Source organism: Anaeromassilibacillus sp. 1001302B_160321_C8, from assembly GCF_015554745.1.
Taxonomy (GTDB): domain Bacteria; phylum Bacillota; class Clostridia; order Oscillospirales; family Acutalibacteraceae; genus Anaeromassilibacillus; species Anaeromassilibacillus stercoravium.
On sequence record NZ_JADNJD010000002.1, the window covers coordinates 114,579 to 296,002 of the forward strand.

A 181,424-nucleotide genomic window follows, 5' to 3' on the forward strand; every position below is an offset into this window, starting at 1 on the left:
GGCGATGCAGGCGTGCACCCAAACCGTCCGCCAAAGGGACGGGCGGCCATGCCCTGCCACAACGATTGCCGTCGGCCCATCCGCCCCGCCGATGACGGTGACGGCTTGTCCCTGCGCATTGTGGATCTTCGGAGGCCTGCTTAACTTCTGGCAAGCAACTCCCACTGCGCCAAGCACGCTGAAGAGGAGCGCCAAACCAAACCATCCGTTTTTCAAATCCTCTCCCCCTTTCGACCTTTGATTTCCCCACATAATAAAATAGAAGAAGGGCTATTGCCAGATCCATCTCCGCAATAGCCCTTTGATCCCATTGTCCTTATTTGCCCCCTGCGGGAAGGGCTTTTGGATTCACTCGGTTTTCTCTTCTTGGGCCGCAGTCCCCTCCAGCGCCCGCTGCTGTTCCGCTGCTTCCGCCAGATGTTTGCGGTTCGGCATCGCGATGCGCTTCTCCTGGATCTCCTCCAGGAATTGCTCCTTGTTCTCCGGGGAAATCGCCATCCAATACTCTTTCTTTTTCACACGGTAGCGGATGTAAAGGCGGTCCTTGCTCAAAGCAACCTTGGAGGACCCGTGGCGGGCTTCCCCCTGTTCTTCCGCAACCTCCATCATCTGGCGGTACAGGATCGTCACCTTGTCAAATAAGCCGTTTTTGACGAGCAGGCCGTTGTCGCGGATGATGTAATATGTACTCCGATACTCCGGAAGGAAGATCAGCAGCAACGCTACAAACATCCATGTCCCGAGAATTCCAACAATGACGTTGCGGAAAATGAAATAGAATACCAAAAGGCCGATACCCAACAGGAGTGTCACCAGCACTTTGATGTAAAACGCCCGGTCAATCTTGGATTTATATTTGGTCCCCGTTTCCATTGCAGCAGCTTTGCGCATGGCTCTCATCTTCCTCCCCGTGCAGCCAGTCCGCCTCCACAGCGGGCCGGTTTGTTATTGATTAATACGCCTTGCCCCAGTAGACCATGGTCTTTGCGGGCTTCCCACAGCACACGCAGGTATCCGCGAGGTGTTCCTGCTCAAACGGCATGCAGCGGGAGGATACGCCCGCCACTTCCTTGAGTTTCTCCTCGCACGCCTGGTCCCCGCACCACATCGCCTTGATGAAGCCCGGCTTGTTTTCCGCGATCTCCTTGAGTTCGTCCAACGTCGTGGCCGTATAGGTCATGGACTCTCGGCGGGCCAGCGCCGTATCGTACATCGTTTTGCGCACAATTTCCAATTGCTCCGCAATGGCGGTTTCCAGCTGATCCAGCGGCACAAAGACCTTCTCACGGTCTGTGCGGCGCACCAGGACGCACTGGTTCTTCTCAATATCCTTGGGCCCGATCTCCAAACGGAGCGGCACGCCCTTCATCTCATACTGTGCAAACTTCCAGCCGGGGGACTGCTCGGAATCGTCCATGCGCACCCGGAAGGACTTCTTCAAGCGCGCAAGCAGCTCGCCCGCCTTCTCCAACACGCCCTCCTTGTGCTGGGCGATCGGGATAATCATCACCTGGATCGGCGCCACAGCGGGCGGGAGTACCAAGCCGTTGTTGTCGCCGTGGGTCATAATGATGCCGCCGATGATGCGGGTGCTCATGCCCCAGGAGGTCTGATGCGGATATTGGATGGAGTTGTCGCGCCCGGTGAAGGTCACGCCAAACGCGCGGGCAAAGCCGTCGCCAAAATAGTGGCTCGTGCCGCTCTGCAGCGCCTTGCCGTCGTGCATCATTGCCTCGATGGTGTAGGTCGCCTCCGCGCCCGCGAACTTCTCCTTGTCCGTCTTGCGGCCCTTGATGACCGGGATGGCGAGGTCGTTCTCACAGAAGTCTGCATAGACTTTGAGCATCTGCTCCGTCTCCGCCATGGCTTCCTCGGCCGTCTCGTGCATGGTGTGGCCCTCCTGCCAATGGAACTCCACGCTGCGCAGGAACGGGCGGGTGGTCTTCTCCCAACGCACAACGCTGCACCACTGGTTGTACAGCTTCGGCAGGTCGCGCCAGGAGTGGATCACGCGCGCATAGTGGTCGCAGAACAGCGTTTCGGAAGTCGGGCGCACGCAAAGGCGCTCTTCCAGCTGCTCGTTGCCGCCCATCGTCACCCAAGCCACCTCGGGCGCAAAACCCTCGACGTGGTCCTTCTCCTTCTGAAGGAGGCTCTCCGGGATGAACATCGGCATGGAGACGTTCTCATGCCCCAGCTCCTTAAAGCGCGCATCCAGATTGTCACGGATATTCTCCCACAGCGCAAACCCATACGGTTCAATCACCATGCAGCCGCGCACACTGGTGTAGTCCATCAGTTCCGCTTTTTTGACGATATCGGTATACCACTTGGCAAAGTCCTCCTCCATGGGGGTGATTGCCTCTACCATCTTCTTTTGATCCGCCATTGTTCGTTTACTCCCCTTTATCCTTCTTGGTCGATTGTTCTATGGTTTTGTGTCCGACAGTTTCGCCCGTGTCCCCGGCGTTCTGGGAGGCCGGCGCGTCCGTCTTTTCCCCGCGCCTGCGCCCGATCCAATTGACCAGCAGCAACGCCAGCCCGATCAGCGCCATAAAGCCGAGAACTCCCAACAGGCATTGCCCTGCCAACGCCAGCGCATCCAATTGATCCATTGTTATCACCTCAAGCGTGTCCGGCGTTTTCTACTGAAAAACATTCCATATCGTAACTTTCATTATATAAGAAGGGAACCTTCTTTTCAAGTAAAAAATCCGCCGTGCGGTGCACGGCGGATTTTGAGTCAGGAGCGGGTTACGGGTTAACGTGGTCTTCGATGTACTTGACGAGTTCCCCTACCGTCTTAATGTTGTCAATTTCCTCGTCGGGAATCTCGATTTCAAACTCGTCTTCAATAGACATCAGCAAATCGACAACGTCCAAGGAATCAGCGCCCAAATCGTCCGCGATGCTCGTGTCGGCGGTAATCGAATCCTCCTCCACATCGAACTGCTCGCTCAGAATCGCCTTTACCTTTTCCAGAACCATGTCTTTTCCTCCTTCTGAATTTGTGTGAATCAACATACAAAAAGCGCCGCTGTTACGCCGCCGGCGAAAATATGGACAAAGCAGCGCCAGATGTGATACAATTGCCCCGGACGCCTTAAAAGCACTGGCGGCCCGTATTGCTTAACAACATATTATTAGCAATCCTCCGCTTTGTCAATATGATTCTTAAAGTTTTTTAAGGATTTTCCATTTCCCCGAAAAGCCGGGATTTCTAAGGAGTTTGCCATGAATGAGAAAATCAATTGTATCGAAACCAACCTTCCTGCCCGCAGCTTTGCTGTGATTGGGCATCCAATTGGGCACACCATGTCCCCCTTTATTCACAATAAATTGTTCGCTCTAAGCAATGGATGCGGGGCAGTATCCTACCACGCACTCGATATCTCCCCGGAGGAACTCGAATCTTCCATGCCCCGCCTTCGGGAGTTTTCCGGGTTTAACATCACCATTCCCCATAAACAGGCGATCATTCCTCATTTGGACAATTTGGATGCAAAAGCGGCCTTTTTTCACTCCGTCAATACAGTCAAGAATGAAAACGGCCGGCTGACCGGCTATACCACCGACGGCGCGGGCTTCACAAGGGCGTTGGAGAGCGCCGGGGTACCGCTTACCGGCCGCATCGCGATCCTAGGGGCGGGCGGCGCCTCGCGTGTGATGGCCTTTGAAGCCCTGGACGCCGCGCAGGAACCGGATATCACCATTGCCGCACGGGAACACAGCCTGCCCGCAGCGCAGGCGCTCTGCAACGAGTTGGAGCAAGTCCTGCAAAACCAGGGGCGCAAAGGCCGTCTCTCCGTCGCAAGGCTGGACGCGCTTTCCGGCGGTTTTGACCTCCTTGTCAACGGCACGCCGGTCGGCATGTATCCCCACACCGACGCCTCGCCGGTCTCCGCCGGGGTTTTGGCGCACTGTGCCGCGGTATTCGACGCGGTGTACAACCCCGACCAAACCATGCTGCTGCGCCTGGCCAAAGAAAATGGCGCGAAGACGGTCGGCGGCATGCGCATGCTGGTGGGGCAGGCGGCCGCTGCGCACGAAATCTGGTATGGCGCTACCTTCCGGGAATCGGACATCGATGCGCTGTGCCGCGAGGCAGTTGAGGAAATGGAGCGGATCTTCGCATGAAACAGAAACCCAAGAACATCATCCTATGCGGGTTTATGGGCAGCGGAAAAACCACTGTGGGCCGCCGCCTAGCACAAAAAGCGCACATGGAATTCATCGATATGGACGACTACATCGAGCAGCGCGAAGGCCGGACCATCACGGACATTTTCGCGCAGGACGGGGAGGAAACCTTCCGGCGCATGGAAACCGATGCGGCGCGGGAGCTGGCCGGCCGCAGGGGGTTGGTGATCGCCGCGGGCGGCGGCACGCTCCTGCGCGCACAAAACGTCAAAATCTTCCGCAAAAGCGGCGTAACGGTCCTGCTGGACACCCCCATCGGCTTCATTCAGGAGCGTTTGAAAAACGACACGGCACGCCCCCTGCTGCAAAAGCCGAACCGCAAAAAGGTCGTGGCGGATCTATACCGCAAGCGCCTTCCCGCCTATTGCGCGGCGGCGGACGTGATTGTCGACGGCTCCGGCGGCGCGGACCGCGTGGCCGGGCGGGTATTGGAGCAGGTCAAACGGCTCGGATAAGCCCTTTTGCACGCAAAAATCCGCACGGAGAAAGTTTGTTTCCTGCAACAAACAAAAAAATTCCTGCAAATTGGAAAGAATTCTTTCTTGACAAACGCTTTCCGACGTATTATGATACTTACAAGATTTTTCCGACGAAGGAGTTCCATCATGCTTAAGATTGCAAAAACCGCACGATTTACAGGTTTTGGCTATCCCCGCTTCTTTTGGGCGTGGGATTTTTACGCATGCAATCTTTGCGGTGACAACTCCCGGAGTAGGAATAGCCAACACCCCTGTATTGTAAAATAACCTGGCTGTTTTTCTCATAGGCGGAGCTGCATCGCGCAGCTCCGCCTATTTTATTTTCCACAAATCTTACATGAAAAAATTGGAGGGTATCAGCATGATTATTGTTTTGAAGCCAAATTGTCCTGAGGAGCAGGTCAAGAAATTTACGGACAGCCTCACACAGGAATATAACGTCAAGGTCAACACCTGGGTCGGCACGCAGAGCACGGTGCTCGGCTTGCTTGGCGACACCACTTCCATCGATATCGACTATATCGCCGCACAGGACTTTGTAGAGAGCGTCAAGCGCGTGCAGGAACCCTACAAGAAGGCAAACCGGAAGTTCCACCCGGACAACACCGTCATCACCCTGCCCACCGGCCAAAAGATCGGCGACGGCAGCCTCGCCCTGATCGCCGGCCCGTGCTCCGTTGAGACAGAGGCCCAGATCTGCGAAGTGGCCGAGCGCGTAAAGGCCTCCGGCGCAACCTTCCTGCGCGGCGGCGCGTTCAAGCCCAGAACCTCGCCCTATTCCTTCCAGGGCTTGCAGGCCGAGGGCCTGGAGCTCCTGAAAAAAGCCAAGGCAAAGACAGGGCTCCCGATTGTGACGGAGATCATGAGCATCGGGCATATCCCACTCTTCGAGGAAGAGGGCGTGGACATCATCCAGGTCGGCGCGCGCAACATGCAGAACTTTGAGCTGCTCAAGGCGCTGGGCAAGATCAATAAGCCCATCCTGCTCAAACGCGGCCTGTCCAACACGATCGAAGAACTCCTGATGAGCGCGGAGTATATCATGGCTGGCGGCAACGACCAGGTCATTCTCTGCGAGCGCGGCATCCGCACCTATGAAACCTACACCCGCAATACGCTGGACATCTCTGCGGTTCCGATCCTCAAAAAGCTGTCCCATCTGCCCGTCGTGGTAGATCCCAGCCACGCCTCCGGCATCGCATGGCTGGTCGAGCCGTTGGCTATGGCGGCTGTGGCGGCCGGTGCAGACGGCCTCATCATCGAGGTACACAACAACCCCGCAAAAGCCCTGTCCGACGGCGCGCAATCCCTCACCCCGGACCAATTCGACCGTGTGGCTCATCATGTGCTCCGCACAAAGGACGCCCTCTCCAAATTGAACGCATAATTCCAAGCGAAGGCCGGCCTGCCAACGAGGGTTTTCCCGGAAGGCAGGCCGGCGGCCTCGCGGGACAGCGTTCGTATCCCCTCCTTGTCAATCTGGACGGGGCATCAAATTTTTGTTATACTAACGCTGTACAACATCGTACTACAGCGGCAAAAGCGCCGTTTGCAAGCTGCCCTTGGAGTTTCTCCAGGGCGGGCAAACGGCGTTTTTGCGGAAAGAGGCGTATGGATTCATGAAAAAGAACGTGGTGATCATTGGGCTTGGCCTGATCGGTGGCTCCCTGGCCAAAGCCTTTCAAAAGTACAGCGAATGCAGCGTCAGCGGGATGGACCGCGACCCGGCCGTCTTGGATGCAGCCTTGAAAAGCGGGGCCATCGACGGCGTCGCCGGGGAAAAGGAGCTGCGGGAGGCGGACATCCTCTACCTCTGCCTGTATCCGCAGGCGGACATCGACTTTATCCAGGCGCACGGCAGCCAAATCTCGCCCCACTGTATCGTGACGGACACCTGCGGGATTAAGCGGGAAATCTGCGCCCATCTGCCGCAATTGGCGGAACAGTTCGGCTTCACATTTGTCGGCGGCCACCCCATGGCGGGCAAGGAGCAGAACGGCTTTGCCGCCAGCGACGCAGACCTTTTCGATGGCGCAAGCTATATCCTGGTTCCCTGCGGCGCGCCGCAGCGCGCGGTGGACACCCTAAAAGCGCTCGCCATCGAATTGGGCTTCGGCGGGACGGTCGTGACCACACCGGAGCATCACGACACCATGATCGCATACACTTCGCAGCTCCCCCATGTGCTGGCCTGCGCTTATGTGATGAGTCCCTGCTGTCCCCAGCACAATGGGTTTTCCGCCGGGAGCTACCGCGATGTATCGCGCGTGGCACGCATCAACGAAGTACTCTGGACAGAACTGTTCCTCGACAATGCCGACGCGCTGACCGGGGAATTGGACATCCTGATCGACAATATCACCCGCATCAGCGAGGCTGTCAAGCAGCGCGACGCGGACGCTCTGCGCGGCTTACTGCGCCAGGGCAGACTTATCAAAGAAAGGCTTGGCGAATAAATGGAACTGACGGTCAATACCTCCAAGCGCTATACGATTCGGATCGAACGCGGCGCATTGGACCAACTCGGCGCCTATTGCGCCTCCCTGTTTGCCCCTGGCAAAAAAGCGGTCGTTATCACGGACACCCATGTTGCGCCGCTCTATCTGGAGCGTGTCTCCACCTCCCTGCGCAACGCGGGTTTTGACGTGACCAGCTGCGCGTTTCCGGCGGGAGAACCATCGAAGCGCCTTTCCACCATCGAAGGCATCTATGGCCATATGGCCCAGGCCCATATCACCCGCAGCGACTTTGCCGTTGCGCTGGGCGGCGGCGTCACCGGGGATATGGCGGGCTTTGCCGCGGCAAGCTATTTGCGTGGCATCCCCTTTGTGCAGGTGCCAACCACCCTGCTCTCCCAGGTGGATTCCTCCGTGGGCGGCAAAACCGGCGTCGACTTGCCGCAGGGGAAAAACCTGGTGGGCGCCTTCTGGCAGCCCTCCTTTGTGCTGATCGACCCGGACACGCTCAACACCCTATCGCCGCACTTTTTCGCGGACGGCATGGGGGAGGTCATCAAATACGGCTGCATCAAAAGCCGCGCGCTCTTCGACCTACTAATAGAAACAGAGGACATCACCTCCATCATGGAGGACGTCATCTACCGCTGTGTGGACATCAAGCGCGACGTGGTGGAGCGCGATGAATTCGACACCGGCGAGCGCGCGCTGCTAAACTTCGGCCACACCTTCGGCCACGCGCTGGAAAAGCTGCATCAGTACCAAGGGCTCTCCCATGGCGCAGCGGTCGGCATCGGCATGGTCATGATGGCGCGGCTGGGGGAAAAAGCGGGATTCACCGCGCCGGGCACCGCGGATAAAATTGCGGCCGCCCTGGAAAAATACCACCTTCCGGTACACAGCGATCTCCCGCTTTCTCAGATTGTTGAGGCGACCGCTTCGGATAAAAAGAGTACGGGTTCCTCCATCAACCTGGTGCTGCTGAAGGACATCGGCGAAAGTTTTGTCCATAAGGTGGCGCGCAGCGACCTGGCGGCGCTTGCGGAGGGCTGCAATGAGTAAAGTGATTGTCCACCCCTCCACCTTGCAAGGGACGGTTTCCGTGCCCTGCTCCAAAAGCGCGGCGCATCGCGCCATTCTCTGCGCCGCACTCGCGCAGGGGGAGAGCATCCTCTCCCCGATCGCTGTTTCCAACGACATCCACGTGACCGCGCAGGCGGCACAGGCGCTCGGCGCCAACATTTTGGAGGAACAGCGGACCTGGCGGGTCACCGGAGGCAGCACCCCGCAGAGCCCAGCGGAAATCGACTGCGGGGAAAGCGGGTCAACCCTGCGCTTTTTGATCCCCGTCTGTGCCGCCCTCGGCATGGAGGCAACCTTCACTGGGCATGGCCGCCTGCCGGAGCGTCCCATCGGCGTGTACCTCGACGTGCTCCCCGCGCACGGGGTATCCTGCCATACAGAGGGCGGACTTCCACTATCGATCAACGGAACGTTAAAACAGGGAGAATTTATACTTCCTGGAAATATTAGTTCCCAATTCATCACCGGACTTCTGCTGGCGTGCCCGCTCCTGGCGGGGGAAAGCACGATCCGCCTCTCCTCCCCGCTGGAAAGCGCTGCTTATGTGGACATGACCCTGGAGGCGATGCGGGCCTTCGGCGTAACCGTCGATCCATTGGACAACGGTTGGCGTATTCCGGGCGGGCAGCGCTACCGGGCGCGCCCCTTTTCCGTGGAGGGCGATTGGTCCCAGGCGGCGTTCTTTCTCGCGGCGGGCGCCCTGGGCGGGACGCTTTCCATTGGCGGCCTCAAGCGTGAGTCCACGCAGGGTGACCGTGCCGCGGAGTCGCTTTTTGCCACATTTGGCGCGGAATGCGCCTGGAAAGACGAAACGCTTTGTATTAAGTCGAACAATTTATACGGAATGGAAATCGACGCCGCGCAAATTCCCGACCTGGTCCCCATTTTGGCCGCCACAGCTGCGCTTGCCAAGGGGCGCACCCGCATCTACAATGCCGCCCGTCTGCGCATCAAAGAAAGCGACCGGCTTGCAGCCATGGCCGACGGCCTGAACCGGTTGGGCGCACAGGTACAGGAAACGCCGGACGGCCTATTGATCGACGGCGTGGAATCGCTGCACGGCGGCGAGGTGGACGGGTACAACGACCACCGGGTGGTGATGGCGCTCTCAATCGCCGCGCTCCGGGCGGACGGCCTGGTCACCATTTCCGACGCGGAGAGCATCCGCAAGAGCTACCCCGCCTTTTTTGAAGATTACAACCGATTGGGAGGTAAAGCAGATGTCATCAACATGGGGTGAAACGGTCCGTATTTCCATCTTTGGGGAAAGCCATGGTATTGCCATCGGCGTTGTGATCGACGGCCTGCCCGCCGGGGAACCGGTCGATATGGATGCGGTCCTCGCACAAATGAAACGCCGCGCGCCGGGGCAGGACAAGTCCGCGACCCCACGCAAGGAGAGCGATTTTCCAAAGGTGATGAGCGGTCTTCTCAACCACACCACAACCGGCGCTCCGCTCTGCGCCGTAATTGAAAACACCAACACCCGGTCCCAGGACTACGGCAATCTGCTGGATGTGCCGCGCCCGGGGCATTCCGATTATCCAGCCTATCTGCATTATCACGGTTTCAACGACATCCGCGGCGGCGGTCATTTTTCCGGACGCTTAACTGCCCCCCTGGTGTTTGCCGGCGCGATCTGCCGCCAGATTTTGGAGCGGCGCGGCATCCGCATCGGCGGGCATGTGGCGTCCGTGGCGCAGATTCAGGATACTCTCTTTGATCCGGTGGACATCCCCGCGGAGCTCTTGGAGACGCTTTCCACCACCTATTTCCCGGTGATCGACGCGGGCAAAAAGGAAGCGATGGCCGCCCTGATTGAAGATGCGCGCATGTCGCAGGACAGTGTGGGCGGCATTGTGGAATGCGCGGTCACTGGACTACCCGCCGGGATTGGCGGTCCACTGTTCGGTGGAATCGAACCGGTGCTGTCCTCCATCCTATTTGGCATCCCCGCTGTCAAAGGCGTGGAATTCGGGGATGGGTTTGGTTCCTGCGCGCTGCGCGGCAGCCAGAACAACGACCCGTTCTATTTTGACGCCGATGGCAAGGTCAAAACATCCACCAACCACGCCGGCGGCATCCTGGGCGGCATCACCACCGGTATGCCCATGGTGTTCCGCGTGGGGGTCAAGCCGACCGCCTCCATCAGCCAAAATCAGCAGAGCGTAAACCTGCAAACGGGAGAGAACCAAATCCTCTCCGTGCATGGCCGCCACGACCCCTGCATTGTGCCCCGCGCGGTGCCTGTTGTGGAATCCGCGGCGGCCATCGCCCTGATGAATTTCGATGGGATTCTCACGGGCGGGAAATCGGAAGGGGGTTGGCGCGCATGACTCTGGAGGAAGTCCGCAAGGAAATCGACGCCATCGACCAGCAATTGCTACCGCTCTTTTTGAAGCGCATGGATTGCGCAAAGCAGGTGGCGGAGATCAAACGGGAGCAGCATCTGCCCGTCCTCAATTCGAACCGCGAACAGGAAATCTTGGACAATATGGCCCAGCACGCGGGCGAATACGCGGGCGAAGCGCGCATCCTCTATTCCAATCTAATGGATATGAGCCGTGCCCTGCAACACAATCTGCTGGGAAGCGGCGCCGAACTCCGGGAGCTTGTTCAGAACGCCGAACATGCGCCTGCGCGCGCGGAGCGCATCGCCTGTCTGGGGGTCAGCGGTTCTTTTTCCCATGAAGCCGTCAAGCACCTCTATCCCGGTGCCGAGCCGCTCTTTTTTGATAACTTTGCTGCGATTTTTGCCGCTGTCGCCGACGGCCGGGCGGACCTCGGTGTGCTGCCGGTGGAAAATTCCTCCGCCGGTTCCGTCAGCGAGGTGTACGACCTGATCCTGCGTTACCGTTTCTACATTGTGGCAGCGGAAACGCTCCACATCCATAACTGCCTGGCCGCCGCGCAGGAATGCCCGATTTCCGAGATCCATCTGGCGTATTCCCATCCGCAGCCGCTGGCGCAATGTTCCAATTTCATCGCACAATACCGCTTCCAGACCGTCCCCTGTTCCGCCACCGCTGCTGCTGCACAGAAAGTGGCCAAGGAGCGCACCCCCGGTACTGCGGCGATCTGCTCGGAATCCGCCGCACAGGAATACGGCCTGCACATCCTGGCGAAGGATATCCAGAACAGCGCAAACAACTGCACCCGGTTCATCGCCATCAACCGGCATATGTTTATCCCAGAGGGGGCCAATAAGATCAGCCTGTGCTTTTCCCTTCCCCACCGGACCGGTACCCTGCACAGCGTTTTGGCGCGCTTCGCCACCGCCGGCTTGAACCTCACCAAAATCGAGAGCCGCCCAATCCCGGGCAAGACCTTCGAGTACGATTTCTATCTCGACTTTACCGGCAACGCGCAGGAACCGCATACCTTAAATTTGATCGCCGCCCTGAGCGACGAGCTGCCTCGGTTCTCCTTTTTGGGGAACTATCGGGAGCAAGAATAATTATTAGCACACATTTGATTTATGGAAATTCCGCATAATTAACAATACAAAAAGTTGGCGTTTTCCACTACATTTTAAGTGGAGAAAACGCCAACTTTTTGTATTTATGAATCTAACGTTCCGTCTGCCTCTTGGTCTATCTGCTATGAACTCAATTCTCAAAAAGAGCAATAAATTTTTCCCGAATTCGGCCAAGCGTATAACTTATTCCATGTTCTTTATAGCAACGAATTCCTCCTCGAATTTTTCTGGGGATAAATGTGATAAAACGTCCTATACGGTATGACCAAGAAGCCCTAATTAAATCCGCCTCCAAATCTTTCGATTGATTACTCTTATTAAAAACATATTTAACTTTTTCGTTCTGCTTTGAAACAAAATCAATACCTAATAGTTTACATAAGTATTCATAATTATCCTGCTTATAATAGTAATTTCTTGGATAGTCACCAAGTCCCAATTCCTGGGCATAGATTTCACGCAACTTGTCTAAAACCTTCTCATAACTATCAGATGTTTCCATAGTTTTTAAATTATACGCAAATCTATTCACATTTTCATTTATGAAGCTTTGCTTTACTTTATCAAAAATACCATCTGCAATTAATCGCTCTTTCATAAGCATAATTGCCTCCCAAAATAGGAGAGGCATATCATCCTTACGATGTTCTAAACTTGTATGAACTGTCCGTTTGTAATACAGAGGTTCTCTAATAATTGCTATATGGCTTGCTTCGGCAATTCCTAAATGAATAAAATAAAAATCTTCTGATTTATTTAGGGACAAAAACGTTAAATTTTTATTCTCTATAAAGTCTTTTTTAAAACATTTTCCACAAGGTCCTCCTGGAGTAAAATTAAATATAAATGGCAAATTATCATCTGAGGAGAAAACACTTCTGTTTGGTACATAATCGGGATCGAGCCAATTATTAGCAATTCTTGCCTCTGTAAGCTTTTGTTGAAAAATATAAACACTAGAAACAACAACATCCGCATCCGCTGCTATAGCCGAATTATAATAGGCTTCAAAAGCATTCTGTGCAAATACATCATCTGCATCAATAAAAACAATATATGCGCCTCTCGCCATTTTGATTGCATTATTTCGTGCCACACCAGCATAACTATTTTTTTGATGAATAACTTTTAATCTTGCTTCTTCGAGAGCCCACTTGTCTAATATTTTTCCAGAGCCGTCAGTAGAACCATCATCAACACATATAACTTCAACATTCCCAAATGTCTGATTAAAAATACTACTAAGGCAATCTTCTAAATATTCTTCTGCATTGAACACAGGAACAACCACTGAAATGGCCGGGGAGTTTGATATGCGCGGATAAATAGCTAACCTATAATTAGTTCTGCAAACATGTTCTTTTTGAATCCTGATATCTTTAATCTCTTTTGAAGAAATGATCGTATCTAAAGAAGTTCGATTTAAACAAGTCTCGTTAAAGGGAGATAAAAGAAAATAATAAAACCAAACATCTGCATAATGCGTATTATAATACACCCAAGGTTTATCAGAAGATGCAAAATGCACAATATCTGCATTTCTAAGGTAATCATATTTATCATCCACCATAGGTAATGCGTAATATTCTGCCAGATCTTCTATTGTTTTGTTTCTCCAATTTGTCATGGTCATATTATAATTAAAATTTAAATACTTAACAGAATTACCAAAGACAACATTTAATGCATCTTGATCCATATAGTAATTGATACCATTCAAACGATATTCCACTAATTTTTCAGTTATATGATCATTTCGCATCTTTTCTAAATTTAAGAGCATCACCCCAGAATTAAAATATGCCTCGAACCTTACACCCAAACGTTTCCAAACATCGCCTTTAAAAGTCAAGGCATGATAATCCTTTACTACACCTGCATAAACTCCTGATATGTCTGTAAAATACAACTTTAATAAGTTACTTTGTATAATCAAATCTCCGTCTATATATAGGGCTTTCGTTAAATTAGGAAATAATTCTGGTAAAAAGAATTTAAATGTCGCAGATATTGAAACAGGAAAATTTTCTTTCACAAATTTTTGATGAAGCTCTGTTTCAGATACATCCACTAAATCGATATTAAAGTTGGAAGCTTGTAATTTTAATAATTTTTTGCGGTTATATTCCTTTACGCCATTACAAATAACATGTATATTATACACTGAATTTTTATCTCTATTATAGAATAGGGATTGTATAGCTACTCCCGTCGGCATAGAAAAATTATTATCTGTAATAAAAATAATATCCAATATTTTTTTATCCCGTATAACTGTTGCCTCAAGATTTTTCATCTCTGTTCTCCTTGCACGTTCATGATTATATATAACATTCCTATATGGATTTACATAGAGGTTATAAACTCCAAATTTTTGGAAAGTATCAACACAAACTCTTTTTGTCCAACATATCTACCTCTCTTATAGGGAATAGAATATCTCTTTAGGCACCTTTCTATTTCTAATGTTGTCTGATTTTCCGCTGTTCTTTCACAATCATCCATCATGATAACAAAATCTTCTCCAATACATCCTGGCAATATATTTAAGATATCAATCCTAGAATACTGCTGCATATCGCTACCGATTGGACCATCGATCAGTATAAAATCAAATTTTGAATGGACAAATTGTTCTTTAAAATTTTTATAAACACGAATTGCTTTGTCTTCTTTATAGGTGGCCATTTCTAAATCTAACTGAACAATGGAGGACCTCTCTGATAATTGGAAGCTTTTTAACATAAAATCAATCCAACTTTTATCATTCTCTACAACAACATGCTTCACATCGTCAAATGAAGTAGCATATTGAGCAATCATTTTTGTCGATTGACCTAATCCAAGTTCAAGTATACGTTTGGGATGCACTTCATTGAGTATGCGGTACATTACATAAAGATATGGATACCCCACCGCCCAACGTCCTGGAGAAAAAGTTTTATCTTTTAGCCACGTACTCTCTACAATTGTATCGTGGAAAATATGTGCCCAAACCGCCTCAGATGTCTGCTTTTTGATTTGGGATGTTTGCAATGAAATATTTTTTAGCTCATTGCTTATAAGCTGATTTTGATCATCGATTTTCTGGCTTAGAGAAACTATACTCTGACGTTCTTCTTCAATCGCGCGTAATACTCGATCCATTTCCAAATTAAACGAATGTATTGAGGGAGGGAAGATCTTTCTTAGTTTGTCTATTATAAACGACATATTATACCTCTATTATTTAATTCCAAAATCTTTAATAATGTTCCTGACGCACAAAGATTCGTATACATTTTTCAATTCTTTAAAAGTTCATTTTATAGCAATAATTCTAGGCAGTAGATAACAAATAATCACTATACGCTTATGGCTTTCGCCGCCAAAGCAACCCAGCCCTTCTCCTCGCGCCGTGCGATCACTTCGAAGCGGCCTTTCAGCGCCTGCAGGACGTCCTGTTCGCGTGTATCGATGATCCCGCTCATCAGGTACACTGCATCGGGCGCTAAAAATTGCTGCACATCCTTTGTCAAGGTGATGACAATATCCGCCACGATATTGGCTACAACGATGTCATAGGTCCCCTCGACGCGGTCGGTCAAATTCCCGCACAGGGCGGTAAAGCGGTCTTCTACGTGGTTGAGCTCTGCATTTTGCACCGCTGTTTTCACGGCCAGCTCGTCGATATCCACCCCAACGGCCCGTTCCGCGCCCAAGAGCAATGCCGCCACCGACAGAATCCCGCTGCCGCAGCCAACGTCCAGCACCGACGCCCCCGGCTTTACGTATTGTTCCAGCAATTCCATACATAGGCGCGTTGTCTCATGCGTCCCGGTTCCAAAGGCCAGGCCCGGCTCCAAATGAAGCACCGTGCGTCCCTGTGCGTCGTATTCGTTTTCCCAATTGGGGCGGATCAGGAGTTTCTCCCCCACGGGGATGGGCTTAAAATATTTCTTCCAATTGTTGATCCAATCCTCCTCCACGCAGGCTGCTGTGGAGATGGTGTGTGGAATCCCTTCGGCGTTGTACCGCTCGCTCAGAAAAGCGATCGCCTCCGCCGGATTTTCTTCCGGACTGATATATACATGCACCAGCGCTTTTGTCCGGTCCTTCTTTAGCAATTCCTCGTCGATTAAATCAATATGCGCGATCTCCCAGGCTTCCTCTTCCAAATGGGAATAATCCTCCACATAGATGCCATATGGCACAACCATCTGTGCGATATCCCCCGCACGGTCCACATCCTTGGCATCGACCGACACCGTCACTTCCGTCCAGTCCATATAACGTCCTCCAAAAATTTGATGATAAATTTTATTATATACCAATATACATGGTATGTACAAGATCGGAATCTGTGGGCGGGAGGTGTGCGCGTGAAAAAGCAGGCCAAATTTTTGGCCAATACCGCAATTTTAACGGGCGGCTCTCTGCTGCTGCGCTTCTCCAACATCTGGTTCCGCGCTTACATACTCGGAAAAATCGGCACGCAGGGCATGGGCGTCTATCAGCTCACCTTTTCCATCTTTGCCCTGGCGATCGCCACCTGCACCAGCGGCGCCAGCCTTTCCGTCACACGTATGGTGGCAGAAGGGCGCGGTTCCCCGGTCTGTATCCGGCGCTGCCTGCTATTTTCCCTGGGCGTCAGCTTTGCCGCCGCCGGTGTCCTGTGGATTGGGTCGGACTTCCTCGCGCAGCGCTTTTTGGATCTTTCCAGCGGGCTTCCCCTGCGCCTGCTCGCGCCGGGCCTACCATTTATGGCGGTTTGTGCCTGTTTGAAGGGATATTTCTTCGCCATCCGAAACAGCGTCGTTCCTGCTATCGCGGAACTGATGGAACAGTTTACCACCATTGGCACAACGATCGTCTTCTTTTGGATCTTTACCCCTTTCAGCGCGCTCATGCTCGGTTCCACAGCGGGGGAAGTGGCTTCCTGCGCGGTGGTCTTCCTGGCGTATCGCATCATGACGCGCAAACAGCCGCCCAAATGCTTTAACGAATCCGGAAGTTACCGGCAGATCTGCCACATCGCTGTCCCTGTCCTCAGCGGCTCCTTTGTGCGCAGTTTCCTCAGCAGTACGGAAAACCTGCTGGTCCCCCGCGGGTTAAAGCGGCACGGCGCGGGGACGGATGCAGCGCTCTCGCAGTACGGCATTATCCAGGGCATGGTCATGCCCATCCTCCTGTTCCCCTCTTCGTTCTTGACCTCGCTGTCCTCCCTGCTGATCCCCGAGCTGGCAGAGGCCAATGCGCGCGGCAAACGCCAAACCATCGAACGCTCCGCTTCGCGGGCATTCCGCCTCACCCTGCTCTTCTCCTTTCTCATCACCTCGCTTCTGATCGTCTATGCGGAGGACCTCGGGAATCTCTTTTATGGAAACCGGCAGGCGGGCGCTTTCCTTCGCATCATGGCGCCGATCATCCCCCTGATGTATGTGGACAGCATCGTGGATGGGATGCTCAAGGGCCTGGACCAGCAGGCCTATTCGTTCCGCTACAACTTTATGGACTCCATTATGCGGGTCGTTCTGATTGCGGTACTGCTGCCGGTCTTTGGTGTGAAGGCGTATATTTTTATCTTATTTTTGAGCGAGATTTTTAATGCGTCCCTAAGCATCAGCCGGCTGTTGAAGGTCGCGCGCGTGGATGTGGATATCATCGGTTGGATTCTCACCCCTGCCGTGAGCGCGGCCCTGCTGTATTATCTCCTGACCTTCCTAAAAGCCGTATGTTGACAAAATTCGACGGATAAGCGTATGATAGAAAGCATAAAAAATGAAGGGGGAATTTTGTGCCGTATTGGGCGGAATGGATTCTATTGTTTACCATCTATAGTTTGTTGGGTTGGATTTGCGAAAGCACGTATTGCTCGATCTTGGCAAAGAAATTTGTCAACCGCGGTTTCCTGAACGGGCCTTTCTGCCCGATCTATGGGGTGGGCGCCCTGCTAATTGTCAAACTTCTGTCGCCTTTCTCCGACAACCTGGTGATCCTTTTCTTCGCTTCTCTGCTTCTCACCAGCCTTTTGGAATACCTCACCGGCTTTGCAATGGAAAAACTTTTCCATGCCAAATGGTGGGATTATTCCCACCGCCGTTTTAACATACAGGGCCGCGTCTGTCTGGGCAACGCACTGATCTTCGGCGTGATGGGTGTGGTCGTGATGCGGCTGGTGCATCCATTCGTGATGCGCCTGATCCAGATGATCCCCTCCTTTCTGGCGCCGTTCCTCGCAGCGGGCCTGGCGGTCTATTTTGTTGGGGACACCGTTGTGACGGTACGCACCATTTTGGATCTCAACAAAAAAGTGGCAGAACTTCAGAAGGTGCTCGACGAGATCCGGGAAAAGAGCCGCGCCGTTCTCGAAGAAAAGAAACGCAGCGTGGAACAGGCCATTGAGAGCCGCTTGGAGGCGGATGGAAAGCCCTATGCGGAATATCTGGAAAAGCTGCGCCAGAAACAAGCCGCTTTAGAACGGAACAGCAAGCTTCTGCACCGCCGTCTGATGAAGGCGTTCCCCACCATGAAATCCCTCCGCGCCAACGAGTCCTTGGCGCGTTTGCGCGAAGCTTTGGAGAAAAGGCGGAACGAACGCAAGGCCAAGAAATAGTAAAGCAAAGCGAGATTTTTATATAATAACGGATGGGAAGCATACCATTCTGAAACCATTTGCTCCTCGCCAGCGATGTGGCGAGGAGCATTTTTGCTTTTTCCATTATAACTGTATAAAATTTCAAATCACACTTGCTTTACAGGCAATTCCAAGATATAATTTTATTAGTCGAAATTAAAATTTTAGGTGCTTCTTTGAATTTATACGAATGGGATTTTGGAAATGGATAAACAGACCTTTCAAAAAGATATCTACGCCTTCGCCAGCATAGCCGTCCTTTATATCGGGAAAAGGCTTTTGCAGATTGCAGGTGCATCCACTGGGCTTTTGGCCTCCTGGTGGGTCCTTATGTGCTTGGTGGCTTGCCTGCCTTTGGCCCGCGCCTGCTATAGGAAAAGCAAGACAGCATCCACGCCGAAAAAATACGTTTATCGCATCGCACCAATCGTGGTTTTTCTTGCACTCAGTTGCCTGATTGTTCTAAGTTTTTATTGGAATGCTTGACCATTCATTTATCCCATCCAAGTTCGCAATGGAAAGGATCTCCTGCTGAAACCACCAGTCGGAGATCCTTTTTTATAAGGAATCCAGATCGATGTGATACGGGTATTCCAATAAGATGTATGGGCAGCTATATTGTTGACACAACCGGAGATTCTCCTCATTTTCCCGCTGCAACTGCTCTTTGGTACAACCGCTGTCATCCAAGCGTTGTTCGATCACATTGGCGTAGCGCTGAATCACGTCGAAATGTTCCGCAAGATACGCTTGGCTAAAACACAGGCAGACAAATTGAATCTGCTCCAAGTACCGGCTTTCAAAAGAGGAGCGGTAATCGAAGGGGATATAGCAGCCTTCCACAACCAATCTCTGGTGATTTTCAATGGCTGTTTTGATGATCTCCCGGACAATTGGCCACAGATAGGCGGTCAGATCCGCGTCGTTGCTCTCCGGAGTGAGGGGACAGTGGCCGCTTCGGATCAACCCCATTTTCAAATGATCGATGGAGAGATACGGATAACCGTACCGCTCCAATACCTTCTGCGCTAAGGCCGTCTTCCCGGTGTGGGAGCTCCCCGCAATCAATACAATCTGTTTCATATCATTTTCCCTCTTTCTCCTGGGCGCGCCGGCGATAGGTCAGCTCCAACAAGTTGCCGTTCTTTTGGGTAGAGATCAACTGCAAAGAAATCTGGCAATCCAAAGCCCCAAAGAGGGGGATTCCCCGGCCCAAAAGGATCGGGATGATTGTGATGCGAAATTCGTCGATCAAATTCTGTTGCAGAAGCGGATGGATGATCTTGGCTCCCCCACAGATCCAAATCCCTTTCCCATCCTCTTGCTGGAGCGTTTCGATCAGCCGCTCTACCGGCTGGCAGACGAATTGAATCTCCGGAAGGTTGGCGATGTCCCGATGCGTCAATACATAGGTCTTTTTTCCGGCATACACCCATTTCCCCGGAGAGAGTTCCTCCGTCACCTGCCGGTAAGTATTGTACCCCATCACGATGGTGTCGATCTCCCGAAGAAAGGCCTCATATCCATTCCCAGCGTCATCCGGAGCCGCCTCACTGTCCAGCCAATCGATCCCGCCGTTTTCACCGGCAATATAACCGTCCAAACTGGCTGCAATATATAAAATCACACGCCGCATATACTCCCACCTCGCAGAGTGTCTTACATTGCTTTTCGATCCCTGCTCTTCCTCTTAGCTGACTTTACATCGGAAACATGATACAATAAAGTTTACCACTTTTCCATTTCTTTTAACAGGAGAAACTTATGAAACAAAGCAAATACGACGATCCGATCTTTTTCGAAAAATACAGCCAGATGAGCCGTTCCCAGCAGGGGCTGGAAGGCGCGGGCGAATGGGAAATCCTGCAAAGGCTCTTGCCGGATTTCACCGGAAAACGTGTCCTGGACCTCGGCTGCGGCTACGGCTGGCACTGCATCTATGCGATGGAGCACGGCGCCGCATCGGTCACCGGCGTCGACCTCTCTGAAAAAATGCTGGCGGTCGCGCGGGAAAAGACCCACTATCCGGAGGTCACCTATCTGCGCAATTCCATCGAAGACGTCCAATTCCCTGCGGAAAGCTTTGAAATCGTCTTGAGCTCCCTGGCACTTCACTACGTTGCATCCTTTGAAGCTGTCGTACAAAAGATACACGCCTGTCTCACAAAGGGCGGCTCCTTTGTCTTTTCCGTGGAACATCCCATTTTCACCGCATATGGTTCCCAGGATTGGTACTATGATGCCGGCGGCAAGATTCTGCACTTCCCTGTGGACAACTATTTCTACGAGGGGGAACGGCAGGCGGTCTTTCTGGGGGAACCCGTCACCAAATACCATAAGACGCTGACCACCTATCTCAACGGGCTGCTGGAAAAAGGTTTTGAGCTTCTGCACGTCGTAGAACCGCAGCCGCCCGCCCACATGCTTTCGATCGCCGGCATGAAGGACGAGCTTCGCCGGCCGATGATGCTGATCGTATCCGCGAGGAAAAAATAAACGAACGGCCTCCCATTCCCTATATCGGAAATGGGAGGCCGTTGATCGTTGGGACATATCGTGTCACGCATCGACGCCTGTGCGTTTCTCTTCCTCCGTTGGAGTGGAGGGGACCCATAGCGGGCTGTCCACTTTCTGCTCATAAAACCGATGCAGGGCCGCAAAATATTGCTTTGCGCCCTCCGCCCCGAACCGTCCGACTCCCGCAGGGAGGTCGCCAAAGCGGTTGGGTTCAAACACCTGCACACGGCCCGTTTCGGAAACGATGTATTGCAAGGAACCGGCTTTGCCGTCTGCGTCCCGAAAGGACAGAACCACCCATACGGAACTGTATGGGTCTTTCCCATTGTAATCGCCAAAGCCTTCCCCGAGCAGCCAGCTCCAGTCCCATTTGCGGTTGGTTGGATATTGGTCCAGAAGGCCCAGGAGCTTCTGAATCTCTTCGCTGTCCTCCGTGGCGATTCCATGCAACTGGGTGGGCCCTCCGGGCGGCGTCACCATGTCGATCACCTGGACGCCGGAAACGGAGTAACCGCGCAGCTGCTGGGAAGCCGTGACCGGCCGTGAAAACCAAAGCCAGCCCCCGGCTACTGCCAACAGGCAAAGGAGCACCACGCAGCGGGAACGCCATGCGCGCGAAAATTGTTTGCCAAAAATAGTCATCATATTCCTATCCTTAATAAGCAGCATTCCAAACACAAGGAACGGCCAGCTATATGCACATATCCGGATTTCCCTTTCCTTGTGATTGGACATATATGCTTTCTAAAAATCACTTTACCCCATGTAGATCGTCGCAAATCATTCTATATTGTCATTTTATAGAATCTTCTCGAATTTTACAAGCATAAAAAATCCTGCTGGAATGATTCTTATCCCTCAAATCATTCTAGCAGGATAAAATTTATGTCCCGTATTTTATGGCATCAAGCTTTCTGTACGGCAATGACCTCTACTTCGCACAGGACGTTCTTTGGGAGCGTCTTGACCGCCACGCAGGAACGTGCGGGTTTCCCGGTGAAGTATTTCTCATACACCGCATTGAATGCGCCGAAATCTGCCATCTCCGCCAGGAAACAGGTCGTCTTGACGACGTCCTCATAGCCGCAGTTGGCTGCTTTGAGGATCTCGCCGACGTTTTTCATCACCTGTTCCGCCTGTACGGTGATGTCGCCCTCGGCGATCTCGCCGGTTGCAGGCACAATCGGAATCTGGCCGGAGGCAAACACCATTCCGTTGACCACCTTGGCCTGGGAATAGGGACCGATCGCTGCGGGTGCATTGGGGGTTGAAATCGTTGTCATCATAAAAAGACCTTCTTTCTGTTTATCGCATTCCTTATAAGAGTTCTCCATCTACGGAGAAACAAACCATCTTTATAAATTCACTCAGCCGATGTTCTGCCGGTGGACGATATGATAGCCCGCATCGGAGATCGCCTTTTCAATCTGCTCGACATGCGCCCAGTTGCGCGTCTCCATAGCGATGCGCAAGTAACAGCCGTTGATGTCGGTGTCCTCCCCGCCTCGGTCATGATGTACGCTGACAACGTTCGCGCCGAGATCGGCAATCAGCGCGGAAACCTCTTTGAGCTGGCCCGGCTTGTCGATCATCTCAATAATCAGCTCGGTGGAGCGTCCTGCCTTCATCAGGCCGCGGTTGATCACCTTGGAAAGGATGGTCACGTCGATATTGCCGCCGGAGAGGATACAGGCGACCTTTTTGCCCTTCACATCCACCTTGTTGAACATCGCCGCCGCAACCGCTACAGCGCCCGCGCCCTCGGTAATCAGTTTTTGCTGCTCAATCAAAGCCAGAATCGCCGTCGCTGTCTCGTCGTCGCTGACGGTCACGACATCGTCGACGTATTTGCTGCACAGTTCATACGTCAGGTCGCCGGGGCATTTCACGGCGATGCCGTCCGCAAAGGTGGAAACCCCCGTCAGGGAATGCGGGCCGTTCTGTTCCAACGACGCCTTCATGCTGGCAGCTCCCGCCGCCTGAACGCCATAGACCTTGCATTTTGGGTTCAGGGATTTGATGGCGAACGCCACGCCGGAGATCAAACCGCCGCCGCCCACCGGTACAATCACGGCATCCATATCCGGCAGCTGCTTGAGCAGCTCCAATCCGATGGTCCCCTGGCCGGCAATGACATCGGGATCGTTAAAGGGATGGATGAAGGTCAGGTTGCGCTCCTTCTGAAGTTCCACCGCGCGGTTATAGGCGTCGTCATACACGCCCTTGACCAGCTCCACCTGGGCGCCGTAGCTCTTTGTTGCCTCCACCTTGGAGATCGGCGCGCCGTCCGGGATACAAATCAGGGACGGGATGCCGCTGTGCGCCGCTGCCAGCGCAACCCCCTGCGCATGGTTTCCTGCGGAACAGGCGATGACGCCATGGGCCTTTTCCTCGTCGGACAGCTGCGAAATCTTATAATAGGCGCCGCGCACCTTAAAGGAACCGGTCACCTGCAAATTTTCGGTCTTGAGATAGATCTCGCTCTCCGGGTTGATCTGCCGCGCCGGGATCAGGTCGGTTTTGCGGATCACCGGTTTGAGCACATAAGCGGCATGATAGACCTTATCCAGTGTTAACATCTTTTTACCCCCATCAGTCGTCAAAATTGCGGCCCGGTTTTGCCACCGGCCCGATCGTTGGTTGGCTTTCCGGATGCAGGCGTATGCACCCGGTGGGGGAACGCCTACAGGCGGGATTATTCGATCATTTTGGCATCGCCATTGCGCCAGTGCGCAAGATCTTCAGCACATGGTACGGATTATAGAGTTCGATGAACGAATTGATCGTTGTCGCATCGCCGGTCAACTCCAAAATCATGGTGTTGGCCTCGACGCTCAGAATATTTGCATGGAACACGTTGGCCATCTCGACCAGCTTTTCGCTGTTCTGCATGGTGCGTTCCACCTTGATGAGCAAATGCTCGCGGACAACGGCGCTTTTCGGGTCGAGCACATCCACCTGCTCGATGTCCACCAGCTTACTGACCTGCTTATCGACCTGCCGCACAATGCGGTCGTCGCCCTGCACTACGATCAAAATGCGGGAATACTCCGTATTCTCGGTCTGCGCCGCCACAATGCTCAGGATGTTATAGCAGCGGCGGCTGAACAGTCCCGAAATTCGAAGCAGAACGCCGGGATTGTTCTTCGCCAGGATGGAGATGATATATTCTTTCTCTGCTGTCGTTGTCATGGCTGCTCCCCCTCTCTCACATTTCCAGAATCGGGCTTTCCACCGACGCGCCCGCGGGCACCATCGGCAGAACGTTGACGTCCTTGTCGATCCGGCAGTCGATCAAAACCGGTTCGCGCAGCGCAAGCGCCTGCTCCAACACGGGCCGGATGTCCGCCTTCGTCTGGATGACAAACGCCTTCGCGCCAAACGCCTCTGCCAACTTGACAAAGTCCGTATTTTTATCCAGATCCGTCTGCGAAAAACGGTTGTCGTAGAAAAGCTTCTGCCACTGGCGCACCATTCCCAGCACGGAGTTGTTGAATACCAACTCCATCACGGGGATGTTGTAGGCGACTGCTGTGGCAAGCTCATTGCAATTCATGTGGAAACTGCCGTCCCCGGCGATGTTGATCACGCGCGCGTCCGGGTTGGCCACCTGTGCGCCGAGCGCCGCGCCCAGGCCGAAGCCCATTGTGCCCAATCCGCCCGAACTAATGAACTGGCGCGGATGGCGGAAGCGGTAGAACTGCGCCGCCCACATCTGATGCTGGCCCACGTCTGTGCAGATGATGGCATCGTCGTTGGTCAGGTCGCTCAAGGTTTCCAAAACTTCCTGCGGCGTTACGCCGTTGGGGTCGGAAGCCGTTTGGCTGAGCGGGTAATCCGCCTTCCATGCAGCGATATTGGCCATCCAATCCGCATGCGTATGCTGCGGCAGGCGGCGGTTCAGCTCCTCCAAAATCTCGCGGGCGTCGCCCTTGAGTTTGAGGTCCACGTCGATGTTTTTATTAAACTCGGCGGAATCAATGTCGATCTGGATGATCGGGCAGTGCTGTGCAAACGATTTTGCGTTGCACAATACGCGGTCCGAAAAGCGCGTGCCCACTGCCACGAAGAGGTCGCAATTTTTGATAGCAAGCGCTGCGGTGTTGGTCCCGTGCATGCCCAGCATGCCCATATAGCGGCTGTCCGTCTGGTCAAAACCGCCCTGGCACATCAGCGAACAGGCGACCGGCGCATCCAACCGCTCTGCAAAGGTCTTCAACGCCTCGGATGCACCCGAGGCGATCACGCCGCCGCCCGCATAGACAAACGGCCGCTCCGCCTTTTCCAGCATTTGCAACGCCTGCTCAAAGCGCTGCTCGAACGGGAACAGGTGGTGCTTCTCCTGCTCCGGCGGCGCTGGCGGAAGGAACTCCACCTTCTGCGCGGTGAGGTCCTTCGGAATGTCCACCAGGACGGGTCCCTTCCGGCCGCTGTTGGCGATGCGGAACGCCGCCCGGATGGTATCCGCCAGCTTGCGGACGTCCTTTACCAGGAAATTGTGTTTGGTGATCGGCATCGTAATGCCGGTGATGTCGACCTCCTGGAAGCTATCCAAACCCAACAGGTCCAAATTGACGTTGCCTGTGATGGCCACCACTGGGACGGAGTCCATATATGCGGTTGCAATGCCCGTCACGAGATTCGTCGCGCCGGGGCCCGAAGTGGCAATGCAAACGCCCGTTTTGCCGCTGGACCGCGCATAGCCATCCGCGGCATGGGCCGCGCCCTGCTCATGGGCGGTGCGGATGTGGTTGATCCGGTCCCGGTACTCATACAACGCGTCATAAATATTGAGTACAGAGCCGCCGGGATACCCGAATACGGTATCCACTCCCTGCTCCAGCAGGCATTCCATAATAACCTGTGCCCCTGTCAATACCATAATCCATTCCTCCTGACAAATTTCTTCCAGTCGTTTTCAACCAGCGGATGCATCGGGAATTTCCGCTTTTCTCTGCCAACGGACAAAATAAAAAGCCCTCGTCTCTTTTTAGAGACGAAGGCTAAATCAGCTCCGCGGTACCACTCTAAGTGCTGCATCATGCAGCCGCTCATGTGTATCTAACAATACACTCTCTTCTAACGGGGAGAAACCGGACGCACCTACTTGCCCAAAAGGGGTTCAGCCGCCTGCTCCGGGGCGATGTCCTGCAAATTCCGCACCGCCTCACACCACCCGGCGGCTCTCTGTAGCGAAAGGAATGCATTCCGTCCCCATCAACGCAAAACCGTGCATTCTGCAACGGTCTTCCTATCCAGTTGTATTAGTAATACTATATCCTACAACCCGTCGATTTGTCAACCTTTTTTTGCAGCCTGCTAATTTATTTCTCTTTCGACCGGCCATTTTGCCGGCCTGTGCTTATCCCCTGCCGTCTATTGTAATCCGCAAGGAATTCTGGTAAAATATACCTAATATTTTATTCAGAAAGAAGGTCGGATGGATCATGAATCAAGAAGCTTTGCAAACCATCGTCGAAAAGACGCACGAATTGATGAACGCCCACTCCTGCTGTAAGGAGGCAAAAGCGGCAGCCCAAGCCTGGCTGGATGCAATCGGCATGGAAAATGAAGTGGCAGCAGCCAAAAGATATGTGGAGGAGCTGGAAGCGGACATCATGCCGGTCGATCAGCTGATCGCCTTTGCAAACTCCGATGCCGGCGCCCAAGTGTTTGGCGCGAACACAGCGAAGCAGATTGCAGCGCACGCCGCTGAAATCAAAGCTGCCGGAGCGAAATATTGCGATTGCCCGGCTTGCGCCGCGGCAGAAGCCATCCTGGAAAAGAAGGCACTCCTCTTAAAATAAAAAATGGATTTCCAAGGCGCCAAACGGAACGGAATGGCGCCTATAGGGACCAAGTACGGCCACCCTTTCCAACCGCCCGGGAATTGAACCTGGCATCGTGCAAGTTCGTTCGTGTTGGCCTACAGATGTTGTTACTCCCCGTCAGGGGGCGGCGATTTTGCCATGTTTCTCATGGTTATAGAACTATCACAGGATGGTCATGCCCCGCCTCGGGACGGAAACAGGCCCAGTGAAGTTTCATGGACTATAGGATTTCTATTCCCCGTAAGGGGGCGGTCATTCCCAAGGGTATGGTTTTCTATTGAACAGGTCCTTTCAAATCATTACATCCCGCCAGGGGACAAAAAAGAGCGCATCGACCCGCCATTGGGTGATGCGCTCTTTTTCATCGATTTTTTCAGAAAGGCCCTTCTGTTTTTCTCCCCCTTCAACCGAACAAAATAACAAAATGCGCAGCAGTCCGCCCCATTTGGGCGCCCGCCGCGCGTATCCTATTTTTTCCGCCTCCACCAGAGGGTGGGGCCTTCGTGCTCCAGCACAAACCGGCAACGCCGCAGGACATTTTGTGAAGGGCGGTTCTTGCGTTCCGTTTCTGCCAAAACGCTCTCCACATCCTCCCGCTGAAGCGCCCAATCGCACAGGGCGTCCACTGCCTCCGTCATATAGCCGCGGCGCTCGTGCGCCCCGCCCAGCCCATAGCCAATCTCCACCTCGCCGCGTGCGTTGGGCGGCGCTTTAAAATCAGCTGCGCCGACCACCGTCCGGTCCGCCTTCCGCAACAGCAGCCAGAAGCTATGAAACAGATAATTCCGCTCATCCATGGAGGTGATCTTCCACTGCTGCTGGACAATCTCGCGGAATGTCCCTTCGACCGGCTCGCCTTCATAATGGCAGTCCCATTCGCGTTCCAAAGCGGGCAGGTCGGAAAGCCATAAGCGCATCTGCCGGGCGCTCAGCGGGCAAAGGAGCAAACGTTTCGTCTCTATGGTCACAATGTTCCTTTCCTTGTATCTATCGGGACCGTTCCCTCTATGGGCACCGGTCCCCAGTTACAATCTTCAAAAGTTTCCACATCAGCGGAAGATAGGTGGCAATAAATACGGCCATTGCGCCAAACGCCGCCAGCTTCTTCACGCGTTTTGCGAGCGACATTCCGATCAGGACCCCCGCTGAACACAAGCAGAGCTTGATCAGAGCAAGATCCTTCCAATCGGACTGCCGTACATATTCATTTGCATAGGATAACCATTTATGCATCGAAACGGCCTCCTTTCGGTCTTCTCAGTCCAATTCCTTTTGATAGCCGTTCAGCCACGCCCGCTCCGAAAAGGGCTTTTTGACCGCCTCTGCCATGGATTTCGCTGGAACACCCACCGGAAGATATACCGCCACTGTGTATTCCTCTGGAACGCCAAGAAGTGCCCCCATCTCTTTGGCGCGTTCCCCGCGAATCTGTCCCTCGATCCACACCGAAGCGTACCCTTTGGCCGCAATCGCCAACAACATGTTCTCCACCGCTGCGGAATAATCGTGCACATGATAGGAAACGCCGCTGGAGGACATCGTCTCCTTTGTGAGCACTAGGATGGCAGCCGGTGCGGTCGCGGACCACTCCCTCCCATAGATTTCCGCCAGACGCTTGACCAGTACGGGATCGTCCACCCCAATCAGCTGGGTGGTCTGCAAATTGCAGCCGGACGGAGCGGCCAGCCCAGCCTCTAAAATCTCCCGAAGGTCGCTGCGGGGCACGGGCATGTTGTAAAATTCATTCCGATAGCTTTTTCGCGCACGGATGGCTTCCATGAGTTCCATAAAACCCCTCCCTTTTAAGCAGCGGATACTTGCATATCCGGTTTCTTTCATCATATCCTTGTAACAAAAAATTTGCAAGGCTCCGCGCGCATTATAACGGAGAAAAGGATCACTCTGGTTTTCCTTCTTGGAATAACTTGACATCCATAGGGGAATACGGTAGAGTGTGTTTGAAGAAAGGCCGCGGCAGAAACGCCGCAGAATTCCATTACAGAAGGGCATGCTTATGAAATTAAAGGAATGGATCGACGATCCCAAATTTACAAAAAAAGCCATCAAAGCAGCAATGCTGCTGATTACCTTTGCGGTACTCCTGATCTATGTTGTCTTCCATCTGGAACAAGCGGGTTCCATTTTAAACGCACTCTTCTCTCTGTTTAGCCCCTTTTTGATGGGCATTGCCGTCGCTTTTGTGCTCAATGTGTTGCTAAAGCTCTTCGAAGAGCGCATTTTTGGCTTTTTAAAGCGGAAAAACTCCAAAATTTGGCAGCGTTGTGGGCGCGGGGTCTGCGTCCTGCTTTCCTTTATTGTCGTATTTTTGATTGTGGGCGGGATCATTTTCTTTGTTGTCCCGGAGCTTGCCAACTCCATACAGATTTTAACCGCCGCGATACCGGGATACGTCAATAGCTTTACCAAGTGGCTAAATGGGGTCCTCACCAAATTCGACCTCACCCAGCTCAAAGAAGCCGTGATGCAGATTGATTGGTCTTCCCTGCTCACGCAGGCTTCCCAGGTGACCACGGATGTGGTGGGGTCGGTTGCCAACGCCACCGTCGGCGTTGCGTCCGGCATCTTTACGTTTGTCATGAGCCTAATCTTTTCGGTGTACATGCTGTACAGCAAGGAGAAGCTCATCCGCAACTTGAAGCGCGTCCTGTATGCCTTCCTCCCGGCCAAACGGGCACAGCAGGTGATCTCCATCGGCAGCCTTTCCAGCAATATCTTTTCCGGGTTTGTCACAGGGCAGGTGACAGAAGCGCTGATTCTCGGCTGCCTGTGCTATTTGGGCATGAGCATCATCCGCCTTCCCTATGCGTTATTAATCAGTGTGATCGTCTCCCTCACCAGCTTAATCCCCATTTTGGGTGCCTACATCGGTGGAGCGGTCGGCGCGTTTATTCTGCTGATTATCAACCCGTGGGACTGCCTGTGGTTCTTAATCTTCCTCGTCATCCTCCAACAGGTGGAAGGGAACCTGATCTATCCCCGCGTGGTGGGGACTTCCATCGGGCTTCCGGGCATCTGGGTACTGCTGGCTATTCTGGTCTGTGGCAATCTATGGGGGATTACAGGCATTTTGGTGGGCGTCCCGCTCTTCTCCGTCCTCTACACGCTTTTGCGCACAGCCACGCGTGATTTTCTCCAAAAGAAGGGGATAACGGATCATCAAGTGGAAAAAAATTGTCTATCGCCTGCTTCTGACGCCTCTTCGGGGGAAATGGACGCTTAAAACCGTCTTATCTGGGCAATTTTTGCATCATTTCCTCTTTTATGAATAAATATTTTTCAACTAGAAGCATTTTGTTTTTAAAAAGTGTATAGTAGTGTATAGTAATTAAAAGATAAACTTGGGAGTATAGGAGTTCTTGGATATGAATGAAATCATTACGCATAAAAGCATCAACCAGGAAAGGAGCCAGCTCATCAACCGCGCATTGGTGGCAGACCTGTTGCGGCAAGAAGGGGTCTGTTCCCGCGCTACGTTGGCACAGTTGTCCGGCCTAAAACAGGCGACCATCACCAATATCATCGGGGAATTCATCGAGTGCGGCCTCGTTGTGGAAACCGGGTTGATGAGCGGCTGCAAGGGGCGCCGGTCGATTGGCGTGACATTGAACGACGACCTGTATAAGGTTATCGGTATCCGCATGACGCGGCGCGCCTTTTATATCAGCATTGCCGGCCTGTCGGGAAAGGTCTATGCGGTGGAGGAATATCCCATTGGACCGCGCGACGACGTGCAAAACACCATTTCCCGTATCCGGAACGCCATTCAGGACATCCGCCGGGAAAATTCCTCGACCCATATTCCCGCCGTCTGCATGGCTATGCCCGGCCCCTACCGGGAGGACCGCGACCAGCTGCTCTTTGTCACAGAGCTCTCCGGCTGGCAGAACTTCCCGATCAAAAAGGCGTTGACCGAAGGGTTTGATATCCCCATCTACATAGCCAACGACGCAAATGCCAGCGCGTTTGCACAGCTCTGGTACCGCAGCAAAGAATACGGCATCCGCAATATGATCTATGTGCTGGCGGGTCAGGGCATCGGATGCGGCATCATCACCGACGGCAAGCTGGTCCTGGGGCAGCGCGGGATCGCCGGCGAATTCGGCCACAACACCATCAATTACCGCGGGGCTCTCTGTGAATGTGGCAACCGCGGCTGCCTGGAAAAATATTGTTCGTTCCTGGTCTTTTGCGAGAATATCACCCGCCGCCTACAGGCCGGCGAGCCTTCGATTTTAAGTGAAAATAACCTGACTGCCGCGAGTATCTCCGATGCGGTGAAAACCGGGGACAAAGTGGCGCGCGAAGAATACGAAAAGGCCTGTGAATTTTTATCGATCGGAATTGTGAACCTCATCAACCAATTCAATCCGGGGATGATCGTCATCGGGGACGAGTTGGCCGAGGTCGCACCGGATCTTCTGCTGAAAATCGTATGCGACAAGGTGCATGCCTGCATCAATCCTCTGGTGTACAACGATATTACCATCGAGGTAAACCGCCTGCCGGAGAGCCCCGCCCTATTGGGCGCGGCTGCTATTGCAGCGCAAAACGTGCTTTCCGATCCGACCAAGCTGATGAAGCACGAGAAAGAAGCATAAGGAGGAGTTCGATGGATAAACTCAAAGTTTCCATTCTTGGCGCGGGAAGGATCGCTGCAACCATGGCGGAAACCCTTGCAAAAATGGATGACGTTATTTCCTACTCCGTGGCCGCGCGCGACCTGGATCGGGCACAGGCTTTTGCGGAGAAATATGGATTTGAAAAGGCGTATGGCTCCTATGAGGAGATGCTCCAGGACGACGGCACGGACCTCGTCTATATTGCTACGCCCCACTCTCACCATTATGAACACGCCCTGCTGTGCCTCAACCATGGCAGGCATGTCCTCTGTGAGAAGGCGTTTACCGTCAACCGCAAACAGGCGGAAGAGGTGCTCGCATTGGCCGAGCAAAAGGGGCTGCTGATTACAGAGGCGGTCTGGACACGCTATATGCCATTCGTCAAAACACTTCATGATCTATTGGCATCGGGAGTGATCGGCAAAGTCTGCTCTATGGAAGCCTGTTTTGGATTTGAATTGTCCTGGCACGACCGGCTGGTCAACCCGGCCCTTGCAGGCGGGGCCCTCCTCGATATGGGAATCTACCCGCTGACCCTGGCTTCCATCGCGTTTGGCGACGACATCGCCCATATCGCCTCCCGCTGCATCAAAACAGACCGCGGAGTGGATGCACAGGACAGCATCCTTTTGGAGTATACGGACGGCAAGCTTGCCACCCTCACAACTTCCATGCTCGGCAATTTGCGCAATGAAGCGGCCATCTACGGGACAAAAGGGCACCTGATCCTCCCCAGCTTCTGGCACGCAGAAGAGATCCAGCTCTTTGTCGATGGGGAAGACACGCCCCACATCTATCCGTGCCCGGTGGAGATCAGCGGCTATGAATACGAAGTGCGCTCCTGCGCGCGAGCGATTGCCGCCGGGAAAACGGAATGTACAGAAATGCCCCATTCCGAAACGCTCTATATGATGGGATTGATGGACCGCCTGCGCGAAGCATGGGATCTCCGGTATCCGATGGAAGATATCTGATCTGCGAGTAAAACGAACCATATCGGACGGACATCCCATCTATATGCATGGGTTTTTCGGAGATAGAGCGATGCCATTAACCGGTTGAAAATTCTGCCTCTTACAAAAAGCCAGCTATATGGAAAAAGCGGAAATGGGCAACACCGCGAATGCTGTTGAGATAGAAAGGAGTTATGAAAATGGGTATCATGGGAAAATTGGCTTCTGGTTTTGCGGGGAATCTCAGCGAGGTTTCTCCTGAATCCTTAATGCAGGAGTTTGGCATGTATCTGATGGACGGGGAAACCATCACCACAGGTTTTAAGCTTATCCGTGATGTTGTGATTGTTACAAATAGGCGCATTATTGACTTTGACAAACAGGGAGCGACCGGCGCCAAAATGCGGGTGGATTCTATCAATTTAAGTTGCATTTTCCATGTATCTGCGGAAACGGCCGGTTTTGGCGTGGACGACAGCGAGATCAATATTTACTATATCACCTCGCCCTACTTTAAAGCCAACGGCGGTGTATCCACCGCAGAAAAGAAACTGGAATTTCCCAAAAAGTATAATATCCAGCCCCTTTATAAATATCTTCAGGAGATCGCCTATAACAACCACGAAGCTCTAAACCGCTAAACGAAAAGCCGCTTTCTCGCGTAGAAAGCGGCTTTTGAAAATGTTTATCTAACCGGTTCCAACGGATCGAATGGGCAACCTATGGAACTGGCGAAAAGGTAGTCAGAAGGTAGCCAAAACTCAATAGGATAAAAAAATAAACCGCACGGGGAAGCCAAAAATGGCCTAACCATGCGGTTTATTTGGAACATCGCAACACTATAGATGCCACGGCCTTCGCCCACTCGCAAGCGTCCTGCCGATTATATTTTTACTCCATAGTAGGTAGGTCTTCGCTATGAGCCTCCAGAGCTTCGATTCGGTGATCTTGAGTCAGGATCTCCATCTGGCTTATAGCGATGGCATTGAGTTTTGTCAGCCGTTCGGCCTGAGACATCCCCTCATTGATGAACACCGCATTCAGGTTCTCCAGATTGGACAGGCAGACCAGCTGAGAGACATTGGCGTAGTCACGGATATTCCCTTTCAGATCGGGATGGCTGTCCCGCCACTGCTTTGCAGTCATACCGAACAGGGCCATGTTCAACACATCGGCTTCACTGGCATACACCATGGAAATCTGCTTTGCGGAAAGCTCCGGCGGAATCAGGTTCTCCTTGATAGCATCTGTATGGATGCGGTAATTGATCTTGGCCAGATTTCGCTTGATGTCCCAGCCAAGCTGTTTCATTTCCTCGGCCTTGAGTCGTTCAAATTCTTTGATCAGATAGATTTTGAACTCAGGGCTGATCCACATGCCGAACTCAAAGGCAATGTCTTTGTAGGCATATGTACCGCCATATCTTCCGGCCTTTGCCCGCAGTCCAATTGCATGCGTCTTTTCAACCCACTCTTTGACGCTGAGTTTGTAGCTGTTCAAACCAGCCTGACTTCTAATTGCGGCGAATTCGCCATAATTAAAATCCGGGTTGTGGATCTGTTCCCATATCCCGAGGAATTCGACTGTGTTTCGGTTTCGCAGCCAGTCGGAGATGAAAAAGTCTCCGTCTTTCGCCCTGAGCATATCAGTCAGGGAGATATAATCCTTGTCGTCAATGGTGGTGACCGAAATTTCTGTCCCATGGACAATCAATTTATTATTCATTCAGAAATCACCTCCATGAATTGCTGATTGCAACTGGATATGGTGCAACAGCCCCCGGCAGCCTTCCTCCACATCCCGCCAGGTCGTGTCGAAATCGTCGGTGTACCACGGATCGGCCACCTCTCCGGGACGGTTGGTAAAGTCCATCAGCAGGTGCATCTTGTCGGCAAAATCGCCGCCGCAGATCCGGTACATACTCCGCAGATTGGCTCGATCCATGCCAATCAGAAGGTCGTACTTCTCGTAATCGCTGTTCAGAAGCTGCCGGGCTCGTTTGCCGGAACAGTCGATGCCATGCTCGGACAGCTTGCGGCGGGCTGGCGGATACACCGGATTGCCAATCTCCTCGGTGCTGGTAGCTGCCGACTCGATTTGAATGCTCTGCTCCAGACTGGCTTTCTTCACCAGATCCTTCATGATAAACTCGGCCATCGGGCTTCTGCAAATATTGCCGTGACAGATGAAAAGTACTTTTATCATATATCTAAAACTCCTTGAAAATGCTGATTTTTCTTGATTTCACACCACTTTTCGGCATTTCTACGACAGAGGCTCCACAACCATAACTTGGTATAACTACGCTTGTTTTGGCTTGTTTTTGCCATCATTTGTCGTAAATTCTGTCGTAAATTCAAAAGATTTACGACACGCACCTTTTACAGTGCGTTGTCGATTTCTTTGAAGATGTTTCTACTATTTTCTGCATTTCTTTCTCTGCATCATCATAGTTCAGATGCGTGTAGGTGTTCAGCGTTACGCTGATGTCACTATGACCCATAATATATTGTAGTGTTTTTGGATTCATTCCGGACTTCGCCATATTGGAACAGAAAGTGTGCCTACAGACATGAGGAGTAACTTTCGGCATCTGTACTCTATAAATCTTGTTGTATTTCTCACGGATATGCTGAAAATATTTCTCCCAGTGAAGTGCAACCATCGGACTGCCATTCTTGTCAAGAAACAGGAATCCTCTGTAGCCATCTACCATAGGCTCAACCTTTGGATTCTTTCTGCTGGCAAGAATACGCTGAAACGCTTCCTTTACTTCCGGTGTCATCGGCACCATACGTTCGCCGCTTTCTGTCTTGGTATCTTCAATGATATATTTCATATCTCTGGTTCTCTGTAGCTGATGATCCACGATGATTCTGTTATTCTCAAAATCAAGGTTTTTCTTCGTCAGACCAACAAACTCGGAGATACGGAGTCCTGTCTTAAACAGGATATAGATACCGTCATAGTACTTGCAGAAATGCTTGTCGTTCTTCACAAACTCCAGGAAATCTCTTTCCTGCTGTCGTGTAATAGCTTCTCTTGTGACGCTATCGTTCACAACAACGGTGTTCAGCTGAAACTCAAACGGATTCTTTACCAGCAAATCATCATCCACCGCCATCTGAAATGCAGGTCTTACAACACCACGGATTGTGTGGATGGAGCTGTAACCTCGTCCATCCATCTGCTGCATCTTAATCAGCCATTCCTTGGCATCGGATACCTTAATCTTGTCAATACGCTTCTGCCCAAAGGTTTCTTTCTTAATTACATTGACCACAAAGTTGTAATTCGACCTTGTGTTATGACGGACGCCTGTTTTCTGTGAAATATACTTTTCCACCAGTTCCAGAACTGTGAAATTACCGCCATACGGTGTGATATAGTTGTTCAAGTCCTTTTGAATCTGCTTAATCTTTTCTCGCAGGGAAATATCATCACGTTTTCCTACCGGAACTCGGTCAGTCGGAGTCAGCTTCCAACTGTACACTGTCTTTCTCTTGCCCCATGCATCCTGATACTTGTATTCATATTTCCCGTCTTTGCGCTGGCTCTCTCTACTGAATAACTTGCGGCCTTTATTGTCTCGTCTTACTTCTGACATTCAGTTTCTCCTTTCTATCAACCTAACTGTCATAGAAAAGAGCCAAGCTATGATATTCATATAATACCATAAACTTGGCTCCGAATCTATCGTGTATCTGCCGTTTTTATATAGCAGATAATTTTTCATCTACATATTGTTCAAACACCCTGCGTTTTATCTGAGGTCTTGAACCATTCCACAGAATGAACTCTGCATCCGGATCCTCGTCGATCAGCTTTCGCAGCTTCTTATCCCCAATATGAAAATATTTTGCAGCTTCCTGCACACTCAGAGTGTATTTTCTCCAGACAGGAATATCATACTTATCTACATTCTGATTTTGTTCTTTCATCATAGGCACTTACCCCCTCTTTTTCCAAACAATCTCGTAGCCCAATACATCTGCCAGCTCCACGGCTTCCTTATATCGCAACGTTTCTCGATAGAGCTTCCCTGACAGGTTAGAAATGCTCCTGCTCCATCCATACTGCTGTTCCAATTTTCCCAACACATCCTGCATGGTCATTCCCTCGCACACAAGATGAGATTTCACTTCATTTCGCACGTTCATTTTCGCTTACCTCCATAAAAAGAGCCTTGCAATGCGTAATGACAACGGAGTTCGGCAACCGACCTTAACAAACTGTCAAATCTCAATACAAAGCTCTGCTACTATAATTCTATTCTTTTTATAATTATGGGTTGTTTTGGTTGTCAGAATAGAAAATCTCATGAAAAATAAGGATTTTTCCAGACAACCAAATCGACAACCCGATAGCATTTTAGCTGGCAATTTACCCCTAATTTCCAAAGGGTAACTCCATCTGCTTGACTTCTTCCTCCGTCAGTTCCATAAATCCATCTAAAGGATTTGTTCCGGTTGCCACAGACTGGTTGTCACGCTCCCAGCCTTTCTGTCTGCCATATCCGGCAAAATGCCTCGGGTTCGTGAACTGCTTCCATCCCACAATGGAGTTGTTCATAATATCGTTGATTTCACGGATTTCCCATTGCTTTGGCTCATCAAATGGATGATTCAAAGCTTCCTTATACAGCATCTTGGAGCAAACCATATTTCCGCTGTATACATCCAAAAATCCTTGAATCATTCCTGCTTTGGTATCTTCCGGCATGAACTGCTTCTGAAATTCTTTCAGATACTGTTCCATTTCCTTTGAAAGGGAAAGTTGATACTTTTTGCTTCGATAAATCACCATAGCTTCTGCCCACATCTGTTCAATATAGGCTCTGGAAGCTTTTTCATCTGCCATAATGTGTACCTCAGCTTGTTCCGGATAAACCATAATCGGAAGAAACCTTCGGTTTCCGGTACGGTCAAGTGGCAGAAAATCCAATGTATTGGAAGTGCCACCGAACACGCACTGACGGAGCCTGTCATCCGGTTGCTTATCATAGGGAACTTTATAGGTTTCCTTCTGACGGCTGAGGAACGATTTAATATCTTCAATGCTTTTTGCGTTGGCTGTAGCAATCATTTCCGACATCTCCACGATCCAATGCCCCTGCATTTTACGAAACACATTATCATCATCCAACTTCTTCATATCATCCGTGAACCATTCGTCTTTTATTGCAAGAAAACGAAAGAACGTGGACTTACCGGTACCTTGTCCTCCCACAAGGCAGAGCATCATTTCAAATTTGCACCCAGGCTGAAATGCTCGATGGATGGCTCCCAGCATAAACAACTGCATGGCTGCACAGGTATATTCGTTCTTCTCCACTCCAAGAAAGTGGGGAAGAGCATTTTCAATGCGCTTCTCGCCATCCCACACCAGACTTTTCAGTTTTTCCTGAATCGGATGGTACTTATTTTTGTCTGCAATAATTGATATTGCCCTTGCTATTTTCATTTCCACACTCAGCCCATAAGTTTCTTCCAGATAAAGCATCAGATAATTCACATCCGTTTCATTCAGTACGGGACTTCTTTTATGCCACCATAACAGCCTCACAATCTCTATTTTTTCCGTAAACAGATTGTAGCAAATGCTTTTGTGAAGCACCTCATCCAGACGGAATACCGTAAGGCAGTTTTTGATGCTGTTCTTCACACCGCCGTTTTCCGTTCTGTCTAAGAGTTCTCTTACTTTTATCGGAGAACACGGCTTTTCCATATCACTGGCTGCTTCCAATGCCTGTTTCTGCTTCTCGGCAGATAAATTTTGAAACTCTTTGTTCAAGCGATGCCACCTCCTTCCCGTATTCCATCACAAGCAATGCTTTTTCCTCTATTTCTCCAAATACAAAAATACCCAAGAGATATTCCAGATGCGATTTTTCCTGTAAAGCTTCCACAAACAGCGGATGCCATATTTCATCTTCCTTGTTGGGAGCATAATCAATTTCCCACTTTTTCAGAAGATGATAATAGTCTGACAAAACCCGAAAGCAACGCTGCTCAGCTTCTGCATATATCTGTGCATTTGATTTTTTGCGTACCACTTTCTTCGGCTTTGCTTTTACAGGCTTGTTATCATAAAAAATTCCAAAGTCTGACGCTATCTTTTGTGCCGCTTCCAGTCTGCTGATACCATAAAGCCTTGATACAAAATCAATTACATCTCCATCAGCTCCGCACCCGAAGCAATGAAAACGATTGTCCACTTTCATGCTCGGAGTTCTATCATTGTGAAAAGGGCAGGATACCATGTTATTTCTACATATCTTTAATCCGTACATCTCTGCGGACTGTCTTGTTGTGACAGACTGCTTGACTGCATCAAACACGTTCATGGCTCATTCCTCCCATAGAAAAAGCACCTGACATTTTCGATAAAATGACAAGTGCCTGTTAGCGTTCCATATTCTTTTGTTTGATTTTCTTATCTGAATCACCATCCTTCTTCACAAGTTCTTTATTGCGCCGCAATTTTGCAAGCAGCGATTCTTTTGCTTTTTCCTTTACCACAGTCATATTCTTTTCTTTGATTGTTGATAGCTTCAATACGGTCAAAACCTTATTCAGAAGCTTGTCCGCCGTTTTCTTCATTCTGTTTTGCAGGGCATCCAGAGATTTACTGATAGCAAATTTTTTATCATCCGGAACATTGCTTTCTTCTGTGATCCACTTCTGATAATTTGCTACAACCTCTAAATTCTGTTTCTGTGTTTCTGCAAAAACTGTTTCCGCAATTACTTCACAGGATTTCTCATAGGCAGTATCCGCAATTTCTTCAATCAGAGATTTTGCATCTTCCAACTTCATTGTAATTTCCGAAAGAGCCTGTTCCTTTTCTGCCATGACCTGTTTCTGTTTCTCAATAATAAAATCATTTTTCTCCAGATAGGCTTTTCCACCATAGATTGGCTCACGATCCAGTTGCAGGCCATAGCGTTCACAAATCTCAAACAATATTTCTCTGCACATGGCATCAAAAGTCTGCTTGCGATTGTTGTGTCGACCTTTTGGTTTAGTTGAATCTGGAAGCGGTATTCCCAGTTCCTCCAATGCCTTTTCCTGTTGTGGGCAAAGCTCACCGTATTGATTTTTACAATCAAATACATGACGTTCCTGAATGTGAGGTGTTCCCTCATCCAAGTGCAATGCCCAGTTCAGAATGTGAACATGAGTGCCGAACCTGCTTTCCATTTCTCCAAAAAAATCATTTGCCACCTGCAACAAAATTTCTGGCGGTACAGATTCTTCTACTGTGCCAATCTGATAAATAGTTTCTTCCGGACAGGTCTTTTTATTTTTCAGCAAGTCCTCCACGGTTCTGTTCCTCTCCGGATGTCTGTTTTTTATATTTCTCTCATTCTGAAAGAAAATGAAATCGCCATATTGGGCGGTGTAATACATCTGCTCAACTTTTTCAAAAGAAAAATCCTGTTCGGCATCTGCATTACGATTATCGGAAGTTGTGATACCACGATAACAGTCCCAATAAATATTTCTTTTAGCTCGTTCCGCATCAATGTGTTCACTGTTTTCCAAATCGAACCTACGGTCATTATGCTTGGGATTGTAAGCACCATTTTTACCGGAACGACCATTGTGTCGTGTCAGCCTCAAAGGTTTTTCCTCCATTTCTTTTTGAGTTTTATCAAGGAAATTGAAGCAGCTTTGCTGCTGTCCTGCTTCATTTATGCGCAGGTAATACCCAGTATTAAGTGGCGAAACGCCACTGACTGGGCAAGGCGTTTCACCCTTGACCCGATGGGGCTGGCTGCCCTCAACCCGCCAATGGGCATTGCCCCTTGACCCCAACAGGGCGCTTCACCCCTGTACCCGGCACAAAGGGATTGCATCCCTCTGTACTCCTACCCGAAAAAGCTGACGGCAAAAAACATAGCCAGTCAGCTTTTCCGATTTTTGAAGAAGACCCCTCAATCGCTTTCTTCAAAAAGAAAAACCGATGCATTTCTCTTTTACGAAAAACACATCGGTTCTTTGCACAAATTTTTATAGCGTGGTTTCATTGTTGCATCGTTCCGGCAGACTCAGGAAACCTTGCAGCAATGCACCGGGAACTGAAACTTTTTCTCCGTTTCTCCAAACAATACAATAATCAAATTACCTTGGATTTCTTTTACCGTCTCCATGCCGAAGTTGACTGCCACCTTTATCAGAGAAAGATTGACTTTCTTTTCGGGCTTTGGCGGAACCGGCTTCGGAATAGCCGACACATATACCGAGCTTTTTGAGATTTTATAGGGCGCTGGTTTCTCGGCAATTAAGTTCACTTTTTATATGAATACATGGAAACAATCTCATTCTACACCCATTGAATCTACTTTTTTGTCGCCTGTTCTACTTGATCCATATACATTTTCAGTAATTCCCCATACTCACAATAGAATTCAACTGGTCTTTCCGGATCATTGTTTTCATCTACAAAAGCAGCTGTGCATTGACCACAATATCGAAATTTATCACAATTTCTACAAGGAAATTTGAGACTTGCTTTTTTCATCACAGCTTCTTTACCTAAATACTCCCAACCTGTCTGGAAGTCACCTTCTAAAAGATTATATCTTGGATTTATTGCCTTGACACATCCTTGCATGTACCCATCATGAGTAATAAACACAAACTGTTCAGCAATGGCGCAAGGATACAAATAACCTTCTTTTTGTCGTAAAGTGGGCTGTTTTCGATCAGGATTTAATGCTACTCGATCCCAAAATTTTTTTCTTTCTGGATCGGTAATTTCAATCATAAATGCCTGCAGAGGCGATACTCTACAAGAAATAGGCTCTTTAGAGCCATCATTCATTGGGCGAATGTCCCATGCCAAAATAGAATTGTTTATCCCCATACTTTTAGCAAATTCTCGGATCTGGTGAATATCGTTATAATTCTGCCGCATTCCGATACATTTAATCTCAAATGGAATACCATTGTCCTTGAGTAGTTTTACCCCGTTTACAAACATAGAATACCCGTAGGGATTTTGTGTTACAGCATTATAGGTGGCTTCATCTGCCCCATACATTGTAACAGAAACCAATTCCGGTGGGTATTCTAACCATAAATTAATATGTTTTTCTGAAATCAGTGAAGCATTTGTCAATACCGATACCATAATTCCTTTCTTTTTAGCGTAACGGTAAATATCACAAAAATCCTTATGAAGCAAAGCTTCTCCGCCGGTAAAAAATAAATCAATGCAGTTATGCTTCTCCAGAATATCAATAACTTGAAGAATCTCTGATGTAGTCATAACTCTTTTGGATTTTTTACGATCAGATTCTGCATAACAATGAATACATTTAAAATTACAATCTGGCAAAAGCTCTATCCCAGCGCTAAAGGGTTCACGATCACCAGAAAAATTCTGTTCAATAAACTCTGGCCATTTAGTATTGGATGTTAAACAGTTCATTTCTAAAATCATTCCTTTCCATTTTCATCCATTATCAGAAAACCTTCTTGGAGAAGACTTTCGATATATGGAAGTAACTGCATTTTCGCCTCAACAGGCGAAATATCCGTAAAACGATTAGCAAGAATATCAGCTAACTGCTCAGCGCTGTGTGCCGATTCGCAATTTTGAAAAATCATGGCAGCTGTTTCATTAAGCAAAACAGCCTCTTTCGTGATAGAATTTCGACTAACTGGAACTAATAAGTAAAGGTGGTGTATAAATCGTAAAACGAAACATGAGTTTAATTTCATATATGACCATTCCTTTCTTTTTATATTCTTAACAAAGAAGTGAATTACTGTATATTTTTTCCATAACCAGGACACCCACAAGGCAAATCATCTTGAAAGACTTCACAATGCAGGCATGGGGTAATGTTTCGCCCTTTACACATTGACTGAATTTTTGATTTTGAATATTCTGTTATTTCCGAAATAGTATCAAACTCACAAAGCTTTCTTTTTTCTCCATATCCAATGGTGGAATAACAATGAGTTATTCCAAGATCATATTGGACAAAAGCTTTTGGCTTGCAGGTTATTCCCACTGCATCGTAGCTTTGTAAGATGTGAAATGTCTCCGTATCCATATAACATGGTGGAACCGGGCAATCAAAATAGGTTTTAATTCCTTCCGCTTTCCACTGGGAAATGTGTTTTGCAACAAAAGCATATAACTGCTGTATACCATCCCTATCTAATCCATGCTGTTTATTATTTTCCATGGCCTGTGAAATTCTGAGATGAGTAATTTGATTTTTTCTTATCTGCCCAAGTGCCTCCATAAACCTGTCAGCAAATGGTAAGCGATATATTGTTAAACCTAGTGCTATTTTGAACCCCATAGCCATTGCATCCTGTATATTCTTCTGAAATATATCCCATTGCTGATTCGTGTAAAACTCTCTTTCATTATAGTTTGCCAAAATAAAAATATCTTTCGGATTGCTAATGGAGATGTGGTTAAATTTTTCCGGTAAAGTTAAATTAGAGTAAATCACCAAAGGCGCTATATCAGCGAGACGCTCTATCATTATTGAAAATTTGGGATGTAGTAAAGGCTCACCTCCAGTAACATGAATACAATCCGGATGGGTTCGTTTGCAGAAATTCAGAAAATGCTCAAAATCGTGTAGCGATATGATTCCACCCTCTCCCTTTGGTGCAAAGCAGTATGGACAGTGTAGATTACAGTTCTCAGTAAACTGAATAGTTATTTCCTGATACATTTATCTTACTCCTTAATTAAGGGAATATTACATTATTTAATTAGATAAGCCACTCTTGACAAGAAAAAGTTAGATTTCTCTATCAAGAGTGGCTTTCTGTAGGCTACTTTTACTCTTTATAACAGCAACCAGACCATTTTGTGGAGCAACACTCCGGGCTAACTGCATTCTGTCTTACCTCAGAAACGATAGCGGTCATTGTGGGCATTTCGAATTTCATAGGGATCCTCCTTTCCGTATAAATTTGTTAATCTCGCTAAAAAATAATTCTCAGCAAGTTTTAACCATAGCTCCTGTAAATTGCCATACAATTTCTGCAAATGTTATATATTTTTGACAGCTAATTTGTGAGACAAATTCTTCTGCTTCAAGATAGTGTACATTTCTGTAAAATATCTACTTGCATTTATTAGAAAAATTATACCTCTATTCATTAAAAAAATCCAGTTATTTTTGCGAATTTCGTCATAATGACAAGTGCAAATTTAATATTTTGTACCGCTTGCAAAAAAGTACACAAATATTGAACAACAGGAGGAAAATCAAATGCAGCAAAAGCGTAATCAACAAGCAGAAATTCGTCTCGGCAGTCACGGCGAAGACTACGGGAGCTGGATGTCCAATCCCGTGTTCTATATTATCGGTGGCATTACGGCTCTGGCCGTGGTTTTGGCCATACTCTCCTTTTCGGTGTTCCACATCACAGCTCTCGGCGTTCTGTTCTCAGTTGTTACGGCGGTGCTGGCAGCCCTGCTGGTCTGGATCACATGGATCAGGCGCCAGTATGCCTTTGGCGGCGGCGGGATCATGGAACAGGTTCACCGGGTCGTTCTCTCTCATCTGGACTATGACGGCCAGGGCAGTCTCTTGGAAGTCGGCTGCGGCTCCGGAGCCCTGTCGATTCGTGCGGCCCTGACCTGGCCGGAGTCAAAGGTCACTGGCATGGACTACTGGGGAGCTGTTTACAATTACAGCAAGGCCCTCTGTGAGAAAAACGCCGCAAGTGAAGGCGTGGCCTCCCGGTGTGTGTTCCGGCATGGCGACGCCAATCATCTGGATTTCCCCGATGAGAGTTTTGACGCGGTCATCAGCAACTATGTCTACCACAATGTCATGGGAGCCGATATGCACAAACTGTTGCTGGAGAGCCTGCGGGTGCTGAAAAAAGGCGGCGTCTTCGCTCTGAATGATGACATGAAGCCCAAGCTGTACGGCGATATGGATGTCTTTGCCCAAAAACTGCGGGAGATGGGCTATCAGAACGTCCGGCTCATTGATACCGCAGAAGAAGCTTTCGGCTCCCACCGCCGGGCTGCCATGATGATGCTGGGCTCTTCCCGGCTGCTTGTGGGCAGAAAGTAATTCGTCCAAATAGGAGGGTTGACCATGTCCAAGTTGGGTGTTGTAGAGGACACGCTTTTTGTCCCCATGCTGGGCAGGATCTATGCCAGCGAGTACTGCCCGCAGATCCTGTACGATCCAAAGGCGCTGGAACTGAAAAAGAAACTGCCTTCCAGCCTGCCGGAGCAGGACGGACAGAGCCAGTATACTCTGCTGGCCTCCGCCGCCCGGTCCGCCAATATGGATCGGTACATCCGGGCGTTTCTGGAGCGCAGGCCGGACGGTGTGATCGTTCAGCTGGGCTGCGGTCTGGAGACGGCCTATTACCGCTGCGATAATGGAAGAACCCGCTGGTATGCCGTTGATCTGCCCCATGTGGTGGAGTACCGGCGAGAGCTGCTGCCGGAGCCGGAGCGGGAGACCTATCTCGCCGGAGACGCCTTTGCCGAGGACTGGATCAGGCAAATCCGCGCCGATGTGCCGGATGCTCCTATTCTGGTCACCGCCGGCGGCCTGTTCCACTATTTTGAGGAAAGCAAGGTTGTGGGCCTCCTGCGGATGCTCACGGGGTTTGGAGAGATTGAAATCGTCTTTGATACCGTGAGCAAAAGCGGCATGGCCATGATGCGAAAGAAATACATGAAGCAGGTGGGCCACGGGGATGCTCAGATGTTTTTCTATGTGGATTCCGCATCGGTGCTGGCCGGGAAAACCGGCAGCGGGGTCAGGGTGCTGGCTGAGGAGCCTTATTACCGCCATATCCCCCGAACCGGATTGAAACTGTCCACCAAGATCAGTATGTCAGTTTCGGACCGGTTCGGTATGGTGAAGATGGTACAGTTGAAGTTATAGAAAATTTTATGTGAAAAGAGGTGAAATCTCCCCATGATCTATGATAATTGTTACCTCAATCAACTCTATAATGATTTGCTTTCCAATTCTCCACAAACTATTGCTTTGGATATCCCCAATGAATTAGGGAGCGGACGTATTACTCAAACAAAAATTAAGCATGGGGTGATTCTTTCTGATTGGGAATTAAACTACCGCTCTGATATGAATGTGCAGGGATGTGTCAGCAAGGAGTATATGCAAATTATTTTCTGCCTGAATGACGGAATTTCCTGGGGCATCATGGATGAACGGCGTTCTGTCTCTATTCAAAAGAATGAGTCCTGTATTTATGCTGGGCACGGGGGTACAGAATACATTTGCTACAAAAAAGACAGCAATTTCTTATTCAAGAGCATAAAAATCCCTGTTTCCTATTTTTCTCGCCTTCTTGCAGATTACTTTGACGGGCAGGAAGTAACTGCTTATGAAAAGAAACTTCTTAACGGGATTTCTAAAGTCCCGGTAACACCCGTTATGGAGCAAATTTTAGCGGAGACAAGCCGGTTCACACAGTATCGCGGCGGTCTTGGCTATTTATATTTAGATGGCAAGCTGCTGGAACTGCTTTCTATTTATTTAAGCGAAGTGCTTGAATTGGACATCCTGATGGGCAACGATATTTCGATGTCTCGGACTGAGAGGACCGCCATTATGGAAGCCAAGAGAATTATAGACGGTCAGCTTGCATTTGCTCCTTCGTGTGAGGAATTATCTCGTATGGTACACTTGAGCATGACGAAGTTGACACGCGGGTTCTCATCATTCTACGGTATGCCGATCCATCAATATATTATAGAGCAGCGTTTGGCACAGGCGGCACAGTTGCTTTTGGAAGGCAACTGGAATGTAAGTGAGGTTGCTACGATAGTCGGATATGGGAAAGCCAGTAATTTTGCAGCCGCCTTCAAAAAGAGATATGGAGTGGCGCCAAAAAATTACCGAGAAAGCCGGTTCGATAGCACAAAAAAAGAAGCCTGACTGTTTTTGGGTCAAAACGGGTAGGTTTTGGGTTGGATTAGTCTACGATAACTGATATTCTATGTGGTGCGGTTAGGTAATGCTAACTGCACCATATTTTCATTTTCTCAGAGATAAGGAGGAGACTGGTATGAGTTCCCAGAAAAAAACTTCCCGGCTTGAGGGAAAAGACTTAATCACCATCGGCATCTACACCGTTATCTATGTCGTCATTGTTATGTTGGTGGCGATGATTGGCTTTATTCCCATTTTTATTCCGCTGATGGCGGTGCTGTGCCCTTTGATTGGCGGCATCCCTTATATGCTGTATGTTACAAAGGCTAAAAAATTCGGGATGACCGCAATCATGGGTTTCCTGATTGGCCTGATTATGGTGTTCTTCGGTAACGGCTATCTTACTATGGTAACTGGTCTCGTTGGTGGCCTGCTGGCTGATGTGATTCTGAAAAAGGCTGACTACAAGAGCGCGAAAAGTACAGTCCTTTCCTGCGGAGTGTTCAGCATCTGGGTGTTTGGCAACTTTGCTCCCATTTTCCTGAACCGTGAAAGCTATTTGGTAATGCTGACCGAGGGATATGGCGCAGAATATGCCGCTACACTGAATACATATATGCCCATGTGGATTGCTCCTATTCTGCTGGTTGCCTGCTTTGTGTTTGGTATTGTTGGCGGCCTGATTGGAAAGGCCATTTGTAAAAAGCACTTCCAGCGTGCTGGTATTGCATAATGGCGCGGGAAATTCTACTCAGCAAAAAAGCAGAAACGGGCCTGCCGCTTGATCCGCGTACAAAGCTGTTGCTCATCTTCATCATCAGTATTTTTGTCATGGGAGGGACAGGCGGAGAAGCTATGGGGCTGATCCGCCTTGTTCTTTGTGCGGTTCCGGCTATATTGCTGTTTACATCAAAACAATGTGCAAAAGCGGTGAGCTATATTGCTGTATTTTCTGCTTTTTATGCTGTTCAAGTTTATGTTTTGCCGCACCTTACGGGGATATTAAATTTCCTCATTCTGTTTACAACAGGATTCTTCTGCCGAATCCTTCCCAGTGTTGCGATTGCTGCCTATGCAGTGAAAACAACAACTGTCAGTGAATTGATTTCCGGCATGGAAAGAATCCATATGCCCAAAGAGGTGACGATTCCTTTAACGGTCATGTTCCGCTTCTTTCCAACTGTCTTTCAGGAGTCAGAAGCAATCAGTGACGCTATGAAAATGCGAGGGATTAAACTTGGAGGAAAAAAATCTTCAAAAATATTGGAGTATAAGCTGATCCCGATGATTACCTGCTCCGTGAAAACCGGTGAGGAACTTTCAGCGGCGGCAATTACCCGTGGCCTCGGCGCTCCTGTCAAACGCACAAACATTTGCCAGCTTAAATTCAATTTTGCCGATGTGGTGCTGATCTTGTTTTGTAGCTTTGTAGTGCTTTGGGCGATTGCTTCACCGATAATCACCGCAGGAGGGATTTTGCCATGATAGATTTTCAAAATGTTTCTTTTTCTTATGGTGAAGGCTCCAGCGGCGGAGGGATTAGAAATATCAATCTCACCATAAAAACAGGGGAATTTGTTTTACTCACAGGGGAATCCGGCTGTGGGAAAACAACGATTACTCGTTTGGTAAACGGGCTGGTGCCTCATTATTACGAGGGCAATTTAGAGGGCAATGTCTTTCTGGACGGAAAAAGCGTATCCGATACGCCGCTTTATGACTTGGCTGCTATGGTGGGATCTGTATTTCAAAATCCTAAAAGCCAGTTTTTCAATGTGGATACGGATAGTGAATTAGCCTTTGCCTGCGAAAATTTGGGCTATCCCCAAGAGGATATCCTAAAAAGGATGGAACGGACGGTTTCCGATTATCATATTGAAGATTTGATGGGACGGAGCGTGTTTGCTCTGTCCGGTGGTGAAAAGCAAAAAATAGCCTGCGCTTCTTCAAGCGTATTGTTGCCGGGAATTATGGCCCTTGACGAACCATCTTCAAATTTGGATATGTCTGCCATTGACGATCTGCGGCAGGTCCTGAGCCTCTGGAAAAAGCAGGGTAAAACAATTCTGATTGCAGAACACCGCCTTTACTACCTTCACGACCTTGTGGATCGTGTGCTGTATGTAAAAAATGGGGAGATTAAACAGGAATACACACCTGCTGATTTTGACAGCTTATCGGATAGCACTCAAAAAGAAATGGGGCTGCGGCCGTTTTCTCTCTCGAAACTGAAACCGGCTAATCAGTATCAGACGCACATAGCTAAGCAGATGGAGCTTCAAAATTTTTGCTTTTCATATAAAAAGCGGGAACCGGAAAGTCTCCATATTCCGAATGCAAAATTGCCCATTGGAGAAACGATTGCTATTATCGGTCTGAACGGTGCGGGAAAATCTACTCTGGCCCGCTGCATTTGCGGACTGGAAAAGAAATGTGGCATTTTGCAGGTTGACGGAAAAGCCCTTGATTGGAAAGCCCGGCTCAAACACTGCTATATGGTAATGCAGGATACCAGCCATCAGCTATTTACTGAAAGTGTAACAGATGAAGTCCTTCTGAGCATGGACAACGAGGATGAAACCGTTGTGGATAAAATCCTTGAACAGTTTGATCTGCTGGCATACAAAGACAGGCATCCGCTTTCGCTATCCGGCGGGCAGAAACAGCGGGTAGCGATTGCGTCTGCCATTGTGAGTAACCGGGAGATCATTGTGTTTGACGAACCTACCAGCGGGCTTGATCTCAAACATATGCGAGAAGTGGCGCTGAGTTTGAAATCACTCGCAGATCAGGGCAAAACGCTTTTTGTTATTACACATGATCCAGAATTAGTGATGGCGGGATGTTCTTATGTAGTCCATATGGAAAAAGGGCAAATAAAAGAAAGCTATCCATTGGACGAATCCGGCAGTAAAAAGGTTTTGGATTTTTTCCGAATCCGCCAGTAAACTTTAGAAATTATGAATGTCAGGGCCGCCTTGACTGGATAGAAAGATTATGATAGGAGGCCGCTCACCTTGGCGGCCTCCTGCTTTTGAAATACAGACAGTACGGCACAATATAAGGAGGGCTTATGTTCAAAAAAATCTTTGAGTATGCAGGGCCATATAAGAAAAATATGTATGTGGCTACAGTGGTCGTACTGGTCAGCGTTCTTATGGGGGTGATTCCCTTCATTCTGGCTTACCAGGTGATTGCGCCGTTGGTCATGGGGAAAACAATCGACGCTGCGTTCATTATCCTGCGAGTGGTTTTAGTATTGCTGTGCCTGGTTTTGCAAGCCATTTTTTACGGCTGGGGACTGAATATCTCACACAAGGCAGCCTATGACACTTTGCTTCGTCTGCGAACTGCCCTTCAAAAGCGGTTTGAGAAACTGCCGCTGGGAGTGATCCAGGATAAAGGCACCGGAACGGTCAAAAAGCTGTTTGTTGATGATGTGGACAGTCTGGAGGTCCTGTTGGCGCACTCCATGCCGGAGGGAATTGCAAACCTGATGATCCCGATTGCGGTCTATGTGGCGATGTTTTTCGTGGACTGGAAGTTGGCACTGCTGTCCTTGGCTTCCATCCCCATCAGCCTGATCGCCATGATGACCATGTACTCGGTGGGCATGAAAAAAATGGGTCCCTATTATATGGCTGGCCAGAAGATGAACAACACCATCATCGAGTACATCAACGGCATGGAAGTTGTCAAGGTATTCAACAAGGATGCGGACTCCTATGAACGGTTTCGTAAAGATGTTTCGGATTATCGGGATTATACCTTGGCGTGGTATAAGGCGGCATGGCCCTGGATGGCGATTTACAGCAGTCTATTACCCTGCACGATCATCCTCACTCTGCCCTTGGGATCATGGTTTGTTCTTTCGGGCTGGTCAGCCCTGCCGGACCTGATTTTAGTGCTGTGCCTCTCCCTGAGCATCGGGATGCCACTCCTAAAATCTCTGGGCTTCCTGCCCACCATGCCCCAGCTTAACTACAAGATTTCTGCATTGGAGCAGGTTTTAGATGCGCCGGAGCTTCAGCAGACGCCTGACAGCTTCCACGGGAAAGACGATTCCATCGTTTATGACCATGTTTCTTTTGGTTACACCAAGGCACAACCCGGCCCGGACGGAAAGCCAATGGTGGTGGAGGAAGAAGTGCTCCACGACATCAGTTTTACGGCCAAGGCTGGTCAGAAAACAGCCCTGGTGGGAGAGTCCGGCTCGGGCAAGAGCACTCTGGCAAAACTTCTGATCCACTACTATGACCCGCAAAAAGGCAGCATCTCCCTTGGCGGGCAGAAACTTTGTGATATGAGTTTGGAGGCTCTGAACAGCCGCATTTCCTATGTGGCGCAGGATCAATACCTGTTCAACACTTCTTTGCTGGAGAATATCCGCATTGGGCGGTTGGACGCCACCGATGAAGAAGTATTGGAGGCGGCGCGAAAGGCTCAGTGTATGGAATTTCTGGAGAAATTGCCTCAAGGCATCCATTCCATGGTGGGTGACGCGGGCAAGATGCTATCCGGCGGTCAGCGTCAGCGTATTTCTCTGGCCCGAGCCATTTTGAAAGATGCCCCCATTGTAGTGCTCGACGAGGCCACCGCCTACGCTGATCCCGAAAACGAGGAGAAGATGGAGGCAGCGATTGCGGAACTGGTGAAGGATAAGACCCTGGTGGTTATCGCTCATAAGCTGCCCGCTGTTATGAACGCCGATCAGATCTGTGTCATAGACCAAGGCAAGCTGGTTGCAGCAGGAAAGCATCAGGACTTGATACAGTCTTGCCCGGAATATCAAAAACTGTGGAAGGCGGCCCAGGATAGCGCCGAATGGAAAGTACATACTGCAAAGGAGGGAAACTAAATGTTTGCACTGTTTTCAAGAATTTTGAAACTCTCCGGTCACTATAAGAGCCGAATCCAGGGGGCATTTGTCTGTGCATTTTTGGAGTCCATCCTGTCTAAAATGCCAATTTTTGTGGCCTTTGTAGTTTTGGGCGGATTTGCGGCTGGGACACTGACTGAACAGACCTGTCTCTATGTGGGGCTTGGCCTTGTTGCAGCTGTGCTGGCGCAGATGATTGTCCACTATCTCAGCGACAGTCTCCAGAGTGCTGCGGGCTATCTGATGTTTGCCGAGAAGCGCATGGAGCTGGGCGGACATCTGCGTAAACTGCCCATGGGTTACTTCACTTCCGGTAACATCGGCAAAATCAGTTCAGTCCTCAGCACCGATATGGTGTTTATTGAGGAAGTTGCCATGAGTACGCTGGGCAACATGATGAGCTATCTGCTGTCCTCTCTGGTTCTGCTGGCTTTCATGTTTTATCTGAACTGGCAGCTTGGTCTGGTTGCTGCCATCGTAACGGTTTTTGCATGGCTGGTATCCAGAGGAATGAACAAAGTATCCCTTCGGGAAGCGGCGGGCCGTCAGGAACAAAGTGAACGGTTGACTGATGCCGTGTTGTCCTTTGTGGAAGGCATTGGCGTTATTAAGAGTTATAACCTGCTGGGTGAGAAGTCGGAAGAACTGACCGGGAATTTTAAGCGTTCCAGAAATACTTCCCTCGCTTTTGAACGGAAGATGACTCCGTGGACCATGGGGCTAAATATCCTTTATGGAATCGGGATTGCTGCGATTTTTGGCTTGGCGGTATTTCTGGAGCGGAGCGATGCGCTCTCTCTGGCTTATGTATTTGGTGTCCTTCTGTTCGTTTTTGACCTGTTCGGGCCGCTCAAGGCGCTCTATGGCGAGGCGTCCCGCTTGACCGTGATGAACGCCGCACTGGATCGCATTGAGGCTGTATTGGAGGAACCGGAACTTCCCGACACAGGAAAACAACATCTTCCGGTCCAGGCACATCCTGGACAGCCGGAGGTCCAGTTCCATGATGTTGCTTTCGCTTATCAGGATAAAGAAGTGCTGCATCACATTAACTTTGACATGAAGAAAAATTCCATGACGGCTTTGGTAGGTCCTTCTGGGGGCGGCAAATCTACCATCGCAAACTTACTGGCTCGGCTTTGGGATGTGAAATCTGGCAGTGTGACAATTAGAGGTGTGGATATTCGGAATATACCTCTGTCGGAGCTGATGGATCAGATTAGTATGGTATTCCAGCGAGTGTATCTGTTTCAGGATACTATCTATAACAACATCTGCATGGGGAAGCCGGATGCTACGGAGGAAGAAGTCTATAAGGCTGCGAAGAAAGCTCGCTGCTATGATTTCATTATGGCTTTGCCGGACGGGTTCCAGACTGTGGTTGGAGAAGGCGGTGCTACGCTTTCCGGCGGCGAGAAACAGCGTATTTCGATTGCTCGCTGTATCTTGAAGGATGCACCTATCGTCATCTTGGACGAAGCTACCGCAAGTGTTGACACCGACAATGAAAGCTATATTCAGGAAGCTATTTCGGAACTGGTAAAGGGTAAGACCTTGCTTGTGATTGCTCACCGTCTGAACACCATCCAGAATGCCGACCGAATACTGGTAATTGACAACGGCCAAATCGCACAGCATGGCACCCACGAGGAACTTCTGGAGCAGCCTGGTATCTATCAGGATTTTGTCAATATCCGAAAGAATGCAGCCGGATGGAGCCTGGCATAGTAGTGAAGGGAGGTCCCGATGAGACTTCATGCGTCGGGTGAAGATTACCTGGAGGCCATCCTGGTTCTCCATAAGAAGATGGGCATGGTACGCTCCGTGGATGTTGCCCGGCACATGGAGGTATCGAAGCCCAGCGTGTGTCATGCGGTGGCTACGCTGAGAAAGGGCGGCTTTCTGCTCATGGACGAGGATCACTTCCTGCACCTGACTGACCTTGGCCGTGAGGTTGCCGAGGCCACCTACGAAAAGCATCGCTTCTTTACCGACCGGCTGATTGAAGCCGGCGTAGACCCCGAAACGGCGGAACGGGATGCTTGCCGGATTGAGCATGTGATCAGCGAGGAAACCTTTGAGCGACTGAAAGTTGCTTATAAACTGACCGAGAAAGCGGTGATATCATCGGACGAGTCATGATTCTGGAGCTGCATGAAAGAGATACGGAAGTTTTGGAGCAGATCCTGTCTATCCTCAAAAACCACCCTGAGATAGAAAAAATCGAGGTTGATGAGGAACCGATGGTGTCGCTCCCTGGTCTTGAGATCTTTCCAAGCAGACGAAAGGTCTTTCGGGATCGCCAGGAGATTCAGCTTACCGCAAAAGAATATCGGATTCTCCTGCTGCTGGCCACCAACAAAGGCCGTGTGCTGACCTACGCACAGATTTACGAACAGGTCTGGGGCGATTTCACTACAGGAAACGAAAACAATACGATAGGTTTTCATATCTGCAACCTGCGCGAGAAGCTGTATCGGGCTAATCCAGATGCCCCGTTCTACATTCGCTCCGTGCGGGAAGTCGGATACTGTCTGGATGTCGATGAACCGTAATTCCACCACTATTTTCTTTCGCATGGATGTCTTTTCTCTGACCTAAATCTCTGATAGAGTGAGTCCTTCTGGGTGGTTCACAATGAACCGCCCCTGGGTTCAGCGAATGGGCGCAGTTCTCCCTTGGCGGAAGATTTTGAAATTGCCATTGATTCAGAGAGTGGTTTGTACTACATTTTGGTACAAACCACTCTCTCTTTTATTTCACGGTATAGAGATTGGAGGTGCTGCTCCCATTCGGCCTGTGCCGGGAAGCCTTTTTCAGATAGCCGCGCTGCTCCAGATCGTGCAGCGCCCGCTTGACCGTGGAGCGGGACAGCTTCATGTCCGAGGCAATGGTCTTAATGCCCGGCCAGCACTTTCCCTCGGCATCGGAGCGATCCCGCAGGTACATATAGACCGCCTTCGCTCTGGAGGGAAGCTCAGTGTCGGCGTAAATCGTTCCGAAGTAGCTCATCGTTCCTCCTCTCCGAATGTCTTCATCTGCTTCCCTCGCTTTACAGCTCTCTCCTGGGCCGGGGTATGGGCGATTCCACCCCGGCTGGATACCGCATAGCCGCGGCTTTCGTCCATCTCCTCCGGCTCGCTGAGCTGCGGGAGATTCCGCTCCAGATCCACCCGGTTGGCATAGGCCACCGCTCGGTTGGCTCTCTCCGGCACCACATACGGCTCCCCGAAGGTAATGCCCCAGTTTAAGAAGAGTTGGAGCCGGGTCCGCATGGGATGAGTGCCGGTTTTCATGACGATAAAGCTGCCCTTGGGAATGGATTTCAGCTCGTCGGGCGTCAGCAGGGCGCGCTCCATCATCTGCAGGCTCTGGCTGGGATCGTTCTTGCCCCGGCTCACCGAGCCGGAGAGGACGGTGCGGCTGCCCAGGGCTTTGGACAGCACCTCCGCAGTCTGGCTGTTGGGTGCAAAGCCGCCGAAGATGGTGTCCTGGCAGTTGTCCTGAATGATCTCGCAGCCCTCTTTCCCGTAGTTTTTTTCGAGCTGCGCTAAGGACTGGATGATCGGCACGAGCGTTAACCGGCGAGAGCGTCCAGCGGAGAAAAGGGGCAGTATATCAAACGGGGGCATGGTGCCGAATTCGTCACAGAAAAGCACCACCCGGTTTTTCAGCTTGCCGCCGTTCTCATCGGCCACAGCGAACAGCTCCCGGCTCAGGTTCTGGATCATGAGACCGGCCATGAAGTTCTTGGTTGTGTCTTCTTCCGGCAGGATCAGGAAGATGGCAGACTTCTCCGAAGCAAACTTCTCAGCGTCAATGGCGCTGTCGAAGCACAGGATCTGCTCCAGCTCGCTGTCCAGAAAGGCATTCAAGCGGGACAGCACGGTGGACATGACGGAGGCCATTGCCTGCTCGGCGCTGTTGAGGGCGGCACCGGCAAACCACCTCGCCTTGTGATCCGGCGGCAGTTTTGCCATCAGGAGCTGGAAGTGGCTCTTGCCCTTGACACGGCTGGGCTCCAGCAGATCCTGCACCAGCTTGAACACGGAGACGATATGCCGGCGCTCCTGGGGGTGGTCTTTATCGGGCGGCAGGAACTCGGCAAGCATCAGGATGACCGAGGTGAGCAGACCTTCCGCCGCATCGTAGAAGAAAGCGTTCTGACCGCGGTTGCTGTCATCGCCGTCCGGATTGACGATGGTCTTGGACAGGATTTTGGCGTATTTCTCGGCCTTGGCCCGGGCCGCGAGATTGTTCGGGTCACTCCGGGCAATGTCCATATACCGGTTGACCAGCGTCAGCAGATTGTTGCCATCCGAGCGGGTGGGATTTCGTAGGTCGATCACGGCCACATTCTGATACCCATAGCAGTTCTTGGCAATGGCGCCGTAATTGCGGGCGAGGTCACCCTTGCTGTCCAGCGCCAGCCAGCTCATGCCGCTGGCGCAGGCGTACTCCAGATTGGGATAGAGAAAATAGGCGGTCTTGCCGATGCCGGAAGCACCGATCATCAGGCAGTGGATGTCATCGCTGTCCACGAGGGCGGTGAGTTCGCCTTTCTTTCCCTTGCACCCCAGCACCAGCCCCTGCTCCGTGGGCAGGTTCTGGCCGCTGCGCCATTTCTTCACCTCGAAGGGAACATGGGCATAGGTCTGCCGGATCTCTTTGGCTGTGGCCCATCTTGCGGTGCCGTGCTGGCCGTCGCCGACCGTTTTGGATTTGATCCCGCTCAGGGTATTCTGCGCCGATTTTTGCGAAGTCCAGGTAGGGCCAGGCTGCTTCGGGGAATCTGGGATCGCCCTGAATCTGACCGGCAACAGCGACATAACGGCCAAGCGTCACATCTGAATTGACATTGGGAATGAGGATATAGTCCGACACCTGTTCCGCCACACGAATCATATCGTTCAGATCATTGATGCTGTTGCCATCCAAGGCGCCGGCATAGATGTTCCGTTCGCGGGAGTCCATTTTGGCAATGATGCTCGAAAGCTGATTCAGCTGTGCAAGCTGCGTTCTGGAACCAGGGTCGAGTCCGCTGAGGTACGACGGCAGATTGGCGATCACGCTTTTGATCTCGACGATCTCTGTTTTTCCTGCTCTGCTGGCCTCATCAAGCTGGCTGGCCGCTTCTGTCATAGCGTCATGAGATGCGGGCAAATTGAGCGGGACAATGACAGGACTCCCACTTCGTTTCATGAAAAGTTGGATCATGTCATTCCTCCCATCTGAACCCCCTGTTCCCGCTGGCACTGATCCATCGGATCTTCTGCCATCAGTTCCTCCAGATCTACTGTGCCAACATAGGCGATGTAGCCTCGGTCGGTAAACACGCCCGACTGATAGTCCATGTGCTGCAGGCCATACCGCTCGTAGTCATAAAACTCGTCCAGATTGGGGTCATACTCAAAATGGCCGGATCTCTGAATCATGTATTTCCCATATTCCTCGGGGGTATGAGCGCCGGGGGCGAATTCAAACAGATCCATGTTTTCCGCCAGACGGCGGATCTGGCTGGCGTTTTCCGGCTTGGCCATGCTTACTGCCGCTCCCAACTTCTTGCGGTCATGAATCGAAAACTTCTCCACAGCCAGCGCCAGCTCATTGAGTTCGTGGATGTTATCGCACTGGAAGTCCAGTGCTACATCCACTTCCTCTGGGAATGAACTGTCAGCTATAAAGAGGCACATATCCTTTGGGTCAGCAATGCCGGAACGCTGCATGGCGCGCTCAATTTGTCCTTTTGATGCAGGGAGATAGATCCAGGTCACATTCCTGCTGTTCTCCGGCTCCCACCGGGTGGATATCCCGACAGCAGTCATATCGGCCTCATAGTGGTAGCAGGGCAGGTGTTTTCCATCATAGAGCTGTGAAAGCTGCATGCCGTTGTCATAGACCACGCCATAGCGGGTGACGGTTCCCTCATTGTCCTCAATCAGCAGAATGGCGGTTTCCGCTCCGTCCAACTGCTCCAATTCTTCCATGCTTGCGCAGCCGCCGTGGATGTTCATGTAGTGGTCACGGCCAATCTCCTTTAAATTTGTGAAGTCCGTAATCACTGTTGCCTGCTGACAACAAAAGGTCAGATTGATGAGATCCTTCATGCTGGCGAGATTCAGCTTTTCAGCCATTGCCTGAAATTGCGAAAACTCGCCCACAGTAAAGCTGTCCAGCCGCTTTGCCAGATAGTCCAACTCATCAAGGTTGACTTTGGTGCATACCAGCCGATTCAGCACGGGCCAAGCACTGTCGAGCGAGTCCAAGCGGCAGTCGGCTTCAGAGGCATCGCCGATCTCCAGTGCCTCCAACAGCGCAACGCAGTGGTCGTACTGATTTCTGGGAATGGGAAGAGGGATCGTCGCAACACCGTATTCCGGGTGGTCGGCGTTGCTCAGAACTGCTTCCATCATCACATTGCATCACCTTACTTTCCTTCAAAATTCAAAATCGCATCTCCGTACTTAGCCAGAAGCAGAGCGCAGACAATCAGGTGGAACGCCTCATCTGTGACCAATTCGGGGGATGCGAGATCGGCAAGAGTGATATTGCGGCTGCCGGTGGAGATGGCTTTGGCCGCTTGATAAACACTGTACAGCTCCGGCTGGATGCCGGAAAGCTGGACAGATTTGAAGTCAAATCCGCAGGCATCAAACTTCCAGATCATCCTGCGCCAGATATCCTCATACGCCGTGAGGAGAAACAGCGCGGCCAGATTACGGTCTGACATTCGATAGCAACGCGCACGCCAGTGCTGCCAACGCTCCCGATGACTATCGCTCAGGAAAAATCCAATGGAGCAGCCATTGAAACTCCTCTCTAAGCGGGCCTGAAGCTGCACTCCCGCTTCAGGGAAGAAGCAATCCCTGACAAACTCGTTGAGGTCAATCGCACCGGCCACGATCCGTTCATCCAGACAGACGCACTGCTCCAAAGGGCAGGGATGCTTTCGTCTGAAGTTCATGCAGTATGGGCACTCCATGTCATCTCTGCTATATTGGAAACTTGGATAGTATCGGCCATGGCCCCTGGGCTTGAAATAGGGCGGGGTCATCATCTGCTGTTCCAGCTGGCACAGCGGTGTATCCCGCATGAAGTAGCGTGTCATAAGGTCATGCCCATCCCTTTCTGCTTGATTTCGCAATCGTCTTCCCTGATTCCCTCATTCTCCTCCGTATCGCTTTTCTGGCTGGGCATAAGGCATTCGCCGGGATAAAGCTCCATTTCGTACAGCACGCTGTTATCACCGCTTCTGCGGTCAAGAACCTTGATGGTCGTGCCCTCAAATAAATAGTTGGATGCCTTTTCGAAATCAGAGCGAAATCCCTTCCCGTAATTACAGGTCGAATACTGGTGAGTCGGCTGGCCCTTGACCACGGAATAGTAAGCATTGGTCTGAACCTCAGTCACCACCCGTACAAGCCCGACCAGGGCAGGGTGCTTGCTATGGCTGGTTGCCACCAACTCTGTCCCGGGGCGGATACAGCGTTTCAACTCAGCCAGGTTTTTGATGCGCAGCGGCGCTTTTTGTTCGTTCTTTTGATCCAATCTTCAATCCTCCTGTCTGGTTTGAGGCAATAAAAAAGCGCCGGAGTCTTATTTCTAAAACTCCGGCGCCTGAATATTACATGATCGGTTCTCGGTTGTAGGGTTCCATGGGGTGCTGCTCCTGCTCCCTTATGCGCTCCAGAGCATCGGGAGCTGCAATGGCAATCTGCTCCTGAACGCCCCGTATGCACTTTTCCTGCTCGACAGTCAAGTCATAACCAGCGTCTAAGGTGTCAGAGCAGCACCGGTAGATTTCGATAAGCTGCTCCTGATTGAAGATTTGCTGTTTGGAAATGAGGCCGGCGCGGATGGCGAAGTCCTGCTTGGCACCTGCATAGTTTTCCTGAAAGTAATTGCCCTGATTGAGACCTGTGCGGTCGAAGCTCCAGTCCCATGTGACGAATTGAACGCCAAGCCGGGTGGGATGGGCAGCCAGCACGGCTCCGTTGAAGTCAGCCAGCAGGCGGTAGTCACCGGTCAGGCTCTGGGCTTGCAGGGGCGGAGCCTGTTCCAGCAGCGTCATGTACTCCCGCACGGTGCAGGCCAGATCGGTGGCTCGCTCACAGGCTCGTTCCCGTTCCGGCGTCGCTACATCCTCCTGCCAGTAGCGAACGCCTCCGTCCGCTGTGATCCGGCAGAGGGGGAGACCATCCCACTCCACAGGAAGCAATTCATCCTGTTCCGGCTGCGGAGTGAATCCCTCACGGTGGAGAGCTGTGCGAAGCTCCTGAAAAAACTGTTCTCGGTTCATTTACTACCTCCTGATATTTAGTGCCCTTTTTAAATTTGTCTGAAAGCAAAAAGGGCGCCAATCTGATGGCCCGTCGTGACCAACAAATTGACGCCTCAAATTTTGTGTATTCTATTGATAGAAAAATAGCGCCCTTTTTGAAAATTGATGCTTCAAAAAGGGCGCTACATGGTTTCTGGTTTTGCCAACCTCCGAGAAGAGGGGGTTCGAATCCCACCAGTTAGGGGAAAACAGTGGTTGGCATCTATGGAATCATCCGTGAATTTTCGAGCTGAAAAAGCCCGGAAACGGTTGATGCCACTGGCTTTTCGCCAGTGGCATCTATACCGTTTTGATTTTATGGTGAACCATCGGGGATTCGAACCCCGGACACCCTGATTAAAAGTCAGGTGCTCTGCCAGCTGAGCTAATGATTCACATGCAGCTTATTTATTATAACAGCACACCGAGCAAATGTCAACAAAAATTCTTCTTTCTATTCTACATCTGTCAAAAACATTGGCTGTGATTCTACAAAAAGAGTTCCTATTTCCACCATATAGCTCCAAGGGGCACCGTTCCCTATGCGATAGAGACTCCCTTATAGCACAGTTCTTAAAAGACCTCCCAATGAATTTGATCCACCGGCAATTCTTCGATGCGGTGTGGGGCCGGATGCGTCTCCGGCATCCCGAGCGAAAGGATTGCTTCCAAACGGTAATGGGCAGGGACATGCAACGCGCTTTGCACATATTCCTCCGTGCTTCTCCCATCGGGGGCCTCACGCAGCCTTCCCTGAATCCAGCAGCTGCCAAGCCCCAAAGCGTCCGCCATCAAATGCATATTGGCCATAGCAATCGAGCAATCCTCCACCCATACATCGGATTTCTCTGCATCGGCAAATACAACAATTGCACAATCCGCGTGTTGCAGCATCTTTGCCGACCCTATCCGGCATTCGGATAGCACTTGCAGCATTTTCCGGTCGCGGACAACCACAAATTCCCAAGGACGGATTGAGCGGCTGGAAGCCGAAAGCAATCCCGCTTGCAGCACTTTCTTGAGCGCTTCTTCCGCAATTAGCTGCCCCGTATAGGACCGCACGCTGCGGCGATGTTTCATCTGATCGAGCAAATCCATCAAAAAGCCCCTTTCCAATCAACCGTTGCTCCCCTGCTTCTTATAGAAATTGGGTGCATCCCGAAAATCCTGGCCGCATATCCTACGAAAATTTTTTGCCAATAATGGGTTTGGATATGGCCATCTTTTTCCATCTATGGCCGCGCACAACGCCATAAACAGGCATCGAGACCCGAACGCGGCTTGGCTTGCGCGTCGAAGCGCCCGACGGAGTTCGCGCTGCAAAACATGCCCAACATACGTGTGGGCGCAAAACAAAGCGCACCCCACCAAGTGAGGTGCGCGTCTTGGAAGCGGCAACTTACCGCTGGCTGGGCTGGCGCGATTCGAACGCGCGGAATGACGGAGTCAAAGTCCGTTGCCTTACCCCTTGGCTACAGCCCAATATATAGCAACACGGGACCGAACAACTTGTCCGTCCCGTGCTCAGCAAACACCCGTAGGCGTCTTTTTTAAGTGGGGTGGAAGATGGGACTCGAACCCACGGTCTCCAGAGCCACAATCTGGCGCTTTAACCAACTAAGCTACATCCACCATAATTGGCGCGCCAAAAGGGACTCGAACCCCTGGCCTACTGCTTAGAAGGCAGTTGCTCTATCCAGCTGAGCTATTGGCGCACGCATTTGGAGCGAGTGATGGGAATCGAACCCACACGACCAGCTTGGAAGGCTGGGGTTCTACCATTGAACTACACTCGCATTTTGCGACGAAAATAAGTATACCACAGCACAAACGGATTTGTCAAGAATTTCAAGCAATTTTGCAGGGATAAGCTTCAAGAAAATCCCATCCACCTTTTGCCCCATAGAAAACATGGGCCGCATGTGTTTTCCCCCAAGCGGCCCATCCTCTTTATTCAACTACAACAGACGCCGTTCCCTTACAGGGAAAGGGAAACCGGCCGGTCCTTATTCCAACGTCTCCATACGGAGCTGATCGTCCGCGGTCAGGGCAATCCCGGACAACGGCTGATCGAAATGATCCACTACCAGCGAGGCAATGCGGTCTTCCACCTCGCGGCGGATCAGGTTGCGCAGGTCGCGCGCGCCGCTTTTCCCGCCGATGGCATGTTCCGCCAGCCAGTGGGTGGCCTTCGTATCGTAGACAAAATGGATATGGCGTTCCTTCAGGGAACCGACATATTCGTCCAGCATCAGGGCGGCAATCTTTTCAAAGTCCTCCAGCGTAAGCTGACGGAACACGATCACCTCGTCCACGCGGCTGAGGAATTCGGGCCGCAGGAACTCAGAAAGCGCTTTCATCGCCTTTTCCTTCGTCACATCCGCATCGCTGCGCGCAAAGCCCAGCGCGCCCTCTTTTTTCTCGCTGCCCGCGTTGGAGGTCATCACAATGACCGTGTTTTCAAAATTCACCGTGCGGCCATGGGCGTCCGTGATCCGGCCCTCATCCAGGATTTGCAGCAGGATATTCATCACGTCCGGATGCGCCTTTTCGATCTCATCGAAGAGCAGCACCGAATACGGGCGGCGGCGGACCTTTTCCGTCACCTGACCCGCCTCGTCATAGCCCACATAGCCCGGCGGGGAACCGATGATACGGGACACCGAATGCTTCTCCATGAACTCCGACATGTCGAGGCGGATCAACGTCTCCGGAGTGTCAAAGAGCTCCTGCGAGAGCACCTTCACCAGCTCGGTCTTTCCCACGCCTGTCGGCCCGACAAAGATAAACGAAGCCGGCCTGCGCCGGGGGCTGATCTGCACCCGGCTGCGGCGGATCGCGGCCGAAATCGCAGAGACCGCCTCTTCCTGGCCGATGATCTTTGCATTCAGCACGCTTTCCAAATCCGAAAGCTTTTTCAGTTCGTTTTCCTGGATACGGCTGGCGGGGATTCCAGTCCAAAGCTCAATGACCTTGGCGAGGTCCGCCTCCTCTACCTCCGCGCCCAAAGCGGCAGGGGCGAGCTCCTTGACCTTTTGGTCCGTCTGCGAGATCTCATAGCGCAGTTTTGCCAGCGCTTCATAGTCGATCTCTCCCCCGTCGTTCGTCATATCGTCCTCTTCCTGGTGCATCTTCTCCAAATCTGCATTTAAGCGGTCGTATTCGGCCATGGGAAGATTGCGGAGCGCTGCGCAGGCGCAGGCCTCATCCAGCAGGTCAATCGCCTTATCTGGCAGGAAGCGGTCGTTGATATAGCGTTCCGAGAGCACCACAGCGCGGCGCACCAATGCATCCGGCACGCGCACGCGGTGGTACGATTCATAATACGATTTGATGCCCATCAGCACATCCACTGTCTCGTCAATGGAGGGCTCTGCGATGGTTACCGGCTGGAAGCGGCGCTCCAAGGCGGCGTCCTTTTCAATGTATTTGCGGTATTCCACAAAGGTCGTGGCGCCGATGACCTGGATTTCGCCGCGGGACAATGCAGGCTTGAGGATGTTTGCCGCATTCATGGAACCTTCGGCGTCGCCGGTCCCGACCAGGTTGTGCACCTCGTCGATGAACAGGATGATATTCCCTTCCGCCTTGACCTCATCGACCAAGCTCTTGATGCGGCTCTCAAACTGGCCGCGGAACTGGGTCCCAGCCACCAGGGCGGTGAGGTCCAACAGATGGATCTCCTTCGACTTCAAGCGGGCGGGAACGTCGCCGGCTGCAATGCGCAGCGCCAGCCCCTCCGCAACCGCGGTCTTACCGACGCCGGGCTCACCGATCAGGCAGGGGTTATTTTTGGTACGCCGGCTCAGGATCTGTACCACGCGCGAAATCTCTTTATCGCGCCCGATGATTTTATCAATTTCCCCCCGGCGCGCTTTCGCGGTCAGGTCGGTGCAGTACGTATCCAGCGCTTTGCGCTTTGTCTTGTGCTTTTCCCGCTTATCGCGTTTAGGCGCGGATGAAGGGGGCGGCGTCTCCCCGCCCTTCTGCGGGTTCGTCATATCCGAAAAAATATTCTGCAAAAATGGGAAGGTCGCTGCACCGCCGGGCGTGAAGCCTTCCTCGTTGTTTTCGCCGTTGTTTTCTGGATTCATCAGGCTTCCGAACTCGGACTCCATGGCTTCCATCTGCTCTTCGGTAATGCCCATCTTTTCCATCAGATCGTTCACCGGTTTGATACCCAATTCTTTGGCGCAGACCAGGCAGAGGCCCTTTGTCTCCTGTGCGTTTACCGTTGGCGAGATAAACACGACGGCCGGGCGTTTATGGCATCTCGAACACATCATCATATTGCAATCACTTCTTTTTCTAAAAAATAGGTCTCTGAGGCATTGCTATTGCAAACGTACACGGCCGGTGTACATGGCTCTTCCCCAAGCCCTGGAGAGAACCCAGACGCGGCAACCCGCCTCATTTGTATATTCGGAAACGCCGCCCGCGGCCACCGGACGGCGTTGCTTATCGAATTATTGTTTTTTCGCAGGTTTCTTTGCACGGATATCCGCCTTCAGATCGATTTCATCCTTGGGGTCCGTGGAATGCAAGAGCTGCAAAAAAATCTTGACGTATTGAATAAAGGCATAGATCATAAATGCCGCTGTCACCGATAAAAGGGTAATGGTGACGGCAAGGTTTTCCACTTGGAAGAAACCTTTCATGGCGACAATCACAACAAATGAGAAATAGAAAAGAATGGTCGCTACCTTCCCATACCATTTGGAAGCGGTGGGCCGCTTCTTCTTTTTCAAGACCAGGAACGTCCCCGCGACCAGCATTAGAAGCTCTTTCAGGATAAAAATCGCCAAAAGTGGAATCAAAACCGGCTGTTCGATCGCCAAGCATACGGCTACGGTCCCCTGGGTCAGTTTATCGGCCACCGGGTCCAGCATTTTTCCCAATTCGGTAATCTGATTGAACTTCCGTGCGATCATGCCGTCAAACATATCGGAAAGCCCCGAAAGCACCAGGCAGATTGCCGCCGGTAAGATTTGATCGTGCAAAAAGTAATAAACAAACGGCCCGATCAGCACAATCCGAAACAGGGAAAGCGCGTTTGGTACATTGATATTCTTATTCCAGTTCTTCAATTCCTCACAAGCCTTTCCGGGCCGCCGCCGACGGATGCGGCAAAGTCCGCTGTGAAAATATGCGAGCGCTGTTCACGCGCTTAAAAGGCGCCTCCGACCCCTTCCAAAAAGTCTTCCACATGGAACAGGGAATAAACCGGATTGTGCGCAGAAATAAAACGAAAAATATAGGAAGTGGTGAAGAGCTCCTGCTCATGGAGGGGGCCGCTGTCCAATTCAAAGACCGGACCCGCCAACTGCACAAACGAGCACAAAAGCAAGACCACAACAACGCCTTTAAATGCCCCAAACAGGCAGCCCAACAGGCTGTCTGCCGTATGCAACAACGGTAGCCGGCACACGGCGCTCACCGCGGAGGCGATCATCCGCACCAGCATCTGCAACAGCACAAACACAATGGCGGTTGCAATCACCCGCAAGAAATAATATTCCGTGGGGGAAGGGGCGCGCGCCTGTAAAAACAGATCCGCCAAAACGTCTGCCACCAGGCCCGCCAACACCACTGAGGCAACTACGGCGAACAGGTAACCGACAAATTCCACCAACGTACGCATCAGCCCAGCACGATAGCCGGCGACGACGAAGCAAAGTACAATCGCCGCAAAGACGGCGTCTAAGACCAGTCCCACTCGTTTCCTCCCAAATCATCCAATTTTCCAGGAATTTCTTCCCGACCAAAGGGAGGGCGGAAAGTACCTGATTAATATAGCACAAAAAGGCGATAAACACAAGTTTTCGTTCAAATGTTCATATTCCGTTCACTAACGGTTTGTAACGTACGCCGGCCTTAAAATGCCGCCAGTTCGACATAGCGCAACTCTGAGATTCCCAACACATACGCTTCGCTCTCGCTGGCCAAGGCCACCGCCTTGGCATCGCCTCCGGCATCCACCGTTGCAATAGGATTTCCCCCAACGGCAGAATAGGCGTAAATCGTGCCGCCGGCCAACGCTGCCACGGTGTCCCCATACAGCGAAACCGAACGGATCTCTCCGGGCACGGAAATATTGGCCAGCTCCTTTCCATCGCCGCCCAACACCACCAGGCGGCTGCTCGTGGCGCTATCAAACGCCGTCAGGCTGAGCACCGTGCGGCCGCTGTCCACAGTATATGCCGACAGCTGCATCCCTTGATAATCGTAGTTGACCTTTGTCTGCGTTGCCGTATTGATGACCGCCGTCATCTTATCCCCAATGGCAGATACCGTCCCGTCCGCACTCCAATAGGAATCAAGCATCATGTTCTCCGTATAGGCGGCAAACGGCTCGACCGCCCCTTCCGTGCTGAGATCCAACAGATACACCGCAGAGGTCAATCCCCCGTCCAGGGCGGAAATGGCCGTCACCGCGGCATGGGACCCGGAGGGGTCCAGGGCGACCGAGGTGGGGTAATAGTCCGCAAACCAATATTGAAATTTCGCCGTCCCATCTGGTTTATAGGCGGTCAGTTCCCCGCAGTACCCTTCCGCTTGGGTTGCAAAGGCATAATGCCCATCCTCCGACAGTGCCCCTGCGAAAATGTTTCCTTCCGTATTCTTTTTTTCAACAGTCTTTGTGCGGCTCTCGACCTGATAACCGGTCCCTCCCAGATTATAAATCAAGGTGCGGGAACCGTTTGTCTTCATAACAGGTTCGCTGAAGCTGTGCTGGCGGCTTGCCAGCACCTTGGCGGTGGAATTATAGATGGAGAGGTCCGTGTCGCTCACCACCACAAGCTCTTTATTGACCGAAAGGAAGTTTTTCGGCTCCACGACGGTGCCGGCGATCGGCTGCGGGAAGCCATCGCCCACGCCAATGCCAACCACACGGTCCTGCACCCACTCCATCACGCGGTCGGGGGCAAGATTCTGCCGGTTAAACCACAGCAGCATCCCCACCACGCTCAAAATCAAAATCAGGATGATCTTATAGACCCACCCTGGGATTTTATGCGTGCGCTTTTGCTTTTCCCGGCGCTTGGCGCGTCGTTTCGCAATCTGTTCCGCATGGCGGTCGTGTTTTGCCACGTCGATCTCGCCCGTGGCGAAGCGTTTTCCCTGGCTCATACCGGTCCCTCTCCATAAAACACACGGTTCAGATACAACCCGCAGGGCGGTGCGGTCGGCCCTGCGGCGGTGCGGTCGCGCGCGGCCAGAATCTCCGGAATCTGCTCCGGCTGCAGCTTCCCTTGGGCCACATACAGCAGCGTCCCGACCATGATGCGCACCATATTATAGAGGAACCCATCCGCCGCCACCGTAAAGGTGACCAAGCCGCCGTCCCTCTGTATGCCTGCACGGGTGACCGTGCGGCACATATCGCCGCGGTCCCGCGCATCCGACGTACAAAAGGACGTAAAATCGTGTTTCCCTATGTAATGCGCCGCCGCCTCGTTCATACGGGACAAATCCAAAGGATACCAATAATGAAGCGCCCGGTTCCGCAAAAAAGGATTGCGGACCGGTTCGTTCCAAATCTTATAAATATATTCCTTGCCGAGGCAGGAGTACCGCGCATGGAAGTCCATCGGGACCTCCCTACAGTCCTGCACAGCGATGTCCTCCGGCAAAAAGTGGTTCAATGCGTTGAGCAGCCGTTCGCAGGGGATGGTGTGCCCGGTTTTCAAGCTGATGCAGTATTGATTGGCATGCACCCCGGAATCCGTGCGGCTGCACCCCTTGATCTCGGGCTTCTCGGAGGTAACCTTGAAAAGCGCCTCCTGAAACACCTGCTGCACAGAGACCGCATTGTTCTGAATCTGCCAACCGTGGTACTGCGCGCCGTCGTAACAGAGCGTCAATAACAAATTGCGCATACGCTTTTCCTCCTCTCCGTCCCGGGGATTTTTATAGGATCGCCGGCATCAAAACATTCAGCACAATCACCAGCGCACAGACCGCCACGGAAATCGCGACCGCCCAGCCGTCGCGCGCAGCCATATGCAGCTGTTTCATCTTGGTGCGCCCTTCCCCGCCGTGGTAGCAGCGGCACTCCATGGCCATGGCCAGGTCGTACGCCCGGCGGAAGGACGACACAAAGAGCGGGATCAGGATCGGGATCAGCGCTTTGATCCGCTGCATCAATCCGCCGCTTTCCAGGTCTGCGCCGCGCGCCTTCTGCGCGCTCATGATCTTATCCGTCTCTTCCAAAAGCGTGGGGACGAAGCGCAGGGCGATCGTCATCATCATGGCGATTTCATGGACCCGCACATGGAGCACTTTCAGCGGTTTCATGATGCGCTCCAGAGCGTCCGTCAATTCGGTCGGCGTGGTTGTAAAAGTCAGCACCGCGCTGAATAAAATCAGGCTCATGATGCGGATCGCGATAAAGATGGCGTTTTGGATGCCATTCCAGGTGATCTGCATAAATCCAAAGAGCGTCACCAGCGGCTCCCCTGACCCATAGAACAGGTTCAGAATGCCGGTGAAAATTACAATGAACAAAACCGCTTTCAGGCTCTTGAAATACTGTTTGACCGGCACGCCGGAGCTCGCCATTACGCACACTTCCAGCGCGATCATCAGGAGCAGCGCAGCGAAATTCTGCGCCACAAAGACAAATACAATAAATAGGAAGGTCAAAATCACCTTGACGCGCGGGTCCAGGCGATGGATCACCGATTTTGCGGGGAAATATTGCCCCAGGGTGACATCTCTAACCATGCGTACGCCCTCCTTCCTCCAGCAACGGCATCAGCTGCCGGATCGCCTGCTCCAACGTGAGGGCGGTCTCGACCGGATAGCCGTCTTTTTGCAGCATGGCGAGGATCTTGGTGATCTGCGGGACCCGCAGGCCCATCCGCTCCAATTCCTCCCCGCGTGCAAACACCTTCTTCGTCTCGTCGAACATGGCGGCCTTCCCGCCGTTCATCACCAAAATTCGATCCGCGGTGCGTGCGATGTCCTCCATGCTGTGGGAAACCAACAATATCGTATTGTGCCGTACCTCGTGGTAATTCACAATCTGCGAGAGCAGAACGTCGCGCCCGCGCGGGTCCAGGCCTGCGGTGGGTTCATCCAAAATCAGGACGTCCGGGTCCATCGCGATGACGCCCGCGATGGCGACCCGGCGCTTCTCGCCGCCGGAGAGCTCAAACGGGCTCTTTTCCAGGAGCTCCTCCCGCAGTCCGACAAATTTCGCCGCATCGCGCGCACGCTTTTCAATCTCCGCCGGTTCCAGCCCCATGTTGGAGGGACCGAAGGAGATGTCCTTGAGGACTGTCTCTTCGAAGAGCTGGTGCTCCGGGTACTGGAACACCATGCCCACGCGGAAGCGTACCGCCCGGATTTTCTTTGGCTCCGCCCAGATGTCCTTCCCGTCCAGCAGCACCGTCCCGGAGGTGGGCCGCAAAAGCCCATTGAACTGCTGGATCAGCGTGGACTTGCCGGAACCGGTATGCCCGATCACGCCGATGAACTCCCCCTGCTCGATGGAGAGGTTCACATGGTCCACCGCCGTCTTCTCAAACGGCGTGCCCGTGCCATATGTGTATGTCAGGTCTTTCGTCTCAATAATCGCCATAGTGCTTTCTCCAAACCTCCGTCAGATTCCGCTGTGCGGATACCTGCGGATCTTTTATTCGTCCTTGCCGGGAGAATTATCTGCCTACCGGCGCCTTCAAAATCCGCTCCAGCGCGGCCACACAATCCTCTTCATTCAATACGCACTCCGGCAATGGATAGCCGCTCGCGCGCAGGCGGTAAATCAGTTCCGTGGCCTGCGGGACGTCCAGTTTGTGCTGCTTGAGCAGCTCCACATGGGAAAACACCTCTTTGGGCGTCCCCTGCAACAAGATCTGCCCGTCGTCCATCACCACCACGCGGCCCGCCTGCACCGCCTCATCCATATAGTGGGTAATCAGGACAATGGTGATCCCCTTTTCCCGGTTCAGCTTGTGGATCGTCCGCAGCACCTCTTCCCTGCCGCGCGGGTCGAGCATCGCGGTCGGCTCGTCCAGCACGATGCACTCCGGCTGCATCGCGATGATCCCCGCGATGGCAATGCGCTGCTTTTGGCCGCCGGAGAGCTTGTAGGGGGCGTTTAGGCGGTAATCGTACATCTCCACCGCCTTCAGCGCGTCGTCCACCCGCCTGCGGATCTCCTCCGGCGCGATGCCGAGGTTTTCCGGGCCGAACGCCACATCCTCTTCCACGATGCTGGCCACCAGTTGGTTGTCCGGATTTTGCAGGACCAGCCCCACGCGGCGGCGAATCTCGTAGACGAGACTCTCATCGAGGGTATCCATCCCCTCCACGTAGACCTTGCCCCCAGCGGGCAACAGCATGGCGTTGAACATCTTGGCGATGGTGGATTTTCCCGACCCATTGTGGCCGAGCAGTGCGACAAACTCGCCCTTTTGAATGTCGAGGTTGACGCCCTTGAGCACCTCGTGCACCTTCCCGGCTTCGCCGTCTTCCACATCGTCATAGGTGAATTTCAAATCCTTTGTCTGTATAAAAGCCATTTGTTTTTACTCCCTGTAATTTCAGCAATGGCGCTAACCGCCGGTGGATGGTCTTCTGTTTGGGCGCAGCCCACAGCGCCGTACTTCGATCGAATCCCGCGCTAGCCGGTTGGCAATGTCCCTCGCAAAAGGTATTCGCTCGAACCTATTTCAAATCATGCGCTTTTCTCAAACATCTCAAGCACACTTTTCAAATCCAAATTGTATAAAACATATTGTAATATCCGATATGTTGTCGAATTAGGACTCCCAAATCGCGGTACTCCCGCAGGGAAGGACCAGCCCAGTTTCCGTCACCGGAAGCCCGATCTCCCCGGAGGAAACCTTCCCGCCAAAGCGCTTTTGCAGCAATACGCCCAGCAGGTATTCCATCACCGCGGGCGAAAGGCCGGTGGTGTAGGAATTCAGGATGAAGAACAGCGGGTTCTCGGACAAAATCGGCACGCACATCTCCACCAGGGAATAGAGCTGTTCCTCCAGCTTCCAGACCTCCCCGCCGGGGCCGCGCCCATAGGACGGAGGGTCCATGATGATGCCCTCATAATGGTTCCCGCGGCGCTGCTCCCGCTGGACGAATTTCATGCAGTCGTCCACCAGCCAGCGCACCGGCCGGTCCGCCAGGCCGGAGGCCGCTGCGTTCTCCTTCGCCCAGGCGACCATCCCCTTGGAGGCATCGACATGGCAGACCTGCGCACCCGCCTTTGCACAGGCGAGCGTAGCCGCCCCGGTATAACCGAACAAGTTTAAAACCTTTACAGGGCGGCCCGCCGCGCCGATTTTCTGCATGGCAAACTCCCAGTTTACCGCCTGCTCCGGAAAGATTCCGGTATGTTTGAAGCCCATGGTCTTGAGCTGGAAGGTCAACTCCCCATAGCGGATCTTCCACATGGAAGGCACCTTTCGATACTCCTGCCAACTCCCCCCGCCCGTATGGGAGCGCTGGTAGCGCGCATGCGCTTCACGCCAAAGGGGATTTTTGCGCGGCGTATTCCAGATGATCTGTGGGTCGGGGCGGATGAGGACGATATTCCCCCACCGCTCCAATCGTTCGCCGCCGGACGTGTCGATCAGTTCGTAATCCTTCCATGCTGCCGCTCTCAAAGCAAACCCTCTCTTATCCGTCAATTTTCAATACAAATCGTACGATTATAAATCAATTCTACAAAATGTTTACACTTTTTTACGCCAAACGCTCCCGCAGGACATCCGCCACGGAGTTCGCAAGCACATTGATATACTCCAAGTCCTCGCCCTCGATCATCACGCGCAGGAGCGGCTCCGTACCGGACGGGCGGACCACGATGCGGCCGCTAGTCCCCAGCTTCGCCTTCGCGTTTTCGATGGCCTCCTTGACCTCGCTGTCCGTGTAGAAATGCAGCTTCCCCTCCGGGCCCACCTGCACATTGACGATCACCTGCGGATAGCGGGTCATCAGGGTTGCTAGGCTGGAGAGCTTCGCCTCGCGGCGGTGGACAATGCTCAACAGCTGCGCCGCCGTCATCTGGCCGTCGCCGGTTGTGGCAAAATCCAGGAAGATCACATGGCCGCTCTGCTCGCCGCCAAAATTATAGCCTTCCAGCTGCATCTCCTCCAGCACATAGCGGTCGCCGACCTTGGTCGCCTCGAAGTGCAGGCCGTTTTCGCTGCAAAAACGGGTGAAGCCCATGTTGGTCATGATGGTGCCCACCACAGTGTTCTTCGCCAGCTTGCCGCGCGATTTCATATCCGCGGCGCAGATGGCCATCACAAAGTCGCCGTCCACCAGCTGGCCCTTGTCGTCCACAGCGAGGCAGCGGTCCGCATCGCCGTCAAACGCGATGCCCGCGTCCAGGTGGTTCTCCTTGACAAAGCTCATCAGGTTTTCCATATGGGTGGACCCGCAGTTGTCGTTGACGTTCACCCCGTTGGGCTTGTCGGCCAGCATATGGCACTCCGCGCCCAATTCCGTGAACAGCAGCTCCGCCGTGCGGGAGGCCGCGCCGTTTGCACAGTCGATGCCAATCCGCATCCGGGTCAGAGCAAACGGGACCGTGCTCTTGATGTGGTCCACATAATCACGCACCACGTTCGGCGCAGTGGTTACGCTGCCGATGTCGCCCCCTGTGGGGACCGGCGGAACGTCGGCGTGGTCGAGGACGATGGCCTCGATCTGCTCTTCGAGCGCATCTGGCAGCTTATAGCCGTCGCCGCTGAAAATTTTGATCCCATTGAACTCGCAGGGGTTGTGCGACGCTGTGAGCATCACGCCCGCGTCCGCTTTGTATTTGCCGACCAAGAACGCCACCGCCGGGGTCGGCACAACACCGAGCTGCACAACATTAGCCCCCACGCTGCACAGGCCAGCTGTAATTGCACTCTCCAACATATCGGAAGAAATGCGCGTGTCTTTTCCGATCAAAATTTTAGGATGGCGGTGGTTGTTGTCCGTCAACACCATCGCCGCCGCCCGGCCGATGTTCATGGCCATCTCACAGGTAAGCTCCGAATTTGCGACGCCTCTGACGCCGTCCGTTCCAAAAAGTCTGCCCATAGCTTAACACACTCCTTAAAATCGTTCCCCTTTTTCCGGGGGTAGTTTCCTTGCCAAAACGCTCCGAAACCAATCTTTTTTCCTATTGTAACGGCTTTTTCCTGAAAACCGCGTCGCAATCTCATACGACCGGCCAGAAACCAGTGATTTGCAAGACCGCCGGACACTTTTCCAAACCGGCGAGATCCTTCGCCCGCTTGGAAAACCGCCCTGCGGCTAGAGGTCTAAAAGCGGCAGCACATGGATCACCGGCTCCTCATAGGGATGCAACTGCCGGACCGCTTCCACCGCCTGCGCTGCCAGCTCCCGCGGGCAGACCGCTTCCATTTTGCACTCCGCGCCCTGGCAAAGCTCCCCCACCGTCCCGTCGTACGGCTCCGCGCCGGGAAGCGGCCGCCAAGTTCCGGTGACGGCGGCCACGGAGGAACAGCAGTCATACTTCCCGATGTGGCAGGCGCCCAACTCGTTCAACGCTTCCCGGAGGCGGCCAAGGTATGCTTCCGGCACATAAATTTCCAGTTTGACACGTGAAAATTCCAAACGCAAATTCCTTTCTAACCGTTTCTCCCTCTCCGAAACGGCAAGGGAGAATATCTTGGAAAACACGGACTTTGTCTAAATGCTGTCTCAACCCTCGTCTCCCGGGGAGACGGCAATTTTTATTGATACGCTACATCCGAACACCCCTGCCGCTTTTTCCTCCGAGCAAAGCGCGGTATGGCGGACGAAGCCGGACAGAACAAGTGATTTCTACCCGCACCGCCCTTCGGCGGCGATCAAGAAGCCGGGAGGATCGGTCTTCCCGCAATCGTTTTTTCAACCCACGGCCCTCAAAGGGCCGGCAACGCAAAAAGGGATTTATTTCCCGTCCAGTGAATCTTTTGAGGCGCTGTCCTTCGGTTCCTGCGCCCTGGCCAAATCGAAGAAGCTCTGCTGCGGGATCTGCTCCCCCGGCGGCGTCAGCCCCAGGTGCAGGTACGCCGCGCGCGTGACGCAGCGTCCGCGGGGCGTGCGGTTCAAAAAGCCGATCTGCATCAAATACGGTTCATAGACGTCCTCGATGGTGACCGCTTCTTCCCCGATGGCCGCCGCAAGCGTCTCCAATCCCACCGGGCCGCCGTTATAATAGCGGATCATGGCGCTGAGCATCCGCCGGTCGTTGGCGTCCAGCCCGATCTCGTCCACCTCGAGGCGGTCCAGGCCGATCTTGGCGGATTGGTACGTGATCACCCCGTCCGTCATCACCTGCGCAAAATCCCGCACGCGCCGGAGCATCCGGTTCGCAATACGCGGCGTCCCCCGCGAGCGCGAGGCGATTTCCAGCGCGCCGTCCGCCTCAATGGGGATGCCCAGGATGCGCGCGCTCCGGGTGACAATCTTGGCCAGCTCCTCCGGGGAATACATTTCCAGCCGCAGCACCACGCCAAAGCGGTCGCGCAGCGGCGCGGAAAGCTGGCCCGCGCGCGTTGTGGCCCCCACCAGCGTAAACTTGGGCAGCGGCAAATGGTAGGAAGCTGCCATCTGCCCCTTGCCGGTGATGATGTCCAGCGCATAGTCCTCCATCGCCGGATAGAGGATCTCCTCCACGCTGCGCGACAGGCGGTGCACTTCGTCGATGAAGAGCACGTCGCCGGGGTTCAGGTTGGTCAGCAGTGCAGCGAGATCCCCCGGCTTTTCAATCGCTGGGCCGGAGGTGATGCGCAAATTGACGTTCAATTCGTTGGCGATGATCCCCGCCAGCGTCGTCTTGCCGAGCCCCGGCGGGCCGTACAGCAGCACATGGTCCAGCGATTCCTTGCGCTGCTTGGCCGCCTCGATAAAGACCGCCAGGTTCTCCTTTACCTTTTCCTGCCCGATGTATTCCTCCAAGGTCCGGGGGCGCAGAGGGTTTTCCACCTCCGCATCCTCGGGGGCGTACTCCGGCGCAACCATCCGGTTTTCAAAGTCCATCTCATTCTCGTAATCCATCGGCACGCCTCACCACCCTTTCACCGGTTTTTCCCGAATTCCTTCAGCGCCAAGCGGATGAGCTCTTCCGTTGGCAAGCTGCTGTCAAATTTCGCTACCACAGAGGCCGCGTCCGTCGGCGTATAGCCCAACACGGACAGCGCACTGACGGCGTTGGCAGCGTTCCCCGCTGCCGACGGCACCCCGCCCGCAGGTGCAAAGCCCTCCAGGACTCCGCCGCCCATCTTTTTCACCTTGTCTTTCAATTCCAACACGATGCGCTGCGCCAGCTTTGCGCCCACGCCGCTGGCGCGGGTCAGCGATTTGCTGTCCCCCGATGCCGCGGCCATGGCCACCTGCTCCGGCGAAAGCTCGCTCAAAATGGCAAGCCCCACCTTCGGCCCCACGCCGGAAACCGCCGTCAGCATTTTAAAGCAGTTTAGCTCCATCATCGTGGCAAAGCCGAACAGATCCATTGCATCCTCCCGGACATTCAAATGGGTAAACAGCTTGACCTGTTCGCCGATCTGCGGCATGGTGCGCTGGGTGCTCAGCGTGGTGAGGCACTTAAAGCCCACCCCTGCGCACTCCACCACAACAAACCCGGGCTCCATATGCGTCAATGTTCCCTTGATACTATAAAACATACGCCACTCCGTCTATCTCATGATCTGCGCCCCAGCAGCGCCTGCCGCAGGGACGACCCCGCTGCCTGCCCGTGGCAGATGGCCATAGCCAAGGCGTCCGCCACATCGTCCGGCTTGGGGATTTGTTGCAGGCACAGAAGCCGCCGGGTCATCTCCATCACCTGGGGTTTGAGCGCCTGCCCGTAACCCGTCACTGCCTGTTTCACTTGCAGCGGCGTGTACTCATAGACCGGCACGCCGGCCTTTTGGGTCGCCAGCAAAATCACGCCGCGCGCCTCGGCCACGCCGATCGCCGTTGTTTTGTTGTTTTTAAAATAAAGCTTTTCGATGCTGACCGCGTCCGGCTTCCACTTTTGCAGCACTTCCGTCATCGCATCGTATATGATTTCCAACCGGCGGTTGAAATTCTCCCCCGCCTTGGTGACGATCGCCCCATGTTCCAAAGGGACAAACCGACCATTTTGTGCGCGAATGACCCCGTAGCCAACAATGGCATAGCCCGGGTCAATTCCAAGAATGACCATTTCCTGTCTCCATTTGCCAAACGAGTTTCCATAATATTCGCTTTATTATAGCACATCCGTTCCAATTAGAAAAGGGGAAAAGCGTGCGGCAAAGCCGCATGAAACCTGCGCTTTTTCGCAAACATCTGGGCAAGATACGAGAAAGATATATCCATAGAAATAAGATTTGTCCGTTCGTACAAAAAAGATTGCAATTTTAGTAAATTAGTGTATAATTGGCATATAGTCTCCCATTAAGGAGTAGAATGGAAAGGGGTTGCCCGGCATGTTGGAAAAAGTCAATCTAAAGGCTTCCATCACAAAAGAGGAATATAAAAAAGAAGCTTCCGCGCTCAAGGAAGAGCTCTCTTCCCTGCAACAGCTGGTGAAGCAGAACAAGCTTCCCGTCATCATTGTGTTCGAAGGGTGGGGTTCGGCTGGAAAGGGCAGCCAGATCGCCAACCTGATCCTGAACTTTGACCCGCGCGGCTCCAAAGTGTACTCCAACATTGCCCCCACGGAGCTGGAAAAGCGCGAACCGAACCTCTGGCGCTATTGGAAGATCATCCCCGGAGGCGGGGAAATCGCGGTGATGGACCGCAGCTGGTACCAGGAAATCTCCGTACTCCGCCTGGAGGACGAGGTGGACGATGTGACCAACCTGCGCCGCATGAACGATATCAACACCTTCGAGCGGCAGCTCGCGGACAACGGGTATCTGATTATCAAATTCTTCCTGCACATCAGCCAGAAGGAACAGCGGGAGCGCCTGGAAAACCTGGCGAATTCCAAAAATACAGAGTGGCGCGTCACCCAGCAGGATTGGAAGCGGAACAAACAGTACGACCGCTACTACCGCGCATTTGACGAGATGTTGGAATACACCAACACCACTTACGCCCCCTGGCATGTCATCGCCAGCACGGACCGCCTGCACGCGGAGCTGGAAATCTACCACACCGTCATCGACGGGATCAAAACCGCATTGGCGCTCAAGCAGCACCGCAAGGAACACCCCATTACCCCAACCAATATTATCCTTCCCGGCAACTTTACCTTTGTTCCCATGCCGAAGCTGAAGGACGTCTCCCTGGACAAGACCATCACCGATGAAAAATATAAAAAGCAGCTCAAAAAGCTCCAAGAGGAACTGAGCGAGCTGCACAACAAGATCTATCGGAAGCGCGTGCCCGTCGTCGTCTGCTACGAGGGCTGGGACGCCGCCGGCAAAGGCGGCAATATCCGCCGTGTGGCCGCCGCGCTCGACCCCCGCGGATACGAGGTCGTCCCGATTGCAGGCCCGACCGCGCCGGAGCTCGCCCACCATTATCTGTGGCGGTTCTGGACGCGCCTGCCAAAGGATGGGCATATCGCAATCTTCGACCGCACCTGGTATGGCCGCGTGATGGTGGAGCGCATCGAGGGCTTCTGCACCACGGAAGACTGGCAGCGCGCCTATCGGGAGATCAATGAATTCGAACGGCAGCTCTACGATTGGGGTGCTGTGGTTGTAAAGTTCTGGCTGCACATCGACCAGGACGAACAGTTGCGCCGCTTCAACGACCGCCAGAACACGCCCTCCAAGCAGTGGAAGATCACCGACGAGGACTGGCGCAACCGCGAAAAATGGGATCAATACGAAGAGGCGATCGACGATATGCTCCGCTATACGTCCACGGATTTTGCCCCGTGGCACATCATTGAGTCCCAGAACAAAAAATATGGCCGCATCAAGGCTTTGAAAATTCTGATCGACGCGATCAAAGACCGTTTATAAAGTAGGAGCATTCCCGGAAAGAATAGGCTTTCTTTGAGGAATGCTTCGTTTGGATAAGGATGGCAATAGGAAAGGGCCGGAATCCAGATTGGATTCCGGCCCCTTCCCTGTTTAAGAAATTCTGCCATAATCGCAGGTGTACGCAAAAGAATATCCATCACACCCTCTCGGGTATGGTTCTATCATAGCATTCTTTCGGTCCTCCATGGTGATTATGTCAAATCTTTTCACCGATTATTCTTGTTCCGCCGTGGCATTCCAAAAAGCCGGTTGAGCGAAGAGACCAGCAAAATGCCGAGCGCCAGCGCCCCCGCAATACCCAGGGTGTGCAGGCCGGTCTCCAGGAACATCTGCGTATTCCCGGCGATGCAGTATTCCATCGTGTAGTAGATACCGCCCCCTGGCACCATGGGCAACAGCGCGATGAGCAGATAGCCGGTGACCGGCACTTTGTGGATGCGCGCCATCACCTCAGAATAGATGGTGATCACTACCGTGGCGATAAAGAACTGCACAATGTCGTTCTGCAAGGGGCGGCAGAGCAGGTAGACAAACCAGCCGATCGCGCCGCCGAGGGAGGTAAAAAAGATCAGCTTCCCGCGCACATTGAACACCAGGCAAACCGCCATACAAGCGATAAAACTATAGAAGCAGGGCAAATACACGTCCATCCTCACACCCCCCAGATCAGGCGCGGCACCATCAGCGCAATACCGGCGCCGATGGCAATCGCCGTGGCCACAAGCAGCGACTCCACAAAGCGGATCAATCCCGCGATCAAATCGCCGCCCATAATGTCGCGCATAAAGCTGGTGATGACGATGCCGGGGACCAGGTTCATCAGGGCGCCGATGATGATTTTATCCAGATTCGCGCCGAACCCCATTTGGACTGCCAACATGGCGATCGTCGCCGCCACGCAGCTGGCGACGATATTGGTAAAGAAGGCGTTTGCCTGGAACCGCCCCATGAAGTGGTTGACCAGCTTGACCCCGGCGCCGCAAAACAGGGAACAAAACGCGTCCGACAAGGTTCCTCCATAGAACAGGGTAAAGGAAAAGGCGACCATGGCAAACGCGGCAACCTGCGTCCAGAAATCGTAGACCGGCCGCCGGTTGATCTTCTCCACCTCCGCATGGATGCTCGAAACGTCCGGGCATGTGCGGCAGATCCGGCGGCAAAGGTCGTTCGCCTGGTCGACCTTATCCAAATCTGTCCCGCGCGTATAGAGGCGCTTGATCTTGGTGATGGATTTCCCCTCCGGCGTGGTGATGGTCACAAAGATGCAGGTGGGAATGGCGAAGACTTCCCCCGTCTCCACTCCATAGGCGCGAAAAATGCGCTGCATGGAATCCTCCACGCGGTAGATTTCCGCGCCGTTGCGCAGAAGCAGATAGCCCACGTCTGTTGCAGCGCTGATAAGGTCATCGTAGTTCATGCTCTCGCCCCCTGATCATGCGTTTGTTGCAGTATAGCACAAAACCGGTGCGGAAGAAAGGGGAAGGTGTTGTGCTACGTTATGTTATGTTTTCTTTCGAATTTTCACTCTTTCTGTTCATCGTGGCTTTGGATTTTATTAATATGTATCCTTTTGTATTTCTGTTTTCCCCTCAGATACCATCCTTTGCACAACCATCCGGAGGAACCTCAGTTCTTCTCCGGTACAGAGCGGGAGTAATTCCGCAATATTTTGTATAAATTCCTTTCGTTCATTCTCTGCGTCTTGCGCTGTATCCATTGCAACAACAGCGTCCAAGGATATATGAAAATAGGCGCAAAAAGCTACCAACTTCTTTAAACTGAGTCTTTTGGCGCCTCGTTCTGCTTGTCCATAGTATTGTTCGTCTATGTCCAAAATTTCTGCCACTTGCTTTTGGGTTAAGTTGTTTTGGAGACGGTGCCTTTTCAGCTGTTTCCCAATCCTTTTTGTAAATTCCGACTCTAACAAAGATTCCTTTTTACCAGTCATGATTGATGCACTCCATAAGGCTTCCTCCATTCTGATTCAAAAAAACAGCCACAACACTATACCGGTCTTTTACTTCGTAAACGCCTCTAAGTACGCGCGGAACGCCGACGGCAGGGCGTATTCCTGCTGCAACATCTCCCGCCCGGCCCAGGTGAACCCCTCCGGGCGCTCCGTCAAATCGACCCAGTAGCCGGTCATATGCCATTCCACATGGGAGAAGATATGTTTCGCCGCCGGCATCTCCCGGATCGACACCGGCTGTGCACCCCATTCCTGTAGGGTTTCCGCAGCGCCCTCCGGGTTCAGTTTTCCTTCCACGGAGGGAAGCTCCCAGAGGCCCGCCAAAAGGCCGCTGTCCGCCCGCTTGCGGATTGCCAGCTCGCCGTCGCAGACCAGCAGGAACACCGTCCTCTCCTCGATGCGGCGCGCCTTCTTCTTGGCTTTGACGGGGAGTTCCCGCGCAATCCCTTGGCGGTACCCTTCACACAGGGCGTTCAGCGGGCAAACCAGGCATTTCGGCTCGCCGCCCGGCGCGCAGACGGTCGCGCCGAGCTCCATCATCGCCTGGTTGAAATCCCCCGGCCGGTCCTTCGGCAGGATCGCCGCCATACGCCGCTCCACGGCGCGCTTGACGGCCGGGTCCGCGATGTCCTCCCAACCAGCGGTCAAGCGCATCACCACGCGCAGCACATTGCCGTCCACCGCCGGGACGGGAATCCCATAGGCGATGGAGGCAACCGCCCCCGCTGTATAAGGGCCGATGCCGGGCAGCTTCAACAGCGCATCGTAGTCGGCCGGAAGCGTCCCGCCGTACTGCTCCACCATCACGCGCGCGGCCTTTTGCAGATTGCGTGCCCGGCTGTAATACCCCAGCCCCTCCCAGAGCTTCATCAGCTGCTGTTCCGGTGCGCTGGCGAGGGCGGGCACGTCCGGGAGTTCCGCCAGGAAGCGGGCAAAATACGGCTTCACTGCCTCCACGCGGGTCTGTTGCAGCATAATCTCAGAGACCCAGACGCGGTAAGGCGCCGGTTCCTCCCTCCACGGCAGGGAACGGGCGTTGCGTCCATACCATTCCAAAAGCGGTCCGACAATCGCCGCCAATGAATCCATACTCTTCACTTCCCTTCATATACCACGGTTCCACCCCGGATCGTCGCCAATACGCGCAGGTCTCTGAGCTCCATCGGGTCCACCTGCAAAGGGTCCCGATCCAATAGCACGAAATCCGCCCGCTTGCCCGGCCGGATGGAGCCCTTTTCGTTCTCCTCAAAGTATTGGTACGCCGCATAAAGCGTTACTCCCTTCAACGCCTCCAGCGGCGAAACGCGCTGGGCCTCCCCCATGACATAGCCGCCCTTGCTGATGCGGTTGACCGCACACCAGAGCGTTTCCAACATATTGGGTAGAATCACCGGCGTGTCCTGATGGAACGTATACACCACCCCGTTGCCGATGGCGGCGCGCACGGGGCTGATCGCCGTTGCACGCGCTTCCCCGAAGTTTTTCAGATGCACGTCCCCCCAGTAATACGTATGCGCGACAAAGAACGAAGCGATCATCCCGAGCTCTCCCATGCGCGCCAGTTGATCCGGGCGGACCAGCTGGGCATGGATCATCACCGGGCGGATGTCCTCCCCGGTCTTTTCCGCGGCATAGGCGTCGATCATTTGCTGCGCCGCGGCATCCCCATTGCAGTGCGCCAAAATTTGCATGTGGTCTTGCAGCGCTTGCCGCATATACGAACGCACTTCCTCGTCCGTGTGCACGGCGTAGCCGCGATACCCGTCGGACGCATCCGCATACGGCTGGCTCATCCAGGCGGTACGCCCCTGCGGGGAACCGTCCAGAAAGACTTTATAGCCGCCGATTTTCAAGCGGTTATGATACTGCTTGCAATACTGCGGGTGTTCCAAAGCGATCTTCCGGTTGTCCGGCAAATTCGGATAGGCAACTACATCCAATTTCAAGCGCTTCTGCCCGGCAAGGCCGTGCAGGAGCGTCCACTCCGCTTCCTTTGTAAATCCGTCCTGCGCGGTGGTAATCCCGTTTTGCAGGTAGATGTCCTGCGCCTGCTCCATCTGGCGCATCTGCTGCTCCAAAGGCGGCTGCGGGATGCGCGCGGTGAAGCCGGTGAATGCTGTTTCCTCCAAATAGCCGTTGGGTTCCTGGGTCCCTGTGCACCGGCCGATCACCCCGCCCTCTGGGTTGGGCGTCGATGCGGTGATCCCCAACGCTTGCAGGCCCATGCGGTTCACGACCCCCATATGGCCGGACGCATGCGTCACCACGACCGGGAAGGGGTACCGATCCAAAAGCGCGCGGTCCGGATGGCACTTTTCTTCTAAGTCGTTGTGGTCGTAGCCAAAGGCGGACACCCATTGCCCTTTGTCGGGTTTGGTTCTTGCGATAAATGCGTCCAGCCGCTCGGTGATCTCCCCGAAATTCTTGCAGCCGCTCAAGTTTACCAGGCCGAGCGTCTGGGCCAGCGCCGTGATATGGCTGTGCGGGTCGATGAACGCGGGCAGCAAAACCGCGCCCTGTAAATCCACCAGCCGCGTATCCGCGCGTTTCTGCGCAAAGAGCGCCTCCCGGCTGCCCACCTGACGGATAACCCCGTCCTCCACAAGCACAGCCTCTGCATAGAGCGGTTCTTCCATGGTCAGGATGGTACCGTTATAGTAAATCGCTGTATCCATTCTTTCCCCCACTTTCACTTGTTCTTTCAAGAGTAGCATGTTCCAATCAGCGGCGCAATATGAAGCCGTTCGATCTCTCTTTAAAATTTTCAATAAAATTAGCCGCGGCAACCAGCCGCGGCAACACATTCTCATCTGGATGGTTTTACTTTTTATCGTGCTCTTTCATTAACTCAATATACCGAAGAAGATGGGCACATTCCTTTTCACTCAGCGCATACGTTTCGTTGATTAGGCGGATATGATATGCCCCATTTGCAGGAGTATGGAACCGGTTGTATTTTAAGTTGCTGCCCAATAGGTCATCTACACTTGCATCCAAAAGATTTGCAATATTGAGAATCACATGGATGGAACAAATATCTTTTCCTGTTTCAATATTCGATAAATACTTTTCACTAATATCTATCTCTTCTGCCAGCTGTTGTTGGGTCATCTTGTGTTCTTTTCGCAATGCTTGAATGCGTTTGCCAACCACTTCCATGTCCATCAAACCACCCCTAAACACAGTATATAAGTGGAGTTTGATGAAAATAACCTCTTATATTCTGGATATTAGGCATACTATTTTCTGGAATTATGCTATAATAGGCTCTAATCATTGAGGGATAGGGGGTGACAAAATGAAAGATTGTGGAACGATACGTAAAATCGACGAATTGGGACGAATTGTCATCCCCGCTGATATGCGCAGAACATTCCATTGGCAAACGAGCGATTCCATCAAAATTTCGGTGAATCAGAGAAAGCAAACGATTACTTTAAAAAAAGTGACCTGTATTCTGCCAAAAGTGAAGATCAAAACATAAACAATGGGGCTGAGCCGGTTTCATCATCGGTTCAACCCCACTGTTGTACACATTTCCTGTTTTATAAATGTAACCTGCGTTTCAGCTCCTTGCGCATGTTGTCCCCCTCGAAGAGAATCAATGCGGCCAACGAAATGATGCTGCCCGCCACACAGATCAGGGAGGGATAGACCACTTGGAGCATTCCCCGCACATAGAAGATCACCGGCACAATGGCAAACAGTGCGGAGATGGTAAAATACATGATAAAACTGCCCAAATTGAGCTTAAACACCCGCGCGGTAATCGCCAGCACCAGCATCGCCACCACGCAGGTGATCGGGATCACATAATCGATCGACCAGCCGTGCCACCCCGTCCAATAATCCCACAGGGTAGTTAAAACGCAGACGACCACCACCTGGTATAGGATGGATTTCGGGACGTTCCGCCGGTAGTGGAACGCCACCGCGAGGCTGATCCAGCCGCAGACCACCCCCGCCAGCACAAACAACGACCACCAGCCGTGCTCCGGGAGGATCAAGTTGATGACCCCGCAGATCACCACGGCGGCGACGGAAACCAAAATCAAGATGCGGAAAAACAGGCTGTGTTTATGCAGCGTGTCGGGGATGTTTGGGAAGATTGCGCCGCGCACATCCGGCTCACCGTTTTCCTGAAGGCCCCCTTGACACAGCGGGCAGCGTGTACCCGCACCGGTCACCGTAACTTTACATTTGGCACAGTACTTCATTTCCGGTCCCCCTCTCCCGCCCCGAACGGCACATTGGACGTAATTTCCACCGGGATGCCCATCCCGGTGAGAAAACGGAAAAAGTTCTTCTGAATGTCCGTGCTGACAAACGGCGCCGTGAAGCTGGCGGTCAGTTGGTCCCCAAAGGAGCACATACAAACCTGCAGGCGGCTCGTGCTGACGAACACGTCGAACAGGCGGATGTATTCCCGCAATTCCGGCGGCATGTCGATCCTCCCCACATTGGAAATGGCCGCCGTCTCCTTGCTCGCGGAGAGATCATAACCGATCCGCATCACGAAATCTTTGACGACCAGGGGCGCGATGCGGGCCACCGGATTGAAGTCGTACTGGACAAACTGGTTCAGCCGCCCCTCCATCTTCTCCTGGGTCAATTCGCTTTCAAAGGTATCGTGCAGGCTGGCGATCACATCTTCCAGCCGGTTCGAATTTTTTCGGAAATGGTAGCGCGCCTGGATGACGCTGAAAAAATTGCGGGCGCTCCCAGAGGGGAAATAGCTGCGCAGGTTGACCGGCACCGCCAAAACGACCGGGCGCTTCTTGTGGCGCATCGCCATCTCCTTTTCGATGGAGCACATCAGCAGCGCCGCGCAAAACACGGTCATCGTTGCACCGTATTCGTGCGCCTTTTGCAGCACCGCCTTGACCGGCATCACCCCTTCGATCACCGCGATGCGGTGATCCGGCAGGCTGGGCCCGCGCAATTTATACGCCTTCGGGGAGGCCTCATGCTGCTTGCGTTTGCGCGTGTAATATTTGCGGAAGCTGTCGTCCATCTTCTCTGTGGCGGACGCATCGTAGTCCAGCGCGGGCAGCGCGTCCGCAAAGCGGTCCGCGTGCCGGATTGTCAGATAGTGATAGACCAATACGCGCAAAAACTGCACCGCCCCGGTGCCATCCGTCAGCGCGTGGTAGACTTCAAAATTGATCCTGCGGCGGAAATACGTCACTTCAAAGAGCAGGCCACGGCTGCCCTTTTCATAGAGCGCGCTGCATGGGGGTCGGTACTCCTCCCGGACGATGGGCTGCTCGGTGCTGTCCTCCAGATAATACCAGAACATCCCCCGGCGCAGGCTGCACCGGTAGCCCGGGAACACCTCCAGCGCGCGTTCCAACGCCAATTGCAGCGTGGGCTGGTCCACGGGCTCGGTCAGCTCGCAGGAAAACCGGAACACCTTGGTGTCCGCCTTGGTGCTGGTACACGGGAAGATTTTCGCCGCGTTGTCCAGCCGCCTCCAATCCGCAGATTTTTTTGCTTTCACTCTTGCGGCACCTCGCTCAAAAAACGGTTGATGATTTCATAGCATTCTTTCACCTGCGGGAAGCTCGGCGGAAGGGAGAAGAACCCGTGCAGGCCGTCCGCAACGCGGTGCAGCTGCACCTGGTTGCCGAATTTCCGCAGTTTTCGTGCATACTCCTCCCCCTCGTCGCGCAATGGGTCGTACTCCGCCGTGATGACCAGCGTATCCGGCTGATCTGCCAGACTCTTGGCCAACAGCGGGGCAAAATATGGATTGTGCAGATCCTCGTCGCTGCTCTTATATAAGTCCATATAATCGCAGACGCGCTTGGAGGTCAATAAGTAATCCGTCCCGTTTTCCCGCACCGAATCAAAAAAGGAATGTTCCGTATGATCGTTGTAGGTTGCCGGATAGATTAAGATCTGCCGGCGCGGAAGGAATTCCCCCCGGTCGCGCGCCATCAGGGAGACAACCGCCGCAAGGTTGGCTCCTGCGCTATCCCCAATCAGGGTGATATTCTCCGCCGGGGTGTTTAAAAGGTTTGTGTGAAGAAAGATTTCCCGCGCAACCGCATAGCAGTCCTCGGGCGCCGCGGGAAATTTATATTCCGGCGCCAGCCGGTAGTCCACCGAGACGACCAGATGGTTGGTCAGGCGGGCCATGTTTGCGCACACCTTATCATAGGAATCGATGTTCCCCAAGACCCAGCCGCCGCCGTGGAAAAAGAGCAGGATCGCATGGCGCATCCTCCCCGGCGGGGAAAAGATGCGCACCGGGACCTCGTGATCCCCGCAGGAAACCTTGTGATCCCACGCTTTGTAAAAAGGCTTGAGGTAGTGGTAGTGCGCCACATTTTCCACTTGCCGCTCCCATTTGTAGTTGCGCTTGATATCAATATCCGGATAGGACAGCGCCTTCAGCGCCGCCATCACCAGCTTGTTGATCGCCATACATCAACCCCGCCGGCTTCCAAAGCGCGTCTGCCCCAAGGGTTGATCCACCGGGCGTTTGCGCGCAGGTTCGGCGCGCTGGATCACCGGATGCGGCGCTTTGGCGCGCCTTTGCTGGGCAGGTTTTGCCTGCATCCCGCGTCCTCCGGGGACCGGGTCGCGATATTGGCGGGGCTTTTTGCCCCCTTCCGTCTTGCTCAGCAGGGTGGGACGCTGTTTGGGCAAAACATCCTGCAACGATGGGAATTCCGTGAGGGGCTCCATGCGCTTCCCGCCCGTCGGCTGTGGAAAGATGGAATTGCTCTTCTTCGGCGCAGCTGGCTGTACCTTGGGTGCGGAGGGCGCAGCAGCCGCTTTCTGCGCCGGCCTCTTGGAAGATTTCTTCGGCTTTGCCTCCTGGGGAGGCGCCGCCTTTTGTTTGCGCGGCTGTGCCTGCTGCGGGGCCGCCGGGCGCTGCCCGCGGTTCCGTCGCAGCTCCGATTTTGGCACCGGCGTAGTATTCTGCATCGGATACGGATGATCCGCCACTTCGGGGACCTGCTTGCCGATCAGCTTTTCAATGCGCTCGAAGTCCGCCTTCTCGTTGATATCGCAAAACGAAAACGCAATCCCGGACATCCCCGCGCGGCCCGTGCGCCCGATGCGGTGTACATAGGTCTCCGGCACCTCCGGGATGTCGTAGTTGATGACGTGCGAAAGCTCCTCGATGTCGATGCCGCGCGCAGCGATGTCCGTGGCGACGAGCACGCGGGTCCTATGCTGCTTGAAATCGCCGAGGGCCTTCTGGCGCGCATTCTGGGACTTGTCGCCATGGATGGCGGCCGCCTGGATATTCGCTTTTTTCAGCTCGCGCACAACGCGGTCTGCGCCGTGCTTTGTGCGGGTAAACACCAGGGCGGATTCGATTTCGGGATTTTGCAAAAGGTGGATCAGCAGGCGGCGCTTGTTCTCTTTATCGACAAAGTACACGCTCTGTTCAATGGCCTCCACCGTGGTCGCCGGCGGCGTCACGCTGACTTTTGCCGGGTTGTGCAGGATGGTATCCGCCAGCTCTTCGATCTCCTGCGGCATGGTGGCCGAAAACAGGAGGGTCTGCCGCTTCTTCGGCAATTGTTCAATCACCTTTTTGACGTCGTGAATGAAGCCCATATCCAGCATGCGGTCCGCTTCATCCAGCACAAAGATCTGAACATCCTTCAATTTGATAAATCCCTGCCCAATCAGGTCGTTCAACCGGCCCGGCGTTGCCACCAGGACGTCGACGCCCTTTTTGAGCTGCTGCACCTGCGGGTTCTGCGGCACGCCGCCGAAGATCACGCAGGTCTTTAACGGAAGGAAGCGGCCATATGCCGCAAAGCTCTCCTGAATCTGGAGAGCCAGCTCCCGCGTGGGAGTGAGAACCAGGGCGCGGATCTTCTTGGGATGTACGCTGCCCTGTTCGGCAAGAAGCTGAAGGATTGGCACAGCAAAAGCCGCCGTCTTTCCCGTGCCCGTCTGGGCGCAGCCCAAAAGATCCTTCTTTTTCAAGACCGGAGGGATCGCCTGCTCCTGAATCGGAGTCGGGGCGGTATATGCCTCCTTTTTCAATGCGTTCAAGATGGATGGGATAATCCCCAATTGTTGAAATGTCATATCGGTTCCTTTACAATATATATTTTTCAGGGGAAAATGTGCGGTACACCATCCATTTGCATCTCTGTTTTTGGCGGACGTGCCTCTGGATTCCGTACGCAATTCAAAAATAGCCGCTTTTTCGCTCTCCCATGCCGCTTGCCATGGCCCGGCAAGACACGAAACGATCTGCAAATGGACCGGTTTCGATGGATGCAATCCCTTCGCAATTCCCCTAGAACACGGGCGGCTGGCAGATTCTCTTCCATTTGTCCTTCCATTGAGAGCTCCCGCGCGGGGGAGCCTTCTGTTCCCCCTACAGCACACCCGCAGACCTGTCCTTTGTGATAACAGGCCTATACGCTTCTGTTATTATAACGCAGAACTGGAAATTATTCCACCCCCGCTTTCTCACCTGTATCCTTTTGTGGGAAAAATCGGCCCGGCTGTCTCCTCCTCGCAGGGGATTTGTGCTATAATAAAGCGCAAGCCAGCGTTACCGGGGCGCCCCGCTGCCCTCAAAAGCGGCGGGCATGTTTCACGCCCGGCAAACAGTAGAAACCAAACAGGGCAATGCCCAGTTAATTTTATTAGAAATGGAGCGCATTATGAAACAGGAGCGTACCTATCCGCGGGTGGAAGTCACCCGCAAGGCAGAAAACAGCATCAAATCCGGCCATCCGTGGATTTACCACACCGAACTGGTGGAGGGCGAAGCCGGATGCAACGATGGCGCATTGGTGGACATCATCAGCCCACGCGGGCGGTACTTGGGCACCGGCTTTTTCAACAGCCACTCCAAGATCCGGGTCCGGCTTCTCTCGACCAATGCAAACGACCGCTTTGACGAAGCCTTTTGGGAGCGCCGCCTGCGCTATGCCTGGGAATACCGCAAGACGGTCATGGGGGACGACCTCGCCTGCTGCCGGGTTATCTTTGGGGAGGCGGATTCCTTCCCCGGCCTGACGGTGGACCGATTCAACGACATCCTGGTCACACAGACGCTCAGCCTGGGCGTGGAGCAGCGGAAATCCATGCTGTTCCCCCTGCTGGTCCGCATCCTCCGGGAGGACGGCCAAGACATCCGCGGCGTCTACGAGCGCAACGACGTCGCCATTCGTGAGCGGGAAGGCATGGAGCAAAACAAGGGCTTCTTCCCCTTGGACGGCAGCCCGGTCCCGGAAAGCACGCAGACCGAAATTGTGGAGAATGGCATCCGCTATCTGGTGGACTTCGAGAACGGGCAAAAGACCGGCTTCTTCCTGGATCAAAAATACAACCGGCAGGCGGTCGCCCGCCTGAGCAGGGGAAAGCGCGTGCTGGACTGCTTTACGCACACGGGCTCCTTTGGATTAAACGCGGCCAAGGGCGGCGCGGCGCATGTCCGCTGCGTGGATATTTCGGAATCCGCTGTGGACATGGCGCGGGAAAACGCCTGCCGGAACGGGCTCCTCGACCGGATGGACTTTGAGGCGGCAAATGTGTTTGACCTTCTCCCCTCTTTGCCCTGCGGCTCCAAAAGTGACTACGATTTTGTGATCCTGGACCCGCCTGCGTTTACCAAATCGCGCCAAACGGTGGACCACGCGATCCGCGGCTACAAGGAGATCAACCTCCGCGCGATGAAGCTCCTGCCGCGCGGGGGCTATCTGGCCACCTGCTCCTGCTCGCATTTCATGACGGACGCACTGTTCCGGGACATGCTGCGTAGCGCGGCCTTTGACGCGGGCGTTTCCCTGCGGCAAATCGAGGCCCGCCAGCAATCCCCCGACCATCCCATCCTCTGGAATGTACCCGAGACGGATTATTTGAAATTCTATCTGTTCCAGATTGTTTAACATACGGTTTGCCGCATCCACTTCCATTTTTACGAAAAAGTGAAGAGCACGGTAGCTTCTATGGCTACCGTGCTCTTTTCTATATAAATCAGGAGGGCATGTTGGAAGCCATCCTTTCGGGACGCGTGTTGGAATCTTCTTTATAACAAAAGCGGCGCCGCCAATGGAATTAGGAGGTTTGAGGGAAGATTCCAACGCCGCACAATTGCACATGCCCTAGCCCGGCAAACGCTATTCGCTGCGCAAGGCGTCGATCGGGTTCAGGTTTGCCGCCCGGCGCGCCGGCATATAACCAAAGATGATGCCGATCCCAGCCGAAACGCCAAAGGAAACCAAAATCGCACTGATCGAGGGGGTTGACTCGAACCCGATCAAATTGCCTGTGAGTGGCGTCAATATACAGCCAATCACAATGCCGGCAATCCCGCCCAGGGAGCTGGTCACGCCCGCTTCAATGACGAACTGCTGCAAAATGGTACGGCGCTTCGCGCCAAGGGACTTGCGGATGCCAATTTCCCGCGTGCGTTCTGTGACGGATACCAGCATGATGTTCATGATCCCAATGCCGGCCACCAATAGGGAGATTGCGGCAATCCCCACCAACAGCATCGTCATCATATCGGTCATGGAGGTGACCATCTCCAACATTTCGGAGAGGCTGGTCACATTGTACAGGTCTTCGTTCATGAAAATCCCATAGAGATAGTCCTCCAAAACGCTTTTAGCCTGCTCCATGTAATCCGTGTTTTTCACGGTAAAGACATAGCTGGAAATATCCGCACTGAATGAAAGCTTCGTTGCGACCGAATACGGAAGATAGACGCAGTCATCCGACGATCCTTCTTCGGAATCGGCCTTCTCCTGTAAAACGCCGACCACAGTATAGGCTTCGCCATTGATTTTCAGCGTCTGATTCAACGCTGATTCCCCCGCAAAAAGTTCCTGTGCCACATAGGAACCGATCACGCAGACCTTTTGCCGCGACAAAATGTCCGAGTACTGGATAAAACGTCCCATGGAGAGCTCCAGCGCCTGGATATTCAGATAATCCTCCCCAACACCGGAAATCGAAGCGGTGGTGGAGCTCTCCGTACCATTTTTCAGCGTTCCCCCCACGGAAACGGTCGGGCTCATCGCAGCAAACAAGTCCTGTTGTTCCTCCAGGAATTCATACATGGTATCGACGTCCACGTTTCGGGTATCCGTATTGGTGACGGAAACGCTGACTTGGTCCGTCCCCAAATCGGAAAAGCTGTCCGAGATATAGTTCGTCATTCCCTGCATCAAGCTGACCAGGAGGATGACGGACGCCACACCGATGATGATGCCCAGCATGGTCAGGAAGGAGCGCATTTTGCTGCTTGCGATGCTCTTGAGCGCAAGCCTAAAGGATTGACTCATAGGCCTTCACGTCTCCGTCAAATATAATTTTTCCATCGCTGATCTTGACCACGCGCTCGGCCTCCACTGCAATGGAATTGTCGTGGGTGATAATAACTACGGTGTTCCCCTCCTCATGCAGCTGCTTGAGGAAGTCCAGGACCTCCCGGCCCGTTTTGGAATCCAATGCGCCGGTGGGTTCGTCCGCCAGAATCAGGGAAGGGTTTCCCACCAACGCCCGCGCGATGGACACACGCTGCTGCTGGCCGCCGGAAAGCTGCTGCGGCATATACCGCCACTTGTCGCGCAGCCCCACCCGTTCCAGCGATTCCAGCGAGCGCTCTGTGCGCTCCTTTTTTCCCACTCCCGCATAGATCAGGGGCAGCTCCACATTTTCCAGGAGGTTCTGCTTGGGAAGCAGGTTGTACTGCTGGAAGACAAACCCAATGGTCTTATTGCGGATCTCCGCAAGGCTATCGTCCTCCATTTCGCTCACGTCCTGGCCATTGAGGATATATTTTCCCTCGGTGGGCACATCGAGCGCGCCGATGATATTCATAATGGTGGATTTGCCGCTTCCGGACTTTCCCACGATGGAGACAAACTCGCCCCGGTAAATGTCGAGGGAAATCCCGTCGTTTGCGCGCACCTCCATATCGCCCATCTGATAGATCTTATAGATATTCTGGAGGGAAATGAGCGGCTGCGTACCGGTATGTGTTTGTGCCATCTTAGAATCCACCTCCCGGTCCGCCGCGGCCACCGCCGCCACCGCCAGGCATGCCGCCACCGCCGCCAGGCATTCCACCGCCACCGCCAGGCATTCCACCGCCGGGCATGCCGCCCATGCCCATCATGGTGGTGCTGTCGGTCGATGTGGTCGGGTCAATGTAGACGACGTCCCCTTCGGAGAGGCCGCTCTTAATCTCTACATAATCCTCGCTGATCAAGCCGGTCTCTACCTCTACGGAGCGGAACCCAGCCGGGACATTGCCCTGCGCCTCTGTAACGCTGTCGTCCTGCACATAGACGACATTGCCGCGCTGCAGCGCCTGCGCCGGGATCGCCAGCGCGTTCTCCGCCTCGTCGATGATGATCTCGCCGTTGACGTTCATACCGGGGAGCAGATCCCCCACTTCGTCCATCTGGACCGTCACGGGGTATTGGGTGACGCCGTTGCTCGAAGTGCTCTCCAGGCTGACGTTCGTCACCTGCCCGGTGAAGGTCTCCCCTTCAAACGCATCCACTGTGACTTCCACCTTCTGCCCGACCTCTACATCGAGGACGTCAAGCTCATCCACATACATGTCAAAGGTGAGCGCCGACATATCGTATATGATCGCCATCGCCGTGTTGCTGTCTCCTCCGCTGTTGAGCGTATCGCCGGCTTTTGTATTTTTGACAATCACTTGGCCGGAAATCGGCGCGGTGATCTCATAGTCCTCCAAACTATCCTGTGTATTCTCCAATTCGCTCTCGGCATCTTCTACGCTCTGTTCCGCCGTTTCCAAGGAATCCTGGACCGTTTGAAGCGCATCGTCCGCCGACTCCTGCGTATAGGTAAACAACGTTGCGCCCTCATGGACATAGCTTCCCTCTTCCACGGCCATCGACGCAATTTCCCCGCCGTGATCGGCGGTGACCGTCTCTTCCAGCTTTGCGGTGAACGTCCCGTCGCCGCTGCATGCCAAGCCGTTGACTGTGGCTGCCGCCGTGCTGGACGTGGAGATCCCGCCCGGGTTCCCCACTTCAATGGTCACCATCCGGACAACGCTGCCGCCGCTGAGCGTCTGCTCCATGGAGCTCACCGCTGTCACCGTACCGCTCACGGTTTCATAGGTTTCCAAAATCTGCACCTGGGCCGTATCGCCGGCGGAAATCTGGTTGGCATCCGTATTCAAAAACGGCACCTTGAGGACCATTGTCCGGTCATTATAGAGGTCAACCAGCTTGTCGCCACTGTTGACGGTGTCCCCTACTTCCACATAGACCGCCTGTACATAGCCTTCCTCCGGGGAGACATAATCAAGGGACTGGTAGTCCTCGGCCGCCTCATCGTAGTTTTCCTGCGCCTCCTGGTAACGCTCCTGCGCGCGTTCCAAGGAGGTCTGCGCGGACTCAATACGTTCGTCCACGTCCCCGGTGTCAATGCGGTACAAGACATCGCCCTTTTCCACCTGGTCGCCCTTTTCAAAATCCGCGCTGATGACCTCTCCGGAAACCAGGGAGGTGATGGTGTATGTATCCAAAGCGGCCAATGTGCCGGAGGAGGAAATCGACGACTGGATCGTCTGCCGCTCGACCGTGGCCGTCCGTGTTTCGGATTCCATCCCATTGGAGCCTTCGTTTCGATTGAGGATGTGGAACCCGGCAAAGGCCAGGGTTGCCACCAGCACCAAGGCAATGATAATTTTGACAAACTTTTTCCATTTGGGACGCTTTCTGCCGGTTTTATTTTTTCTGCGGAAGAAGGAACGCTTTGGCTGTAAATTCTCAAGTTCTGCTGTGTTGAACTTCACATCATCTGTATCAGTCATCGAGCAGGTACCCCTTCAATACAAAATTATAGCTGTCCGCATCGTCTGTGCTGGACTCATCGTCGTATACCACTGTGATCTCGTCGCCCACATGCACCTCGCCCAATGTGGAGAATGCATACTGCATCTCTTCGCTTTCGATGGTGTACTTCGTTCCATCCACATAGACGGCCACTGGGATCATCGAGCTGGAATTGTCATAGACAATGCCCGTCACTTCGCCGCTGTCGCGATGGTCCTGGTAAACCCAAACCGTGCGCGTTTTGCTGCTGTAGTAGACGACATCCCCCACATCTACGCTGTTGTAGTCGAGGTTATATCCCACTTCGCCGTCGATGATATACGTGGCGTTTTCTTCACTGAACGGCAGGATATCGCCGATGTCCTTGCTATCCGTTACTTCGATCGGACCATTTACATTGTTGTCGGATAATTTCAGATAGTTGATTTCGCCATCCGCATCCAGTTCGCAGTCAAAGATCTGTCCATACATGCTCCCGGATTTGTTGGTCGCCTTGAGCGTGTTATAGAGCAAGGATTTACAGTTGGACATGGTCAAATTGGATTCCATCGAAACCAACGCCAAGCCGTCGTCCAGTTCTTTCGAATAGTACATGGACATGCGCCCCTGCGTCTGATCCCCAGTAAAGTCCTCGTTGGTATATCCGAGCAACGCCAACACCCCATACACGGCCTCGCGCAGCTTGACCGGCTGGTCGGGTTTGAATGTGCCGTCCAGATAGCCGGTCATCCATCCCTGCTGGGTTGCAACATTGATTGCCGTAGCATACGTATGATCCGCCGCAACATCGCCGAAGCGGCGATAGTTGACAGTTGTTCCCGCCTTCCCCTTAAAGGACGACGTATTCAATAAAAGCTGTGCGAATTGGCCGCGGGTCACTTCGACGTTGGAGCCCACCAACACGGAATCGGTGATCCCCAGATTGGACAGCACCTTTTCCGACGTATCCACGGACGCGGCGAAGCCCTGCGCCGGGATGGAGAGAGCAACCGTGCCCATCGCCAAAAGCACGGACATGGTCCGTTTCCATTTATGATTCATTACTATCACCTCATCAAAGAATTTACAGGTTAACTTCTGGCAAGCAAAAGGGTCCCTGCGATCCCCGCCGCCCAGACTGCCGCGCCCAAGAGGCCTGCTAAAATTGCCCACCGGTGCGTCCCCCAAAACGAGGGGAAGCGCGCTGTCCATTCTCTGCGCTGCAGAAATCCATTCATGGAAGATACACCCCTTTCTCTGTCATTGCACGGGACCGGTTTGATCCCCTGCCGTTTGTACGGTCTTTATTATAGGGACGAAACCTGAAATCAAGCTGAAAAAATTCCCACTTCACACAAGTTTAAGGGTGTCTTCACAATTTCGTCACAGGCGGCCAAGCCTGAATGTTTGGGCGCGCTGGGATGGATGCTAAGCCGATTATCTCTGCTAGGAGCCCAACGGTTGCAGCACGCTGCCTTGCCCTTGCAAAATCATAGAACCTTCACATTTCCGGCAAACTATGTTCACAGGCCTCCGGTATTCTAATGATGGATTATTGGAGTTTTGCGGACATTGGAAACTCCAAAAGAGGGGGATTATCATGAAAATCTTATTAATCGAGGACGAAAAGCCTTTGAGCGACGCGCTTTGTCAAATCTTCAGTAAAAAACGATGGGAAACCTTCGCCGCCTACAACGGCGAAACGGGCCTGGACGAAGCCTTGACAGGAATTTACGACATTATCCTGCTGGACATCATGCTCCCAAAGCTGGATGGTTTAACGGTTTTGCAGCGGCTGCGCGAAGCTTCCATCTCCACGCCGGTGCTTTTGCTCTCCGCAAAAGGGGAAATCAGCGACAAAGTGGCAGGGCTGGACTGTGGCGCGGACGACTACCTGGCCAAGCCGTTTGCAACAGAAGAGCTGCTGGCGCGCATCCGCGCCATGACCCGCCGCCGGGGGGAATTGATCTTTGACGACACGTTACAGGTGGGTGATCTCACCCTGAATTTGGCGAATTACACGCTCTCGCGCAGGGACCAGCGGGTCCAGCTCGCCAATAAAGAATTCGAAATCATGAAACAGTTTTTTCTGCATCCGGATACCATCCTCAACAAGGAGGAATTGCTGACCAGGCTCTGGGGGTTTGAAAACGGCGCGGCCGGGAACAATGTGGAGGTCTATATCTCCTTCCTTCGCAAGAAGCTGACCTATTTGTGCTCCCAGATGCGCATCGCCTGTATCCGGAATGTGGGATACCGTTTGGAGGAACCGCTATGTTTCGGAAGCTAAAATGGAAGCTGGTCCGCTTCAACATGGCGCTCTTGAGCCTTGTGTTCATTGCTATTTTTGCAGTGACCGCTGTATTGATGATCGCTGCAAATGAGCAGCAGACGCAGATGACGTTAAACGCCGCTTTGCAAATGCGCGACGACGGAGGCCGTCAGCCCCCGCCGGTCATGGGGGCCATCCGTGTCATTCTGGATGAGCAGCAAGAGGTTGCCACATTCAGCGCGCCCCCGGGCGTATCGGCCGAGCTGGTCCAACAGGCCACGGAAATGGCGCAGGAACAGGAGCAGGAACGCGGAAATTTCTCACTCGATACCTACCATTTTTCCTACGCATTCGATCGGGAACACGCCCATTTGGTACTTCTGGACCAGACGGGGTCCATTGCCACGCAGCGGAACATCCTTTTGATCCTGTTTGGCGTTACTATTTTAAGCCTGCTCTTGCTGTTTGGGTTGAGCACGCTCTTTGCCACCCGCACGGTGCGCCCGGTCAAAGAGGCGTTTGACCGTCAAAAAAACTTTGTGGCGGACGCCTCTCATGAATTGAAAACGCCGCTCGCTATCCTGAACGCCAACCTTTCCGTCCTAGCAGAAAACGGGACGGAATCGGTCGCCAGCCAGGATCAGTGGATCTCCGCCATGCAGGTTCAGATCACCCGGATGAACGGGCTCATCAACGATATGCTGACGCTCGCAAAGCTGGACCACGACCAGGACGCCATCCCTACACGCGCCGTGGATTTCAGCCGTCTGACAACGGGTTGCTTGCTCTCCTTTGAAGCCGTTGCCTATGAAAAGGGCGTGGAAATCCGTTCCCGCATTTCGGAGCATCTCATGGTAAACGGCAGCCCGGAGAGATTCTCCCGTCTGGTGGACATCCTGCTCGACAATGCCGTTAAACATACCCCTTCCGGCGGGATCGTGGAGGTTGTGCTCTCACGTGAAAAGAATCACGCTGTCCTGTCCGTGCGGAATTCCGGGGAAGAGATTTCCCCCGATGCGCTCCCCCACGTATTCGACCGGTTTTACCGGGCGGACAGCGCACGTTCCCGCGAAACCGGCGGTTATGGTCTTGGCCTTGCCATCGCCAAATCCATTGTGGAAAATGCACACGGAAAGATTTCTGCGGAGAGTGCAGACAATCATACGACCTTTTCCGTAGAACTCCCCATCTATGCAGAGGCTCACCCCGGCAGTGGCGCCGATGCATAAAAGCGCTGTCTCTTAAGGTTGCCGCCAAGAGCGGGGTGCCTTGCAGCAACCTGTGTGGGATATTCTCCCGCTTCATAGCCGCCATAAACGCAAAAACGTCCGACACAGGCTTCAATAAGCCCATTTCGGACGTTTTTTCCATATAGTCTATTTCTATAAAATACCCAGGATTCCGTTCTATTCAACCGACCACGCAACGCCAATGACGTCGAGGCCGATATGGATGGCCAGGACAGGCCCCAAGGTTGCCCGCGAAATGGCCGCATGCGGCAAACGCGCGCGGATGCGCTCCGCCAGAGCGGGCGCAATATAGGCGCTCCCCAGGGACTCAATGATGACCTCCACAGCATCCTCCGGCACCCGGTCCGCCAGCGCCTGCATCTGTGCATTCCGGCCGCGCGCCGTGCCGGCGCAAACCAATGCGCCGCCGTCTTTTTCCAAACAGAGGATCGGCCGGATGTTCAAAATCGCCCCCACGGACTGGCGCACAATGCTCAATCTGCCGCTCTTCCGCAAGGATTCCATGTCCTCTACGGAGAAGGCGATGCCGGTCTTTTCCCGCTGCTTTTTCACCTGCGCTACAATATCTTCCAAAGGATAGCCCTGCCGGATCAGCTTCGCCGCCTTTTTGAGCAGCAATGCCAGTCCTCCCGCCGTTGTGCGGGAATCCACAACGCGCACCTTTTCCGCATCCACAGCCTTTGCCGCAATACAGGCGCTGCTATATGCACCGCTCAACCGCGAGGAAATCACCACACAGAGCACCTCGCCGCCCTGATGGACAATCGCCTGAAACATTCCGACAAAATCCGCAACCGAGGCCTGTGCGGTTGCGCAGAGATCCGGATTCGCCGCAATTTTATCCACAAAATTCTGATTCTCGTCCGCGAACCCCTCGGTATAGGAATTCCCGGCAATGGTATAATGCATGGGCACCACACGGAGCTTTAAACGATCCGCTTCCTCCTTTGTCAGGTAGGCAGTGCTGTCCGTCACAAGTGTAATCATCCATTCCCAGCCCCCATTCTGCGGAATCGGTTGTACCGGTTCTCAAGCAGCTGCTGGATGGGGAGCTTTGCATTCTGGGAAAGCTTCTCATACAGATCCGTCTTTAAGCCCTGATAAACCTCTTCGAATTGATTGTGCCCCTCTGGGATGACCCGCTCAATCACCCCGAGCTGCAACAGATCCTCCGCCGTCATACGCAGGCAGCTGGCAGCTTCTTTCACCTTCGAGCTGTCCTTCCAGAGGATGCTCGCACATCCCTCGGGCGAAATGACCGAATAAAGGGCGTTTTCCAGCATCCACACCTCGTCGGCAACTGCAAGCCCGATGGCTCCGCCGCTGCCTCCTTCCCCAATAAACACCGAGATAATCGGCGTTTTAAGGGTCATCATTTCACTCAGGTTTTCTGCAATCGCTTCGCCTTGGCCGCGCTCTTCCGCTGCAATCCCGCAGAACGCGCCCGCCGTATCGACAAAACAGACCACAGGGCGGTGGAACTTCTCCGCCAATTTCATCTGACGAAGGGCCTTCCGGTATCCCTCGGGATGGGCGGAGCCAAAATTCCGGTATAATTTTTCCTTGGTATCGTGGCCGCGCTCCAACGCAATCACGGTGACAGGCATCCCGTTTAAACGCGCGATTCCTGCCACAATCGCCTTGTCGTCTCCAAAGCGGCGGTCCCCGTGCATCTCGATGAAATCATCAAAGATGTGATTGATAAAATCCGTTCCGGTCGGCCGGCCTTTCGAACGGGCCGCCTGTACGCGCTCAAATGCTTCCATTGGACGCCCCTCCTTCCGGGATTGCGCCGTGCAAAGACAGGAGCTTTGCCAGCATTTCCTTCTGTTCGCTGCGTTGAACCACCTGGTCCACAAACCCCTTTTCAAACAGGAACTCTGCGCGCTGGAATCCCGCAGGGAGCTTTTGGCGCATGGTCTGCTTGATGACACGCGGCCCCGCGAACCCAATCAGCGCGTGCGGCTCAGCCAATATGATGTCCCCTTCCATTGCAAAGCTGGCCGTAACACCTCCGGTCGTCGGGTCGGTCAGCACGACAATGTACAGGTTTCCCGCGTCGCTGTGGCGCTTGACCGCGCCGCTGGTCTTCGCCATCTGCATCAGGGAAAGCGTCCCCTCCTGCATGCGCGCACCTCCGGAAACCGTGTAGCCGATCACCGGCAGAGAGTGCTCCGTGGCGTATTCAATCAGGCGGGTGATTTTCTCTCCCACCACCGTGCCCATGCTTCCCATCATAAAATAGGGTTCCATGACAAACAGGCAGCATTTCATGCCGTTGATGCGCGCCGTACCGCAGACAACGCCCTCTTTCTCCGCGCTCTCCAGATACGCGTGTTTGAGCTTGCGGTCGTAATTGGGGAACCCGATCAGGTTGCGCGAACGCATGTTGGCGTCGTGTTCCTCAAACGAATCCTCGTCTGCAATCATGCTGATCCGCTGCCGCGCGTTCACGCGGAAGTGGTGGCCGCACTTTGGGCAAACGTCGAGATTTTCGTTCAGTTCACTTGTGAACAGCATCGCCTTGCACTCCGGGCAGGAGATGCACAGCTCGCTTGGTATATCCGGCGCCGGGGACTTGGTATATTTGTCATACGATTCCAGGTCGTTTTTCGGCTTTTTAAATAGGTTTTTTGGAAGCATCCGTTATCCCCTCTTTTCCCGCAGTTCCATGAAGTTTGTATAGTAATCTCCGGATTTAAACGCCGGTGTGCTCAAAATATCCATATGGAGTTCCGCGTTGTGATCCACGCCTTCCACCACCAATTCGCACAGGGCGGCCTGCATCTTGCGGATGGCCTCCTCGCGCGTCGGGGCATGGACAATCAGCTTGCCGATCAGGGAATCATAGAACGGCGGAACCATATAGTCCTGATACAGCGCCGTATCAAAGCGCACCCAGGGCCCGCCCGGGATATGCAGCAGGGAGATCCTGCCGCAGCTCGGCCGGAAGTTCAACTCCGGATTTTCCGCATTGATGCGGCACTCAATTGCGTGGCCGGAAATATGTATATCGTCCTGCGTAAAGGCCAGAGGCATTCCCGCAGCCACGCGGATCTGCCATTTGACCAGGTCGATGCCGCTGACCATCTCCGTCACCGGATGCTCCACCTGCAAGCGGGTATTCATCTCCATAAAATAGAAATTCTTATCCGGGTCCAGCAGGAATTCGATGGTCCCAACGCCGGTATAGCCAACCGCCTTGGCGGCCTTCACCGCCGCCTCCGCCATCTTCTGGCGGAGCTCCGGCGTGACCGCCGGGGAGGGGCTTTCCTCGATCATCTTTTGGTTCTTCCGCTGGATGGAACATTCGCGCTCCCCCAACGTGATGACATTCCCCTGCCGGTCGCAGAGGAGCTGCATCTCAATATGTTTCGCGGGGGCGACAAACTTCTCCAGATAAACGCCGCCGTCCCCAAAAGCAAGCTGGGCTTCCTGAGAAGCGGAGCGGAATGCGTCCTCAAAATCCTCAGAACGGTCTACGCGGCGAATCCCTCTGCCGCCGCCGCCCGCGCGCGCCTTCACCAGAAGCGGATACCCGATCCGGTCCGCCTCTTCGTGGGCTTTGGCCAGATCCTCTACCATCTCGCATCCCGGGACAACCGGCACGCCCGCTGCAATCATGGTCTTGCGTGCAGCGTCCTTGTCGCCCATTTCGGAGATCACCTTGGAGGACGGCCCAATAAAGACGATGTGGCACTCCTCACATAGGGCGGCAAACTTGGCATTCTCAGAGAGCAGACCGTACCCCGGGTGGATCGCGCCAGCCCCGGTCGCCTCTGCCGCGGAAAGGATCGCCGTCATATTCAGGTAGCTGTCCTGTACCTGCGCAGGGCCAATACAGATGCTTTCATCCGCCAGGCTCACATGCAACGCGTCGCGGTCCGCCTCTGAAAAAACGGCCACCGTGGAAATCCCCATCTCTTTACAGGCGCGGATAATGCGCACAGCGATTTCCCCACGGTTGGCGATCAATATCTTTGAAAACAAGGTCTACACCTCTTTATCATCAAATTCACAATGCTCAAACGATGGCAAAGGAGAGATCCCCTTTTACCACCAATTTGCCATTGACACGCCCTTCGCCTTTTGCAAAGCAGAACGGCCCGCGCTGTCCAGTTGCGCTGCAATGGAATACGATCGTATCGCCCGGCTTTACCTGCCCTTTAAAGCGCACCTTATCCAAACCGGTGTAGAGCGGGGTATGTCCCTTTACCGCCTCCACCAGCAGCACACAGCAGGTCTGCGCCATCATTTCGCACTGGATGACGCCCGGGACCACCGGGTTGCCCGGAAAATGGCCCTGCAAGAACCATTCGTCGCCGCGCACCGTATATTTGCCCTCCGCCAGATTGTCCTCAATCTTGGTCGCTTCATCCAATAGAAGCATGGGCTCGCGGTGCGGCAGGATCTCTTTCAACTCTTCTCTCGTCATAGGTCTTTTTCCTCCTGCCCTCAAAAGATCTTAAAGAGCACCTGGCCGTATTCCACCAGCTGTCCATTCTCTACACAAACATCGACGATTTCCCCGTCCGTGTCCGCGGTGATCTCATTGAGCAGCTTCATCGCTTCGATCACGCACAGCACATCGCCCTTCTTGACCTTGCTGCCGACGCGGACATAGGGGTCCGCCTCCGGGGAAGGCGCCTGATAAAACACGCCGACCATCGGGGACTTGACCTCTTTCAAATTGTTGAAGTCCACCGGTGTGCCATCCTGCGTGGCCACCGGCGCTGCCGAAGCCGCCGAAGCAGGGGCTGCCGGAGCTGCCTGCACGGGTGCAGCGGCGGGCACCGCTTGTACCACAGGCACGACCGCCGGGGCTGCCGGAGCTGCGGCACTGGCGGCTTCCATGCGCAGGTTGGTTCCATCCTCCTGCAATTCCAACATTCCAAGGCCGTTTTCCTTCATGATCTGTGCGAGTTCCCGGATTTCTTCGATTTTCATGAAACTCCCTCCTTACCCGTTGTACTTCTTCAACGCCAAACATGCGTTGTGGCCGCCAAAGCCGAGGTTGGTAGAGAGCGCATAGTCCAACTCGACCTTCCGGGCTGTATTCGGGGTGTAGTCGAGGTCGCACTCCGGGTCGGGCTCTTGATAGTGGATCGTCGGCGGGACCACGCTGTTTTGCAGGGCCAGCGCACATACAATGGCCTCCAGCGCGCCCGTAGCGCCCAGCATATGGCCGGTCATAGACTTCGTGGAGCTGATAACCGCCCCGTATGCTTTCTGCCCCAACGCCTTTTTGAACGCCAATGTCTCTGTCTTGTCGTTCAGAGGTGTACTCGTACCATGCGCATTGATGTACAGGGATGCGTCCGCAGGCATCTGTGCTTCCGCAATCGCCTGGCGGATGGCATTTGCCGGTCCGTCCGCCTCCGGGTCCGGCGCGGTCACGTGATGGGCGTCGTTCGTATTCCCATAACCGACCATCTCCGCATAGATCTTCGCGCCGCGCGCAACCGCGTGCTCGTACTCCTCCAGGATCAAGACCGCGCTGCCTTCGCCCATGACAAACCCGCTGCGGCGCTTGTCGAACGGTGTGCAGGCGTCCTCCGGGTCATCGCTGTTGGACAGCGCCATGCAATTGGCAAAACCGGCAGTGGCCAGCTCATTGATGGTCGCCTCCGTGCCGCCTGCGATGATCGCGTCCGCATAGCCGTGCTTGACCGCCCGGAACGCCTCGCCCACTGCGTGGGCGGAAGTTGCGCAGGCCGTCACAACGCAGAGGGACGGGCCTTTTGCCTGGTATTTAATCGCAACATTGCCGGCGGCAATATTGGTAATCAATTTGGTGATGAAGAAGGGCGAAATCCCCTTCGGCCCTTTGTTGAGCAGTTTCGTGGTCTCTTCCACAAAGGTATTCATTCCGCCGACGCCCGTGCCGATATAGACGCCCAAGCGCTCCGGCTCCACTTTGCCCTCGATGCCGCTGTCCTGCATCGCCTGCGCCGCGGCAGCCATCGCATACTGGGTGAACAGGTCCATCTTGCGCACCTGGGATTTTTCAATGTACAGCAACGGATCGAATCCCTTGACCTCTGCCGCAATGTTCACTTTGCTGTTGGACGTATCGAACTTCGTAATTTTTCCAATGCCGTTCTTGCCCGCAAGCAAGCTCTCCCAAGTGGTCGGGATGTCGTTGCCAACCGGCGTAACTGCGCCGATTCCGGTAATTACGACTCGTTTTTCCATTTTTTACAATCCCCCAAACTTTTACATACCGAGGCCGCCATCCACGCGGATGACTTCGCCCGTGATATACGACGCGCCGTCTCCCGCCAGGAAGACCGCCAGATTTGCAATATCCTCCGGCTTGCCCATATGCTTGAGCGGGATCGCCGCACTCGCGCCTTCTTTTACTTTATCGCTGAGCTTTGCCGTCATATCCGTTTCAATGAAACCGGGCGCAATGGCGTTGCAGGTCACATTACGGGAAGCGAGCTCCTTCGCCACGGACTTGGTCAGACCGACCAGCCCGGCTTTGGCGGAAGAGTAGTTCCCCTGCCCTGCGTTGCCCATCAACCCTGAGACGGAGGAGATGTTGATGATCCTTCCGCTGCGGCGCTTCATGAAATGCGAATAGCAATGCTTAATCATATGGAAAGCGCCCTTCAAATTCGTATCGATCACCGCGTCAAAGTCGGCCTCCTTCATGGAGAGCAGCAGGCCGTCGCGCGTGATGCCGGCGTTGTTCACCAAAATGTTGATCTGCCCAAAGTCCGCCAGAATCTGTGCCACCGTCTCCTTTGTCGCATCAAAGTCGGACACGTCGCAGCGGTACGCTTTGGCGGTCACGCCGTGCTCTGCGGCAAGCGCGCATGTCTCGTTGGCGGCCTCTTCGTTGCCCGCATACACGATCGCAACATTGGCGCCGCTCTCTGCCATCTTCAATGCAATCGCACGGCCGATACCGCGGGAACCTCCGGTGATAACCGCAGTCTGATTGGTCAGCAAAAAAATTCCTCCTTTAGTCTCTCATCATTTTGATCTGGAAATGGCTTTATTTCAGCGCATCCACCGTGGCCTGTAAGGTTTCCGCATCCTCCACGCGATGGATGGATACGCCGGGGAGCGTCTTTTTAACCAAACCGGCGAGCGTTTTGCCGGGCCCGACCTCTACAAAATCGGTGACGCCCTCGTCCGCCATCTTTTTCAAAATCGCCTGCCACGGGACCGGGTGGTTGACCTGCATGGCGATGTTCTGCTTAATCGCCGCCGCATCCTGCGCATAGTGCTCTGCCGTATAGTTTGCATAGAGCGGCGTCGCCGGCGCGGAGACCTCCACTTGCTTAAGCTCCTCCTGCATCTGCGCCGCCGCAGAATCCATCATCGGGGAGTGGAATCCGCCGCTCACCGCCAGCGGAACGGCACGGCCGCCCGCCTCCTGTACCGCCTTGCAGAGCCCTTCCAAAGCCGTCTTTTCGCCCGCCACGGACACCTGTCCCGGGCAGTTGTAGTTTACCGGATAGGTCCCCGGATGTGCCGCGCAGAGTTCCTCCACACGCTCGTCGGAGAGCTTCAGCACAGCGGCCATGCCGCCGTTTGTCCGCTCCGCCGCCTCGTCCATAAAGGAAGCGCGCTTACACACCAGACGGAAGCCATCCTCCGGGGTGAGCACCCCGCAGAACGTCAGGGCAGCCACCTCGCCAAGGGAAAAGCCGGCCGCCACGTCCGGCACAATCCCGCTGGCTTTCAGGGCTTCCGCCGCCGCGAGATCCACACAATAGACGCACGGCTGCGTATTTTCCGTGCGGCTCAATTCCTCTTTCGTCCCGGAAAAGCACTGGGCAGAGGTATTCGAACGGATGGAATCCGCCAGATCGAACACCGCCTTGGCCGCTTCGCTGGCCTCGCAGAGCGACTTTCCCATACCAGGATACTGCGCGCCCTGCCCGCTGAACAAAAAGGCTATTTTACCCATTTCATCGCACCTCCGAGAACCTGTTCGCCCTGTGTGAAGAGATCCTCGATGATCTCTTTGCAGGTCTGCTCTTTATTGACCATTGCGGCCACCTGGCCAGCCAGGAACGAGCCATGCTGTGCGTCGCCCTCTCGCGCCGCTTTGCGCACCGCACCCACGCCGTACTTTTCAAATTCCTCGTCGGTTACATTGGGGTCATATTCCATATGGGCCAACTCGCGGGAGAAGGGCGTCTTCAACGCGCGCACCGGATGCCCCAGTCGGCGGCCCGTGCTGATGGTGTCGATGTCCTTTGCCTTGAGAATTTTTTCCTTGTAGACCGGGCTGATGGTGCACTCCTTCGCCACCAGGAAGCGGGTACCCACCTGCACGCCCACCGCGCCCAGCATGAACGCTGCCGCCAGCTGACGTCCATCCGCGATGCCGCCCGCCGCGATCACCGGGATCTTCACCGCGTCGCACACCTGCGGGACAAGCGCCATGGTGGTGAGCTCACCGATGTGTCCGCCGCTTTCGCCACCTTCTGCGACCACCGCAGCTGCGCCGCGCTTCTCAACCAGCTTTGCAACGCCCACAGAAGCCACCACTGGGACGACTTTGATCCCGGCTTCCAACCATGCGGGCATATATTTGCCGGGGTTCCCTGCGCCCGTGGTGAGGACCGGTACCTTTTCCTCTACCACAACGCGTGCAACCTCTTCGACAAAGGGACTCATCAGCATCACGTTGACGCCAAAGGGCTTGTCTGTCATCTCACGGCACTTGCGGATCTCCGCGCGGAGCTGTTCGCCGTTGGAATTCATCCCGGCGATAATCCCCAGGCCGCCTGCGTTCGAAACCGCAGAGGCGAGGGACGCATCCGCAACCCAGGCCATGCCGCCCTGGAAGATCGGATATTCAATGCCAAACAACTCGCAAATCGGTGTCTTTATCATAAAAATTGCTCCTTTCCAGATATCCACTCAATCTTTCTTTATACGGTCCAAACCAGTGTACAAGCGCCCGTCGTCAGGCCCCCGCCAAAGGTGGAAATCACAAGCACATCGCCCGGATGGAACGCTCCCGCGCGGTGCATCTCATCCATCAGAATTGCAACACCCGCAGAAGAGGTATTTCCATAGCGGCTGATGTTCACATGGAATTTCTCCGGTGGGATACCCAGCCGTTTCTTTGCGGTTTCAATGATCCGCAGGTTGGCCTGGTGGGGAAGCACAAAATCCACGTCGTCCTCTGTCAGGCCCGCCTCTTTAATCACGGTGCGTATATCGTTACACATGGCGTTGACTGCAAATTTATAGACCTCCTGCCCATCCATAAAGAGGTAGGATTCACAATCCTTGGTTTCGCCAAAAGGCGAATTTCCCTGCACGTTCGGAATCCTAAGCACGTCCATATTGCCGGACGTCGTAATGCGGATGGAGCGCAAGCCGTCCCCCTCGCCCAACACAGCCGCGCCAGCCCCATCGCCAAACAGCACGCAGATCCGGCGGTCCTTCCAATCGAGCAGCTTGGACATCTCCTCCGCGGCAATCAGCAGGACCTTCTTGACGCGCTTGCGGGCAAAATAGCCGGCTGCAACGTCCAACATATAAACAAAGCCGGAACACGCGGCATTGATGTCGAACGCCGGGCAAGTCGCCCCCAGCCTGTTCTGGACAACGCAGGCCAGAGCAGGCGTTATGTAGTCGCCCCGAATCGTTGAGCAGATAATCAGATCCAGCTCTTCGGGTTCGACGCCTGCATCTCGCAGCGCCGCACGCCCTGCCTCGACCGCCAGATCGGATATGGTTTCGGTTGTGCAGACATACCGGCTTTTGATTCCTGTCCGGGTGGAAATCCATTCATCCGAGGTATCCAGGAAAGCCGAAAGGTCATCGTTTGTCTGCGAGCAGGCAGGATGGGCACTTCCCGTCCCCAGGATCTGAAAACTCATATTCACACCATTCTTTCTCACTTTGATTGTCGTCCGCCGAGCGGAATAAGCCCTCAATCCATAGGATTCATTTCCCTCATGGGGCTACCTGGGCCAGCCATTTTGAATGGCATAAGATACAAAACGGCTCATTTTAAAATACTTCAATTTTTTTAATTATATTGCAAATCCATTTTTTGTCAAGCGAAAAATATTTTTCGTATTTTACATTATAAGGGCTCAAAACAATCAAATACCGCTATTTTCCTCTATATAGAATGAAAAAAGCGATGAAAGATCTCTTTTTTTCAACAGGTTCGCTAGAATGCATGTGAAAGGATTTCCTATAAACACATTATAAATGTACATTCCACAACAGCCAATGGCTGTCAGAAGCACAACTTTTCTTTTACGTATTTTCTCACATTTTCCCTTTCTAATCAAGTCGTAACTTGTAAAATAGTCCGGCCACAGAGGCACAACCTCCTGCCCAGGAAACGCCTCCTTTGTCCGAGGCACAAAAGTGTTTCTAAGTAAAGAAGCACCCTGCCGCAAACACTTCTTATGAATGCGGCAGGGCGCCCTGCGTCTTATCTAGTTCAAGATGTGCGAACCATCCTTTATGCGATGGTTACGGAGCAATGCTGCTGCGCGTTCTGGCCCGGCAAGGTCGTGTAAACGCCCGTGCTCTGGCCCGGTGTGCCGACGGCATAGACTCTGTAGTAGTAGTCGTTTCCGATCTGCGCCACAAACTGCGTCTTCAGCACGCTGCCATTGCCCACCGTGAAGCTCGGGGCAACACCGTTTCCATTGACAACCGTCATCTTGAAGCAATATGCGCTGCCTCTCTTCAAGGAGAAGCTGACCGTTGTATCGCTGTATACGCTCGCCTGTGCAAGCACATTCTGCGCTGCGGTGACCGCCTGGTTGACGACCGCTGTGCCAGCAGAGCCGTACACATTGCTGTTGTTCTTCGAGCCGGAAGATCCGGAAGTCTTGTGGCTGTTGCCAGCATCCGGCTTCGTGGGCTCCTCAACCTCTGTCGTCGCGTTGATACGCGCCTGCAGGGTATTGTATGCACTGACAATCTCTTCCGAGGACGCGTCCGCTTTTGCAACAACTGCCTTCGCGGTCTGGATAGCAGCCTTCAACGCTGCATAGTCCACCGCTGTGTAGTCGTTTGCATCCGCCTGTTCACCTTGGGCAATCAAAGCCTCCAATGCGTCCTTATCCGGCGTCTTGCGCAGGTTTGCCATTGCAACCGTCAGGTCGTCTGCACATGCATTGACTTCCTTCTGCGTAGCATTGGCGTTTTCCATCATTGCCTTGGCTGCATCCAGGGCGTCTATGAAGGCGTTCTTGACCTCTTCGCTGCTCTCATAGCTGTCCAGGTCGGCCAGGATCTCTTCCGCCTTCGCAATCAGCGTCTCCAGAGAGCTGGTATCCGCGCGGAAGGTCAAGCCTGCGATTGCATCCTGCAGGGCCTGCTTTGCCGGCTCCACTTCGGTCTCCAGAGCGTCTTCGTCGTCTACGAGCGCTTCTGCGTCCGTAACAGCCTTCTCATAGGCCTCCCAGCTATTCGGCGTGAAGTCCTCTTCGTTGAGATCCGGCAGGAGATCCAACAAGGCCGCCAAGCCTTCTCTGTCTCCAGCGGTGAAGGACAGGTAGAACATTGCGTCCAACATGTTCTTCCAAGCTTCGTCGATTTCGTCCTGCAAGGCCGTCTTGTCCGCCTCAACAGCAACCGCCGCTGCATATGCTGCGTCAAAGTTCCTCTTTGCGCTCGGGATCATCGTCGCATACTCTTCGCCGGCCATAGCCGTTTCCGCATTTGCGATTGCCTCGCGCAATGCAAGCTTGCTGATCACTGTGCTCACGAGCTGCACCGTGGTTTCGGTGTTCGGCATCGTCAACACATAATCAAATTCCTTGGTGGAATCCAGTGCTTCGATATCAACTGGCGTCTCTTCGCCATTGACCAGCACGGAGGCCGCTGCAAACTCTCTGCCATCCAGTCTCGTCGCAAAGGTCAGCGTCACTTCGTCGCCCGCCATGACCTCTGCGGTGTAGCTGCCCAGCAAGTCTGCAAACGGCGGCTTTTCACCGTTGACCAAAAGCGTCACGTTCGAATCATATTCAACGCGCAGGGTGTGCTCAGAAGGTTCTTCTACCGTCAGGCCGTCGATTGCCGCCTGCAAGGTATCCAACGCGTTCAGCAGCTCTGCGTCCGTTGCGGATTCGTTATCCAGCGCTGCGCCTGCGGCCGCATACGCAGATTCGAACGCTTCCCAAGCCGTGTCAAGATACTCGCCTTGGCCTGCATCGTGAATCTTTGTGGCCTCCAGATACAGTTCTTGCAATTTTTCATACGGGGTCTTCTCCGGAACCGGAACGACCGTCGCATACGTCTTTGCAGAGAGGTTCTCGTTGCCATTGATATTGGTGGCCATCACGCGGATTCTCGTCCCAACCGGAACGTTTTCGCCCACGGAAACCGTCGCCTTGCCAGCATCCTCCGGATTCGGCGTAATGCTCGCGCCTTCGATCTCGCGTCCGAAGGAATCGACGATGGACCAATCTGCGGATGTTACTTCATACGTATCATCCCACACCAATCCTTCGATGGCTGCCTTCAACATATTATAGGCGCTGTCGATAATCGCTTCTGCCGCGCCCGGTGTTGCCACTACAACGTTCGCCACGTTGATGGCTGCATTCAGAATTGCTACGCTGCTCTCTGTGTAGATGCTGGTATCAATCCCATTTGCCTGCTCGAGCAGAGCCTGCAGGTCTTCCATGGTTGCGGCTGCACGTGCAGAACCCGCTTTTGCGGTCGCCGTCGGGGCGGCCTTCACAATGGTGTATTCCTGGTCGGTGCCCAGGACGATTTCTGCATTCTTCGGAGAAAGCGTCACTCCGTCCTCGTCCACAACCGGTACGTCGTTGTAGCCGAGCGTTGCAAAGTCGAGCCACAGGACAACGTTTTCATTGTCCGGAGTGATAGCCGGTGCTTCTGCTTCTGCCTTGTCATAAGCGTCCTGGCCGTTCAGCTCGTCGGCACTGAGCGCCTTATTGTAGACGCGCACCTTGGCGAACTGATTGCTGTTGCTTCTGCCCGTCTCAGAGTCATAACCGATATAGAAGTCCGTGTCATTGGAAGCCACGCCGCCCGTAGAGCTATCCGCCGCCTGCGCGACGATCTCGCCGTTCAGGTAGAGGTACAGGTTGCTGCCGTCATAAATGCCAGCGATGTGGTTCCACTTGTTGATCACTTCGTCGCGGTTATATTCGTACTCATAGGTGTACCATTTGCCATCGTTCGCCTTGATGAAGAAATCAATGGTCGACGTACGGATACGGAAGCCCATGCAGCTATCGCCCTTGCCGAGGAACATGTCGTAATCCCTCTGGTTGCTGGACGGCTTCACCCAAACTTCCACAGTGAACGGGTTCTTTCCTGCGAATACCTCTTTAAAGAGATCCCCGCCGTCGGTCCCCTTGTCGTTCGGAACCGGCATATAACCCGTCATCGCGGCGCCAAAGGTGTCGTCCTGAATCAAGGTTGCCGTTCCCGGGATCACCGGGTCCATCGCGTTGTTGCTCTGGTCCTTCACATACGGGGCCTTGCCGCGAAGCGCAAGAACTTCTTCCAATGCGCTCTCAAGGTCGCTGTAATTGGAAACAAGCGCCTTCTGGGCATCGGTCAGTCCCTCGTAGAGATCCATAACCGCTTCGACCTCGTCGAGCTGGTCATAGGAATACACGAAGATCGAATCGATCGCCTCTTCCACCGCCTGCGCCTGCTGCTGGTCAAATGCATCCTGGTCAAAGCTCTCGAGGGTTCTCCAGGGCTTGCTCAGCTCCATCGGGTCGCCGGAAGCGGTCTCATACGGGATAATGGTGTACTCATAGGTGTATGCCTGATTGTTCGGTACCTTGTACTGATCCAGGTTGTCCGGTCCGCAGCTTGCATTACCGATGCCGCGGGAGATCAGGTCCACATGGAAATACGTCTCCTCGTTCGGGGCCGTCAGCTCGTACGGATGGTCAGCTGCATCCAGCTCGTCCATCGTAAAGTGCAATGCGCTGGCCTCCAGATCCTGCTTGCCGGCCACGAGGACGCCGTAAGGCTTGTCGTCGCCCGTGAGGGCCATCCACTTCACGCCGTTGTGGTTGCCAGAGGTCTGGTTTTCGATAAATGGGAAGAAAGAATCCGTTACGGTTGTGTCATAAACGCCAACCGTCGCATAGGAGCAGCGGTCACTATAGCCTTCGGATGGGCCATTGCCGTACCAGGTGATGTTCTCATAGCCTGCCGGCAAGGTCATCGTGGAGCCGACCTTCATGATCTGTCCCATGCTCGTGTCGGTGGCATCCAATGTAAAGTTGACCGTAACTGCGCCGGAACCATCGATGGTGTACACGACCGTCTCTTTGGCGCCCTTGGCGTTGTTCAGAGTCAGTTCGGTGGTGATAACCGTTCTGCCGTCCTCCGCCGTGGAGACCGTCAAGCCGTCTTCATTGAGCGTAATGTTTCTGCTGGCACCCTTCCAGTTGGAGTCCATATTTTTATCATTGGCATTCGCCGTTCTCCAGAAATCCGGGGCCGGGCCTTCTTCGATAATCTCTTCGCCCTGGAAGACATAATTGGACATCGCGCCCGTGGTCTTATTCAGCTTAAAGCTGAAGCCGTCGCCTTCGACGAGGACATAGTCCGCATCGCTTTCCGTATCCACGGTCACAGCTTTGTCGGAGATCACCGGTGCAACCGCCGGGACAGAAGCCGGGATTGCGAGCTGCTCGTGCGCGACTTCATGGCCTGCATCTGCCCAGAGCGTGTCCTCCTTGAGCAGGAAGTCGATGTTGAGGTAATACTCCGCACCTGCCGGGCGCTCGCTCTCTGCGGGCATGGTGTACGGGATGGTGACCGTCTTGGTCTCCTTCGGCGCTACATTCGCCTCTTCATCCGTGAGGGTTCCTTCGTCAATGACTTCGCCGTCCTGCAGAAGTTTCCACTGGACTTCATAGGCGTTGACATTGGTAAAGTTGTTCTCATTATAGATGTTGACCTTGCGGTTCATGAGCTCGTTTTCCGTAGCATTGACCCAAATGGACTGGTACTGATACTTCACTTCATAGATTTCCGGCTGCGGGGTGCGGTCCGGAGATACCAGGCCATTTCCGCAGAAGTTGCCGCTGTTGTTGCTATCGCCCCAATCGCCGCCGTAACCAAAGAACTTGCCGTCCATCTCTTCATCGTAGAGATTCTGCTGCGCATAGTCCTCTGCATAGTAATCCCAATACTGGCTCTCCAGCTCGGTAATCGGCTCAGAGTAATCCAACCACAGCACGACGCTATCGTCGCTTGCGGGGATCGCGGGTGTCTGGCTGTTCTGTGCCTGGAGTTCCTCCGCCGTCAGCGCCTTGTTATAAATGCGCGCAATGGAGATTTCTCCGTCCACCGTACGGTTGTGCTCCAGATCGATACCGACGCCGAGGTCATACGAATTGGTGCGAATGTCAAAACGGCCGTTAGTGGTCGCCATCAGATTTCCATCATAGTAGACCCTCAAAGCGCTTCCATCGTAGGTGCCTGCGATCTGATGCCAGTTGCCCACCCAATCGCTCGGGAGATCAAAGGAAGCAGAGCTCCAGCCGCCATTATAGACGAAGAATTCCACACCCGGAGCGCCGCTGCTGCGGGTCTTCAAAGCAACCTGCGTATCGCCCTTTGCAAGGAATACACTGTTCATCGCAGTAGAGTCCGGCTTCACCATGACTTCAAAGGTGAAGTTTGCATCCTCTCCGGAGAGGACCTCGTTATAAACGTCATTTGCTTCGCCGGAAATGACTGCATAACCGCTGTAGGACTTGCCGGTGAGGGAAGCATCGTCCGCGTCGTTTGCGCTGGCCGGTCCAGTCAACGTTGCAGCCGCCGCGTTGTTGCTCAATTCCGTGATGCTGCTCTGGCTCGGCAGGGAATCAAGATTGATGTAACGGGACTGATCGACCCAGTCCCAAATGAATCCGCCAAGCATGTTATCAGAGCTGCGGACTGCATCCCAATATTCTTTGATATTGCCGACTGCGTTGCCCATTGCGTGGTCATATTCGCACATGACATAGGGCATCTTGCCTTCGCCAGCATATCCCTGTACGGTGCCGACCGAGGGATACATGTTGCTGCCCATATCGGTGCCGCAGTCCTGGTTCAAACCTTCCGCATGAACCGGGCGGGTCAAATCGCGGTCCTTGAAGAACCACACTGCGCGCGGGAAGATATCGTCGCCGCCGTGGCGGTCATAGCTCATCTCGTTGCCGATGGACCATGCCACAATCGCTGTCTGATTCTTCAGCGTCTGATAGGACGTGTTTTGGCGGTCAAACAAGATCGTATCCAAATAGTTATTAATGTTGTCGTTCTGGCCCATGATCGCGTGACATTCCGCATTTGTCTCGCCCATCATATACAGGCCATACTTGTCGCAGAGGTAATAGAGGTATTCGTCGTTCGAATAGTGAGAAGTACGGATCGCGTTGAGGTTCCATTCCTTCATCAGCTTGACGTCTTCCTCGTAGACTTCCTTCGGCACATATTTGCCGCCGAACGGATCGGTGTCGTGGCGGTTCGTGCCGCGGAACAACAACGGCTGGCCGTTGATGGTGATCGGCTCATACTCCGTTGTAATCCGGTTGTAGTTTTCGTCTACTTCCGTGCGGGTGAACTCGATCTCACGGAAGCCGAGCTGCTGCGAAATGCTCTCAAACAGCTTGCCGGAAGTCTTGTCATAAAGGTTCAGAACCAATGTGTAGAGGTTCGGGTACTCTGCGCTCCAAAGCTCCGGGTTCCTAACCAGCTTGCTGGCGTCCGCCGTTGCGGATTCGCCCGCGGCGATCGCGCCGAGGTCAATGCGCATGGGGTCGTTTGCAAAGACGTCGTTGCCCTCTGCATCAAACAATTGAACGTCGATGGCAAAGTTCGAGACATCCTGCGTCGCATAGTTGGTGACCACCGGGCTCAGCTGGAGGTCTGCGTTCGTATAGGTCTCGTCCAGGTCGGTAATCACGCGATAGTCCGAGATATGCACCAGCGGGGTGGAGTAGAGGTAGACGTCGCGGAAGATACCGCCGTCATAGATCATGTCCTGGTCTTCCATCCACGTGCCGTCGCAGAATTTATGTACTTCAACAGCGAGGGTGTTGACTTCGCCCTGCGGGTTCAGGTAATCGGTGATATCAAACTCGTGCGGACGGTAGCTGTCCTCACTATAGCCCACCTCATGTCCGTTGACATAGACATAATAAGCGGATTCCACGCCCTGGAAGGAAATCAGCACACGGCCGTTTTCCTGAAGCATGGAAGGATTTACGGTGAATTCCTTGCGGTAGAAACCCACCGGGTTATAATTGGTCGGCGCCTGCGGCACACTGGCATTATCCCCTTCTTGCCAGGGCATCTGGGTATTCGTATAAATGGAATAGTCCCAATCGCCGCAGTCTTCATAACGGGTCCAGCTGCGCGGAACTTCTACATCGTACCAACCGTCCTCCGCTTTGACCTCATAATCGGGGTTCATAAAGCCGTCGTCCAGATATTTCTGGCCCTTTTCCGGATTGGATACGACCACGAGCTGCCAATCTTTTTCCCCGGAGCCGGAAAGCATTTGGACGTATGCGGACTGGTCCTTTGCATAATCCACTGCGCCGGTCACGGCCTTGTCCACGGATTCATAAGGAACCGTGGATGTCGCTGCGGGTTCGCGGTTGATCCCCACAACGTCCCAGGCGTTTTCCTGCTGGCCGTCTAGGCCAGTATAGGTGGTGCCTGTCCACTCTTTGTGGGTAAACTTCGGGTCTTCGGGTTTCATTTCGGAAGCGGCCCGCGTAAGCTGCGGCCACTGTGCGTCGCTGTCCCACGGATCTCCCGCGTCATCTCCCGCAGCAAAAGCAGGCTGAATGCCTACGCTGACGGTCATGAGCGCTGCGAGAAGCAGGGAAACCAGCTTCTTCGATTTCATGCACATCTCTCCCCTATCTAAAAATATTCAACAAGGAACTACCAAACATGTTTTTTCGCTATAAGCAATTCCCTCTACAGCATTGCCATAGTTCTACCCCACGCTTGGTACCCCTCATTTCCTAAACCCATATATTCCCTCCTAAAAAGGGATAAACAATAATATTATTCAAAATCGATCTATTTTTTTATACATTATATCACAAATGTTTTGGAAAGAATAGTATTTTTTTCTGGCATTCTAGTAATTTGTTTGCATTTTTCCTAAAATTATTTCTTTGATTAAAGTAAAACCATTCATTGGAACGTTGCCTATGAAGCCATAGGCAATTAAAAATTTGATAAAAGCAGCTATTTGTACAATCCAATTCAGAAAATAAGACCAAATTTTTCAAAATATGTATTTTATTTTAAATTCTGCTTCTTCCAGTTTCTGTGGATTTTTACAGACCAGCTTTGGCAGTAAAAAAGCCGCGTACAATACGCGGCCAAAGCAAACCTATTTTCTCAATTTTTGCAAGGTGGGATCCCCTTTTACGTAAGAGGCACCACTTCACAGACCGATAAAACGCCGTCACGCACACGGAACCGCACATCAAAGCCCGCAAATGAAAGGCCATATTGCCGCTCCGGGTCGTGTTGGTACGATGGGCGCGGGTCCTGTGCTAAGACACCCATCAGGGCCTCCCGGCGGTTTTCCGGAATGCATCGTAACAGCTCCTCTGGGAAATCCACCTCCAACGCATATCCCTGGAACTGGTCCGCAAATCCCCCCACCGCCTCCGGGTGGCTATCCACCCCCGGCAAATAAGGCTTGATATCCAGAATCGGGGTCCCATCCATTAAGTCCGCGCCGGAGACATGCAGCACCGGCCCCAACGTAGGACTGAACTCCACTCGATCCAATTTCACGCTGGAAAGACCGATCGCGTTAGGCCGGAACGGGGAACGTGTGGCGAACACGCCCATGCGGGTATTCCCGCCCATGCGCGGCGGCCGCACCATGGGCGACCAGCCCTCCCGCACGGCCTCGGAAAATTGCCAGATCAGCCATATGTGGGAAAAGCCTTCCAATCCGCGCACAGCGTCCGGATTGCGGTACTCGGGCGCAAACACAACGGTCCCCTTTAAGGCTTTTACCAGGCCGCTCTGCCTGGGGATCCCAAATTTGGTAGAAAAATCGCAGTGCATCTGTGCAATAACTTTTATCGCAATCAATTCATTCATGACGGTTTCCTTTCCAATGCTACGATGTATTCCGCATCTGGATAATTCATAACTCCCATAAGCTTTATTAAATGTTTCCAGTTTAATCATACAACGGATATTGACCGTCAGCAAGCCCCTCTGAAATAGCAATACTTGATCGATTGCTCTTACCTATTTCCGCATAAAATCCGTTTTGGCTTTATTATAAAAGGTAATTGACACTATTTGAAGAAAATGTTACTATTTGCAGTAGCAAGATATGATAAATTACATAGTATTTTTAAAATATTATCATTGTTTTTATGAATAAACTATTTAACTTCTGTTCGAAGAATTGATATATATAAAATAAGGAAAGGAGGCTCTATAACCCTACACAAAAAGGACTTTATGAAAAAGAGGAGGAAAGGTATTCAGATGAAAGGAAAAAAAATTGTATCTACGCTCCTGGCGATCGCTATGTTGGCGTCCTATGCCCCATCCATCCAAGCCTTTGGCGCTGCAAGTAATGAACCGGAACAGATCCAGCCCATTAACGCGTTTGCAAACAGCGAGCAGGATGACAATGGCGTCCATCGGCTGGCCATCTATGCGATTGATGGCGATGAAGAAACACGTTGGGCAAATGAATGGCGCGGCATGACCTCGGAGCAGATGAACCACGCGTGGTTGACCGTCGACTTGGGGGCTGTCTATGACCTGAGCAAGATTGAAATCCTCTGGGAAGGGGAATCGGAATTCAGCAGCACCGGCGCCTGGGCCAAGAAATATGAGATCCAGGTATCGGACGACAATGAGCACTTTAAAACCATCTGCCGCAACAACAACGGCCGCTATGACCCGGTTCCCGAAAACGGTACTAGGGATGCGGAATCGTTCCGCGTCAGCGGGCAGGGCCGGTATATCCGCATGCAGTCGCTGGAAGAAGGGAAAGTCTCCTCCGGCAGCTCCATCCGGGAGTTCCGCGTCTGGGGCACTCCAACCGGGACCGATGCAGCGGGGGACTATGCGAATATCCTCAATACCGTGGACAATAAGTTCTCCGATATGGGCGCATGGTTTGGGTTCTACCTGCCCTCCGGGGACGACACAGGAAAACTCGGCGGTTTTGCTTGGCCGACCGTCATTTTGTACAGCAGGTTCTATACCTTAGCGGACAGCATCGGCAAATGGCAGGTCACCAACCAGGACGGCACTACATACGATCTCTCTAAGAGCGTGCTGACTGCGACCGCCTATCCGGGCAAGCTGGTGCAGTCCTATGAACTGGACGACTTCATTTTGCATCTAAACCTGATTTTTGCCAGCGACCGCACCGCTTTGATCGAGACAACCGTGGAAAACAAAACCGATCAAGCGCTTGAATTGCAGCTCAAACAGGTGGGAAGCCTGCGAATAGGGACCCTACAAGCCATAGAAGACGGCGTTTCCATTGCTGTCCAGGAGCCAACCCATTATGACATCCGGTTTGGCCGGCCGGTGGAGATCACGGCAGACGGTACCTCCTATGAGGCAGCGTTGGACCTGACGGTTCCCGCACAGGGCAGCGAGTCCATCTACCAAACGCAGAGCTACACCTTTGATGCGGAGGAAGCGGAGGCCGAAGAAAGCAAAGTTGCCGATATGCTGCAAAACAGTGCATCCTATTTTGAAGAAAACCAGGCAAGATGGGATGGGTACCTCGAGAAAATCAAGACAGCCGATGTGGAGCAAAGGTACAAGAATGCGGCGACAAAAGCGGTCATTACCCTGATAGGCAACTGGCGCAGCGCGGCCGGGCAGATGCCCTACGGTGCGATCCAGCCGTTTGGCAACGGAACCGTCGGCTTCTGGGCGTGGGACTCCTGGAAACATGCTGTCGCAACCTCCCGGTTCAATCCGGACCTCGCTAAAGAGGAATTGCGTGCGCAGTTCGCCTTCCAGATTCAAGAGGACGACGCCAACCGTCCGTGGGATGCCGGCGTGATCTGCGATTTGTTCCGCAACACCGGGATTGGGAACGACCGCAATACAAAGCCACCTTTGGCTGCTTGGGCTGTTTATAACTATTATCAGCAGACCGGAGACGAGGCCTTCATCGCAGAAATGTATCCAAAGCTGGTGGCCTATCACGAATGGTGGTACAGAAACCGCGACATCGATCACAACGGCATTGCGGAATATGGCGCTATGGTACACCGCGACCACTACCAGTATGACAGCTCCGGGAACATCCAGTACGATGAGAACGGAGAAGCATTGTTTAACACCGGTATGGTTTTACAGGCAGCAGCCTGGGAAAGCGGCATGGACAATGCCACTCGGTTTGACATAGAGGGATATGGCCCAGACGATATTGGCGTTCAAATCTATCGCGTCAAAAACGATGACGGGCAGACCATCGGCTATACCCTCAACCAGGAATCCGTCGACCTGAACGCTTATTTGTATGCCGAGAAGTGTTATCTCAATGCGATGGCGGAGATGCTCGGCAAAACGGAAGAAGCTGCACAATACGAAGCGGAAGCCGAGCAGGTACGTAACTACGTCAACGAGAATATGTTCGATGTGGATACCGGCTTCTATTACGATCTGCAAACCAACGAAGACGGATCGGTGAAAAAATTGCTGGTCAACCGCGGCAAAGGAACCGAGGGCTGGATCCCGCTCTGGGCAAATATGGCTATGCCGGCGCAGGCGGAGGCTGTCATCGACAACATGCTCGACGAAAACCAGTTCTATACCCCAATGCCCTTCCCCACCGCAGCAAGGGATAATCCAAAATACAGCCCGACCGCCTATTGGAGAGGCCCGGTCTGGATGGATCAGGCGATGTTTGCGGTGGAAGCCATGCATAACTATGGTCGGGATGAAGAGGCCGTAGAGTCCGCCTACCGCCTGTTTGACAATGCAAAGGGATTGCTGGGCGACGAACCGATCAATGAAAACTACAACCCGGAAACAGGCGACCGGCTCAATGCTACGAACTTCGGTTGGTCATCGGCCGCATTCTATAATCTGTTCCGGAACACCCTCTCCGGCGCGAATGAGACAACCTCACAGACCATTTTGAGCCAACCGGAAAACTCGGACGAAATTGTGCAGGAACTGGATAAAGCGGCGGCTGAAAGGCTTTCCAAATCCATCGACGAGATTATCGTCACCCGTCCGGATCAGACAGAACAGTTGCTCGCCCTTCAGGAAAAATATGAAAGCCTACCCGAAGAGGCACAGGACCTGATTGATCCGGAAAAGATTCAAACCCTTACGGAAATGATTGGCCTTGCGCAGCGCATCCAAGAAGAAAAGGCCCAAGTATGGATTAAAGATAAGAGTCAAAACGGCTATGACATCGATATCACGGAACTGACCAATAAAAAGGATATTAAGATTATTAAGGATGAAGAAAAGGAATACGCCTTGAAGGGATGGTTCCCTGTCGATGTAAAGGACGCTGATGCAAAGTTCAATGAGCTTCTCAGCGGAACGGAGAACAGCTTTACCATCGAGACAACCCTCAAGATCGGAGAGAGCAGCAGCTTTGGTTATCTTGCAGGAAATGGCGACCGCTCGGTCGGCTTCCGGACAGAGGCCGTTGGCGGAGGATACCGGTTGTATTTCTACATCTGTCACAACGGTGGCTGGCAAGGAGTGAGCAGTGATGTGATCTCCACCGAAGCGATCAAAAACTGGCTGCGTGTTGCCGCCGTATTTGATGCGGACACAGATCAACTGCGCCTGTATGTGGAGGATCAGTCCTATACAACGGACGGCGTGACTGGAATCGACCGGAGCGAACATGGTTTCTCCGTTGGACTCGGTGAATTCGATAATGCCGAGGTGGACGACCATCGCAACACGCACACCTTCTATAATTTCCGCATATACGACAAGGCATTGACCTTTGAGGAATTCCAATCCCAGAGCATCACCCCCGAAGATGAGCACGTACAGTTGTGGTACGATTTCAGCGAACTCGATTACGACGATCCTGAAGGGCAAGAACCCACCGAAGACACGATCGTGATCCGCTACAACGGGCGCAATGCGTCGCTGGTGGTCAATGGCGAGGAGCAGACGATTGCCGACTTGCTGGGCGTGTATACGGCTCCGGCAACGGAAGAAGCGCTCACCCTCGAATTTACGCCGATGCAGGGCCGCGAATTCGCCGGCGTGCAGGTCAACGGAGTGGATGTGGAAGAATCCGCGTTTGAAGCGGATTCCTTTGTGGTAGAAATCCCGGCAGAGGACGCAGTCAAGGGCTTAGAGAACACCTATACCTTTACAGTGGTAGACAAGCAGAACCTGCGCGCTGCCATTGAGATTGCAGAGGGCCGTGCAGATGAAGCAGCGGAAGCCGTTCCGTCCGTACAGGAGAAGTACGAAGCGGCTTTGCAGGCGGCGAAGGACGTCGAAGCAAAGAAGACCGCAACGCAGGACGAGATCAACACCGCATGGAGCGACTTGATCGACGCGCTGCACTACCTGAGCTTTGTTGCAGGCGACAAGAGCCAGCTGGACATCCCGATGGAAATCGCATATTCCATCAACCGCGACCTGTTCACGCCGGACAGCCTGAAAGCGCTGGACGAAGCGTATGCAGCGGCGGAAGACCTGCTGGACGATGAAGAAGTCCTGGAAGCGGACATCACCGCAGCAGTCGATGCGCTGTATGACGCCATTTATGGCCTGGTCTACCGCGCAGACATCAGCGATCTGGAAGCGCTGGTCAACAAGGGCGACGGCATTGTCGAAAACGCAGACCAGTACATCCAGAACGAGGCATGGACGAGCTTTGAGACTGTCCTGGCCGAAGCAAAGTCCGTGCTGGAAGATGCAAATGCAACGCAGGATGCGGTGGACACGGCTGTGAAAGACCTTACGGCGGCGATCTCCGCCTTGCGCATGATCCCGAATAAGGATGCGCTGGAAGCATTGATCGGAGAAGCTGAAGCGATCAACACCAATAAGTACACGGCGAAGAGCGTGGCAACGATGAAGGCCGCATTGAGCACTGCGAAGGCAGTCCTGAACGACGCAGAAGCGACCGAGGAAGAGGTTGCAGACGCAGTCGAGACGCTGGAGAATAGCATCAACGGTCTGGTCGAGAAGAGCACCTCCACGGGCTCGAAGAACAGCGGCAGCACGTCTGCGAATGTCGGCAACGCATACGGCGCAGCGGGCGTTGTATCTGCAAGCCAGAGCGTGGCAGCAAATGCGTATGTGGTTTCCGACACGACGGTCAACTTCACGTTGAAGAGAGGCAGCGCATACTGCTTCAAGATGACGGTCGTCAACGGCAACGCCATGACGCCGGGCTTCACGGCCGGCAACGGCGATGTGCTGAAGACGCAGTTTGTGGCGAAGATCGGCAACGACTACTACTACAGAGTCTATGCAACCGGCACGCCGGGCCAGAGCACGGGCGTTTACACCACCCTGCCGGGCCAGAATGCAGCGAAGCATTGTGCAGTGACGATTGCGTAAGAACAAAAACGAAATAACAGGAAAGAGTTCTTTCCTGTAAACCATAAGTCCCCCGTCCTGGGAAAATTCCCAGGACGGGGGATTCATTCATCGCACACAAGAGTTAAGTTTTAACAGGGGAATGAACTGAGCGACCATACTATGCGGCAATCATCTGGTAGCTCATCGAAATATTCTTAACTTATTTTTAATAAATCCACTATTAAATACTGTATAAATGCTCAGAAATAAAATATTGGGTTTATTTAAAGTTTGGACAAAAGGCAGACTGTCTCCACATGATTTGTGTGTGGGAACATGTCCACTGGCTGAATCTCCTGCACATGGTATCCCGCACGCACTAGGAATTGCAGATCGCGCTGAAGCGTCTCTGGGTTGCAGGAGATGTAAACAATCTTCTTGGGCGCTAACCCCGCCAAAGAAGTTAAGAACTGCTCGTCGCTGCCTGCGCGGGGCGGGTCCATGAGCACCACGTCGACGGTTTCCCCCTCGTCGGCCATTGCGGAAAGAAATTCCCCGGCGTCCGCATTGTAAAAATACACGTTCTTGATTCCATTTCGCTTGGCATTGGAAATGGCATCACGGACAGCATCCCGGTTGAGCTCCACGCCGGTTACGTGTCCCGCACCGTGTTTCGCGGCAATCAGCCCAATGGTCCCCGTGCCGCAATAGGCGTCCACCACCGTTTCTTTTCCGGTAAACCCGGCGAGTTCAATCGCTTTATTATAGAGGACCTCGGTCTGTACCGGATTGATTTGATAAAACGACTTGGCGGATATGCGAAACACACAGCCGCATAGGGACTCTTCGATATAACCGGGACCATAGAGCACCTTCTCCGATTCTCCCAGCACCATGCTGGTGGCGCGGTTGTTGACGTTCTGCAAGATTGTCGTGATCTCTGGATGCGCTTTGCGCAGGGCTTTCACAAAATTGTTTTTTGCGGGGAGAATCGGGGAGACAGTCACCATCACAACCATCACCTGGCCGCTGACAAACCCACGCTTGACCAGCACATGGCGCACCAATCCACGCCCGGTGTCCTCGTTGTAGGGCTCCATTTTGAAATCTTTCATCAGCTTTCGGATGGTCCCGACAATGCGGTCCGCCGTCTCATCCTCAATCATACAGCTTTCCACAGGGACCACCCGGTGCGTGCTCGCCTGATAGACCCCGGAGACAATCTGCTTTCTTCGATCCAGGGCAAAGGCAGCCTGTACCTTGTTGCGATAGTGGTAGGGATGCTCCATGCCGATAATCGGGTTCACCCGATGGAACCGTCCCAGTAACCGTTCCACCAGCTCCTGCTTCCAGTGAAGCTGGCGCGGGTAAGACATATTTTGCAACTGGCAGCCGCCGCATTTCCGATACAGTGGGCACGGGTTGGGATTGCGCTCCGGTGCATGAGTCTCCCGCCGTCTTTGCTGTTCCTGATTCTCCATAGTGTATTCTCTCCGTTCCATAACGTCTTTTTCTACTTGTCTTCATTATAAGGGGCGGCTTGTGGAAAAGCCAGTCCCATTTTCGCATTTCCTTGCAGATGGCAAAAGGGCGTACGGTAAATTGGAACCATACGCCCTTTCTTGAATACAAATCTTATTTGTCCAACCGAAACATGATGTTGTTCACCGCTTCTATGCGGCTGTCTTTTTGCCAAAACATCCGGTATGCGGTTTCGCCGGTTGCATCGTCTATATGCTGCTCGACCAGATGGAACCCGTGCTTCTGGTAAAAACGCACCGCACGCCCGTTCTTTTCATAGACCTCAAGGGTTAAAGCGCGATGTTTCTTTTGGCTGAAGACGAGCAACCCGCCTCCTACACCTTTCCCCCGGAAGGCGGGGGCCACAAAGAGCCCCGCTATGTAATCCTCCTGTAGGCCGATAAATCCGCGCACGGTATCCCCTTCCAAATCGACCCAGATCTCCGAGCAGGGCAGCGCCTCGCGCACAGAGTCAGCCGCCCCTCTCCAATAGGACGCCGGGATAAAGGCGTGCGCCTGTAAATTGCCATGGAGCCAAATGTCCATGCAGGCGTCCAACTGTTCCGGCTGCATGCGCTGGATGCGGTGATTTTTCACACAGTAGAGGATATGGGGCATGTCCACCCCATGGTAGTGTTTGACCATCGTCCCGGCGGGCTGCATCCCGTTGCGCCTTGCCACGCGTTGGGAAGCATAATTGTTGTCCCGGATGATGGAATACACCTCCGGCACGCCAAGCGTCTCAAACGCATACCGTTTACAGCCCTGTGCGGCCTCCGTCGCATATCCATTGTGCCAATAGTCCTGGCGGAAGAGATAGCCGATTTCCACCACGCGCCTGCCGTCGCCCGCATCCTGCATGGTCAGGCCCGCTTGCCCTATAAAGGTATTGGTCCCTTTCAGCAGCACGGCCCACAGGCCAAAGCCGTCCGTTTGATAGCGCGTGATCTGCCGGTCCAGCCATTCCTGCACCTCTTCGCCGCTGAACGCGTGCTCATACGCATACATCGCGGTTTCATCCTGTAAAATGGTGCACAAGTTGGCAAAATCCCCCTGGTTCAGTTTCCGCAGATAAAGCCGTTCCGTCTCAAAAATCATGGTTCTTCCCTTCTTTCGATTTCCCTGCATATTCGTTGCGCCGCCTCCTCCGGGCGGATGGTGCTCACATCGATTTTGATCGAATCCATTGTATCATAGAGGGGCAAACGCGCGACACTGCGTTCGATCACATCTGCAGAACGCACCCCATTTGCAATGTCGTGTTCCAGCCGGGCACGCAATGCTCCTTCCGAAAGGGTCAATGTAAACAGATAGAAACGAAAATCCAGATCCTGTAATTGCTCGAGCAACCCGTCTATGATTTCCCGCTGGTGCATGACCCAACCAAAGATGACCGTCTCATAGGCGGAACACCGCAGGAAATTCCGGAGCAGATAGACAATGTTGCCGGTCACCATGGCCTTTGTCTCCTCGTTGACGAGAAACGGCTGCATATTCCAGCACCAGTCGCCGTCCAGAAAAACGGCCGGCTGCATCTGCTTTAAAAGCGCTGCACAGGTAGCACTTTTCCCGGCGCCCATGGTGCCGTTGACAAAGAGCAGCCGTTTTTGTGCCGCCCCCATCTCAGAGGCGGGAGGGAAGATGCTTTGCCAACATCTCCCGGCAATCGTCGTTTTGTTCCAACACATCCGTGGTGCATTTCAGCGGTTCCACATAGATGGTGGGATAGTCGATTTCTCCCTGCTCGGGGTGTACAGGAACGGCGACCTGTTCCCGGCAAGGGTCGTCGGGGAAAAACTGTGCGTTTTTTCGTCCGGTGTTGCCGCGCGCATCGACGCGGGTCCAATGATCCCGTTCCGCGATGTAGACCGCATTCAACGCATGGATGCAGTAGCCGCCTTCCGGACGATGCCGCGCCAGCCGCTGATAGCAAAACCCCACCGGGATTCCCGCGCTACGCAGCAGGGCCGCCAGCAACATGGACTTTGCATAGCAGATTCCTTCCCGGAAGCGCAGGGCTTCGGAGGCCGTGCGGGTGACGCGGCTGCTGTGGATATCCCCGGAATGGGGGAGTTCATCGCGCACAAAGGTGAACGCCGCGAGAATCTTTTCCAGGTCGTTGGTGCATCCGGCAAACAGGAGGCCGGCCTCCTGCTGAATCGCCGGGTGGTGGTAATCGACATACCGGCTCTCCTGCAAGTAATCATTGAGACGCCCGCTTTCCAAACGATATTCCATCTGTATCCTCTCCTGTCCTACTTCACAAACAGCGCGCCCGTCCGCTCAGTCCCGTGGGAAGGGACGCTTTTGGCCGCTGACGCCGCAGATGTAATTTAAATCCACATTATAAAATTTTGCCAACACGATCATGCTGTCCAATGGGATGCGGATTTTGCCTGTCTCATAATCCGAATAGGTCTTTTGCCCCACATGAAGAATCCCTGCAATCCGCTCCTGTGTCAAATCCTGATCCTCGCGCAGGGCCCGAATCCGTTCTGTATAATGCATCAGAATCCCACCTATACGATTTTTGGTATGATAGCAGTGGAATGCCCCTGCTGGCCTTCCGGTGTATAAAACCTAAAATGATTCGGAGGTGGCTTCCATTGTTGGCGGGGGAGGTCAAGAATTTTTATCGGATGGGGTGGTCTTGTCCTGCTCTGTGCGAAGTTTCTCTGCACGCTGGCGGTATTCCTGCGCCGCCTTTGCATCGTGGCGTACATCTTCTAAGTATTCTGCATAATTTTCTAGATTAGTGATACAGTCGGGAGCAACTGCAAGAGCCTTTTGGAGATATTCTTCGGTTTTGTCATAGTCATGTCGCTGTTCATATAAAAATACGGTATAGTTTCCCAAAGCCCTTACGTCCTTCGGATCGGCTTCAATCGCGCGTTGGTAATATTCCTCCGCCTTGTCGTAATCCTGCCGTTGGTCACATAGGAAATTCGCATAATTTCCAAGATTATTTGCATCCTTCGGGTCGGCTTCAATCGCACGCTGGTAATATTCCTCTGCCTTGTCGTAATCTTGCCGTTGGTCACATAGGAAATTCGCATAATTTCCTAGCGTATTTGCATTCTTTGGGTCGGCTTCAATCGCGCGTTGGTAATATTCCTCTGCCTTGTCGTAATCCTGTCGTTGGTTCTTCAAGAAAATCGCATAATTTCCTAGTGTATTTGCACGCTTCGGGTCGGCTTCAATCGCGCGTTGGTAATATTCCTCTGCCTTGTCGTAATCCTGCCGTTGGTCACATAGGAAATTCGCATAATTTCCTAGCGTATTGGCATGCTTCGGATCGGCTTCAATCGCACGTTGATAATATTCCTCCGCCTTGTCGTAATCCTGTCGTTGGTCACATAGGAAACTCGCATAATTTCCAAGATGATTGGCATGCTTCGGGTCGGCTTCAATCGCACGTTGATAATATTCCTCCGCCTTGTCGTAATCCTGTCGTTGGTCACATAGGAAATTCGCATAATTTCCAAGTGTATTTGCATGCTTCGGATCGGCTTCAATCGTACGTTGATAATATTCCTCCGCCTTGTCGTAATCCTGTCGTTGGTTCTTCAAGAAAATCGCATAATTTCCTAGCGTATTGGCACGCTTCGGGTCGGCTTCAATCGCACGTTGATAATATTCCTCCGCCTTGTCGTAATCCTGCCGTTGGAGATTTAGGAAATTCGCATAATTTCCCAAGTTTTTTGCATCCTTCGAGTCGGCTTCAATTGCGCGTTGATAATATTTCTCCGCTTCATCCATCTCGTGCTGATCTTCCCAATAAAGTGCATAGCTTCCCAGTACGTATGCGCTCTTTGGAAATTTTACCAAAGCTGCGTCCAAAAGCCTTTTCTGCTCTTCTGGCCGATAGTTCCACAAGTTGTACAGCCAGATTTCCGGCATTTCTTGTCCGATAATCTGCGCAACGCTCTCGCGCATAGAATTGTCATCCGAGAGATTTTGATCTTTTCTACTCTCAGTTTCGTCCGCTAAGAGTTTCGTTAACGCATCTTTTGCTTCCTGCCACTTTGCCTGAAAGACCTGTTCCCGTTCCTTTGCCTGTTCCATATAGGCCTTTTGAAAATGGAACCGGTCAAACAGATGCATTAGGACCCCGTCGAACCCTATACGGCCATCCACAAAACAGCCCTGGCTGTTTGCCACAAACCGCCAAATACGCTCGGTGAGCTCATCCTCCCGATAATACAACCAATAGGGCCGTTTGATCTGACCCGCAACGCTCTCCAAGTACCCCATCAGGCCGGGGTCGTTCCCCGCGTAGCCGATGAATACCGGATGATATGTTTTCAACACATCCTTCAGCATCTCTTTCCAACTCAAATCCAGCCGTTGGGTTTCCTCCGTCGTATTCCGCATATTGTTGAACATATCGCCGTGTAATTTTAAAATTTTGGGGTAGTCCGCATACAGATCCAAATATTTGAGTTCTTCTTCCGTGCTGATAACCCACGGAATTTGGGCTGTATCACGAAAAATGGAGGTCTCCACCAGCTTATCAAAATTGGTCGTAAGGACAATATTATTCGCCGTCCCCGTCATGACATTGGCCAGCGCCAAATATCCCGCGCTTGGTTCCGCTTGCGCCGTCACATTCCGAATAAACGTGTGGCCCTCCGCTTCATCTTCCTCAAAGCGCTTCTGGTAGTAGTCGCTGTAGTGCGCATACTGATCCTGCTTTGAGCGGATTTCCATTTCCCTTTGCCAGATTTCATATTCCTTTTGGGAATCCCGCCTGCGTATGTATTCGTCCCATTGGTCGACCAAATTCTGGCCGGAAGGGATGCCGGATGTTCTGGAAGCGCCGGCGCCCAGTACAAAACAAAACCGCTTGGCTGTATATTGTACCAGATCCAGGTCCATCTCTTGCAGCAAATGCTGTAAAGTTCGGAAGGGAACTGTCATTCCATACCGTGTTTTCTCGCCTTTTCCCATACTTCTCCCCACCTTCGACCATTTTTTCGGAAACAAATTTATTTTACCATAGTTTTCCATAAAGTAAAAGATTTTTAGGCGATGATTCCCAAATCCACGATTTTCGCCCCACTCTTGGAAACCGCTTCCGCTGGAACCACCCAAACCTTGCAAAACCGGCTGAAATTGAGTAAAATAAAGAAACATTCCAAATAGAAAAAGGGTGGTTGCTTGTATCGGGCATGTATTTTTGACCTGGACGGAACCCTGGCGAATACACTGTATTCCATTGCCAACTTTTCAAACCGCGCGCTCCAGGCATGCGGTTATCCAACCATCGCCCCGGAGGACTTCCGCAAGATCGTGGGGGATGGGGCGGATACGCAGATGCGCCGGATGCTCACGCGCGTCAAAGGGGCCTTCACCGAGGAGGAGCTTTCCCATCTGCGCACCATATACGACGGCTACTATGCCGCGGACCCCACGGACCGGATTCAGCCGTACGACGGCATGATGGACACGCTCCAACAGCTCCATGCGAAGGGAATCCGCCTGGCGGTCCTTTCCAATAAGCCCCATGCATGGACGGTCTCCATCATTCAAACAATGTTTGGGGACAAGCTGTTCGACTGCTACTATGGACAGCGCGCAGGGATTCCAAAAAAGCCCGCGCCGGACGGCGCACTGCACATCGCGGAAGAGCTCGGCGTCCCTGCCAAGGAGTGCCTTTACATCGGCGATACCAACACCGATATGAAGACCGGTGCGGCGGCCGGGATGGACACCGCCGGGGCGCTTTGGGGCTTCCGCGACCGCCGGGAGCTGGAGGAAAACCACGCGGTCTACATTCTGGAAAAGCCCACAGAACTTTTGGGCATTGTCCTGGGTGACAAATGAGGGACGCCATGGAACGGATCAAAAAACTGTTAAAATCCAGCGGGGGAATGGGGCTGCGCATCGTCAAGACGGGCATTGCCGCCACCCTCTGCGTGGTGGTTTCCTATTGGCTGATGCTGGACACCCCGTTCTTTGCCGTGTCCACCACGGTCATTTCCATGGGGAAATCCATCGACATCTCCATCCGCGGCGGCAAGAACCGGATCGTTGGCGCAGCGATTGGCGCGGCGATCGGCGCAGCCTTTGCCATGGCGCTGCCGGGGAACGCGGGGCTGTGCGGCATCGGCGTCATCCTAACGCTGTATCTCTGCCACGTTTTGAAGCTCAACGGCGGCGCGCCGCTGGCCTGTATCATCTTCACCATCGTCGTGCTGTATCGCGGCTCGGACCCATGGTTCTACGCCGGGCAGCGCTGCCTGGAGGTCTTGATCGGCGTGGCCATTGCGCTGCTGGTCAATATCATCATCATGCCGCCCAACTATGTGGCGCAGATCAAGCGCGCCTATGCCGACCTGCGCGGCCTTGTGGAGGAGTCCATCGACTTCGCCTCCACCGGCGACCCCATCGACATCCTTGCGATCAATCAGACGATCCGCGCGCTCTCCACGGCGGTGGAACATTATATCGGGGAGATCAAATTTTTCCGTGGAAACGATGAGGAGGTCTTTCAGATCTCCTGCAAGATCGCAACCTACCGTCAGATTCTGCACGAGCTCACCAGCATCGACGAGCTGGGACAGCGGCCCATCCCAAAGGATAGCCCGCTGTATCCGGTCTTTTCGTACCATCTGGAGCGGCTGATTGCATTATACGATGCATGTAAAGAGGAAGCATAACTTCATACGGAACCGGCCCCATACCCCGGAGCAATTCTTCGAGGCATGGGGCCGGTTTTTTAAATATGTTCTTCCGCAGCGCCTTCGCGCCTGCATCCCGAACGTTCGCTTCGCCACAGCCGGACGATGGCCACCGTATCCACCACTAAAACGATGGAATCGCTGATAGCGGTCGAAAAGTCGCAGATCAGGAACGAATAGACGATCCAGAGCAGGACGTTCACAAAGATGCTGCATTTGGTCGCCATTTCTCCCTCAATATAATGGCAACAAATGGTGTATTCTACGGTTGCCAAAACCGGCAGAAGCCCGACCAGCCCCCGCGTATTGGCCAGAAGGCCCGCCACAATGGTGAGGATGACAAAGGCCACCATCACCGGCTTTGTATACCGGCCTTTTGCGACCACCAGGTTCCGCACCGCGCTGAGCACCAATGTGGTCATCCCCGCCAACGATCCAAAAAAGACGGACGCCACCGCCAAAAGCGCGCATTCCAAGAACTGGCAGAAAAAGACCGCCTGCTTGCGCTTCACCACACAGCTCGCCACCATAAACAAGGCGGCGAAAAACGAAAGGATGTTTCCTATAATCATCAACCCTTCGGCCTCACATTCGTTTGGCGCCGGCTATAGGCCGGGCCAGTCAGATTCTTCAGATGGATACCCCGCAGCAGCGCCCGGTCCCCAGCGCCTTAGCAATTCTTTTCTGACTTAGATGCATCCTCTTTCCCAGCAAGCTCCTTCTGTGGGATTTGCGCCAGGTGCCGGATATCCTCCCCGATCTCATCCCACTCGTGGACAAGCTGCGGGTTCGACTCCATATCCTCCCGGATGAACATCAGGACAAACCCGATCAGCAACAACAGCGCCGCCACCCAAATGGCGGGCTCCTGGAACCGCAGGCTCATCAGTGCGCCAACCGCCGCGCCGACCGCAAACACGAAGATGACAAAATAATACTGCCGGCTCTTTTTCCAAAGCGAGGGCTCCTTTGTCACACGGAATTTACAGAGCATCGCCGTAGCACTGCGCATATTCCCGATGCACATGGTTGTTGCAAAGGGAAGCCCCTTGAATTTCCGGAAGCTATTGACCTGCATAGCGCAGGCAAACGACATGCAGGCATTGGCCAGCATATTGACCGACTGCGGCATCAGCCCGACGGCCGTCAGCAGGAGCACCTCCACAAGCAGGACGATCTGCCTCCAATGGATTTTCCGGTAATCCCGGCAGCGCTGATGGACCCATTCGGTCACATAAACGCCGGAAATGAAAGCAGCCAACGGAATCACATAATGCAGCGCCGCCGGCCAATTTCCCATCGCCAGATTTTGCCCCAGCAGGACCAGATTGCCTGTCTGTGCATTGGCAAACACCTTGCCCCTGCAATTGTAGGAGTAGGCGTCCTGAAAGCCCCCGGCCAATGTCAGGAAGACCGCCAGCGCCATGGATTCCGACATTTGCGTCTTTGTTTTCCAGCTTTTCATCATTTTCCCACCTCATTTTATTTCCAGCCACAAGAAAGCCCTGGCCTATCCAAGAAAGGCCAGGGCCCTTTTATTCGCTGCCCGCGGACGGGATTTTTGCGGCCTCCGCCATCATCGCAGAGGCGACGCCGCCCGCCGCCCGAATGCCGGAAGCGCCGTTTTCCACCACCACCGCAAAGGCGTACGGCGTCTGTTCATTGCTCGAGAACCCGACCATCCAGGCGTTCGGCTCCTTGCCACCGCCCACCTCGGCGGTGCCGGTTTTTGCACAAACAGCCATGTTCGGGAATAGATTGTCCCCGTATTCGCTTGTGACGTTGTACCGCATGGCCTCCTTCAGCTTTGCCGCTGTGTCCGCCTGCACAAGCTGGCGGTCGTTTTGCGTGTGCCCCGCCTTGGTCACTAAGCCAAAATGCGTGGTGATGCTTTCGATCATATACGGCTTGACCGGCGTCCCGCCGTTGGCGATCGCCCCCATCAGGAGCATCATATGGTAGGGGTTGGTCAGATCCGTATACTGTCCCACACCGCTCCATGCGAGTTCGTTTTCCTCGGCATCGGACACATCGTACTGGCTTTTGCTGGTCGGAATCCCATCCAGGTCGAAACTGCGGTTAAAGCCCATTGCTTCCGCCGCGGCCGTCATCTTTTCCTTGCCCAGCTCCATCGCCAGCTCCGCAAAGACAATGTTGCAGGATTTCGCCAAGCCGTCTTTGAAACCAATATTCCCATGCCGGCTCAGGCAAGTGATCTTGTTGCCGTTCACCGTGATCTCCCCCTGGCAGTTGAAGGTGCGGGTATCCAGATCCGGGATATTTTCGATGGCGGCCGCACTGGTGACGATCTTGAAAATAGAGCCGGGCGTATAAGATGCAGAGAGCGCCCGGTTGAGGTAAACACCTTCGTACTTCCCGGAGGTGTCGGTATTGAGATCTGCCGGTACGTTGCCCGGGTCAAAGGTCGGCGAGCTCACCATGCAGAGCAGTTCGCCCGTCTTGTAGTTGTATAGAACTGCCGCACCCTTTTGATTTCCAAACGCCTGCAACGTAACCTTGCTCAGGTTGCTGTCCAGGGTCAATTGGATGTCGCTGCCCGTCGTTTCCCCTGTGGGCGTTGCCAGGCCGGTAACGATGTTATAGCCCGCCAACTCCGCACGGTAACTATACTGCACGCCGGTGGAAATATACCCCATTGTATCGCCTACCGCGTGGAGTGTCGCCCGGCGCACCAGTTCGTCGTCGTTATACAGGCGTTCGCCGTCCTTGCTCTGCGCCAAAACTGTCCCGTTCCGGTCGAGCACTTCCCCCGCATAGGAGAGCTGCCCGCCGCTGGACAGATGCTTGTTATACGGCTGGAAGGCCCAGTTCCCACCCTCCAGCACAAGGGACGCCAGAAAGATGACCAGCCCCACGAGAAATCCACCGGTCAGAAGGAATAAGATCAGGGAGCGGGTTCCCGTTGTCTTCATCATACCACCGCCTTTCTCTCCATCATGGGCCCACTATTTCCGCTTTCGTACCGCATAGGTGCGTTCGTCGCTGGCCTTGATAAAGGCCAACAGGCCCCAAACCGCTACCATGCTGGACCCGCCCTGGCTGACAAAGGGAAGCGTCACGCCCGTCAGCGGCAGCACGTCCGTTGCGCCGAACACGTTCAGGCAGGTCTGGAACAGCATCATCCCCGCTGCTGCACAGGCGGAGATCGAATAGAAGGTCGAGCGGCTGCGCGTCACGTCGGAACGGGCGTAAAACACCAGCAGTGCAATTGCCAGCACGATGGTGAGGCCCAAAATCAGGCCCAGTTCCTCGCACACCATGCCGAACACCAAGTCACTGGTGGAGGCAAACACGCTCTTTAGATAGCCGTTGCCCAATCCGACGCCGAAAAAGCCGCCGCTGGCCGTGTAGGTGAGGACGCGCGTCTGTTGATAGCCCGCCTCGTTTGCGAATTCCCACACATGCCGCCACGCGGCAAACCGCTGCGCCACATAAGGCCGGAACCGCAAAATCAGGAACACGCCGAACACCGCGGCGGAGCAAATCAATGCGATGGTGCGCACACTGCCGGAGCGCATGAATGCGATAATCAGGAACGTCACAAAAAAGATGCAGGCCGTGCCGAAGTCGCGCATCAAAAACAGGGCGCCGAGGCATACGCCTCCAAAGAGGATGAACCCGGAAAGGTTCCGCGCCGTTTGCAGCCGGTCCAGTGTAGACGCCCCGACAAACACAAAGGCGATCTTAATAAACTCCGATGGCTGCACGCTGACCGGCCCAAGCGAGATCCAATTTCGCGCGCCGTTATTCTCAGAAGCAAACACTAAATTGATCGCGAACAACACAATTGCGCCGATGGCAATGGCAAGCCGCCAGCGCATCACGCGCTCCAAGTCGTTCATGAACCAGATCATGATGCAGAACAGCACAATGCCCAACAAAAGGGCGCCAAGCTGGATATAGGTTGCCTCCACGCCGCTTCCGCAAAGCAACATGATGCCGATGCCGGAGAGCAAAAATCCCACGGTTTCCAACTCAAAGCTGACCCGGTTGAGGCCCTTCATGGAATAGAGATAAAATCCCCACTCCATCACAACCAAAACGCCCAATGGAATCAGCGGCATATAGCTGAATTGCCCGCCTGCAAAGCACGCTTCGATACAGAGCATGATCTGGATCAGCATCACCACAAACAGCAAGCCAAACGGGGAGGCCGCATGTACCCGGCGGCGTTTCGGAGGCTTGAGGTTTTTCGCTTCACTGGTCCGCTTGAGCATCAGGGATGTGGAACCCAACGTAATGACATCGCCGGGCAAAATCTGCGCGCGGTCTTCCACCTTCTTGCCGTTGACGCGCGTCCCCGCCTTGGAATTGGTGTCAACCACAATCCAACCGCTTTCCCGGCGCATTAAAACGGCATGGTCACGGCTGACGGTGCTGTCGTGCAGCACAATGTCGCAGCTTCGGCTGCGCCCAAGGGAATTCTCCCAATACAAAACGGGGATGATTTCCTTGGTCACCATATCCTGCAAAATCACCACCGGGTCTTCCCGCCGCCGCCCCGCTTTCAGGGAATGAAAGCACCGGCAGACCACCACAATGGAGAGCAGCGGCACCGCAATCCGCAGCAAATACAGCGCCACAGAGAAGATATTCTGTATGACAGGATTGTCCAGCATGGGCCGGCCTCCTTTTCTTTAAATTTTCGTACAGTTTATTATACTAGCAAAAAATTGCAAAGTAAACCGCGACGGCCGAATCGTAAGGGTTTTGTAATCTACCGCTTCAAACAAAAGAGGGACTGCGAACATCTTCGCAATCCCCCGTATCCATTTATCTCGCCACGCGGTAACTCACCGGGAACAATCCCAGCTCTTCCATAAAGCGCGGCAATCCCGCCTCGAAGTTCACACCAAAGCGGCGGTCCGTGCCCGCCTCGCGCGTCCGGCGGATACTCCCGCAGGTAAAGTCCACCGCGAGCTGCATCGCATCCCGCAGGCTCATTTCGTTGAGCAGGCCAGACAGCAGAGCGCTCCCAAAAATGTCGCCCGTGCCGTGGTAAGCTCCCTCAATGCGCGGTGAAAACGCATAGGTGATCCGGCCCGTATCCCGGTCGAGTCCGGCGGCCCCCAGAAGGCCCGGGCTGAACCAGACCCCGGTCAAAACGACCAACCGCGGTCCCATATCGCTCAGGCGGTGTAATACCCCCTCTATGTAAGCGCGGTCATAGGGACCGTCATAAAATTCCTCCCCAAGGAGGAATGCCGCCTCAGTCAAATTTGGGACGATAAGGTCCGCCTTTTTGCAAAGCGTTTTCATCCCGTGCGCCATCTCCGGCGTGCAGGTGGCGTACAGCTTGCCGTTGTCCGCCAACACAGGGTCGACCATCACCAGCGTATCGCTCGTTCGAAAGTCATCCACAATGTCTGAAACAATGCCGATCTGCTCCGCAGAGCCGAGAAAGCCCGTGTAGAGCGCATCAAACGAAAGGTTCAGGCTTTTCCAATGCGCTGCATAGTCCCGCATATCTTCGGTCAGATCGCGATAGGTACATTTTCCCAATCCTCCTGTATGTGTGGAGAGCACCGCTGTCGGCATCACGCTCGTCTCAATGCCCGCTGCGGAGAGGATTGGAAGCACGACCGTTAAAGAGCACTTCCCAAATCCGGAAATATCGTGAATGGCTGCAATTCTTTTCTGTCTCATTACAAAACACCGGGGCACCGCCCCCCTCGCGCCCATTGCGCAAGGTCCTATCTTTCTATATTTTACGGCGGGATTCCCTGAAAATTCCCCATTCTTTTCAGGCGCATTCCTCCGGCCGTAGGCTTCTAAGCATAGCTGAAAAGGGAAGGAGCGTCAAGGCGAAAAATGTAAAGAGATCGAAACTTTTTTGGGAAATATTTGAAAGGGTTTTCGCTGGCGCAGGGCTTATTCCACTTTTTCTGCGATCTCGCCCGCGCGCTTGTAGATGCTGTTAGCAGGCACAAATCCCCGTACCATGGAAAGCGGATACACATTGGTGTGGCGTCCAATCACTGTGCCAGGATTCAACACGGAATTGCACCCCACTTCCACGCAGTCACCGAGCATCGCGCCGAACTTTTTGCGTCCGGTCTCTAGGCGCTCATCGCCCACGCGCACCGTCACGAGCGTCTTATCCGACTTGACATTCGAGGTGATAGAGCCCGCGCCCATGTGGGATTTATAGCCCAGGATGGAGTCCCCCACATAATTGTAGTGCGGAACCTGCACATTGTCGAACAGGATCACATTTTTGAGCTCGGTCGAGTTGCCCACCACACAGTGGGCGCCCACCAAGGCGTTGCCTCGGATAAATGCCCCCTGGCGGACCTCGGTTTCAGGGCCGATGATGGCTGGTCCGTGGATATAAGCGGACGGGAATACCGTGGCGCTTTTCGCAATCCAGACATCCTCCCCGCGCTTTTCATATTCTTCTGGAGAAAGCGTTTCCCCCAGCTTGCAGATAAACGCCCCGATACCGGCAAGTGCCTCCCAAGGATATGTGTATTGCTCCAAATATTCCGCTGCCGCCGTGTGGGAGAGGTCATACAGGTTGCGAATAAACAAATTTTCCAACATGGTAAGATGCTCCTTCATTGGGAAAGCATTTGAAGAAGCTTCCCTCTCCAAATGCTTTCTATTTTTTCCTTATTATAGGATGTTCCCCCGCACAGGTCAACGGAAAATTTGGATTCTTTTCCAAATTTATCATTCAAATAATAGATATCAATCCGTTAGCCTTTTTTCCAGACCATTTCTTTCAAAAGGAGCAGGTCTCCTGTACTGAGGACGCCGTCGTTGTTTAGATCCCCGGCCTTTTCCTGTGCATCGCTGAGGTAACATCCCACTGTAAGATATTCATAGAGGAACTGCGTGTCCGCTGCACTGGGGTTCCCGCGCCCCGTCACATCACCCGGGATACAGGCGACCGCGCGGTCGCTCACCTGCCCGTCGATCAGCACCTCCATGAGATCCCCGGTTGCCACACGGCCGGAAGTTTTGATGCGCCCGTCCGTCCCGGTGACGCGCACGACGCCGACGTGTTCTGTGTAGGATTCTTCGAGCTCTGAAACGGTGATTGGCCCGTCAAACAGATAGAGAAGCGTCCCATCGGCTTCCGGTTCAGAGGGTTCGCTCTCAGCGGGTGGTTCCGAGCTCTCCCCGCCCTCCGGGAACTGCGGCAGTTCCTCTTGCGGCGACAAAACGTAATCTGCGCTATCGAACTGATAGACACGGACCGGCGTGGCGTCGCTGATCTCTTCTAGCAAAGGCGCATGGACCAGCAGAATCCGTCCGCCGGATTCCACCTGGCAGGTTCGGTCATAGTCGCAGACCGCATTGCGGATGATCCGCGCCTGTGTCTGTTCATCTTCCATGTGGTAACGGATGATCTGGATGGCTGGCGCATCGACGCCGCTTCCTTCCTCCAGCACATCGGTAATATCCATGAAAAAGTAGAGATTTTGGTCCACACAAAACGCCTTGCGGAACCCCGGGCGCAGGGAAGCGCTCAAACGGACCTCCCACCCCGAAGAGGTTCTCCACAATTTGACCACGTACATCCGTTTCGTCCCTTCCGTGCTGATGGCCACATAGCTTCCGTCGTCGCACGGGAAAAGCGCCCGATTATCTTCCAACAGATAGGGGCTTTCGATTTGGGAGAGATCCGGCGGGTCGGTTTCCTCCCCTCCGGAAACCGCCGCACAATACCATGTAGCGATTACAAAGAGCACCGCCACCCAAAGAAAAATCCCGATCCCAAACCGGCGTGAGCGTTGGATCGACATGTGCAGCACCTCCTTTTCCTTCTATCTTATATAGTAAGGGATGGCAAAAAAAATATGGGAATTTTGTGAAGGATTTCGACGCGCCTTTCGAAAAAAGGCATAGAAAAAGCGAAAACCGGGTTAAACCCGGTTCTCGCTTTTTGGGGAGGAGTTGTATTGAAAAGGCGTGACAAACTTTGTCACGGGACTTATAAGCAATATAGAATATCGTTTGTTTCCTTTTTCTGGTTCCCATTATAATATGTGGGAAATGCCCCTGTCAACGAAAGATCGCCTCCTTGATTTAGAATCTCTGTTTTGGACAAAACGAAGATTTTCATCATACAATTTTAGTGAATATATCCACAGATGTTTCGAAGCATTTCGTAAATATTCTGAGTTTATATGAGCATATTCTGAATTTTCTTTGATTCGACGATTTTTCGAGCTTATCGCAATTATGTCCGCAAATCGAATAAGATGCTTGAATCTCTCTGTTGGGTCATGCAAAGATGGAAAAAAACTGGATTTTCCGGAGGGCTTGGATAGCGGTATCGCCTATGGGCAGTATCGATTTTGGCTATTTTTCCGGTGCTCCTCCCACAAAACTTATTTCCTTCTTCCGTGTAAGCGCCTGCATATTTCTGCGCATATTCGAAGCATGCCGTCCACCTTTAGATTCCTCCGCAAATCCCTCTGCCATTCAATCGTGGATAGGAAAATTCCAGGTTCTATGGTACAATAGAAATAATGGATATTCCCGAACTAGTCACACAGGCCGCGGTGCTAGAAACTCCGCGCCGTTTTACGATAAAGGAGTTTTTCAAACAGGAATGGATACGATGAAAAAGAACGAGCTTGTCGAAATCACGATCACCGGTTATACCGCCGAGGGAAGTGGCGTTGGGCGCTGGAACGGCATGGCGGTGTTTGTCCCCATGGCTGCCGTTGGCGATGTTTTAGAGGTACGCATTCTCAAGGTGGCCAAAACCCATGCCTTTGGAAAGATTGAACGGATTCTTTCCCCATCGCCCGCAAGGATCGAACCCGACTGTCCCCAATTTGCCCAATGCGGCGGATGTGTTTTTCGCCACATCCACTACGAAGAGGAATTGCGCGCCAAGGAACAGCGTGTACGGGACGCCGTGGAACGCATCGGGGGCTTTACAAACCTTCCCTTCCGCCCCATCTTGGGGGCCCTACAGCCGGATGGCTATCGCAACAAAGCGCAACTTCCCATCGGTCGGGCGAAAGACGGCAGCTTGACGATGGGATTCTATGCGCATCATAGCCACAGGATTGTCAATTGTCCGAGCTGCAAGCTACAGCCGCCTTCTTTCCAAGCTGCAATGGAAGCCTTCCGCGCCTGGGTTCCGCTGAGCGGTGACGAACCTTACGAGGAAGCGACCGGCAAGGGGCGTTTGCGTCACCTTTATCTCCGGCAGGCGGAAGCCACCGGAGAGGCAATGGCTTGCGTGGTGGTCAACGGGAATGGCGTACACAAAGAAGACGAGCTGGTCCGGCTTCTGCGGGAAAACGTACCAGGGCTTAAAAGCGTGATGGTCAACAGCAACCGCGAGCGGACAAACGTCGTTCTGGGGAAAAAGAACCGCGTTGTTTGGGGACAGGATCACATTACAGACCGGCTGTGCGGGCTGGATTTCCATATTTCCCCCCTATCCTTCTATCAGGTCAACCGCACACAGGCGGAGCGTCTGTATCAACAGGCGGCGGACTACGCAGGTTTGACTGGGAAGGAAACGGTATTGGACCTATACTGCGGCACAGGGACCATCGGCCTATCCATGGCAAAGAAGGCCAAGCGTGTGATCGGCGTGGAGGTGGTTGCACCCGCCATTGAGGATGCACATAAAAACGCAGAGCGCAATGGGATCGTCAACGCAGAGTTTCTATGTGCGGATGCGGCTGAGGCTGCTGCCAAACTCGAAGCGCGCGGCGAACGCCCGGACGTGATCATTATAGATCCGCCTCGCAAGGGCTGCGCCCCAGAACTGCTGCACACGGTGGTGCAAATGAACCCGGAACGCATGGTATATGTTTCCTGTGATCCGGCAACCCTTGCACGCGACATGCGCATTTTGGCCGACTTGGGCTATGTCCCGCAGGAGCTCACGCCTGTGGATATGTTCCCACGTACCGCCCATGTAGAATGTGTTACCTTATTCAAAAGAAAGTCAGGCAACATCTTATGAATGATTCTCACCCTGCAAATATATTTCTATCCGCAATGCAATGGATAGGAAAAACGGTTTCCATAAACAATCTACATAATCATTTAGATCTCATTGACAATGCAAGAAACGAGGCCAAAAAGCACGATTGGCTACACCACTGTACAAACCGCCAAGCTTTCTTGAGCATGCTCAGGAGCAATAAATATCGGAAATAATTCTTGTTAGCAGCGTACGATTGAATCCTATTACCGGACAGCCAAATACAACTTCTCGAATAGGAAGCGCCGTTTTACCGCTTTCTAAAAGGATGTGAAGCGATGATTCTCAGCGCCAGCCGCCGGACGGACATTCCCAATTACTATATGGATTGGTTCCTGCACCGCATCCGGGAGGGGTATGTGGATGTCCGCAACCCGATAAACCCGCATCAAATCAGCCGTATCGCTTTATCGCCTTCGGTGGTGGATTGCATCGTCTTTTGGACCAAAAATCCGGAGAACATGCTCCCCCATCTGGGAGAGCTTGCGGCATATCCCTATTATGTTCAATTTACATTGACCAGCTATGGCCGGGACATCGAACCCAATCTGCCCGACAAAAAGGACCGCCTAATCCCCACCTTTCAGGCCCTCTCTTCCAAAATCGGCAAAGAGCGGGTCGTCTGGCGGTACGATCCGATCTTTCTCAACCAGCGGTACACCGTTTCCTACCATTTGGCCGCCTTTTCGGAAATTGCCAGGCGTCTGCGTGGGTATACGGAAAGGGTGGTCATCAGCTTGATCGATCTCTATGCAAAAACAAAACGCAATACGGCAGGGCTTTTCCTGTCTCCGCCGGAGGGGGATACACTGTTCTATATGACCGGACAGATGGCCCAAATCGCCCAAGAGAACGGCATGATGATCGAGAGCTGTGCGGAGTCCTGCGACCTACAGGCGGTGGGTGTCCAACACGGAAGCTGCATCGACCCTCACCTGATCGAGCGGATCATCGGCTGTCCCCTCCGCGCCGCCAAAGACCGCAACCAACGCGCAGCGTGCGGGTGTGTCGAGAGCATCGACATCGGCGCCTATCACACCTGCCGGAACGGATGCAACTATTGCTACGCCAATTTCAGCCCGGAAAAAGTCGCCGACACCGTCCGGCTCTATGCGGAACATGCGCCCCTTTTGTGCGGAACGGTTGGGCCACAGGATCAAATTACGGAACGGCCTGTCCGTTCCCTTAAGGATATACAGCTCCGTTTGGAGTAGGCGGCCATCTTCTGAGAAACCGGGATTTTCTCCTGGCCGGCGCACGGCACGGGCGGCAGCCAATGCCCCTGTTCAAAGCCCCTGCCCACACTTCCATGCAAGAAACCCACTATCCAAAACTTGACAAATTCCAGTGGATCGTGTATAGTAGACCCGTAAATGGAACAGGGGAGCTTATACATAGGCTGAGAGGAAGTTGCGAACTTCGACCCATAACCTGACTTGGATAATGCCAACGTAGGGAAAGAAACGAACCCTACGGGAAATGCTTGGCATTTCCCGTTTTTGTATGCATCCCGTCTGCGCACATTTTACAGGTTCTCCAACAGGAGAAGACAATTGAATCGGAACGGTTGAGAGTGAACGAGAGTTCACGAAGGGGTACACCACCGCGGGTGTATTTTTTCGTGAACTCTTTTTTCTTTGCTTACAGCTGGATTCCAGAAAGGAGCTGCATGATGATTCAGATCAATGGCACCGCCGTCGAACTTGCGGAGGGGACGACCCTACAGGGCTACCTCGACCAAAATCAGTACAACCCTGCCCGCGTCGCCGTTGAGCGGAACGGCGCGATTGTCCCGAAGGCCGCGTACCCTTCGACCGTCCTCGCGGACGGCGACCAAGTGGAAATCGTCCATTTTGTAGGAGGTGGCTGATTTGGAACCGCGCAACCCCATCACCAAAGAACAGATTCAACGCGCGCTTCGGGAACGCCATTCCGCAGGCGTGCAGGACAAGCTGGACCACGCGCGGGTGGCTGTCGCAGGGCTCGGCGGTTTGGGTTCCAACGTTGCGTTTGCCCTGGCCCGCATCGGCGTCGGGCACCTGCACCTGATCGACTTTGACCGCGTGGACCTCGCCAATTTAAACCGACAGCAGTATTTTCTCCGGCATTTGGGCATGTACAAAACCGACGCCCTCAAGGAGGAACTGCTGCAGATCAACCCCTATCTGGACATCCGGACCGATTGTGTCCGTGTGACGGAAGGCAATCTTCCGGAGCTCTTTGCAGAGGACCCGATCGTCTGCGAAGCCTTTGATTCCCCGGAGGCAAAGGCGATGCTGGTAAACGGCATCTTGGAGCATTTCCCGCGGACCTTCCTGGTCTCCGCCTCCGGAATGGCTGGATACGGCGATAGCAACCGCATCCAGACGCGCAAAATCACCGATCATTTTTACCTCTGTGGCGATGGGATAGCTCAGCCGGGGCCCGGCTACGGCCTGATGGCTCCCCGCGTAGCGCTCTGCGCGGCGCATGAGGCCAATTGCATCGTGCAATACATCTGTACAACAAAAGGAGAAGAACGATGAATACACAACAGGATCTTTTGAGCATTGGAGGGCACACCTTTACCTCCCGTTTCATTCTTGGTTCCGGCAAATATTCGCTGGAACTCATCCAAGCCGCCATTGAAAAGGCGGGCGCGCAGATTGTCACGCTGGCGCTGCGCCGCGCGAACGAGGGCGGGCTGGCCAACATCCTCGACTATATCCCCAAAACCGTCACCCTGCTTCCCAACACCTCCGGCGCGCGCAATGCCGACGAAGCGGTCCGCATTGCCCATCTCGCGCGGGAGCTGGGCTGCGGCGACTTTATCAAAATCGAAGTGATCCACGACTCCAAATACCTGCTGCCGGACAACTACGAGACCATCAAGGCGACGGAGGTCCTGGCAAAAGAGGGATATGTCGTCATGCCCTACATGTATCCCGACCTGAACGCCGCCAGGGATCTGGCCAACGCGGGCGCGGCCTGCATCATGCCGCTTGGCGCGCCGATCGGCACGAACAAGGGCCTTTGCACCAAGGAGTTCATCCAGATCCTGATCGACGAAATCGACCTCCCGATCATCGTGGACGCCGGCATCGGCCGTCCTTCGCAGGCGTGTGAGGCGATGGAGATGGGCGCTGCCGCTGTGATGGCCAACACCGCCATCGCGACCGCTGGCGACATCCCCGTCATGGCGGAAGCGTTCCGGCAGGCGATTGAGGCGGGCCGCAAAGCTTACCTCTCCGGCCTAGGCCGCACTCTGGAAAAGGGTGCAAGCGCTTCCTCCCCTTTGACCGGCTTTTTGAGAGAATAAGGAGGGAATCGCGCCATGGCACAGAATGAACATATCAACGAAAGCATCCTGAGCGACGAAGTGCGGCAGGATATGAAAAAGGAACGCATCGATCACATGACATACCTGCCGGGCATGGAGGTTTTGGATTCCGACATTGGCCAGCAAGTTCTGGATCGCACCGCCGCCTACGATTACAACCGCTATACCGCGGAAGACGTCCGCCGCGCTCTCCGGCATGAAAACCGCACTCTGGAGGATTTCGGCGCGCTGCTCTCCCCCGCTGCCCTTCCGCTTTTGGAGGAAATTGCACAGGTAGCCCAGCAGGAAACCCGCAAGCATTTCGGCAATTCGGTCTGCATGTTTACGCCGCTATACATCGCCAATTACTGTGAAAACTACTGCATCTACTGCGGCTTCAACTGCCACAATAAGATTCACCGCGCGCAGCTGAACGCCGAGCAGATCGAAAAGGAGATGGAGGCGATCGCCGCTACCGGCCTACAGGAGATCCTCATCCTAACCGGAGAAAGCCGCTCCAAATCCACCGTTGCATACATCGGCGAGGCCTGCAAAATTGCGCGCAAGTATTTCAAGGTGATCGGCCTGGAAGTGTATCCGATGAACTCCGACGAATACGCCTATCTTCACCAGTGCGGCGCCGACTACGTCACGGTCTTCCAGGAAACGTACAACAGCGACAAATATGAGACGCTCCACCTACAGGGCCATAAGCGGATTTTCCCGTACCGGCTGAACGCGCAGGAGCGCGCTCTAAAGGGCGGTATGCGCGGCGTTGGGTTCGGCGCGCTGCTGGGGCTGGACGATTTCCGCAAGGACGCCTTCGCCACCGGCTGCCACGCCTGGCTGCTTCAGCGCAAATATCCGCACGCGGAAATCGCCTTCTCCTGCCCCCGCCTCCGCCCGATCATCAACAACGACAAGATCAATCCCATGGATGTCCACGAACCGCAGCTTTTGCAGGTGGTGATGGCTTACCGCCTTCTGATGCCGTTTGCCAGCATCACCATCTCCACGCGGGAATGTGCGCGCGTGCGGGACAATCTGGTCTCGATCGCCGCAACGAAAATCTCCGCAGGTGTCAGCACGGGGATTGGCGAACACTCGGACGAGATCGAAGCAAAGGGCGACGACCAATTCGAGATTTCCGACGGGCGGAGCGTGGACGAAGTATTCCACGACCTCCAAAAGCTCGGCCTCCAGCCGGTGATGAACGACTATGTCTACGTATAATCGCTCCGTCGTCGCGGTTACCAATCGATCGCTTTGCACCAGGCCCTTTCTCGAGCAGGTGGAGCGGGTCTGCGCCTTCCAGCCCGCCGCCCTGATCCTGCGCGAAAAGGACCTGGACGAAAGCGCCTATGAAGCGCTGGCGGCGGACGTCCTGGCGATCTGCAAACGCCACCGGGTTCCCTGTGTCCTTCACAGCTTCCTCGATGTGGCAAAGCGTCTCGGTGTAAAACAAATCCAGCTCCCCCTGTGGAAGCTGGAAGAGGCCGCTGCGGACGCCAACCGGCCGTTGGACAGCTTTTCCCGTATCGGCGCATCGGTGCATTCCGTTGAGGACGCACGCCGCGCCGGACAACTCGGGGCTTCGTATCTCATCGCGGGCCATATCTTTGCAACGGGCTGCAAGCCGGGGATTCCCCCCAGGGGGTTGGCGTTCCTGCGGGAGGTCTGCCACGCAGCGTCCGTGCCCGTCTATGCGATCGGCGGCATCTCCCTTGATTCCGAGCAAATTCAAAGCGTTCTTTCCTGCGGCGCGGCAGGCGTATGCATTATGTCCGGGATGATGCGCCTGTAAATCCTGCCGGAATGCTTTCTCCGGCCTGGATTTCGCGGGAGACTGGCCTGCATCCTTTTTGGTCAAGTGCCCTTTCGATCAAACGCCCTCGCAAAGTCTTGCCGTCCAACACAGTTGCGGTTTACGCCCCAGGTTGGTATAATACATACGGAAAAGCCGACCCACCGGCATAAAAACAGCGCACGATCGTGCGGGACCTTTAGGGCAGCCATGAGATATTGCACCGGCAAAGCATCTGAAGTTGTGCATTGCCCCAAAGCGGAAGGAGAATCACCATGGAACGGATTACAGCGGTTATTTTTGATATGGACGGTCTGATGTTTGACACCGAACAACTCTATGAACGCACATGGGGCCAGGCGGTATCGGAACAGGGAAAGGTTTTTACACGCGAAATTCACAGCCTGATTATGGGCCGCAGCAAGGCCGATTCCGCCCAAGTCCTGCTGGACGTCTATGGGCCGGATTTCCCTGTCCAGAAGGTCATCGACCGCCAGACGCCGCTCTTCTTTGAGGCGTTGCAGAAGGAAGAGGTTCCCGCGAAAAAAGGGCTGTTTTCGCTGTTGGATGCGCTGGAACAGCGCGGCTTAAAAAAAGCCGTCGCCTCCTCGTCCCAGCCAAAAAAAATCGATTTCCTGCTGAAACAGCACGGCTTGGAGCACCGTTTCGATTGTGTGGTCAGCGGGCACCAGGTCCACGCCAGCAAACCGAATCCCGAAATTTTCCTGCTGACGGCAGAACAGTTGGGGGAACCGCCCGCAAATGTCCTGGTCTTGGAGGACTCCAACGCCGGAATCCGCGCTGCGCACAACGGAGGGTTCCGTTCCATCCTGATTCCCGACCTCTGCAAATTGGAACCGGACGTTTTGCAGCTTTGTCTGCGCAAGGTGGACAGCTTGGATGATGTCATCTCGATCATCGATGCGATCAACGGCCGTTGATCGGCGAAACATTCTATAGAAACGGAAAGCCATGGTGTCTAAAGCGATAAAACACTTTAGACACCATGGCTTTTCTGTTTGATGTCCGTAGTATCCAGTGAAAAAAGCGTTAGAAGGGTCTTAAAACATTGCCGGACAAAAGATCAAGTCATAGCCGGTTCCGATGCGGTGCCCACTTGTATCCAATTCGAAAGATTTTGTTTAAACGCATCATAGACTTCGAATGTCCATTGGTAATCGTAGTCTCCTGGATTCTCCTGCTCCCATTTCTCCATAGTCGCTGGAAACCCTTCCGGCAGTACATAGCTGGTCAGGTCACACACCATCCACCCATCAACTTCGCAGACCTCTTTTTCGCGGAGTTCCTCTACTGGGACTTGTTCCCCTTGAATCTGTATGGTGTTTCCATCTGCCAAATCTTCGCCGCGGTAGCATTGTAAAAGGAACATCACGTGGGAGGTATAATCGATTCCACTTTCTGTGGTTTCAACCGTCACAAAGGTGAGATTTCCTCCATAATCTGCGCGTTTTACAGAAAACCATTCCTGTGTCGCATCCTCCATGTGCCATGTGTCCCATATAATGCGCTTTTGATCTGTATTGGGGTCGGAAAAAACCTGATCCGCTGTGATCGTCAATCCGGCATCTTTCAGGGAGTATCCTTGGATTTCCTGAATGGCGTCCGGCTCTGCCGGCGTTGATGTTCCCACAGGGATTTCCGACGGCCCAGCAGAAGAAAGGGGACTCCCCTTATCAAAACGATCATCCGAGGGCCCTGGGGCCGTTGTGCAAGCAAGCAACGCAAAGCATAAGAAAACCACCGCTCCAAAGAAGAAAGTCCACTTCATAACAAGCTCCTTTTTGCATGATTAATAGCTATACCTTAAAATTCGATTCACCCAATATCCATTATTCGTATAGTCCTGTAAAGTTGCTTTATTGTCGGATGCTGGATCCTTAATATAAACTAATTCGCCGCTATAAGCATATGCGACTACAAAATGCGTTGTATAGCTGTTTTCCATTCCAATAATCACTGGCAAGCCTTGACTGATTCCATCCGCGACATAAGCCGCTGTATCGGCTACAGATACGTTTTTAAATTCATTCACATCTACTGATAAGCTACAACGTTGACCTGCGACGACAGATTGAAAAGGACAAGCGGCCGTTGTAATAATCTTATTGACCCGTCCAGGATCATAATCTAAATTTCTCAGATAATCTGCAACCATTGTAAAACTTGTAAGCATACAACCATATGTTCCTATATCAACATTTTGTACCTGCATTAAGTCATTGCTGTAAGATTGTCCGCTTTGTTGCCAACGTTTTATGGATATTTCCCCTCTGCCTTTTGAACGAAGCAACATCTTCCCCTTTGCAAGTGATGCGGCATTCGCACTGACATATTCACTTGGACAGATTCCCTGCAACGACTCTATAGAGAATTTTCTAATAAAAGGTTGCGGAATTGCAAATACTGTCTGCGTATTTATTACAAAACAGCAAAGCGATCGTCAATAAAGTAAATATACTCTTTTTCATAATATTACCTCCTTGTATTGTCTATGTACAATTTATAAATCAATCTTTCTCATTGAAATCACCCTTTCTGATATAAATTTACTATATTTTTTACTATTAGTCAATATTTTTTAATTAATATCATTTAATAATAAAATGGCATCTAAAGAAGTCATCGCTTACTTTAGATGCCATATGTGTACATAAAAATAATCCTCTACAATCGCTATTCTACAGCTTAGGATAGTGATTGTAGAGTCTTTTTTACATATCGTGATACCGCGCCAAAAACGCGCGGGTGCGTTCATTGGTGGAGCTGTCAAAGAGCTGTTCCGGTTTTCCCTGTTCGACAATCGTGCCGTCATCCATAAACACCACATAGTCGGCCACGTCGTGGGCAAACTTCATCTCGTGTGTAACAACCACCATGGTCATATGCTCTGCGGCAAGTTCCCGGATTACCTTGAGGATCTCCCCAGTCAACTCAGGGTCCAGCGCGGAAGTTGGCTCGTCAAAAAACAGGATTTCCGGTTCCATGGCCAACGCGCGCGCAATGGAAACCCGCTGCTGCTGTCCTCCGGAAAGCTGATAGGGATAGGCGTCCGCCTTGTCCGCCAGGTTCATTTTTTTCAATAGCTCCCGTGCGGTTGCCTCCGCCTCCTCGCGCTTCTTTCCCAACACGCGGATGGGGGCTTCCGTAATGTTGCGCATCACAGAAAAATGCGGGAACAGGTTAAAATTCTGAAACACCAGGCCAATGCGCAGACCAATGCGGCTGCATGTCGCTTTATCCGCATAGACCGCCTTCCCATCCGGCCCATTTTTGACCAGCGTCTCCCCACATAGGGTGATGGCGCCGGAATCGACCGTCTCCAACTGGGTGACACAGCGCAGGAAGGTACTCTTTCCGGAACCGGAGGGTCCGATGATCGCCAACACTTCGCCCTTATTCACGGAAATAGAAATCCCTTTCAATACTTCATTTCCATCAAAGCTCTTTCGAATTTGTTCCGCCTGTAATATCTCCACGGTCCTTCCCCTCCTAACGGTAATAGCTGAGGCGCTTTTCTGCCACTGTAAAGCAGCGCGTCACGATGCCATTCATCACCAGATAGAAAATACCCGCGATCAGGAATGGGGTCATGTCGACCGCCGAGGACACCCAATTTTCCGTAATGCGCAGCAATTCGACCACGCCGATCGCCTGGGCCAGCGATGTATCTTTGACCAATGTGATGAACTCGTTGCCCATCGGCGGGATGATCCGCTTGACCACCTGCGGCAAAACAATTCGGAAGAAGGTTTGTTTCTTGGTAAAGCCCAACACCTTTGCCGCCTCATGCTGTCCCTGCGGGATTCCTTCGATTCCTCCACGGAAAATCTCTGCAAAATAGGCGGCATAATTTAAGGCAAATGCCACCTGCGCGGAAATCACGCGGTCGAGCTGAATACCAAAAATGGGCTTTAAGCCATAAAAGATAAACAGCAATTGCAGCATCAGCGGCGTACCGCGCATCACCAGTATGTAGAACCGCACAGGCAAATTAATGATCGGATTTTTGGACATACGTCCCAGCGCCACCAACAATCCCAGTGGCAAGGAAAAAAGCAGCGTGGAAAAAAAGATGCGCAGCGACATCAGCGTCCCTTCCAACATCTGGGACAGCAATACCTGGTAATTCACGCTGCAACCACCTCCTTTTCAGCCCTTTTCATGGAAATTGCTTCTTATTCCTCCGCCGGAATCGTTGTGACGTCTTCCCCGAACCACTTGTTGGAGATTTCCGCCAACGTGCCGTCTGCCGACATCTCTTTCAAAGCGCCCTCTACTTTTTCCTTCAAAGCGTCGTCGCCCTTGCGGAAACCGATGACATAGTTTTCCTCTGCCAGGGAAGCGTCGTCGCCGTTTTCATCCTGCAAGATGGTATAGGCGCCGGGGTTGTTCTGCAAATAGTAGCGCGCCACCACTTCGTCGATGGCAATCGCATCAATGGTTCCATTCTGGATTTCCATAACAGCCTTGGAATAGTCGTCGATCTGTACGACTTCTTGAAGCGTATCCTTGAAGTCAGGGTTCTCATTCAGCGCAACCTCAGCAGAAGAATCCGCTTGCACCCCGACAATCTTTCCCGCCAGATCGTTCAAACCCTGATAGGTGGAATCGGATTTCACTAAGATGATCTGGTCGTTCTTCATATAAGGGATACTGAGATTAAATTCCTCTGCGCGCTCCGGCGTTTCACTGAAGCCGTTCCAGAGGCAGTCGACATTCCCATTGCTGAGCTCTGCGGATTTGCTATCCCAATCGATGGGCTGTGTGACCAGCTCAATCCCCAGCCGGCTGCACACCTCGGTTGCTACATCGATGTCAAACCCAACCAATTCGCCGGTCTGCGTATCGACAAAGCCCATCGGCGGGAATGCATCGTCCAAGCCCAGTATGAGCTGGCCCGCGCTTTCGACCTTTGTCCAAGATTCGTCAGCCGCCTCTCCTCCGGTTTCCGACGCCATATCGCCATTCGTGGCCAATCCCGCAGCGTCGTCTCCATTCCCTGTTGCTCCGTTGCCACATCCCACGCAGCCGATGACCATCAGCGCCGCCAGAAAAATTCCCCACAGTTTTTTCATGCGTACTCTCTCCTTCTTAAATCTCTCAAAAGTCAGATAAAGCCCCTCCGCTGCCGCGCCGGACCGCTGCCGGGAGTGTGGAGGGGTGATATACCAATATAATACTAGATTAGCGAGATAAAGTAAAGAGGCTAATGCGCCTCTTAATGCCACTTTTCCAAAAATTCGCCTATTTTTTTTGGCTTAAGAATTCTTCATAGCGGTCGCAGAGCTCGTTGGCGTCACCAAAGGCAATCTGCTTCCCACGCTCCAGCCAAAGGGCTTTGTTGCACATACTTCGCACCTGCTCCAACAGATGGGAAACTAAGATTGTGGTTGCGCCGCCATTGATGATCTCCATCATTTTTTCTTCGCTCTTTTTCCGGAACGCGCCGTCGCCTACGGAGAGGACCTCATCCAGAATCAAGACATCCGGCCGTACCAAGCAGGCAATGGAAAATGCCAGCCGGGATTTCATACCGGAGGAGAGCTGCTTGAAGGGACGGTCCTGAAACTCTTGCAAGCCCGAAAAGTCGATGATCTCCTCATACTTTTCGTTCATAAATTTGCGGGTATAGCCGAGCATCGCCCCGCGCAGATACGTATTTTCGCGCACGGTCAAATCCCCGTCAAAGCCACTGGCCAATTCCAGCAACGCGGCAATGGACCCGTTGACCTTGACCCAGCCCTTTGTCGGCACCATAATGCCGGTGACAGCCTTTAGGAGCGTGGATTTGCCCGCGCCGTTGCTGCCGATAATTCCAAGCATGTCCCCGCGTTCCAATGTGAATGATACGCCGTCCACGGCCCAGAATTCCCGTACGTGGTAATTCCGTTTGATTTTGCGGAGCACATACTCCTTGATCCCGATGTCTTTAAAGTCCCCTAGGATATAGCGGATGGAGACATCCTTCGCTTCTATGATCATCGTAATGCCTCCTTACACATAATACAGGAACTTATAATTGTATTTCTTATAGATGAATGCACCGATCAATAAGACAACCAACGCGTAAAAGGCGCACAATAGATGGAAACTCGGCTCCGGGATATCGTTTTCAATTACAATCTTGCGGAAATAGCGGATGTATACAAAAATAGGATTTAGGTAGAACAAATAGCGGATGTGCAGAGAAAACGCTTCTATGTTATAGAAGATTGCAGAAAAATACATAATGACCTGTGTAACCACCGTATAGAGATATTTGACATCTTTGAAAACCATATACAGCGCAGATAGGATAAGTCCCATGCCGATATTGAACACAACCAGGCATCCGATTGGGTAGAGCAGCAAAAGGAAGGTCCAACGGAATGGAATCCCATCGATCGCCACAAAGAGAAGGAACACGACTAATGTCAAACAAAAATTGATGAAGGACGAGACGTTTTTCGACAATAAAAACATGTATTTGGGTACATTAATTTTTGAAAATATTGTGGAATTGTCCATCAACGAGGACATACCACTATTTGTCGCATCGGTAAAATAGGAAAATACCAGCTGTCCACTAAAAAGATAAATCGTATAATGGGGCGTAGACCGCCCAAAGAACTGCGTAAAAACCAAACTCATGACCAACAACATCAGCAAAGGGGATAGGACGCTCCAAAACATCCCCAATACGGTGCGTTTGTACTTTTTCTTAAAATCTCTTTTTACCAGCTCCTCAAAGAGGAACTGGTATTTCCGCATTTTTTGTAACATGTTCGTTCACCCTAATCTATTTTTTAACGTTTTTAATACTTCATTTAAAGTATAGAACAATCCGTGATGATAGAAACACAAAAGAATTCCTCGCCACTTCCGTAATCCGGGTAACGGCTTCTTATCAAGGTTGTTAGACCCTGTTAAATTAAAAATAGAATCCTTATTGCTAGGAATGGATGCGTTACATAAATGGATCAAAATTCTATAATCTTCATCGTTGTAAAAATAATCACGATCCTCTATATGAGAATGGATGCCTAATTCCATAGCAATCTCTCTCCGAAAACATTCGCATATATCCCGAAAGCTCTCTTCGTTCTTTACCTTTCGTAGAGCATTCATTGTACAGCTTAAAGCAAAATTTACAAAGCTTTGCTCTACATTCTGAAAGGCCTTTCTCTGCTCTAAAGACTTCTTTAAAGCTCTACATGCTGTATAAAAGTCAAGGGGGGATTGTTCTTGTGTGTTTTGCAAATTATTTTTTGTATCTACGCGGTAATACAATAAAGAGCGGTCAATCGTGACAATCCGCTCTGCAAGTGCCAACGCCAAATTTACAAAATATACGTCGTTTGTACTACGTGTCCCCTGAAAAAGGATTTGTTCCCTTTGTATGAATTCCCTATTAAACAATTTGTTCCACGGCGCCGCTGTTGTGATTTGAAAAATTTGAGAATATATATCATGCATTGAAAAAGGCTGCTTTTGCGGTATTAAATCTTTATTATATAACCACTTTCCTTTAAAAGTAATCTTTGTTTGGTCGGAAAAACATTTTACATTAAATATCGTAATATCTGCCCTGTATTGTTCACTGCATGCGTAAGCCCTCCTCAACATATCTGGGTGAAAGAAATCGTCCGCATCCAAAAAGATCAAATATTTTCCCTTTGCAAGCTCCATCCCTCGGTTCCGAGCTACTCCTGCATACATATTTTTCTGCTCAACAACAATTACACGTGCATCTTGGGAAGCATATCTCCGAAGTATTTGTTTTGAAGCATCCTGAGAACCATCATCTACACAGATCACTTCTATCTCCCTAAAGGTTTGCTGCAAAATACTATCCAAACACTTTTCTAAATATTTCTCCGCATTATAGACAGGAATGATAACCGATATCTTTGGTGTATCCATCGTCTAACCCCCATTACGGTGAACCATAAAAAATACAATGGAGCGTATACATAAGTCCATGTTCCCGATAACACCGGATTGTCCCTCGAATCTTCCTGGGGATAAAAGTAATAAAACGTCCAATTCTAAAAGAAAACGATTTTTTTACATTTTCCAGCTCTTTTTTATAGAATTGAAGTTCTTGATAAATAGCTTCTGTATTTCCACTATTCCTTTCAACATAAGCTGTTGGGTTAATAGCGTCTTGGATCAGTTTTTGAAAATACAACTTTTCTACTTCAGATAAATCATGTATTTCTGCCCGTTCTTTCCTAGTTAATTGCATATAAATATTACGTGCAGTTTTTATATAAGAACTTATCTGTTGAGATGCTGCTAAAACGACAGCGCTTTTAAACGATCGATTGCTTAAAAATTGCATCATCAAGATAGCACATATAAAATATCCTTTAAAATTTTTAAATCCCACTTCCGTAGTCATGGTAGAGCTTTCGTGTACTCTCCTAATAAATAAAACATCCGGTATATGCGCTGCTCGGTTTGCTTGTAAGATACTTATAAACGCAAATAAATTATCCTCATGAATAATTCCATTTTTATAGCATATATTGTTTCTCAACAAAAAATCCCTATTGAAGAACTGAAGGCATGGAGAGACTTTAAAATCACCATTTCTAACCATCTCAACGTATAGATCGCAACCTAATCGTACCTTTTTATACTTATAAGTCCTCTTATAATACGTTTTATATTGTGGAAATTGTTTTTCAAGTTCCGATGTTTCATAAAACGATGTCCCATCGAAAAGCAATAAGTCCAACTCCTCCTTTTCCGCTTCTCGATATAAAATCTCTATAGCGTTCTCCTCTAGCTTATCGTCACTATCCATAAAATAAATGTACTTTCCATGTGCTGTTTTAACACCCACATTTCTTGCCGCAGATTGGCCTTGATTACTCTGATTAATAACGATAACTCGTAGATCTTTTTTGGCTATAGATTTCAGTATCGCTTCTGAACGATCTGTGGACCCGTCGTTTACACAAATAATTTCGATATCTTGGAAAGTTTGGCTTAATATGCTTTGTAAACTCTCTTCCAAATAACTTTCCACATTATATACAGGCATCACAATTGACACTTTTGGTGTATGCCCTTTTAATCGAGAAGTTCCATATTCCCCAGCTACTTCATTTTGTAGATTTTCATCTTCTAAGCATTTTCTTTCTAGAACTTTATCTCCAACCGGTGACCCTTGAAAATAATGGTACCATTCGTCCGCCCATGGAACATCCTGATATTTCCATGGCTTGTCTTTCGAAGAAAAATGAACAATAGATGCAAATTCTATGATTTCTCCTAAACTAGAGTAATTACTTCCGTACGTAACATTGATATCCTCTAATTTATACTTCTTTTTCGCTCGTATAAGATTTACTAATAAGACATTATATTGTATGGATAACAAGTGCACTTGCCCATCAAAAACCAAATTAAACACATTCTGATCCATTAATGATGAATCATTTAATTCCTGCTTTTTTTGAACCAATACTTCCGAGATACTTTCGTTTCTCATTCTCGCCAAGTTCAGCAACATTACTCCTGAATTAAAATAGTGTTGAACTTGCTGCACATATTTATGCTTATAATATATACTGCCACTATCTATAACAGCGCATGCTAATTCATGATTCAAAGAAAAATCATATGAATATAAGTCGAATAAATCTTTTAATACAAGGATATCTCCATCCAAATACAAAACCTTTTCACATTCTGGCAATAAGGTAGGGAGATAGAATTTTAGTAACGCTGCTACCGTAGCTACACAATGCGAATGGCTATCAAATGTATGCAACTTTTTTAATGAATCCACAGAAGCATGAACGATATGAATACGCACATCATCACATTCCAGTTCTTTAAACAATGTAATGGCTGATTGATCTAGATCCGTTTCAATTAGATGTATGTGATAATTCGTATTGATATTTTTATTAAGGATCAGCGAATGCATTGCCACAACTGTAGGAATTACATAACCACTATCACAGATAAACGCTACATTAACCCAACTCTGTTTCATGAAAAAATCTCCTTAATGATCATTGTACGATTTACATCGAACACAAAAATTTCCAATTTTCTGAGGTCAATATCCGCGTCTCTTTCTGTCCGACGAACCTACCCACATGATAGGCAATCCCATGATCCTTTAAATTCAGCTCCATTTTCGCCATAGTCCGCCGTTCTCCCAGACGATCGAAATCATCCAACAACACAGCAAAAGAGTCCATCAGGCAGTTCGGGAATAATCGCAAGACATCCACACGCGAGTATATTTTTGCATTCCCTCCAAAAGGGCCATCAATCGAAATTAGATCAAATGATTTTCCCTCTAAGGCATCTGTAAACCCCTTATAAGATAGGACCTTGTTATCTTCCAAATACGCGCTTTCCTCCAGAGGCAATTGTAAGAGAGTTGTACGTTCTCCAAACGAAAAGCTTCTCTTGAAAAATGCAATCCATTCCGGATCGTGTTCAATAACGATATGCTGTACATCTTCAAATGCCGACGCATATTGGCCGATCATCCGAGTCGTCTGGCCCAATCCAAGTTCCAAAATCCGCTTTGGTCGCGCCTCGTCCAAAACACGATAAAGCGCATATAAAAATGGATAACCTGCCGCCCAACGGCCTGGCGAAAAGCTCTTATCTTTCAGCCAAATGCTATTTACAATGGTATCCCGAAAAATTTCGCCCCACAATACTTCCGATTGCCTGCCTTTTAGGTCCTTCAGCAACGTGTCCTCTGCCGTTTTGCGCTCTGCAAGCATTCGGTTCGTTTGATTTGTCTGCAACCGTATTTCTTCCGTAAGCCGTGCTTTCGATCCTTTCAAGTCCGATACTTCTTGCTTTAACGCAGCAATTTCCCTCTGAAGTCTAACATTTTCTTCATGTATTTTGGATAAGTCCTGATGATTCGACTGCATTGCCGTAAGGATATGCTCTACTTCCCGATTGAAGGAAGCAGTCGGTGGAGGAAGAATCTTTTTTAAAAACTGCTTCATGATCGTCACCAAATCTCTGATACATTATTTTATAGGAACATATTGCCTGTAGATCGCTTCATACTTGCTTGCTTCCTCTATCGTAGACGGTTGCCTCGACGGGAAACCATCGCCGGAGAAACGAGCGGCGCATTCCAAGGCATTCAGCAGTGCGTCTTCATCCCCCGCTTTAAAAAGGAAGCCATTTTTTCCCTCCTGTATCGCTTCGGGCATTGCCCCCATCTGGGAAGCCACCACCAAGCATCCTGTAGCGATTGCCTCACGGACCACGAAATTATACGTCTCATACCACAGGGAGGGGACAACAATACAATCGTGTGTTCGGTAAATCTCCGGCATGCGCTTAAACGCAACCGGCCCACGAAAGTGAACCCTTTGATCGTTTCCTGCTAGCTGCTTTAATTGCCGTTCATAGGCATCCGTTCCTGTCCCATACAGCTCCAATGTATAAGCTCCAGACAGGCGTCGGAAAGCAGCAATGAGCATATGGATTCCTTTCAATTCCGAAAAGGTGCCTACATACGCAAAAGCCTTGACTCGATTGACCGGCCCACGGGAAAAAGAAAATTCGGGTGCAATCCCATGCGGGATCACATATGGCACAACCTCCGGAAATTCCTGATGAACCACGGACGCCACAAATTCGGAGGGTACGGAAACAGCAGCAGCCTTTTGCAAAAGTTCAGCTGCATATCTATAACGCTGGGAAAAGTCCGGAACCGTATTCGTTTTGCATACCGCTGCGCATCGCCGTCCCTGTTTACAGCCGGGGCAAAAATGTCCCTGCCGGTCTACCATTGTAGCATAGTGGCAGAAAATATTGAAGTCCGTCAATGTCACAACATAGGGAATCTCACGCTCTGTACACGCCTGCAAAAACGCCGCCATCGGCTGCGGATAGGCACAATGCACCATGTCCGGACAATCCTGCTTCAGAAAATACATGGCAAAACGATGCATGGATCGATCATTCGGATCGATGCGTTTATAAAACAACCCATAAGGTGTCTTGCGATAGCGAAACTCTACCACTTCAAGCCCTTCAAAGAGGAAGGTCCGATACAGGATATCTCCTACTGAAAATGGGTACTCGTTACAATCTGCCGTACCCAGAGTAAAAACTTTTACCCGGTGCCCTTTTTCCTGTTGGGCCCGCGCCATATTGAATACAAAGCGCTCCGTCCCGCCCTGCCGGTTCGGATAAAAATAATGGACCAAATAATAGATACAGAACGGTTGAACCCTCTCTTTTATAACCGGAAGTTCCCTCTCTGGACAAGGTGGAAAAGTGGGTACTTCCGTCTTCGCGTCTGTGTGAAAGCGCTTTCGGTCAACAACATATTTTTCCCAAACTTTTGCGGCTGTTCCCTTTAAACCATAATATCTGCAAATAGATAATAACGTTTTCACTGCGAATAGCCACTTCCTTTCAGACCCACAATTTACCAATCCCTATCAATTTTGCCATTCCGAAATGAAGCATACGCTTGAGGTAAATCGGTCTTTGCCGTCAACCGAGTCCTTTTGATCACTATGCGAAAAGTGTTGTTTCATCCTCCAAGTGACTTTTTACATACAACCGGCTTATCATCCAAATAACCGCTGAAGAAGCACGGACCATCCGGTGCTTCAGCAAAAAACAAAGCCACTTTTCGATCTGGTAAAACGCTGGCGTGATCAAACATTTCTTTCTCAGTTTATACAACTCCCCACTCTGCATGGCTTTTTCGCAAATCGCACATAATTGTGTGTCCCAAGTCAATTTATAAATATGATGTTTTAGAGAGCCAAATGGCCTCGAAGCTGTCTTCGCAGAGCACAAATAACCCGTTAACACCGAGAAGAAAGAAATATAAAGTAGAGGGCTCTGCTCCTCTTCCATAGATGCTTTCCCACAGAACTTCACAAGATAGTTTTCGAAAAGATCTCCTTGCCGCAGGATTTTCCAATTACCTCTGTGAATAATAGAGTTTTTTCTCTGTACATAGTGATATAAAACCTTTTGTACAATCGCTGCGGTCTTTAAATGGGGGAGCAGTTCCAGGTTAAACAAAAGATCCTCTCCAACATCACCGGAAAAAAATACCCGCCTTTGCTCGATCATCTGCCTGCAATAAATTTTATCCCACAGATTTGGAGACTTCCAAAAATATTGCATATAAAAATCCGATGGAGATGTGATTCGGATCAGGGGCGCCCCTTGACATGGCCGAGTTTCCCGATGTCCAACAAATTGCAGGTCGTAACCACATATCGCGACTTCTGCCCGATGATCGACAGTGGCCAAGAGCTCTTGGTACATATCAGGTTCTACATAGTCGTCCCCATCCACAAAACCGATATAGGTTCCTTGCGCGTATTGAAGCCCCTTATTCCGTGCTGCGGACACCCCGCCGTTTTTCTGATGAAATACGCGAAGGCGTTGGTCTTTTTCAGCATATCGATCCAATATCGCACCCGATTTGTCCGTTGACCCATCGTCGATCGCGATAATTTCTATTTCGCGTAATGTCTGCGCCAATAGGGACTGTATGCACCTTGCAATATAGTCCTCACAGTTGTAAACCGGTACAATCACACTGACCTTTGGGGCATCCATTCTTTGTCCCTCCAACAGTAAAGCTCATTCTTTAGAATTATATCATAGGCCGCACCCCAGAACAACCGCCAGAGGACGGCCCCTTCATATTCTCGGGTCCCCCCACATATATTTGGTAGCATAGGGCGCGTTCAAGCGAAAACCGCACCGTTTTCCATGTCTTGAGCTTGCAATCTGAACATGCCCTAACTAGAACAGGGGGGCGTACCATGAAAGGCATCGTTGAAGAGCGCGCTGTCGAGCTCGGCGAATATATCATCGAAAACAAGGCCACAGTCCGAAAAGCAGCCAAAAAGTTTGGCGTCAGCAAAAGCACGGTACATAAAGATGTCGCCCAGCGTTTAAAATATGTCGATCCACAGCTCTATCGGGAAGTAAAAAATGTGCTAGAGGTAAACAAAGCGCAGCGGCATATCCGCGGCGGCATGGCCACCAGGATGAAATACAAAAAGGGTTCCTTGGCCGCTGTGCCCAATTCCAACCGGTAAAAGTAGAAACCTCCCTCCGATGGAACCAGATGGGAGGGCCTGCGAAAAATTCCATTGCATTTCAAACGTTCCTCCTCTATAATCATAATAACGATTCTCGTGATTATAATCCATATATCGGGAGTCGGAAAAGGAGGACGTCCATGCAAGGATTGCATCCCGCATGGCTGGCCTTGATCGGGACGGGATTCACCTTCCTCTGTACCGCTATGGGCGCAGCTATGGTTTTTTTATTCCGCAAAGGGGTAAAGGCAAATCTACAGCGCATTTTCTTAGGATTTGCCGCCGGCGTCATGATTGCCGCTTCCGTATGGTCCCTGCTGATCCCTTCGATTGAAATGGCAGAGGAGCAGGGGCAAATCGGATGGATTCCCGCAGCGGGTGGTTTTGTCTTGGGGGGCCTGTTTTTAATGCTGCTCGACCGGCTCCTTCCCCATCTGCACCCGGGCAGCGACCAACCGGAGGGGATTTCTTCCTCACTAAAGCGTACGACCATGTTGGTGTTTGCCGTGACGCTGCACAATATCCCCGAAGGCATGGCAGTCGGCCTGTCCTTTGCGCTTGTCGCACAGGAAGGCGCGCCGGTGACGTTGGCGGCTGCAATGGCATTGGCCCTCGGAATGGGCCTTCAAAATTTTCCAGAGGGCGCAGCAATTTCCCTTCCCTTGCGGCAAGAAGGCTTGTCGGCCACCCGGTCGTTCGCATACGGGGCGCTCTCCGGGATTGTCGAACCGATTGGCGGCCTATTGGCGGTTTTAATCGCTGGTTCGGTGACGCCATTGATGCCCTGGTTCCTTTCCTTTGCCGCAGGCGCGATGATCTATGTTGTGGTGGAGGAACTTATTCCGGAAGCACACCTCGGCGAACATTCCCACCCAGGGACGGCGGGCGTCATGCTTGGTTTCCTGGTGATGATGATTTTAGACGTAGCGCTCGGTTGAGAAGTCCATAGAAGAAACGGGAGACGTTCTGTAAAAAGAGCGTCTCCTTCTTATTATCCAAAGGTTTGCACCAAAGTATTCAGGATGGTCGTCGTAATCGCCTGTACGCGCAGAGCGCTCACCTGGATCTCCTGGAAGACGGTATAGAACGGCAAGAGGTTGATGCGGTTTTGCTGGATGAACCAGAAGTAATAGATCAACCCAAAGGCCATGACAGCCGCCAAACCATAGTAATAACCATAATTGCGCCAGCTACCTTTGCCCGCCAGAAAGCGTTTTTCTTTCTCTTCTTCGGTGGCGGTGGATTGCAAGGCAGCCAACAGCTCCGGGATATACAAAATCGCAGCGGTAAAGAAGATATTGCCAATCCGCTGGAACAGGAAATGCTTCCAGGTCAAGATGAAAAAGATCCCTGCATACATGGCAAGATTGACCAAAACCACATTCCTTGGATTTTGTTTGAGCAACAGTTTTTTGAAGCCGATGATCATCACCATGGCCAAAACTGGCACAAATCCCGTCATGAAGTCGCGGCCATTCATAAAGTAGAGGTTCTGCTCAGTCGCATAATATTGATAGACAAACTGCGTGACCAGGTCAAAGAGCTGCCAGGAAAAGATCAGTACCAGAACCGTAACGCCCGCATAGACGCCCATAGAAACCCGGTTGACCGGAATCTGCGCCAGGAAATAGATGGGGATCACCAGCAGCAGGGAATTGTGAAAGCTCGCCGCCAACAAAACCAGCAACATGTATGGGACGATCCGCTTTTCCTTGATATAGCGAATGGCAAATAGGAAAATAGCGATTGCCAAAGACTGGCGGAGATAGCTCAGCGTGTTCCCAAAGAAGTTGAAGGCGACAAAAATGAACATCCCAACCCACGGTTTCGGGCAGTCCCGATAGAGCACTAGCGCGGTCAGGCCGACCATAAAAACAGCGATCACCGCCGCATAAACAAAGGGGTTTCCCGTAACAAAGGAAATCAGATATGTCAACAGGCTGAACCCAAATTCAGACCGGTAGGTGTTCGCATCGCTGATTAAATACCCCCAACCGCCGCTGTGGACATTCTCAAAAAACGGCACATAAAACTGGAAATAATCAATCCCCACGTTGGTCGCCCGGATAGAAGAAAAAACAATTAGGATCACCGAGGAAATACAAAGGTATAAAATCTCCTTTTTCCGGCTCGGTTTCCATTCCCCCAAAAGCAGGCCAAGAATTAAGATGCTAAATACAATGATGGCATATGCCCACATATAGTCGCCCTCTTTCTTATCGTTTTATATTGCGCCTCTAAGCACAAATATCCTCTTTAAAAAAAGGTCACATAGGGAATCAGATTGATGCGGTTCTGCAGCAGGAACCAGATATAATATAGGGTGCCAAAAAAGAGCGTAACGCCGAGGCTGTAATAATAATATTGCCGGTGCCAGTTCTCCACACTCTTCCTCTTCCGGCGCTCCCGCATCTGCTGCTTCCGTTCGGACCGCATCTGGAACCTCCGCTGCTCCAAGTCCTCGTCCGCAGCGGGTTCGATCCGGATCCCTTTAAGGAGCTCGGGGAGCAAAAAAATCGCGCCGGCAAAGAAAATATTTCCAATCCGCTGAAAAATATAATGTTGGCAAGTTAAAATAAAGAGCAAACCCGTGCATACCGCCAGATGGACCAGCGCCCCATTCTGTGGGTTCTGCCGCAGTAGGTGGCCTTTCAACAAAAGGGCCACAACCGCCAAGGATACGGGGATAAACGCGGTCTGCCAATCGCGCCCACGCAGGAAATAAAGCCCTTCCTCCGTTGCATAGAACTGGTAAACAAATTGGGTGATAAATTCGAAAATCGGCCAGAAGAAGGCCATAATTAGAATCGTCCCTGTCCCATACACCGCAAGGGTTTTCCAACAAATGGGAACCTGCGCCAAAAAATAGAAGGGAATCAGCAGCAGGACGGACTTGTGGAACGTCGCCGCCAGCAATACGATCAACAGATATGGCACAAAACGCTTTTCCTTGAGATAGCGAATGGCGAATAAGAAAATCCCAATGGCGAAGGACTGCCGGATAAAACTCATGGAATTGCCGAAAAAATGGAAACTTACAAAGATAAACATCCCCACCCAGGGAATGGAACAATCCCGATAGATGGCAATGGCCGCCAATAGCACCAGGATCGTTGCCGCAACCGCCATAAAGACGTGGACATCCCCGGTAAACCGGGAAATCGCAAAGTTGAGAAAGCTAAAGCCGAACTCCATGCGGTATTCATTCTGTGGCCCGGTCAAAAATTGCCATCCCTCCCGATGCATCTGTTCAAAGTATGTCTGATACATCGGATAGTCAATGCCAACCGTCTCCCCGCGGAATGCAGCAAAGAGAATCAACCCCAAGGAAGCGATCCCCAAGTAAATCGCGTCTTTCCTCCTGCTTGGATTCCGTTCGCATAAGAGGAATCCAGACACAACAAGAAACAGCAACAGCAAAACATACGGCAGCAAAGCTGTCTCCTCCCTATTTCCACACCCTTCCGCCAAACGGCAATACGGCAGTCCCCGCTGCTTTGGGGTAGCCGCAACGCTCTATCCACGCGGAAATCTTCGTTTTCACAGGCATTTATGGAATCATTATAGCACAGAATCCCTTCCTTTTCAGAGATCTTCGCTTTTGTTCACAATTCCTTTAAATATGGTTAGGAACAAGATCTTGATGTCCAAAAGGAAGGTCCAGTTTTCAATGTAATAAATGTCACATTTGATCCGTTCTTCAATGGAGGTATCCCCACGCCAGCCATTGACCTGGGCCCATCCCGTAATCCCGGGGCGGACAAGGTGCTTCATCATATACAGGGGGATCTCCTCCCGGAACTTTTCTACAAAATACGGGCGTTCGGGCCTCGGCCCTACTAGGCTCATATCCCCTTTTAGCACATTCCAGAGCTGCGGCAGCTCGTCCAGGCTGTACTTGCGCAAAAAGGCCCCAAACCCGGTCCGGCGTCCGTCGTTGCGGGTTCCCCATGTGGTCATATCCGCATTGTTCTCCGTACTCATGGAACGGAACTTATACATAGTAAATTCCCTCTTGCGGCGGCCGATGCGTGTCTGGCGGTAGATCACCGGACCGGGGGACGAACATTTCACGCCGATCGCCACCCCCAAAAAGACGGGGGACAGAAGGACCAGGCCCAAAAGTGAAGCCACAATATCAAAGCTCCGCTTTAAAAAGCCGTTTACCAAATTGTCCAATGGCACGCGGCGCAAGTTGATGAGCGGCATGCCTTCCACCACGTCGATATACGGCCTGGTGGGCAAGAATTTCGTATAGAAGGGGAGCAGGCTGGATTTGACCCCTTCCCTTTCGCAGGTATCGATGATCTCCTCCAACTCCGGGAATTCATCGTAATCGAGCGAGATAACCACCTCGTCGATCTCCTTATTTTCCAAAAGGTTGGAAAGGTCCTGGAACGTCCCCCGATAGGGAAGGTTGCGTTTCCCCACATTTTCCGGTTGCCCGCTCAGATAGCCGCAGACGTCGTATCCCAGACTGCGGTTCAGCATGATCTTATCGTAAAATTCTCCGGACGCCTGGTTCCAGCCGACGATCAGGAGCTGCTTCAGGTTATATCCCTTTTCGCGCAAGCGCCGCAGGATTTTCCGGATCGCCACCCGTTCGATGGAGCCGAACAGGGTATTCATCCCCGCGAACAGCACAACGACCATTCGGGAAACGTTGACCTCCTTCAAAAAGAAGACCAACACAAAGATAAAGATCGAACCAACCATATTCGCCTGAACAATTTTTCCGATCTCCGACACAAGCGCTTTGCTTCGGAAGGAATCGTGCAGGCCAAAATATTGATACAATAAAAAATAAAACGGGATTACCAGGACCATCAGCCTCAAATAGTAGACGATTCCAATGCGGTCATGGCCACCATCCAACACGTTAAAACGGATCACAAAGGCCAGGACCATAGAAATCAGGCAGATGCATGCATCCAGCACCACCATGGTCACATTAAAAATCCGTTGGTTTTCTTTGAGCATCTGTGTATCCCCCTCCTTTCTTCGGATTTCACAGGGATGTGTCTATTGTACGGCATTGGCCATGAAATGGCAAGCAGACAAGCAAAATTCCATCTTGCTAATTTAAGAGATGTAAATTGCCATCTAGAGGGAGCAAAAAGGGGTCCTGGCACAAGGCCAGGACCCCTGGAACAGCCGCCAGCTTATGCATTCATCATTCTGGCGGGCACTGCCTTTCTGTTTGTCGGGCAGATATTATATATGATGCCGTCTTTTGCCACCATGGAAATGGGGATTTGGGGCAAAAGCTTATGAAGGACTTCCACAAATCCATTAACGGGGGCTTCCGCCATTCCCGTCACAATATGAGTCGCTCCTATTTGTTTTACAAACCCGACTGCCAACAACGCTGCGTCATCATGAAAATAGACGGACATTTCTGCCTGCACGTCGCGCGATGTCTGCCGCAGATACTCCAACTCCTCACAGTCGGCATCGAACCCCGCCGAAGTCGGCTGTACACACAATACATGCAGTGGAACCGACCGCTCTTCTGCAATCCGCTTCCCTGCTTTAATCAATCTGTCACAATCGCGCTGGCCTGTAACACAAACCAGAACCGCTCCTCTGCTGTTCACGAATGTACCTCCTTTCTACCAGTCTCATTCCGTATGCCCGTGGGGAACCGGGCTATACAAACCTGTCTGTTCTCTTTCCCCGTCTATTTAAGTATAGTAAAATTTCCGCTGGGTATGGTAACGTTCGGTGTCTATTTCATGAATAAACTGTTAAGGATTCACCCGAACGGACAACTCGCATCCAATTTAATCTCCACCCCGTTACATCAATTGAAACGCACTTCACCGAAAAGAAGGGGCCTTTTCATTTCGTATATAGTGTACCACGAAATTAATAATATTTCCAGCAACATTCTTGTAATTTTTATGAATATATTCTAAACTTTACAGGCAGAGATCAAAAAAGCAGAGTCAAAAGATTCCTCTCTTGACTCTGCTTTTTATGCCCCTAAACGTTGCCGAGGGCGCCTATTCAAAGATTGTGAGGGGGTCAATCCACTTGCCGGACTTCTTAACCGCAAAATGTAGATGTGGGTCGTCAGCGCTCTCACAAGGGGTTGTCCCAACCGTCCCGATTTTTTGACCGGCCTTGACCGTATCGCCGGCTTTCACGTCCATCGTTTCCAGGCCACAGTAGCATCCGCCGGTCTCGCCGTGCTCGATATATACGACATTCCCAAATAGGTCGTCGTGGTAGGCGTTTTTCACGGTCCCATCGGCGATCGCTTTCACTTCCGTGCCCAATTCCGCAGCGAAATCCACCCCCGCATGCGCGCGCCAGTCTTTCATCGTTTTAGAATAGATTAGATTGTCGATGCTAAATTTTTGCACAACCGTTCCATCGACCGGATACGAAAAAGACAATGGAACCGTCGTGGTCTTTACGGCGGGCTCTTCCGAGGAAACCGGCGCTTTGGATTGCGGCGCCTGGCTGCTGGGGGATGTGCTCGGCGGTGCGGATGGTGTGGAAGATGTTGTGCCCGGCGAGCTGCTTCCAGGGACCTCCAACACGCCGCTCACCGCTTCATTCGCTGGATAGGCCGTTGTTTGGCTGCTGGATGGTTCCTCCTCCGGCGTCGCATAGTTGATAACGCTATCATACGTCGTCCAGGCGGCCACACCGATTGCAATTAAACAGACGCCCAGAGCAATGTAAAAGCCTTTGGAAGCCCCTCCGGATGAATGGTTCTTCTGATAGTGGTTGTTAGTCATTCGTTGCACCTCCGAGTCTATTTTTGCCACCTATTTCGGGGAATATGCGGCAGCTGCAAAAATAGGAACCGTACACAACAAATGAAAAAAGACCGAACCCTTACGGATTCGGTCTTTCTTCTTAGCTTGAGGGGTATATTGAGGAGGGTAGAACATGTATCAAGTTCTGGTGCGGCTCCATTGCTTGATTACGGTTCTTATTATACTCACTTTACCGATTTGAGTTGTTACGATGCTATGAATATTCTTTAAACTATTTCAGTAGATTTTTTGAACGAATTTCCGTAGAAATTGCCAAAAAGGGACGCTTTGGGAAGAAACCCCTCGAAAGTTTCACAAACAAACGTTTACATTTTTTGACCGCCTGTGTTATAATGGAATTATTAAAATAACCATTTTCATAGATGTGTACCGCCTTTCTCTATAATAAAGGGGCAATGGATAGAAGCCTTCGCAGGCGCCCATCTATTTTTCTAACATGCTCTTCCGAATGGCTCCGGAAATGGATCAAAAACCACCACCAGGAAAGTGAGGATGCGATATGTTGACAGAAAGCCAAAAGAAAGTATACGACTATTTAAAAAGCCGGGCACAGGGCGGCCTTCCTCCGACCGTTCGGGAAATCTGCAAAGCGACCGGCCTGAAATCCACGTCCAGCGTCCACGCGCACCTGAAGACACTGGAACGCGAGGGATATATCAGCCGCGACGCCGGCCTCAACCGCGCCATCCATCTTGTGGGGGAGCAGCCCACTGTACAGGTGCCGGTCGTTGGCCGTGTGGCTGCGGGGCAACCCATCCTCGCAGTGGAAGAGGTGGAGGGCTATGTCCCCTTCTGCCCGCCCAACCAAAATGCCGACGACTACTTTGCACTGCGCGTGCGCGGGGAAAGCATGAAATGCGCCGGCATCCTGGACGGCGACCTTGTGATTGCCCGCAAAGTATCCACAGCGGAGGACGGGGAGATGGTCGTCGCCCTGATCGAGGATGAGGCGACGGTCAAATATCTGTATCGGGAGCCCGACCGCATCCGCTTGCAGCCCGATAACCCGGAGTATGAACCCATCTATGCGACCGACGTCACCGTGATCGGAAAAGTCGTCGCAAGCATCCGCTATTATAAATGAGCAAACATCCCCTATAAACAGACTGGCGCGGCCCTGCTTTTAGCAGAGCCGCGCCGTTTGATTTTCAAAATTTAATCCGCTTCGCCGTCTTCCGCCAACAACACTGCCCGGAGAGGGGAGGCTTCCGCCCCCTTCAAGTAGAGTGGGAACGCCACCAACGTATAGGTACCCTCCTTCACATGGGACAGGCACAACCCCTCCAAAATGGGAATATCTGCACCCAGGAGTTCAACATGCGGCCCCGCCTCCTCATGCGGCGCGCCGATGCTCCAGGCATCCGTCCCAACCAACGTCACGCCGGCGGCAGCTAAGGCAAATGCAGCGCTTGTGGAGAGGTAAGCCTCCCCTCCGCCCTTGAACAATAGGATCTTTTCGCAATAGGGCATGATACGGTCGATGTCGGCCCCCGTGACAATCCCGTGTGCTGACACAACTGTGCAGCGCCCCATAAACCGGGACAGGTCCAGCTCGTCCACCGTCTTTCCGTCGTTGATAAAATGGCGGGGGGCATCCACGTGGGTGGCAGAATGGCACCCGGTATAGAACCCGGAGAGATTGTATGAATCCCCCAGCTCCATGCGCCGCACCAGTTCACGGCGAGGCTCTGGGTCCCCCGGATAAACCGGTGTAGAAAATAGCTCCCGCGAAATGTCGATGACCTTCATATCCTGCCGCCTCCTTTTCCCTGTCACTTTTTGTAATCTTTTGAAATCTTTTGAAAGATCTGGTCCGTTTCTTTTGTTTTATGGGTAGGGGATTTCTGCTTGCTCGATTCCTATATATTTTCCAACATTGGCAGCGCCGTGCAAAGCAATTCGGTTGTCTGATGCGCGGCAAAGGTGGAAAATTGCTCATAGTCCACGCCCGCGTTGCTATCCGCATTGTCGGAAATACAGCGCACCGCTGTGTATTCGGTTCCATTGATATAGCACACCTGCGCAATACTTCCGCTCTCCATCTCACAGGCAACCGCCCCAAAGGTGGAGGCGATCCAATGAAGTTTTTCTGCACTGCTGATAAATTGGTCCCCGGAGGCGATCCGCCCAATGTGGACGTTTCCCTGGTACGCGCAGCGTCTCGCAGCCTCGGCAAGCACCCGATTCATTTCAGAGGAGGTGGGGATGACAACCAAGTTGATTCCGGATACCATGCCAATCTGGTCGCCGATCTGGGTGGTATCCACATCGTGCTGAATGGCACCGTCCGCTAGGACCAGGTCCCCGATCTTGACATCCGCGCCGATTCCGCCGGCAACGCCGCTGTTGATAATCCGGCTGGGCGCATAGCGCAGGATCATCGTCTGCGCACAGATCGCCGCATTGACCTTCCCAACATTACAGCGCGCTACAACGCACTCTACCCCTTGGATGGCGCCGCGCACAAAGTCCATTCCACTGATGGTTTCCGTCTGTGGATGTTCCAGTTTTGCAAGAATTTCTTCTACTTCAATCGCCATTGCACCAATAATACCGATCATCATTCATCCCACCATTCTCAAAAATACAGACCGGTTTTCTTCGGAAAAAACCGTCTGAAAATCCATTTTTTTACAGTATACCTGATTGGCGTTGGAAATGCAATTGCTTTACATAATCACAAAATTTCTGTTGTATTGAAAGAATTTTTGTAATATAATTGGAACTGTTCAACAACCCGATGTGTTAAAGAGAGGATGGAGCGAAAGAAAGATGAACCGAATACTGAAAAAACTTGTTTCCGCAGTTGCCCTGGGCCTGACCGTCTGCCTGTTTTCCGCATCTTTGTGCAGCGCTGCGGCCGCGGCAGCAGAGCCTACACAGGAGCGTACCATCGCAACCCAGCAATACGATGGTCCCAACGGCCGCTTTAAGGTCTACCTAAGCCCGTCTGCCCAGCCTTGGAATCCCTATTGCGACGGCAGCGGCAGCGAGGAATACTATATGCGGCAGGTTGCCACCGCTATGATCCCCTACTTGCAGAGTTACGGCATTGACTACGTCCTGCCAGGTGCGCAAACGGGGTCCTCTTCCACCCAAAAAGCTTTCCTGACCAACCGTGCGAACGAAGCCAAAAATACCGGATGCGACCTCTATTTGGCGATCCACTCCAACGCTGCCAACGGCAATACCCGCGGCACGCGTATTTACTATTATACAAAGAGCTCGGAAAGCCTACGTTTTGCAAAAGTTTTGCAATCGAATTTTAATTATCCAGACAAATCCAACATCAAGCTCGCCTACAACGACGCGCTGATGGAGATGTACCTGCCTACGATGCCCCATGCATTGATTGAAACTGCTTTCCACGATAACGCGCAGGACGTCACATGGATTAAGAGCAATATCAACACCATGGCTAAAAGTTTAGCGGACGCGGTGAACGCATATGCGCAGGGGAGCTCCGGTACTTCGGTCGCTGCGGGCCTTTCTATGAACCGTATTTTTGCAAACCTTTCCACAGGTACTGCCATTATTTTAAATGTCTCTTCTACAACCGGCCAGGCAGTTCCAACCTTGACTTGGCGCTCCAGCAACCCGGCGGTTGCATCCGTTGACCAAGGTGGCTTCGTATTGGGTATGAGTGCTGGCGATACAGTAATTTCGGCTACTACTCCAACGGGCCAATCTGTGAGCTGCACCGTCACCGTGACAGGGCCCACCATGCAGATTGGCGGCGGCCCGGTGGCTTCCGCTGAGGGAGAGTACATAGGGGATTCCACTGAGGAAACAGGACCGATCACTCCAACCGCTTGAAATCCATATTTATGATAGACCATCAAAACCACCTGTCGAATGTGTGGTTTACACAGGGCTAAAAGCCCATAGCTACCGGCCAGCGCCTTACGGCGCTGGCCGGTAGCTATGTCCAGGCGGGGAGACTTATTTGCCGTTATTTTTTGCAGCCTTTGAAGAGGGATTCCCATTACCGGCTGCCCTTCCAAAGGTGTTCATATTCCTTTCCCTTTCATTGGCCTTATGCCATGCCGTACTTCCCCTGTTCTGCAAAGGGTTTTCGAACGGTTGCCTCCTTTTAATCCCAAGGGAGTCCATCTGACTTCTCGCTTTTTTCTTTGTAGAATACGTTCCTCCTATCCTTCAACGCGGATGCCATGGCGATCAGATCACACACTTCACCATGAGGCAAGCTCATATGAAACATGATTTTCCCGTTTTGATAAATCCATGGGCCTGATTTGTTTAAATTACGATAGACAATCCGATGTGATGGTTGCAATTCCATGTTGTATGTGCGAAACTCGGCTTGTCATTTATTTTTGAATGTCCTCCTTCTGTTGTTTCTTACAGTTTCCAGACCGTAAACTTATTCAGAAGGAGTTTTTCTTTCTATATCATCGGCACAAGCCTTCTTTTGAACCACGCGACTATCGCGTGGTTTTCTTTAAATATAAGGAAGGAGCCCGGCACAAGCCGGGCTCCTTTTTATATTTTGGAAGGAAGAAGAAAAAACGCTTATGGATTCCCGTCCGCCGTCCGGGGTGAGGTTGCCCGGACGGCGACGATTTAGAAAAGGAACACAAATAGTTGCCTAGTAGCGGCCAGGCTGTTGCCTGATTCCGCATCTAAGGAAAATTGCTTACGCTCCGATGGTCACCACACAGTGCTTCTGCGGTGCGCCATTCGGCAGGGTGGTATAGATGCCAGAGGACTGGCCACTCTCGCCCACCGCCCAAATGCGATAGTAGAAATCGTTTCCAATCCGTGCAACGAACTGCGTCTTAAACACGCTGCCGTCTCCCACGGTAAAGCTCGGGACCATGGTGTTATCACCGTTGCAAACTGTCATCTTAAAGCAGTATGCCTGCCCACGCTTCATCGTAAAGTTTACGGTCGTATCGCTGCGCACATATGCGCCGGCTGCTGCAACGCTCTGGCCTGCAGAGACTACGCCTGCCGCGCCGTATGCGTTGGAGGAATTCTGGGAAGTGCTACCCTTCGATCCGTTTCCAGGATTCGGAGCGGGTGTCTCCGCCTTTTCCAGGCCCTGTTCAGCATCTTGCAGCTGATAGAACGCTGTCGCCAGCATCTGTCCATCCGCTTCTTCGTCCGCTGCTACCGCCTTTGCCGCAGCCAGCGCACTCCGGAACGTTGCGGCACTGCTCGCTGTATAAGCGTCCAGGTCTACGCGTTCCATTTCTGCAATATATGCTTTCAATTCTTCTCTCGACGGGATCTTCCGCAGGTTCAGCATGGCTTTCACCAATGCCTGGGCTGCTTCGTCAATCGCAGACTGCGTGGCATTCTGATCCAAAGCTTTTGCCGCTGCATAAGCGGTTTGGAATTCTTCCTGGCCATCCGGCAAGTACTTTCCAGCCTCGATATCTTTTGCCACGGTCTCTGCTTTTGCAAGAGCAGCATCCAAGGAAGTGCGGTCCGCAACTTTTACCAGGGCCTGAGCCGCATTCAGCAGGGCATCATATGCCGCGGTGATGTCGTTTTCCAGCGCTTCGTTGTCCGCCAGGACATCCGCTGCTTGTTGCAGGGCTTCCGCGAACGGCGCCCAGCTTGTGCTGGTATAATCGCTCTCGGACAAGTTCTTCAAAATATCGTACAGGTCTTGCAAGGCGCTCTTATCGCCCGGCTGGAAGTCCAAATAATGGATGACATCCAGCAAGTCGCTCCACGCCTGGTCGATCTCTGCCTGCGTTGCCGCCGGGTCTTCGATAATCTTTCCAGCAGCATCGTAAGCCTTCATGAACGCTTCTTTTACGCTCGGGATCAGCTTATCCACTGTGCCATCATCGACATAAGTCTTGGCGTATGCATAAAGCTGCTCCAGAATCGTCTTGTTTGTGACATCAAACAGGAAATCGCTTTCGGTTCCCACGTCTTTTGCCGTCACAGTGTACGTGTAGGAGCTTCCGGTGATATTTTCGGTCTTGCCGTTGACCGTCACAGCACGGAACTGCTCGCCCTCTCTGCGCGGTTCAAACGTCAACTCTACCTGCATATCATCCGTCATGTCTTCTATGACGTATTTTCCGAGCAGGTCGGCAATCTTCTGCGGCTCGCCGTTCACTTTCAGTGTGACGTCTTTGCTGTTATAGGTGATTACCACGGAACTAGATGCCACGGTTCCCACCACTGCAAAGGCGCTGTCTGCATTGAAGTGGTCGCTCTGCCATACAACAACGCCGTTCTTCACGGTGCAATCCACATTCCGGATCACGCCGTCATTGGATACTTCGACAACACGCAGGGTATCCGGATTCAGCTGGGCCGGAACCGGTGCGGAAATCGTTGCGACGCCATTGGGTGTTACTGTTGCGCCGCCGGACTGTACATCCACGGCATACGCCTTGAAGCGCTCCTGCGTTCCTGCGAGGGAATTCTTCAGTGCGTCCACGGCTGCCCCGGAGGACAAGTCTTCGACAAACAGTTCGCTGTCTGCCGGCAAAACGCCGCTATCGCCATGGACGGTGACGCCTGTCGCTGCATCCAGCAGGTCAACCGGCAGTGCATTCAGCTGATCAGCAGCTGATGCATAGGTGTAGAATGCCACATCGTCAATCTGGCCCTTAAAGGCTGCCGTCGTGCTGCCAATCCGGTTCAGCGGGGTGATCAAAGACGCCCACTGGTTTCCGCCGGTCGCCGTATTCTCCAAGGTATGAACCTTTTCTCCATTGACATACAGGGTGGTTTTTGTGAATTCCATGACCATCGTAATATGTACCCACTCGCCCTTGGGCAATGTGTAGTCAAACGAATAGTCACGGAAGTCGCGCGAGAAACCAAACTTTCCTGTCTCTTTCTGTACGGCCTTGATCGCACCGATCGAGGACTCGAACAAGATCTGCTCGCTGTCGTCGCTATCGGCATCGCGCTTGACCCAGAAGTCCAGCGTAGTATTGATACGCGCATCCGAAACCGGCGTCTCTACATAGCTCTCGCCGCCTGCCAATGTCAGTGCCTTGCCGTTGTGCCCGTCCGTATAGGATACGTTCACGCCTTCGCCCAGCAGGTTGTATGCGTTTGCAGAGGAATCGCGCGTTTCTACGCTATCTTCGAAGTCATAGCGCAGGACCGTCTGCGTATTGCTCTCGACTTCATAAGTCGGGTTGGTGTTCGGCGCATACAGCACTTCTTCCGTCAAAGCATCGATCGCCGCCACATCATAGTCTTCGCAGCTGCTCCACAGCTTCTCGCCAAAGGTGGGGAGGATGTCAAACATACGGTCAAACAGTTCGACGTCCGTGGTACCATTGTCTCTCGGCACGCCTTCGCTGATCTCACCTTTGCCGGTCCTGTCGTTCCAGAGTGCATAGGAACCGCCGAGCATCTGCGGATCGCCCGCCGGAACGACCAGTTTGCCGCCATAGATCTTGGTCGGGTCGTACGTATTGAGGATATGGCTCTTAGACAGATAGTCCCAATAATAGCCCGCGCCAGGTACGATATAGACATCGCCATCGTTGATGTTGATCATCTGATAGCCCTTGTCGTACATCTCCTGGGCATCCGCGTAGCCGACGTACCACATGTACATCTGTACGTTCTCCGCCGTGATCGGCGTCACGCCGTCGTTCTCCGTCTGAGAGCCCCAGAGCCGCGGCGTATGGTTCATTTCGTCGCGAATGAAGCGCAACAGGTCGTCCTGATATTTCCGGAACGCTTCCTTGCCTTCCTGATTAGAACCCTTGTACTCGTCGGTACCAATATTGACTACGGTATCCTCCAGGAAGACCGGATCCTCCTCTTGCATGTATTCTGCCCATACGGACTTGATAAATTCAATTGTTTCTGGGTTACTGACATCCAGGTAACTACTGTTCGGCCCGTCGCGTCCCAGGTCTGGGCGCGCCCAAACAAACGCCAGGGAATGTCCGGGGGTGTCAAATTCCGGCACAATATTCACGCCCTGCGCCTTGGAATCCAACAGGAAGTTCCGGAATTCATCCTTCTTGTAATGGAGATCTGTGCTGGACAAGCCCGGTACGTCCGATTCCAAACGGAAACCAGCATATGTATTGTCGAATGAATTATCCGACAGGTGCAGGTTTAGGTCGTTCATTTTATACCAGGACATCTGCTTGACCCACATCTCCAGGTATTCCATCGGGATCGCCTTCCGGCCAACGTCAAACATGAACCCGCGGACCTTGTATTTCGGATAGTCGCGCACCAGGCCCTTCGGGATGGTTGTGCCAGTCTGCTTGAGGATCTGGAGAATGGTACGTGTCGACCAGAAGGCCGCTGTCTCCGTGCTCATGCGGATGGTGACGGCGTCGCCGATCTCCATGTCATAGGTCTCTTTTTCCAGCTCGATATCGCTCGGCTTGAAGTAGAAATCTCCTGCGGACGGATTCTGGCCGATTTCCACCTGGATCGGGTTGCCCGTGATATCCAGATAGTCCTCTGCGAAGCGGTCCGCCATATCCTTGTAAGATTCATCCAATGCGGGATCGAGCAGGATGCGGCTGTTTTCGGTGATTTCAAAGTTCCCCGTATGGCCAAACCACTGCTGCAGCTCCGGCAGCACCTTCGGCTTTGCATTCTGCGAAAGGGCCGCGTCGTACTGGCCGGGGACCGTCATAGGTACTTCATACAGAATGGTTTCATCCGGGTTGGTTGCGCTGACGAGTTTGTACTCAACCATCACGTCGGTATCCACCAACGGCTTGAGGATATTGCGGTTCGCATCGATGACTTGCTCATAATCGGTACCGCCATAGGTCACTTCAACGCCTTCCGGCATCTCCGGGATCTCCAGCTTGGTATCCTCGTCCGTCAATTTGATGGAGCTCAGAAGGTTCTTCGCCTGGTCAATCTTGCCGACGAAATCCAGATCCTGATACAGCCCAAACTCGCAGAGTTCTACGCCATTTCCGCCTTCTACAGCGTCAATCACCAATTTGACATACTTGGACGTATACTGTTCGTCCAGGATGAACTCCTCTTCCGCTTGCATCTCACGTTCGCCTACAGAATAGATCGACTTCCAATCCGTGCCATTGTCGGAAAGCTCGATATGGAAATCCACACGTGCGTCCGTGTTGTTCCACTGAAGCTTCAGACGGTTGAACGGAACTGCTGCGGGAAGCGTAACCTCCAGGGAAGCGGTATTCTCAATGTTTCCGCTCGCCCAATAGGTGGAGAGGTCGCCGTCCAACGCATAGTCGGCACTGCTTTCCGGCGTGGTCTGGGATGCCTCGGCAAAACGGTTCTCCGCCTTATTGACGTTGGAGACATCCTTCGCCCAAATGCGGACTTCGTAGATGGATGCGTTGCCACTGCTGACGCCCGTCAGGCCGGAGAAGTCATACCGGAGATACCGGGCTGTTGTCCCTTCCGGAACCACATCTTTTACCCACTGGCTTTCGGTGTTGTTGCTGCGGTCGATGCACGGGGTAAAGGTGACGCCGTCCGTGCTGGTAGAAATCGTATACAGATAGGCTCTCGGCTCTACGCCGTAGAACAGCGTATCAATCTGGGAGATTTCCTCTTCTTTTCCGAGGTCAATCATCGCCCACTGCGGGTAGCTGCCGTCTGCCGCTGCCCAACGGGTTTCCAGGTCGCCGTCCGTCATATTGGCCGCTACGTTGCCTTTGCTGATTTCTTCACCGGACACTGTCATCGTCTTTCCAAATGCAAAGTTGGCAGGATCCAGGTGGTAATCACCGGGCAAAGGCTCCGGCTTCGGCCCATAAACCTCAAGCTCATAAATCGAAACAGAGGGATAACCGCTGTGTTCGGTGCACAGGATACGCACATAGCGCGCTTCCTGCTGCTCTTCAAACGTAATCGTCTTGGTCGCTTCATGTTCGCTGATCGGGACAGTCGCCGCATCGGTCCACTGCTTGCCGTCGTTGGAGAGCTGTACCTTGTAGCCCACATCAATGGAACCGAAGCCTTCCCAGAAGATCTTCACAGAATTGATCTTGCAGACCTGCCGGAGATCCACCTGGAGCCAATCGCCGACGCCGCCGCCTTCATAGGCCCAACGGTTATTCTTGCCAACCTGCCCATCGACTGCCTTATCCGGCGTATTGCCGTAGTTGTCGGCAGATGCTGTTGCAAAGCGGCCAAGCGCCAGGTTGACGTCCTCCTCTACCGGCTCCTCATCCGGGTCCGGCCCATAAACTTCCAGCTCGTAGATCGAGATGGAGGGATAACCGGTATGCTCGGTGCACAGCACACGCACAAAGCGCGCTTCCTGCTGTTCGTCAAATACCAGTTCCTTCGTTTCCTCGTGCTCAGCAATCGGGACGGTCGCCACATCGGTCCACTGGCTTCCGTCGTTGGACAGCTGCACCTTATAGCCCACCTTAACAAGGCTGATCCCTTCCCAGAAAATCTTGACAGAATCGATCTTGCAGACCTTTCCGAGATCGGCCTGGAGCCAATCGCCGACGCCGCCGCCTTCATAGGCCCAGCGGGAATCCTTGGCGACTCTTCCATCGAACGCCTTCTCCGGCGTGTTGCCATAGTTGTCGGCCGAAGCAGACGCGTTGCAGTTCAGAGCCAAGTTGACCGTCTTATCCTCCGGCGCATACACCTCAAACTCATAGAGGGAAGCATTGTACTGCGGCGGGTTCGACTGGCTGACTTCGATCTTGACATAGCGCGCCTGCGTCCCTTCGGGCGCTTCATCGTCCACCTTTCCGCGCGTAGTGTTATTGCTCCGATCCACACAAAGCTCATAGGATTGGCCATCGATGCTTGTGTAGATCTTATACAGATACGCGCGGGTGGTTTCGCCATAGAAATAGGACGTAAATCTTGCGATATCGTGTACTTCACCCAAGTCGACGATGGCATATTCCACATGGTTGTAGTCGCCTGTGGAGGCGCCCCAACGGGTGCTCATGTCGCCGTCGGTCATTGCTGCGGCCGGAGTCGTATCCGGTTTCTCGGTTGAAACGGTCACCGGCTTGTGCAACGCAAGGTTTTTGCTGGTGTCAGGCTGTTCGCTCAGCTGATTGATCGCAAATTCCTTGATATTGATCCAGCGGTTGGGTGAACCGGTAAATTCATCCACAAACTCGTCCGTAGCAGTGTACCGCAGGTACTGCGCCTGGATCTCCAACCCTTCCACCGAGACAATGTTTGTGTCGTATTCGCCGATTTCATTCCAAGTTTTGCCGTCGGCAGACCATTCCAACAGGCCCTTCTTGAAATAATGCGTGCCATCCATCGTGATGACGACGTCCGTAATGTCCGTCATCTGCCCCAAGTTGACGCCAAAATACGAGCCCTTTGCCGCTGGGCTGAATTTATCCGTGCCCGTTGCCGTAGAAAGGCTGCCGTCGAGCATGGGCGCATAATTGATGGAGAAACTGCCGAATCCGCGCGGCACAGGTTCCTCACCCTGGGCCAACTGAATTCTGCATTCCAGCAGATACTGGATGTTCTCGATAAACGGTTGTACTTCTTTTGATGCAACAACCTTATCGTTTGTTCCGGTTGCGCTTTGGTATTGTGCGCGCAGATCCGTCAATGCCTGCTGCGCCATCGCAAGGGATTCCGGGTCGTCCAGAGAAACCAGGTCTAGATCCATCAGGCCCTGTACGGTATCCCGTGCAGCTACTGCGATATTGCCCATCTTGTCCAGCCAGGGGCTGAGTTCTTCCGAAATCCCGTTTGTCCCCTCGTAAGCCTTGAGTGTCTCAACAGCATCGGCAAGCTCCTGGAAGCGATCCACAAGGATTCCACCGGATTCCGTGCAATCCTCGCCGTTCGCATACGCCTGCTCAAATGCTTCCATATCCTCCAGGATATAGGCCGATTCCGGTGCATTAAACGGATTCCAGCCGTAAGTGGAATTCTGGGAGAAGATCCGCAGCGCCTCTGCCGCTTCCGGATCATCCGGGATCACCCAATCAAAGGATGCCTGCCAGCTGGCGTCGGAATCGTAATCATGGGTATTCCAGGTATAGTCCGCTACGCTAAACAGGGAAACCTTGGAAATTTGCGCCTGGTTCATCGGGTTAGAAACCAAACCGGAGATGTTTTCCACATCCGGATACAGGCCATTGGACGGCCCCATGTGCGCATAGCCAGCGCGGCCCAAATCGTTGACGGGATAGTTCCACCAGACATACACCGGGCGGTTGGCATATTCACAGAACCAGTCGATCATACCCTGGTCAACCTGCGAAACGACCCAGTCGCCCGTCCACATAATCTGTACATCCTCAGGAAGCGCTTCGTCCAACATCTTCAGATGATTCTGCGTGCCGGTCGTCCCGTCGTCTTTCCGGTAGACCTGCGGGCAGAAGATCAACGGCTTCACGTCGCCCTTCTCTTCAATATACGCTTGAACACCGGCTGCAAATGTGGCCAGGTTTGTGAAATCCGTCGAAGAATCGTCGAAGAACAAGCCGAACTGACGCACGCCGATGCTATACAGCTGGTCAAATTTGTCAAGCAGCGCCTGGAGGTCTTCTTCCGATCCCAGGTCAATGCTCCCGCCCGGATGGGCTGCCCAGACGAACTGCACCTTGGTCTCACGGCCCAGTTCAACCAGCTCCTGGAGCTCCGCCAGCTTGTCATCCGGATAGGGATCTTTCCACTGCCCTCTGTGATACGGATCATTCTTGGGGCCGTAGAGATAGGAGTTCATCTTGAACTGTCCGCAGTACTCCATGATGCTCTTACGGTTTTCATGGCTCCACGTGCCATAAAAGCCTTCGATGAAGCCGCGGAACGCAATGCTCGCATAGTCTTCAATCAACAGATCGCGGACCTCGCCGTCCGCCTGGTTCAAAATCTGGTCCAGCGTTACCAGGCCATAGAATGCGGCGTCGCTTGTCGCACCCGTGATAGCGATGGTCTGGTCTGCACTATTGACGGACAATACATAGCCATCAATCTGGTCAACCGAATTGCTGGCATCGTATTTTCCATCCAGATAGGCATCGTCTTCACCTTCGTCGTTATGTACGCCCACGAAGAGATTTACCTGATCCTCGGAAGCCACTTCGGAGAAGGTGGCATCTATGCCGTGCTCCTCCAATACGGTTTCCGCCTTGGACACCGTATAAGGATCCAAATCATCTTCCAAGACCACATTGACGCCATCCAAGAGCGACAGAGAATCCGTACCGTAATCCGCGTAATGCACCTGCGGATAGATTTGGTATCCGTCTTCTTCACTCTTTTCAGCCGCGAATGCTGTCCCCATGGTACTTGTTACCATGGAAAGCGTCATGGTCAGGCTCAATACGCCGCCCATGATGCGCTTGAATAACATTCCTTCTCTTTTCAAAAAATTTACCTCCTTATGTCACTTTGGAACAAACGCATACTCTCTGAATCCATTTCCTCCTTTCCCATCTCACCCGATGTGTGAAATTAGATCAAAACAAAACATCACTAGACAAAAGCTTTTGACACCTAAACAGCATCATAAAGCCTGCCTAATGACTGATTCTTGTTTTGATCTCAACAAACCGCAGTTAAAATTTCACACAACTGAGCGGCCTCGGTGTTTGTCGTTACAAAGTTTCTTTCATTATAGAAGTATTCCAAAAATTTGTAAAACAATTGTTATTTGTTGCTTCTGGACACAAAATTGTGGAATATAAAACAAGCAGTTTCTTTTTATCTATATTATATAAAACATGTGATTTCTATAGTACAATTTCATCTGTTTTATAGCAATCATATCCTTATAATTTGTTTCAATTAGGAATTTTCTTTTAAAAGCTCTTGAACTGGCTTCTAAATTTATTACAAATAGGAATTTTAATTACAACTTCCACTTGGTAACAAAAATGACAAGATTATTCAAACAATGATATTGTATAAATTGTATAAATCTTATCTTTATATTCTCTAACAACTTGGAAGTCAAAAAAATCCCCCTTGTTCCATCGAAGTTCTTTCTTCATTATGAATCTTTCAAACGATTCCTTGCCTTTTCATGCTTCTATTCCGCTATCGTAAAGATTTGTACAATTTCTTCTATAATGTTATGTTTTTCAATTGGACTAATAAAAATATGGAATGTATTGGGAATAGGACATTTTCGCTAAGTCTTTCTATGTATTTTTTCTTCCTTTCTAAGAGCCACATGCTTCTCTCACTGTCTCGCGAATATTTTTTCTTAAAAATAATTTATCCCCAATATTTGAAAAGTAATTTCACACTGATAATATTGTCGCGCTTTTAAATAATACATATACTCTTTCATACACCTAAAATTCCATTTCCGGTTTCCAAATTTCCTGAAAAATCCCCCGGCTGGCCTTCAATGGGATGCATGTTGATAAATCTTTACATATCCTTCATTCTATACCTTGATCCATGCAAAGTCTTGTTTTATACAGAAAAATAGCAGTGTCATTTTGTCTATTATTGCCAATGGTCATAGCGGCTTGCATTTGACACAGGCAATTATTTTGTGATACGATACAAATACTGTAAACTTATATATATCTTTATGGGGGAGGATCTAATTTTGACACTTAAATGGCTTTATTATTTTCTTGAAATCTGTAAAGATATGAATATGTCAAAAACGGCCTCTAGGCTATTTATCTCTCAGCAGGGACTTAGCAAAGCCATAAATAGCCTGGAAAATGAATTGCAGTGTACATTATTTATACGCTCACACTCAGGCGTTACATTGACGGATGCGGGGACATATCTTCTGCAACAGGGACATCAGATTCTTGATTTGATCGATACAACTCAAAATCATTTGAAACAGTATTCCGAATCTCAAGATATTCAAATCTCTGTTCCAAATGGCGCAAGTGCGATCTTCACAAACCGGTTGCCGAATCAATTTGCCGGACGGCCGATTTCCTACACAGAAGTTGATGAAGACGAATGGATTTCTGGTTTGGAAAAAAGGAGTTACGACGCTGCGATCGTGAGCGATTTGGTCAATTCTGGGAAATGGTATGTTCGTCCTTTTTATAAGGAATATCTTGCATTGATCGTCAGCGCACAACAGCCGATTACCAAAAGTAACCCTCCTGACCTGACACTCCTAAAAGGGCAAACTATTATAATAAACGAACGCCTATTCAATACATATGATAAATTTTTGAAACGTATGGCAAAAAGGGGATTGACCTTCTCAAAAGTAATCCGAACCTTTTCTCCCTTCACGGCAATGCATCAGTGCGCGCAGGATATCGGTGTCTGCTTTTTGGGGGAACATGCACTTTCGTTGCTGCATTTTCCGAATACAAAGGTACTGTATCCCCACGATCCAGAGATGTCTTTAGAATTCTTTTTTGTCGCTAGGTCAAACAACATCAAGGGCCTGGTGTCTGATCAGCTCTATCAACATCTATATGATTGTGTTAACAAAGAGGAATAAGGCCGGATAATTGGAGCGAATGGCCGCTTCATCTTCCTCAATCGTATAAAAAAAGCGTCCGAGAGTTTTCTCATCGAACGCTTCTTTTTTATCGCATCTAAGTTTTCGTATTACTAAATAAACGAAAAAGGAACTACAAAAAGTAGTTCCTTCATCAAATGGCTCCCCCTGTTGGACTCGAACCAACGACCCTGCGGTTAACAGCCGCATGCTCTACCGGCTGAGCTAAGGAGGAATGTTTGTGTTGGCGTCTTCCTATTGTCCCGGGCCGTCACCAGCCAAGTATCTTCGGCACTAATGAGCTTAACTTCCGTGTTCGGGATGGGAACGGGTGGACCCTCATCGTCATCAACACCAACTCTATTTATCACATTCCTGTGTAAATAGCTCTATATTCATTTTTCCTTGTTTGCTTTTGGTGACCCGTGCGGGAATCGAACCCACGTTAACGGCGTGAGAGGCCGCTGTCTTAACCGCTTGACCAACGGGCCATATCGTCAGCTCAGGAGCCGGAGGGTTCCGGCCCCTCTCTGACCTTCTTTGGTGCACCATCAGGGACTCGAACCCGGGACACCCTGATTAAGAGTCAGGTGCTCTACCAACTGAGCTAATGGTGCAGACCTGTGGCCTCGCCGCTTCCGCGACTTACCATTCGCCAGTATACCTTTTGCCAGTACACTGAAAACTGAATAAAGATTTAAGATAGAAGTTCTTGGAAAAAGCTTCGAACCAAGGAACTATGGTCAAGCCCTCGGCCTATTAGTACTGCCAAGCTGAACATGTTACCATGCTTACACACGCAG

Annotated in this window: 158 protein-coding genes, 8 tRNA genes, 1 rRNA gene, 1 pseudogene and 1 other annotated feature (1 of these 169 only partly in view); of the genes and pseudogenes, 48 read left to right on the plus strand and 120 right to left on the minus strand. The window is 52.3% G+C overall.

The genetic code is table 11. The features are described from left to right. From I2E77_RS01955 to acpP, 5 genes are all read right to left on the minus strand, one after another. Positions 1 to 216 carry the 5' portion of a hypothetical protein gene (locus I2E77_RS01955; RefSeq protein ID WP_195450507.1) on the minus strand. The gene continues 54 nt to the left of window position 1, outside the view, so 216 of the gene's 270 nt are visible here — the first part of the coding sequence; its start codon is at positions 214 to 216; its stop codon lies off the left edge, out of view. 132 nt (positions 217 to 348) lie between these two features. Next, positions 349 to 891 (minus strand): PH domain-containing protein, encoded by a 543-nt coding sequence (locus I2E77_RS01960; RefSeq protein ID WP_172749533.1) that lies wholly within the window; start codon positions 889 to 891, stop codon positions 349 to 351. Positions 892 to 952: 61 nt separating this feature from the next. Continuing rightward, positions 953 to 2,389 carry a proline--tRNA ligase gene (gene proS / locus I2E77_RS01965; RefSeq protein ID WP_087230493.1) on the minus strand — a complete coding sequence of 479 codons (1,437 nt, stop codon included), beginning with the start codon at positions 2,387 to 2,389 and terminating at the stop codon, positions 953 to 955. A 7-nt stretch (positions 2,390 to 2,396) separates the two neighbouring features. Beyond that, on the minus strand, positions 2,397 to 2,615 hold the full coding sequence (locus I2E77_RS01970; protein ID WP_195450508.1) for a hypothetical protein: 219 nt from the start codon (positions 2,613 to 2,615) through the stop codon (positions 2,397 to 2,399). Positions 2,616 to 2,754: 139 nt separating this feature from the next. After that, positions 2,755 to 2,988 (minus strand): acyl carrier protein, encoded by a 234-nt coding sequence (gene acpP / locus I2E77_RS01975; RefSeq protein WP_087230487.1) that lies wholly within the window; start codon positions 2,986 to 2,988, stop codon positions 2,755 to 2,757. A gap of 246 nt (positions 2,989 to 3,234) precedes the next feature. Between acpP and aroE the strand changes: the two genes are divergently transcribed. From aroE to I2E77_RS02015, 8 genes are all read left to right on the plus strand, one after another. Next, entirely contained in the window at positions 3,235 to 4,137 is a 903-nt protein-coding gene (gene aroE / locus I2E77_RS01980; RefSeq protein ID WP_195450509.1) for a shikimate dehydrogenase, read from the plus strand. Next, positions 4,134 to 4,655, plus strand: a complete 522-nt coding sequence (locus I2E77_RS01985) for a shikimate kinase (RefSeq protein ID WP_087230482.1) — start codon at positions 4,134 to 4,136, stop codon at positions 4,653 to 4,655. Before aroE ends, I2E77_RS01985 begins: the two co-directional genes overlap by 4 nt. 385 nt (positions 4,656 to 5,040) lie before the next feature. Beyond that, the gene (gene aroF, locus I2E77_RS01990) at positions 5,041 to 6,066 is read left to right on the plus strand and encodes a 3-deoxy-7-phosphoheptulonate synthase (protein ID WP_191363103.1); all 1,026 of its coding nucleotides are present in this window, start codon (positions 5,041 to 5,043) and stop codon (positions 6,064 to 6,066) included. Positions 6,067 to 6,298: 232 nt separating this feature from the next. Further along, entirely contained in the window at positions 6,299 to 7,135 is an 837-nt protein-coding gene (locus I2E77_RS01995; RefSeq protein WP_087230476.1) for a prephenate dehydrogenase, read from the plus strand. Next, positions 7,136 to 8,197, plus strand: coding sequence for a 3-dehydroquinate synthase (gene aroB, locus I2E77_RS02000; protein WP_087230473.1), 1,062 nt, complete (start codon positions 7,136 to 7,138; stop codon positions 8,195 to 8,197). Continuing rightward, positions 8,190 to 9,458, plus strand: coding sequence for a 3-phosphoshikimate 1-carboxyvinyltransferase (gene aroA, locus I2E77_RS02005; RefSeq protein ID WP_195450510.1), 1,269 nt, complete (start codon positions 8,190 to 8,192; stop codon positions 9,456 to 9,458). The genes aroB and aroA overlap by 8 nt, the downstream gene beginning before the upstream one ends. Then, entirely contained in the window at positions 9,439 to 10,554 is a 1,116-nt protein-coding gene (aroC, locus tag I2E77_RS02010) for a chorismate synthase (RefSeq protein WP_191448310.1), read from the plus strand. The genes aroA and aroC overlap by 20 nt, the downstream gene beginning before the upstream one ends. After that, complete coding sequence (locus I2E77_RS02015) at positions 10,551 to 11,675, plus strand: bifunctional chorismate mutase/prephenate dehydratase (protein WP_087230464.1); 1,125 nt, start codon at positions 10,551 to 10,553, stop codon at positions 11,673 to 11,675. The genes aroC and I2E77_RS02015 overlap by 4 nt, the downstream gene beginning before the upstream one ends. 151 nt (positions 11,676 to 11,826) lie before the next feature. Here I2E77_RS02015 and I2E77_RS02020 read toward each other — a convergent pair whose 3' ends face one another. The 3 genes from I2E77_RS02020 to prmA all read right to left on the minus strand — a co-directional run bounded on the left by I2E77_RS02020 (position 11,827) and on the right by prmA (position 15,964). Next, a complete protein-coding gene (locus I2E77_RS02020; protein WP_195450511.1) occupies positions 11,827 to 13,992 on the minus strand; it encodes a glycosyltransferase in 2,166 nt (721 codons plus the stop codon). Positions 13,993 to 14,042: 50 nt separating this feature from the next. After that, the gene (locus I2E77_RS02025; RefSeq protein ID WP_087230458.1) at positions 14,043 to 14,909 is read right to left on the minus strand and encodes a hypothetical protein; all 867 of its coding nucleotides are present in this window, start codon (positions 14,907 to 14,909) and stop codon (positions 14,043 to 14,045) included. A gap of 131 nt (positions 14,910 to 15,040) precedes the next feature. Next, positions 15,041 to 15,964 (minus strand): 50S ribosomal protein L11 methyltransferase, encoded by a 924-nt coding sequence (gene prmA / locus I2E77_RS02030; protein WP_191441283.1) that lies wholly within the window; start codon positions 15,962 to 15,964, stop codon positions 15,041 to 15,043. 93 nt (positions 15,965 to 16,057) lie between these two features. Between prmA and I2E77_RS02035 the strand changes: the two genes are divergently transcribed. The 3 genes from I2E77_RS02035 (at position 16,058) to I2E77_RS02045 (ending at position 18,798) form a co-directional block, all read left to right on the plus strand. Beyond that, entirely contained in the window at positions 16,058 to 17,416 is a 1,359-nt protein-coding gene (locus I2E77_RS02035; protein ID WP_172749531.1) for an MATE family efflux transporter, read from the plus strand. Positions 17,417 to 17,472: 56 nt separating this feature from the next. Next, entirely contained in the window at positions 17,473 to 18,291 is an 819-nt protein-coding gene (locus I2E77_RS02040) for a putative ABC transporter permease (protein WP_195450512.1), read from the plus strand. A 225-nt stretch (positions 18,292 to 18,516) separates the two neighbouring features. Beyond that, a complete protein-coding gene (locus I2E77_RS02045; protein ID WP_195450513.1) occupies positions 18,517 to 18,798 on the plus strand; it encodes a hypothetical protein in 282 nt (93 codons plus the stop codon). Positions 18,799 to 18,870: 72 nt separating this feature from the next. Here I2E77_RS02045 and I2E77_RS02050 read toward each other — a convergent pair whose 3' ends face one another. Beyond that, complete coding sequence (locus tag I2E77_RS02050) at positions 18,871 to 19,395, minus strand: adenylate kinase (RefSeq protein ID WP_195450514.1); 525 nt, start codon at positions 19,393 to 19,395, stop codon at positions 18,871 to 18,873. Position 19,396: 1 nt separating this feature from the next. Further along, positions 19,397 to 19,948, minus strand: a complete 552-nt coding sequence (locus tag I2E77_RS02055) for a dihydrofolate reductase family protein (RefSeq protein WP_195450515.1) — start codon at positions 19,946 to 19,948, stop codon at positions 19,397 to 19,399. Positions 19,949 to 20,076: 128 nt separating this feature from the next. On the opposite strand from I2E77_RS02055, the gene I2E77_RS02060 reads away from it, so the two are divergent. Beyond that, entirely contained in the window at positions 20,077 to 20,808 is a 732-nt protein-coding gene (locus tag I2E77_RS02060) for a class I SAM-dependent methyltransferase (protein ID WP_195450516.1), read from the plus strand. A 63-nt stretch (positions 20,809 to 20,871) separates the two neighbouring features. On the opposite strand, the gene I2E77_RS02065 is transcribed toward I2E77_RS02060, so the two are convergent. The 5 genes from I2E77_RS02065 to ilvB form a co-directional block, all read right to left on the minus strand. Continuing rightward, a complete protein-coding gene (locus tag I2E77_RS02065; protein ID WP_195450517.1) occupies positions 20,872 to 21,471 on the minus strand; it encodes a hypothetical protein in 600 nt (199 codons plus the stop codon). A 263-nt stretch (positions 21,472 to 21,734) separates the two neighbouring features. After that, positions 21,735 to 22,112 (minus strand): RidA family protein, encoded by a 378-nt coding sequence (locus I2E77_RS02070; RefSeq protein ID WP_419761392.1) that lies wholly within the window; start codon positions 22,110 to 22,112, stop codon positions 21,735 to 21,737. Positions 22,113 to 22,196: 84 nt separating this feature from the next. Further along, entirely contained in the window at positions 22,197 to 23,408 is a 1,212-nt protein-coding gene (ilvA, locus tag I2E77_RS02075) for a threonine ammonia-lyase (RefSeq protein ID WP_087230426.1), read from the minus strand. A gap of 124 nt (positions 23,409 to 23,532) precedes the next feature. Then, complete coding sequence (ilvN, locus tag I2E77_RS02080; protein WP_087230424.1) at positions 23,533 to 24,021, minus strand: acetolactate synthase small subunit; 489 nt, start codon at positions 24,019 to 24,021, stop codon at positions 23,533 to 23,535. 16 nt (positions 24,022 to 24,037) lie between these two features. Beyond that, the gene (gene ilvB, locus I2E77_RS02085) at positions 24,038 to 25,711 is read right to left on the minus strand and encodes a biosynthetic-type acetolactate synthase large subunit (protein ID WP_191405691.1); all 1,674 of its coding nucleotides are present in this window, start codon (positions 25,709 to 25,711) and stop codon (positions 24,038 to 24,040) included. A 107-nt stretch (positions 25,712 to 25,818) separates the two neighbouring features. Further along, positions 25,819 to 26,059, minus strand: a binding site (T-box leader). Positions 26,060 to 26,276: 217 nt separating this feature from the next. On the opposite strand from ilvB, the gene I2E77_RS02090 reads away from it, so the two are divergent. Next, positions 26,277 to 26,636, plus strand: coding sequence for a molecular chaperone Hsp90 (locus tag I2E77_RS02090; RefSeq protein WP_191448301.1), 360 nt, complete (start codon positions 26,277 to 26,279; stop codon positions 26,634 to 26,636). A 315-nt stretch (positions 26,637 to 26,951) separates the two neighbouring features. On the opposite strand, the gene I2E77_RS02095 is transcribed toward I2E77_RS02090, so the two are convergent. The 4 genes from I2E77_RS02095 to I2E77_RS02110 are packed head-to-tail and all read right to left on the minus strand — an operon-like array spanning position 26,952 to position 28,448. Then, positions 26,952 to 27,146 (minus strand): hypothetical protein, encoded by a 195-nt coding sequence (locus I2E77_RS02095; RefSeq protein WP_195450518.1) that lies wholly within the window; start codon positions 27,144 to 27,146, stop codon positions 26,952 to 26,954. Beyond that, on the minus strand, positions 27,128 to 27,628 hold the full coding sequence (locus I2E77_RS02100; protein ID WP_191395584.1) for a GNAT family N-acetyltransferase: 501 nt from the start codon (positions 27,626 to 27,628) through the stop codon (positions 27,128 to 27,130). The genes I2E77_RS02095 and I2E77_RS02100 overlap by 19 nt, the downstream gene beginning before the upstream one ends. A 37-nt stretch (positions 27,629 to 27,665) precedes the next feature. Continuing rightward, entirely contained in the window at positions 27,666 to 27,893 is a 228-nt protein-coding gene (locus I2E77_RS02105; protein ID WP_087230411.1) for a hypothetical protein, read from the minus strand. Between the two features lie 24 nt (positions 27,894 to 27,917). Further along, complete coding sequence (locus tag I2E77_RS02110) at positions 27,918 to 28,448, minus strand: nitroreductase family protein (protein WP_195450519.1); 531 nt, start codon at positions 28,446 to 28,448, stop codon at positions 27,918 to 27,920. A gap of 226 nt (positions 28,449 to 28,674) precedes the next feature. On the opposite strand from I2E77_RS02110, the gene I2E77_RS02115 reads away from it, so the two are divergent. The 4 genes from I2E77_RS02115 to I2E77_RS02130 all read left to right on the plus strand — a co-directional run bounded on the left by I2E77_RS02115 (position 28,675) and on the right by I2E77_RS02130 (position 32,894). Continuing rightward, positions 28,675 to 29,901 (plus strand): AI-2E family transporter, encoded by a 1,227-nt coding sequence (locus I2E77_RS02115; RefSeq protein ID WP_191363088.1) that lies wholly within the window; start codon positions 28,675 to 28,677, stop codon positions 29,899 to 29,901. A 142-nt stretch (positions 29,902 to 30,043) separates the two neighbouring features. After that, positions 30,044 to 31,279: an ROK family protein gene (locus tag I2E77_RS02120; protein WP_087230403.1), complete on the plus strand. Its 1,236-nt coding sequence runs from the start codon at positions 30,044 to 30,046 to the stop codon at positions 31,277 to 31,279. 11 nt (positions 31,280 to 31,290) lie between these two features. Continuing rightward, complete coding sequence (locus tag I2E77_RS02125; protein ID WP_087230400.1) at positions 31,291 to 32,274, plus strand: Gfo/Idh/MocA family protein; 984 nt, start codon at positions 31,291 to 31,293, stop codon at positions 32,272 to 32,274. A 179-nt stretch (positions 32,275 to 32,453) separates the two neighbouring features. Then, positions 32,454 to 32,894: a PH domain-containing protein gene (locus tag I2E77_RS02130; protein ID WP_195450520.1), complete on the plus strand. Its 441-nt coding sequence runs from the start codon at positions 32,454 to 32,456 to the stop codon at positions 32,892 to 32,894. 250 nt (positions 32,895 to 33,144) lie between these two features. Here the strand turns inward: I2E77_RS02130 and I2E77_RS02135 are convergent, their stop codons facing one another. The 11 genes from I2E77_RS02135 to I2E77_RS02185 form a co-directional block, all read right to left on the minus strand. Beyond that, positions 33,145 to 33,978, minus strand: coding sequence for a KilA-N domain-containing protein (locus I2E77_RS02135; protein ID WP_195450521.1), 834 nt, complete (start codon positions 33,976 to 33,978; stop codon positions 33,145 to 33,147). Continuing rightward, the gene (locus I2E77_RS02140) at positions 33,979 to 34,458 is read right to left on the minus strand and encodes a low molecular weight protein-tyrosine-phosphatase (protein ID WP_195450522.1); all 480 of its coding nucleotides are present in this window, start codon (positions 34,456 to 34,458) and stop codon (positions 33,979 to 33,981) included. Positions 34,459 to 34,618: 160 nt separating this feature from the next. After that, positions 34,619 to 35,860, minus strand: a complete 1,242-nt coding sequence (locus I2E77_RS02145; protein ID WP_195450523.1) for a site-specific integrase — start codon at positions 35,858 to 35,860, stop codon at positions 34,619 to 34,621. Between the two features lie 106 nt (positions 35,861 to 35,966). Continuing rightward, positions 35,967 to 36,197: an excisionase gene (locus tag I2E77_RS02150; protein WP_195450524.1), complete on the minus strand. Its 231-nt coding sequence runs from the start codon at positions 36,195 to 36,197 to the stop codon at positions 35,967 to 35,969. A 6-nt stretch (positions 36,198 to 36,203) separates the two neighbouring features. Beyond that, positions 36,204 to 36,413 carry an LLM class flavin-dependent oxidoreductase gene (locus tag I2E77_RS02155; protein WP_195450525.1) on the minus strand — a complete coding sequence of 70 codons (210 nt, stop codon included), beginning with the start codon at positions 36,411 to 36,413 and terminating at the stop codon, positions 36,204 to 36,206. A gap of 229 nt (positions 36,414 to 36,642) precedes the next feature. Next, the gene (locus I2E77_RS02160; protein WP_195450579.1) at positions 36,643 to 37,980 is read right to left on the minus strand and encodes a virulence-associated E family protein; all 1,338 of its coding nucleotides are present in this window, start codon (positions 37,978 to 37,980) and stop codon (positions 36,643 to 36,645) included. Between the two features lies 1 nt (position 37,981). Next, entirely contained in the window at positions 37,982 to 38,599 is a 618-nt protein-coding gene (locus I2E77_RS02165; protein ID WP_195450526.1) for a CHC2 zinc finger domain-containing protein, read from the minus strand. Positions 38,600 to 38,657: 58 nt separating this feature from the next. Further along, positions 38,658 to 40,073, minus strand: a complete 1,416-nt coding sequence (locus I2E77_RS02170) for a plasmid recombination protein (protein WP_243252492.1) — start codon at positions 40,071 to 40,073, stop codon at positions 38,658 to 38,660. A gap of 523 nt (positions 40,074 to 40,596) precedes the next feature. Further along, on the minus strand, positions 40,597 to 41,691 hold the full coding sequence (locus tag I2E77_RS02175) for a radical SAM protein (RefSeq protein WP_195450527.1): 1,095 nt from the start codon (positions 41,689 to 41,691) through the stop codon (positions 40,597 to 40,599). A gap of 8 nt (positions 41,692 to 41,699) precedes the next feature. Next, the gene (locus tag I2E77_RS02180) at positions 41,700 to 41,984 is read right to left on the minus strand and encodes a PqqD family protein (RefSeq protein ID WP_195450528.1); all 285 of its coding nucleotides are present in this window, start codon (positions 41,982 to 41,984) and stop codon (positions 41,700 to 41,702) included. Between the two features lie 44 nt (positions 41,985 to 42,028). Continuing rightward, positions 42,029 to 42,961, minus strand: a complete 933-nt coding sequence (locus tag I2E77_RS02185) for a radical SAM protein (protein ID WP_195450529.1) — start codon at positions 42,959 to 42,961, stop codon at positions 42,029 to 42,031. Between the two features lie 546 nt (positions 42,962 to 43,507). Here I2E77_RS02185 and I2E77_RS02190 point away from each other — a divergent pair. The 10 genes from I2E77_RS02190 (at position 43,508) to I2E77_RS02235 (ending at position 53,602) form a co-directional block, all read left to right on the plus strand. Then, positions 43,508 to 44,323 (plus strand): class I SAM-dependent methyltransferase, encoded by an 816-nt coding sequence (locus I2E77_RS02190; RefSeq protein ID WP_195450530.1) that lies wholly within the window; start codon positions 43,508 to 43,510, stop codon positions 44,321 to 44,323. Positions 44,324 to 44,347: 24 nt separating this feature from the next. After that, a complete protein-coding gene (locus I2E77_RS02195; protein WP_195450531.1) occupies positions 44,348 to 45,154 on the plus strand; it encodes a class I SAM-dependent methyltransferase in 807 nt (268 codons plus the stop codon). A 33-nt stretch (positions 45,155 to 45,187) separates the two neighbouring features. After that, complete coding sequence (locus I2E77_RS02200; RefSeq protein WP_087334709.1) at positions 45,188 to 46,174, plus strand: helix-turn-helix domain-containing protein; 987 nt, start codon at positions 45,188 to 45,190, stop codon at positions 46,172 to 46,174. A gap of 130 nt (positions 46,175 to 46,304) precedes the next feature. Then, entirely contained in the window at positions 46,305 to 46,901 is a 597-nt protein-coding gene (locus I2E77_RS02205) for an MptD family putative ECF transporter S component (protein ID WP_195450532.1), read from the plus strand. Then, entirely contained in the window at positions 46,901 to 47,653 is a 753-nt protein-coding gene (locus I2E77_RS02210; protein ID WP_195450533.1) for an energy-coupling factor transporter transmembrane component T, read from the plus strand. The genes I2E77_RS02205 and I2E77_RS02210 overlap by 1 nt, the downstream gene beginning before the upstream one ends. Further along, positions 47,650 to 49,116 carry an ABC transporter ATP-binding protein gene (locus I2E77_RS02215; RefSeq protein ID WP_195450534.1) on the plus strand — a complete coding sequence of 489 codons (1,467 nt, stop codon included), beginning with the start codon at positions 47,650 to 47,652 and terminating at the stop codon, positions 49,114 to 49,116. Before I2E77_RS02210 ends, I2E77_RS02215 begins: the two co-directional genes overlap by 4 nt. A 125-nt stretch (positions 49,117 to 49,241) precedes the next feature. After that, the gene (locus tag I2E77_RS02220) at positions 49,242 to 51,026 is read left to right on the plus strand and encodes an ABC transporter ATP-binding protein (protein ID WP_195450535.1); all 1,785 of its coding nucleotides are present in this window, start codon (positions 49,242 to 49,244) and stop codon (positions 51,024 to 51,026) included. Beyond that, on the plus strand, positions 51,027 to 52,775 hold the full coding sequence (locus I2E77_RS02225) for an ABC transporter ATP-binding protein (RefSeq protein ID WP_195450536.1): 1,749 nt from the start codon (positions 51,027 to 51,029) through the stop codon (positions 52,773 to 52,775). It abuts the gene before it with no gap. 18 nt (positions 52,776 to 52,793) lie between these two features. Beyond that, positions 52,794 to 53,189, plus strand: a complete 396-nt coding sequence (locus I2E77_RS02230) for a metal-dependent transcriptional regulator (protein ID WP_195450537.1) — start codon at positions 52,794 to 52,796, stop codon at positions 53,187 to 53,189. Then, the gene (locus tag I2E77_RS02235; protein ID WP_195450538.1) at positions 53,186 to 53,602 is read left to right on the plus strand and encodes a winged helix-turn-helix domain-containing protein; all 417 of its coding nucleotides are present in this window, start codon (positions 53,186 to 53,188) and stop codon (positions 53,600 to 53,602) included. Before I2E77_RS02230 ends, I2E77_RS02235 begins: the two co-directional genes overlap by 4 nt. A 199-nt stretch (positions 53,603 to 53,801) precedes the next feature. On the opposite strand, the gene I2E77_RS02240 is transcribed toward I2E77_RS02235, so the two are convergent. From I2E77_RS02240 to ruvC, 26 genes and pseudogenes are all read right to left on the minus strand, one after another. Further along, positions 53,802 to 54,059 (minus strand): helix-turn-helix domain-containing protein, encoded by a 258-nt coding sequence (locus I2E77_RS02240; RefSeq protein WP_195450539.1) that lies wholly within the window; start codon positions 54,057 to 54,059, stop codon positions 53,802 to 53,804. After that, positions 54,056 to 55,786: pseudogene (locus I2E77_RS02245) on the minus strand (type IV secretory system conjugative DNA transfer family protein); the annotation flags it as partial. The gene I2E77_RS02240 and the pseudogene I2E77_RS02245, both read right to left, overlap by 4 nt. A gap of 474 nt (positions 55,787 to 56,260) precedes the next feature. Then, positions 56,261 to 57,460, minus strand: coding sequence for an antirestriction protein ArdA (locus I2E77_RS02255; protein WP_195450540.1), 1,200 nt, complete (start codon positions 57,458 to 57,460; stop codon positions 56,261 to 56,263). Positions 57,461 to 57,474: 14 nt separating this feature from the next. Then, positions 57,475 to 58,155 carry a hypothetical protein gene (locus tag I2E77_RS02260; RefSeq protein ID WP_195450541.1) on the minus strand — a complete coding sequence of 227 codons (681 nt, stop codon included), beginning with the start codon at positions 58,153 to 58,155 and terminating at the stop codon, positions 57,475 to 57,477. Next, the gene (locus I2E77_RS02265) at positions 58,152 to 58,595 is read right to left on the minus strand and encodes a hypothetical protein (protein WP_195450542.1); all 444 of its coding nucleotides are present in this window, start codon (positions 58,593 to 58,595) and stop codon (positions 58,152 to 58,154) included. The genes I2E77_RS02260 and I2E77_RS02265 overlap by 4 nt, the downstream gene beginning before the upstream one ends. 76 nt (positions 58,596 to 58,671) lie before the next feature. Then, on the minus strand, positions 58,672 to 59,346 hold the full coding sequence (locus I2E77_RS02270) for a hypothetical protein (protein ID WP_195450543.1): 675 nt from the start codon (positions 59,344 to 59,346) through the stop codon (positions 58,672 to 58,674). A 340-nt stretch (positions 59,347 to 59,686) separates the two neighbouring features. Continuing rightward, positions 59,687 to 59,762: transfer RNA gene (locus tag I2E77_RS02275), tRNA-Lys, on the minus strand. A gap of 178 nt (positions 59,763 to 59,940) precedes the next feature. After that, a complete protein-coding gene (locus I2E77_RS02280) occupies positions 59,941 to 60,465 on the minus strand; it encodes a nitroreductase family protein (protein WP_191448296.1) in 525 nt (174 codons plus the stop codon). 308 nt (positions 60,466 to 60,773) lie between these two features. After that, positions 60,774 to 60,849 (minus strand) — tRNA-Gln (locus I2E77_RS02285). Positions 60,850 to 60,922: 73 nt separating this feature from the next. Continuing rightward, positions 60,923 to 60,999: transfer RNA gene (locus tag I2E77_RS02290), tRNA-His, on the minus strand. 6 nt (positions 61,000 to 61,005) lie between these two features. Further along, a tRNA-Arg gene (locus I2E77_RS02295) sits at positions 61,006 to 61,082 on the minus strand. 7 nt (positions 61,083 to 61,089) lie between these two features. Further along, positions 61,090 to 61,163 (minus strand) — tRNA-Gly (locus I2E77_RS02300). 210 nt (positions 61,164 to 61,373) lie between these two features. Next, the gene (locus I2E77_RS02305) at positions 61,374 to 63,653 is read right to left on the minus strand and encodes an ATP-dependent Clp protease ATP-binding subunit (RefSeq protein WP_087230997.1); all 2,280 of its coding nucleotides are present in this window, start codon (positions 63,651 to 63,653) and stop codon (positions 61,374 to 61,376) included. A gap of 180 nt (positions 63,654 to 63,833) precedes the next feature. Next, entirely contained in the window at positions 63,834 to 64,454 is a 621-nt protein-coding gene (locus I2E77_RS02310) for a CDP-alcohol phosphatidyltransferase family protein (RefSeq protein WP_087230391.1), read from the minus strand. 80 nt (positions 64,455 to 64,534) lie between these two features. After that, positions 64,535 to 65,083: a CvpA family protein gene (locus I2E77_RS02315; RefSeq protein ID WP_087230388.1), complete on the minus strand. Its 549-nt coding sequence runs from the start codon at positions 65,081 to 65,083 to the stop codon at positions 64,535 to 64,537. Between the two features lie 158 nt (positions 65,084 to 65,241). Then, positions 65,242 to 66,498 carry a DUF5711 family protein gene (locus I2E77_RS02320; protein ID WP_087230385.1) on the minus strand — a complete coding sequence of 419 codons (1,257 nt, stop codon included), beginning with the start codon at positions 66,496 to 66,498 and terminating at the stop codon, positions 65,242 to 65,244. Further along, the gene (gene truA / locus I2E77_RS02325) at positions 66,495 to 67,247 is read right to left on the minus strand and encodes a tRNA pseudouridine(38-40) synthase TruA (RefSeq protein ID WP_087230383.1); all 753 of its coding nucleotides are present in this window, start codon (positions 67,245 to 67,247) and stop codon (positions 66,495 to 66,497) included. The genes I2E77_RS02320 and truA overlap by 4 nt, the downstream gene beginning before the upstream one ends. Positions 67,248 to 67,278: 31 nt before the next feature. After that, a complete protein-coding gene (locus I2E77_RS02330; RefSeq protein ID WP_087230380.1) occupies positions 67,279 to 68,094 on the minus strand; it encodes an energy-coupling factor transporter transmembrane component T family protein in 816 nt (271 codons plus the stop codon). Further along, positions 68,087 to 68,953, minus strand: coding sequence for an energy-coupling factor transporter ATPase (locus I2E77_RS02335; protein WP_087230378.1), 867 nt, complete (start codon positions 68,951 to 68,953; stop codon positions 68,087 to 68,089). Before I2E77_RS02335 ends, I2E77_RS02330 begins: the two co-directional genes overlap by 8 nt. A 76-nt stretch (positions 68,954 to 69,029) precedes the next feature. Continuing rightward, positions 69,030 to 69,896, minus strand: a complete 867-nt coding sequence (locus tag I2E77_RS02340) for an energy-coupling factor transporter ATPase (protein WP_087230375.1) — start codon at positions 69,894 to 69,896, stop codon at positions 69,030 to 69,032. A 240-nt stretch (positions 69,897 to 70,136) separates the two neighbouring features. Beyond that, positions 70,137 to 70,997: a class I SAM-dependent methyltransferase gene (locus I2E77_RS02345; protein WP_087230373.1), complete on the minus strand. Its 861-nt coding sequence runs from the start codon at positions 70,995 to 70,997 to the stop codon at positions 70,137 to 70,139. A gap of 79 nt (positions 70,998 to 71,076) precedes the next feature. After that, on the minus strand, positions 71,077 to 72,426 hold the full coding sequence (glmM, locus tag I2E77_RS02350) for a phosphoglucosamine mutase (RefSeq protein ID WP_195450544.1): 1,350 nt from the start codon (positions 72,424 to 72,426) through the stop codon (positions 71,077 to 71,079). Positions 72,427 to 72,642: 216 nt separating this feature from the next. Next, complete coding sequence (locus I2E77_RS02355; protein WP_191395581.1) at positions 72,643 to 72,966, minus strand: cytochrome C biogenesis protein; 324 nt, start codon at positions 72,964 to 72,966, stop codon at positions 72,643 to 72,645. A 318-nt stretch (positions 72,967 to 73,284) separates the two neighbouring features. Further along, positions 73,285 to 74,358, minus strand: coding sequence for a Holliday junction branch migration DNA helicase RuvB (ruvB, locus tag I2E77_RS02360; protein WP_442858914.1), 1,074 nt, complete (start codon positions 74,356 to 74,358; stop codon positions 73,285 to 73,287). A gap of 56 nt (positions 74,359 to 74,414) precedes the next feature. Further along, positions 74,415 to 75,020 (minus strand): Holliday junction branch migration protein RuvA, encoded by a 606-nt coding sequence (ruvA, locus tag I2E77_RS02365; RefSeq protein ID WP_087230360.1) that lies wholly within the window; start codon positions 75,018 to 75,020, stop codon positions 74,415 to 74,417. A gap of 17 nt (positions 75,021 to 75,037) precedes the next feature. Then, positions 75,038 to 75,544, minus strand: a complete 507-nt coding sequence (gene ruvC / locus I2E77_RS02370) for a crossover junction endodeoxyribonuclease RuvC (protein ID WP_087230357.1) — start codon at positions 75,542 to 75,544, stop codon at positions 75,038 to 75,040. 265 nt (positions 75,545 to 75,809) lie between these two features. Here ruvC and pap point away from each other — a divergent pair, with 265 nt between their 5' ends. Then, the gene (gene pap / locus I2E77_RS02375) at positions 75,810 to 77,300 is read left to right on the plus strand and encodes a polyphosphate:AMP phosphotransferase (protein ID WP_195450546.1); all 1,491 of its coding nucleotides are present in this window, start codon (positions 75,810 to 75,812) and stop codon (positions 77,298 to 77,300) included. A gap of 227 nt (positions 77,301 to 77,527) precedes the next feature. Here pap and I2E77_RS02380 read toward each other — a convergent pair whose 3' ends face one another. The 6 genes from I2E77_RS02380 to I2E77_RS02405 form a co-directional block, all read right to left on the minus strand. After that, positions 77,528 to 77,971 carry a threonine/serine exporter family protein gene (locus I2E77_RS02380; RefSeq protein ID WP_087234997.1) on the minus strand — a complete coding sequence of 148 codons (444 nt, stop codon included), beginning with the start codon at positions 77,969 to 77,971 and terminating at the stop codon, positions 77,528 to 77,530. A 2-nt stretch (positions 77,972 to 77,973) separates the two neighbouring features. Then, complete coding sequence (locus tag I2E77_RS02385; RefSeq protein ID WP_191362842.1) at positions 77,974 to 78,738, minus strand: threonine/serine exporter family protein; 765 nt, start codon at positions 78,736 to 78,738, stop codon at positions 77,974 to 77,976. A gap of 138 nt (positions 78,739 to 78,876) precedes the next feature. Then, on the minus strand, positions 78,877 to 79,269 hold the full coding sequence (locus tag I2E77_RS02390) for a helix-turn-helix domain-containing protein (RefSeq protein ID WP_172749762.1): 393 nt from the start codon (positions 79,267 to 79,269) through the stop codon (positions 78,877 to 78,879). A 69-nt stretch (positions 79,270 to 79,338) separates the two neighbouring features. Continuing rightward, the gene (gene mutY / locus I2E77_RS02395) at positions 79,339 to 80,379 is read right to left on the minus strand and encodes an A/G-specific adenine glycosylase (protein ID WP_195450547.1); all 1,041 of its coding nucleotides are present in this window, start codon (positions 80,377 to 80,379) and stop codon (positions 79,339 to 79,341) included. Between the two features lie 5 nt (positions 80,380 to 80,384). Then, on the minus strand, positions 80,385 to 81,965 hold the full coding sequence (locus I2E77_RS02400; RefSeq protein WP_195450548.1) for an amidohydrolase: 1,581 nt from the start codon (positions 81,963 to 81,965) through the stop codon (positions 80,385 to 80,387). A 145-nt stretch (positions 81,966 to 82,110) separates the two neighbouring features. Then, entirely contained in the window at positions 82,111 to 82,455 is a 345-nt protein-coding gene (locus I2E77_RS02405; RefSeq protein WP_191395574.1) for a helix-turn-helix domain-containing protein, read from the minus strand. 133 nt (positions 82,456 to 82,588) lie between these two features. Here I2E77_RS02405 and I2E77_RS02410 point away from each other — a divergent pair, with 133 nt between their 5' ends. Continuing rightward, positions 82,589 to 82,774: an AbrB/MazE/SpoVT family DNA-binding domain-containing protein gene (locus I2E77_RS02410; protein ID WP_087234991.1), complete on the plus strand. Its 186-nt coding sequence runs from the start codon at positions 82,589 to 82,591 to the stop codon at positions 82,772 to 82,774. 61 nt (positions 82,775 to 82,835) lie between these two features. On the opposite strand, the gene I2E77_RS02415 is transcribed toward I2E77_RS02410, so the two are convergent. From I2E77_RS02415 to I2E77_RS02430, 4 genes are read right to left on the minus strand one after another with little or no spacing between them, the layout of a single operon-like run. Further along, positions 82,836 to 83,507: a DUF6320 domain-containing protein gene (locus I2E77_RS02415; protein WP_087234990.1), complete on the minus strand. Its 672-nt coding sequence runs from the start codon at positions 83,505 to 83,507 to the stop codon at positions 82,836 to 82,838. After that, complete coding sequence (locus I2E77_RS02420; protein WP_195450549.1) at positions 83,504 to 84,790, minus strand: hypothetical protein; 1,287 nt, start codon at positions 84,788 to 84,790, stop codon at positions 83,504 to 83,506. Before I2E77_RS02420 ends, I2E77_RS02415 begins: the two co-directional genes overlap by 4 nt. Further along, positions 84,787 to 85,719, minus strand: a complete 933-nt coding sequence (locus tag I2E77_RS02425) for an alpha/beta hydrolase (RefSeq protein ID WP_087234988.1) — start codon at positions 85,717 to 85,719, stop codon at positions 84,787 to 84,789. Before I2E77_RS02425 ends, I2E77_RS02420 begins: the two co-directional genes overlap by 4 nt. A gap of 3 nt (positions 85,720 to 85,722) precedes the next feature. After that, on the minus strand, positions 85,723 to 87,351 hold the full coding sequence (locus tag I2E77_RS02430) for a DEAD/DEAH box helicase (protein ID WP_195450550.1): 1,629 nt from the start codon (positions 87,349 to 87,351) through the stop codon (positions 85,723 to 85,725). Positions 87,352 to 87,938: 587 nt separating this feature from the next. On the opposite strand from I2E77_RS02430, the gene I2E77_RS02435 reads away from it, so the two are divergent. After that, positions 87,939 to 89,168, plus strand: coding sequence for a class I SAM-dependent rRNA methyltransferase (locus I2E77_RS02435; protein WP_191405213.1), 1,230 nt, complete (start codon positions 87,939 to 87,941; stop codon positions 89,166 to 89,168). A 231-nt stretch (positions 89,169 to 89,399) separates the two neighbouring features. Here the strand turns inward: I2E77_RS02435 and I2E77_RS02440 are convergent, their stop codons facing one another. From I2E77_RS02440 to I2E77_RS02455, 4 genes are read right to left on the minus strand one after another with little or no spacing between them, the layout of a single operon-like run. Then, on the minus strand, positions 89,400 to 90,569 hold the full coding sequence (locus I2E77_RS02440; RefSeq protein ID WP_087234987.1) for an ABC transporter permease: 1,170 nt from the start codon (positions 90,567 to 90,569) through the stop codon (positions 89,400 to 89,402). Further along, complete coding sequence (locus tag I2E77_RS02445; protein WP_087235000.1) at positions 90,553 to 91,278, minus strand: ABC transporter ATP-binding protein; 726 nt, start codon at positions 91,276 to 91,278, stop codon at positions 90,553 to 90,555. The genes I2E77_RS02440 and I2E77_RS02445 overlap by 17 nt, the downstream gene beginning before the upstream one ends. Before the next feature lies 1 nt (position 91,279). Beyond that, complete coding sequence (locus tag I2E77_RS02450; protein WP_087234986.1) at positions 91,280 to 93,085, minus strand: efflux RND transporter periplasmic adaptor subunit; 1,806 nt, start codon at positions 93,083 to 93,085, stop codon at positions 91,280 to 91,282. Then, complete coding sequence (locus I2E77_RS02455) at positions 93,078 to 94,148, minus strand: S-layer homology domain-containing protein (protein ID WP_195450551.1); 1,071 nt, start codon at positions 94,146 to 94,148, stop codon at positions 93,078 to 93,080. Before I2E77_RS02455 ends, I2E77_RS02450 begins: the two co-directional genes overlap by 8 nt. A 538-nt stretch (positions 94,149 to 94,686) precedes the next feature. On the opposite strand from I2E77_RS02455, the gene I2E77_RS02460 reads away from it, so the two are divergent. Together I2E77_RS02460 and I2E77_RS02465 are read left to right on the plus strand one after the other, a co-directional pair. Further along, positions 94,687 to 95,376, plus strand: coding sequence for a response regulator transcription factor (locus tag I2E77_RS02460; protein WP_195450552.1), 690 nt, complete (start codon positions 94,687 to 94,689; stop codon positions 95,374 to 95,376). Continuing rightward, positions 95,361 to 96,587, plus strand: a complete 1,227-nt coding sequence (locus I2E77_RS02465; RefSeq protein WP_195450553.1) for a sensor histidine kinase — start codon at positions 95,361 to 95,363, stop codon at positions 96,585 to 96,587. Before I2E77_RS02460 ends, I2E77_RS02465 begins: the two co-directional genes overlap by 16 nt. Before the next feature lie 177 nt (positions 96,588 to 96,764). Here the strand turns inward: I2E77_RS02465 and I2E77_RS02470 are convergent, their stop codons facing one another. The 13 genes from I2E77_RS02470 to tsaA all read right to left on the minus strand — a co-directional run bounded on the left by I2E77_RS02470 (position 96,765) and on the right by tsaA (position 115,688). Beyond that, the gene (locus tag I2E77_RS02470; RefSeq protein ID WP_087234982.1) at positions 96,765 to 97,595 is read right to left on the minus strand and encodes a DegV family protein; all 831 of its coding nucleotides are present in this window, start codon (positions 97,593 to 97,595) and stop codon (positions 96,765 to 96,767) included. Next, positions 97,592 to 98,374, minus strand: a complete 783-nt coding sequence (locus I2E77_RS02475) for an acetyl-CoA carboxylase carboxyltransferase subunit alpha (protein ID WP_087234981.1) — start codon at positions 98,372 to 98,374, stop codon at positions 97,592 to 97,594. Before I2E77_RS02475 ends, I2E77_RS02470 begins: the two co-directional genes overlap by 4 nt. After that, positions 98,361 to 99,251, minus strand: a complete 891-nt coding sequence (gene accD / locus I2E77_RS02480; RefSeq protein WP_087234980.1) for an acetyl-CoA carboxylase, carboxyltransferase subunit beta — start codon at positions 99,249 to 99,251, stop codon at positions 98,361 to 98,363. Before accD ends, I2E77_RS02475 begins: the two co-directional genes overlap by 14 nt. A gap of 3 nt (positions 99,252 to 99,254) precedes the next feature. Continuing rightward, a complete protein-coding gene (gene accC / locus I2E77_RS02485) occupies positions 99,255 to 100,598 on the minus strand; it encodes an acetyl-CoA carboxylase biotin carboxylase subunit (RefSeq protein WP_087234979.1) in 1,344 nt (447 codons plus the stop codon). Positions 100,599 to 100,632: 34 nt separating this feature from the next. After that, entirely contained in the window at positions 100,633 to 101,043 is a 411-nt protein-coding gene (gene fabZ, locus I2E77_RS02490) for a 3-hydroxyacyl-ACP dehydratase FabZ (protein WP_087234978.1), read from the minus strand. A 20-nt stretch (positions 101,044 to 101,063) separates the two neighbouring features. Then, positions 101,064 to 101,555 (minus strand): acetyl-CoA carboxylase biotin carboxyl carrier protein, encoded by a 492-nt coding sequence (gene accB / locus I2E77_RS02495; RefSeq protein WP_191405569.1) that lies wholly within the window; start codon positions 101,553 to 101,555, stop codon positions 101,064 to 101,066. Between the two features lie 12 nt (positions 101,556 to 101,567). Further along, a complete protein-coding gene (gene fabF, locus I2E77_RS02500) occupies positions 101,568 to 102,803 on the minus strand; it encodes a beta-ketoacyl-ACP synthase II (protein ID WP_191395567.1) in 1,236 nt (411 codons plus the stop codon). Positions 102,804 to 102,824: 21 nt separating this feature from the next. Then, positions 102,825 to 103,565, minus strand: a complete 741-nt coding sequence (fabG, locus tag I2E77_RS02505; RefSeq protein ID WP_243252493.1) for a 3-oxoacyl-[acyl-carrier-protein] reductase — start codon at positions 103,563 to 103,565, stop codon at positions 102,825 to 102,827. A gap of 46 nt (positions 103,566 to 103,611) precedes the next feature. Then, entirely contained in the window at positions 103,612 to 104,532 is a 921-nt protein-coding gene (locus tag I2E77_RS02510) for an ACP S-malonyltransferase (protein WP_191448293.1), read from the minus strand. After that, positions 104,520 to 105,467 carry an enoyl-[acyl-carrier-protein] reductase FabK gene (fabK, locus tag I2E77_RS02515; RefSeq protein ID WP_087234973.1) on the minus strand — a complete coding sequence of 316 codons (948 nt, stop codon included), beginning with the start codon at positions 105,465 to 105,467 and terminating at the stop codon, positions 104,520 to 104,522. Before fabK ends, I2E77_RS02510 begins: the two co-directional genes overlap by 13 nt. A 38-nt stretch (positions 105,468 to 105,505) precedes the next feature. Continuing rightward, on the minus strand, positions 105,506 to 106,465 hold the full coding sequence (locus I2E77_RS02520; RefSeq protein WP_195450554.1) for a beta-ketoacyl-ACP synthase III: 960 nt from the start codon (positions 106,463 to 106,465) through the stop codon (positions 105,506 to 105,508). 599 nt (positions 106,466 to 107,064) lie between these two features. Beyond that, positions 107,065 to 114,462, minus strand: a complete 7,398-nt coding sequence (locus I2E77_RS02525) for a glycoside hydrolase family 2 TIM barrel-domain containing protein (protein ID WP_195450555.1) — start codon at positions 114,460 to 114,462, stop codon at positions 107,065 to 107,067. 533 nt (positions 114,463 to 114,995) lie between these two features. After that, on the minus strand, positions 114,996 to 115,688 hold the full coding sequence (tsaA, locus tag I2E77_RS02530) for a tRNA (N6-threonylcarbamoyladenosine(37)-N6)-methyltransferase TrmO (RefSeq protein ID WP_087234970.1): 693 nt from the start codon (positions 115,686 to 115,688) through the stop codon (positions 114,996 to 114,998). A 399-nt stretch (positions 115,689 to 116,087) separates the two neighbouring features. On the opposite strand from tsaA, the gene I2E77_RS02535 reads away from it, so the two are divergent. After that, positions 116,088 to 121,136, plus strand: a complete 5,049-nt coding sequence (locus I2E77_RS02535) for an MGH1-like glycoside hydrolase domain-containing protein (protein WP_195450556.1) — start codon at positions 116,088 to 116,090, stop codon at positions 121,134 to 121,136. 245 nt (positions 121,137 to 121,381) lie between these two features. On the opposite strand, the gene rlmD (I2E77_RS02540) is transcribed toward I2E77_RS02535, so the two are convergent. The 6 genes from rlmD (I2E77_RS02540) to I2E77_RS02565 all read right to left on the minus strand — a co-directional run bounded on the left by rlmD (I2E77_RS02540) (position 121,382) and on the right by I2E77_RS02565 (position 127,568). After that, positions 121,382 to 122,578 carry a 23S rRNA (uracil(1939)-C(5))-methyltransferase RlmD gene (gene rlmD, locus I2E77_RS02540; RefSeq protein ID WP_243252494.1) on the minus strand — a complete coding sequence of 399 codons (1,197 nt, stop codon included), beginning with the start codon at positions 122,576 to 122,578 and terminating at the stop codon, positions 121,382 to 121,384. Positions 122,579 to 122,732: 154 nt separating this feature from the next. Beyond that, positions 122,733 to 123,716, minus strand: a complete 984-nt coding sequence (locus I2E77_RS14210) for an N-acetyltransferase (RefSeq protein ID WP_195450558.1) — start codon at positions 123,714 to 123,716, stop codon at positions 122,733 to 122,735. Then, on the minus strand, positions 123,713 to 124,306 hold the full coding sequence (locus I2E77_RS02550) for an AAA family ATPase (protein ID WP_330608880.1): 594 nt from the start codon (positions 124,304 to 124,306) through the stop codon (positions 123,713 to 123,715). The genes I2E77_RS14210 and I2E77_RS02550 overlap by 4 nt, the downstream gene beginning before the upstream one ends. Beyond that, positions 124,242 to 124,856: a transglutaminase-like domain-containing protein gene (locus I2E77_RS02555; RefSeq protein ID WP_191405646.1), complete on the minus strand. Its 615-nt coding sequence runs from the start codon at positions 124,854 to 124,856 to the stop codon at positions 124,242 to 124,244. The genes I2E77_RS02550 and I2E77_RS02555 overlap by 65 nt, the downstream gene beginning before the upstream one ends. A gap of 45 nt (positions 124,857 to 124,901) precedes the next feature. Continuing rightward, positions 124,902 to 125,126 (minus strand): helix-turn-helix domain-containing protein, encoded by a 225-nt coding sequence (locus I2E77_RS02560; protein WP_191396030.1) that lies wholly within the window; start codon positions 125,124 to 125,126, stop codon positions 124,902 to 124,904. Positions 125,127 to 125,240: 114 nt separating this feature from the next. Further along, positions 125,241 to 127,568: a tetratricopeptide repeat protein gene (locus I2E77_RS02565; protein ID WP_195450559.1), complete on the minus strand. Its 2,328-nt coding sequence runs from the start codon at positions 127,566 to 127,568 to the stop codon at positions 125,241 to 125,243. A gap of 210 nt (positions 127,569 to 127,778) precedes the next feature. Between I2E77_RS02565 and I2E77_RS02570 the strand changes: the two genes are divergently transcribed. Together I2E77_RS02570 and I2E77_RS02575 are read left to right on the plus strand one after the other, a co-directional pair. Further along, entirely contained in the window at positions 127,779 to 128,444 is a 666-nt protein-coding gene (locus I2E77_RS02570; protein WP_195450560.1) for an HAD family hydrolase, read from the plus strand. Between the two features lie 8 nt (positions 128,445 to 128,452). Further along, on the plus strand, positions 128,453 to 129,280 hold the full coding sequence (locus I2E77_RS02575) for an FUSC family protein (protein WP_195450561.1): 828 nt from the start codon (positions 128,453 to 128,455) through the stop codon (positions 129,278 to 129,280). A gap of 59 nt (positions 129,281 to 129,339) precedes the next feature. Here I2E77_RS02575 and I2E77_RS02580 read toward each other — a convergent pair whose 3' ends face one another. The 7 genes from I2E77_RS02580 to I2E77_RS02610 all read right to left on the minus strand — a co-directional run bounded on the left by I2E77_RS02580 (position 129,340) and on the right by I2E77_RS02610 (position 137,073). Continuing rightward, entirely contained in the window at positions 129,340 to 129,873 is a 534-nt protein-coding gene (locus tag I2E77_RS02580; RefSeq protein ID WP_087234186.1) for a YgjV family protein, read from the minus strand. Between the two features lie 98 nt (positions 129,874 to 129,971). Further along, entirely contained in the window at positions 129,972 to 130,766 is a 795-nt protein-coding gene (locus I2E77_RS02585) for a YoaK family protein (RefSeq protein ID WP_243252495.1), read from the minus strand. A gap of 70 nt (positions 130,767 to 130,836) precedes the next feature. Continuing rightward, complete coding sequence (locus I2E77_RS02590) at positions 130,837 to 132,234, minus strand: penicillin-binding transpeptidase domain-containing protein (protein WP_191363036.1); 1,398 nt, start codon at positions 132,232 to 132,234, stop codon at positions 130,837 to 130,839. Positions 132,235 to 132,267: 33 nt separating this feature from the next. After that, on the minus strand, positions 132,268 to 133,941 hold the full coding sequence (locus I2E77_RS02595) for an FtsW/RodA/SpoVE family cell cycle protein (protein WP_195450563.1): 1,674 nt from the start codon (positions 133,939 to 133,941) through the stop codon (positions 132,268 to 132,270). A gap of 154 nt (positions 133,942 to 134,095) precedes the next feature. Beyond that, positions 134,096 to 134,968: a pyridoxamine kinase gene (locus I2E77_RS02600; RefSeq protein WP_195450564.1), complete on the minus strand. Its 873-nt coding sequence runs from the start codon at positions 134,966 to 134,968 to the stop codon at positions 134,096 to 134,098. 225 nt (positions 134,969 to 135,193) lie between these two features. Beyond that, positions 135,194 to 135,865 carry an acyltransferase gene (locus I2E77_RS02605; RefSeq protein ID WP_419761387.1) on the minus strand — a complete coding sequence of 224 codons (672 nt, stop codon included), beginning with the start codon at positions 135,863 to 135,865 and terminating at the stop codon, positions 135,194 to 135,196. 155 nt (positions 135,866 to 136,020) lie between these two features. Continuing rightward, a complete protein-coding gene (locus I2E77_RS02610; RefSeq protein ID WP_195450565.1) occupies positions 136,021 to 137,073 on the minus strand; it encodes a dockerin type I repeat-containing protein in 1,053 nt (350 codons plus the stop codon). 821 nt (positions 137,074 to 137,894) lie between these two features. Here I2E77_RS02610 and rlmD (I2E77_RS02615) point away from each other — a divergent pair. The 8 genes from rlmD (I2E77_RS02615) (at position 137,895) to I2E77_RS02650 (ending at position 145,329) form a co-directional block, all read left to right on the plus strand. Next, positions 137,895 to 139,265 (plus strand): 23S rRNA (uracil(1939)-C(5))-methyltransferase RlmD, encoded by a 1,371-nt coding sequence (gene rlmD, locus I2E77_RS02615; protein ID WP_330608882.1) that lies wholly within the window; start codon positions 137,895 to 137,897, stop codon positions 139,263 to 139,265. Positions 139,266 to 139,564: 299 nt separating this feature from the next. Further along, on the plus strand, positions 139,565 to 140,500 hold the full coding sequence (locus I2E77_RS02620; RefSeq protein WP_195450567.1) for a DUF1848 domain-containing protein: 936 nt from the start codon (positions 139,565 to 139,567) through the stop codon (positions 140,498 to 140,500). A 458-nt stretch (positions 140,501 to 140,958) separates the two neighbouring features. Then, positions 140,959 to 141,156: a sulfur carrier protein ThiS gene (gene thiS, locus I2E77_RS02625; RefSeq protein WP_191363050.1), complete on the plus strand. Its 198-nt coding sequence runs from the start codon at positions 140,959 to 140,961 to the stop codon at positions 141,154 to 141,156. Position 141,157: 1 nt separating this feature from the next. Further along, entirely contained in the window at positions 141,158 to 141,811 is a 654-nt protein-coding gene (gene thiF / locus I2E77_RS02630) for a sulfur carrier protein ThiS adenylyltransferase ThiF (protein WP_195450568.1), read from the plus strand. Next, entirely contained in the window at positions 141,808 to 142,584 is a 777-nt protein-coding gene (locus I2E77_RS02635; protein ID WP_191448556.1) for a thiazole synthase, read from the plus strand. Before thiF ends, I2E77_RS02635 begins: the two co-directional genes overlap by 4 nt. A gap of 72 nt (positions 142,585 to 142,656) precedes the next feature. Then, positions 142,657 to 143,817 carry a 2-iminoacetate synthase ThiH gene (gene thiH, locus I2E77_RS02640; RefSeq protein ID WP_442856121.1) on the plus strand — a complete coding sequence of 387 codons (1,161 nt, stop codon included), beginning with the start codon at positions 142,657 to 142,659 and terminating at the stop codon, positions 143,815 to 143,817. Then, positions 143,804 to 144,388, plus strand: a complete 585-nt coding sequence (locus I2E77_RS02645; protein ID WP_195450569.1) for a thiamine phosphate synthase — start codon at positions 143,804 to 143,806, stop codon at positions 144,386 to 144,388. The genes thiH and I2E77_RS02645 overlap by 14 nt, the downstream gene beginning before the upstream one ends. A gap of 275 nt (positions 144,389 to 144,663) precedes the next feature. After that, positions 144,664 to 145,329 carry an HAD family hydrolase gene (locus tag I2E77_RS02650; RefSeq protein WP_195450570.1) on the plus strand — a complete coding sequence of 222 codons (666 nt, stop codon included), beginning with the start codon at positions 144,664 to 144,666 and terminating at the stop codon, positions 145,327 to 145,329. Positions 145,330 to 145,472: 143 nt separating this feature from the next. On the opposite strand, the gene I2E77_RS02655 is transcribed toward I2E77_RS02650, so the two are convergent. From I2E77_RS02655 to I2E77_RS02710, 12 genes are all read right to left on the minus strand, one after another. After that, the gene (locus I2E77_RS02655; protein WP_140400364.1) at positions 145,473 to 146,039 is read right to left on the minus strand and encodes a hypothetical protein; all 567 of its coding nucleotides are present in this window, start codon (positions 146,037 to 146,039) and stop codon (positions 145,473 to 145,475) included. Between the two features lie 159 nt (positions 146,040 to 146,198). Continuing rightward, positions 146,199 to 146,699 carry a C39 family peptidase gene (locus I2E77_RS02660; RefSeq protein WP_195450571.1) on the minus strand — a complete coding sequence of 167 codons (501 nt, stop codon included), beginning with the start codon at positions 146,697 to 146,699 and terminating at the stop codon, positions 146,199 to 146,201. A 421-nt stretch (positions 146,700 to 147,120) separates the two neighbouring features. After that, the gene (locus I2E77_RS02665; RefSeq protein ID WP_330608884.1) at positions 147,121 to 147,885 is read right to left on the minus strand and encodes an amino acid ABC transporter ATP-binding protein; all 765 of its coding nucleotides are present in this window, start codon (positions 147,883 to 147,885) and stop codon (positions 147,121 to 147,123) included. 13 nt (positions 147,886 to 147,898) lie between these two features. Then, a complete protein-coding gene (locus I2E77_RS02670; RefSeq protein ID WP_087234050.1) occupies positions 147,899 to 148,540 on the minus strand; it encodes an amino acid ABC transporter permease in 642 nt (213 codons plus the stop codon). Between the two features lie 44 nt (positions 148,541 to 148,584). Further along, positions 148,585 to 149,484 (minus strand): amino acid ABC transporter substrate-binding protein, encoded by a 900-nt coding sequence (locus I2E77_RS02675; protein ID WP_237966203.1) that lies wholly within the window; start codon positions 149,482 to 149,484, stop codon positions 148,585 to 148,587. Between the two features lie 169 nt (positions 149,485 to 149,653). Next, positions 149,654 to 150,391 carry an ABC transporter ATP-binding protein gene (locus tag I2E77_RS02680; protein ID WP_087234048.1) on the minus strand — a complete coding sequence of 246 codons (738 nt, stop codon included), beginning with the start codon at positions 150,389 to 150,391 and terminating at the stop codon, positions 149,654 to 149,656. A gap of 12 nt (positions 150,392 to 150,403) precedes the next feature. Beyond that, positions 150,404 to 151,171: an ABC transporter permease gene (locus I2E77_RS02685; RefSeq protein WP_087234047.1), complete on the minus strand. Its 768-nt coding sequence runs from the start codon at positions 151,169 to 151,171 to the stop codon at positions 150,404 to 150,406. 6 nt (positions 151,172 to 151,177) lie between these two features. After that, positions 151,178 to 152,311 carry a glycosyltransferase family 2 protein gene (locus I2E77_RS02690; protein ID WP_087234045.1) on the minus strand — a complete coding sequence of 378 codons (1,134 nt, stop codon included), beginning with the start codon at positions 152,309 to 152,311 and terminating at the stop codon, positions 151,178 to 151,180. Between the two features lie 13 nt (positions 152,312 to 152,324). Further along, positions 152,325 to 154,400 (minus strand): glycosyltransferase, encoded by a 2,076-nt coding sequence (locus tag I2E77_RS02695; RefSeq protein WP_191448560.1) that lies wholly within the window; start codon positions 154,398 to 154,400, stop codon positions 152,325 to 152,327. 31 nt (positions 154,401 to 154,431) lie between these two features. After that, positions 154,432 to 155,385, minus strand: coding sequence for a hypothetical protein (locus tag I2E77_RS02700; RefSeq protein WP_195450572.1), 954 nt, complete (start codon positions 155,383 to 155,385; stop codon positions 154,432 to 154,434). Between the two features lie 24 nt (positions 155,386 to 155,409). Then, positions 155,410 to 156,795 (minus strand): glycosyltransferase, encoded by a 1,386-nt coding sequence (locus tag I2E77_RS02705; protein ID WP_330608886.1) that lies wholly within the window; start codon positions 156,793 to 156,795, stop codon positions 155,410 to 155,412. 121 nt (positions 156,796 to 156,916) lie between these two features. Further along, positions 156,917 to 157,984, minus strand: a complete 1,068-nt coding sequence (locus tag I2E77_RS02710) for a glycosyltransferase family 2 protein (protein WP_195450574.1) — start codon at positions 157,982 to 157,984, stop codon at positions 156,917 to 156,919. A 209-nt stretch (positions 157,985 to 158,193) separates the two neighbouring features. Between I2E77_RS02710 and spoIIID the strand changes: the two genes are divergently transcribed. Beyond that, a complete protein-coding gene (spoIIID, locus tag I2E77_RS02715; RefSeq protein WP_087234039.1) occupies positions 158,194 to 158,472 on the plus strand; it encodes a sporulation transcriptional regulator SpoIIID in 279 nt (92 codons plus the stop codon). A 143-nt stretch (positions 158,473 to 158,615) separates the two neighbouring features. Further along, on the plus strand, positions 158,616 to 159,413 hold the full coding sequence (locus tag I2E77_RS02720; protein ID WP_087234037.1) for a ZIP family metal transporter: 798 nt from the start codon (positions 158,616 to 158,618) through the stop codon (positions 159,411 to 159,413). Positions 159,414 to 159,466: 53 nt separating this feature from the next. Here I2E77_RS02720 and I2E77_RS02725 read toward each other — a convergent pair whose 3' ends face one another. The 5 genes from I2E77_RS02725 to I2E77_RS02745 all read right to left on the minus strand — a co-directional run bounded on the left by I2E77_RS02725 (position 159,467) and on the right by I2E77_RS02745 (position 165,224). Continuing rightward, positions 159,467 to 160,675, minus strand: a complete 1,209-nt coding sequence (locus tag I2E77_RS02725; RefSeq protein WP_191441311.1) for an EpsG family protein — start codon at positions 160,673 to 160,675, stop codon at positions 159,467 to 159,469. A 56-nt stretch (positions 160,676 to 160,731) separates the two neighbouring features. Next, positions 160,732 to 161,910 (minus strand): EpsG family protein, encoded by a 1,179-nt coding sequence (locus I2E77_RS02730; protein ID WP_195450575.1) that lies wholly within the window; start codon positions 161,908 to 161,910, stop codon positions 160,732 to 160,734. Positions 161,911 to 162,060: 150 nt separating this feature from the next. Continuing rightward, complete coding sequence (locus tag I2E77_RS02735) at positions 162,061 to 163,455, minus strand: undecaprenyl-phosphate glucose phosphotransferase (RefSeq protein ID WP_191363145.1); 1,395 nt, start codon at positions 163,453 to 163,455, stop codon at positions 162,061 to 162,063. A 182-nt stretch (positions 163,456 to 163,637) separates the two neighbouring features. Beyond that, positions 163,638 to 164,072, minus strand: a complete 435-nt coding sequence (locus I2E77_RS02740) for a hypothetical protein (RefSeq protein ID WP_087234029.1) — start codon at positions 164,070 to 164,072, stop codon at positions 163,638 to 163,640. Positions 164,073 to 164,480: 408 nt separating this feature from the next. Further along, a complete protein-coding gene (locus tag I2E77_RS02745; RefSeq protein ID WP_087234027.1) occupies positions 164,481 to 165,224 on the minus strand; it encodes a M23 family metallopeptidase in 744 nt (247 codons plus the stop codon). A 541-nt stretch (positions 165,225 to 165,765) separates the two neighbouring features. Between I2E77_RS02745 and lexA the strand changes: the two genes are divergently transcribed. Further along, positions 165,766 to 166,350: a transcriptional repressor LexA gene (gene lexA / locus I2E77_RS02750; RefSeq protein WP_087234025.1), complete on the plus strand. Its 585-nt coding sequence runs from the start codon at positions 165,766 to 165,768 to the stop codon at positions 166,348 to 166,350. Positions 166,351 to 166,421: 71 nt separating this feature from the next. Here lexA and I2E77_RS02755 read toward each other — a convergent pair whose 3' ends face one another. Together I2E77_RS02755 and I2E77_RS02760 are read right to left on the minus strand one after the other, a co-directional pair. Beyond that, positions 166,422 to 167,015 carry a cyclase family protein gene (locus I2E77_RS02755; RefSeq protein ID WP_087234023.1) on the minus strand — a complete coding sequence of 198 codons (594 nt, stop codon included), beginning with the start codon at positions 167,013 to 167,015 and terminating at the stop codon, positions 166,422 to 166,424. A gap of 110 nt (positions 167,016 to 167,125) precedes the next feature. Continuing rightward, entirely contained in the window at positions 167,126 to 167,827 is a 702-nt protein-coding gene (locus I2E77_RS02760) for a 5'-methylthioadenosine/adenosylhomocysteine nucleosidase (protein WP_191363150.1), read from the minus strand. A gap of 211 nt (positions 167,828 to 168,038) precedes the next feature. On the opposite strand from I2E77_RS02760, the gene I2E77_RS02765 reads away from it, so the two are divergent. Beyond that, positions 168,039 to 169,082 (plus strand): N-acetylmuramoyl-L-alanine amidase, encoded by a 1,044-nt coding sequence (locus I2E77_RS02765; RefSeq protein WP_087234019.1) that lies wholly within the window; start codon positions 168,039 to 168,041, stop codon positions 169,080 to 169,082. Positions 169,083 to 169,923: 841 nt separating this feature from the next. On the opposite strand, the gene I2E77_RS02770 is transcribed toward I2E77_RS02765, so the two are convergent. After that, positions 169,924 to 178,554 (minus strand): beta-N-acetylglucosaminidase domain-containing protein, encoded by an 8,631-nt coding sequence (locus tag I2E77_RS02770; protein ID WP_195450576.1) that lies wholly within the window; start codon positions 178,552 to 178,554, stop codon positions 169,924 to 169,926. Positions 178,555 to 179,748: 1,194 nt separating this feature from the next. Between I2E77_RS02770 and I2E77_RS02775 the strand changes: the two genes are divergently transcribed. Then, positions 179,749 to 180,621, plus strand: a complete 873-nt coding sequence (locus I2E77_RS02775; protein WP_195450577.1) for a LysR family transcriptional regulator — start codon at positions 179,749 to 179,751, stop codon at positions 180,619 to 180,621. Positions 180,622 to 180,780: 159 nt separating this feature from the next. Here I2E77_RS02775 and I2E77_RS02780 read toward each other — a convergent pair. The 4 genes from I2E77_RS02780 to I2E77_RS02795 all read right to left on the minus strand — a co-directional run bounded on the left by I2E77_RS02780 (position 180,781) and on the right by I2E77_RS02795 (position 181,238). Then, a tRNA-Asn gene (locus I2E77_RS02780) sits at positions 180,781 to 180,856 on the minus strand. A 7-nt stretch (positions 180,857 to 180,863) separates the two neighbouring features. Further along, positions 180,864 to 180,980, minus strand: a 5S ribosomal RNA gene (gene rrf, locus I2E77_RS02785). A gap of 57 nt (positions 180,981 to 181,037) precedes the next feature. After that, positions 181,038 to 181,112, minus strand: a tRNA-Glu gene (locus tag I2E77_RS02790). Positions 181,113 to 181,162: 50 nt separating this feature from the next. Then, positions 181,163 to 181,238: transfer RNA gene (locus tag I2E77_RS02795), tRNA-Lys, on the minus strand. Between the last annotated feature and the right edge of the window lie 186 nt (positions 181,239 to 181,424).

Coding starts and splice junctions, on each gene's coding strand:
- I2E77_RS01960 (WP_172749533.1), bottom strand. CDS start 891: ATGCGCAAAGCTGCTGCAATGGAAACGGGGACCAAATATAAATCCAAG.
- proS (WP_087230493.1), bottom strand. CDS start 2,389: ATGGCGGATCAAAAGAAGATGGTAGAGGCAATCACCCCCATGGAGGAG.
- I2E77_RS01970 (WP_195450508.1), bottom strand. CDS start 2,615: ATGGATCAATTGGATGCGCTGGCGTTGGCAGGGCAATGCCTGTTGGGA.
- acpP (WP_087230487.1), bottom strand. CDS start 2,988: ATGGTTCTGGAAAAGGTAAAGGCGATTCTGAGCGAGCAGTTCGATGTG.
- aroE (WP_195450509.1), top strand. CDS start 3,235: ATGAATGAGAAAATCAATTGTATCGAAACCAACCTTCCTGCCCGCAGC.
- I2E77_RS01985 (WP_087230482.1), top strand. CDS start 4,134: ATGAAACAGAAACCCAAGAACATCATCCTATGCGGGTTTATGGGCAGC.
- aroF (WP_191363103.1), top strand. CDS start 5,041: ATGATTATTGTTTTGAAGCCAAATTGTCCTGAGGAGCAGGTCAAGAAA.
- I2E77_RS01995 (WP_087230476.1), top strand. CDS start 6,299: ATGAAAAAGAACGTGGTGATCATTGGGCTTGGCCTGATCGGTGGCTCC.
- aroB (WP_087230473.1), top strand. CDS start 7,136: ATGGAACTGACGGTCAATACCTCCAAGCGCTATACGATTCGGATCGAA.
- aroA (WP_195450510.1), top strand. CDS start 8,190: ATGAGTAAAGTGATTGTCCACCCCTCCACCTTGCAAGGGACGGTTTCC.
- aroC (WP_191448310.1), top strand. CDS start 9,439: ATGTCATCAACATGGGGTGAAACGGTCCGTATTTCCATCTTTGGGGAA.
- I2E77_RS02015 (WP_087230464.1), top strand. CDS start 10,551: ATGACTCTGGAGGAAGTCCGCAAGGAAATCGACGCCATCGACCAGCAA.
- I2E77_RS02020 (WP_195450511.1), bottom strand. CDS start 13,992: ATGAAAAATCTTGAGGCAACAGTTATACGGGATAAAAAAATATTGGAT.
- I2E77_RS02025 (WP_087230458.1), bottom strand. CDS start 14,909: ATGTCGTTTATAATAGACAAACTAAGAAAGATCTTCCCTCCCTCAATA.
- prmA (WP_191441283.1), bottom strand. CDS start 15,964: ATGGACTGGACGGAAGTGACGGTGTCGGTCGATGCCAAGGATGTGGAC.
- I2E77_RS02045 (WP_195450513.1), top strand. CDS start 18,517: ATGGATAAACAGACCTTTCAAAAAGATATCTACGCCTTCGCCAGCATA.
- I2E77_RS02050 (WP_195450514.1), bottom strand. CDS start 19,395: ATGAAACAGATTGTATTGATTGCGGGGAGCTCCCACACCGGGAAGACG.
- I2E77_RS02055 (WP_195450515.1), bottom strand. CDS start 19,948: ATGCGGCGTGTGATTTTATATATTGCAGCCAGTTTGGACGGTTATATT.
- I2E77_RS02060 (WP_195450516.1), top strand. CDS start 20,077: ATGAAACAAAGCAAATACGACGATCCGATCTTTTTCGAAAAATACAGC.
- I2E77_RS02065 (WP_195450517.1), bottom strand. CDS start 21,471: ATGACTATTTTTGGCAAACAATTTTCGCGCGCATGGCGTTCCCGCTGC.
- I2E77_RS02070 (WP_419761392.1), bottom strand. CDS start 22,112: ATGACAACGATTTCAACCCCCAATGCACCCGCAGCGATCGGTCCCTAT.
- ilvA (WP_087230426.1), bottom strand. CDS start 23,408: ATGTTAACACTGGATAAGGTCTATCATGCCGCTTATGTGCTCAAACCG.
- ilvN (WP_087230424.1), bottom strand. CDS start 24,021: ATGACAACGACAGCAGAGAAAGAATATATCATCTCCATCCTGGCGAAG.
- ilvB (WP_191405691.1), bottom strand. CDS start 25,711: ATGGTATTGACAGGGGCACAGGTTATTATGGAATGCCTGCTGGAGCAG.
- I2E77_RS02090 (WP_191448301.1), top strand. CDS start 26,277: ATGAATCAAGAAGCTTTGCAAACCATCGTCGAAAAGACGCACGAATTG.
- I2E77_RS02105 (WP_087230411.1), bottom strand. CDS start 27,893: ATGCATAAATGGTTATCCTATGCAAATGAATATGTACGGCAGTCCGAT.
- I2E77_RS02110 (WP_195450519.1), bottom strand. CDS start 28,448: ATGGAACTCATGGAAGCCATCCGTGCGCGAAAAAGCTATCGGAATGAA.
- I2E77_RS02115 (WP_191363088.1), top strand. CDS start 28,675: ATGAAATTAAAGGAATGGATCGACGATCCCAAATTTACAAAAAAAGCC.
- I2E77_RS02120 (WP_087230403.1), top strand. CDS start 30,044: ATGAATGAAATCATTACGCATAAAAGCATCAACCAGGAAAGGAGCCAG.
- I2E77_RS02125 (WP_087230400.1), top strand. CDS start 31,291: ATGGATAAACTCAAAGTTTCCATTCTTGGCGCGGGAAGGATCGCTGCA.
- I2E77_RS02130 (WP_195450520.1), top strand. CDS start 32,454: ATGGGTATCATGGGAAAATTGGCTTCTGGTTTTGCGGGGAATCTCAGC.
- I2E77_RS02135 (WP_195450521.1), bottom strand. CDS start 33,978: ATGAATAATAAATTGATTGTCCATGGGACAGAAATTTCGGTCACCACC.
- I2E77_RS02140 (WP_195450522.1), bottom strand. CDS start 34,458: ATGATAAAAGTACTTTTCATCTGTCACGGCAATATTTGCAGAAGCCCG.
- I2E77_RS02145 (WP_195450523.1), bottom strand. CDS start 35,860: ATGTCAGAAGTAAGACGAGACAATAAAGGCCGCAAGTTATTCAGTAGA.
- I2E77_RS02150 (WP_195450524.1), bottom strand. CDS start 36,197: ATGATGAAAGAACAAAATCAGAATGTAGATAAGTATGATATTCCTGTC.
- I2E77_RS02155 (WP_195450525.1), bottom strand. CDS start 36,413: ATGAACGTGCGAAATGAAGTGAAATCTCATCTTGTGTGCGAGGGAATG.
- I2E77_RS02160 (WP_195450579.1), bottom strand. CDS start 37,980: ATGGAAAAGCCGTGTTCTCCGATAAAAGTAAGAGAACTCTTAGACAGA.
- I2E77_RS02165 (WP_195450526.1), bottom strand. CDS start 38,599: ATGAACGTGTTTGATGCAGTCAAGCAGTCTGTCACAACAAGACAGTCC.
- I2E77_RS02175 (WP_195450527.1), bottom strand. CDS start 41,691: ATGAACTGTTTAACATCCAATACTAAATGGCCAGAGTTTATTGAACAG.
- I2E77_RS02180 (WP_195450528.1), bottom strand. CDS start 41,984: ATGAAATTAAACTCATGTTTCGTTTTACGATTTATACACCACCTTTAC.
- I2E77_RS02185 (WP_195450529.1), bottom strand. CDS start 42,961: ATGTATCAGGAAATAACTATTCAGTTTACTGAGAACTGTAATCTACAC.
- I2E77_RS02190 (WP_195450530.1), top strand. CDS start 43,508: ATGCAGCAAAAGCGTAATCAACAAGCAGAAATTCGTCTCGGCAGTCAC.
- I2E77_RS02195 (WP_195450531.1), top strand. CDS start 44,348: ATGTCCAAGTTGGGTGTTGTAGAGGACACGCTTTTTGTCCCCATGCTG.
- I2E77_RS02200 (WP_087334709.1), top strand. CDS start 45,188: ATGATCTATGATAATTGTTACCTCAATCAACTCTATAATGATTTGCTT.
- I2E77_RS02205 (WP_195450532.1), top strand. CDS start 46,305: ATGAGTTCCCAGAAAAAAACTTCCCGGCTTGAGGGAAAAGACTTAATC.
- I2E77_RS02210 (WP_195450533.1), top strand. CDS start 46,901: ATGGCGCGGGAAATTCTACTCAGCAAAAAAGCAGAAACGGGCCTGCCG.
- I2E77_RS02215 (WP_195450534.1), top strand. CDS start 47,650: ATGATAGATTTTCAAAATGTTTCTTTTTCTTATGGTGAAGGCTCCAGC.
- I2E77_RS02220 (WP_195450535.1), top strand. CDS start 49,242: ATGTTCAAAAAAATCTTTGAGTATGCAGGGCCATATAAGAAAAATATG.
- I2E77_RS02225 (WP_195450536.1), top strand. CDS start 51,027: ATGTTTGCACTGTTTTCAAGAATTTTGAAACTCTCCGGTCACTATAAG.
- I2E77_RS02230 (WP_195450537.1), top strand. CDS start 52,794: ATGAGACTTCATGCGTCGGGTGAAGATTACCTGGAGGCCATCCTGGTT.
- I2E77_RS02235 (WP_195450538.1), top strand. CDS start 53,186: ATGATTCTGGAGCTGCATGAAAGAGATACGGAAGTTTTGGAGCAGATC.
- I2E77_RS02240 (WP_195450539.1), bottom strand. CDS start 54,059: ATGAGCTACTTCGGAACGATTTACGCCGACACTGAGCTTCCCTCCAGA.
- I2E77_RS02255 (WP_195450540.1), bottom strand. CDS start 57,460: ATGATGGAAGCAGTTCTGAGCAACGCCGACCACCCGGAATACGGTGTT.
- I2E77_RS02260 (WP_195450541.1), bottom strand. CDS start 58,155: ATGACACGCTACTTCATGCGGGATACACCGCTGTGCCAGCTGGAACAG.
- I2E77_RS02270 (WP_195450543.1), bottom strand. CDS start 59,346: ATGAACCGAGAACAGTTTTTTCAGGAGCTTCGCACAGCTCTCCACCGT.
- I2E77_RS02280 (WP_191448296.1), bottom strand. CDS start 60,465: ATGGATTTGCTCGATCAGATGAAACATCGCCGCAGCGTGCGGTCCTAT.
- I2E77_RS02305 (WP_087230997.1), bottom strand. CDS start 63,653: ATGATGTGTTCGAGATGCCATAAACGCCCGGCCGTCGTGTTTATCTCG.
- I2E77_RS02320 (WP_087230385.1), bottom strand. CDS start 66,498: ATGAGCCAGGGAAAACGCTTCGCCACGGGCGAGATCGACGTGGCAAAA.
- truA (WP_087230383.1), bottom strand. CDS start 67,247: ATGCGCAATTTGTTATTGACGCTCTGTTACGACGGCGCGCAGTACCAC.
- I2E77_RS02330 (WP_087230380.1), bottom strand. CDS start 68,094: ATGGTTAGAGATGTCACCCTGGGGCAATATTTCCCCGCAAAATCGGTG.
- I2E77_RS02335 (WP_087230378.1), bottom strand. CDS start 68,953: ATGGCGATTATTGAGACGAAAGACCTGACATACACATATGGCACGGGC.
- I2E77_RS02340 (WP_087230375.1), bottom strand. CDS start 69,896: ATGGCTTTTATACAGACAAAGGATTTGAAATTCACCTATGACGATGTG.
- glmM (WP_195450544.1), bottom strand. CDS start 72,426: ATGGGCAGACTTTTTGGAACGGACGGCGTCAGAGGCGTCGCAAATTCG.
- ruvB (WP_442858914.1), bottom strand. CDS start 74,358: ATGGTTGCGCCGGAGTACGCCCCCGAGGATGCGGAGGTGGAAAACCCT.
- ruvA (WP_087230360.1), bottom strand. CDS start 75,020: ATGTTTTATAGTATCAAGGGAACATTGACGCATATGGAGCCCGGGTTT.
- ruvC (WP_087230357.1), bottom strand. CDS start 75,544: ATGGTCATTCTTGGAATTGACCCGGGCTATGCCATTGTTGGCTACGGG.
- pap (WP_195450546.1), top strand. CDS start 75,810: ATGTTGGAAAAAGTCAATCTAAAGGCTTCCATCACAAAAGAGGAATAT.
- I2E77_RS02380 (WP_087234997.1), bottom strand. CDS start 77,971: ATGGACGTGTATTTGCCCTGCTTCTATAGTTTTATCGCTTGTATGGCG.
- I2E77_RS02385 (WP_191362842.1), bottom strand. CDS start 78,738: ATGAACTACGATGACCTTATCAGCGCTGCAACAGACGTGGGCTATCTG.
- I2E77_RS02390 (WP_172749762.1), bottom strand. CDS start 79,269: ATGACTGGTAAAAAGGAATCTTTGTTAGAGTCGGAATTTACAAAAAGG.
- mutY (WP_195450547.1), bottom strand. CDS start 80,379: ATGGATTCATTGGCGGCGATTGTCGGACCGCTTTTGGAATGGTATGGA.
- I2E77_RS02400 (WP_195450548.1), bottom strand. CDS start 81,965: ATGGATACAGCGATTTACTATAACGGTACCATCCTGACCATGGAAGAA.
- I2E77_RS02405 (WP_191395574.1), bottom strand. CDS start 82,455: ATGGACATGGAAGTGGTTGGCAAACGCATTCAAGCATTGCGAAAAGAA.
- I2E77_RS02410 (WP_087234991.1), top strand. CDS start 82,589: ATGAAAGATTGTGGAACGATACGTAAAATCGACGAATTGGGACGAATT.
- I2E77_RS02415 (WP_087234990.1), bottom strand. CDS start 83,507: ATGAAGTACTGTGCCAAATGTAAAGTTACGGTGACCGGTGCGGGTACA.
- I2E77_RS02425 (WP_087234988.1), bottom strand. CDS start 85,719: ATGGCGATCAACAAGCTGGTGATGGCGGCGCTGAAGGCGCTGTCCTAT.
- I2E77_RS02430 (WP_195450550.1), bottom strand. CDS start 87,351: ATGACATTTCAACAATTGGGGATTATCCCATCCATCTTGAACGCATTG.
- I2E77_RS02435 (WP_191405213.1), top strand. CDS start 87,939: ATGAAACAGGAGCGTACCTATCCGCGGGTGGAAGTCACCCGCAAGGCA.
- I2E77_RS02440 (WP_087234987.1), bottom strand. CDS start 90,569: ATGAGTCAATCCTTTAGGCTTGCGCTCAAGAGCATCGCAAGCAGCAAA.
- I2E77_RS02445 (WP_087235000.1), bottom strand. CDS start 91,278: ATGGCACAAACACATACCGGTACGCAGCCGCTCATTTCCCTCCAGAAT.
- I2E77_RS02450 (WP_087234986.1), bottom strand. CDS start 93,085: ATGACTGATACAGATGATGTGAAGTTCAACACAGCAGAACTTGAGAAT.
- I2E77_RS02455 (WP_195450551.1), bottom strand. CDS start 94,148: ATGAATCATAAATGGAAACGGACCATGTCCGTGCTTTTGGCGATGGGC.
- I2E77_RS02460 (WP_195450552.1), top strand. CDS start 94,687: ATGAAAATCTTATTAATCGAGGACGAAAAGCCTTTGAGCGACGCGCTT.
- I2E77_RS02465 (WP_195450553.1), top strand. CDS start 95,361: ATGTTTCGGAAGCTAAAATGGAAGCTGGTCCGCTTCAACATGGCGCTC.
- I2E77_RS02470 (WP_087234982.1), bottom strand. CDS start 97,595: ATGATTACACTTGTGACGGACAGCACTGCCTACCTGACAAAGGAGGAA.
- I2E77_RS02475 (WP_087234981.1), bottom strand. CDS start 98,374: ATGGAAGCATTTGAGCGCGTACAGGCGGCCCGTTCGAAAGGCCGGCCG.
- accD (WP_087234980.1), bottom strand. CDS start 99,251: ATGCTTCCAAAAAACCTATTTAAAAAGCCGAAAAACGACCTGGAATCG.
- fabZ (WP_087234978.1), bottom strand. CDS start 101,043: ATGACGAGAGAAGAGTTGAAAGAGATCCTGCCGCACCGCGAGCCCATG.
- accB (WP_191405569.1), bottom strand. CDS start 101,555: ATGAAAATCGAAGAAATCCGGGAACTCGCACAGATCATGAAGGAAAAC.
- fabF (WP_191395567.1), bottom strand. CDS start 102,803: ATGGAAAAACGAGTCGTAATTACCGGAATCGGCGCAGTTACGCCGGTT.
- I2E77_RS02510 (WP_191448293.1), bottom strand. CDS start 104,532: ATGGGTAAAATAGCCTTTTTGTTCAGCGGGCAGGGCGCGCAGTATCCT.
- fabK (WP_087234973.1), bottom strand. CDS start 105,467: ATGATAAAGACACCGATTTGCGAGTTGTTTGGCATTGAATATCCGATC.
- I2E77_RS02520 (WP_195450554.1), bottom strand. CDS start 106,465: ATGAGTTTTCAGATCCTGGGGACGGGAAGTGCCCATCCTGCCTGCTCG.
- I2E77_RS02525 (WP_195450555.1), bottom strand. CDS start 114,462: ATGAAATCGAAGAAGCTGGTTTCCCTGCTTCTCGCAGCGCTCATGACC.
- tsaA (WP_087234970.1), bottom strand. CDS start 115,688: ATGAATGAATTGATTGCGATAAAAGTTATTGCACAGATGCACTGCGAT.
- I2E77_RS02535 (WP_195450556.1), top strand. CDS start 116,088: ATGAAAGGAAAAAAAATTGTATCTACGCTCCTGGCGATCGCTATGTTG.
- rlmD (WP_243252494.1), bottom strand. CDS start 122,578: ATGGAGAATCAGGAACAGCAAAGACGGCGGGAGACTCATGCACCGGAG.
- I2E77_RS14210 (WP_195450558.1), bottom strand. CDS start 123,716: ATGATTTTTGAGACGGAACGGCTTTATCTGCGGAAACTGAACCAGGGG.
- I2E77_RS02550 (WP_330608880.1), bottom strand. CDS start 124,306: ATGTGTTGGAACAAAACGACGATTGCCGGGAGATGTTGGCAAAGCATC.
- I2E77_RS02555 (WP_191405646.1), bottom strand. CDS start 124,856: ATGGAATATCGTTTGGAAAGCGGGCGTCTCAATGATTACTTGCAGGAG.
- I2E77_RS02560 (WP_191396030.1), bottom strand. CDS start 125,126: ATGCATTATACAGAACGGATTCGGGCCCTGCGCGAGGATCAGGATTTG.
- I2E77_RS02565 (WP_195450559.1), bottom strand. CDS start 127,568: ATGGGAAAAGGCGAGAAAACACGGTATGGAATGACAGTTCCCTTCCGA.
- I2E77_RS02575 (WP_195450561.1), top strand. CDS start 128,453: ATGGAACGGATCAAAAAACTGTTAAAATCCAGCGGGGGAATGGGGCTG.
- I2E77_RS02580 (WP_087234186.1), bottom strand. CDS start 129,873: ATGATTATAGGAAACATCCTTTCGTTTTTCGCCGCCTTGTTTATGGTG.
- I2E77_RS02585 (WP_243252495.1), bottom strand. CDS start 130,766: ATGAAAAGCTGGAAAACAAAGACGCAAATGTCGGAATCCATGGCGCTG.
- I2E77_RS02590 (WP_191363036.1), bottom strand. CDS start 132,234: ATGAAGACAACGGGAACCCGCTCCCTGATCTTATTCCTTCTGACCGGT.
- I2E77_RS02595 (WP_195450563.1), bottom strand. CDS start 133,941: ATGCTGGACAATCCTGTCATACAGAATATCTTCTCTGTGGCGCTGTAT.
- I2E77_RS02600 (WP_195450564.1), bottom strand. CDS start 134,968: ATGAGACAGAAAAGAATTGCAGCCATTCACGATATTTCCGGATTTGGG.
- I2E77_RS02605 (WP_419761387.1), bottom strand. CDS start 135,865: ATGTTGGAAAATTTGTTTATTCGCAACCTGTATGACCTCTCCCACACG.
- I2E77_RS02610 (WP_195450565.1), bottom strand. CDS start 137,073: ATGTCGATCCAACGCTCACGCCGGTTTGGGATCGGGATTTTTCTTTGG.
- rlmD (WP_330608882.1), top strand. CDS start 137,895: ATGAAAAAGAACGAGCTTGTCGAAATCACGATCACCGGTTATACCGCC.
- I2E77_RS02620 (WP_195450567.1), top strand. CDS start 139,565: ATGATTCTCAGCGCCAGCCGCCGGACGGACATTCCCAATTACTATATG.
- thiS (WP_191363050.1), top strand. CDS start 140,959: ATGATTCAGATCAATGGCACCGCCGTCGAACTTGCGGAGGGGACGACC.
- I2E77_RS02635 (WP_191448556.1), top strand. CDS start 141,808: ATGAATACACAACAGGATCTTTTGAGCATTGGAGGGCACACCTTTACC.
- thiH (WP_442856121.1), top strand. CDS start 142,657: ATGAAAAAGGAACGCATCGATCACATGACATACCTGCCGGGCATGGAG.
- I2E77_RS02645 (WP_195450569.1), top strand. CDS start 143,804: ATGTCTACGTATAATCGCTCCGTCGTCGCGGTTACCAATCGATCGCTT.
- I2E77_RS02650 (WP_195450570.1), top strand. CDS start 144,664: ATGGAACGGATTACAGCGGTTATTTTTGATATGGACGGTCTGATGTTT.
- I2E77_RS02675 (WP_237966203.1), bottom strand. CDS start 149,484: ATGAAAAAACTGTGGGGAATTTTTCTGGCGGCGCTGATGGTCATCGGC.
- I2E77_RS02680 (WP_087234048.1), bottom strand. CDS start 150,391: ATGATCATAGAAGCGAAGGATGTCTCCATCCGCTATATCCTAGGGGAC.
- I2E77_RS02685 (WP_087234047.1), bottom strand. CDS start 151,171: ATGTTACAAAAAATGCGGAAATACCAGTTCCTCTTTGAGGAGCTGGTA.
- I2E77_RS02690 (WP_087234045.1), bottom strand. CDS start 152,311: ATGGATACACCAAAGATATCGGTTATCATTCCTGTCTATAATGCGGAG.
- I2E77_RS02695 (WP_191448560.1), bottom strand. CDS start 154,400: ATGAAACAGAGTTGGGTTAATGTAGCGTTTATCTGTGATAGTGGTTAT.
- I2E77_RS02700 (WP_195450572.1), bottom strand. CDS start 155,385: ATGAAGCAGTTTTTAAAAAAGATTCTTCCTCCACCGACTGCTTCCTTC.
- I2E77_RS02710 (WP_195450574.1), bottom strand. CDS start 157,984: ATGGATGCCCCAAAGGTCAGTGTGATTGTACCGGTTTACAACTGTGAG.
- spoIIID (WP_087234039.1), top strand. CDS start 158,194: ATGAAAGGCATCGTTGAAGAGCGCGCTGTCGAGCTCGGCGAATATATC.
- I2E77_RS02720 (WP_087234037.1), top strand. CDS start 158,616: ATGCAAGGATTGCATCCCGCATGGCTGGCCTTGATCGGGACGGGATTC.
- I2E77_RS02725 (WP_191441311.1), bottom strand. CDS start 160,675: ATGTGGGCATATGCCATCATTGTATTTAGCATCTTAATTCTTGGCCTG.
- I2E77_RS02735 (WP_191363145.1), bottom strand. CDS start 163,455: ATGCTCAAAGAAAACCAACGGATTTTTAATGTGACCATGGTGGTGCTG.
- I2E77_RS02745 (WP_087234027.1), bottom strand. CDS start 165,224: ATGACTAACAACCACTATCAGAAGAACCATTCATCCGGAGGGGCTTCC.
- lexA (WP_087234025.1), top strand. CDS start 165,766: ATGTTGACAGAAAGCCAAAAGAAAGTATACGACTATTTAAAAAGCCGG.
- I2E77_RS02755 (WP_087234023.1), bottom strand. CDS start 167,015: ATGAAGGTCATCGACATTTCGCGGGAGCTATTTTCTACACCGGTTTAT.
- I2E77_RS02760 (WP_191363150.1), bottom strand. CDS start 167,827: ATGATCGGTATTATTGGTGCAATGGCGATTGAAGTAGAAGAAATTCTT.
- I2E77_RS02765 (WP_087234019.1), top strand. CDS start 168,039: ATGAACCGAATACTGAAAAAACTTGTTTCCGCAGTTGCCCTGGGCCTG.